Origin of the sequence: Aeromonas sp. FDAARGOS 1406 (assembly GCF_019048565.1) — a bacterium.
Classification (GTDB): Bacteria; Pseudomonadota; Gammaproteobacteria; order Enterobacterales; family Aeromonadaceae; genus Aeromonas; species Aeromonas caviae.
This window is the reverse complement of record NZ_CP077378.1, coordinates 4,205,810-4,435,988: the sequence shown is the minus strand read 5'-3', so window position 1 is coordinate 4,435,988 and position 230,179 is coordinate 4,205,810. Positions and strand designations below refer to the sequence as shown.

205 protein-coding genes, 5 tRNA genes, 7 pseudogenes and 1 riboswitch (1 of these 218 only partly in view) are annotated in these 230,179 nt (G+C 58.6%); of the genes and pseudogenes, 79 read left to right on the top strand and 138 right to left on the bottom strand.

Annotation, left to right across the window (positions count from 1 at the left end; genetic code table 11):
* Positions 1-81: 81 nt before the first annotated feature.
* Positions 82-1,458, bottom strand: coding sequence for a cysteine--tRNA ligase (gene cysS, locus I6L36_RS20885; RefSeq protein ID WP_216986894.1), 1,377 nt, complete (start codon positions 1,456-1,458; stop codon positions 82-84).
* 191 nt (positions 1,459-1,649) lie between these two features.
* Between cysS and I6L36_RS20880 the strand changes: the two genes are divergently transcribed.
* From I6L36_RS20880 to I6L36_RS20855, 6 genes are all read left to right on the top strand, one after another.
* Positions 1,650-2,147, top strand: coding sequence for a peptidylprolyl isomerase (locus I6L36_RS20880; RefSeq protein WP_010675220.1), 498 nt, complete (start codon positions 1,650-1,652; stop codon positions 2,145-2,147).
* Positions 2,137-2,823: a DUF4269 domain-containing protein gene (locus I6L36_RS20875; RefSeq protein ID WP_216986893.1), complete on the top strand. Its 687-nt coding sequence runs from the start codon at positions 2,137-2,139 to the stop codon at positions 2,821-2,823. The genes I6L36_RS20880 and I6L36_RS20875 overlap by 11 nt, the downstream gene beginning before the upstream one ends.
* Before the next feature lie 13 nt (positions 2,824-2,836).
* Positions 2,837-3,562 (top strand): UDP-2,3-diacylglucosamine diphosphatase, encoded by a 726-nt coding sequence (gene lpxH / locus I6L36_RS20870; RefSeq protein WP_052815099.1) that lies wholly within the window; start codon positions 2,837-2,839, stop codon positions 3,560-3,562.
* Between the two features lie 128 nt (positions 3,563-3,690).
* Positions 3,691-3,939 (top strand): GlsB/YeaQ/YmgE family stress response membrane protein, encoded by a 249-nt coding sequence (locus tag I6L36_RS20865; RefSeq protein WP_010675223.1) that lies wholly within the window; start codon positions 3,691-3,693, stop codon positions 3,937-3,939.
* 157 nt (positions 3,940-4,096) lie between these two features.
* Entirely contained in the window at positions 4,097-4,732 is a 636-nt protein-coding gene (locus I6L36_RS20860) for a TetR/AcrR family transcriptional regulator (RefSeq protein ID WP_216986892.1), read from the top strand.
* Positions 4,733-4,784: 52 nt separating this feature from the next.
* Positions 4,785-5,768 carry an MDR family oxidoreductase gene (locus I6L36_RS20855; RefSeq protein WP_128345570.1) on the top strand — a complete coding sequence of 328 codons (984 nt, stop codon included), beginning with the start codon at positions 4,785-4,787 and terminating at the stop codon, positions 5,766-5,768.
* A 111-nt stretch (positions 5,769-5,879) separates the two neighbouring features.
* On the opposite strand, the gene I6L36_RS20850 is transcribed toward I6L36_RS20855, so the two are convergent.
* Positions 5,880-7,084, bottom strand: a protein-coding gene (locus I6L36_RS20850; protein WP_102948393.1) for an IS3 family transposase whose coding sequence is annotated in 2 segments (ribosomal slippage) — positions 5,880-6,766 and positions 6,766-7,084 — 1,206 coding nt in all. Because the reading frame shifts where the segments join, the coding sequence is not laid out codon by codon here.
* 122 nt (positions 7,085-7,206) lie between these two features.
* On the opposite strand from I6L36_RS20850, the gene I6L36_RS20845 reads away from it, so the two are divergent.
* From I6L36_RS20845 to I6L36_RS22095, 4 genes are all read left to right on the top strand, one after another.
* Positions 7,207-8,238, top strand: coding sequence for an IS630 family transposase (locus tag I6L36_RS20845; RefSeq protein ID WP_157160652.1), 1,032 nt, complete (start codon positions 7,207-7,209; stop codon positions 8,236-8,238).
* A gap of 589 nt (positions 8,239-8,827) precedes the next feature.
* Positions 8,828-9,262 (top strand): PAS domain S-box protein, encoded by a 435-nt coding sequence (locus I6L36_RS20840; protein WP_216986891.1) that lies wholly within the window; start codon positions 8,828-8,830, stop codon positions 9,260-9,262.
* 66 nt (positions 9,263-9,328) lie between these two features.
* A complete protein-coding gene (locus tag I6L36_RS20835; protein ID WP_041205601.1) occupies positions 9,329-10,279 on the top strand; it encodes an IS1595-like element ISAeca5 family transposase in 951 nt (316 codons plus the stop codon).
* A gap of 12 nt (positions 10,280-10,291) precedes the next feature.
* Positions 10,292-11,152 carry a methyl-accepting chemotaxis protein gene (locus I6L36_RS22095; protein WP_354005768.1) on the top strand — a complete coding sequence of 287 codons (861 nt, stop codon included), beginning with the start codon at positions 10,292-10,294 and terminating at the stop codon, positions 11,150-11,152.
* Between the two features lie 191 nt (positions 11,153-11,343).
* Here I6L36_RS22095 and I6L36_RS20820 read toward each other — a convergent pair.
* The 11 genes from I6L36_RS20820 to I6L36_RS20770 all read right to left on the bottom strand — a co-directional run bounded on the left by I6L36_RS20820 (position 11,344) and on the right by I6L36_RS20770 (position 21,637).
* A tRNA-Leu gene (locus tag I6L36_RS20820) sits at positions 11,344-11,430 on the bottom strand.
* Between the two features lie 40 nt (positions 11,431-11,470).
* Positions 11,471-11,544, bottom strand: a tRNA-Cys gene (locus I6L36_RS20815).
* Between the two features lie 34 nt (positions 11,545-11,578).
* Positions 11,579-11,654, bottom strand: a tRNA-Gly gene (locus tag I6L36_RS20810).
* Between the two features lie 179 nt (positions 11,655-11,833).
* Entirely contained in the window at positions 11,834-12,388 is a 555-nt protein-coding gene (gene pgsA / locus I6L36_RS20805; protein ID WP_010675229.1) for a CDP-diacylglycerol--glycerol-3-phosphate 3-phosphatidyltransferase, read from the bottom strand.
* Between the two features lie 213 nt (positions 12,389-12,601).
* Positions 12,602-14,455 (bottom strand): excinuclease ABC subunit UvrC, encoded by a 1,854-nt coding sequence (uvrC, locus tag I6L36_RS20800; protein WP_216986890.1) that lies wholly within the window; start codon positions 14,453-14,455, stop codon positions 12,602-12,604.
* Positions 14,456-14,565: 110 nt separating this feature from the next.
* Positions 14,566-15,210 (bottom strand): UvrY/SirA/GacA family response regulator transcription factor, encoded by a 645-nt coding sequence (gene uvrY / locus I6L36_RS20795; protein WP_010675231.1) that lies wholly within the window; start codon positions 15,208-15,210, stop codon positions 14,566-14,568.
* A gap of 210 nt (positions 15,211-15,420) precedes the next feature.
* Positions 15,421-16,200 (bottom strand): 3-deoxy-manno-octulosonate cytidylyltransferase, encoded by a 780-nt coding sequence (gene kdsB, locus I6L36_RS20790; protein WP_010675232.1) that lies wholly within the window; start codon positions 16,198-16,200, stop codon positions 15,421-15,423.
* Positions 16,197-16,394: a Trm112 family protein gene (locus tag I6L36_RS20785; RefSeq protein ID WP_010675233.1), complete on the bottom strand. Its 198-nt coding sequence runs from the start codon at positions 16,392-16,394 to the stop codon at positions 16,197-16,199. Before I6L36_RS20785 ends, kdsB begins: the two co-directional genes overlap by 4 nt.
* A gap of 112 nt (positions 16,395-16,506) precedes the next feature.
* Complete coding sequence (lpxK, locus tag I6L36_RS20780; RefSeq protein ID WP_010675234.1) at positions 16,507-17,505, bottom strand: tetraacyldisaccharide 4'-kinase; 999 nt, start codon at positions 17,503-17,505, stop codon at positions 16,507-16,509.
* Positions 17,505-19,274, bottom strand: a complete 1,770-nt coding sequence (msbA, locus tag I6L36_RS20775) for a lipid A ABC transporter ATP-binding protein/permease MsbA (RefSeq protein ID WP_010675235.1) — start codon at positions 19,272-19,274, stop codon at positions 17,505-17,507. The genes lpxK and msbA overlap by 1 nt, the downstream gene beginning before the upstream one ends.
* A 134-nt stretch (positions 19,275-19,408) precedes the next feature.
* Positions 19,409-21,637, bottom strand: coding sequence for a DNA internalization-related competence protein ComEC/Rec2 (locus I6L36_RS20770; RefSeq protein ID WP_080560536.1), 2,229 nt, complete (start codon positions 21,635-21,637; stop codon positions 19,409-19,411).
* A gap of 28 nt (positions 21,638-21,665) precedes the next feature.
* Between I6L36_RS20770 and I6L36_RS20765 the strand changes: the two genes are divergently transcribed.
* The 3 genes from I6L36_RS20765 (at position 21,666) to I6L36_RS20755 (ending at position 24,293) form a co-directional block, all read left to right on the top strand.
* Positions 21,666-22,184 (top strand): DUF2062 domain-containing protein, encoded by a 519-nt coding sequence (locus tag I6L36_RS20765; protein ID WP_069785245.1) that lies wholly within the window; start codon positions 21,666-21,668, stop codon positions 22,182-22,184.
* Complete coding sequence (locus tag I6L36_RS20760; protein ID WP_042017571.1) at positions 22,178-22,672, top strand: DUF2062 domain-containing protein; 495 nt, start codon at positions 22,178-22,180, stop codon at positions 22,670-22,672. Before I6L36_RS20765 ends, I6L36_RS20760 begins: the two co-directional genes overlap by 7 nt.
* 115 nt (positions 22,673-22,787) lie before the next feature.
* Positions 22,788-24,293 (top strand): helicase HerA-like domain-containing protein, encoded by a 1,506-nt coding sequence (locus I6L36_RS20755; RefSeq protein ID WP_010675239.1) that lies wholly within the window; start codon positions 22,788-22,790, stop codon positions 24,291-24,293.
* 79 nt (positions 24,294-24,372) lie between these two features.
* Here the strand turns inward: I6L36_RS20755 and I6L36_RS20750 are convergent, their stop codons facing one another.
* The 3 genes from I6L36_RS20750 to I6L36_RS20740 form a co-directional block, all read right to left on the bottom strand.
* Entirely contained in the window at positions 24,373-25,563 is a 1,191-nt protein-coding gene (locus I6L36_RS20750) for an amino acid aminotransferase (RefSeq protein WP_041213134.1), read from the bottom strand.
* 135 nt (positions 25,564-25,698) lie between these two features.
* Positions 25,699-26,640 (bottom strand): hypothetical protein, encoded by a 942-nt coding sequence (locus tag I6L36_RS20745; RefSeq protein ID WP_069652548.1) that lies wholly within the window; start codon positions 26,638-26,640, stop codon positions 25,699-25,701.
* 195 nt (positions 26,641-26,835) lie between these two features.
* Positions 26,836-27,873 carry a porin gene (locus I6L36_RS20740; RefSeq protein WP_039040270.1) on the bottom strand — a complete coding sequence of 346 codons (1,038 nt, stop codon included), beginning with the start codon at positions 27,871-27,873 and terminating at the stop codon, positions 26,836-26,838.
* 382 nt (positions 27,874-28,255) lie between these two features.
* Here I6L36_RS20740 and dinG point away from each other — a divergent pair, with 382 nt between their 5' ends.
* From dinG to I6L36_RS20725, 3 genes are all read left to right on the top strand, one after another.
* Positions 28,256-30,328 (top strand): ATP-dependent DNA helicase DinG, encoded by a 2,073-nt coding sequence (gene dinG, locus I6L36_RS20735; RefSeq protein ID WP_216986889.1) that lies wholly within the window; start codon positions 28,256-28,258, stop codon positions 30,326-30,328.
* A 213-nt stretch (positions 30,329-30,541) separates the two neighbouring features.
* Positions 30,542-31,201, top strand: a complete 660-nt coding sequence (locus I6L36_RS20730; RefSeq protein WP_039040268.1) for a DUF2057 domain-containing protein — start codon at positions 30,542-30,544, stop codon at positions 31,199-31,201.
* 70 nt (positions 31,202-31,271) lie between these two features.
* On the top strand, positions 31,272-32,168 hold the full coding sequence (locus I6L36_RS20725) for a histone deacetylase (RefSeq protein WP_216986888.1): 897 nt from the start codon (positions 31,272-31,274) through the stop codon (positions 32,166-32,168).
* Between the two features lie 89 nt (positions 32,169-32,257).
* Here I6L36_RS20725 and I6L36_RS20720 read toward each other — a convergent pair whose 3' ends face one another.
* Positions 32,258-33,406 (bottom strand): MFS transporter, encoded by a 1,149-nt coding sequence (locus tag I6L36_RS20720; protein ID WP_216986887.1) that lies wholly within the window; start codon positions 33,404-33,406, stop codon positions 32,258-32,260.
* A gap of 301 nt (positions 33,407-33,707) precedes the next feature.
* A complete protein-coding gene (gene ylqF / locus I6L36_RS20715; RefSeq protein ID WP_041213141.1) occupies positions 33,708-34,658 on the bottom strand; it encodes a ribosome biogenesis GTPase YlqF in 951 nt (316 codons plus the stop codon).
* Between the two features lie 341 nt (positions 34,659-34,999).
* Here ylqF and I6L36_RS20710 point away from each other — a divergent pair, with 341 nt between their 5' ends.
* From I6L36_RS20710 to rnk, 5 genes are all read left to right on the top strand, one after another.
* Positions 35,000-36,391, top strand: a complete 1,392-nt coding sequence (locus I6L36_RS20710; protein ID WP_039040264.1) for an alkaline phosphatase — start codon at positions 35,000-35,002, stop codon at positions 36,389-36,391.
* Between the two features lie 24 nt (positions 36,392-36,415).
* Positions 36,416-37,783, top strand: coding sequence for an alkaline phosphatase (locus I6L36_RS20705; RefSeq protein ID WP_216986886.1), 1,368 nt, complete (start codon positions 36,416-36,418; stop codon positions 37,781-37,783).
* Positions 37,784-37,833: 50 nt separating this feature from the next.
* Positions 37,834-38,517, top strand: coding sequence for a hypothetical protein (locus I6L36_RS20700; RefSeq protein ID WP_216986885.1), 684 nt, complete (start codon positions 37,834-37,836; stop codon positions 38,515-38,517).
* Positions 38,518-38,598: 81 nt separating this feature from the next.
* Positions 38,599-39,333 carry an ABC transporter substrate-binding protein gene (locus tag I6L36_RS20695; RefSeq protein ID WP_180321339.1) on the top strand — a complete coding sequence of 245 codons (735 nt, stop codon included), beginning with the start codon at positions 38,599-38,601 and terminating at the stop codon, positions 39,331-39,333.
* A gap of 233 nt (positions 39,334-39,566) precedes the next feature.
* Positions 39,567-39,962, top strand: a complete 396-nt coding sequence (gene rnk, locus I6L36_RS20690) for a nucleoside diphosphate kinase regulator (RefSeq protein ID WP_010675253.1) — start codon at positions 39,567-39,569, stop codon at positions 39,960-39,962.
* A 108-nt stretch (positions 39,963-40,070) separates the two neighbouring features.
* Here the strand turns inward: rnk and I6L36_RS22325 are convergent.
* Positions 40,071-41,197, bottom strand: a pseudogene (locus tag I6L36_RS22325) (GGDEF domain-containing protein).
* A 461-nt stretch (positions 41,198-41,658) separates the two neighbouring features.
* Between I6L36_RS22325 and I6L36_RS20680 the strand changes: the two are divergent.
* The 5 genes from I6L36_RS20680 (at position 41,659) to I6L36_RS20665 (ending at position 45,370) form a co-directional block, all read left to right on the top strand.
* Positions 41,659-42,447, top strand: a complete 789-nt coding sequence (locus tag I6L36_RS20680) for a transporter substrate-binding domain-containing protein (protein WP_010675255.1) — start codon at positions 41,659-41,661, stop codon at positions 42,445-42,447.
* A 99-nt stretch (positions 42,448-42,546) separates the two neighbouring features.
* The gene (locus tag I6L36_RS20675) at positions 42,547-43,491 is read left to right on the top strand and encodes an amino acid ABC transporter permease (RefSeq protein ID WP_202211927.1); all 945 of its coding nucleotides are present in this window, start codon (positions 42,547-42,549) and stop codon (positions 43,489-43,491) included.
* Positions 43,475-43,597 (top strand): hypothetical protein, encoded by a 123-nt coding sequence (locus I6L36_RS22210; RefSeq protein WP_258555843.1) that lies wholly within the window; start codon positions 43,475-43,477, stop codon positions 43,595-43,597. The genes I6L36_RS20675 and I6L36_RS22210 overlap by 17 nt, the downstream gene beginning before the upstream one ends.
* Positions 43,581-44,324 (top strand): amino acid ABC transporter ATP-binding protein, encoded by a 744-nt coding sequence (locus tag I6L36_RS20670; protein ID WP_010675257.1) that lies wholly within the window; start codon positions 43,581-43,583, stop codon positions 44,322-44,324. Before I6L36_RS22210 ends, I6L36_RS20670 begins: the two co-directional genes overlap by 17 nt.
* 206 nt (positions 44,325-44,530) lie before the next feature.
* A complete protein-coding gene (locus I6L36_RS20665) occupies positions 44,531-45,370 on the top strand; it encodes a sterol desaturase family protein (protein WP_180911048.1) in 840 nt (279 codons plus the stop codon).
* Positions 45,371-45,437: 67 nt separating this feature from the next.
* Here I6L36_RS20665 and I6L36_RS20660 read toward each other — a convergent pair whose 3' ends face one another.
* The 9 genes from I6L36_RS20660 to tadA all read right to left on the bottom strand — a co-directional run bounded on the left by I6L36_RS20660 (position 45,438) and on the right by tadA (position 56,609).
* Positions 45,438-46,847 (bottom strand): basic amino acid/polyamine antiporter, encoded by a 1,410-nt coding sequence (locus I6L36_RS20660; RefSeq protein ID WP_052815414.1) that lies wholly within the window; start codon positions 46,845-46,847, stop codon positions 45,438-45,440.
* 9 nt (positions 46,848-46,856) lie between these two features.
* On the bottom strand, positions 46,857-47,759 hold the full coding sequence (locus I6L36_RS20655) for a homocysteine S-methyltransferase family protein (protein ID WP_128318264.1): 903 nt from the start codon (positions 47,757-47,759) through the stop codon (positions 46,857-46,859).
* A 294-nt stretch (positions 47,760-48,053) separates the two neighbouring features.
* Positions 48,054-48,596 (bottom strand): hypothetical protein, encoded by a 543-nt coding sequence (locus I6L36_RS20650; protein WP_039040256.1) that lies wholly within the window; start codon positions 48,594-48,596, stop codon positions 48,054-48,056.
* Between the two features lie 18 nt (positions 48,597-48,614).
* Complete coding sequence (locus I6L36_RS20645; RefSeq protein WP_041213150.1) at positions 48,615-49,934, bottom strand: hemolysin family protein; 1,320 nt, start codon at positions 49,932-49,934, stop codon at positions 48,615-48,617.
* Between the two features lie 241 nt (positions 49,935-50,175).
* The gene (gene phoU, locus I6L36_RS20640; RefSeq protein WP_029314752.1) at positions 50,176-50,886 is read right to left on the bottom strand and encodes a phosphate signaling complex protein PhoU; all 711 of its coding nucleotides are present in this window, start codon (positions 50,884-50,886) and stop codon (positions 50,176-50,178) included.
* 179 nt (positions 50,887-51,065) lie between these two features.
* Positions 51,066-51,884, bottom strand: a complete 819-nt coding sequence (gene pstB / locus I6L36_RS20635; RefSeq protein WP_010675264.1) for a phosphate ABC transporter ATP-binding protein PstB — start codon at positions 51,882-51,884, stop codon at positions 51,066-51,068.
* A gap of 104 nt (positions 51,885-51,988) precedes the next feature.
* Complete coding sequence (pstA, locus tag I6L36_RS20630) at positions 51,989-53,638, bottom strand: phosphate ABC transporter permease PstA (protein WP_045524164.1); 1,650 nt, start codon at positions 53,636-53,638, stop codon at positions 51,989-51,991.
* 17 nt (positions 53,639-53,655) lie between these two features.
* On the bottom strand, positions 53,656-55,893 hold the full coding sequence (locus I6L36_RS20625; RefSeq protein ID WP_160838643.1) for an ABC transporter permease subunit: 2,238 nt from the start codon (positions 55,891-55,893) through the stop codon (positions 53,656-53,658).
* 167 nt (positions 55,894-56,060) lie between these two features.
* Positions 56,061-56,609 (bottom strand): tRNA adenosine(34) deaminase TadA, encoded by a 549-nt coding sequence (gene tadA / locus I6L36_RS20620; protein WP_103242896.1) that lies wholly within the window; start codon positions 56,607-56,609, stop codon positions 56,061-56,063.
* Between the two features lie 378 nt (positions 56,610-56,987).
* On the opposite strand from tadA, the gene I6L36_RS20615 reads away from it, so the two are divergent.
* The 4 genes from I6L36_RS20615 to aceA all read left to right on the top strand — a co-directional run bounded on the left by I6L36_RS20615 (position 56,988) and on the right by aceA (position 61,145).
* A tRNA-Pro gene (locus I6L36_RS20615) sits at positions 56,988-57,064 on the top strand.
* A 257-nt stretch (positions 57,065-57,321) separates the two neighbouring features.
* Positions 57,322-57,462 carry a hypothetical protein gene (locus tag I6L36_RS20610; protein ID WP_010675269.1) on the top strand — a complete coding sequence of 47 codons (141 nt, stop codon included), beginning with the start codon at positions 57,322-57,324 and terminating at the stop codon, positions 57,460-57,462.
* 692 nt (positions 57,463-58,154) lie between these two features.
* Entirely contained in the window at positions 58,155-59,762 is a 1,608-nt protein-coding gene (gene aceB, locus I6L36_RS20605; RefSeq protein WP_216986884.1) for a malate synthase A, read from the top strand.
* A gap of 69 nt (positions 59,763-59,831) precedes the next feature.
* The gene (aceA, locus tag I6L36_RS20600; protein WP_010675271.1) at positions 59,832-61,145 is read left to right on the top strand and encodes an isocitrate lyase; all 1,314 of its coding nucleotides are present in this window, start codon (positions 59,832-59,834) and stop codon (positions 61,143-61,145) included.
* 244 nt (positions 61,146-61,389) lie between these two features.
* Here aceA and I6L36_RS20595 read toward each other — a convergent pair whose 3' ends face one another.
* Positions 61,390-62,616, bottom strand: a complete 1,227-nt coding sequence (locus tag I6L36_RS20595; RefSeq protein WP_216986883.1) for an RNA-guided endonuclease TnpB family protein — start codon at positions 62,614-62,616, stop codon at positions 61,390-61,392.
* A 57-nt stretch (positions 62,617-62,673) separates the two neighbouring features.
* Here I6L36_RS20595 and tnpA (I6L36_RS20590) point away from each other — a divergent pair, with 57 nt between their 5' ends.
* Positions 62,674-63,078 (top strand): IS200/IS605-like element ISAs26 family transposase, encoded by a 405-nt coding sequence (tnpA, locus tag I6L36_RS20590; protein ID WP_010674034.1) that lies wholly within the window; start codon positions 62,674-62,676, stop codon positions 63,076-63,078.
* A gap of 71 nt (positions 63,079-63,149) precedes the next feature.
* On the opposite strand, the gene hda is transcribed toward tnpA (I6L36_RS20590), so the two are convergent.
* From hda to upp, 3 genes are all read right to left on the bottom strand, one after another.
* Positions 63,150-63,851 (bottom strand): DnaA inactivator Hda, encoded by a 702-nt coding sequence (gene hda, locus I6L36_RS20585; protein ID WP_010675272.1) that lies wholly within the window; start codon positions 63,849-63,851, stop codon positions 63,150-63,152.
* A gap of 102 nt (positions 63,852-63,953) precedes the next feature.
* Positions 63,954-64,982, bottom strand: a complete 1,029-nt coding sequence (locus tag I6L36_RS20580; RefSeq protein ID WP_216986882.1) for a DUF2066 domain-containing protein — start codon at positions 64,980-64,982, stop codon at positions 63,954-63,956.
* 140 nt (positions 64,983-65,122) lie between these two features.
* Entirely contained in the window at positions 65,123-65,749 is a 627-nt protein-coding gene (gene upp, locus I6L36_RS20575) for a uracil phosphoribosyltransferase (protein ID WP_005302745.1), read from the bottom strand.
* A 176-nt stretch (positions 65,750-65,925) separates the two neighbouring features.
* Between upp and purM the strand changes: the two genes are divergently transcribed.
* Positions 65,926-66,963 carry a phosphoribosylformylglycinamidine cyclo-ligase gene (gene purM / locus I6L36_RS20570; protein WP_139736376.1) on the top strand — a complete coding sequence of 346 codons (1,038 nt, stop codon included), beginning with the start codon at positions 65,926-65,928 and terminating at the stop codon, positions 66,961-66,963.
* 32 nt (positions 66,964-66,995) lie between these two features.
* Positions 66,996-67,634 carry a phosphoribosylglycinamide formyltransferase gene (purN, locus tag I6L36_RS20565; protein ID WP_216987153.1) on the top strand — a complete coding sequence of 213 codons (639 nt, stop codon included), beginning with the start codon at positions 66,996-66,998 and terminating at the stop codon, positions 67,632-67,634.
* Between the two features lie 114 nt (positions 67,635-67,748).
* Here purN and I6L36_RS20560 read toward each other — a convergent pair whose 3' ends face one another.
* The 5 genes from I6L36_RS20560 to I6L36_RS20540 form a co-directional block, all read right to left on the bottom strand.
* The gene (locus I6L36_RS20560; protein WP_102948623.1) at positions 67,749-68,510 is read right to left on the bottom strand and encodes a Nif3-like dinuclear metal center hexameric protein; all 762 of its coding nucleotides are present in this window, start codon (positions 68,508-68,510) and stop codon (positions 67,749-67,751) included.
* A 107-nt stretch (positions 68,511-68,617) separates the two neighbouring features.
* Complete coding sequence (locus I6L36_RS20555; RefSeq protein ID WP_216986881.1) at positions 68,618-69,952, bottom strand: sigma-54 dependent transcriptional regulator; 1,335 nt, start codon at positions 69,950-69,952, stop codon at positions 68,618-68,620.
* A gap of 70 nt (positions 69,953-70,022) precedes the next feature.
* Positions 70,023-71,057 (bottom strand): PAS domain-containing sensor histidine kinase, encoded by a 1,035-nt coding sequence (locus I6L36_RS20550; protein ID WP_216986880.1) that lies wholly within the window; start codon positions 71,055-71,057, stop codon positions 70,023-70,025.
* Between the two features lie 105 nt (positions 71,058-71,162).
* Positions 71,163-72,581: a sigma-54 dependent transcriptional regulator gene (locus I6L36_RS20545; protein WP_302055675.1), complete on the bottom strand. Its 1,419-nt coding sequence runs from the start codon at positions 72,579-72,581 to the stop codon at positions 71,163-71,165.
* Positions 72,582-72,820: 239 nt separating this feature from the next.
* Complete coding sequence (locus tag I6L36_RS20540; protein WP_216986878.1) at positions 72,821-73,660, bottom strand: DUF2726 domain-containing protein; 840 nt, start codon at positions 73,658-73,660, stop codon at positions 72,821-72,823.
* A 258-nt stretch (positions 73,661-73,918) separates the two neighbouring features.
* On the opposite strand from I6L36_RS20540, the gene I6L36_RS20535 reads away from it, so the two are divergent.
* The 3 genes from I6L36_RS20535 (at position 73,919) to ppx (ending at position 78,057) form a co-directional block, all read left to right on the top strand.
* Complete coding sequence (locus tag I6L36_RS20535) at positions 73,919-74,431, top strand: glycine cleavage system protein R (RefSeq protein ID WP_010675281.1); 513 nt, start codon at positions 73,919-73,921, stop codon at positions 74,429-74,431.
* 76 nt (positions 74,432-74,507) lie between these two features.
* Entirely contained in the window at positions 74,508-76,577 is a 2,070-nt protein-coding gene (ppk1, locus tag I6L36_RS20530) for a polyphosphate kinase 1 (RefSeq protein WP_216986877.1), read from the top strand.
* Complete coding sequence (gene ppx / locus I6L36_RS20525) at positions 76,567-78,057, top strand: exopolyphosphatase (protein WP_043128825.1); 1,491 nt, start codon at positions 76,567-76,569, stop codon at positions 78,055-78,057. Before ppk1 ends, ppx begins: the two co-directional genes overlap by 11 nt.
* A gap of 58 nt (positions 78,058-78,115) precedes the next feature.
* On the opposite strand, the pseudogene I6L36_RS20520 reads toward ppx, so the two are convergent.
* Together I6L36_RS20520 and I6L36_RS20515 are read right to left on the bottom strand one after the other, a co-directional pair.
* Positions 78,116-78,280: pseudogene (locus I6L36_RS20520) on the bottom strand (magnesium transporter); the annotation flags it as partial.
* Positions 78,281-78,332: 52 nt separating this feature from the next.
* Positions 78,333-79,622 (bottom strand): RNA-guided endonuclease TnpB family protein, encoded by a 1,290-nt coding sequence (locus I6L36_RS20515; protein WP_216986874.1) that lies wholly within the window; start codon positions 79,620-79,622, stop codon positions 78,333-78,335.
* Here I6L36_RS20515 and tnpA (I6L36_RS20510) point away from each other — a divergent pair.
* Positions 79,617-80,021 (top strand): IS200/IS605-like element ISAs26 family transposase, encoded by a 405-nt coding sequence (tnpA, locus tag I6L36_RS20510; protein WP_104454394.1) that lies wholly within the window; start codon positions 79,617-79,619, stop codon positions 80,019-80,021. The genes I6L36_RS20515 and tnpA (I6L36_RS20510) overlap by 6 nt on opposite strands.
* On the opposite strand, the gene I6L36_RS20505 is transcribed toward tnpA (I6L36_RS20510), so the two are convergent.
* The 15 genes and pseudogenes from I6L36_RS20505 to I6L36_RS20440 all read right to left on the bottom strand — a co-directional run bounded on the left by I6L36_RS20505 (position 79,941) and on the right by I6L36_RS20440 (position 94,966).
* The gene (locus I6L36_RS20505) at positions 79,941-81,257 is read right to left on the bottom strand and encodes a magnesium transporter (protein ID WP_113070035.1); all 1,317 of its coding nucleotides are present in this window, start codon (positions 81,255-81,257) and stop codon (positions 79,941-79,943) included. The genes tnpA (I6L36_RS20510) and I6L36_RS20505 overlap by 81 nt on opposite strands.
* 123 nt (positions 81,258-81,380) lie before the next feature.
* A riboswitch (M-box (ykoK) riboswitch) is annotated at positions 81,381-81,550 on the bottom strand.
* Positions 81,551-81,727: 177 nt separating this feature from the next.
* Entirely contained in the window at positions 81,728-82,936 is a 1,209-nt protein-coding gene (gene flgL / locus I6L36_RS20500) for a flagellar hook-associated protein FlgL (RefSeq protein ID WP_005329788.1), read from the bottom strand.
* A 3-nt stretch (positions 82,937-82,939) separates the two neighbouring features.
* Positions 82,940-84,937 carry a flagellar hook-associated protein FlgK gene (gene flgK, locus I6L36_RS20495; protein WP_069652529.1) on the bottom strand — a complete coding sequence of 666 codons (1,998 nt, stop codon included), beginning with the start codon at positions 84,935-84,937 and terminating at the stop codon, positions 82,940-82,942.
* Between the two features lie 3 nt (positions 84,938-84,940).
* On the bottom strand, positions 84,941-86,041 hold the full coding sequence (gene flgJ, locus I6L36_RS20490) for a flagellar assembly peptidoglycan hydrolase FlgJ (protein ID WP_216986876.1): 1,101 nt from the start codon (positions 86,039-86,041) through the stop codon (positions 84,941-84,943).
* Between the two features lie 46 nt (positions 86,042-86,087).
* A complete protein-coding gene (locus I6L36_RS20485; protein WP_010675288.1) occupies positions 86,088-87,185 on the bottom strand; it encodes a flagellar basal body P-ring protein FlgI in 1,098 nt (365 codons plus the stop codon).
* 60 nt (positions 87,186-87,245) lie between these two features.
* Complete coding sequence (gene flgH, locus I6L36_RS20480) at positions 87,246-87,917, bottom strand: flagellar basal body L-ring protein FlgH (RefSeq protein WP_010675289.1); 672 nt, start codon at positions 87,915-87,917, stop codon at positions 87,246-87,248.
* A 16-nt stretch (positions 87,918-87,933) separates the two neighbouring features.
* Positions 87,934-88,722, bottom strand: coding sequence for a flagellar basal-body rod protein FlgG (flgG, locus tag I6L36_RS20475; RefSeq protein ID WP_010675290.1), 789 nt, complete (start codon positions 88,720-88,722; stop codon positions 87,934-87,936).
* A 14-nt stretch (positions 88,723-88,736) separates the two neighbouring features.
* Positions 88,737-89,483, bottom strand: coding sequence for a flagellar basal-body rod protein FlgF (gene flgF / locus I6L36_RS20470; protein ID WP_010675291.1), 747 nt, complete (start codon positions 89,481-89,483; stop codon positions 88,737-88,739).
* A 146-nt stretch (positions 89,484-89,629) separates the two neighbouring features.
* Positions 89,630-90,373: pseudogene (locus I6L36_RS22085) on the bottom strand (flagellar hook-basal body complex protein); the annotation flags it as partial.
* A gap of 18 nt (positions 90,374-90,391) precedes the next feature.
* Positions 90,392-91,495 (bottom strand): annotated as a pseudogene (locus I6L36_RS22080) (flagellar hook protein FlgE); the annotation flags it as partial.
* Between the two features lie 10 nt (positions 91,496-91,505).
* On the bottom strand, positions 91,506-92,243 hold the full coding sequence (locus tag I6L36_RS20460) for a flagellar hook assembly protein FlgD (protein ID WP_102948625.1): 738 nt from the start codon (positions 92,241-92,243) through the stop codon (positions 91,506-91,508).
* Between the two features lie 90 nt (positions 92,244-92,333).
* On the bottom strand, positions 92,334-92,753 hold the full coding sequence (gene flgC, locus I6L36_RS20455; protein ID WP_005329775.1) for a flagellar basal body rod protein FlgC: 420 nt from the start codon (positions 92,751-92,753) through the stop codon (positions 92,334-92,336).
* Entirely contained in the window at positions 92,750-93,151 is a 402-nt protein-coding gene (gene flgB, locus I6L36_RS20450; protein ID WP_053288337.1) for a flagellar basal body rod protein FlgB, read from the bottom strand. The genes flgC and flgB overlap by 4 nt, the downstream gene beginning before the upstream one ends.
* Positions 93,152-93,212: 61 nt before the next feature.
* The gene (locus I6L36_RS20445) at positions 93,213-94,037 is read right to left on the bottom strand and encodes a protein-glutamate O-methyltransferase CheR (RefSeq protein WP_052815061.1); all 825 of its coding nucleotides are present in this window, start codon (positions 94,035-94,037) and stop codon (positions 93,213-93,215) included.
* 17 nt (positions 94,038-94,054) lie between these two features.
* Positions 94,055-94,966, bottom strand: coding sequence for a chemotaxis protein CheV (locus I6L36_RS20440; protein WP_053288335.1), 912 nt, complete (start codon positions 94,964-94,966; stop codon positions 94,055-94,057).
* Positions 94,967-95,203: 237 nt separating this feature from the next.
* On the opposite strand from I6L36_RS20440, the gene flgA reads away from it, so the two are divergent.
* The 3 genes from flgA (at position 95,204) to I6L36_RS20425 (ending at position 96,637) form a co-directional block, all read left to right on the top strand.
* Positions 95,204-95,809 (top strand): flagellar basal body P-ring formation chaperone FlgA, encoded by a 606-nt coding sequence (gene flgA, locus I6L36_RS20435; protein ID WP_029314756.1) that lies wholly within the window; start codon positions 95,204-95,206, stop codon positions 95,807-95,809.
* A gap of 94 nt (positions 95,810-95,903) precedes the next feature.
* Positions 95,904-96,224, top strand: coding sequence for a flagellar biosynthesis anti-sigma factor FlgM (gene flgM, locus I6L36_RS20430; protein ID WP_069785264.1), 321 nt, complete (start codon positions 95,904-95,906; stop codon positions 96,222-96,224).
* On the top strand, positions 96,221-96,637 hold the full coding sequence (locus I6L36_RS20425) for a flagella synthesis protein FlgN (RefSeq protein WP_052815062.1): 417 nt from the start codon (positions 96,221-96,223) through the stop codon (positions 96,635-96,637). The genes flgM and I6L36_RS20425 overlap by 4 nt, the downstream gene beginning before the upstream one ends.
* Positions 96,638-96,680: 43 nt before the next feature.
* Here I6L36_RS20425 and yfcE read toward each other — a convergent pair whose 3' ends face one another.
* Together yfcE and I6L36_RS20415 are read right to left on the bottom strand one after the other, a co-directional pair.
* Positions 96,681-97,244 (bottom strand): phosphodiesterase, encoded by a 564-nt coding sequence (yfcE, locus tag I6L36_RS20420; RefSeq protein WP_223945731.1) that lies wholly within the window; start codon positions 97,242-97,244, stop codon positions 96,681-96,683.
* A 16-nt stretch (positions 97,245-97,260) separates the two neighbouring features.
* Positions 97,261-98,550 (bottom strand): RNA-guided endonuclease TnpB family protein, encoded by a 1,290-nt coding sequence (locus tag I6L36_RS20415; protein ID WP_216986874.1) that lies wholly within the window; start codon positions 98,548-98,550, stop codon positions 97,261-97,263.
* Here I6L36_RS20415 and tnpA (I6L36_RS20410) point away from each other — a divergent pair.
* Positions 98,545-98,949 (top strand): IS200/IS605-like element ISAs26 family transposase, encoded by a 405-nt coding sequence (tnpA, locus tag I6L36_RS20410; protein ID WP_104454394.1) that lies wholly within the window; start codon positions 98,545-98,547, stop codon positions 98,947-98,949. The two genes, I6L36_RS20415 and tnpA (I6L36_RS20410), sit on opposite strands and share 6 nt — an antisense overlap.
* A gap of 82 nt (positions 98,950-99,031) precedes the next feature.
* Here the strand turns inward: tnpA (I6L36_RS20410) and I6L36_RS20405 are convergent, their stop codons facing one another.
* A complete protein-coding gene (locus tag I6L36_RS20405; protein ID WP_052814883.1) occupies positions 99,032-100,669 on the bottom strand; it encodes a peptide ABC transporter substrate-binding protein in 1,638 nt (545 codons plus the stop codon).
* Between the two features lie 289 nt (positions 100,670-100,958).
* Here I6L36_RS20405 and I6L36_RS20400 point away from each other — a divergent pair, with 289 nt between their 5' ends.
* Positions 100,959-101,861 (top strand): DMT family transporter, encoded by a 903-nt coding sequence (locus tag I6L36_RS20400; protein WP_010675302.1) that lies wholly within the window; start codon positions 100,959-100,961, stop codon positions 101,859-101,861.
* Positions 101,862-101,962: 101 nt separating this feature from the next.
* Here I6L36_RS20400 and rsuA read toward each other — a convergent pair whose 3' ends face one another.
* Positions 101,963-102,655 (bottom strand): 16S rRNA pseudouridine(516) synthase RsuA, encoded by a 693-nt coding sequence (rsuA, locus tag I6L36_RS20395; protein WP_043153817.1) that lies wholly within the window; start codon positions 102,653-102,655, stop codon positions 101,963-101,965.
* A 172-nt stretch (positions 102,656-102,827) separates the two neighbouring features.
* Between rsuA and I6L36_RS20390 the strand changes: the two genes are divergently transcribed.
* Positions 102,828-104,018, top strand: coding sequence for an HD-GYP domain-containing protein (locus I6L36_RS20390; protein WP_103858461.1), 1,191 nt, complete (start codon positions 102,828-102,830; stop codon positions 104,016-104,018).
* Between the two features lie 128 nt (positions 104,019-104,146).
* Here the strand turns inward: I6L36_RS20390 and I6L36_RS20385 are convergent, their stop codons facing one another.
* A complete protein-coding gene (locus I6L36_RS20385; protein WP_180911058.1) occupies positions 104,147-105,373 on the bottom strand; it encodes an RNA-guided endonuclease TnpB family protein in 1,227 nt (408 codons plus the stop codon).
* A gap of 57 nt (positions 105,374-105,430) precedes the next feature.
* On the opposite strand from I6L36_RS20385, the gene tnpA (I6L36_RS20380) reads away from it, so the two are divergent.
* From tnpA (I6L36_RS20380) to I6L36_RS20370, 3 genes are all read left to right on the top strand, one after another.
* Positions 105,431-105,835 carry an IS200/IS605-like element ISAs26 family transposase gene (gene tnpA, locus I6L36_RS20380; RefSeq protein WP_010674034.1) on the top strand — a complete coding sequence of 135 codons (405 nt, stop codon included), beginning with the start codon at positions 105,431-105,433 and terminating at the stop codon, positions 105,833-105,835.
* 272 nt (positions 105,836-106,107) lie between these two features.
* Entirely contained in the window at positions 106,108-107,001 is an 894-nt protein-coding gene (locus I6L36_RS20375; RefSeq protein WP_010675306.1) for an EamA family transporter, read from the top strand.
* Positions 107,002-107,136: 135 nt separating this feature from the next.
* Complete coding sequence (locus tag I6L36_RS20370; protein WP_216987152.1) at positions 107,137-108,942, top strand: extracellular solute-binding protein; 1,806 nt, start codon at positions 107,137-107,139, stop codon at positions 108,940-108,942.
* 285 nt (positions 108,943-109,227) lie between these two features.
* On the opposite strand, the pseudogene I6L36_RS20365 reads toward I6L36_RS20370, so the two are convergent.
* Positions 109,228-109,383: pseudogene (locus tag I6L36_RS20365) on the bottom strand (IS110 family transposase); the annotation flags it as partial.
* Between the two features lie 105 nt (positions 109,384-109,488).
* On the opposite strand from I6L36_RS20365, the gene I6L36_RS20360 reads away from it, so the two are divergent.
* Positions 109,489-110,520 carry an IS630-like element ISAhy2 family transposase gene (locus I6L36_RS20360; RefSeq protein ID WP_114523370.1) on the top strand — a complete coding sequence of 344 codons (1,032 nt, stop codon included), beginning with the start codon at positions 109,489-109,491 and terminating at the stop codon, positions 110,518-110,520.
* 20 nt (positions 110,521-110,540) lie between these two features.
* Here the strand turns inward: I6L36_RS20360 and I6L36_RS20355 are convergent.
* From I6L36_RS20355 to I6L36_RS20345, 3 genes and pseudogenes are all read right to left on the bottom strand, one after another.
* Positions 110,541-111,401 (bottom strand): annotated as a pseudogene (locus I6L36_RS20355) (IS110-like element ISAeca3 family transposase); the annotation flags it as partial.
* Between the two features lie 128 nt (positions 111,402-111,529).
* Positions 111,530-111,922 (bottom strand): DUF2750 domain-containing protein, encoded by a 393-nt coding sequence (locus tag I6L36_RS20350; RefSeq protein WP_010675308.1) that lies wholly within the window; start codon positions 111,920-111,922, stop codon positions 111,530-111,532.
* A 94-nt stretch (positions 111,923-112,016) separates the two neighbouring features.
* A complete protein-coding gene (locus I6L36_RS20345; protein ID WP_216986873.1) occupies positions 112,017-112,565 on the bottom strand; it encodes a hypothetical protein in 549 nt (182 codons plus the stop codon).
* A 246-nt stretch (positions 112,566-112,811) separates the two neighbouring features.
* Here I6L36_RS20345 and I6L36_RS20340 point away from each other — a divergent pair, with 246 nt between their 5' ends.
* The gene (locus tag I6L36_RS20340) at positions 112,812-113,060 is read left to right on the top strand and encodes a TIGR02647 family protein (RefSeq protein WP_010675310.1); all 249 of its coding nucleotides are present in this window, start codon (positions 112,812-112,814) and stop codon (positions 113,058-113,060) included.
* Here the strand turns inward: I6L36_RS20340 and I6L36_RS20335 are convergent.
* The 7 genes from I6L36_RS20335 to I6L36_RS20305 all read right to left on the bottom strand — a co-directional run bounded on the left by I6L36_RS20335 (position 113,047) and on the right by I6L36_RS20305 (position 118,888).
* Complete coding sequence (locus tag I6L36_RS20335) at positions 113,047-113,358, bottom strand: hypothetical protein (protein ID WP_216986872.1); 312 nt, start codon at positions 113,356-113,358, stop codon at positions 113,047-113,049. The two genes, I6L36_RS20340 and I6L36_RS20335, sit on opposite strands and share 14 nt — an antisense overlap.
* Before the next feature lie 77 nt (positions 113,359-113,435).
* Positions 113,436-113,645: a cold-shock protein gene (locus I6L36_RS20330; RefSeq protein WP_005302803.1), complete on the bottom strand. Its 210-nt coding sequence runs from the start codon at positions 113,643-113,645 to the stop codon at positions 113,436-113,438.
* A gap of 206 nt (positions 113,646-113,851) precedes the next feature.
* The gene (locus I6L36_RS20325) at positions 113,852-114,952 is read right to left on the bottom strand and encodes a dihydrolipoamide acetyltransferase family protein (protein WP_053288328.1); all 1,101 of its coding nucleotides are present in this window, start codon (positions 114,950-114,952) and stop codon (positions 113,852-113,854) included.
* Positions 114,953-115,046: 94 nt separating this feature from the next.
* A complete protein-coding gene (locus I6L36_RS20320; RefSeq protein WP_052814703.1) occupies positions 115,047-116,033 on the bottom strand; it encodes an alpha-ketoacid dehydrogenase subunit beta in 987 nt (328 codons plus the stop codon).
* Positions 116,030-117,118, bottom strand: a complete 1,089-nt coding sequence (gene pdhA / locus I6L36_RS20315; protein ID WP_042017528.1) for a pyruvate dehydrogenase (acetyl-transferring) E1 component subunit alpha — start codon at positions 117,116-117,118, stop codon at positions 116,030-116,032. Before pdhA ends, I6L36_RS20320 begins: the two co-directional genes overlap by 4 nt.
* A 271-nt stretch (positions 117,119-117,389) precedes the next feature.
* On the bottom strand, positions 117,390-118,409 hold the full coding sequence (astE, locus tag I6L36_RS20310; protein WP_010675315.1) for a succinylglutamate desuccinylase: 1,020 nt from the start codon (positions 118,407-118,409) through the stop codon (positions 117,390-117,392).
* A 269-nt stretch (positions 118,410-118,678) separates the two neighbouring features.
* The gene (locus I6L36_RS20305) at positions 118,679-118,888 is read right to left on the bottom strand and encodes a DUF1127 domain-containing protein (RefSeq protein ID WP_010675316.1); all 210 of its coding nucleotides are present in this window, start codon (positions 118,886-118,888) and stop codon (positions 118,679-118,681) included.
* 528 nt (positions 118,889-119,416) lie between these two features.
* Between I6L36_RS20305 and I6L36_RS20300 the strand changes: the two genes are divergently transcribed.
* On the top strand, positions 119,417-120,310 hold the full coding sequence (locus I6L36_RS20300; protein ID WP_103261376.1) for a DNA replication terminus site-binding protein: 894 nt from the start codon (positions 119,417-119,419) through the stop codon (positions 120,308-120,310).
* Positions 120,311-120,388: 78 nt separating this feature from the next.
* Here I6L36_RS20300 and I6L36_RS20295 read toward each other — a convergent pair whose 3' ends face one another.
* The 33 genes from I6L36_RS20295 to rfbB form a co-directional block, all read right to left on the bottom strand.
* On the bottom strand, positions 120,389-124,225 hold the full coding sequence (locus I6L36_RS20295; protein WP_216986871.1) for a DEAD/DEAH box helicase: 3,837 nt from the start codon (positions 124,223-124,225) through the stop codon (positions 120,389-120,391).
* A gap of 218 nt (positions 124,226-124,443) precedes the next feature.
* Positions 124,444-125,097: a YceH family protein gene (locus I6L36_RS20290; protein WP_039040218.1), complete on the bottom strand. Its 654-nt coding sequence runs from the start codon at positions 125,095-125,097 to the stop codon at positions 124,444-124,446.
* A gap of 263 nt (positions 125,098-125,360) precedes the next feature.
* Positions 125,361-127,079 (bottom strand): PglL family O-oligosaccharyltransferase, encoded by a 1,719-nt coding sequence (locus I6L36_RS20285; RefSeq protein WP_216986870.1) that lies wholly within the window; start codon positions 127,077-127,079, stop codon positions 125,361-125,363.
* Between the two features lie 86 nt (positions 127,080-127,165).
* Entirely contained in the window at positions 127,166-129,250 is a 2,085-nt protein-coding gene (locus tag I6L36_RS20280; protein WP_216986869.1) for a YjbH domain-containing protein, read from the bottom strand.
* Positions 129,247-129,951, bottom strand: a complete 705-nt coding sequence (locus I6L36_RS20275; RefSeq protein ID WP_216986868.1) for a capsule biosynthesis GfcC family protein — start codon at positions 129,949-129,951, stop codon at positions 129,247-129,249. Before I6L36_RS20275 ends, I6L36_RS20280 begins: the two co-directional genes overlap by 4 nt.
* Positions 129,952-129,998: 47 nt before the next feature.
* Positions 129,999-130,589, bottom strand: a complete 591-nt coding sequence (locus I6L36_RS20270) for a YjbF family lipoprotein (protein WP_216986867.1) — start codon at positions 130,587-130,589, stop codon at positions 129,999-130,001.
* A 151-nt stretch (positions 130,590-130,740) separates the two neighbouring features.
* Positions 130,741-131,013 (bottom strand): hypothetical protein, encoded by a 273-nt coding sequence (locus tag I6L36_RS20265; RefSeq protein WP_202016548.1) that lies wholly within the window; start codon positions 131,011-131,013, stop codon positions 130,741-130,743.
* Between the two features lie 263 nt (positions 131,014-131,276).
* Positions 131,277-133,451, bottom strand: a complete 2,175-nt coding sequence (locus I6L36_RS20260; RefSeq protein WP_216986866.1) for a polysaccharide biosynthesis tyrosine autokinase — start codon at positions 133,449-133,451, stop codon at positions 131,277-131,279.
* Positions 133,452-133,506: 55 nt separating this feature from the next.
* Positions 133,507-133,935 (bottom strand): protein tyrosine phosphatase, encoded by a 429-nt coding sequence (locus I6L36_RS20255; RefSeq protein WP_113736231.1) that lies wholly within the window; start codon positions 133,933-133,935, stop codon positions 133,507-133,509.
* A 63-nt stretch (positions 133,936-133,998) separates the two neighbouring features.
* Entirely contained in the window at positions 133,999-135,114 is a 1,116-nt protein-coding gene (locus tag I6L36_RS20250) for a polysaccharide export protein (protein WP_273545716.1), read from the bottom strand.
* Between the two features lie 102 nt (positions 135,115-135,216).
* Entirely contained in the window at positions 135,217-135,549 is a 333-nt protein-coding gene (locus tag I6L36_RS20245; RefSeq protein WP_216986864.1) for a hypothetical protein, read from the bottom strand.
* Between the two features lie 219 nt (positions 135,550-135,768).
* Positions 135,769-136,008 (bottom strand): glycosyltransferase, encoded by a 240-nt coding sequence (locus I6L36_RS22320; protein WP_367948949.1) that lies wholly within the window; start codon positions 136,006-136,008, stop codon positions 135,769-135,771.
* Positions 136,009-136,042: 34 nt separating this feature from the next.
* The gene (locus tag I6L36_RS20235; RefSeq protein ID WP_216986862.1) at positions 136,043-137,089 is read right to left on the bottom strand and encodes a hypothetical protein; all 1,047 of its coding nucleotides are present in this window, start codon (positions 137,087-137,089) and stop codon (positions 136,043-136,045) included.
* Between the two features lie 90 nt (positions 137,090-137,179).
* Entirely contained in the window at positions 137,180-138,238 is a 1,059-nt protein-coding gene (locus tag I6L36_RS20230) for a glycosyltransferase family 4 protein (protein ID WP_216986861.1), read from the bottom strand.
* Positions 138,235-139,173 (bottom strand): glycosyltransferase, encoded by a 939-nt coding sequence (locus I6L36_RS20225; RefSeq protein ID WP_216986860.1) that lies wholly within the window; start codon positions 139,171-139,173, stop codon positions 138,235-138,237. The genes I6L36_RS20230 and I6L36_RS20225 overlap by 4 nt, the downstream gene beginning before the upstream one ends.
* A gap of 65 nt (positions 139,174-139,238) precedes the next feature.
* The gene (locus I6L36_RS20220) at positions 139,239-140,252 is read right to left on the bottom strand and encodes a glycosyltransferase (RefSeq protein WP_216986859.1); all 1,014 of its coding nucleotides are present in this window, start codon (positions 140,250-140,252) and stop codon (positions 139,239-139,241) included.
* A gap of 4 nt (positions 140,253-140,256) precedes the next feature.
* Positions 140,257-141,372 carry a polysaccharide pyruvyl transferase family protein gene (locus tag I6L36_RS20215; RefSeq protein ID WP_216986858.1) on the bottom strand — a complete coding sequence of 372 codons (1,116 nt, stop codon included), beginning with the start codon at positions 141,370-141,372 and terminating at the stop codon, positions 140,257-140,259.
* Complete coding sequence (locus I6L36_RS20210) at positions 141,369-142,730, bottom strand: Coenzyme F420 hydrogenase/dehydrogenase, beta subunit C-terminal domain (RefSeq protein ID WP_216986857.1); 1,362 nt, start codon at positions 142,728-142,730, stop codon at positions 141,369-141,371. The genes I6L36_RS20215 and I6L36_RS20210 overlap by 4 nt, the downstream gene beginning before the upstream one ends.
* On the bottom strand, positions 142,723-144,258 hold the full coding sequence (locus I6L36_RS20205) for a hypothetical protein (RefSeq protein WP_216986856.1): 1,536 nt from the start codon (positions 144,256-144,258) through the stop codon (positions 142,723-142,725). Before I6L36_RS20205 ends, I6L36_RS20210 begins: the two co-directional genes overlap by 8 nt.
* Positions 144,259-144,365: 107 nt before the next feature.
* Positions 144,366-145,382 carry an exopolysaccharide biosynthesis polyprenyl glycosylphosphotransferase gene (locus I6L36_RS20200; RefSeq protein ID WP_254203452.1) on the bottom strand — a complete coding sequence of 339 codons (1,017 nt, stop codon included), beginning with the start codon at positions 145,380-145,382 and terminating at the stop codon, positions 144,366-144,368.
* Positions 145,383-146,001: 619 nt separating this feature from the next.
* Complete coding sequence (locus I6L36_RS20195; RefSeq protein WP_216986855.1) at positions 146,002-147,987, bottom strand: nucleoside-diphosphate sugar epimerase/dehydratase; 1,986 nt, start codon at positions 147,985-147,987, stop codon at positions 146,002-146,004.
* The gene (locus tag I6L36_RS20190) at positions 147,984-149,012 is read right to left on the bottom strand and encodes a glycosyltransferase family 4 protein (protein ID WP_216987150.1); all 1,029 of its coding nucleotides are present in this window, start codon (positions 149,010-149,012) and stop codon (positions 147,984-147,986) included. The genes I6L36_RS20195 and I6L36_RS20190 overlap by 4 nt, the downstream gene beginning before the upstream one ends.
* Before the next feature lie 6 nt (positions 149,013-149,018).
* Complete coding sequence (locus I6L36_RS20185; protein ID WP_080770108.1) at positions 149,019-149,969, bottom strand: SDR family oxidoreductase; 951 nt, start codon at positions 149,967-149,969, stop codon at positions 149,019-149,021.
* Positions 149,969-150,790 carry a glycosyltransferase gene (locus I6L36_RS20180; RefSeq protein WP_216986854.1) on the bottom strand — a complete coding sequence of 274 codons (822 nt, stop codon included), beginning with the start codon at positions 150,788-150,790 and terminating at the stop codon, positions 149,969-149,971. Before I6L36_RS20180 ends, I6L36_RS20185 begins: the two co-directional genes overlap by 1 nt.
* A 60-nt stretch (positions 150,791-150,850) precedes the next feature.
* Complete coding sequence (locus tag I6L36_RS20175; protein WP_216986853.1) at positions 150,851-152,032, bottom strand: glycosyltransferase family 39 protein; 1,182 nt, start codon at positions 152,030-152,032, stop codon at positions 150,851-150,853.
* A gap of 614 nt (positions 152,033-152,646) precedes the next feature.
* Positions 152,647-154,848: a glycosyltransferase gene (locus I6L36_RS20170; RefSeq protein ID WP_216986852.1), complete on the bottom strand. Its 2,202-nt coding sequence runs from the start codon at positions 154,846-154,848 to the stop codon at positions 152,647-152,649.
* 16 nt (positions 154,849-154,864) lie between these two features.
* Entirely contained in the window at positions 154,865-156,280 is a 1,416-nt protein-coding gene (locus I6L36_RS20165) for a hypothetical protein (protein ID WP_216986851.1), read from the bottom strand.
* Between the two features lie 119 nt (positions 156,281-156,399).
* The gene (locus I6L36_RS20160) at positions 156,400-157,716 is read right to left on the bottom strand and encodes an ABC transporter ATP-binding protein (protein ID WP_042877767.1); all 1,317 of its coding nucleotides are present in this window, start codon (positions 157,714-157,716) and stop codon (positions 156,400-156,402) included.
* Complete coding sequence (locus tag I6L36_RS20155) at positions 157,706-158,524, bottom strand: ABC transporter permease (RefSeq protein WP_216986850.1); 819 nt, start codon at positions 158,522-158,524, stop codon at positions 157,706-157,708. Before I6L36_RS20155 ends, I6L36_RS20160 begins: the two co-directional genes overlap by 11 nt.
* 83 nt (positions 158,525-158,607) lie before the next feature.
* Positions 158,608-159,150, bottom strand: coding sequence for a dTDP-4-dehydrorhamnose 3,5-epimerase (gene rfbC / locus I6L36_RS20150; RefSeq protein ID WP_039041246.1), 543 nt, complete (start codon positions 159,148-159,150; stop codon positions 158,608-158,610).
* A 61-nt stretch (positions 159,151-159,211) separates the two neighbouring features.
* Entirely contained in the window at positions 159,212-160,090 is an 879-nt protein-coding gene (gene rfbA / locus I6L36_RS20145; protein ID WP_113069999.1) for a glucose-1-phosphate thymidylyltransferase RfbA, read from the bottom strand.
* 114 nt (positions 160,091-160,204) lie between these two features.
* Positions 160,205-161,092 (bottom strand): dTDP-4-dehydrorhamnose reductase, encoded by an 888-nt coding sequence (gene rfbD, locus I6L36_RS20140; RefSeq protein WP_216986849.1) that lies wholly within the window; start codon positions 161,090-161,092, stop codon positions 160,205-160,207.
* Positions 161,092-162,177 carry a dTDP-glucose 4,6-dehydratase gene (gene rfbB / locus I6L36_RS20135; protein WP_216986848.1) on the bottom strand — a complete coding sequence of 362 codons (1,086 nt, stop codon included), beginning with the start codon at positions 162,175-162,177 and terminating at the stop codon, positions 161,092-161,094. The genes rfbD and rfbB overlap by 1 nt, the downstream gene beginning before the upstream one ends.
* A gap of 937 nt (positions 162,178-163,114) precedes the next feature.
* Between rfbB and I6L36_RS20130 the strand changes: the two genes are divergently transcribed.
* Both I6L36_RS20130 and I6L36_RS20125 read left to right on the top strand, forming a co-directional pair.
* Entirely contained in the window at positions 163,115-163,789 is a 675-nt protein-coding gene (locus I6L36_RS20130) for a response regulator (RefSeq protein WP_041207018.1), read from the top strand.
* A complete protein-coding gene (locus tag I6L36_RS20125) occupies positions 163,789-165,171 on the top strand; it encodes an ATP-binding protein (protein WP_216986847.1) in 1,383 nt (460 codons plus the stop codon). The genes I6L36_RS20130 and I6L36_RS20125 overlap by 1 nt, the downstream gene beginning before the upstream one ends.
* Positions 165,172-165,540: 369 nt before the next feature.
* On the opposite strand, the gene glk is transcribed toward I6L36_RS20125, so the two are convergent.
* A complete protein-coding gene (glk, locus tag I6L36_RS20120) occupies positions 165,541-166,509 on the bottom strand; it encodes a glucokinase (RefSeq protein WP_039041241.1) in 969 nt (322 codons plus the stop codon).
* Between the two features lie 348 nt (positions 166,510-166,857).
* Between glk and I6L36_RS20115 the strand changes: the two genes are divergently transcribed.
* On the top strand, positions 166,858-167,712 hold the full coding sequence (locus I6L36_RS20115) for a MurR/RpiR family transcriptional regulator (RefSeq protein WP_029314760.1): 855 nt from the start codon (positions 166,858-166,860) through the stop codon (positions 167,710-167,712).
* A 160-nt stretch (positions 167,713-167,872) separates the two neighbouring features.
* Positions 167,873-169,312 carry a pyruvate kinase gene (pyk, locus tag I6L36_RS20110; protein ID WP_005324189.1) on the top strand — a complete coding sequence of 480 codons (1,440 nt, stop codon included), beginning with the start codon at positions 167,873-167,875 and terminating at the stop codon, positions 169,310-169,312.
* Positions 169,313-169,379: 67 nt separating this feature from the next.
* Here pyk and I6L36_RS20105 read toward each other — a convergent pair whose 3' ends face one another.
* The 4 genes from I6L36_RS20105 to I6L36_RS20090 form a co-directional block, all read right to left on the bottom strand.
* A complete protein-coding gene (locus I6L36_RS20105) occupies positions 169,380-170,423 on the bottom strand; it encodes an efflux RND transporter periplasmic adaptor subunit (protein ID WP_216986846.1) in 1,044 nt (347 codons plus the stop codon).
* A gap of 15 nt (positions 170,424-170,438) precedes the next feature.
* Positions 170,439-173,501, bottom strand: a complete 3,063-nt coding sequence (locus tag I6L36_RS20100) for an efflux RND transporter permease subunit (RefSeq protein WP_216986845.1) — start codon at positions 173,499-173,501, stop codon at positions 170,439-170,441.
* A 161-nt stretch (positions 173,502-173,662) separates the two neighbouring features.
* The gene (locus tag I6L36_RS20095) at positions 173,663-175,987 is read right to left on the bottom strand and encodes an acyl-CoA dehydrogenase (RefSeq protein ID WP_053288307.1); all 2,325 of its coding nucleotides are present in this window, start codon (positions 175,985-175,987) and stop codon (positions 173,663-173,665) included.
* A 47-nt stretch (positions 175,988-176,034) separates the two neighbouring features.
* Positions 176,035-176,688, bottom strand: a complete 654-nt coding sequence (locus I6L36_RS20090) for a TetR/AcrR family transcriptional regulator (protein WP_005324182.1) — start codon at positions 176,686-176,688, stop codon at positions 176,035-176,037.
* 468 nt (positions 176,689-177,156) lie between these two features.
* On the opposite strand from I6L36_RS20090, the gene I6L36_RS20085 reads away from it, so the two are divergent.
* Positions 177,157-177,897, top strand: coding sequence for a phosphatase (locus tag I6L36_RS20085; RefSeq protein WP_053288306.1), 741 nt, complete (start codon positions 177,157-177,159; stop codon positions 177,895-177,897).
* 87 nt (positions 177,898-177,984) lie between these two features.
* Positions 177,985-178,060 (top strand) — tRNA-Thr (locus tag I6L36_RS20080).
* A gap of 99 nt (positions 178,061-178,159) precedes the next feature.
* Here the strand turns inward: I6L36_RS20080 and I6L36_RS22075 are convergent.
* The 3 genes from I6L36_RS22075 to I6L36_RS20070 form a co-directional block, all read right to left on the bottom strand.
* Positions 178,160-178,636, bottom strand: a complete 477-nt coding sequence (locus I6L36_RS22075) for a DUF4113 domain-containing protein (RefSeq protein ID WP_254203451.1) — start codon at positions 178,634-178,636, stop codon at positions 178,160-178,162.
* Between the two features lie 48 nt (positions 178,637-178,684).
* On the bottom strand, positions 178,685-178,837 hold the full coding sequence (locus tag I6L36_RS22070) for a hypothetical protein (protein ID WP_254203450.1): 153 nt from the start codon (positions 178,835-178,837) through the stop codon (positions 178,685-178,687).
* Between the two features lie 776 nt (positions 178,838-179,613).
* A complete protein-coding gene (locus tag I6L36_RS20070; protein WP_216986844.1) occupies positions 179,614-180,546 on the bottom strand; it encodes a LysR family transcriptional regulator in 933 nt (310 codons plus the stop codon).
* 360 nt (positions 180,547-180,906) lie between these two features.
* On the opposite strand from I6L36_RS20070, the gene I6L36_RS20065 reads away from it, so the two are divergent.
* Genes I6L36_RS20065 through I6L36_RS20055 form a run of 3 tightly spaced genes read left to right on the top strand, consistent with a single transcriptional unit; the run spans position 180,907 to position 183,394 of the window.
* Positions 180,907-181,311 carry an NAD(P)H-dependent oxidoreductase gene (locus I6L36_RS20065; protein ID WP_197971478.1) on the top strand — a complete coding sequence of 135 codons (405 nt, stop codon included), beginning with the start codon at positions 180,907-180,909 and terminating at the stop codon, positions 181,309-181,311.
* 44 nt (positions 181,312-181,355) lie between these two features.
* Positions 181,356-182,336 (top strand): DUF1852 domain-containing protein, encoded by a 981-nt coding sequence (locus tag I6L36_RS20060; protein ID WP_182975914.1) that lies wholly within the window; start codon positions 181,356-181,358, stop codon positions 182,334-182,336.
* A gap of 32 nt (positions 182,337-182,368) precedes the next feature.
* Positions 182,369-183,394 carry a methionine synthase gene (locus I6L36_RS20055; RefSeq protein ID WP_182975915.1) on the top strand — a complete coding sequence of 342 codons (1,026 nt, stop codon included), beginning with the start codon at positions 182,369-182,371 and terminating at the stop codon, positions 183,392-183,394.
* Between the two features lie 91 nt (positions 183,395-183,485).
* Here I6L36_RS20055 and I6L36_RS20050 read toward each other — a convergent pair.
* The 4 genes and pseudogenes from I6L36_RS20050 to I6L36_RS20035 form a co-directional block, all read right to left on the bottom strand.
* A pseudogene (locus I6L36_RS20050) lies at positions 183,486-183,760 on the bottom strand (IS481 family transposase); the annotation flags it as partial.
* Positions 183,761-183,965: 205 nt separating this feature from the next.
* The gene (locus I6L36_RS20045) at positions 183,966-185,381 is read right to left on the bottom strand and encodes an efflux transporter outer membrane subunit (RefSeq protein WP_043155092.1); all 1,416 of its coding nucleotides are present in this window, start codon (positions 185,379-185,381) and stop codon (positions 183,966-183,968) included.
* A complete protein-coding gene (locus I6L36_RS20040; RefSeq protein ID WP_125117353.1) occupies positions 185,374-188,523 on the bottom strand; it encodes an efflux RND transporter permease subunit in 3,150 nt (1,049 codons plus the stop codon). The genes I6L36_RS20045 and I6L36_RS20040 overlap by 8 nt, the downstream gene beginning before the upstream one ends.
* Positions 188,524-188,540: 17 nt before the next feature.
* Positions 188,541-189,722: an efflux RND transporter periplasmic adaptor subunit gene (locus tag I6L36_RS20035; RefSeq protein ID WP_216986843.1), complete on the bottom strand. Its 1,182-nt coding sequence runs from the start codon at positions 189,720-189,722 to the stop codon at positions 188,541-188,543.
* A gap of 154 nt (positions 189,723-189,876) precedes the next feature.
* On the opposite strand from I6L36_RS20035, the gene I6L36_RS20030 reads away from it, so the two are divergent.
* The 3 genes from I6L36_RS20030 (at position 189,877) to I6L36_RS20020 (ending at position 192,510) form a co-directional block, all read left to right on the top strand.
* Entirely contained in the window at positions 189,877-190,512 is a 636-nt protein-coding gene (locus tag I6L36_RS20030) for a TetR family transcriptional regulator (protein WP_216986842.1), read from the top strand.
* Between the two features lie 90 nt (positions 190,513-190,602).
* The gene (locus I6L36_RS20025; protein WP_254203449.1) at positions 190,603-191,166 is read left to right on the top strand and encodes a bifunctional 2-polyprenyl-6-hydroxyphenol methylase/3-demethylubiquinol 3-O-methyltransferase UbiG; all 564 of its coding nucleotides are present in this window, start codon (positions 190,603-190,605) and stop codon (positions 191,164-191,166) included.
* A gap of 168 nt (positions 191,167-191,334) precedes the next feature.
* A complete protein-coding gene (locus tag I6L36_RS20020; RefSeq protein WP_216986841.1) occupies positions 191,335-192,510 on the top strand; it encodes a dicarboxylate/amino acid:cation symporter in 1,176 nt (391 codons plus the stop codon).
* 63 nt (positions 192,511-192,573) lie between these two features.
* Here the strand turns inward: I6L36_RS20020 and tesB are convergent, their stop codons facing one another.
* From tesB to I6L36_RS19990, 6 genes are all read right to left on the bottom strand, one after another.
* Positions 192,574-193,437 carry an acyl-CoA thioesterase II gene (gene tesB / locus I6L36_RS20015; RefSeq protein ID WP_041214836.1) on the bottom strand — a complete coding sequence of 288 codons (864 nt, stop codon included), beginning with the start codon at positions 193,435-193,437 and terminating at the stop codon, positions 192,574-192,576.
* 468 nt (positions 193,438-193,905) lie between these two features.
* Positions 193,906-194,829 (bottom strand): 23S rRNA pseudouridine(2605) synthase RluB, encoded by a 924-nt coding sequence (gene rluB / locus I6L36_RS20010; protein ID WP_039039190.1) that lies wholly within the window; start codon positions 194,827-194,829, stop codon positions 193,906-193,908.
* Positions 194,822-195,514, bottom strand: coding sequence for an SMC-Scp complex subunit ScpB (scpB, locus tag I6L36_RS20005; protein WP_216986840.1), 693 nt, complete (start codon positions 195,512-195,514; stop codon positions 194,822-194,824). The genes rluB and scpB overlap by 8 nt, the downstream gene beginning before the upstream one ends.
* Positions 195,515-195,555: 41 nt before the next feature.
* On the bottom strand, positions 195,556-196,437 hold the full coding sequence (locus I6L36_RS20000) for a ScpA family protein (protein WP_216986839.1): 882 nt from the start codon (positions 196,435-196,437) through the stop codon (positions 195,556-195,558).
* Positions 196,430-197,050: an L-threonylcarbamoyladenylate synthase gene (locus tag I6L36_RS19995; RefSeq protein WP_010673702.1), complete on the bottom strand. Its 621-nt coding sequence runs from the start codon at positions 197,048-197,050 to the stop codon at positions 196,430-196,432. Before I6L36_RS19995 ends, I6L36_RS20000 begins: the two co-directional genes overlap by 8 nt.
* A 125-nt stretch (positions 197,051-197,175) precedes the next feature.
* On the bottom strand, positions 197,176-198,057 hold the full coding sequence (locus tag I6L36_RS19990; RefSeq protein ID WP_010673701.1) for a PHP domain-containing protein: 882 nt from the start codon (positions 198,055-198,057) through the stop codon (positions 197,176-197,178).
* A 424-nt stretch (positions 198,058-198,481) separates the two neighbouring features.
* Between I6L36_RS19990 and I6L36_RS19985 the strand changes: the two genes are divergently transcribed.
* The 9 genes from I6L36_RS19985 to I6L36_RS19945 all read left to right on the top strand — a co-directional run bounded on the left by I6L36_RS19985 (position 198,482) and on the right by I6L36_RS19945 (position 208,081).
* Complete coding sequence (locus I6L36_RS19985) at positions 198,482-200,116, top strand: anthranilate synthase component 1 (RefSeq protein WP_216986838.1); 1,635 nt, start codon at positions 198,482-198,484, stop codon at positions 200,114-200,116.
* The gene (locus I6L36_RS19980) at positions 200,109-200,708 is read left to right on the top strand and encodes an aminodeoxychorismate/anthranilate synthase component II (RefSeq protein ID WP_069785302.1); all 600 of its coding nucleotides are present in this window, start codon (positions 200,109-200,111) and stop codon (positions 200,706-200,708) included. The genes I6L36_RS19985 and I6L36_RS19980 overlap by 8 nt, the downstream gene beginning before the upstream one ends.
* A gap of 10 nt (positions 200,709-200,718) precedes the next feature.
* A complete protein-coding gene (trpD, locus tag I6L36_RS19975) occupies positions 200,719-201,732 on the top strand; it encodes an anthranilate phosphoribosyltransferase (protein WP_053288294.1) in 1,014 nt (337 codons plus the stop codon).
* The gene (gene trpCF / locus I6L36_RS19970; RefSeq protein ID WP_216986837.1) at positions 201,732-203,237 is read left to right on the top strand and encodes a bifunctional indole-3-glycerol-phosphate synthase TrpC/phosphoribosylanthranilate isomerase TrpF; all 1,506 of its coding nucleotides are present in this window, start codon (positions 201,732-201,734) and stop codon (positions 203,235-203,237) included. Before trpD ends, trpCF begins: the two co-directional genes overlap by 1 nt.
* Before the next feature lie 65 nt (positions 203,238-203,302).
* Positions 203,303-204,496 carry a tryptophan synthase subunit beta gene (trpB, locus tag I6L36_RS19965; RefSeq protein ID WP_041213214.1) on the top strand — a complete coding sequence of 398 codons (1,194 nt, stop codon included), beginning with the start codon at positions 203,303-203,305 and terminating at the stop codon, positions 204,494-204,496.
* The gene (trpA, locus tag I6L36_RS19960) at positions 204,493-205,299 is read left to right on the top strand and encodes a tryptophan synthase subunit alpha (RefSeq protein WP_124813311.1); all 807 of its coding nucleotides are present in this window, start codon (positions 204,493-204,495) and stop codon (positions 205,297-205,299) included. The genes trpB and trpA overlap by 4 nt, the downstream gene beginning before the upstream one ends.
* 847 nt (positions 205,300-206,146) lie before the next feature.
* Positions 206,147-206,440 (top strand): helix-turn-helix domain-containing protein, encoded by a 294-nt coding sequence (locus I6L36_RS19955; protein WP_041213413.1) that lies wholly within the window; start codon positions 206,147-206,149, stop codon positions 206,438-206,440.
* Positions 206,424-207,740 (top strand): HipA domain-containing protein, encoded by a 1,317-nt coding sequence (locus I6L36_RS19950; protein WP_124813919.1) that lies wholly within the window; start codon positions 206,424-206,426, stop codon positions 207,738-207,740. The genes I6L36_RS19955 and I6L36_RS19950 overlap by 17 nt, the downstream gene beginning before the upstream one ends.
* Positions 207,741-207,838: 98 nt before the next feature.
* Positions 207,839-208,081, top strand: a complete 243-nt coding sequence (locus tag I6L36_RS19945; RefSeq protein ID WP_010673692.1) for a DUF3297 family protein — start codon at positions 207,839-207,841, stop codon at positions 208,079-208,081.
* 270 nt (positions 208,082-208,351) lie between these two features.
* Here I6L36_RS19945 and I6L36_RS19940 read toward each other — a convergent pair whose 3' ends face one another.
* A complete protein-coding gene (locus I6L36_RS19940) occupies positions 208,352-208,786 on the bottom strand; it encodes a DMT family transporter (protein ID WP_052815874.1) in 435 nt (144 codons plus the stop codon).
* Positions 208,787-208,796: 10 nt separating this feature from the next.
* Complete coding sequence (locus I6L36_RS19935; RefSeq protein ID WP_119197464.1) at positions 208,797-209,285, bottom strand: DMT family transporter; 489 nt, start codon at positions 209,283-209,285, stop codon at positions 208,797-208,799.
* A gap of 100 nt (positions 209,286-209,385) precedes the next feature.
* Between I6L36_RS19935 and I6L36_RS19930 the strand changes: the two genes are divergently transcribed.
* A complete protein-coding gene (locus I6L36_RS19930; RefSeq protein ID WP_216986836.1) occupies positions 209,386-210,279 on the top strand; it encodes a LysR family transcriptional regulator in 894 nt (297 codons plus the stop codon).
* 149 nt (positions 210,280-210,428) lie between these two features.
* Positions 210,429-211,532, top strand: a complete 1,104-nt coding sequence (locus I6L36_RS19925) for an ElyC/SanA/YdcF family protein (RefSeq protein ID WP_124813483.1) — start codon at positions 210,429-210,431, stop codon at positions 211,530-211,532.
* A gap of 124 nt (positions 211,533-211,656) precedes the next feature.
* On the opposite strand, the gene I6L36_RS19920 is transcribed toward I6L36_RS19925, so the two are convergent.
* The 9 genes from I6L36_RS19920 to I6L36_RS19880 all read right to left on the bottom strand — a co-directional run bounded on the left by I6L36_RS19920 (position 211,657) and on the right by I6L36_RS19880 (position 220,648).
* Complete coding sequence (locus tag I6L36_RS19920) at positions 211,657-212,025, bottom strand: DUF1428 domain-containing protein (RefSeq protein WP_010673687.1); 369 nt, start codon at positions 212,023-212,025, stop codon at positions 211,657-211,659.
* 83 nt (positions 212,026-212,108) lie between these two features.
* Positions 212,109-213,470: an MFS transporter gene (locus I6L36_RS19915; RefSeq protein WP_216986835.1), complete on the bottom strand. Its 1,362-nt coding sequence runs from the start codon at positions 213,468-213,470 to the stop codon at positions 212,109-212,111.
* A gap of 164 nt (positions 213,471-213,634) precedes the next feature.
* Positions 213,635-214,528 carry a heme o synthase gene (cyoE, locus tag I6L36_RS19910; protein WP_010673685.1) on the bottom strand — a complete coding sequence of 298 codons (894 nt, stop codon included), beginning with the start codon at positions 214,526-214,528 and terminating at the stop codon, positions 213,635-213,637.
* Between the two features lie 8 nt (positions 214,529-214,536).
* Positions 214,537-214,866 (bottom strand): cytochrome o ubiquinol oxidase subunit IV, encoded by a 330-nt coding sequence (locus tag I6L36_RS19905; RefSeq protein ID WP_010673684.1) that lies wholly within the window; start codon positions 214,864-214,866, stop codon positions 214,537-214,539.
* Positions 214,867-215,562: a cytochrome o ubiquinol oxidase subunit III gene (locus I6L36_RS19900; protein WP_216986834.1), complete on the bottom strand. Its 696-nt coding sequence runs from the start codon at positions 215,560-215,562 to the stop codon at positions 214,867-214,869. It abuts the gene before it with no gap.
* The gene (gene cyoB, locus I6L36_RS19895) at positions 215,483-217,459 is read right to left on the bottom strand and encodes a cytochrome o ubiquinol oxidase subunit I (protein WP_041211612.1); all 1,977 of its coding nucleotides are present in this window, start codon (positions 217,457-217,459) and stop codon (positions 215,483-215,485) included. The genes I6L36_RS19900 and cyoB overlap by 80 nt, the downstream gene beginning before the upstream one ends.
* Positions 217,460-217,462: 3 nt before the next feature.
* The gene (gene cyoA / locus I6L36_RS19890; RefSeq protein WP_216986833.1) at positions 217,463-218,551 is read right to left on the bottom strand and encodes a cytochrome o ubiquinol oxidase subunit II; all 1,089 of its coding nucleotides are present in this window, start codon (positions 218,549-218,551) and stop codon (positions 217,463-217,465) included.
* Positions 218,552-219,057: 506 nt separating this feature from the next.
* Positions 219,058-219,405, bottom strand: a complete 348-nt coding sequence (locus I6L36_RS19885) for a carboxymuconolactone decarboxylase family protein (protein ID WP_235663391.1) — start codon at positions 219,403-219,405, stop codon at positions 219,058-219,060.
* Positions 219,406-219,421: 16 nt separating this feature from the next.
* A complete protein-coding gene (locus tag I6L36_RS19880) occupies positions 219,422-220,648 on the bottom strand; it encodes an RNA-guided endonuclease TnpB family protein (RefSeq protein WP_216986832.1) in 1,227 nt (408 codons plus the stop codon).
* 57 nt (positions 220,649-220,705) lie between these two features.
* Between I6L36_RS19880 and tnpA (I6L36_RS19875) the strand changes: the two genes are divergently transcribed.
* Both tnpA (I6L36_RS19875) and I6L36_RS19870 read left to right on the top strand, forming a co-directional pair.
* Positions 220,706-221,110 carry an IS200/IS605-like element ISAs26 family transposase gene (gene tnpA / locus I6L36_RS19875; RefSeq protein ID WP_010674034.1) on the top strand — a complete coding sequence of 135 codons (405 nt, stop codon included), beginning with the start codon at positions 220,706-220,708 and terminating at the stop codon, positions 221,108-221,110.
* A gap of 162 nt (positions 221,111-221,272) precedes the next feature.
* Positions 221,273-222,181 (top strand): LysR family transcriptional regulator, encoded by a 909-nt coding sequence (locus tag I6L36_RS19870; protein ID WP_010673679.1) that lies wholly within the window; start codon positions 221,273-221,275, stop codon positions 222,179-222,181.
* 90 nt (positions 222,182-222,271) lie between these two features.
* Here the strand turns inward: I6L36_RS19870 and I6L36_RS19865 are convergent, their stop codons facing one another.
* The 3 genes from I6L36_RS19865 to I6L36_RS19855 form a co-directional block, all read right to left on the bottom strand.
* A complete protein-coding gene (locus tag I6L36_RS19865) occupies positions 222,272-222,601 on the bottom strand; it encodes a DUF3634 family protein (protein ID WP_042881649.1) in 330 nt (109 codons plus the stop codon).
* 95 nt (positions 222,602-222,696) lie between these two features.
* The gene (locus I6L36_RS19860) at positions 222,697-223,668 is read right to left on the bottom strand and encodes a nucleoside hydrolase (protein WP_039039208.1); all 972 of its coding nucleotides are present in this window, start codon (positions 223,666-223,668) and stop codon (positions 222,697-222,699) included.
* Between the two features lie 131 nt (positions 223,669-223,799).
* Complete coding sequence (locus I6L36_RS19855; protein WP_216986831.1) at positions 223,800-224,099, bottom strand: DUF3861 domain-containing protein; 300 nt, start codon at positions 224,097-224,099, stop codon at positions 223,800-223,802.
* Between the two features lie 81 nt (positions 224,100-224,180).
* On the opposite strand from I6L36_RS19855, the gene I6L36_RS19850 reads away from it, so the two are divergent.
* Entirely contained in the window at positions 224,181-224,603 is a 423-nt protein-coding gene (locus tag I6L36_RS19850) for a MarR family winged helix-turn-helix transcriptional regulator (protein WP_050498310.1), read from the top strand.
* 129 nt (positions 224,604-224,732) lie between these two features.
* Positions 224,733-225,302 carry a HutD family protein gene (locus I6L36_RS19845; protein WP_180911107.1) on the top strand — a complete coding sequence of 190 codons (570 nt, stop codon included), beginning with the start codon at positions 224,733-224,735 and terminating at the stop codon, positions 225,300-225,302.
* Here the strand turns inward: I6L36_RS19845 and I6L36_RS19840 are convergent.
* The gene (locus I6L36_RS19840; protein WP_039039209.1) at positions 225,299-225,502 is read right to left on the bottom strand and encodes a hypothetical protein; all 204 of its coding nucleotides are present in this window, start codon (positions 225,500-225,502) and stop codon (positions 225,299-225,301) included. The two genes, I6L36_RS19845 and I6L36_RS19840, sit on opposite strands and share 4 nt — an antisense overlap.
* 181 nt (positions 225,503-225,683) lie before the next feature.
* Positions 225,684-226,124, bottom strand: a complete 441-nt coding sequence (gene azu, locus I6L36_RS19835; protein ID WP_102948687.1) for an azurin — start codon at positions 226,122-226,124, stop codon at positions 225,684-225,686.
* 299 nt (positions 226,125-226,423) lie between these two features.
* Between azu and I6L36_RS19830 the strand changes: the two genes are divergently transcribed.
* Positions 226,424-227,467, top strand: a complete 1,044-nt coding sequence (locus I6L36_RS19830) for an FAD:protein FMN transferase (RefSeq protein WP_180911108.1) — start codon at positions 226,424-226,426, stop codon at positions 227,465-227,467.
* Positions 227,468-227,508: 41 nt separating this feature from the next.
* On the opposite strand, the gene I6L36_RS19825 is transcribed toward I6L36_RS19830, so the two are convergent.
* Positions 227,509-227,934: an Hsp20/alpha crystallin family protein gene (locus I6L36_RS19825; protein WP_216986830.1), complete on the bottom strand. Its 426-nt coding sequence runs from the start codon at positions 227,932-227,934 to the stop codon at positions 227,509-227,511.
* 269 nt (positions 227,935-228,203) lie between these two features.
* Here I6L36_RS19825 and I6L36_RS19820 point away from each other — a divergent pair, with 269 nt between their 5' ends.
* Positions 228,204-229,850, top strand: a complete 1,647-nt coding sequence (locus I6L36_RS19820; RefSeq protein WP_216986829.1) for a response regulator — start codon at positions 228,204-228,206, stop codon at positions 229,848-229,850.
* A gap of 60 nt (positions 229,851-229,910) precedes the next feature.
* Positions 229,911-230,179, top strand: partial view of an ion channel gene (locus tag I6L36_RS19815; protein ID WP_216986828.1) — the 5' end (the start) only. It continues 694 nt past the right edge of the window; 269 of the gene's 963 nt are visible here — the first part of the coding sequence; it begins with the start codon at positions 229,911-229,913; its stop codon lies off the right edge, out of view.

Genomic DNA, 230,179 nt, shown 5'->3' with positions numbered 1-230,179 from the left:
AAGCCACAAACAAAAACCGCAGCCCAATGGCTGCGGTTTTTTTATAGGCTCAACCGGTTGGCGCCAGCAGCGCCACCGGCCTTAGGCACGGCGCCAGCTGGTCTTGCCGGCGCTGTCTTCCAGCACGATGCCCATCTCGGTGAGGCGGTTACGGGCGGCATCCGCCGCGGCCCAGTTCTTGTCGGCGCGGGCCTGATTGCGCTCGGCGATCAGGCGCTCGATTTCGGCGACCTCTTCGTCCGCTTCGTCACCCTTCAAGAACGCATCCGGATCCTGTTGCAGGATGCCGAGCACGGCGCCCAGCTCCCGCAGACGGGCACCGAGGCCGGCGGCGACAGCGATGTCTTCGGCTTTCTGGCGGTTGATCTCGCGCACCAGATCGAACAGGGCGGAGTAGGCTTCCGGGGTGTTGAAGTCGTCGTCCATGGCATCAACGAAGCGAGCCACCTGCTCGTCACCACCGGCGGCGGCAGCCGCCGGCAGATCGCGCAGGGCGGTGTACATCCGCTCCAGGGCGGCGCGGGCCTGCTTCAGGTTGTCTTCCGAGTAGTTGAGCTGGCTGCGGTAGTGACCGGACATCAGGAAGTAACGGACGGTTTCGGCGTCGTAGTGGGCCAGCACATCACGGATGGTGAAGAAGTTGCCAAGGGATTTGGACATCTTTTCTTTATCCACCATCACCATGCCGCTGTGCATCCAGGTGTTGACGTAGTCGCCACCGTGGGCGCAGCAGGACTGGGCAATCTCGTTCTCGTGGTGCGGGAACTGCAGATCCGAGCCGCCGCCGTGGATGTCGAAATGGTTGCCAAGGTGCTTGGAGTTCATGGCGGAGCACTCGATGTGCCAGCCAGGGCGACCCGGGCCCCAGGGGCTGTCCCAGGTCGGCTCGCCGGGCTTGGACATCTTCCACAGCACGAAGTCGAGCGGATTGCGCTTGGCATCCACCACGTCGACCCGGGCGCCGGCCTGCAACTGCTCCAGATCCTGGCCCGAGAGCTTGCCGTAGTCGGCGTAGGACTCGACGATGAACATCACATCGCCGTTGTCCGCCACGTAGGCGTGCCCTTTTTCCAGCAGGGTTTCAACCAGGGCGATGATCTCGCCGATGTGCTGGGTGGCGCGGGGTTCGATGTCCGGGCGCACCATGCCGAGGGCATCGAAATCCTGGTGCATGTCGCCGATGAGGCGCTCGGTGAGATCGTCACAGGTCACGTGCGTTTCGGCGGCGCGCTTGATGATCTTGTCGTCCACGTCGGTGACGTTGCGCACATAGGTGAGGTCGTATCCTGCATAACGCAGGTAGCGAGCGACGACGTCGAAGGCGACGAAGGTACGGCCATGGCCGATATGACAGTGATCATAGATAGTGACGCCACACACATACATGCCCACCTTGCCCGGGTGGATAGGTTTGAATTCTTCTTTTTGACGAGTGAGTGTGTTGTATATCTTCAGCATCTTATGACCACTGCCTGTGAGTAAAATGGCCTGCCATTCTAACCGCATCCGGTATAGAAAACGAGGCAGAAAAAGCCCCCTCTCTCCCCTGCCATCTATGCCGCAGGGCCTTGATGGGCTAGAATTGCCACCACTTTATGCCATACACCTGCGGGCACCTTGCTGCCCGCGTCAAAATGAAAGGACAACTCATGGTTACTCTGCACACCAACCACGGCGACATCACCCTGACCCTGAACGCGGAAAAAGCCCCGGAGACCGTGGCCAACTTCCTGCAATACTGCCGTGACGGTCACTACGACAACACCATCTTCCACCGCGTCATCGACGGCTTCATGATCCAGGGCGGCGGCTATGCCCCGGGCTTCGAAGAGAAAGAGACCCGCGCTCCCATCAAGAACGAGGCGGCCAACGGTCTGTCCAACAAGGTCGGCACCATCGCCATGGCTCGCACCATGGAGCCGCACTCCGCCAGCGCCCAGTTCTTCATCAACGTGAACAACAACGACTTCCTGGACTTCAAGTCCGCCACCACCCAGGGCTTCGGCTACTGCGTGTTCGGTGAAGTGACCGCCGGCATGGACGTGGTCAACAAGATCAAGGGCGTGAAGACCGGCAACTACGGCCGCATGCACCAGGACGTCCCGACCGAAGACGTCGTCATCACCAAGGTGACCCTTGCCGAGTAATCCCTGCCGGCCAGGCTCTGATACCACTGCGGCCCCGGCCGCAGTTTTTCCATCTGCCGCCCCCAACTGGCGCCGCCTCGACTATCTGGCCCAGGGCAACGAACGTCAGCGCTCGGCCCACGCCCTGCTGAGCGGCGGCCTGTGGGATGAGCTTGGCCCCCTGTGCAACGATCTGGCCCTGGTGAGCACGATCGCCATCGGGCTGGATAGGCCCGGCAGCGATCTCGACATCCTCTGCCAGCATCCGGACCCGGCCTTCCTTGCCGCGACACTGGCAGCACAAGGCTGGCAGGTGCGAAGCAAGGACGAGCAGGTCTGGATCGCCGAGCAGCGACGCCACGGGCCAGATGGCCAGTGCTGGCCAGTCGAGCTCTACCTCACCCCTGATCCCCTCGAGATGTGTCATGGCTGGCGCCACCTCAGCCTGATGGCCGCCCTGCTTGAGCGCTTTGGCGCCCCCTTCCACCGGGAAGTGCTGCGCCTGCGTTTTGATGAAGGGCTCAAGGGGGAAGCGGCCATGTGCCGCCTGCTGGGTCTGTCCGGCGACCCTTACGAGGCGTTGCTGACCCTGGAGGGCGTCAACCTTGCGGGGCTCTGCTGCCCTTCCCTCCCCCACCCGCTCGACGAGCAAGGTCACAGGCCTTGTCCGCCCCCAGGCGGGACTCTCTTACCATGATGCCCAGGAACTCATGAGCACCCTCTTTATCAGTGACATTCACCTCAGCCAAGGCAGGCCCGACATGACGGCGGCCCTGGTGCGCTTTCTGGCCGAAGACGCGCCCGGGGCCGACGCCCTCTATGTGCTGGGGGATCTGTTCGAATTCTGGATTGGGGACGACGACCCCAACCCGCTCCACCGCGAGGTGGCCGATGCCTTTCTCGCCCTGAGCCAGCAAGGGGTGCCCCTCTATTTCATTCACGGCAACCGCGACTTCCTCTTGGGGCGCCAATTTGCCAAACGGGCCGGCATGACCCTGCTCGGCGACCCCTGCGTCATCGAGCTGTACGGCGAGCGGGTGCTGCTGAGCCACGGGGATCTGCTCTGCACCCGGGATGAGGGCTACCAGAAGTTTCGCCGCATCACACAACTCAAGTGGCTGCGCTGGCTCTTCCTGCGCCTGCCGCTCTCGCGCCGCCAGGCCATCGCCCACAAGATGCGCGGCCAGAGCCAGATGGAGAATGCCCACAAGAGCCAGATCATCATGGACGTGACCCCGGAGGCGGTGGACGACATGCTGCGCCAGCACGGCTGCCGCCTGATGATCCACGGCCACACCCACAGACCCGCCATCCACGACTTCACCCTGGATGGGCGTGCGGCGCGGCGCATCGTGCTGGGGGACTGGTTCGAGCAGGGGTCGGTGCTGGTGTGCTCCCCCGCCGGGCAGCGCCTCGACACCCGCGCGCTTGGCTGAAGTCCTCTGCCTGCCATGGTCAGGAGCGAGTCTCATATGACCGTTTCTGACTCACGCCGTGCTGCGGCGGGATACAAGCAGGATGCCTGCATATACTCTGGTTCTCTGCACACAACGAGGAGATGACCATGGGATTTCTTACTTGGGTGGTACTGGGGCTGATCGTCGGCATCCTGGCTAAATGGATCATGCCGGGCAAGGATGGCGGCGGTTTCTTCATGACGGTGATCCTGGGGGTGGTCGGCGCCATGGTGGGGGGCTATGTCAGCACCCTGCTCGGGATGGGAACGGTCACCGGCTTCAACCTGCCGAGCATCATCATCGCCACCGTTGGCGCCCTGATCGTGCTGTTTGTCTACAACAAGCTGCGCAGTTGAGGCGCAGCCACCCATCGATGCGAGGGCGCCACTGGCGCCCTCGCTGTTTTCTGCCCCGCTGGCTCCAGCTTGTCTCGACTACCCGATCTCATCCACTCGTTTCGTCCGTTCGATGCCGCGCTTGCATCATTTCTAGTTGAGGCGTCTAATAAGCCCCATGCAAGCCAATGACCCCCTGCCCCGCCGCCCTCGCGGCCGCCCTGCCCAGCACGGGCACACCTATGCCGACACCCGGGATCTGTTGATCCGCCGGGGCATGGAGCTGCTGACCGAACAGGGCATCGCCGCCACCTCCATCGAGCGGGTGTTGCAGTCGACCGGGATCCCCAAGGGCTCCTTCTATCACTACTTCGCCACCAAGCACGACTTCACTCTGGCGGTCATGGATGCCTATCACCACTACTTCTGCCGCAAGCTGACGCGCTATCTGGAGGATGAGAGCCTGCCCCCCCTGGCCCGTCTTGTTGCCTTCGTCGACAGCGCCTGCCGGGGCATGACCCGGTTTGCGTTCCAGCGGGGCTGCCTCGTGGGCAACCTGGGTCAGGAGGTGGTGCAGCTCTCCCCCGAGCTGTGCCTGCGCCTCGAGCAGATCCTCCTCGACTGGGAGGTGCTGCTCACCCGCTGCCTGAGGGATGCGGTGACGGCGGGGGAGCTGCCCCCTGATTGTGACTGCCCTGCCCTCGCCCATCAGTTCTGGATCGGCTGGGAAGGGGCCGTACTGCGCGCACGCCTGGTGGGCGATACCGAGCCCATGCTCTCTTTTCTCAATTTTTTCATGAAGTTAGCAAAGTGATTTTTTTACGACGATTAATAGTCAGTCAGTCCAATTAATGGGAGTAGACAAGATGTTCAACGGTATTCTGATCGAGAAAGACGAGGCGGGTTATCGCGCCAGCTACCAGAGCCTCTCCGAGGAGATGTTGCCTGCCGGGGATGTGACCGTGGCGGTAGAGTGGTCTTCCCTCAACTACAAGGATGGCCTGGCCCTCACCGGCGCCTCCCCTGTGGTACGCCGCTTCCCTCTGATCCCCGGCATCGACTTTGCCGGTACCGTGCTGGAGAGCCAGCATCCCGACTGGCACCCCGGCGACAAGGTGGTGCTCAACGGATGGGGCGTGGGCGAGACCCACAGCGGCGGGCTGGCGGAGCGGGCACGGGTCCGGGGCGACTGGCTGGTTGCCCTGCCTGAGCGTTTCCAGCCCCGGGACGCCATGGCCATCGGCACCGCAGGGTACACCGCCATGCTCTGCGTGATGGCGTTGGAGAAGCACGGCATCACACCCGGTGACGGTGACATTCTGGTGACGGGCGCCAACGGCGGCGTGGGCAGCGTGGCGATCACCCTCCTGGCCAAGCTGGGTTATCGAGTGGTGGCCGCCACCGGGCGGCTGAACGAGGCCGACTATCTGACGTCCCTCGGCGCCGCCGAGGTGATCGATCGCGCCGAACTGGCCACGCCGGGACGCCCGCTGGGCAAGGAACGCTGGGCCGGCGTCATCGACACCGTCGGCAGCCACACCCTGGCCAATGCCTGCGCCACTACCCGCTACGGCGGCGCCGTGGCCGCCTGCGGTCTGGCGGGAGGGATGGACTTCCCCTCCACCGTCATGCCCTTCATCCTGCGCGGCGTCACCCTCTATGGCATCGACAGCGTGATGGCACCGCGCCCGCTGCGCCAGCAGGCCTGGGCCCGACTGGCCGAGGATCTCGACCTGACTCGCCTCCATCTCCTCACCCGGGAAGTGCCCCTCTCCCAGGTCGTGACCCTGGGGGATGCCTTCCTGGCAGGCCAGGTGCGCGGCCGGATCCTGGTCAATGTCCAGGGGTGATGACTGACGCGATATGAGCCGGCTCGCCTGACCAGGTCAGGCGAGCCTCTCCAGGGCATTTCGCAGCTACACGGTGGATTTGACCCCATAGGTCCAGACACTTTTTCCCGCTTAGGGTTGTGATACCCGACTGCGCAGAAATTCCCGTGGTGAACGGTATCCCAAGGCGCTGTGCGGGTGGTGCTCGTTATAATGCTCAAACGCGATAGCCAAATTGCCTACCGCTGTTCGGCTATCCGGTTTTGGCATCATCTCGATATAGTCTCGCTTCATCGTCTTCACGAAGCTCTCCGCTATACCGTTACTCTGTGGGCTTCTCACTGCTGTCGTTCTGGGCTCCAACCCGATTTCTCGTGCAAACGCGCGGGTCTCATGGGCTCGATACGCCGAGCCATTATCAGTCAGCCACTCCACCGGTGATGCCGGCAACGAATCCCCAAAGCGATGTTCGACAGACCTCAGCATGACATCTTGCACAGTGTCACTATCGTAACCCCCAGTACTGGCCGCCCAGTCCAACGCTTCCCTATCGCAGCAATCCATGGCGAACGTGACACGTAGTTTTTCACCGTTATCGCAGCGAAACTCGAAGCCATCTGAGCACCACCGTCGATTGCTCTCCTTGACGGCAACACGCCCCTTATGTGCCTGCTGGGCCAATGGTGCAGCTGGTTTTCTTTCCAGCAGCAAGCCATGTTCGCGCATGACGCGATATACCCGCTTAGCGTTTACCACAGGTTGTTCTGTTGCCTCAGACTGACGCCGTAACAGCGCCCAGACCCGGCGATAGCCATAGGAGGGAAGCTCTGCCATCGCCTCCATGATACGGCCAAGTAAGGCTGCATCATCACGCTGGCGATGATGACGACCATCTTGCCAACCCGGTTTTCGATGAACACGAACGGATAGCTGCGCACGCGATACATTAAGAGCCTGGCTCACAGCACTTAATCGTCGTCCCCCGGCAACAAGGGCGCATGCGCAATCCATTTTTTTGCTCGACCATACTCCACGGCTTCTTTGAGGATCTCGTTCTCCATGGTCTTCTTCCCGAGCAGACGCTGAAGCTCTCGGATCTGCTTGATGGCAGCAGCCAACTCGGAAGCAGGAACAACATCCTCACCGGCGGTGATCGCCGTGAGAGACCCTTCTTGGAATTGCTTACGCCATTTGAAAAGCTGGTTTGCGTTGACGTCGTGCAAGCGAGCAACATGAGAGACGGTCATCCCGGGCTCAAAGGTCTGCTGCACGATGGCGATCTTTTCTTGTGGAGTCCGGCGTCGACGGCGCTCGGCCCCTGTTAACACTTCGACCATCTTCTCGTTGTGACTAAATAGCTGTTCCGAATAGTAGATCACAGGAAGAAGGGAACTCAGTCCAGTTTGTGCGATCTCATTAGGCGCGAAACAAAACAAGCCACACCAAAAGGACTGAGTTGATGCCTATCCTACCACCCCTGCCACGACCACAACGGCGCCGCATTCACAAAATCATCCATGCCACGCGTGATAAAGGGCATGCTCGTCGCTTGATGGCCATCTTGCTGTTACATGAAGGACGCACGATCACTGATGTTCATCACCTTACCGGCGCTGCTCGCTCGACCATCGGCCGTTGGCTTCGGTGGTATCGGGATGAAGGTGTGGGGGCGTTAGAAGCCTTACCGGCTGGCCGTGCCCCGATCTTACCTGTCGCCAAGATTGTCACCTTACTGGTGCTGCTCATGCAGTTTTCTCCGCAAGATTTTGGTTATCAGCGCAGCCGTTGGTGTACCGAACTATTGGCTATCAAAATCAATCGGTTAATGGGGCTCAATATGGCAGCCTCCACGCTCCGCCGATGGTTACCGCATATGGGCATTGTCTGGCGAAGGCCCGTGCCGACCTTGCGGATAAAAGACCCTGCCTATCAGGAGAAAATGGCTAATATCGACGCGGCACTGGCCCGCTGTGATGCAGATAATCCGGTGTTTTATGAGGATGAAGTCGATATAGACCTTAATCCCAAATTAGGGGCCGACTGGATGTTCAGAGCGCAGCAAAAGCGGGTTGTCACACCTGGAAAGAACGCCAAACATTACCTGGCAGGCGTTCTCCATGCAGGCAATGGAAGAGTACTTTACGTCAGCGGGATAAAGAAAAACTCATCGCTGTTTATCGCCATGCTGGAAAAGCTGCGTCGCCACTACCGACGAGCCAAAACCATCACACTGATCCTCGATAACTACATCATTCACAAAAGCAAACAGACCGAGCGATGGTTGAAGAAGAACCCCAAGTTCTGCCTGGTGTTCCAGCCAGTTTACAGCCCTTGGGTTAATCACATCGAACGGCTGTGGCACAAGTTACATGAAACCATCACGCGCAATCATCAATGCAGAGGAATGGCCAGCCTGCTGGCCCAAGTGAAACACTTCATGGATACCGTGTCTCCTTTCCCGGGGAATGGCTATGGTACAGCGAAGGTGTAGCACTATTGGGATCAGTTATTTAGTACTGAACATAGCTCCAAGACTACCTCTTAAGTTAAGAGGGGCGAAGTGTCTGGATCTTCAAGGGGCCAATCTACACGGAACGTCACCCCTCCTTCCCATCGTCCATGACAATGGACAACAGATGCGTTCAAATACTCAAGTGCAGGTTTCCCGGACAGAGGGACCGAAACACCTCTATATGCCGCACCTTCCCGCTGCACGCCCTCCCCCATCGATGCAGACAACCGTCACTCCTCACCGACAAGCCCCTGCCCTGGATACCCGTATTCGCCGAAATGAAGCCCTGTTCGCCCACGACTGCGAACCATTGTCTTGCCCACTGACAGACCCCCGTTAAACAATCGATGCATCGAACAAATAATTCAGAATAGGAATACGTTTTATTTATCACCGCATATAAAAAGGGCGCATCATCTTGTATTAAACCTGTTTTTTGTATGGAAAAGCCCGAATCAAATGACAGGGGTGCATTACACTCAAAACGACGCTTCATACTCAGAAAGTGTGAAGGGTTCGTCAACGAAGAGATGTCGGATGATTCTATTTTCTTGGCTGGGGTGTACTTATGTTCGACTCGAAACTTAAAAAAGAGCTGGCAGCAGAACGAGAGAGAGCCTTGAAAAGCGAGGCACTGGATCATGCCATGCACGATCATCTTCCCATGATTGAATTCACTACCGATGGTTATATTCTCGATGCCAGCCTGCTTTTTCTTCATTCCGTCGGCTACTCCCTCAATGAGATCGTGCAGCAGCATCACGCCATGTTCTGCATGAAAGAAGATACCGACTCTCCCTCCTATCGGGAATTCTGGCGAGATCTGGCAAATGGGCACAGCCAGCATGGCACCTTCCACCGGGTTGGCAAACAAGGCAAGGAAATATGGCTGGAAGCCACCTATTTCCCCGTCAGCCAGGGCGGAAAAATAATCAAGATCATCAAAATAGCGTCAGATGTGACAGTGCAACATGATCTGCTCATGACTCAAAAAGCAACCTGATTACCCATGATTAGCAGTCACCACGAGCTATACTGATCTTACGTACAGTTACTGAGGTGCGAGATCATGGCCAAAAGCAAAGTCCAATTCCAGAAAGGCTACAGCCTGTTTGATTTTTTCAAGGACTATGGCACTGAAGCGCAGTGCGAAAACGCGCTGCTTGCTTGGCGTTTTCCGAACGGTTTCATCTGTCCTGAGTGCGCCAACAAGACCTGCTGTCGCCTGAAAAGTCGGCCACGCGTGCTGCAATGCAATAACTGCCGTCACCAGATGTCATTGACTGGAAAAACGATTTTTGCAAACACCAAACTCCCACTGACCAAGTGGTTTCTGGCGATGCAGCTGCTGTCACAGACCAAAACTGGCTTGTCAGCGATGGAGCTAAAGCGCCAGTTGGACGTCAAATATGACACCGCCTGGATGCTCAAGCACAAGCTGCTGCAAGCCATGAAAGAGTCCGATGACAAGCAGCCCATCAGCGGCATCATTCAGCTCGATGATGTCTACTGGGGTGGAGAGCGCCGTGGTGGCAAACGAGGTCGCGGCGCGGCAGGCAAGACGCCGTTTGTGGCAGCAGTAGCCCTGAACAAGGAAGGGCATCCAATCAAGATGCGGATGACGGTGGTCGATGGTTTCAAAACCAACGTCATTGCTGATTGGGCAAAACGGCATCTTGCTAGTGGTAGCGCGGTGATATCCGATGGATTGGCCTGTTTCAAAGCGGTCAAGGAGGCCAATTGTGAGCACCTGGGTGTTGTCACCGGGGGCAACCTTGATTTGCTGGATCATCCGGCATTCAACTGGGTAAACACGATGATAGGGAATGTGAAGAACTCGCTGCGGGGCAGTTGTCATAAGCTCGGAGCGAAGCATTTACCAAGGCATCTTGCGGAATACTGCTTCCGGTTTAATCATCGTTTTGACCTCAAGAGCATGTTGGTTGAATTGGGGCATGCAGTCGTGGCAAGCCCTCCGATGCCATATCGGCTCTTGAAGCTGGCTGAGGGTCATGGGTAATCAGGAAAAGCAATATTTGAGGCGCTGGATCGTTCCCTTGCCGTCATCGAGTTTGAACCGACTGGTGTTATTATTTCCGCCAACCGTAATTTCCTGGATACCATGGGCTATCGACTCGATGAAATTAAAGGCCATCAACATCGCATGTTTTGTGATGAGCTGTTTTATCGGGAACATCCCGATTTCTGGCAGGAGCTGGCTCAGGGGACGTTCAAATCGGGGCGCTTTCAGCGATTTGATAAAAAAGGCCATGAAGTCTGGCTGGAGGCAACCTACAACGCTGTGCGGGGCAGCCATGGCAAGGTGATCAAGGTCATCAAGTTTGCCTCCAATATCACCCCGCAGATCAGCAAAGATCAGGCAGTACAACATGTGGCCAAGGTGGCAAATGAAACATCTGTCACAACCAAATCCTCCGCCATCAAAGGAGAGGAGATGTTGACCACCGTCGTCTCCACATCGGACAATATTGTCAGGCAGATGGAACATGCCAGCACCTTGATGAGCAAGCTCCACGCTCAATCCCAGAATATCACCGCCATCGTATCCACCATCAGCAGCATTGCAGACCAGACCAACCTGCTCGCGCTCAATGCCGCCATCGAAGCGGCGAGAGCCGGCGAACAAGGCAGAGGCTTTGCCGTCGTGGCCGATGAAGTTCGTCAACTGGCGGCAAGAACCTCCCTATCGACCAACGAAATAGCCAATGTCGTCAGCCAGAATCAGCAGCTCACCAGGCAGGTCAGCGAGCAGATCCAGTCCGCAGCAGACGGTGCCATCCACGGGCAAAAGCAGATCGATGACGTTGCAAAAGTGATGGAGGAGATAAGACACGGAGCAGAAGAGGTGTCGACCATCATCTCGGAACTCTAGAGAATTCTGGGAAGCACTCAGGAGCCTGCCATCGAGCAGGCTCTTTGATGTTCACACCAGGGTGTCGTAGCTTGGCACGTGCAGATTCAAGAGATGAACCGACTCTTCAGGTCGCTGCCATTCTGGCTGTCAATTAGCTAGTAACAAAAAGGCCACTATTGCTAGTGGCCTTATTAACTCTTTGATTTTAATGGTGCCTGAGGCCGGAATCGAACCGGCACGACGCGAACGTCGAGGGATTTTAAATCCCTTGTGTCTACCGATTTCACCACTCAGGCACCGCAATCGGTATCAAGTCCGCGGGCGGGCTTGTCAATATGGAGGCACGTTCCGGAGTCGAACCGGACTAAACGGATTTGCAATCCGCTGCATAACCGCTTTGCTAACGCGCCATGCAAAAGAGAGAAACTCTCTATTGTCTGAATTTGGAGCGGGAAACGAGACTCGAACTCGCGACCCCGACCTTGGCAAGGTCGTGCTCTACCAACTGAGCTATTCCCGCATCGGTCTGGCTGACTGCCTGACTGTGAGAACGCATTCTAGCGATGTTCCCCGCCCAGTCAACCAAAAACATTTAATACGCTGATCGTTCGGGTGTTTTTTACCCTTGTCCCACACTTTTGGCGCTCATGGCCGTTTCTCGGCGCCAGTGGCAGAGAAACGGCCATCTTCCCGTCGGGACTAGAACCGGGAGTGGTAGCTGAGATCGCCCCAGGCAGCCTTCATGTACTGGAACATGGACCAGAAGGTGAGCACGGTGGCCACGTAGAGCAGCACATAGGCGAGCCACACCATCCAGATGTCGTACTGCCAGATGAGGCCGGTGAGCGACACCATCTGGATCATGGTCTTCCATTTGCCAATCCAGCTGACCGCCACCGAGGAGCGCTTGCCAAGCTCGGCCATCCATTCACGCAGGGCGGAGATGATGATCTCCCGGCCAATCATGGTCATGGCGGGGATGGTGACCCAGACGGTGTTGTAGTGCTCGACGATGACCACCAGGGCCGCCGCCACCATGATCTTGTCGGCTACCGGATCGAGGAAGGCGCCAAAGGCGGTGGACTGGTTCAGCTTGCGGGCAAGATAGCCGTCAAACCAGTCGGTTGCGGCCGCCAGGATAAAGACGATGGCCGCCGCCATGTAGGACCACTGATAGGGAAGGTAGAACAGGATGACGAAGACGGGTATGAGCAAAATCCGAAAGAACGTCAGCAGGTTAGGAATATTTGTCATTATTTTCAGCCACTTCTTGTATGCCGCTACATGGTAGCCCCAAGCCGATCGCGGATGCAACCGAACTGGCGCCCGCCTTGGTCCATTAATCCATCAATAACCTCAGGATGCCGGTCATTATGGCATTTGGGAGCCCCCTGCGTCACGGCTCTTGTGCGCAGGCAGCACGCCCTGATGCCCCCTGGCGTGACCTCCTTCACACCAAAGGCAGCGCTAGAGCGAGTGCAATGCGTCGTGAATGGACTGGGCCAGCTCCTGGCTGATGCCGGGCACCTTGGCGAGCTCGTCCACCCCGGCTTTTTTCACCTCCTGCAAGCCACCCAGGTATTTGAGCAGCGCCTGCCGCCGTTTCGGCCCCACCCCGGGAATCTCTTCCAGGGTACTGGTAGTGCGGGCCTTTGCCCGCCTGGCCCGGTGGCCCGTGATGGCAAAGCGGTGGGATTCGTCGCGAATGTGCTGGATGAGGTGCAAGGCGGGCATATCTGCCGGCAGGTGCAGCTCTTCGTGGCTGTCCCCCAGGATCAGGGTCTCCAGCCCCGCCTTGCGCGTCACCCCCTTGGCGATGCCCACCAGCAGCGGATATTTGCCGCCGAGAAACTCCAGCTGGCGCGCCAGGATCTCCTCCGCGCGGCGCAACTGGCCGAGACCGCCGTCGATGAACAGCACATCCGGCACCTTGTCCGGCTCCTGCTGCTTGCCAAAGCGACGCTCCAGCGCCTGCTCCATGGCGGCATAGTCATCCCCGCCGGTGATACCGTCGATGTTGAAGCGGCGGTATTCCGAGGAGAGCGGCCCCTCCCGGTTGAACACCACGCAGGAGGCCACAGTGCGCTCCCCCATGGTGTGGGAGATATCGAAGCACTCCATGCGGGCGATGGGGCTTTCGAGCTCCAGCAGCTCCTCCAGCTGATCGTAACGGGCGGTGATGGTGCTCTTGTGGGCGAGGCGCGAGCGCAGCGCAGTCTGGGCGTTGATGGAGGCAAGCTTGATGAAGCGGGCCCGTTCGCTGCGCGTCCGGCTCACCACCCGCACCTTGTAGCCGGCGGTCTGGCTCAGGGTGTCGGCGATGACGCTCTCATCCTCCAGCGCCACGTCCAGCAGTACCTCGCTCGGGATCTGCCGTCCCCCCTGCCCCGACAGATAGAACTGCAGCAGGAAGGATTGCACCACCTCGTCAAACTGGGTATCGGCCGGCACTTTCGGGAAGTAGCTGCGCGATCCCAGCACCTTGCCCTGGCGGATGAAGAGCACGTGGATGCAGGCGGTCCCCTGCTCGAAGGCCACCCCCACCACGTCGAGCTCGTCCAGCACGTTGCCGCTCACAGACTGCTGCTCGGTGACCCGGCGCAGGGCCTGGATCTGATCCCGGTAGCGGGCCGCCTCCTCGAAGCGCAGATCGCCGCTGGCGGACTCCATCTTGCCCACCAGTTCGCCGATCACCTGCTGGTTCTTGCCCGCGAGGAACAGCTTGGCCAGCGCCACCTGCTGGGCATACTCGGCCTCGCTCACCAGCCCCGCCACGCAGGGGCCGGCGCAGCGCTTGAGCTGGTAGAGCAGGCAGGGGCGGGTACGGTTGGCATAGACCGCATCCTCGCACTGGCGCACCGGGAAGATCTTCTGCATCAGGTGCAGGCTCTCGCGTACCGCGCCGCCGGAGGGGTAAGGGCCGAAATACTCCCCCTTCACCTTGCGGACGCCGCGATGGACGCCGATGCGCGGGTGCCGATGGTCGGTGATGATGATCCAGGGGTAGGACTTGTCATCCCGCAGCAGCACGTTGTAGCGGGGCTGGTACTGCTTGATGAGGTTGTGCTCGAGGATCAGCGCCTCGGTCTCGGTGTGCGTGACCGTTACCTGCACATCGGCAATCTGGCGCACCAGGGTGCGGGTCTTGATGCTGTCGACGTTGGCCCGAAAGTAGGAGGCGAGCCGTTTCTTGAGATCCTTGGCCTTGCCCACGTAGATGACGGTGCCGCCGCTGTCGTACATGCGGTAGACACCGCTCTGGTGGGTGACGGCGCTCAGAAACGCCTTGCTGTCAAAATGGGGCTCGGGAGAGAGGGTCATCGGCAACTCGACTCAACGGATGAATGCAAAAAGACGGGGAGAGCATACTGCCCACAGCCTGCAAAAAGCAAAAGGCGGCCGGTGCCGCCTTTGGTGTCCACACGCCCCCGTTACAGGGTATCGGCATCCAGCATGCCATAACGAATGGCCAGATGGGTCAGCTCCACGTCACCGTTGATCCCCAGCTTGCTGAACAGGCGGTAGCGGTAGCTGTTGACCGTCTTCGGGCTCAGGTTGAGCTGCTCGGAGATGTCGGTCACCTTCTGCCCCTTGGTGATCATCATCATGATCTGCAGCTCCCGCTCGGAGAGGGACTTGAAGGGGTTCTCGTCGGCGGAGGCGAACTGGCTCAGGGCCATCTGCTGGGCGATCTCCGGGGAGATGTAACGCTGACCGGAGTGGACCAGGCGAATGGCGTGGATCATCTCGTCCGGCGCGGCCCCCTTGGTGAGGTACCCGGCGGCGCCCGCCTGCATCACCTTGGTGGGGAACGGATTTTCTGAATGAATGGTCAGCACTATGATGCGTACATCGGGGCGGATCCGCAGGATCTTGCGGGTCGCTTCCAGACCGCCGATGCCCGGCATGTTCATGTCCATCAGGATCACATCGGGGTGATGTTGCCGACAGAAGGCCACCGCGGTTTCCCCGCTCTGCGCCTCGCCCACCACCTTGATCCCGCGGACGTCTTCCAAAATGCGTCTTATCCCTGTACGCACCAACTCATGATCATCGACCAGGAATACATTAATCACCCAAACACCCCGTTTTTTATCTCGTTATATGCCAGTTAGGGTTAACACGGCGTCTTGCATCATAACCAAACTCGATGATTTGGCAAACCATGGGCGGGAAAAGTTTGAAATTGCTCGTAAAATCCGTTTTAAATCAAATTATTATACAAAGAATCAATTAAAAAACGGCGCCCTGGGGCGCCGTATTGCATCAAAGCCGTTCCGCCAGCCTCAACCGGCCAGCAGTGCTCGCACCTTGTCGAGATCGGCCTGGGTGTCCACCCCCACCGGCGGGGCTTGCAGCGCCTGGGCCACGTGGATCTTCTCCCCGTACCAGAGCACCCGCAGCTGCTCCAGGGCTTCGACCTGCTCGAGCACGCTCGGTGCCCAGTCCACGTAACGCTGGATGAAGCCGGCGCGATAGGCGTAGATGCCGATGTGGCGTTGGTAGTGATCGCCAATCTGCTCGCGGCTCCCCGCAACGCGATCGCTGGCCGCAAAGCGGTCCCGATCCCAGGGGATGCTGGCGCGACTGAAATAGAGGGCATACCCCTCCCGGTCGGTCACCACCTTGACGGCATTGGGATTGAACGCCTCTTCGGCATCCCTGATCGGCACCGACAGCGTCGCCATGGGCGCGCTGGCCGCGGCCAGGTTGTCCGCCACCTGGCGGATAATGACGGGGGGAATGAGGGGCTCGTCCCCCTGCACGTTGACGATGATGGTATCGGCGGCAAAGCCGTAGTGACGGCACACCTCGGCCAGACGCTCGGTGCCGGACTGGTGATCCGGTGAGGTCATGCACACCTCGAACCCGGCAGCGGCGGCAAAGGGGGCCAGGACCTGCTGCACCCGCTCGTCATCGGTGGCGACGATCACCCGATCGGCACCCGATTGCAGGGCCTTCTCCACCACGTGCTGCACCATGGGCTTGCCGTGAATGTCGGCCAGCGGCTTGCCCGGCAGCCGGGTGGAGGCGTAACGGGCAGGAATGACGACGACGAAACTCATGGCTTCAGCTCTTCCAGCGCCAGGTGACGGGCCCGGTTCTCCAGCAGCACCGGGATCCCCTCCTCCAGGGGATAGGCCAGTCTGTCGAAACGGCAGATGAGCTCCTGAGGGCCCTCGGCGTGCGCTTGATAGTGCAGTTTCCCCTTGCAGACCGGGCAGGCGATGATGTCGAGCAATTTAATATCCAGTGCCACAACGAAACTCCTTTAACGATTTCCCACAGGCGATCTTGCCTGGCATGTCAATGTGCAGGGCCAGCCCCCGAGTCCGGGCGCTGGCCGTCTGTTCCAATCCGGTGGCACCCCGTCAGGGCGCCTGGTGCCCGTTCCCTCTTCCGGGCTGCGGGCCCAGGGTGCGCAGCAGCGCCTCCCCCAGGGCATCGGGCAGCTCGGCGCTGACCGGCAGATACCACCAGTTGTCCGGGGCGAAGGGGCGGCACTTGACCGCATCCTTCTCGGTCATCAGCAAGGGGCGCTGGCCGAAGCGGGCCAGCAGCTCGGCGGCGTCGAACGCCTGGTGATCCCCGTAGCCGACACTCTGCACCAGCTCGTAACCAAGGGCGGTCAGGGTGGCGAAGAAACGGGGGGGATGGCCGATGCCTGCCAGGGCATCCACCGGCCCCGAGAGGGGGGCCGTGAGAGGCGCATCATCGCACACCCGGCGCAGGGTATCCGGCACCAGGCGCATGGCGTATTCGCCACGGGCGGGTTCGCCGCCGTTGCAGATGATGGCGTCCACCCGCTTGAGGCGGGTCGTGGGCTCGCGCAGCGGCCCCATGGGCAGCAGACAGCCATTGCCAAAGCGGCGCGCACCGTCCACCACCACCAGTTCGATGTCACGGGCCAGGGCATAGTGCTGCAGGCCGTCGTCGGTGACGATGATGTCCACCTCACCGCTTTGCTCCAGCAACCGCACAGCATCGGCCCGTCTGGGGGCCACCGCCACGGGGCAGCCGCAGCGTCTGGCGATGAGCACGGGCTCATCCCCGGCCTCGGCCGGGGTACTGCTCTCATCCAGTCGATAGGGGTAATGGGGCGCCTTGCCGCCATAGCCGCGGCTCACCACGCCCGGGCGCCAGCCCCGGGCCTGGAGTTGTTCCACCAGCCAGACCACCACCGGGGTCTTGCCGTTGCCCCCCACCGAGAGATTGCCCACCACCACCACCGGCAGGGTGGCCCGATAGGCGCTGAACCAGCCCCGGCGATACCCCAGACGGCGGACGCCGCTGATGAGGGCAAACAGCAGGGCGAAGGGGGCCAGCCCCCAGCGCCAGAGGCTGTTCCCGTACCAGAGTCTGGCCAGCATCAGCCCTTGTTACCCGTGGCTGTATTACCAAACTGAATGGCTCGCAGCTGGGCATAAGTACCATGCATGTCCATCAGGGTTTGGTGGTTGCCGCGCTCGACGATGTGTCCTTCGTCGATCACCAGGATCTCGTCCGCCTTCTCGATGGTGGAGAGGCGGTGGGCGATCACGAGGGAAGTGCGCGCCTTGCACAGCTCGTCGATGGCCGCCTGGATGTGGCGCTCGGACTCGGTGTCCAGGGCCGAGGTGGCTTCGTCCAGCAGCAGCACCGGGGAGTCCCGCAGCAGGGCGCGGGCGATGGCGATGCGCTGGCGCTGGCCGCCGGAGAGGGAGGCGCCGTTCTCGCCGATGACGGTGTCATAGCCTTCCGGCATCTTGCTGACGAAGTCGTCCGCATGGGCGATGCGGGCCGCCTGCTTGATCTCGTCGCGGCTGTACTTCTCTTCCGCCGCGTAGGCGATGTTGTTGGCCACGGAGTCGTTGAACAGATGCACGTGCTGGGAGACCAGGGCGTACTGCTTGCGCAGCTCGCTCAGGCGGTATTCGCGGATGTTGACGCCATCCAGCAGAATTTCCCCCTCTTCGATGTCATAGAAGCGGGTCAGGAGGCTCGCGATGGTGCTCTTGCCGGAACCGGAACGCCCCACCAGGGCCACCGATTTGCCTGCCTCCACCTTGAAGCTGATGTTGCGCAGCGCTGGTGTCTCCTTGGTCGGGTAGGTGAAGGTGACGTTGCGAAACTCGATTTCACCTCGGGCACGTTCCAGGGTGCGGGTGCCGGTGTCCTGCTCCGGGGTGGAGTCCAGCAGACCGAACAGGCTCTGGCAGGCGGTGATGCCGCGCTGGAACTGGTTGTTCACGTCGGTCAGGCTTTTCAGCGGCTTGAGCAGCATCATCATGGAGGTGACCATGACGGTGAAGGTGCCCGCAGTCAGGGTCGCCTTGACGCTGTCGATGGTGGCGACGTAGAGGAAGACCGCAAGAGCCACGGAGGCCACCATCTGGACGATGGGGCTGCCGATGGCGTCGGCGGCGACCATCTTCATGGTCTGCTGGCGCATCCGGTTGCTCACCTGGTAGAAGCGCTTGTCCTCCACCTCCTGACCCCCGAACATCAGCACCTCTTTGTGCCCCTTGAGCATCTGCTCGGTGGAGGTGGTGATGTCACCCACCGCCTGCTGGATGTGGCGGCTTATCTTGCGAAAACGTCGGCTGATGATGCTGATGAGGATCCCGACCAGGGGCCCCACCACCAGGAAGATCACCGACAACTGCCAGGAGTGCCAGAACATCAGGCCCAGCAGGCCGATGACAGTGGCCCCTTCCCGCACCAGGGAGACCAGGGTCGAGCTCGCGGCGGACGACACCTGACCGGCGTCATAGGTCACCTTGGAGAGCAGGTTGCCGGTGTTCTGGCGGTCGAAGAAGCTCATGGGCATGGCCATCAGGTGGCTGAACACCTGCTGCTGCAGGCGCATCACCACGTGGTTGCCGACCCAGGCCATGCAGTAGTTGGAGAGGAAGGCGGCGCAGCCGCGCAGAGCCACGATGCCGAGGACGAAGAAGGGCATCCACTTGAGCACGCTGCTGTCGTTGCCGTTGAGCCCCTGATCGATAAGCGGTTTGATGGAGTAGACGAAGGTGGTATCCACGGCCGCGTAACCCAGCATGCCAATGATGCCGCCCACCAGACCCAGCTTGCGATCCCGGACATAACCGAGCAGGCGCTTGAAGACGGTCCAGCTCTCTTGTGAGGTTTCTTGTTGCATGAATAGCCGTTAATAAGGGAAATGACGGGCTATTCTAGCCAAACCTTGGAGCTACACCAAGCGCCGCTGGCGCGATGGCTACAACCCGGGTCACAAATGAAGGCCGCCCCTTGCCGGGCTGGCTCACCGGATCCTCACTCCCTTCCCCATACCTGCGGCTGCCACCAGGGGCCGCCACGCCTGTACCAGGGCCCCTGCTCCCGCTCGGCCCGGATCCTGAGCCCCGCGTCCCCCGGCTCGATCAGGATGGCGCCCGCCTCCCCCGTGACCCACTGCCGCGCCCCCTGGTATCGCGCCACCACCTCGGGGCGGGGAAAGCCCCACTGGTTCATGAAGCCTGCGCTGTGCACCACGAAGGCAGGTTTCACCGCCGCCACGAAGGGGGCCGTGGAGGAGGTGCGACTGCCATGATGCGGGCTCACCAGCAGGGTGCTGGCCAGCCCCGCGCCCTCCCCCTCCTCCAGCGCCTGCGCCAGCAGGCGGCGCTCCGCCTGCTGCTCGATGTCGCCGCTCAGCAGCAGCCGATGGCGCCCGTCGTCCAGCTGCACCACGCAACTGTCGTTGTTGCGCCCTGCCCCGGCTGCCAGGGGCCAGAGCACCCGCACATCCAGCCCCTGCCAGTGCCACTGCTGACCTCGGCGGCAGGCCTGGGTAGCCGGTGTAAAGGGGAAGGAGGAGAGCTCCCGGCGTACCGCCATGCTCTGCAGCAGAGCCTGCCGGTTGCCCGCGTGATCCCTGTCTCTGTGGCTGATGATCAGGGTGTCGATCACCCGGATGCCGAGCCGGTTGAGCAGGGGCAGGATGGCCGCATCCGCCATGTTGTAGCCCCCGGGGTAGCGATCCCCGGTATCAAACAGGATGGCCCGCTCCCCCCGGGTGACGAGCACCGAGAGCCCCTGCCCCACGTCCAGCACCCTCACCTGCCAGGAAGCGGGAGCAGGCCAGAGGGCGAGCAGCATGGCCGCCGCCACTGGCCCCCCCAGGGCGCGCCCTCCCGGCAGGTGCCATCCCGTCCACAGCAGGATCAGCAGGGCGCTGGCGGGCATCAGCCAACCGGGCACCGGCCACCAGAGCTGCAGGCGATCCGCCAGCTGCGTGAGCCCCCACAGCACCCACTCCAGGCCGAAGGCGGAGACCCAGAGCAGGCCGTGGGCCAGCAACGTGGAGAGGGGCGCCACCAGCACGCCGATGAGCGCCAGGGGAATGATGACAAGGCAGAACAGCGGCAGTGCCAGCAGATTGAGCAGAAACGCCAGGGGCGCCATCCCCTCGAACAGCAGCAGTTGCAGGGGCAGCAATCCGAGCAGCAGCAGAAGTTGCAGCCGCACCAGGCCGGGGCGATCGTGCAACAGGCTCGCCAGCAACAGCAGGGCCACCGCCAGAAAAGAGAGCCAGAACCCCGCCGAATAGAGGGCGAAAGGGTCCCACAATGTCAGCACCACAAAGGCCCACAGCCAGATCCGGTGGCTCGGCCAGTCCCGCTTTAGCCAGCGCAGCAGGCTCCACACCAGCACCATGATGAGGGCACGCTCGGTGGCCACCGCAAACCCCGCCAGCCAGCTGTAGGTGGCCGCGAACAGGAGTGACACGCAGATAGCCCCGCGCAGCCCGAACAGCCGCCCGAGCCACCAGCCGAGCACCGCTACCAGAGCAATATGCTGGCCCGAGATGGCGATGATGTGGGTCAGGCCGCTGCCGCGAAAGAGTTCCCACTGGGCATCCGTGATCCCTCCCTGTTCCCCGAAGGTGAGGGCCGCCAGCAGGGGGGCCTGCGCCATCCCCTCCCAGGCGCGACTCGCCGCCGCCAGCCAGCGATCGCGCACACCTGGGGGCACGGCATCCAGGGCGATGACCCGGCGCAGGTTGCCGGTGGCGGTGATCCCCTTGCCAAGGAGCAGGCGCCGCCCATCCATCCCCGCTTCGTTGGCCAGGCCATGGGCCGGCTTGAGAGAGGTCACCAGGGTGACGCGGCTGCCGGCAGGCAACGGCGGCAACACCTGATAGGCATTGACCCGCACCAGGGGTGGCACGATGAGGGGGCGATCGTCCAGGGTGTCGAGGCGCAGCAGCAGGCGCGCAAATTTATCCCCCTCTTTCTCTCCCGAAGACTCCGTACTTTGCACGTGTGCGGTTATGATGTGGCTCGTTTTTTTGCCAAGCTGATCCAGCCAGGCAAGCCGGTAGTGCAAATTCACCTGCATCCAGAGGATGCCGAGCAGCAGAAACAGCAGCCGCCAGCAACGACCACCGGCGAGGGGGAGCGCGAGCAGCAGCATCAGGCCACCCCATTCCCATGAAGGCAGCCATGGCCAAAGCAGTGAGGAGCTTGCCCCCAGGGCAAACGACAACAGACGCAGATCCATGGAGCAAGTATTTAGCAAGGTTCAGAACATGCCCAAACGAATCATACAGCGCTGGCTACCCGACCCGGCGACCCTCAAGGAACACAAGCACTTGCGACTCTTTGGCAAGCTGCTGCTGGATGCCAACCTCTGGCATCTCAACCGGCGCTCCGCCGCCGGTGCCTGTGCGGTCGGCCTCTTCATGGCCTGGGTGCCCCTCCCCTGCCAGATGCTGCTGGCCGCTGGCGGCGCCATCGCCTGCCGGGTCAACCTGCCCCTCTCGGTGGCCCTGGTCTGGCTCTCCAACCCCCTGACCATGCCACCGCTGTTTTATGGCGCCTATCTGGTGGGCTGCCAGTTGCTGGGGCACCCCTCCCAGCACATCGAGATCACCTTCACCTGGGCCTGGCTGGTGTCGGTGTTCGAGACGGTGGCCCCGCCGCTCTTGCTGGGCTCCCTGGTGCTTGCCCTGCTGAGCGCCCTCGTCGGCTATGTCCTGGTTCGCGCGGGCTGGCGCCTGAGCACGGTGCGCCAGTGGCAAAAACGCAAGGTGGCGCGCCCATGCTGAACCGCTGGTTGGCCCGCTTCAAGATTGACCCCGATACCCTGCGCCAACAGAAGTGGTTCGCCCTCTTTGGCGAGCGACTGCTGACACCCGCCCTCTGGCAAGGGGGAACGCGGGCCCTCTGTGGCGCCGTGGCGGCCGGGCTGTTCGCCAGCTGGGTCCCCATGCCCATGCACTCCCTGGTGGCCGTCGCCCTGGTGCTGGCGTTCAGCTTCAACCTGCCGCTGGCCCTCTTGGCGGTCTGGTTCAACAACCCGCTGACGCTCCCCTTCATGTACCTCTACGCCTATCGTACCGGTTGCCTGGTGCTGAACGAGACGCCAGCCCCCTTCCATCTCACCTGGTCCCTGCACTGGCTGGAGCAGGAAGCGGCTATCCTGGTGCCCCCCTTCCTGCTCGGCAGCCTGCTGCTGGCGGTGCTGAGCGCTGCCGCTGGCGCCTTGCTCACCCTGCTGCTGTTGCAACTGGGCAAACTGACCCGCCCCCGCTAGGTTGCCAGCACGCCGTCCTTGTCTCGGGCGGCGTGCCTTGCCATCGTCTGCCTCTGCCACCACACTCCTTGTAACCCGTTGTTTTTCGACCCCCATTCGAAACAAGGAGCCCACCATGGCCGAACCGCTCACGCTGGCCCATGCCAATGGCAACCCCCTCTCCCTGCTCCCCGCCATGGCCAATCGCCACGGCCTCATCACCGGGGCCACCGGCACCGGCAAGACAGTCACCCTGCAGGTGCTGGCGGAGGGGTTTTCCCGCCTCGGCGTGCCGGTCTTTCTTGCCGACGTGAAGGGGGATCTGAGCGGCCTGGGCGCCGCCGGCACCCCCTCTGCCAAGCTGGATGCCCGTCTGGCCCAGCTCGGCCTTCAGGCACCCGACTTTGCCGCCAGCCCCACCCTGTTCTGGGATCTCTTCGCCGAAGAGGGCCACCCGGTGCGGGCCACCGTCTCCGACATGGGGCCTCTGTTGCTTGCACGCCTGCTCGGCCTCAACGACACCCAGAGCGGGGTGCTGGAGCTGGTGTTCAAGGTGGCGGACGACGAGGGGTTGCTGCTGCTCGATCTGAAAGACCTGCGGGCCATGGTGCAGTTTGCGGGGGAGCACGCCAAGACCCTCACCACCCGCTACGGCAATGTGTCGACCGCCTCCATCGGCGCCATCCTGCGCAACCTCCTCACCCTGGAGAGCGCGGGCGGCAATCACTTCTTCGGCGAGCCCATGCTGGACATCCAGGATCTGATGCAGACTGACGGGGCAGGCCACGGCCATATCAATGTGCTGGCCGCCGGCAAGCTCACCCAGTCCAGCCGCCTCTATGCCTGCTTCCTGCTCTGGCTGCTCTCCGAGCTGTTCGAACAGTTGCCCGAGATAGGGGATCCGGAAAAGCCCGTGCTGGTGTTCTTCTTCGACGAGGCCCACCTGCTGTTCAAGGATGCGCCCAGGGCACTGCTGGAGAAAATTGAGCTGGTGGTGCGCCTCATCCGCTCCAAGGGGGTGGGCGTCTATTTCGTGACCCAGAGTCCGGCCGACATCCCCGACAGCGTGCTGGGGCAGCTTGGCAACCGGGTGCAGCACGCCCTGCGCGCCTTCACCCCGAGCGATCAGAAGGCGGTACGCATCGCCGCCAACACCCTGCGGGCCAACCCTGCCTTCGACGCCGCCGGAGCCATCACTGAACTGGGGGTCGGGGAAGCGCTCATCTCCCTGCTCGACGAGAAGGGGCGGCCCAGCGTGGTGGAGCGCGCCTTCATCGCGCCCCCGGCCAGCCGCATCGGCCCCCTGAGCGCGGCCGAGCGCCAGGCGCTTATTCAGGGCTCATTGCTCTACGGCAGATACGACACCCAGGAGGACAGGGAGTCCGCGTTCGAGCGGCTTCAGGAGGCATCGCCCGCCGCCGATGACGAGACCGCTTCCCCACAGACCGACCAGGGCGGCGGTCTGCTGGATGCCTTGAATGGCATCCTGTTCGGTCGCACCGGCCCCCGTGGTGGCCAGCATGACGGGGTGGTGCAGACCGCCGCCAAGAGCGTGGCCCGCACCCTCGGCAACGAGGTGGGACGCCAGCTGATGCGCGGGGTGCTCGGCTCCCTGCTGGGGAGCAGCAAGCGGCGCCGCTGATGCCGGAAAATGAAAAAGCCCGCCGTGTCGGCGGGCTTTTTATGGCTGAAGCAAGGCGCTTGGCGCAGATGCTTCTCTCTTACAACACCTTGGCGATGGCGTCGCAGAGGGGATCAATGTTGGCGCGGGTGATGCCTGCCACGCTGATCCGGCCGGAGCCGACGATGTAGATGGCGAATTCGCTCTTGAGGCGCTCCACCTGATCCTTGGAGAGACCGGAGAAGGAGAACATGCCGTTCTGTTCGCGGATGAAACTGAAATCCTGGTTCACCCCCCGCTCGGCCAGCTTCTCCACCAGCAGCTCACGCATCTCGCGAATGCGCACCCGCATGGCGGCCACTTCTTCCACCCACTCCGCATAGAGGGCCGGGTCGCTCACCACGGTGGTGACAACGGCGGCGCCGTGTGACGGCGGGTTGGAGTAGTTGGCACGAATGACGGTCTTCACCTGGGTGAAGGCGACGTCGGCCACCGCCTTGGTCGCGCAGACCAGGGTGAAGGCGCCGACCCGCTCGTTGTAGAGGCCGAAGTTCTTGGAGAAGGAGCTTGCCACCAGCAGCTCGTCGTGGCACTCGGCGAAGATGCGAAGGCCTTCGGCATCCTCTTCGATACCCCGGGCGAAGCCCTGATAGGCGAAGTCAAAGAGCGGCAGCCAGCCGGCGGCAGCACTCTGACTGGCCAGGGCACGCCACTGCTCGGTGGTGGGGTCGATACCGGTCGGGTTGTGGCAGCAGCCGTGCAGCAGCACCAGATCCCCCGCCTGCGCGTCAGACAGGGAGGCCTGCATGGCGGCGAAGTCGAGCCCCTTGGTGGCGGCGTCGTAGTACTTGTACCACTTGACGGTCAAACCGGCCGCCTGGAACACGCTGACGTGGTTCGCCCAGGTGGGATCGGAGATCCAGATGGTCTTGGCGAGATTGTTGCGTACCACGAACTCGGCGGCGATGCGCAGGGCACCGGTACCGCCCGGCGCCTGCGCTGTCTTGGCGCGGCCGCTGGTCACCAGGGCGGCATCACGGCCGAACAGCAGTTGCTGCACGATGCGGCCGTATTCGATATTGCCTTCGATACCGAGGTAGTTCTTGGTCTTCTCGTCGGTCAAGAGCTTCTGCTCGGCTTGCTTGACGCAGTGAAGGATAGGAGTGGCACCGGTCTCATCCTTGTAGATACCGACCCCCAGATTGATCTTGTGGCTGCGAGTGTCGGCACGGAAGGCTTCGGTCAGGCCCAGGATCGGATCCGCTGGGGCGGCAACAACCTTTTCAAACATGGTATTCCCTGTAGTCCGTTGAGTTCGTTGGCTGGCAAAGTAGGTTGGCAAACAAAAGCGCCCGTCCAGGGAGCGCTTCGTCAGCTCTTTATACCACTGCCTTCCATAGGGGAAAACCGCTTTCTCGGCGCCGCCTCAACCAATCCCGTGCCAATCCGGTGCCAGGGCACACACCTCGACCGACAGACCCCGATTCGACTCCACCAGATCATTGCACTGCGCCAGCAGCGCACGGGGGATACGGCTCGGCTCCCAGGGCCGGCCATCCCCCAGGGGAACCCCGTAAGCCGCCTTGATGGGCACCAGATCCCGGGGCAACCACCAGCTCGCCGGTCTCCCCAACCGCTGGGCCAATGCCAGTACTCTGTCGACCCCGGCCGGATCCAGGGCGGTGAGGTGGCTCCAGAGGGTCTGGGGCGGCAAGGCGGCGATCAGGGGCTCCAGCGTGCCGGGATCCTCGGCGGGATACCAGACCAGCAGGGCGTCGGCGGGCAGTGGCAACTCGGCGAAGGCGCCGACGGCATCGGTTGTGATCACCCGCTGTATCTCCCCCTCTCCCCAGAGGATCTTGCCAAGCTGCGCCAGGGTGCGGGCTGGCAGCGCCACCTCCCCCAGGGTCTGGAGCCAGGGGGCGGCATCCAGCAGGGTGCCGCCGCTGAGAAACAGGCTGAACGGCCGTGCGGCCCGCAGACGAAGGGGCAGATCACTGCAAAGCCGGATCCCCTTGTCTTCGAAGTCGATCTGCTCGATGGGGCTGAAATGGCCCTCCCCCTTGCGATACAGGGCCGCCAGCACCCGCTCGTTGACCCTCTCCCCCAGTTGCCAGCCGTGGGATTGCAGCCACTCCTCGGGTTCCGGCGGGGCACTGGCCATCTTCGCCAGCATCAGCTCCCGGGTCAGATAGCGGTGCCCGGCAGGGGTGAGCTCATAGTGATGATTGCCAAGGGCCAGCAGCAACTGGTTGTCCCGAAGCATGCCGATGAGCGGCTGCCATTGACGACCGCGAACAGCCTGGGGGCCGCCTCTCAGCAACTGCTGTGCCAGCGCGCGCCACTCGGGGTGGGTGAAATCGATCAAAGGCATCCTTCCCTGTCGGCCAATCTGCTTCAACAAATTGAATAATCTAGCGATTTACCAGAGGAGAACCAAGGGTGCAAAGAAGACAACGTGATATGGCGCAGGGCCAGAGGACGAAAAGTGGTGAAGGGGCCAAAAAACAGAACGGCCAAGCAAGCTTGGCCGTTCATCAACTAAATCAGCGCAGAGGCTAGATTAGAAGTTGTATTGCAGGGCAACAGTGAACTCGTCGTCCTTGTCGTTGATACCCTGGATTTTGTACTCGGTGTACGCCTTGAACTTGGAAGTGAAGTTGTACTGCACGCCCAGCAGGGTTTCGTCGACGATGTCTTCGTAAGAAGAACCGGCGGAGTTGGACAGTACCTTGCCTTCGGCGAAGTTGTAACCGGCCAGGAAGGTCCAGGCGTCAACGTTGTAGGAAGCAGCCAGCTCGTAGCCACGGCCCTTGTCCTTGTTGTTGCCTTGGGTGGTGTTGTCGTAGCTCAGGTCACCCTGGGTGTACATACCGGCGAAGTAGAAACCGTTGATGGCGTAGTGTGCGCCCAGGGCCCACTCTTTCTTGTCGCCAGAAGCGGTGCTGACGGTGCTTTCCAGGTCGGAGTAAGCGTAACCGGCGTTCAGGCCCAGACCGAAGTCGAAGTCGTAGCCAGCAGCAGCGGCGTAGCCGTAGTTGCGCTTGACGTTCGGACCGTAGACGTCGGTTTCCTTGATGCCTTGACCGATGTCAGTAACCTTGACGGCTACGTCATCGTTGGTCTGGTAGGACACTTTGCCCTTGAAGCCACCGAAGGTGTTGGAGTAGATGATCTGGCCTTCTTGACGACCGTCGTAGAAGTTACCTACGTCACCCCATTCGTTGAAGATATCGGTCGGCTCCAGCACGTCGTAGAACGCGGTGTCGGTCTGGCCGAAGATGATCTTGCCGTACTGGGTACCGTCCAGGCCGACGTATACGTGACGGGAGTTGAACTTGTTGTCAGAGTTTTCGGCGGATACTTGCCACTCGGTCTTGGCGATACCGGACCAGGTGTTGTTCAGGCCGACTTTGCCGGACCAGCCCAGACGGGAGGAACCAACCAGTTCAGCGTCGGTATCGTCGTGTTCACCGTAGTAGTTGGCTTGAACACGGCCATAGATATCAAAAGAGGTACCGTCTTTGTCGTAAACGACAGCAGCGTTGGCTGCGGATGCGAACAGAGCCGGGATAGCAATAGCCAGAATTGTCTTTTTCATAGTTTCCAATGCCTACTGTAATTAAACACTAAGTCCTTGTTATTCCCTGTGTTAGCGATGTTCTTTGCATCACTATGGCGCCGAGACTATCACCGGGTTTTCGAATCCGCAATGAAAAAACTTGGAACTTTTTATGAAAACCATAGTCACAGGGAAAAATTTGTGAGCTGAATCTCACAATGTTTGCCCCATCAGGGAAAACGTTTACAGCGATACTCTCTGCCTGAATCCCTCTTTTTTGGTGGTTTATTGCAACCCCCTGTTCCCTCATAACATATGTGCAAAGCCAGGGCTGACCCAACTGCTTCTCCCCTGCCTCGACCCGGGCCGCCTGTTGCGGGTATCCTGTTGCCATCCACACCGACACGGCCACACCTTCTTTATGCTATCGACTCGCCTCAAAGCCACCATCCGCAATACCTATCGCCAGATTGCCGATGGTTTACCCGGTTTTGTGCCGCGCAAGGAGCAGAATTTCCTGGTTGCCGAAATCGCCAAGACCCTGACAGGAGAATATGACAGGAGTCGCCGCATCCTGGTGGCCGAGGCAGGCACCGGCATCGGCAAGTCCCTCTCCTATGCCCAGGGGGCCATACCAGTGGCACGGCTGACCCAGAAGAAGCTGGTGATCTCCACCGCCACCGTGGCCCTGCAGGAGCAGCTCATCCACAAGGATCTTCCCTTTTATCACCGTCACAGCGAGCTGCCGTTTCGTTTCATGCTGGTCAAGGGGCGCCAGCGCTACTGCTGCGAGCACCTGCTGGAGCAGGCGGCAAACGGCAGCGAGATGGCCAATTTCGAACTCGACTTCGGCGCATTGAGCAAACACAAGCCATCGGATGCTGACAAAGCGTGCTACCAGGGGCTGTGGCAGGCCTACACCGAAGGCAAGTGGGACGGGGATCGGGACAACTGGTCCAAACCCATTCCGGACCCGTGCTGGGATCGCATCGCCGCCGACCGCCACACCTGCAACAAGGCCCTGAGCCACCATCAGCACTGCCCCTTCCACCGCGCCCGCAACGACATGGACGCAGCAGATGTGCTGGTGGTCAACCACGCCCTGCTGCTCTCCGACCTCACCATGGGGGGCGGCATCATATTGCCGCCGCCGGACGAGTGCATCTATGTGCTGGACGAAGCCCATCACCTGCCCACCATCGCCCGGGATCACGGCGCCGCCAGCGCCAGCATCAAGGGATCCCGCCGCTGGCTGGAAAAGCTGGTGCAAAGCGCTGGCAAGCTGGCCAGAACGCTGAACAAGGAGAGCCTGCTCGACCCCCAGCTCAAACTGCAGGATGCCCTGGCCTCTCTCCAGCCGGATCTCAAGGCCCTCGAGCAGTGGCTCGCCAGCAATGATCACCTCTTTGGCGGCGAGCCCCACCACAGATTCGCCGATGGGGTGCTGCCGGATCCCCTGCCCATGCTGGCGGAAAACCTCAAGGAGGCGAGCAAGAAGGCACTGAGGGCGCTGGACAGAATGCAGGGGGCCATCGGCGAGGCGCTCAAGGATGGCGACATCCGTCGCAAGGAGGCCGAGCCTCTGCTGGCGGAGAGCGGTTTTCACTTGCAACGGCTCGAGAGCTTCTGCGCCCTCTGGGAGATGCTGAGCCGCCATGTTCCCACCGGCAAGACCCCCCTCGCCCGCTGGATGGCCAGAAGCGAGGACGGGGACATCTGGCTGCACGCCTCCCCCATCGAGGTGGGGTATCTGCTGGAGGAGTGGCTCTGGTCCCGCTGTCTCGGGGCCGTGCTGGTGTCGGCGACCCTCACCGCCCTCTCCTCCTTCAGTTATTTTCGCCACCAGGTGGGGCTCAAGGAGCATGACGGCACCCGCTATCTGCGGCTGCGCTCCCCCTTCGACTACCACAAGGCCGAACTCTATCTGCCCAAGATGGCCCATGAACCCAGTGCCCCCGCCTTCACCCAGGAGTTGATCGATACCCTGCCCCGCCTGCTGGCAGGCAAGGAGGCCAGCCTGGTGCTCTTCTCCTCCTATCGCCAGATGAACGAGGTGGCGGTGGGGCTGCGGACCAAGGGGATGTCGCTCCTGGTACAGGGGGAAGCGTCCCGCAGCGCCCTGCTCCTCTTGCACAAACAGAAGTGCGACGGCGGCCAGGCCAGCATCCTCTTTGGCACCGGCAGCTTCTCGGAAGGGCTGGATCTGCCTGGCCACTACCTCACCAACCTGGTGATCACCAAGCTCCCCTTCGCGGTGCCCAACTCCCCCGTGGAAGAGGCAACCGCCGAGTGGATAGAGCAGCGCGGCGGCAACCCCTTCCTGCAACTGACGGTGCCGGAGGCGTCGCGCAAGCTCATCCAGGCCTGTGGCCGCCTCATCCGAAAAGAGGCGGATCGGGGGCGGGTCACCATCCTGGACCGGCGCCTGCTGACCAAGCGCTACGGCAAGGGGCTGCTGGACGCCCTCCCCCCCTTCACCCGACGCATCGAGTGACACGGCTGACGCCCGCCATGCGATCCCCTGTCTCTCATGTCAGGAGGGGGCAGGAAGATAGAAGAGCACGCTGCCCGCAGGACTCGGGGCAGCGGGATCCACACCCCGCACACCGGAAGGCGCCATAAACGGCTATTGCCGCTGTGGGGCAAACCTGTAAAAATGACCCCCTATTTTTCAGTGGGCAATTGCCTGACTGTTCAAGGAGATGAAATGAAACTGACTGTTCTGGTACCGGCCCTGGCTGGTCTGTTGTGGGCAGGTAGCGCCCTGGCCGCTAGCCAACTGGAAATTACGAATCCCTATGTCATCCAGCTGCTCGATGGCGAACCCGTCAACCCCCAGCTGCTCGACAAAGCCACCGTCTTCTCCCTGGAGCCCGGCAGGCACCAGGTCGTGGTCGCCTTCGAGGGCAACTACTCCAGCCGCAGTGAAACCAAGCTGGTCACCGCCGAGCCCCTGGTGATCAACTTCACCGCCGCCGACAACCAGCAACTCTTCCTCGACTTCAAGAAGCCCCGCAAGGAAGAAGAAGCCAAGCGTTTCGTCAAGGAACAGAACGTCGTTCTGAAAGACAAATCCACCGGCCAGGTCCTGAAATCCGAGCAGTTCGTCATGCCGACCGTGGGTGGCTTCCAGCTGACCCGTGACTATCAGCAGGAGCTGCTGAAGATGGGCAAGGCCTTCAACCAGCCCAAGACCGTTTCCGTCTCCACCGCCGCCGTGATGGCTGCCGCCAGCGCACCGGTGGAAGTGGCCCCGAGCAAGGCCATGAGCAACCCGGAAGCCCTGACCCAGCTGCAGAGCTGGTACAACAAGGCCGATGCGGAGACCCGCAAAGCCTTCCAGATCTGGGTGATCCAGCAGCAGTAAGGCGCATCGCACGCCTGCATCGAGGGGAGCCTGGCTCCCCTTTTTCATACCCGTTCATGGCCGATGCTTCATGTCACTGCGCATCTTCTATCACCCCCACTACTCCGCCCTGACACTGCCCGAGCGTCACCGCTTCCCCCTGGCCAAGTACCAGGCGCTGTTTGAACGCCTCGTCGCCCTCGACTATCCGCTGGCACAGGCCACCCCTGCCAGCCGTGAGCAGATAGAGAAGGTGCACGATGCGGCCTATGTACAGGCCGCCCTCGCCGGCACCCTCGATGAAGGGGCCATTCGCCGGCTCGGCTTTCCCTGGTCTCCCCTGCTGATTGAACGTACCCTGCACTCGGTCGGCGCCACCCTGGCCGCCAGCCGCCACGCCCTTGCGCAGGGCTGCGGACTGCAGATCTCCGGCGGCTATCATCACGCCCACCGGGACTTTGGCAGCGGCTTCTGCCTCTTCAACGATCTGGTGGTCGCGGCACGAACCTGCCTGGACGAAGGACTCTGCGAGCGGGTGCTGATCGTGGATCTCGATGTCCATCAGGGAGATGGCAGCGCCGCCCTGTGCACGGGCAGCCGCGACATCATCACCCTCTCCCTGCACGGGGAACACAACTTCCCCCGCCACAAGCCGGCCTCCCATCTGGACTTTCCCCTGCCAAACGGCATGGAGGACGACGCCTATCTCGAGACCCTGGACCAGGCCCTCGCCCTTGCTCATCGCCTCTACGCCCCCGACTTCATCCTCTATCAGGCCGGGGTGGATGTGCACCGGGACGACGAGCTAGGCTACCTCTCCCTGAGCGACTCAGGCGTGCGCCAGCGCGATGCCATGGTCTTTGACTCTGCGCTTCGCCACGGGCTGCCCATCACCGCCGTACCGGGAGGGGGTTACCGGCGAGACTGGCAGCAGTTGATCCCGCTGCACCTCTCGCTCTTCGAAGCAGCAAGGCACCGGTTTGGTTGAGCGGCACCGCCCGGCCCATGATGAAAAAAGGCGACCCTTGGGTCGCCTCTTCTATATCCAGTGCGCAGGGATGATGACGCCGTCTGCCCTCAGGCATGGGCCATCGGCGTCGGGTGCTCGCCCATCTTGCGCAGCAGCATCAGCAGATAGACCAGGGAGACCCCGGCAATCACCATGAACAGCAGATGATCCGAGTAGTGCTGCATCAAGAGCGCCGTCAGGGTCGGCCCGAGCAGGCTGCCGATGGTGTAGCTCAGCAGCAGCGCCTGGTTCATGGCCACCAGTTGATGCTGCTCCACCTTCTCGCAGGCCCAGGCCATGGCCACCGGATAGAGCGTGAAGCCCGCGGCCCCCAGAATGAACAGCGTCGGTCCCATGGCCGCGTTGCCGAGCATCGCCATGGCCCCCAGGATCACCACCAGCACCTGTACCCGCAGCACCGGCAGGCGCCCGAAACGATCCGCCAGACGTCCCACCGGCCATTGCCCCAGGATGCCGGCGCTCACCATCACCGCCATCCAGTAGCCGATGGCCCCGTCGCTCACCCCCTGGTGGTTCAGATAGAGCGGCATCAGACCATAAAGCCCCCCCAGCACGATGCCGGAGAGGATGCAGCCGTTCACCCCCAGACGCGACTGACGCAGGCGCAGCATCGGCCAGACCGGAGTCCTGGCCTGGTGGTTGCCTGACGGACTGGCGATGCGGGTGAACAAGAGCGGCAACATGGCCGTCAACACCAGGGCGGTCACCCAGGGCAGCACCGCCATCAGCGACGTCGGCACCTTGCTCACCAGCAGTTGCCCAAGCACAGTGCCCACGTAATAGACCATCATGTAGGCAGCCAGCAGGCGACCCCGATTGCGGGCGTTGCCGCTGCACATCAGCGCGCTCTCCACCACCACCCAGATCATGGCGCAGCCGACTCCGGCGATGAATCGCCAGGCGAGCCAGCTCCAGAACACCACGGTAATGCCGAGCCCGACGCAGCCTGCGGCAAAGAGCGCACTGGCCAGGTAGTAACTGCAATTGAAGCCGCAGCGGGCGATGAGTCTGCCCGCCAGCAGGGTTCCCAGCAGGTTGCCGGTGAAATAGGAGGAGCCGACCATGCCGACCTGCCAGGTGGGCAGATGCTCATGGGCGAGCCAGAGCGGAACCAGGGTATTCAATACCGCGATGGCCAGGGTCAGCAACAGCAGGCCACAGAGCAGGAGCAGCACCGGGCGGGAGTATGTGGTCATGGATAGAACCGTGGGGAGAGGCAAAATGCGAGCGCATCATGCCACCGCCTGTGCCTTTGTCAATCGGCACTGAGGCCGGGTCGCAAGGTTTTTCTGCCCACCGTGATGGCAACGCGGCACGGCCCTCCCCTGACGGGAGCCTCATCCCCTTGATTGGCCGACACCTTGGTCATGATGAGGGGAAGCGGGCGGTTGAATATCGACTCTGTGCCTCCCTCACGCCAGAGCGCCATGACCAGAAGAGGCGGCCCAGGGCCGCCTCTTCTTGCTATCAAGCACAACCTATCGTGCACAACGCCGGTCAGCGCTGGCGCTTCTTGGCGTACTTGCGACGAGCCCGGGCCTGGCGCTCCTCTTCCCGCTCCGCCTTCTCCCTGGCTTTCTGCTCAGCCTCGGCCTCGGCTTCCACTATCTCGACGCTCACCATCTCTGGCGTCTCCAGGGAGATCCGCCCCAGCATGCCGGACCGGAATTCATTGACCAGGATTTCCGAGGCCTTGTGCAGATCCGCAAGCCCCCCCTTGCGCATGAAGCCGCGCTGACGGGCAATGAGATCCAGCAGCTCGATCTCGGTCTCCGGCAGCTCGCTCAGCTGGTAGCGTGCCTTGATGCGCTCCGGATAGGCCTTGATGAAGTAATCGGCGGCAAACATGGCGATGTCGGCGTAATCGAAGACGGTATCCTTGATGGCCGCCGTGATCGCCAGTCGATAACCGCAGGAGGGCGGGTTGAGCTTGGGCCACAGGAAGCCAGGGGTGTCCGTCAGGATGACGTGGTTGTCGAGCTTGATCCGCTGCTGGGACTTGGTCACCCCCGCCTCGTTGCCGGTCTTGGCGATGATGCGCCCCGCCAGGGTGTTGATCAGGGTGGACTTGCCCACGTTGGGGATGCCCATGATCATGGCTCGCACCCCGCGCAGCTCGAAGTTGCGCTCCGGCAGCATCTCGTGACACAGGGTCAGCAGTTGCTTGATCATCGTAGGCTCCTGCTGGGTCAGGGGCAGTGCCTTGATCCCCTTTTCCTGCTCCATGTGGGCCACCCAAAGCGCGGTGATCTCGGGGTCGGCAAGGTCTGCCTTGTTGAGCACCTTGATCACCGGCGTCTCCCCGCGCAGCTCCGGCACCAGGGGGTTCTCGCTGGAGAAGGGGATGCGGGCGTCGAGCATCTCGATGATGACATCGACCTGGGGCATGACCTCTGCAATCTCTTTGCGGGCCTTGTGCATGTGGCCGGGGAACCAGTTGATGGACATATCCGTTACTCTCTCATTGGCATGCGGTCCCCTCTCGGGGCTGCGGGCGCTCGGGGTTGCGGGTGCGTGGTGATGCGCCAGACCGCTGGCACTCATCGCAAGGGGGCGCATTTTACCTGCTGCGGCCCCGATTTGACAGGCTATTCTGGCCGGGTGTTGTCACCCGGGTGGCCGGATGCCCACCACGCCAGCGGGAGGTGAGTGGCAAAACACAATCAACATAACCCATTGATATAAGAAAACATTTGCAAGGCGCTTTCACCGTATTGTCATCTCTCTTCACTAAAAGTGTCATCTGCCCCCTCTAGGCTGCGCTCAGGTTTCACAAGGAGCGAACCCCAATGAGAAAGATGGCAGGACTTGCAGTGATGATAGGCGCCGCCCTGGCCGCCGGCTGCAACTCCAACAACGACAGCAACACCCCGGAATCCAGCGCCAAGAACGTGATCTTCTTCCTCGGCGACGGCATGGGTCTCAACACCCTCACCGCCTCCCGGATCTATGGCGTCGGCGAAGAGGGCAGCCTCACCATCGACACCCTGCCGGAAACGGCCTTCATCAAGACCTTCTCCCACGATGCCCAGGTGACCGACTCGGCCCCCTCCATGGCGGCCTACATGACCGGGGTCAAGAGCAACAACGGCGTCATCAGCATGGACAGCGACGCCACCCAGGAGAGCGATTGCAGCCAGAGCGGCGGCAAAGCGGTGACCACCCTGCTGGAGCTGGCCAAGGCCGATGGCCGTGGCACCGGCGTGGTCACCACCACCCGGGTCACCCACGCCACCCCGGCCGCCACCTATGCCCATATCTGCAACCGGGATCTGGAGGCTGATATCGCCGTCCAGATGGTGCCGGGGGGCAGCGGTTACAACAGCGCCCTGAAGGAGGGGCTGGATGTGGTGCTCGGGGGCGGCAGCAGCTTCTTCCTGCCCAGTGCCGACAAGGGCAAGCGGACCGATGGCCGCAACCTCATCGACGAGATGAAGGCGAAGGGCTATCAGTTTGCCGCCACCCTGGACGAGCTGAACCAGGCCGATGCGAGCAAGCCGCTGCTGGGCCTGTTTGGCTCAAGCCACATGAAATATGACCTGGACCGGCCCGCCAGCGAGCCGTCACTGGCCCAGATGACCCTGGCTGCCATCAAGCAGCTCAAGGGCAAAGAGAAGGGCTACTTCCTGATGGTGGAAGGGGGGCGTATCGACCACGCCCTGCACGACACCAACGCCAAGCGCGCCCTGCAGGATACCCTCGCCTTCGACAACGCCATCCTGGCCGCCATCAATGAAGTGAAGAAAACCGATCCCGAGCTGAAAAACACCCTGATCGTGGTCACCGCCGACCATGACCACACGCTTGTGCTCAACGGGTACGCCAAGCGCACCGGCAAGACCACGGCAGGCAATGCGGGCGTGCTCGGGCTGGTGAAGAACTACGAGACCGGCGAGCCGAGCAAGGATAGCGATGGCATGCCCTACACCATCATCGGCTTTGGCAACGGCTACAACCGAGTGGATGGCCCGCGCAGCAGCGTGGCGGCCCTCGACGACGCCACCACCTCCGCCGACGACTATCACCAGGAGGTGGTGGTCAAGGTGGGCGAGATAGGCAACGAGACCCACGGCGGTACCGATGTCTTCCTCGGCGCCATCGGCCAGGGGGCGGAGCGCTTCCACGGCTCTCTCGACAACACCGCCGTGTTCGGCAAGATCAAGGCTGCGGCCAAGCTGTAAGGGATTATCAGGATGAACATCACCATGAAAAAGACGCTGGTCTGCACCGCCCTGCTCGGCACGCTTGGCGGCCTCTCCCAGGCGCACGCCGCCGATGCCAAGAACGTCATCCTCTTTATCGGTGACGGCATGGGTCCCACCGTGCTCACCGCCACCCGCCTGTTCAAGGTGGGGGAAGAGGGGGATCTCGAGATGATGAAACTGCCCCAGAGCGCGCGCATCAAGACCTTCTCCCACGATGCCCAGACCACGGACTCCGCCCCCTCCATGGCGGCCTACACCACCGGCGTCAAGATGAACAACGAGGTGATCGCCATGAGCAGCGACACCAGGGCCGTGGCACCGTCCAAGGATGCCAACGGCAACAAGGGCATCAACAACTGCACCAGCGACAACGGGAGCCCGGTGCCCACCATTCTCGAGCTGGCCAAGGCGGCGGGCAAGTCGGTGGGGGCCGTCACGACCACGGAGCTGACCCATGCCACCCCGGCGGCGACCTATTCCCATATCTGTCACCGGGATGCGGCCTACGCCATCGCCGAGCAGGCGGTACCGGGCGGCGCCGGCTTCAACCAGGCGCTGGGGGATGGGGTCGATGTGCTGATGGGGGGCGGCGCCAACCACTGGACGCCCTACAGCGCCAGCAACAAGGGCGGCCGGGCCGACGGCCGGGATCTCACCGCCGAGCTGACCGCACGGGGCTACCGCTATGTCACCACCAAGGATGAGCTCTCTGCCGTCAACTCGGGCAAGGTGCTGGGGCTGTTCAGCACCAAGTCCCACCTCGACTACGAACTGGACCGCGTCGCCAAGGGGGCGGCCAGTACCCAGCCGTCCCTCTCCGAGATGACCGCCAAGGCGATCGATCTGCTCAGCCAGAACAGCCAGGGCTACTTCCTGATGGTGGAGGGGGGGCGTATCGACCACGCCCTGCATGCCACCAACGCCAAGCGATCCCTGACCGATGCGGTGGCGCTGGACGAGGCGGTCAAGACGGCCCTCGGCAAAGTGGATTTGAGCGATACCCTGATCGTGGTTACCGCCGACCACGACCACACCATGACCATCAACGGCTATTCCGCCAAGGGCAACAAGGTGCTGGATCTGGTCAAGAACGCCGATGGCTCGACCCAGAACGACGCGGACGGCAAGCCGTTCACTACTCTGGTATTCGGCAACGGCCCCAACCGCCAGGACCAGCGTCCCACCCTCACCAGCGATGAGGTGATGGCGGATGACTACCTGCAGGAGACCGGGGTCAAGCTCAGCTCCGAGACTCACGGCGGTGGCGATGTGATGTTGTTCGCGGGCGGCGCCGGCAGCAGCCAGTTCAAGGGCACCCTCGACAACACCCGGGTGTTCGGCAAGCTCAGGGAGGCCCTCGGCCTGTGATAAAGGTGCCCGGCACCGCGCCGGGCACCTTTTCCGTCGAGCGAGAGACGATGATGAAATATCTGCTTTCTTTATGGCTGCTGGGCAGCGCCCTCTCCTTCCCCCTCCTGGCCGACGAGGTGCCCGATCTGGCCGCCCGCATCCGCTACGTGGACAGGGTGACCGGCAGCGACGGCATCACCCGGGAGAGCCAGTGGCAGGAGAAGTGGCTGCGGGTCGGTGACCAGGTGTGGAGCCAGCGGCTCATTCCCGTTCCCCTGGCCCGTGCCTATCACGCCACCCACGATGCCCGCCACGGCCACAAGCACTTCACTCACCAGATGGCGGCGCGCTGGGTGACCCGCAGCGAGGGAGACGCACTCCAGTTGCGCTACGCCGATGCCTGGCACAACCAGCTGGTAGAGGTGCCGCAGGAGGAGTACGGCCAGGTGGCCTTCAAGCCGGAGTGGGCGCGGATCCGCCACCTCATCAACCCTGCCCTGTTAGAGGGAATGACACCGCTGGATGAGGCCGCCCCCGACCAGGCGAACTGGTATGAGACCCGTGAAGGTCGCCAGCGTACCCGCATCCTCTGGTCGAGCCGCTGGCAGTTGCCCCTGGTGGTGGAGTCGGCAAGCCTCGACGGTTATCGCAGCTACCGGATGGAGGTGACGCTCAAGCCGCTGCCAAAGACCCTCCCCTGGCAGCAACTGGCAGGGTACCAGACCCTGGACCTGCGGGATTTCTTCGACTGATCCCCCCAGGCGGCAATCGCCTGGCTGACATGGCGTAACGGGATGTTACACTCTCTGTACTCATCCCGGATCCGAACATCCATGCGCCTTGTTACTCTGCTTCTGCTGCTCTCTCCCCTGATCGTCTGCGCCTTTTCGGCCCGTGCCGTGGTCGTCGTGGCCGCGGACATTCCCCCCTATGTGATCCGCGCCCAACAGGGTGCGCCGAGCGGCATGGCCATCGAGGTGCTGGAGGAGGCTGCCCGCCGCCTCGGGGAACCGCTCGAGATCGAGTTGATGCCGCTGGCTCGCGCCCTCAGCCAGGCCAGCCACCGCCCGGATGTCCTGTTGTTGCCCCCGGCCCGAAATCCCCAGCGCGAACCACTGTTTCTCTGGATTGCCCCCCTGCTGGAGGAGGCCTTCGTGCTGGTCAGCCATCGCCGTCACCATCCAGCGCCGCTCTCCATGAAGACGCTGCCAGGCCTCACCGTTGGCGTGATGCGTGGCTCCCATAGCCAGAGCCTGATCCAGCCGCTGACAGGGGTGACCCAGGAGCTGGTCACCGAGGAGGTCAGCAACGCCAGCAAGCTGGCGCGCGGCCGCATCCAGGCCTGGGCGGTGGCCTGGAACACCGCCCGTTACAACCAGCAGCGGGCGGGTCTGCCGCTCCCGGATCTGGTGCGGGGCGAGACCTTGCAGCAGAGCACCCTCTACCTGGCCGCCAGTCCCCGCTTCTCCCGCAGCGAGGCGCTGCGCTGGCGCCGGGTCATTCAGGAAATGAGGGAGGATGGCAGTCTCGCGCGCATCCTGCACCAGTACGATTACCAGGCTCCCTGATGAGAAAGTCAGCCCAATTGCCAAACCACCCCAGAATGGTTATGGTATCTCCATGAAAGCAATCATGATTTTTTCCAGTACGCTCACACCCCGCTGAGCCCCCGCCCTCGCCCCGCTGCGCGAGTCGCTCGGGGGCATCGCTTTTGCTGTCTGCTTTTTACCCTTGCACCGTTTTTTGTCGACCAGTCTGCCCGTCATCCTGGTCCCTTCAGTCATTGATAAGGAAATACCCTATGAAACAGCCTCATCTCGTCATCTCCAGCCTGGATCTGGATCGCATCGAACAGCTGCTTGGCAACCACCCCCAGCACCTTGCCCTGCAAGAGGAGCTGGATCGCGCCGAGATCCGCGAACCCGCCGACATGCCGCCGGACGTGGTGACCATGAACAGCACGGTGCGCTTCAAGATGCAAAACAGCGGCAACGACTTCTGCCTGACGCTGGTCTATCCGAAGGATGTGCAGGGGGACGAATCGAAGATCTCCGTGCTGGCGCCAGTGGGCAGCGCCCTGCTGGGGCTCAAGGTGGGTGACAGCATCGCCTGGCCGGGGCCGGCCGGTCGCACCATCCAGGTGGAGATCCTGGAAGTGGTCTATCAGCCGGAACGCGCGGGGGAGCTGCACCGCTGACAGGCTGCCAGGCTGCCATTCAGATCTGATGCGACCAGGTGGCTGACTCGGTATGCCTTTGTCCGGTCGGAGCTAAGGGCCACCGGCCGGGCATGACCTGACGGGGGATCAGGCCCCCTGACAGATCCGGTTCTTGCCCTCCCGCTTGGCCTGATAGAGAGCGCGATCTGCCTGGCTGAACAGGGTGTCAAAGTGCCATTCGCGGGCGCTGGGCGCCCACCCCAGGCTGGCCGTCACCCGGACCCCCTTCAGCCCCAGCGTTTCTATCCCCTGGCGGATCTGCTCGCAGCGCGCCTGCTGGGCCAGGGGGTCCCGCTCGGGCAACAGCAACACAAACTCTTCCCCGCCGAAGCGGCTGGCCACCAGATCCCGCTGGCCGGCAAGATAGCGACCCACCGCCTCCAGCACCCTGTCCCCGGTCTCGTGACCGTGGCGATCATTGATCTGCTGAAGTCGTCGAGATCCAGCACCACCAGCGCCCCCAGCCTTGCCATCGTCACGCAGTGATCCATGAAGCCCCGCCGGTTCAGGAGGCCGGTCAGGGGATCCTGGCTGGCCTGTCGACGCAGGGCCAGGGCCCGGTACTGGGTACAGAGCAGCAGCACCCCGAAGGTCGACAGATAGTTGCCCATCAGCATGGAGAGGAAGGGGAGCACATTGACCGCATGCTGATCCATCAGGACCCGCACCTCGCCGCCGAGCAGGGCCCCCATGCGCACCAGATTGAAACCGTAGAGCAGGATGTTGACCACGGTGAACACCAGCACCGCAGGCAGATAGTCAGGGTAGCCATGGCGCCAGATGAGCCAGACAATCACCGCCCCCACCATCATGTAGCTCAGGCAGGCCAGCAGCACCCGGGGGGCCATCTTGTCGTTGAAGATGACGCTCCAGCAAAGGATCAGCAGGTAGACCAGCATGAAGAGGGTGAAGGCCCGCCAGTTTGGCGGCTCCCCGAAGAAGCGCTGGATGGCGAGTGGCATCAGGGCGAGGCAGAAGGTGATGAGCAGGTTGGCCAGCCAGATCCCCGCGATATGGGGGGCAAATGCCTGCATGAAGAAGAGCGATTGCGCCGCCAGGGCACAGAGGCTGGACCACCACCAGAGCCCGAGACCGGGTATTTCCCTGTGGGTCCACCAGATGATGGAGAGGGTGATGAATCCCAGGCTGTAGCCCCCGAGGGCCATCAACATCAGGGTAAATACGTCCAGATTGAGCAGAATTGAGGCGTCCATTCCCGAACCTTCCAATGGGGATGGCTGAGTATATGGGAAGCCCATGACAAGACACAGAGGGAGCCTATGGGCCGGGCAAAAATATTTGCCCAGCTCGCACGCCCTACTCCCCTTGAAGCGGGCCGGACAACGCCCTGTCTGTGCCCGGATTTTCCACCGAGACGGCCGCCGGATATTTTGCACTTGAACCGGCGCCATTAGATAGATATGTTGTTTTCATGTGGTTTTATGAGTCACCACGACGGATAAAAGTCTCCATAACTTATTGAGTCTTCTGGCACAAACAGGTTTTGGTACATTTTTCATCCAACGAACCATTCATAGAATCTCATATGGGGCTTTTGCCCCGACCAAGACAATAATCCTGTCTTGCCTGCTGCCGGATGCAGCAGTCTCTTGTGCCATGGAGTCGCACGGGAGCAGGTTCAAGGCCGACCACATTTACGACAGAGACGTCATTTATGATCAAAAAACTCATTCTTTCTACCCTGCTGCTGTGCGGGCTGGCCAACGCCGCGCCCACTTCCACCCTGGATGCCGTACTGGAGCGCGGTGTGCTGCGGGTCGGCTTCGATGCCGGCTATCAACCCTTCGAGATGACCAACAAGCAGGGCCAGTACATCGGCTTTGACGTGGATCTCGCCAAGATGGTCGCCAAGGAGATGGGCGTGAAGGTGGAGTTCGTCAACACCGCCTGGGACGGCATCATCCCCGCGCTCTTGACCGACAAGTTCGACGTCATCATGGGCGGCATGACCGTCACTCCCCAGCGCAACCTGCGCGTGAACTTTGCCGATCCCTACATCGTCGTCGGCCAGACCATCGTGCTTCGCAAGGACAAGGCGGGCGAAATCAAATCCTTCCAGGACCTCAACGATCCCAAATACAAGATCGCGGTCAAACTCGGCACCACCGGCGAGCAAGCGGTCAAGCGCATGATCCCCAAGGCCACCCTGCTGCAGTTTGAAACCCAGGATGACGCCAAGCTGGAAGTGATCAACGGCAAGGTGGATGCCTTCGTCTACGACCTGCCCTACAACGCCATCTTCGCGTCCCAGAACCAGGGCGCCGTGGTGCACCTCGACAAGCCGTTCACCTTCGAGCCGCTGGCCTGGGCCATCCGCAAGGGGGATCAGGACACCCTCAACTGGTTCAACAACTACCTGCGCCAGATCAAGGGCGACGGCAGCTACGACCGTCTCTACAAGAAGTGGTTTGAATCCACCGCCTGGCTGAACCAGCTCAAATAACCTCTCAAAGGGGCGGCATGCCGCCCCTTCACGCAGACTCCCCACACGATAACGACAAAAGAGGTTGTGACAGTGATCAACCCCAAACTCACAAGACAGATGGAAAAACAGCCCAATCAGCTGCTCTGGCACGGGATCTTCCTGCTGCTGGTGCTGGCCGCCATTTTCGGCATCTACAAGGCCGTGCAGGCCGTGGATTACACCTGGCGCTGGGAACGCATTCCCCAGTACATCGCCTATCAGGCAGAACAGAAACACTATGCCGAGTTTGACGGCGCCGTGGTCGCGGACAAGGGACAGCTCTTCCTGCAAGACGATCTCGACCCCAGCCGCCGTCAGGCCATCGCACCCAAGGGCTCCCAGCTGGCTGAAGGGGATACCGTCTTCCTCGGCGATACCCTGGATGTGCAACTGAGCTGGACCGCCGGCCCCATCGCCTGGGGCGTCTGGGTCACGGTCAAGCTCTCCCTGGTGGCAGGCATCTTCGCCATCCTGCTTGGCACCCTGGCCGGGCTCGCCCGCCTCTCCCCCAATCCGGCCCTGCGCAACCTGGCAGTGACCTATGTGGAGCTCATCCGTGGCACCCCGTTGCTGGTGCAGATCTTCATCGTCTATTTCTTTATCGGCACCGTGCTGAACCTCGACCGATTCACCGCTGGTGTGGCGGCGCTCGCGGTCTTCACCGGCGCCTACGTGGCGGAAATCGTGCGCGCCGGCATCAGCTCCATTCACAAGGGGCAGATGGAAGCGGGCAGAAGCCTTGGCATGACCTCGGCCCAGACCATGCGCTACGTCATCCTGCCCCAGGCCTTCAAACGGGTGCTGCCACCGCTCGCGGGTCAGTTCATCAACCTCATCAAGGACTCCTCTCTGGTCTCCGTCATCTCCATCACGGATCTCACCAAGGCGGGGCGCGAAGTGGTCAGCTCCACCTTCAGCCCGTTCGAGGTGTGGTTCACCGTGGCCCTGCTCTATCTGGTGCTGACCGGCACTCTCTCCTTCCTGGTGCGTCGTCTGGAGGTGAAATATGCGCGCAGCAACTGATCCCGTTATCAAGGCGCCATCGGTGTCGAAATGTTCTGCCATCACCGGCACTCCCTGCCCCTTCCCGGTGCGTCGTCTGGAGGTGAACTATGCGCGCTGCAACTGATCCCATCATCAAGGCGACCGGTGTAGAGAAGTTCTACGGCACCGAGGTGCACGCCCTGAAAAACGTCAGCACCCAGGTGGCCGAAGGGGAAGTGGTGGTGATCGTGGGGCCGAGCGGCTCGGGCAAGTCCACCTTCCTGCGCACCCTCAACCAGCTGGAGACCATCAACGATGGCAATATCGTGGTCGACGGCATCAGCCTCACCGAACCCGGGGATGTCAACAAGCTGCGGGAAGAGGTGGGCATGGTGTTCCAGTCCTTCAATCTCTTCCCTCACCTGACGGTGCTGGACAACATCACCCTGGCCCCCCAGAAGGTGAGAGGGCTCTCTCGCCAGGAGGCTGAGGAGCGGGCCAAGGCCCTGCTGCTCAAGGTCGGTCTCTCCAACAAGGCCCAGAGCTACCCCTCCCAGCTCTCCGGCGGCCAGCAGCAGCGGGTGGCCATCGCCCGGGCGCTCGCCATGCAGCCGCGCATCATGCTGTTTGACGAGCCCACCAGCGCCCTCGACCCAGAAATGGTGGGAGAGGTGCTGGACGTCATGAAGGGGTTGGCCCGCGAAGGGATGACCATGGTGGTGGTGACCCACGAAATGGGCTTTGCCCGGGAAGTGGCGGACAGGGTGCTCTTCATGGAAAGCGGCGAGTTGCTGGTGGACGAGAAACCCGCCGACTTCTTCGACAATCCCCCCTCCCCGCGCCTGCGCCAGTTCCTGAGCCAGGTGCTATAACCCGCGATGCACCAGCACGAAGAGGGAGCCCATGGCTCCCTCTTCTATGCTTGCCTTCTTCACCCCCCCCAGATCATCTCCCTGGCGCATTCCTTTTCGCAGCCTTTTGCCATCGGGTTGTCACCACGCCAACGAGCAAGGATGTTAATGAAATTTTAAATTCATCCGGTATGCTGACATCCAACTGGTCCAACCGGATGGCTCACATGGATGTGCAACTGCTCCTGCTCTACCTCTCGCCTCTCTTTCTGGTCTTCATCGGCTGGGAGATGCTCTACCTGCGAAAACACGGCACCGCCTATCCCACGGCGGGCTACCAGTGGAAGGATCTCTTCGCCAATGCCACCCTGGCACTAATGCATCAGGGGGGCGATGCCCTGGCAGCCATTGCCATCGCCTATCTCTATGACACCCTCTGGGGCTGGCGACTATTCGATATCGAACTAAACCTCTGGAGCCTTTTGCTGCTCTTTCTGTTGCAGGATCTCTGCTACTGGCTGTTCCACTTCGCGAGCCACCATGTGCGCTGGCTCTGGGCCTCCCACGTGGTGCACCACAGCTCGGAGCGGCTCAACCTCTCCACCGCCTTTCGCCAGAGCCTGATGTATCCGGTCTCCGGCATGTGGCTGTTTTGGATCCCCATGATCCTCATCGGCTTCCCCCCCGAGGCGGTGGTGGCCACCGTGCTCTTGAGCCTGGGTTTTCAGTTCTTCGTCCACACCCAGGTGGTGGGCAAGCTGGGCAAACTTGAATGGATCTTCAACACCCCCTCCCACCACAGGGTGCACCACGCCAGCAACGCCAGATACATCGATCGCAACTTCGCCGGCGTGCTCATCATCTGGGATCGGCTGTTTGGCACCTTCGTGGAAGAAGACTTGGGCGAGCCGTGCCGTTTCGGCATCACCAAGCCAATCCACAGCTTCAACCCGCTCACCCTCACCTTCCACGAGTGGCGCGACATGCTGCAAGAGGCCCGTGGCCTCCCCTGGCGGCAAAAGCTCGCCGTGCTGTTTGGCAAACCGACGGGCCCCACCAGCGGTTGACCCACCGACCAGGATAAAAAAAGAGCGCCCAGGGGCGCTCTTTTTCATGACAGGGACACCCCCCGGGTCAGACGTGAACGAAGGACCAGACGGCGGGGATCAGGCTCAGCAGCGTCACCCCGGCCAGCAGCCGTTCGCGCCCGCTGAGCCGCTGTTCGGCACCGAGCTGGCGACGGCTGTAGAGAAACAGCAGCAGACCCGGCCCGTAGAGCAGAAGCGACAGCAGCAGGTACTCCACCCCGGCGGCGTAGAGCAGCCAGAAACCATAACCGCTCGACACCATCGCCACCACCCGCATCAGGCCGCGGCCCTGCCCCCCCTTGCCACTGAAGACCAGCTTGAGCAAGAAGAGGCCGATGAGCAGGTAGGGCACCAGGATCATGGAGGTGGAGATGAGCAGCAGGTTGGTGTACCCCTTGCCAAGCAGCCACACCAGCAGCAAGCAGCCCTGCACCGTCAGGCTGGTAAGCCAGAGCGAGGCGATGGGGGTGCCGTTGCGGTTCTCACGCCGGAAGATGGCCGGGAAGGCCCCGTGACGCGCCGCGCTGAACGGCACCTCGGCCGAGAAGAGGGTCCAGCTCACGTAGGAGGCGAGCACCGACACGATGAGGCCGGCGCTGATGAGCAACTTGCCCCAGGAACCCGTCATCTGGGCCATCAATCCCGCCATGGAGGGGTTGGGCAGGGCCGCAAGCTCCGGGCGGCTCAATATTCCGAGCGCCAGCACCGAGATGAGCACATAGAGCAGCAGCGCCAGCACCACGCCGAGCACGGTGGCGGTGCCCACATCCCGCTTGTTTCTCGCCCGGGCCGAGAGCACAGCTGCCCCTTCGATACCGGTGAAGACCCAGAGGGTGATGAGCATGGTGTTGCGCACCTGCTCGGAGACCGGTACCGCCAGGGTGCTGCCCTCCTGATCCGCCGCAAAGGTGACCGGATCGAACCAGTAGCAGGCGAACAGGATGAACAGCAGCAGCGGCAGGCTCTTGGCCAGGGTCGCCACCAGATTGAACAGGGCCGCCTGCTGCACGCCGCGGGCCACCAGCAGGTGCACCGCCCAGAGGATGCAGGACTCGCCGACAAAAGCTGCCAATGTGTTGCCCTCGCCAAACCAGACCCGCTCCGGCGTGTCGACGAAGCTGCCCAGCGCCGCGAAGGCGATCACCAGATATCCCACCACGCCGATGGTGGCACAGAGCCAGTATCCCCAGGCGGAGAAGAACCCCACCAGCTCGCCAAAGCCGGCCCGGGCATAGCTGTAGATGCCGCCGTCGAGCTCGGGTTTGAGCCGCGACAGGTAGAGGAAGCTCATGGCCAGCGCCAGTATGCCGACCCCGGTGACGGCCCAGCCGATCAGCACGGCGCGGGCGCCCGCCACATCGGCCATGTTCTGGGGCAGGCTGAAGATGCCGGCCCCCACCATGGAGCTGAACACCAGCGCAGTGAGGGACCAGAGCCCGATCTTGCTCTCTTTCATGGGCGCTCCTTAACGCAGCCGGCTGGCCAGCGCCTCGATGTGTTCCGGGCCGATGCCGCAGCAGCCGCCGATGAGGTTTGCCCCGGCTCTGCGCCAGCGCTCGGCCCAGCCGAGGTAATCCAGCGGCCCCAGATCGCCACGGATCTCGTCCAGACCGTCATTGGCAGTCGCCTCCTTGGGCTGGGGCGGGAAGGCGTTGGCATAGGCGCCGAGGCGAACGTCGGTGCGCCCCTGAACCTGCAACGCGGCGACGGCCACCTTGAGCGCCCCTTCAATCACCTCGGGCTGGCAGCAGTTGAACAGGATGGCATCCACCCCGGCCGACGCCAACGCGGTCACGGCATCCGCCACCCGCTCGCCGGAGCGCAGGGTGGGCTCACTGCCCGGCGCCTCGTCTTCCAGAGTAAAGGAGACCCAGAACGGCTTGCCGTCCTCGGGCAGCAGGGCCTTGAGGGCCAGGGGCTCGGCGATGAGGCTCATGGTCTCCGCCAACCAAAGATCCACATGGGGTGACAGGGCCCGGATAAGTGGTGTCGCCAGCTCGCTCACCCGTTCGGCCTGATAGAGGTCCGCACGATAGGAGCCAAAGAGCGGCGGCAAGGAACCGGCCACCTTGACGGATCCTCCCTGTTCGTCGGCCACGTCTCGAGCCAGTTGCCCGGCCAGGGCTGCAAGTGCCTCCCCTTGGGCGGCAAAGCGCGCCTCGCCGATATGGAAGGGCACCAGGGCATAGCTGTTGGTGGTGATCACCCGGGCACCGCTCGTCGCATAAGCCTGGTGTACCTCGCGCACCGTCTCGGGCGCTTCCATCAGCGCCAGTGCCGACCACTCCGGTTGACGGAACGGCGCACCACGCCGCGCCAGTTCACGGCCCATACCGCCATCGAGTACCCACAAATCCTGCTTGTCCATCTCTGTCTCTCTGCGTCTCCCCGCCATGACGGGTGTTTATTGTGTGAAACCACATTAAGCCATCAAAACATCTAGACGGCTAGAAATCCCAAATATCATGACCCAAAGTAGAACAAGAGGCAATCGGGGGCTACGAACAAATCCGGGCAAGCTCAGGATGATGGCGGCAAAGGGAGGTCTACCCGGCACAGGCATCACCTGGCCAGACACTGAAACGACAAGAGGCCACCCCGGGGGGTGACCTCTTGTGAAACAGGGGATCAAGGCGGGCACAGCCGCCGATAACCAGGGGGCTCAGCGCCCGGCCAGCACCCGCTTGGTCTGCTTGACCCAGTCGGAGACCCGGCCCTGCTGGGGATAGCCCTGCCAGATCTGCTCCCACTGGGCGGGGCTGAGCGGACGGCCCAGCCGACGCTGCACCCCGGCATAGAGGTAGTCGTGGGCCGTGGTGCGTGCCTGGGCCGAGGTGAGGAACTTGGCAACAGGGTCAGTGAGACGCACGTCCCGCATGCCGAGCAGCGGATAATCGCTGTGCACCGCCGCCAGCATGGTCTCGCGCATGGCGGATTCGATGTAACCCCGGGCAAACAGGGCGGTGACCGATTCAAGCGACCCTTGATCCGGGCCGTGATACTCCTCGTCGAACACCGGGCTGGGCTCTGCCACGGCGCTTTGCACCACCGCATCGGGATCCTGCTGCGGGACCACCACGGCTGGCTGTGGAGCGACGGGTTTGGCAGGCGTCACCGGCTTGCGCGGTGCGCTCTGGCTGCAGGCACCCAGTGCCAGGGCGAGCGCCACACAGGCCAGCGCACGGGAATGAGTCTTCATCTTCATGATTGCTAACGAACTCCTTTAGGATTCCTGAGCGGGCTTCTCATTGCTCGCAGGTTCTACCCGGGTGACCAGCAACTGGTCAATCTTGTAACTGTCGATGTCCACCACTTCGAACTTGTAACCGGCATATTTGACCGAGTCGGTGCGCTTGGGGATCTTGCGCAGCATGTACATGATGAAACCGGCGATGGTCTCGTAGTTCTGGTTTTCCGGGAACTCCTCGATGTCGAAGGCGCGCATCACGTCGGAGATGGGGGTCACCCCGTCCACCAGCCAGGAGTTCTCGTCCCGCTGGACGATCTGCTCTTCCACCACGTGGGTGGCCCACTCCCCCATGACGGTACTCATCAGGTCATTCATGGTGACGATGCCCACCACCAGGGCGTATTCGTTCATCACCACCGCAAAATCGCCGCGATGGTTCTTGAAGTACTCCATTGCCTCGTAGAGGTTGAGGGTGTCGGGAATGATGATGACGTTCTGCACCAGGGAGCCGCTGTTGAGATCGATGCTCTGGCCGCTGATGACGCGGATCAGCAGCTCCTTGGCATCCACGAACCCCTTGATGCTGTCGAGGTTGTGGTCGCACACCAGGAACTTGTTGTGGGGGTGCTCGGCGATCTTCGCCTTGATGCTCTCCTCCCCCTCTTGCAGGGTGAAGTAGATGAGGCTCTCCCGCGCCGTCATGGCGGAAGTGACACCCAGAGACTGGAGCTCGAACACGTTCTCGATGAGCTGGTGCTCCTCGCGCTGGATGACACCGGCTTCGGCACCTGCATCCATCACCGCATAAATATCGTCGGAGGTGATCTCGTCGTTGCGCACCATGGAGATGCGCATCAGCCGGAACAGGCCGTTGGCCATGCCGTTGAACAGCCACACCAGCGGCATCAGCAAGGTGACGCACAGCATCATGGGACGCACCACCACCACGGCGATCCGCTCGGGCATGGTCATGGCAAGGCGCTTGGGCATCAGGTCCGCTATCAGGATGAACATGCCGGTGACGAAGACGAACGAGGCCGCGGAGCTAATCTGGCCGAGCCAGGGCCCCTGGTAGAAGCCGGCTATCAGCTCCCTGATGGCGGGATTGAGGGCGGATTCCCCCAGGATACCGCCCAGGATGGCGACGGTATTGAGGCCTATCTGCACCACGGTAAAGAAGTTGCCCGGCTGGGCCTGCAATGCCAGCACCTTCTCGGCGTGGCGGTTGCCCTCGTCGGCCATCACCTGCAACTTGATCTTGCGGGAGGCGGCAAGGGAGATCTCGGAGAGTGAGAAGAACACGCTGCCGGCGACCAGCAGCATCAGAAAGAACAAACTATCGGCAAAACTCATGATTAACCTATTGCTACAGCCGCCTTAGCACAAGACGGCAAACTGGGCCCGGGAAACCGGACCGTGATTCCATCCGGGACTCACACAGGGGCCATATTCTAGCAGAAAAGCGCCCGCTGGGTGGCGTTATCTTGAACTGCCGTGCCATGCAATGAAAAAGGCGCTCAAAGCGCCTTTTTATTCAATCAGGGCTGGATTCCCGTCGTGCAGCCGCGACGGGAGCTCCACCCAAGGCGCCCCATCAGCCCTTGCCCAGCAGATCGCTCAGGTCATCGGCCTTGGTGTGACGCACATCCTTGCCCTTGACGTAGTAGACGATGTACTCGCAGATGTGCTGGCAGCGATCGCCGACCCGCTCGATGGCCCGTGCCGCCCAGAGCACGTTGAGCACCTGGGGGATGGTGCGGGGATCTTCCATCATGTAGGTCATCAGCTCGCGGATGATGGACTCGTACTCCCGATCCACCTTGTCATCTTCCTTGTAGACCGCCAGGGCGGCATCCAGATCCATGCGGGCGAAGGCGTCGAGCACGTCGTGGAGCATCTTGATGGTGCGACGCCCCATGTTCTCCAGCGACACCAGCGGTGGCTGGGGCTTGTTGGCGTTGTCGGTCAGCATGCGGGCAATCTTGTCCGCCACGTCGCCGATCCGCTCCAGATCCGTGATGGTCTTGATGATGGCCATCACCAGCCGCAGGTCGGACGCGGTGGGCTGACGCTTGGCGATGATGCGGGTGCACTCCTCGTCGATCGCCACTTCCATGGCGTTGACCTTGTGGTCGTTGGCCACGATCTTGCGCGCCGCATCCAGATCCTGGCCATGGATGGCGGCGATGGCGTCGGTGAGTTGCTTCTCCACCAGCCCCCCCATCACCAGTACCTGGTTGCGCACGCTCTCAAGCTCGGCATTGAACTGACCGGAGATGTGTTTGTTGAGGTTCATATTGTCCATACCAGTAATCCTTGTTGCTCCGATTATGCCTTAGCCGTTGAACTGACTGCCAATCTGTTTGTTGATGCCCATCTTGTTCATCTCAATCACCCTTGTTGCACCAACATGCCTTAGCCGTTGAACTGGCTGCCAATCTGCTTGTTGATGCTCAACTTGCTCATCTCAATCACCGGCATCCCTTAGCCGTAACGACCGGTAATGTAGTCTTCGGTCTTCTTCTTGGCCGGGGTGGTGAAGATGGTGTTGGTATTCGAGTACTCGATGAGTTCCCCCATGTACATGAACGCGGTCTGATCCGAGACCCGCGCCGCCTGCTGCATGTTGTGGGTTACGATCACCACGGTGAACTGGCTCTTGAGCTCGTTGATGAGCTCCTCGATGGTGAGGGTGGAGATGGGGTCCAGCGCCGAGGTCGGTTCATCGAGCAACAGCACTTCCGGCTCGATGGCGATGGCACGGGCAATCACCAGACGCTGCTGCTGACCGCCGGAGAGACCAAAGGCGTTGTCATGCAGACGATCCTTCACTTCCTCCCACAGGGCGGCACCGCGCAGGGAACGCTCGGCGGCCTCGTCCAGGGTACGGCGGTCGTTGATGCCCTGCAGGCGCAGGCCGTAGACCACGTTCTCGTAGATGGACTTGGGGAAGGGGTTGGGGCGCTGGAACACCATGCCCACCTGACGGCGAAGGGCGGAGACATCCACGCTCTTGTCATAGATGTTGTGGCCGTGCAGTTGGATCTCCCCCTCGATGCGGCAGATCTCCACCAGATCGTTCATCCGGTTGATGCAGCGCAGCAAAGTGGACTTGCCGCAACCGGACGGGCCGATGAAGGCGGTGACCTGACCCTTGGGGATCTTCATGTTGACGTTGAACAGCGCCTGCTTGTTGCCGTAGTACAGGTTGAGATCCTTCACCTCCAGCGCAGTCTGCTCCGGGGTCAGGTTGAGCAGGTCGGTGGCGGTGTGCGGGGCCGAACTCGGTGTTACGTTGATCATCTGTTTACCTCAAATTCTCTTGGTGGCAGCGGGCAAACGTCTTGCCCGCTGCCGGAATATCTGGTTGGCAGGGAAGACCCCTGCCCGTCTCTGTAATGGCTGGATTAATGTTCCAGCGACCGGAATTTCTCGCGCAGGTGGTTACGAATACCGATCGCCGTCAGGTTGAGGCCGACGATCACCGTCACCAGCAGGAAGGAGGTGGCGTAGACCAGAGGACGCGCCGCCTCGACGTTCGGGCTCTGGAAGCCCACGTCATAGATGTGGAAGCCCAGGTGCATGAACTTGCGCTCCACGTGCAGGTACGGGAAGTTGCCGTCCATCGGCAACGTGGGAGCAAGCTTCACCACCCCCACCAGCATCAGCGGCGCCACCTCGCCCGCCGCACGGGCAATCGCCAGGATAAGGCCGGTCATGATGGCCGGGCTGGCCATGGGCAGCACGATGCGCCAGAGGGTCTCGGCCTGGGTGGCACCCAGCGCCAGCGAACCCTGGCGAATGGTGCTCGGGATCCGGGCCAGCCCCTCTTCGGTGGAGACGATCACCACCGGCAGGGTCAGGATGGCCAGGGTCAGCGCCGACCAGATGACACCAGGGGAGCCGAAGGTCGGGCTCGGCAGCGCTTCCGGGTAGAAGAGGCGGTCGATGCTGCCCCCCAGGGTGTAGACGAAGAAGCCCAGACCAAACACGCCGTAGACGATGGAGGGTACCCCCGCCAGGTTGATCACCGCGATGCGGATGATCTTGGTCAGGCTGTTCTTGCCCGCGTACTCGTGCAGGTAGACCGCCGCCACCACCCCGAGCGGGGTCACGATGATGGCCATCAGGATCACCATGAAGACGGTGCCGAAGATGGCCGGGAAGACGCCACCCTCGGTGTTCGCCTCCCGAGGGTCATCGGAGACGAACTTGCCAATCTGGTGGAACCAGTGACCCACCTTGGCCATCAGGCTCATGTCGTTGGGCCAGACTACATCCAGCACCCGGGACATGGGCATGGTCACCAGCTCGCCGCGCATGTCCTTGACGGTGATGCTGTCTCTGTCCGCCTGGGTACGCAGGGAGAAGAGCTCTTTCTCCAGCACCTGGTAACGGTCGTTGAGGGCCTGACGCTCGCTCGCCAGCTCGGCTTTAAGCTGATCGGTCAGCTTGTCATCCAGCTCGGCCTTGCGCTCTTTCAGGCGCAGGCGCTCCAGCTGATAGTTGATGCTGCCGATGGCCCCTTTTTGCAGGTCGTTGGCTTGGCTTGAGAGGCCGTTGGCACGGGCCAGCACCCGCTGCAAGGCGGGATGCAGATCCGTGGTCAGCTCCTGGCCATCTTCCTTCACCGAGGTGATGTAACCATAGAAGTTGCCGTTGGTGGCGCGTTCCACCATGGCGAGCTCCGCCGGCTGGGCGCGCGATTTGATATCGGTCTCCAGCACCCAGCGAAAGTCGAGGTCCACGAACTCCCGGTTGCCGGTCTTGACCAGATAACGGGTAATCTCTTCGCGATCCTCCCCTTCCAGCGCCTGGCCTGCGGCGCGCAGGCGCTCCACCGGCACCAGCTCCCGGTCGTTGATCTCGCCAATCAGGACGCTCTTGTTGCCGCTTGCATCTTCAAGTTGCCACTCATAGATGGGATGGGGCCAGAAATAGACCAGACCACGCCAGCCAATCAGCAACAACAGACCCAGTACGGCCACCAGACTCAGGCTGACGGCGCCCCCCGTCATCCAGATCCAGGGGGCCCCCGATTTAAACCACTTACCCATTGTCGATTCCTTAGTCCTTACAGAGAGCTGTACTTTTCACGCAACCGCTGGCGGACGAATTCGGCCAGGGTATTGAACAAGAAGGTGAACACAAACAGCACGAAGGCGGCGAGGAAGAGCACCCGGTAGTGGGAGCTGCCCACCTCCGATTCCGGCATCTCCACCGCGATGTTCGCCGCCAGGGTCCGCAGCCCCTGGAACATGGAAAAGTCCATGATGGGGGTGTTGCCGGTGGCCATCAGCACGATCATGGTCTCGCCCACGGCGCGGCCAAGGCCCATCATAACCGCCGAGAAGATGCCTGGGCTCGCGGTGAGGATCACCACCCGGCTCAGGGTCTGCCACGGGGTCGCCCCCAGCGCAAGCGAGCCCTGGGTCAGGTGCTTGGGCACCGAGAAGACCGCGTCTTCGGCGATGGAGAAGATGGTGGGGATGACCGCAAAGCCCATGGCGATACCGACCACCAGGGAGTTGCGCTGGTCAAACTTGATGCCCATGTCGTGGGTCAGCCAGATGCGCGAATCACCGTGCATGAAGGCGTTCTCGATGATGGGGCTCAGGGCGAAGGCGCCCCAACCGATGAACAGCAACACAGGGATGAGCAGGATGGCGTGCCAGCCTTCCGGCAGCCAGGTGCGGCCTCGCTCCGGCAGATAGTTCCACACTAGGGCGGTGAGCAGCATGCCCATGGGCAGCAGGATCAGCAGCAGGATCACCCCGGGCAGGGCCCCTTCGATGATGGGCGCAAGCCACAGACCCGCCAGGAAGCCGAGGATGACGGTCGGCAGCGCCGCCATGATCTCCACCGTCGGCTTGACGTATTTGCGCAGCCCCGCCGACATGAAGTAGGCGGTATAGATGGCACCGGCGACACCCAGGGGCACCGCGAACACCATGGCATAGAAGGAGGCTTTCAGGGTGCCGAACACCAGGGGCACCAGGCTCAGCTTGGCTTCGAAGTCGTTGCTGGCGGAGGTGGACTGCCACACGTACTGGGGCTCGGGATAGCCTTCATACCACACCTGTTGCCAGAGGGCAGACCAGGTTACCTCGGGGTGATCGTTCTCGACGTCAAAGACCTTGAAGTCATCCCCCTGCTGGGTCAACAGCAGGTTGTGGCGAGGAGAGATGGCAACGGCAGCCAGGTTGCCCCCGTCAATCTTCTCGCCAAGCAGCTTGGCTTCGCCGGTGGCATGGAAGAAGTTGATGGTGCCGTCGCTGCCTGCGCTGATGAAGCCCTTGCGAAAGTGCTCGGGGGTCAGCAGGGCGACCGGCGCGTCACCCTTGAAGTCACGGATCTGGGTGAACTGGCGCTTGCCATCCTTTGCCACCTCGAACCACTGGGAGATGACGCCGTTGTCGTTGCCCACCAGCAGGGAGGACGCACCGGAGAGCAGGGCCACCTGGGTCACGCTGGCATTGGGGGCGTTGATCTCCATGACATTGCGCAGGGAGATGTCGCTCAGGTTGTGGATGTCATAGACCGACAGGCGGTTGCCCTCGCGCACGAACAACAGGCGCAGGTTCGGGGTCAGCAGCATCTGGTCAACATGGCGTGGCAGGGACGGAATGGTGTAGGTCTGGCTGCTCCACTCGATTTCGCCGGAGAGGAAATTCTCCTCGCCGCTCATCACCATCAGCACACCACGACCATCTTCGGTCACGGCCGCAGTCGCCATCTTGTCCTTGGTCGCCTCGAAGACCATGCGCGTCAGCGCCTTGCCCTGGGGATCGATCACCACGGGGGTCTCGCCGAAGGGATATTGCAGGCTGGGCTCAATGACGCGAACGTCATTGGGATAGGAGATCTTGAAATAGGGTTGCACCACCTGAGCCTTGCCGTTGGCAAACCCATAGGCGATGAGTTTCTGGCCCGGCGCAGGCGGCGCGACCGCCGTGATCTCGCCGTTCACCTGCGCCTCGCCAATCACCTGTCCGGTCTTGATCTTGCCATCCGGTTGCACGGCAAAGAATTTGACCTTCCCCTGGTCGCTGAAGCGGTAACCTATCTCGTTTTGCTCCTCGACCCCGAGCCAGGCGGTTTTGCCCTTGATGGGCAGGGTGAAGGAAGCGGTGCTCTCCATGCTGGCGCCATTGAAGATGGGCTTCACCACATAAAGCAGGTAGAAGAAGATAAGTAACAGCGCCACCAGCACCAGGGCTCCCCCTGTGGTGACGCCATATTTGGCCAATTTATCCTTGATCCGGCGTTTTCGACTGCCCGCCATGACCAGATTTAACGATTCCGATGACATGCAAGACCTCAATGTGAGCTAGGCTTGGCGGCATTATATGGCGGATGCATGACAGTTTTGTTACATCAACAGCGGCAAAGAGCGCAGGCTCCATCGGGGGGTGGCAGTTGGTATTCGGGGGGAAGCAGGCAGCCGGTCTGGCAGTGAAATAAAAGCAAACGGGGCCATCAGGCCCCGCTGTCATCTTGAGGAAGCGCCTCTTTCGCGGCGAGTCTGGCCGCCTTCTTCTCGGCGCGGCGCCGTTTGAAGAAATCCGACAGCTGGGCCGAGCAGGCGTCGGCGAGCACCTCCCCCGTCAGTACCACCTGGTGGTTGTGGCGGGGATCCAGCAGGATGTCGAACACAGACCCTGCCGCCCCCGTCTTCAAATCCCGGGCACCATAGACCACCCGCTTGACCCGGCTGTGGATGAGGGCGCCGGCACACATGCAACAGGGCTCCAGCGTCACATAGAGGGTGGTGTCGAGCAGGCGATAGTTTTCAAGCTGCTTGCCCGCTTCCCGAAGCGCCATCACCTCGGCATGGGCGCAGGCGTCGTGCTCGCTGATGGAGCGATTCCACCCCTCTGCCACTATCTTGTCCCCCAGCACCAGCACGGCGCCTACCGGGATCTCGCCTATCCCCTCCGCCCTGGCGGCCAGGGCCATGGCATGGCGCATCCAGCGTTCGTCCTGCTCGCGCTGGCTGATCTGTGCTGCAACTTCAGATGGTTTCACGCCCTGATCCTCTCGTCGATATGATGTCGGCTTGCCTGGCCCCTGCACGGCATCGGCCGCGCACTCCCGGATTGCTGCGTCCCGGCCCTGGGCACACCGGGCCCCTTCCCCCTCGCGCTAGCCGGTAGCCCACGGCAGAAGATGCTGTCAATGAAAGAGAGGCCAAAGGCCCCGGCGACATCGGAACGCCCCGAGTTGGGTGTTCGCCACCCTGTGCCCGCCTAAGGGGGCGGCGATTATGCCAAAACTCCGGCCAGGGCCCAAGTTGCATCTTGGCTGAACAATAAAGAAGCAGTCGGCATCTCCCTGATAAAAAAGGAGTTGCGCCCGCCAAATCATCCGATTAGACTTCCTCCCCGTCAGCCGAGCTGACTCCGTCGGTGTGTAGCGCAGCCAGGTAGCGCATCTGCATGGGGTGTAGAGGGTCGGAGGTTCGAATCCTCTCACACCGACCAAATTCCCCGAAAATAGCCCAGTCAAACGACTGGGCTATTTTTTTGCCTGCACACCCGACGCTTGCCTCTTTTTCCTCTCGCCTCCCCCGTTCATCGGGTCGCCGCTTTTTATTGGCATGAATTTTATACAGAACCATTTGAAGCTTTCATAAAGTGCCGCTAGGATACGCAACTTTTCCGCCGGCCATAAAAACAGGGAGGTGGACACTAGGGTGATGGAATCACCGACCGGCTTGCAATCAATGAGGCAAGCATCCATGACCCAAGCTGTTGACTCCCAGCCCGTTCAGCCCCTGATCTCCCCCACGCCCTCCGAGCTCGATTCCGCAGAGCACGGGTTTGGCAGTTCAGTGCACCTCGATGTGATCGATCTCGCCGCCCCGGATGAAGATTACTGAGACGAGCCCGTGCCATAGTGCGGTTCAAGACGCCGGTTTTGCTGTCCGGCACCACCCTTGACCCCGGCCAACAGACCGCCACCGCAAATAACGATAAAATGCTAGTTTTTCTTCAAAAATCAGTTTAATTGACCATCTTCTGCGCCCCAACCTCCCTCTCCTTCATGGACACGCCGTGATACAAACCTACGTTATTGCTCGTCATTTCCCTCTCTCATGTTCGCCTTCGCCATTTTGACCCAATTTGACATTTTAGTTTTAAACATCAGTTCACTACCCGGTCACTTCATAGCCCTCATGCAGGCTGGATTGAACGAAGGCATTTCATACAGCTGTTTTTGCAAAGCTTGGAGTAATGTCGGGATTTGTTTTTGCATTTGTAATTTTATTACGTAATTAGTTACATTTTTAACCCATCCCCTCTACCGAAATCCTCCCCCCTGCCGCCCCGGCGACCCAAGAGCATAACCATCTGCAAAGAGCTTTTACACTAATCACATAAATCCATTTAAAACAGCATCTTAACTATCATCAAAAAACACCCGTTTTAAAAATCAAGTTGACGAATCCGCCATTCTTTTGCACCTTATGAATCGTGTTACCCCGCTGTTACGGGGAGTTTGAAAGAAAGGGATATAGACGTTAGTCGTAGTTAATAAATTCAAAATGTAACTTTTGGAGGAGTACCCACTATGTCGGCACCGGCCCAGACCATCAGCAGCACCCGCCTGCACATTCAAGGCGAGATGCTTCCCGATTACGCGCAGATCCTGACGCCGGATGCGGTGGCCCTGGTGTCCGAACTGGTGGAACGTTTCGCTCCCCAACGCAATGAGCTGCTGAAGCAGCGAGTCGCACGCCAGGCCCGTATCGATGGCGGCGAGTTGCCGGACTTCCTGCCAGAGACCGCCCATATTCGCGATGGTGAGTGGACGGTGCGCGGCATTCCCGCCGATCTGCAGGACCGCCGTGTGGAGATCACCGGCCCGGTCGAGCGCAAAATGGTGATCAATGCCCTCAACGCCAACGTCAAGGTCTTCATGGCCGACTTCGAGGACTCCCTGGCCCCGGCATGGAACAAGGTGATCGAGGGCCAGATCAACCTGCGCGATGCGGTCAACGGCACCATTGCCTACCAGAGCCCGGAGGGGAAGGCCTATACCCTGAATCCCAACCCGGCCGTGCTCATCTGCCGGGTTCGCGGTCTGCATCTGCCGGAGAAGCACGTCACCTTTGATGGTGCCCCCATTCCCGGCGGCCTGTTCGACTTCGCCCTCTATTTCCTGCACAACCACAAGGCGTTGCTGGCCAAGGGCTCCGGTCCCTACTTCTACGTACCCAAGCTGCAGAGCCATCTGGAAGGGCGCTGGTGGAGCGAGGTGTTCGCCTGGACCGAGGACAAATTCGGTCTGCCCCGCGGTACCATCAAGGCCACCGTGCTCATCGAAACCCTGCCGGCGGTATTCGAGATGGACGAGCTGCTCTATCAGATGAAGGATCACATCGTCGCCCTCAACTGCGGTCGCTGGGACTACATCTTCAGCTATATCAAGACCTTGAAAAACCACCCGGATCGCGTCCTGCCGGATCGTCAGGTGGTGACCATGGACAAGCCGTTCCTCTCTGCCTATTCGCAACTCCTTATCAAGACCTGCCACAAACGCGGCGCGCTGGCGATGGGGGGCATGGCCGCCTTTATCCCGGCCAAGGATCCGGCAGTGAACGCCGAAGTCTTCGCCAAGGTGAAGGCGGACAAGGAGCGTGAAGCGAACAACGGCCACGACGGCACCTGGGTCGCCCACCCCGGCCTCGCCGATACCGCCATGGCGGTGTTCAACGCCACCATTCCGGTGGGTGCCCAGAACCAGATCGGCGTGCTGCGCGAGCAGGATGCCCCCATCACGGCCGCCGACCTGCTGGCCCCCTGTGAGGGTGATCGCACCGAGGCGGGCATGCGCACCAATATCCGCGTCGCCCTGCAATACCTGGAAGCCTGGATCAACGGCAATGGCTGCGTGCCCATCTACGGACTGATGGAAGATGCCGCCACCGCCGAGATCTCCCGCACCTCCATCTGGCAGTGGATCCGCCACGGCAAGACCCTCTCCAACGGTCAGGCAGTGACCAAGGCGCTGTTCCGCCAGATGCTGGCCGAGGAGCAGGAGGTGGTCAGAGGCGAAGTGGGCGAGGCCCGCTGGCAATCGGGCCATTTCGCCGAGGCAAGCGCCCTGATGGACGAGATCACCTGCGCCGACACACTCATCGATTTTCTGACGCTGCCCGGCTACGAGCGGCTGTGAGACCCGGGCCGGTAACGGCCCCCATAACAAGTCAATGGAAACGTGAAATCAATGAAAGAGGGAACTGATATGGCACTGACCCGTGAGCAACAGATCCAGGCTATCGAGAAAGACTGGGCAGAAAACCCCCGCTGGAAAGGGATCAAGCGCGGCTACAGCGCCGAGGACGTGGTGAACCTGCGTGGCAGCCTGCAGCCGACACACACTCTGGCCCAACGCGGCGCCGACAAACTGTGGGAGCTGATCCACGGCGGCGCCAAGAAAGGCTATGTAAACTGCCTCGGCGCCCTGACCGGCGGCCAGGCGGTGCAGCAGGCCAAGGCCGGCATCGAAGCCATCTATCTCTCCGGCTGGCAGGTGGCGGCGGACAACAACCTCTCCTCCACCATGTACCCGGATCAGTCCCTCTACCCGGCCAACTCCGTCCCCTCCGTGGTGGAGCGCATCAACAACTCCTTCGCCCGGGCCGACCAGATCCAGTGGGCCAACAAAGTTGGACCAGAGGACAAGGGCTTCATCGACTATTTCCTGCCCATAGTAGCGGATGCGGAAGCCGGTTTCGGCGGCGTGCTGAACGCCTTCGAGCTGATGAAGGGGATGATTGAAGCGGGCGCCGCCGGCGTACACTTCGAAGATCAGCTCGCGTCCGTGAAAAAATGCGGCCACATGGGCGGCAAGGTACTGGTCCCGAGCCAGGAAGCGGTGCAAAAGCTTATCGCAGCCCGCCTCGCGGCAGATGTCTGCGGTACCACCACCCTGGTCATCGCCCGCACCGACGCCAACGCAGCGGATCTGCTGACCACGGATGCCGATCCCTACGATGCCGGCTTCCTGACCGGTGAGCGCACCAGCGAGGGCTTCTACAAGGTGCAGGCCGGCATCGAGCAGGCCATCTCCCGCGGCCTGGCCTACGCCCCTTACGCCGACATGGTGTGGTGCGAGACCGCCAAGCCCGATCTGGACGAGGCGCGCAAATTTGCCGAGGCCATCAAGGCCCAGTACCCGGACAAGATCCTGGCCTACAACTGCTCCCCGAGCTTCAACTGGAAGAAGAACCTGGACGATGCCACCATCGCCCGCTTCCAGCAGGAGCTCTCCGACATGGGCTACAAGTACCAGTTCATCACCCTGGCGGGTATCCACAACATGTGGTTCCACATGTACGAGCTGGCCTACCAGTACGCCCGTGGCGAGGGAATGAAGCACTATGTCGAGATGGTGCAGCAGCCGGAATTCGCCGCCGCCGAGCGGGGCTACACCTTCGTGGCGCACCAGCAGGAAGTGGGTACCGGTTACTTCGACAAGGTGACCACCGTCATTCAGGGCGGCCAGTCGTCGGTGACCGCGCTGACCGGCTCGACCGAAGAAGATCAGTTCCACTGATAGCTGTGTAATGCTCGCAAACAAACCCCGGCCAAGTCCCGGGGTTTGTCGTTATGGGGCTTAGAACCTATCCCAGTAGGCGTAATCGTTGAAGGCAGTTTGAACACGGACAGCGCGCAGAAACCGGAGCGTACTGTAGTACGTGAGGATTTCGAGCACTGCCCAGGTTCAAAATGGCGAATAAGATAGCCTATTGACATCCTCCCCCACCTTAGCGCTTCGCGTCACAGGAGGGGGATCCCCATTACTGGGTGATAGCTGCTCGCGCAGTACCGGGTTCCTGCTTCATCGGGCGGCCTGATTGCACCACGCCTCCACAGGCTAAAACGGCGTGTCCCGCCGCTAAAATATTGCGAGCGCCGTTCACATCGGCGTTCGCCTCATAACCACACGCAGCGCATTTAAACTGGCTTTGCGTCTGGCGGTTATCCTTCGCAGTATGCCCACAACAGGCGCACTGCTGGCTGGTGTAGGCCGGGTTTATCGCCAACACCTGACCGCCTCGCCATGCCTGCTTATATTCGAGCAGGCGGCGCAGCTCAAACCAGCCCTGATCTAATATCGAACGATTCAGCCCTGATTTTGCCCGGACGTTGCGCCCCGGCTGGCTGGTCGTGCCCGCTGCTGATTTTGACATGCTGGCAACCTTCAAATCCTCAATGACGATCATCGCGTGGTTTTTGCTGATAGTCGTTGTGACCTTGTGAAGGTAATCGCGGCGGCTATTGGCGATATGTGAATGCAGCCGCTGGATCTTGGCTTTTTGTTTCTTCCAGTTGCTGCTGAACTTTACCTTTTTGCTCAACTGGCGTTGGAGCCTTGCCAGCTTGGTCTGATTGGTTTTGAAGCTGTTGACGGGCTCAAACACCGTGCCATCTGACAGGGTTGCGAGCTTGGCGATCCCCGCATCCAGCCCGACCATTGAGCCGGAGGGGTGAATTGGCTCGGACGTCTCCTGCTCGACCTGAAAGGAGATATACCAGTGCCCGGCTGCTTGGCTGACGGTCGCGTTTTTAATTTTCCCTTCAACTGGCTGGGACTGACGGAACTTGACCCACACCAGCCCGGCAGGCAGCTTCACGCGACCCTTTTCAAGGCGGCAATACTTGTCGAAGTTGACGAACCGGATAGCGTCGCGGTTGTCGCTTTTTTTCTTGAATACGGGTGCCTTGGCGGCGAGTTTCTTATCAAAGCAGCGCATCCACGCGCCATGCAAATCCTTGAGCTTCTGCTGGAGGTTGTCGGTATATGCCTCGGCCAGAAAGGCCATTTCTGGGTCTTTCTTCCAACTGGTGAGCATCCTGTTCAGCTCAAAGGCAGAAGGCAGTTTTTCGCCAGCATCCAGAATGCGTTTGGTTTCTGCCAGCCCGTGATTCCAGACATAACGAGCACAACCGCCCAACTGGCGCAGGCGTTGCGCTTGTTGGGCTGTCGGTTCGAGTCGGAACTTGTAGGCTTTCAGAATTTGCATTTAGCGCTCAGTGTGTAGAATTATTGCCATATCTATTAAGCCCGATTGAGTGACAGAATGCAATTCACTAAAATTAATAAATCACGCCATGCGGCCTACGTTTTGCACGTACATTTGGTGTTTATTACCAAGTATCGAAAGCCGATACTGGGGGATCTGCATCACGCTTCATTCGGTCAGTGTGCGGCAGAGGTTTGCAGAGATTTTGGTGCGGAACTGAAAGAGTGTGACGGAGAGGCTGATCATGTTCACATGCTGATAGAGTACGCGCCAACGGTGCAGCTATCGGTACTGGTGAACTCGTTAAAGGCGGTCACATCAAGGCGACTGCGTAATGAATTTCTGGACTTGAGAGGTGCTTACAGCAAACCCGTACTCTGGTCACGCTCTTACTTTGCGGGCTCTTGCGGCGGAGCACCGTTGGAGGTGATCAAGCAATACATTCAAAACCAGCGGGGCTGACGCCCCGGCGAAATTCCCCTCCCACCTACGTCGGAGGGAGTCCCCTTTCGCATTTAAGATGGGATAGGTTTTCAGAGCTCGAGGATCTCTTTGACGAAAGGGATGGTCAGCTTGCGCTTGGCACGGAAGGAGGCGTTGTCGAGACGATTGAGGGTGGCAAGCAGGGTGCGCATATCGCGGGAGAGGCGGTTGAGCAGGAAACGGCCCACGTCGATGGGCAGCTTGAAACCCCGCAGCTCGGCGCGCAGTTGCAGGGCGCTGAGTTTGCCCTCGTCGTCCAGCTCGTCGAGGTGGAAGCTCACTCCCCAGTCGAGACGGGACGCGAGATCCGGCAGTTGCAGCCCCAGCTTGCGTGGCGCGCTGCAGCCGGTAACGATGAGCGTCCCCTCCCCCTTCTCCTTCCAGCGATTGTAGAAGTCGAACAGGGCCCGCTCCCACAGGGCGTTGCCGGCGATCGCCTCCAGGCTGTCAAGACAGACCAGGGGCAGGCTCTCCAAAGCATCGAGCATGCTGGGGTCGAGCTGTTCGAACTGATCGAGGGAGAGATAGGCCGCCGCCGCGTCGCGGGCGTTGACCTCGGCACAGGTAGCATGGAGCAGATGGGAGCGGCCCGACCCCTTGGCTCCCCAGAAATAGAGGAAGGGCGAGCCCTGACCGATGGCCGCATTCTTGAGGGCGGTGATCAGATGGGCGTTGTTGCCGGGATAAAAACTGACGAAGGTTTCATCATCCGGTAGTTGTACGGCTAAAGACAGTTGGGCCGGTTGCTTCACTCGTTGGGCTTTGACTGTGATATTTGCGGGCAAGTGTATCACCAGCGGGGCAGATAGAGAACCGCCCGGACCATGCCGGGCGGTCAGGATCCTTCCCCGGGATCAGGGCTGCGACCATTGATAGCGCAGGCCGCTCTCGTTGTCTTCCACCTGATGCAGGCGACTCTCCAGTTGCAACCCCCTCACCAGCTCGGCCTTGTCCCCCTGCAGCGAGAGGTTGAAGGTCACTTTGTCCCCTTCCAGCTTGCCGATGGCCACCTTGGTGACACTGGCCATCCCCTGCAGCAGCTTCTGGATCTGGATCATGCCATCGATATCGGACAGCCCCTCCACCACCAGGGTCTGGCTGGAGGCGACACCGGAGAGACGGGTACCGTACTGCTGCAACAACCAACCGGCCAGGGCATCGGCAAAGCCCTTTGCCACCTCGGCCTGGGTACCTGAACCCGAGCCCTTGGTCAGCTCGGTCAGCTCTCCTGCCTGTGCCCCCGGCTTGGCCCCATAAAGACCCCAATCGATGCTCCAGGCCTCCCCCTCCGGGCTAAGTTTGCCGAGCACCACCATTTCAGCGCCGTAACGCTGGCTCGCCTTGAGCACGGGATCGGCAAAGCGGCCCCAGACATCGGTGGCATTGACCGCCATGTTGTCATCCAAGTCCATCAGCGGGAGACTGACCGGCAGCCCCATGGCCTGGGTCTGGGCACGCAGCGCCTCGGACCAGCCATCGCCGGACTGATCCGGCAGAATGCGCCGCTCCCCTTCGTCGACCACCAGCCAGATGGCGACCTGCGGCCGCACCGGGCCAAGCAGGGCAAACTTGCTCTGGCCGACCAGGGCGTTCACCTTGGCCACATTGAAATCCGCCTTGAGAAACTTGACCGAGCCGATGTCCTGATAGCTGTATTGCTGCACGTAATCCGCCGGCGCCGCCAGGGCCTTCACCACATCCGGCTGGGTGAGGATATCGCGCTTGCCCGTCACCTTGACGAGCACATCCCCCAGCGCCTGGGACTGGGCGGCCGTCATGTCGCCACTGGTGGGAGCCTTGCCCTGATAGAGGTCGGTTACCTGGGCGGCCGATACCACGAGTGGCAGACAGCAGCAGAGGAGAGTCGCTAAGCGTTTCAGCATAAAGAAGATTCTCGAAATGGGGGATGGTGCTTATGGTAGCGGCAAGGCGCGCATGGCAGCAAGCAAAGGGGGGAGAAACAGCGGAGCCGGCAGGGTGCCGGCTCCGTTTGCGCGCCTTGGGCGCGGCGATGGGGTGATGCTTACTTGGTGCCGAAGATCTTGTCGCCGGCATCCCCCAGACCCGGGACGATATAGCCCTTCTCGTTCAGCCCCTGGTCGATGGAGGCACAGAACAGCTCCACGTCCGGGTGAGCGGCTTCCAGGGCCTTGATGCCTTCGGGGGCGGCAACCAGCACCAGCACCTTGATGGACTGGCAACCTTTCTTCTTGAGCAGATCGATGGTGGCGATCATGGAGCCGCCGGTGGCCAGCATGGGGTCGATGACCAGGGCCAGACGCTCTTCGATGTTGCTGACGATCTTCTCGAAGTAGGGGACAGGCTGCAGGGTCTCTTCATCGCGATAGATACCGACCACGCTCACGCGGGCGCTCGGCATGTGCTCAAGCACCCCGTCCATCATGCCAAGACCGGCGCGCAGGATGGGCACCACGGTGACCTTCTTGCCCTTGATCTGGTCGACTTCCACAGGGCCGTTCCAGCCATCGATGGTCACTTTTTCGGTTTCGAAGTCAGAGGTCGCTTCGTAGGTCAACAAACTGCCCACTTCCTTGGCCAGTTCACGGAAACGCTTGGTGCTGATGTCGCCTTCGCGCATCAGGCCGATCTTGTGCTTGACCAGGGGGTGTTTGACTTCAACGACTTTCATTATTATCTCCTCTAACCGGCGCCAAAAAAATCGCGGAATCATACAACAAAAGCCACGGCTTGTAGAGCTTTTCGATTCAAAAACGCGCAAACGATTTTCTTTCTGGTTTTTCGTGCCCACTGGTAGAATACGCCCCGAATTTTACCCTCCACTTCTTTATATGACGGGGAATACGCGTGACTGACAAAACCTCACTGAGCTACAAGGATGCTGGCGTAGATATCGATGCCGGCAATGCACTGGTTGAACGTATCAAGGGCGTGTCAAAACGCACTCGTCGTCCTGAAGTCCTTGGTGGTCTTGGCGGCTTTGGGGCCCTGTGTCAAATCCCTGCTGGCTACAAGGAACCGGTACTGGTCTCCGGTACCGACGGGGTGGGCACCAAGCTGCGTCTGGCCATCGACCTGAAGAAGCACGACACCGTGGGGATCGACTTGGTCGCCATGTGCGTCAATGACCTCATCGTGCAGGGCGCCGAGCCCCTCTTCTTCCTCGACTACTATGCCACCGGCAAGCTGGACGTGGACACTGCCGCTGCCGTGGTCACCGGCATCGGCGCCGGCTGCGAACAGTCCGGCTGTGCTCTGGTCGGCGGTGAAACTGCCGAAATGCCTGGCATGTATGAAGGGGAAGATTACGACATCGCCGGTTTCTGCGTCGGCGTGGTGGAAAAGAGCGAGATCATCGACGGCAGCAAGGTTGGCGAAGGGGATGCCCTGATCGCCCTGGCCGCCAGCGGTCCCCACTCCAACGGCTTCTCCCTGGTGCGCAAGATCCTGGAAGTCTCCAAGGCCGACGTGCAGCAGCCGCTGGGTGACACCACCCTGGCCAACGCCCTGCTGGAGCCGACCCGCATCTATGTGAAGCCCGTGCTCAAGCTCATCAAGGAGTGCGAGATCCACGCCCTGTCCCACATCACAGGCGGCGGCTTCTGGGAGAACATCCCGCGCGTGCTGCCCGCCAACACCCAGGCGGTCATCGACGAGCAGAGCTGGCAGTGGCCGGCGGTGTTCAGCTGGCTGCAACAGGCAGGCAACGTCACCCGCCACGAGATGTATCGCACCTTCAACTGCGGCGTCGGCATGATCATCGCCCTGCCGGCGGATCAGCTGGACAAGGCCCTGGCCCTGCTCAAGGCCGAAGGCGAGAACGCCTGGCACATCGGCCACATCGCCAAGGCGGCCGATGGTGAGGAGCAGGTCATCATTCAATGAATGATCGTATCAACGGCCAGATGACCTCCCCTATGAAACGCATCCTCGTCCTCATCTCAGGCAGCGGCAGCAACCTGCAGGCCATCCTCGACGGCTGTGGCGGCGGCAAGATTGCCGGTCAGGTGGTCGGCGTCATCAGCAACAAGGCTGATGCCTATGGCCTGGTGCGTGCCAGGGAAGCCGGGGTGGCAACCGCCATCCTGGCCCAGCAGCAGTTCGCCAGCCGGGAGGAGTATGATGTCGCCCTGCTGGCTCTGATGGCGGATTATCAGCCGGATCTGGTGGTGCTGGCCGGCTTTATGCGGATCCTGAGCGCCGACCTGGTGCGGCACTTTGCCGGGAGGATGATCAACATCCACCCCTCATTGCTGCCGAAATACCAGGGTCTGCACACCCACCAGCGCGCCATCGAGGCCGGTGATGACGAGCACGGCGCCAGCGTCCACTTCGTCACCGAAGAGCTCGACGGCGGCCCGGTTATCCTCCAGGCACGGGTCCCCATCTTCGAAGGGGACAGTGCCGACGAGGTCGCCGCCCGGGTCCAGGTGCAGGAGCACAGCATCTACCCCCTGGTAGTGCAGTGGTTCTGTGAAGGGCGCTTGCAGATGCGAGAAGGGTCTGCCTTCCTCGATGGCAAGCAGCTTGGCCTGGCAGGCTATGCCAGCGAGTAACCGCTAGCAGCAGTAAGACACAACAAGGGAGGCTCAGGCCTCCCTTGTCATTTCCATCGACCTGCGCAATGGCTGTCATCACGTCCGATGACGCCGCTGCGCGGCTAATCGGCCCTACACCGGATTGTCGATATCGATAAAGGTCACCTCCAACCCGTGTACGGTGGCGAGCCACTCTCCCAGCGCCTTGACGCCGTAACGTTCGGTGGCGTGGTGGCCTGCGGCGTAGAAGTGCATGCCCATCTCCCGGGCGGTGTGGATGGTCTGCTCGGAGGCTTCGCCGGAGATGAAGGCATCGATGCCCTGCTCCGCCGCCTGGCTGATGTAGCTCTGACCACCGCCGGTGCACCAGGCCACGGAGCGGATGAGCTCGGGACCACTGTCACCACAATGAAGCGGCTCGCGACCGAGACGCTCGGCAATCAGCTTGGCAAAATCGCTGCCGCTCATGGGCTCCTCCAGCTTGCCCACCATGGCGACGCTCTTGCTGTTCCAGGGTTCGAGCCCGCGACGCACCTTGATGCCGAGCAGCTTGGCAAGCTGGGCGTTGTTGCCCACCTCGGGGTGCACGTCCAGCGGCAGGTGGTAGGCAAACAGGTTGATGTCGTGGGTCAAGAGGGTCTTGAGACGACGCTGCTTCATGCCGGTGATCTGGGCCGGCTCGCCGCTCCAGAAGTAGCCGTGATGGACCAGGATGGCGTCAGCATCAGCGGCCACGGCGGCATCGATGAGGGCCTGGCTGGCGGTGACGCCGGTCACCACCTTGCGAATGCGCTCGCGCCCCTCCACCTGCAGGCCGTTGGGGCAGTAATCCTTGATGGCATGGGGTTCGAGCAGGTGGTTGAGCAGGCTTTCCAGTTTACGATGAGAGATCATAGGGGTCTCCTAGCTGGGCTCCCCACACACTGTGCGGGGAGCCGGATTCCGATCGTCAGGGCCCATGATAATCGAGCCGGACCGGCAAGGCCATGCGCCTGTCAGGCCTAGGCGGGCAGCTCGATGCCGGCGTCACGCATCTGGGCCAGCTTGTAGCGCAGGGTGCGCGGGCTGATGCCGAGCTTGTCGGCCACCGCTTTGCGACTGCCGTTGCACTCCTGCAGGGTGTCCAGAATGATCTGGTGCTCCTGCTGCTTGAGTTCGCCGCCAAGCCCCTCCCCTGACAGCCGCTCGAGCGGCCGCACCAGGGTCTCGTCCGTCTCCTCCAGGATCAGGTGCTCACAGTCGATGAGACCGTCTGGGCAGAGGATCAGGGCGCGCTGCACCACGTTGTCGAGCTCGCGCACGTTGCCGGGCCAGGGGTGAACCATCAGACGCTCTCGGGCGTCCTCTGCGAGCTGCGGCGTCGGCAGCCCCATCTGGCTGGCATGCAGCGCCAGCAGATGCTCCGCCAGGGGAAGAATGTCACCCGGGCGTTCCCAGAGCGCCGTCCAGCGCAGGGGGAAGACGTTGAGGCGGTAGTAGAGATCTTCGCGGAACAGCCCCTCCTGCACCGCTTTTTTCAGATCCCGGTTGCTGGTGGCAATGACCCGCACATCGAGGGGGATCATTTTGCGGCTGCCGAGCCGCTCCACCTCTTTCTCCTGCAAGACCCGCAGCAGCTTGGCCTGCAGCCCCAGATCCATCTCGGTGATCTCGTCGAGCAGCAGGGTTCCTCCCTGAGCCTGCTCAAACTTGCCAGGGCACCCCTGCACCGCACCGGTGAAGGCGCCCTTCTCGTAGCCAAACAGGGTCGCTTCCAGCATGTTCTCCGGAATGGCGGCGCAGTTGATGGCGACGAAGGCCTGCTCTGCCCGGCTGGAGTGGTCGTGAATGTAGCGAGCCAGCACCTCCTTGCCTGTCCCGCTCGGGCCGGTCACCATGACGGTGGCTTCGCTTCTCGCCACCCGGGTCGCCAGCTGGAACAGCTCCGCAGTCCTGGGGTCCCCGTACACCACGGCCCGTTTCTCCACCTTTTGGGCCGGCACATAACGGCTGACCTGGTTGAGCAGCACCTCGGGGGAGAAGGGCTTGGCCAGATAGTCGATCGCCCCCTCGCGCATGGCGCGCACCGCCCCGTCGATGTTGGCGTAGGCAGTCATCAACAGCACAGGCACCTGGGGATATTGCTGGCGGATATTGGCGAGTAGGGTCAGACCATCCATGCCCCCCATCTGGATGTCGGAGATCACCATGTCAAAGCGCTGACGGGACAGAGCAAGCAGGGCCCGCTCGCCGCTGTCCACCTCGCGGCACTCATAGCCACCGAGCAGCAGGGTATCCACCAGCGCCTCGCGCAGGCCGTTGTCATCTTCCACCACCAGAATGCGAGCCTGGGTCATGCCACACCTCCTACAACCAACATGGCCTTGTCGAGAATCATCTTCACCGGCGCTCCGGCTTTTGCGCGCCTCATGCCACGCCCCCCAACTGAACCTGTTGCTGATGCAGGGGGAAGGACAGGGTAAAACAGGTGCCCTCGCCAGGGACCGAGGCCACGCTTACCTCCCCCTGATGGGCTCGTACCACCGACTGCACCACCGCAAGACCGAGGCCCGTGCCTTGGGATCGGGTGGTAAAGAAGGGTTCGAAGATCTGGTTGAGCAGGGAGGGGGCCATCCCCTTGCCGTTGTCGATGACCCGCATCTCCACCCGGTTGCCGCTGCGCACAGCGCTCACCAGGAGCGAATCGGCGCCGGCCTGCCGGGCATTGGCGATGAGGTTGTTGATGGCCCCCGCCAGGGCACTGCTGTTGGCAAGCAGACAGAGATCGGGCTCAGGGGCCTCCAGATGCAAGGCGCAGCCCTGCTGCTGGCAGAAGGCTTCGGCCCCCGCCTGCACTTCCGCCAGCAAGCCCTGCACCGAGAGGGGCGCCACCACCTGGTTGTCGCCATTGCGGGCAAACAGCAGGATGTCGTTGATCTGCTTCTCGAGATCCTGCAGGCGCGCCATCAATTTTTGCTGGAACTGGCTGCGGGATTCAGGCTTGAGGGTGCGGTTGGCCAGGTTGGCCGCATAGAGCATGGCGGCGGAGAGCGGGGTGCGGATCTGGTGCGCCAGGGAAGCCGCCATGTTGCCAAGGGCGGAGAGGCGCTTCATGTGGTTGACCCTGTCCTGCAACTGGCGGGTCTCGGTCAAGTCGGTAATGAACACCAGTTGGCCGGACTGATCCGGCAGCGGCTGGGTCGACAGCTGGACCCGGCGGCCGTCGCGCAAGGAGATCTCGTGACCGTCATCCTCACGGGGTTCGAAGCAGCGGGCGATGATCTGGCGCCAGGAAAGGCCTTCCAGTGGCTCTCCCAGCAGCGCCAGGGCGGCAGGGTTTGCGCGGGTGATCAGCCCCTCGCCATCGAGCAGCAGCACGCCGGTCGGCAGCGCCGTGAAGATGGCGTAAAGCTGACTCACTTCATGTGACTGGAGGGGGGCATCCTGCTGCAAGATTGTCATAAAGCTGACCTCAAACTGGCGATTGAGTCAGCTTATTCAATTTCCATGCCAGCAAAATAGACGTTATTTATCAATGCATTGGGTCAATGCGTCAAAGCATTGACCTCAATTGTCCTTGCTCATGCCGTACTTCTTCATCTTCTCCACCAGGGTGGTGCGGCGCATGCTGAGCAGGTCGGCGGCGCGGGCCACTACCCCGTCCTGGGACTCCAGGGCCTGGCGGATCAGCTCCACCTCGAGGTCGGCCAGCATCTCCTTGAGGTTGACCCCCTCTTGAGGCAACTGCATGGGCAGGGGCATGGCGATGCCGGGATCCAGCTCTGGTGGGGACTGGAACACGGCAGCCAGGGCGTCCCGCTCGTCCATCTCGGTGAGCCGTTCATCTCGTGGCTCGCAGGGCAGCAGGCGATAGCGGCCGGGCAGATCCGCCACATCGACGATCTGGTTCGGATAGAGGATGAGCAGGCGCTCGATGAGGTTGGACAGCTCGCGCACGTTGCCGGGCCAGGCGTACTGCATCAGGGACTCCATGGCGCGCTGGGTCAGACGGATGATCCCCTTGTGCTGTTCGGCATGGCGATTGAGCAGCTCCTGCAGCAGCAGCGGGATGTCGTCGGCCCGATCCCGCAGGGGGGGCGTCTCGATGGGAAACACATTGAGGCGGTAGTAGAGATCTTCGCGAAACGCCTGGGTGCGGATCATGGCTTCCAGATCCCGGTGGGTCGCCGCGATCACCCTCACATCGGCCTGGACGGCCTTGCCGCCCCCGACCCGGTCGAACTGGCGCTCCTGCAGCACCCGCAGCAACTTGACCTGCATCGGTAGCGGCATGTCGCCGATTTCGTCGAGGAAGAGGGTGCCCCCCTGGGCCAGTTCGAAGCGGCCGCGCCGGGCGGCAATGGCACCGGTGAAGGCCCCCTTCTCGTGACCGAACAGCTCGCTCTCGAGCAGCTCAGCCGGAATGGCGCCGCAGTTGATGGGCACGAAGGGGCCCGCGCTTCGGGCGGACAGCTCGTGGATGGCGCGAGCCACCACCTCCTTGCCGGTTCCGGATTCACCGAGGATCAGTACGATGGCGTCGGTCTCGGCCACCTGGCCGATGAGACGGCGCACCTCCTGGATGCCCCTCCCCTTGCCCACCAGCAGGCGCAGCAGGGTCTGACCCTTGTCGTGGGTCTGATGACGGGGATGCAGGGAGATGAAGGCCTGGCAGAAGTGCAGATGACGGGTGAGGGACTCATAGGTAAAGGGGGCCTCGGCCACCCCGATGAAGTTGCTGCAGCCGTGGCTCGCCGACATCAGGGAGAGGAAGGGCAGACGAGGATGGGCGGCAAGCAGCTCACTCAGGGCGCGCTCGCGCAGTTCCCCGGCCAGAATCCCCTGCAAGGGTCCGGCAGTCTCGATGGCCACATCGAGATCGCTCTCCACCACCTCCTGCCAAGGGATCCCCATGAAGGAGAGCACAGTCCCCAGTTGCTGGCGCCGCACATCATCGGCATCAACAAGCAGCACACCCATAGCCATCCTATCCATATTTTCACACCTGACGCCAAGTTATTGTTTTTTAAGTGCTTATTAAAACCAATCTCGCACTGTGTCATAAGGGGGACAAAGTGCCAAAATTCTGGCGGATTGTCAAAACTTGTCGCATCCTCCCGGACCCTGGCGGGACGGGGATCACGCTTCCAGCCAGATTGAGTATCGGATGAAAACCAGCGAAGGGGAAAGAATGACGCCGACAGGGTGCGGCGTCAGAGGAGGGATCAGTGTTTCACGCTCTCCTGGGGAGCAGCATAGCGGCACTCGGGAAACCGGCTGCAGGCGAGGAACAGGCGACCGGCATGGGGACCCTTTCGTGCTTCCCGTGCCACCAGGGGCGCGGCACAGCGGGGGCAATGAGGGATCGTCTCCCGGGGCTCCTCCTCCTCCGGATCGAGGAAGGGATTCTCCTCCATCAACACCGGCATTGCCTCTTCGGCCTGGGGGGACGGCACCTGGGGCTCCCTGGCAGCCCCCGGGTGTGACATGCCCAGATCGACGCCATCGAGCAGCAGCGGGCTGAAGGTCGGTTCGCGGCGCTCGCCGGGCAGCAGGTCATCCACCGGAGCCGTCGTTCTCGCCAGCAGGGGCAGCAGTTGCTCCCGCAACTCGTCGACCTGGTAGTGGCTGCTGGCCGGGATCTGCAACAGCGGCAGGCCGGCGCCATCGCAGGCCGCCTTCAGGAAGAGATCCCGCGACTTGCGCTTCTGGTGGCGGTGCCCCTCGTCATCCAGCTCCACGGCACACAGGAAAGAGAGATCCGCCGGGTGGCAGAGCAGAAAATCGAAGTGCTTCTCCCCTATCTTGCCGAGCGCCTGCTGGCGCTTGCCCTTGCCAAGGTGCGCCTCGGGCGTCAATACATAGGAGGCTCGTACCTTGGCAAAGACACGGGCCTTGTCCCCCACCGCCTGATCCAGCACCCCGAAGAAGGTGCGCTCGGCTGGGCTCATCAAGGTTTCCTGCAGATCATAGGGCTCGGCCTTGCCCTCTTTCTCCCTGCGCCAGACGATCACCAGCAGGAGCAACCCCAGCAACACGGCTCCTGATACGACAAGGCTATTCATACACGCACATCCCGTTTACAAGACAAATTCAGTTCACACCAAAGGAAGGGGCACACTCTACCACGGGGAAAGCGACTCAGGCAGCGCAGAAATCAAGCCCGTCCCGGCATTCGCGTTTTTTCACTGAATTTGCGCAAGGCGGGCTTCATATGGCCTGTCACAGCAGGCACAATGCTAGAGCCCATGGACGTTCTGGCGCGCACCCCGTCGCCGCCAGGCGTCAACGGACCCCACGCAGCCCCATTCAAGGAGAGCAGGATGCAAAAGCAATTGGTCGTCACCGTGATCGGCGCAGACAAACCCGGGATCGTCGAGAGCCTGGCCGATACCATCACCCGGCAGCAGGGTAACTGGCTGGCCAGCTCCATGAGCGAGCTGGCGGGGCAATTTGCCGGCATTTTGCACGTCGCCGTGCCTGACGAGCATTACCGCAGCCTGTGCGAGGCCCTGGTGATGCTGCCTGGCCTCACCGTGAGCTTCGCCGAAGGGCAGCTGAGCCCGCAACCGGCCCATCAGGTGATGCTCAGCGTCACCGGCAACGACAGACCGGGCATCGTCCACGAAGTGGCCAGCATCCTGCGCCAGCTCAACATCAACGTCGCCGACCTCACCACAGGTTGCGAACCTGCGCCCCACTCAGGCGCCCCTCTCTTCTATGCCCACGCCCTGGTGGCCCTGCCGCCGCAGCTCGAACTGGACGATCTCGTCACGGCCCTGGAGTCCCTCTCCGACGACCTCGTCGTCGACATCGATCAGGATCTGAGCGAATAGTGTCGCCTGTCATAAATTTGTCATGGTTTGACGCCATAACTTCCGCGCAGACGCAACCAGAGCAAAGAGGCACCAGATGAGCACCGACAAGCAGTATGAAGAGAAAGAGCTTAGCTGGCTCTCATTCAATGAACGGGTGTTGCAAGAGGCGATGGACAAGACGGTACCCCTGATCGAGCGGGTCCGTTTCCTCGGGATTTTCTCCTCCAATCAGGACGAGTTCTTCAAGGTACGGGTGTCGGACGTCAAGCGCCGCATCCTCATCAACGAAGTCCACGGCGGCGACGACGAGGCCAAGGTGCTGCTGCGCGCCATCCAGCAGAAGGTGATGGCGCTCGGCGAGGCGTTCGACAACACCTACAAGGAGCTGCTGATCGCGCTGGCCCGCCACAACATCTTCCTGGTGAACGAAAGCCAGCTCTCCGAGTCCATCCAGCAGTGGCTGCGGATCTTCTTCCGGGAAAAGGTGCTGCGCCACATCATCCCCATCCTCCTCAACAAGGAGGTCAACCCGGTCAAGTTCCTGAAAGACGAGCACACCTATCTCGCCATCGAGATGAAGAAGAACGGCCAGGTGATCCAGTACGCCCTGGTGGAAGTGCCCACCGACGATCTGCCCCGCTTCTTCCAGCTACCGTCGGAGGGCACCCGTCGCAAGAAGCAGATCATCATCCTGGACAACGTTATCCGCTTCTGTCTGGACGAGATCTTCAAGGGCTTCTTCGACTACGACGAGATTGCCGCCTACGCGGTCAAGCTGACCCGGGATGCCGAATATGACCTCTCCGACCAGCTGGACCTCAGCCTGGTGGACAAGATGAGTGACGGCTTGAAACAGCGCCTCACTGCCATGCCGGTGCGCTTCGTCTACGAGCGGGAGATGCCGGCGGCCATGATAAGCTTCTTGAAGCTCAAGCTGCAGATCAGCTCCTACGACGCCATCATGCCCGGTGGGCGCTATCACAACTTCAAGGATTTCATCGGCTTCCCCAATGTGGGCCGGGATTATCTGGAAAACCCCAAGCTGCCGGCCCTCGATTGCCGCGACTTTGACGGCTTCGTCAACGCCTTCGACGCCATCGCCAAGCAGGACATCCTGCTCTACTACCCGTACCACAAGTTCCACCACTTCACCGAGCTGGTGCGCCAGGCGGCCTTCGACCCGGCGGTCAGCGCCATTCGCATCAACATCTACCGGGTGGCCAAGAAGTCGCGGATCATCCACTCCCTCATCGACGCCGCCAACAACGGCAAGAAGGTGACCGTGGTGGTGGAGTTGCGCGCCCGCTTCGACGAGGCGGCCAACATCGACTGGGCCAACATCCTGACCGACGCAGGCGTCAAGGTGGTGTTCGGGGTGCCCAGCCTCAAGATCCACTCCAAGCTCTGCCTCATCACTCGCCACGAGAACGGCGAGGCGGTGCGCTACGCCCATATCGGGACCGGCAACTTCAACGAGAAGACCGCCAAGATCTACACCGACTTCTCCCTGCTGACCCGCCATCCGGACATCACCGCCGAGGTGGAAAGCGTGTTCGAGTACATCGAGTACCCCTATCGGCGCTACAAGTTCAACCACCTGCTGGTCTCCCCCATCAACACCCGCCGCCAGCTCTATCGCCTCATCGACAACGAGCTGGCCAACGCCAAGGCGGGGCAACCCAGCGGCATCACCCTCAAGATCAACAATCTGGTGGACAGAGACCTCATCAACCGGCTCTATGCCGCCGGCCAGGCCGGGGTGCCCATCCAGATGATCATCCGGGGCATGTGCGCCCTGCGCCCGGGGGTGCCGGGTCTGAGCGACAACATTCGGGTCATCAGCATCATCGACCGTTTCCTCGAACATCCGCGGGTGATGGTGTTCCACAACAAGGGCAATCCCCAGCTCTATATCTCCAGTGCCGACTGGATGAGCCGCAACATCGACGGTCGCATCGAGGTGGGCACCCCCATCTATGACGAGCGGCTCAAGCAGCGCATCCTCGACATTCTCGAGCTACAACTGAGTGATACCTGCAAGGCGCGGGTGATCGATGCCGACCAGAAGAACGAATACGTGAAGCGGGGCAACCGCCGCAAGGTCCGTTCCCAGGTGGCGATTTACGACTACCTCAAACGCATAGAGTCAAACCATGGACAATAGTCTGTACGCCGCTGTCGACCTGGGCTCGAACAGCTTCCACATGGTCATCGCCCGCCTCACCGAGGGGAGGATGCAGATCATCGATCGCATCAAGGAGCGAGTGCGCCTCGCCGAAGGGATGGACGGTCAGCGCCGCATGTCCCCGGAGGCCATGGCGCGCGGGCTGGACTGCCTCGCCCTGTTCGCCGAGCGGCTCACCAACATCAAGCCGGATCAGATCCGCATCGCCGGCACCTACACATTGCGCCGCGCCAGCAACGCCCGCGACTTCGTGCGCGAGGCAGCCAAGGTGCTCAACCACCCCATCGAGATCATCAGCGGCCAGGAAGAGGCCCGCCTCATCTATCAGGGGGTCGCCCATACCCAGCACATCGAGGGCCAGGTGCTGGTGGTGGACATCGGCGGCGGCAGCACCGAGCTCATCATCGGCGAAGGGTTTGAGCACAAGGCGCTCACCAGCCGCAAGATGGGCTGCGTGAGCTTCACCCAGAGCTTCTTTGGCAACGGCAAGCTCGGCGAGAAGGCCTTCAACGCCGCCGTGTTGGAAGCCCAGCATCAGCTCGCCCCCATCATCAACCAGTACCGCAAGCTGGGCTGGCAGAGCTGCCTCGGCAGCTCGGGCTCCATCCGCACCGTGCGCGACGTGTTGCAGGGGGAAGAGTGGACCGATGGTGCCATCACCCTGGCGGGACTGGAGCGGCTGAAAGAAGAGATGCTCAAGCACAAGCGGGTCGATCAGCTCAAACTGGCGGGCCTCACCGAGGAGCGTCAGGGGGTCTTTGCCGCCGCGGTGGCCATCCTGCTCGGGCTATTCACCTCCCTGCCCATCGAGCGGATGGAGTACTCCGACGGCGCCCTGCGCGAAGGGTTGCTCTACGAGTTCGAGGAGCGCCTGCAGCATCACGACATTCGCGAACGTACCGCGCTTGCACTCAGCACTCACTATCGCATCGACAAGCGCCAGGCCACCCGGGTAGAGAGCAGCGTCCTCTCCCTGTTCGACGCCCTGTGCGGCCCCTGGGAGATGCCGGAAGAGCCCTATCGCGCCATCCTCGGCTGGGCGGCGCGGCTGCACGAGATCGGCCTTGCCATCAACTACAGCGGCATCCACAAACACTCCGCCTATATCTTGCAAAACACCGATCTGCCCGGCTTCAACCAGGACGATCAGGCCCTGCTGGCGGCCCTGGTGCGCTTTCACCGCAAGGGGCTCAAGCTCTCCGAGCTGCCGGCCCTGCCCAACCACGACGAGCAGACGGTGCTGCGCTGCATCCGCATCCTGCGCCTCGCGGTGGCGGCCCACCACAGGCGTCAGGACAACCTGCTGCCCGAGTGGAACGTGCAGGCCGCCGGGGATCAGCTGGTGGTCACCCTGCCCCTGGACTGGTGCGACGAGAACAAGTTGCTGATGCAGAACCTGGAAAAGGAGCACCGCTACTGCCACGAGCAGGGCTGGCCCCTGCTGTTCCAGCTCGGGTGATCCGCCCCTCTGTGCAAAAAGGCAGCCGATGGCTGCCTTTTTTGTCTCTTGTGCTTTCCTACTGCAGATCCGGCAGGATCAGCTTGGCTATCTCGAAGTAGATGATGAGGCCGGTACCGTCCACCAGGGTAGCGATGAAGGGGGCGGAGACCACCGCCGGGTCGATGCGAAAGCGACGCAGCACCATGGGGATCACCGAGGCGACAGTGGCGCTCCAGAGCACGTTGACATCCTCCCCCACCTTAGCGCTTCGCGTCACAGGAGGGGGATCCCCATTACTGGGTGATAGCTGCTCGCGCAGTACCGGGTTCCTGCTTCATCGGGCGGCCTGATTGCACCACGCCTCCACAGGCTAAAACGGCGTGTCCCGCCGCTAAAATATTGCGAGCGCCGTTCACATCGGCGTTCGCCTCATAACCACACGCAGCGCATTTAAACTGGCTTTGCGTCTGGCGGTTATCCTTCGCAGTATGCCCACAACAGGCGCACTGCTGGCTCGTGTAGGCCGGGTTTATCGCCAACACCTGACCGCCTCGCCATGCCTGCTTATATTCGAGCTGGCGGCGCAGCTCAAACCAGCCCTGATCTAATATCGAACGATTCAGCCCTGATTTTGCCCGGACGTTGCGCCCCGGCTGGCTGGTCGTGCCCGCTGCTGATTTTGACATGCTGGCAACCTTCAAATCCTCAATGACGATCATCGCGTGGTTTTTGCTGATAGTCGTTGTGACCTTGTGAAGGTAATCGCGGCGGCTATTGGCGATATGTGAATGCAGCCGCTGGATCTTGGCTTTTTGTTTCTTCCAGTTGCTGCTGAACTTTACCTTTTTGCTCAACTGGCGTTGGAGCCTTGCCAGCTTGGTCTGATTGGTTTTGAAGCTGTTGACGGGCTCAAACACCGTGCCATCTGACAGGGTTGCGAGCTTGGCGATCCCCGCATCCAGCCCGACCATTGAGCCGGAGGGGTGAATTGGCTCGGACGTCTCCTGCTCGACCTGAAAGGAGATATACCAGTGCCCGGCTGCTTGGCTGACGGTCGCGTTTTTAATTTTCCCTTCAACTGGCTGGGACTGGCGAAACTTGACCCACGCCAGCCCGGCAGGCAGCTTCACTCGACCCTTTTCAAGGCGGCAATACTTGTCGAAGTTGACGAACCGGATAGCGTCGCGGTTGTCGCTTTTTTTCTTGAATACGGGTGCCTTGGCGGCGAGTTTCTTATCAAAGCAGCGCATCCACGCGCCATGCAAATCCTTGAGCTTCTGCTGGAGGTTGTCGGTATATGCCTCGGCCAGAAAGGCCATTTCTGGGTCTTTCTTCCAACTGGTGAGCATCCTGTTCAGCTCAAAGGCAGAAGGCAGTTTTTCGCCAGCATCCAGAATGCGTTTGGTTTCTGCCAGCCCGTGATTCCAGACATAACGAGCACAACCGCCCAACTGGCGCAGGCGTTGCGCTTGTTGTTCGGTCGGTTCGAGTCGGAATTTGTAGGCTTTCAGAATTTGCATTTGGCGCTCAGTGTGTAGCATTATTGCCATATCTATTAAGCCCGATTGAGTGACAGAATGCAATTCACTAAAATTAATAAATCACGCCATGCGGCCTACGTTTTGCACGTATACTTGGTGTTTATCACCAAGTATCGAAAGCCGATATTGGGGGATCTGCATCACGCTTCCTTCGGTCAGTGTGCGGCAGAGGTTTGCAGAGATTTTGGTGCGGAACTGAAAGAGTGTGACGGAGAGGCTGATCATGTTCACATGCTGATAGAGTACGCGCCAACGGTGCAGCTATCGGTACTGGTGAACTCGTTAAAGGCGGTCACATCAAGGCGACTGCGTAATGAATTTCTGGACTTGAGAGGTGCTTACAGCAAACCCGTACTCTGGTCACGCTCTTACTTTGCGGGCTCTTGCGGCGGAGCACCGTTGGAGGTGATCAAGCAATACATTCAAAACCAGCGGGGCTGACGCCCCGGCGAAATTCCCCTCCCACCTACGTCGGAGGGAGTCCCCTTTCGCATTTAAGATGGCGACGATGGTCAGGGTCACCACCATGCCGATCTCGGGCCCCACCCCTAGGCTCCAGGCCCGCACCCAGGCCGCCAGCGCGATGGCGGCCGAGATGAGCAGACCGGTGGAGATCTCCTTTTTCAGCACGGTGCCGAGGTTTTTCAGGCTCACCTCCCCCACCGCCATGGCACGCACTATGGTGGTGGTGATCTGGGTACCGCTGTTGCCACCGGTACCGATGAGGAGCGGGATGAAGAAGGCCAGGGCGATGGCTGCCTCCAGCTGCTCTTCAAAGGCCCGCAGCACGGTGCCTGTGTAGGCTTCCGCCACGAACAGGATCAGCAGCCAGCCCACCCGCTTGCGCCACAACTGCCAGGGGGTGGCCTGCAGATAGGGGGTATCCAGCGGTGAGGAGCCCCCTTGCAGCTCCGCATCCTCGGTGGACTCCAGCTCCAGAATGTCGGCGGCATCGTCCACGTGGAAGACCCCCACCAGACGACCCTGATCTTCCACCGGCAGGAGCGAGAGGTCGCGGTCAATGAGCAGGCGGGCCGCCAGCTCCTGATCCGCACGGGCGTTGATGCGCACTGCCTCCCCCTCCATCAGCTCCCCTACCGGCAGCAGAGGATCGGCGATCAGCAGCGACTTGAGGGAGACGCTGCCAAGCAGGCGCTGCTCGCCGTCAACCACATAGAGATGACCGAACAGCCTGGCCTGATCCCAGGCCCCGTGGATCAGCTGCTTGGCGCTTTCCACCGTCGCATCGGCCTCCACTGCCAGGTATTCGTGGCGCATGTTGGCCCCCACCGACTCGTTCGGCCAGGCCAGCAGGGACTGGAAGGCTTTGCGGGTGGGGTCTGGTAGCCGGGCGAGCAGGGTCTTGCGATCGTGCTCGTCGAGCCTGCGCAGGATGGCCAGCAGGTCCCGACGGGCCAGGGTGCCCTGCAGTATCCCCACGATGCTGCCATGCAGCCTGAGCAGCAGATGGCCGGCACACTCCGCCGGGAGGGAGGCGAGCAAGGACGCCCCTTCCGGCATGGAGAGGGTATCGAAGATGCAGTTGAGCTCTTCCGGGCGCAGGGTCAGAAGCTGATCGGCACGGGCCACCGGATCCAGGTTGTGCGCCAGCCAGTTGCGCAGGGCAACCGGGTCGAGCAGTTGATGACGATTGAGCAGGGTGTGTGTTTTCTTCATCACAGATGTCCTCATGTGATTTCAGGCGAACCTGAACGCCTCCGGCACCTGGCCGGATGCAACGGCAAGAAAACAGCAATTTGATTGACGAGTAACAGGCAGGAAATGACGCCGTCCGGCGTGTTTTCATCCCCACGTACCAGCTTTAGCACTGCATAACGTATCCGGCATGCCGGAAGCCACTTGGGTTGACACCTTAATCCGATGAAAACTGTCCTGATCTTGGGCGTCTCTGGACGTCGTGAGATCAGTGGCCTGTGTTTATGCAGGAGCCTCGCCTAACGAGATGCTGCGAACATTGATTGCACGGCGCTACCGTGCGGGCGGCATCATCTGCCCAGGCGCAGGTCGAGTCAAGGCAAACGGGCCCCTGGCAACGGGTTGTTACAAATTGGCCGGACGGCGGGCCCTTCATGAAACGAGGCTCCCCCGTGCGTGGCACGGGGGAGCCTGCGGTCAACGGACGAACGTCAGCGGATATAGTCGAATAGGGTCAGCTTGCTTATCTTGCTGAAGGCTAGCTGGGAGGCGCTCATGGCTGCATCCTCCTTGGAGAGGGCCGCGATCACCTCGTACATGTCCGCCTCGGACACCTTGGCCCGCGCCTGCTGGTTCAGGGTGCTGAGTCCATCGTTGGAACTCATCACCTGCTCCAGGCTGTTCATCCTTCCCCCCAGCTCCCCCAGTCCCCGGTCTATCTTGGTTCTGGCGTTGCTCATGTGGGTGGTGGCATCGGAGACCGCCAGCTGGAAATCGCTCTCGGACAGGGTCGGATCACGCATGGCGGAGATGAAATCGGACATGCCATTGAGGATGTTGTCGTTTTTCGGGGTATCCAGCACGAAGTTCTGGGTCGCCGACCCCGCAGGGAGGTCGAGGGTGAGCGCCAGGCCGTTGAAGGGGATCTTGTTGCCCGCCACATAGTCGCCGCTTTGCAGCAGGGTGCCACCGCTGTCACGGATCTCGTAGGTGTCCGGCGGCCCGGCCAGGGTGCTGACCGCATATTGGTTGCTCGGCAGGGAAGAGTCATAGTTGTTGCGATAGAAGCTCTCGAAGTTCCCCTGATCCGCCACCGACACCTGGATGTTGCCACTAGCGGCGCTGGCAGTGCGCCGGGTCGCCACTATCTCGAACAGATCGAAACCGGAGTCGTTGGCCGGGATCTGCACCGTGGGTGAGACCTGGATGTTGCGCTGCCCCGTGTCCCCCTGGAACACATAGTTGCCACTGGCATCCTTGACGAAGGGCTGGGTCTTGCTCTGATTGCCGCCGAAGATGTACTCCCCCTGGGAGTTCTTGCTGTTCATCAGGTCGAACATCTGCTTTTGCAGCCCCTCCAGCTCGCTCGCGATGGCGCTGCGCTCCTCGGAGCCCATGGCGGAGTTGTTCGCCTTCTGGATCAGGGTCTGGGCACTGAGCATGGCGCTGTTGAGGGAGGTCAGCACCGTCTCCTCGTGGCCCAGGCTGTTCTCCAGCAGGCTGCCGTTGACGCCGTACTGCTTGAAGAGATCGATCTCCTTGGTCAGCGCCATCTTCTGGCTCATGCCGGCCGGGTCCTCCCCGGAGCGGGAGAATTTATCCCCCGTCATCAACTGGTTGTAGGCGGTGTTCTGGCGCTCGCTCACCTTGCTCATGGAGGCAAGGTTGCGGTCATAGATCATGTTGGTGGTGATGCGCATGACTTACCTCACGGAGGAGAGCAGGGTGTCGAAGATGGTCTTGGCGGTGTTCACTATCTGGGCCGAGGCCGCATAGGACTGCTGGAAGCGGATGAGGTTGGCCGCCTCCTCCTCCAGATTGACGCCGGAGACACTCTCGAAGATGGCGGTACTCTGGGTCAGCTTCGCCTCGTTGGCCTGCAGCAGGGTCTTGGCCTGGCTGGTCTTGTTGCCAATGCCGCTCACCAGACCCGAGTAGGCATCGTTGAAGGTCATCTTGTCGTTGCTGGTGGCGGCGTTGTTGTTCTTGCGCACCAGCTCCTTGTTCTGCAGCTCCGCCAGCGCCAGGCCGTTGGCGTTGTCCGCAAAGCCGTCCTTGTTGTAGCTGAGCGTGAAGCTGTCGCTGGCTTCCACCTTGCCGGTGATGCTGAACTCATAGCCCGGGCTCTGGGTCGGATCGGCGTAGACCTTGGGCCCCCCCAGGGGGCTCTCGAGGGCGGCCATCAGGTTCTGTCCCTTGCTGGAGGCGGGGGCGACACCCAGCAGGTTGTTGTTCTTGTCATAGACCTCGTAGTTGCCGCTGCCGTCGATCTTGATGACCTGGGGGGCACTCGGGTCCAAAGTGTTGGTGCCAAAACCCGAGCCCGTGCCGGTGTTGTAGACACCGCCCAGCGCTATCTCGCCCGAGCCCAGGTTCTGGGATCCCTTGTCCGCCTTCAGGGGGGAAGCCAGCGCGATATCTTCAGGACGGGTGATCGCCTGCTCCAGGTTGGCAGCCGCATTCCGGGTGGGTTGCAACAAGATCTTGTCACCTGCAGCCGGTGTGCCGGAGAGATCGATTTCGATGCCGTGGCCCGTCACTTCGAAGGTGGCTGGCGGCGTGGTCCCCGTGGCGAGCGAGGTACGCTGCCCGCTGCCGTCGATGGCGAACACCTCGTAACCGGTGGCGCTGTTGAACCGCACCTCGTAGTCGAAGGTGGTGACCTCGCTCCCCTTGCCGGGAACGAAGTTGACGCTGGCCGCCCCGTTGCCCTGGTTGCTGGCGTAGGGCAACCCCTGGCTTCCTTTGAGGGTGAAGAGATCCCCCCCAAGCTCGTTGTCGAGATCCATCCCCAACCGATTCTGCTGGTTCATGGCATCCCCCAAGGCGACGGCCATCTGCCCCAGCTCCCGCTTGGCGGGCTCCAGATCCCGACGCGCGGTGAAGAGGCCACCGATGGCACCGCCAATATCCTGGTCGTTGATGCTGGCCTGGTTCTTGCCCAGGGTCAGCTGCAGGGAAGGCTCACGGGAATCCGGGTCCCCCGGCACCACCTTGAACTGGGCCACGCCGCCATCGAGCACCAGGGAGTGCCCTGTGCTCATGTTGACCAGCATGCTGCCGTTGGGCTGGGTCACGGTGCGGATCTCCATCTTCTCGGAGAGCTGGCGAATGGCCTCATCACGCTGATCGAACAGCATCAGGTTCTCTTCAGGGGAGCCCTGGGTGCGGACGATGGACTGGTTCAGATCGTTGATGCTGTTCAGCAGGCTGTTCACCCTGTCCGTCTCGTCCCCTATGGTGGCGTTAATGGTATCGGACTGCTTGTCGAGCTGGGCGGAGAGGGTGTGGAATCTGTCCACCATACCGCTCAGTTCACTCAGGGTCGTCTGGCGCCCTCCGATCTCGGACGGTGACTCGTTGGCGGTGTGGAAAGCCTTGAAGTAGGAGGTGATGGTGGACCCCACACTGTTGCTGGCATCACCGAGCAGGCTGTCGAGCTGGAACAGTTGATCGTAGCGGGTGTTGGCGGCGTTATAAGCGGACGTATCACGGCGAACCTCGGCCTGGGCATAGGCGTTGATGATGCGATCACTCACCATGTCGCCCGTCCCCAATCCGACGGAATTGGTGTAGATCAGGGTGCGTTCACGTACATAGCCCTGGCTATTGACGTTCACTATGTTGTTGCTGGTGGTCTGCAGCAGCCGCTGCTGGGCCAACACACCCGAGGTCCCAATTCCAAGCAGATCGCTTGCCATAGCTTACAGCTCCATCTCTGTGTTCCTGTCTGCAATGTTGCCGGGCGTCGAATAGCCGGCGATGGCATCACTGCGCAACACTTGTTTAAGTTTCCTGGCGTACTGGGGATCGGTGGCATAACCGGCCTGCTGCAACGCCTCGAAGTAACGGTCCGGGCTGTCCACCTTGGCCAGCGCTCCCTTGTAGCGACTCCCAGAGGTCAGGAAATCCACGTAGTCGTTGAAGCTCTCTTCGAACGACTCGTAGGAGCGAAACGCCGCCTTCTGGCGCGAGGCCACCCCTTGCTCGTATTCCAGGGTGCTCACCACCGCCTTGGGGCCTTCCCATCGCGGATCCGCCTTGATGCCGAACAGGTTGTGCGTCACGTTTCCGTCTGCATCCTTGATCACCCGCTTTCCCCAGCCACTCTCAAGGGCGGCCTGGGCCACCAACACCGCCGGGCTCAACCCCAGCTTATCCGCCGCCTTCTTGGCCAGCGGCATCAGCCTGTCGACGAACTCTTCCGGGCTGTCAAACACCTTGGCGCTGCCATCCAGGGCCGAAGGCCTCTGGCTGCTGCCCATGGGCGGCACGGTGCGGTGGGGGCGTCTTGGCATGGCCAGCGTACGCTCGGCCCCATTCAGCTCACCCTTCATTTCGTTATCAGCAAAATCTTTGCCAACTTTGGAGGCAGCAATCAGATCGTTGGAGGCACTGGGGGGTTGATAGGGCTTGTAGACCCGCTCGGTACGCTGGGGCAACTTGAGTACCCGGCAATCCTGATGGGTGAAGGTCTGCTCGGGTGAGAGCTGCCTGGCCACCATCTCGGCGATGCCCAGCCCCCCCTTGCTCGACATGTCGGCAACCCGCTGCTCGTCCAGCATCCCTTCATAGAACTGGGTGTAGCTGCTGTTCATCGGGTTGCCCTCGGTGAGCACCGAGTTGGCCTGGCGCATCCCCTTGAACAGGGTCTGGGTGAAGATGGATTCGAACTGGCGGGCGGCCGCCATCAGGGCCCCTTGCTTCCCCTCCTTGCTCAGGCTCATCTGGCGCAGTTTGTCCAGGTTCTGGACGTCCTGCACCATGCCAATATTGATACCGCTCTGGGTGTCGAACTCTGCCATAACCTACCTCTTTGCCGCCCGTGGCAACCGCTTGCCGCTCACGAAATTACAGAATGACCAGTTGGCCCTGGATCGCGCCCGCCTGCTGCAGCGCCTCCAGGATCGCCATCAGATCCCCGGGGGCTACCCCCACCTGGTTCACCGCCCGCACCAGGTCGTCCAGGGTCGCGCCGGTATCGAGCTTGAACATCCGACCGGGATCCTGCTGCACGTTGATGGTGGAGTTGTTGGTGACCGCCGTCTGCCCGCCAGCGAGCGGATTGGGTTGGGAGACCTGCTGGTTCTCGGCGATGGTGACCGTCAGCCCACCGTGACTGATGGCCGCCGGGCGCAGCTTGACCTCGCTGCCGATGACGATGGTCCCGGTGCGCGAATTCACGATGATCTTGGCGGACTCGCTCGCCGGGTCCACTTCCAGGTTCTCGATGGTGGAGAGGTAGGAGACCCGCTGGGCCGGATCCCGCGGTGCGAATACCTTGATGGAGGTGGCGTCCATCGCCTGGGCGGTATTGGGCCCCACCAGATCGTTGACCACGTCCGCCAGACGGCGGGCGGTGGTGAAGTCCGGCCGGTTCAGGTTGAAGGTGATGGTGTCGCCCTGGCTGAAGGAGTTGGGAACCTCCCGCTCCACGGTCGCCCCGTTGGCGATGCGCCCCACTGTGGGCGTGTTCACCACCACCTTGGAGCCGTCCGCCCCTTCGGCCCCGAGGCCACCGACCACCAGGCTGCCCTGGGCCACCGCATAGACGCGGCCATCCAGCCCTTTCAGGAAGGTCTGGAGCAGGGTGCCGCCACGCAGGCTCTTCGCCTCGCCGATGGCGGAGACGGTGACGTCTATGGTCTGGCCCGGCTTGGAGAAAGGGGGCAGATCCGCGTGGATGGCCACCGGTGCCACGTCCTTGATCTTGGGCTTGATGTTGTCAGGCACCTTGATGCCGAAGTTGTTGAGCATGGTCCTGAAGGTCTGCTCGGTGAAGGCGTTGTTCTTCTCCCCCGTGCCGGGCAGGCCCACCACCAGACCGTAACCGATCAGCTGGTTGCTGCGCACCCCTTCCACCGAGGCGAGGTCCTTGATGCGGGATGCGTGCGCCAGCCCGAAGGGCAGCAGGCAGCACAGCAGGGCAAGCAGACGGAATCGGTTCATGACATCTCCTAACAAAACCTTCCTGATCCGGGACCCGTGAACGCCCCGGACTCTTGAGTCTTAAATGGGCCACCAGGGGCCGTTGAAGAAGCTGGTGAGCCAGCCCTGTTCCTGGGTGTTCGCCAGATCCCCGGTACCGCCGTAATAGATACGCGCATTGGCCACCCGCTGGGAGGAGACGCTGTTTTCCGAGCTCACGTCCTCCGGGCGCACCAGACCGGTGATACGGATGTATTCGTTGCCATTGTTGAGCATGATCCACTTCTCGCCGCGCACCAGCAGGTTGCCGTTTGGCAGTACCTTGACCACGCTGACCGAAATGTTGCCCTGCAGGCTGTTGCTCTGATCCGCCTTGGCCTGCCCCTTGAAGGCACTGTTCTGGCCGATGGAGGCCGACAGATCGTAGGGCCCCGCCGTGACCGGCACGCCACCCAGGGTGACGGGGTCGAGCGCCAGCTTGTTGTCCTTGCCGCTCTGGGTGTTGGCCTTTTTCGACGCAGAGGTCGACTCCGCCAACTGGATGGTGATGATGTCACCCACCCGGTGCGCCTTGATGTCCGAGTAGATGCCGTTGACCTGCTCGGGCTGGAAGATGGCGCCGGTCGGGCGCACCGACACCGGCTCCGACTCCCCGTAGACGGGGGCGAAATCCGGGTCATCCGGTTTGGCGGTATTGGGGGTACTGGTGCAACCCGCCAGGGTCAGCAGTCCCAGCATCCATATGGCTTTCATCATGACACTCCTTTCATCAGGTCCGCTGGGTCAGGAAGGACATCATGGAGTCGACGGCGGAGATGACCTTGGAGTTCATCTCGTAGACCCGCTGAGCCTGGATGAGATTCACCAGCTCCTCGGTCACGTTGACGTTGGAGGTCTCCAGCATCCCCTGCTTGATCACCCCCAGCCCGTCCGCGCCGGCAGTCCCCTGAATGGGGGCGCCGCTGGACTGGGTCTCGAGGAAGAGGTTCTCCCCCATGGGCTGCAGGCCGGTGGGGTTGACGAAGTCCGTGGTGTTGATCTGGCCCACCACCTGGGACTGGCCATCCCCCTTGAGCTGGACGGAGACCTGGCCATCCTCCCCCACGGTGACGCTCTGGGCGTTCTCGGGGATCTGGATCTCCGGTTGCAACGGGTAACCGTTGCCCGGGGTGACGATGGTCCCCTCGTCGTTCAGGGTGAACTGGCCGTTGCGGGTATAGGCGGCGCTGCCATCGGGCAGCTGGATTTCGAAGTAGCCGCGACCGCTGATCATCAGATCAAGGGAGTTGTCCGTGGTCTGGACGTTGCCCTGACTGTGGTTTTTCTGGGTGGCGACCACCTTGGCCCCCGCCCCCAGCATCAGGCCGGAAGGGAGCTCGGTGTCCGCCGAGGAGCGACCGCCAGGCTGGTTGATGTTCTGATAAAGCAGATCCTCGAAGATGGCCCGCGCCTTCTTGTAGCCCACGGTGCTGGCGTTCGCCAGGTTGTTCGAGGTGACCGAGATGTTGGTCTGCTGGGCATCGAGGCCGGTCTTGCTGATCCAGAGTGCAGGATTCATGGGGTGCTCCTTGATTAGCTGATACGCAGCAGCTGGGTTTGTGCCTCGTCGTTCTCCTCGGCGGTCTTCATGATCTTGACCTGAGTTTCAAACTGACGTTGCAAGCGAATAAGGTTAGTCATCTCGTCGACCACGTTGACGTTGCTCCCCTCAAGGGAGCCGGCGATCAGGCCCACATCCGCAGACGCGGCCTCATTCTGGCCATCCTTGCGGCGAAACAGGCCGTCCTGGCCTTTCTCCACCGCATCTGCCGCCGGGTTGACCAGCTTGATACGCTGGAAATCTTCCGGCAGGTTGGCGGCTGCCCCCTCGGGACGGCCGCTGATGGTACCGTCACGATTGATCTCGATCTTCTCCATGGGCAGGGGCAGCACGATGGGCTGACCGGCATCATCCACCACATTCAGACCGGTGGAAGTCTGCAGATTGCCGGTGGCATTGAGCTGCAGGTTGCCCATGCGGGTATAGGCTTCCGCGCCGTTGGGATCCTGCACTGCAATCCAGCCCGGCCCATCGACGGCAACGTCAAGATCCCGACCCGTGGTCATCAGCATGCCGTGCTGCAGGTTCTGGCCCGGCCGCTCGGTCATGGCGAACACCCGCGTGGGCAGCCCTTCGCCAAACGCCTGCATGCTGCGCGCCTGCTCGAAGTCAGACTTGAAGCCAATGGTGTTGGCGTTGGCAAGGTTGTTGCCACGAACAGCCAGGCTGTTCATGTTCTCCTTGGCCCCGGACATGGCGATGTAAAGCAGGTGATCCATGGGATCCTCCGTCAAACAGATGACTCTCACAGCTCAACTGCAAGTTGAATGCCAAGAGAGATGACGAAGACGGAATGAAAGGAGGAAATGAGGCGGGACGGAAATGACAAGGGGCGCCGAAGCGCCCCTGCCAACTACCCGTCGTCTTAGCGGATCTGCAGTATGTTCTGCTGCAGGGAGCTGTTCACTTCCAGGGAACGGGAGTTGGCCTGGAAGTTGCGCTGGGCAGTGATGAGGTCGACCAGCTCGGTGGTGAGATCCACGTTGGACTGCTCCAGTGCCGACGACTTGATGGAGCCGAACGTGCCGGAGTTCGGGGTGCCGGGCAAGGCATCGCCAGAGAGCAGGGACTGGCGCCAGGAGGTGTCGCCGACCTGGGTCAGCCCCTGGGAATTGGCAAACTTAGCCATGGCCACCATGGCAACCTTGACGGTGGTGGCATTACTGTAGGTTGCCGATATGATGCCATCTCCCGTAATTTCGACCTTCGTCAAGCGACCGACAGTGGAGCCATCCTGGGTCAATTGGTTGACTTCAAAAGGTGAAGCGTACTGTGTCACGGTACCGAGCTTGAGCTCGATATCCTGAGTGCCATCGGCACCATTAGTAATAATGCCGGCGCCTGGAGTGCCCAAAGGTTCGGTCTTGATGACCTCAGGACTAGTAGGTGTCTGCATTCTTCCAGAAGCATCAAAAGTGACACGCGCACTCAGAGGTGCTTGACTTAGGCCAGTTGCCATTGCCGTCGCTTGACCGCCAACAATATCAATGGGTTTATCACCTTCATAAAGGTACATACGCCAAGCAGTAGGTACAGTCGCCTTGCTTGGATCTGTAGAATCTGCCTCCTTGACAAAATACTGCGTGATAGTGTGCGGCTCACCAAGGGTGTCATATGCAACCACAGATGTTGATGAGGAATATGTAGTTGAATCTTTTGGATCAAACTTGGAATATGTGCGGGCGATACCGTCCTGGCTCAATTGGTTAACTTTGTATGGTGATGCCGATTCGCTTACCGCATCGAACTTGAATTCAACAACCTGAGACTCATTAGCACCATTCATGTTAATGCCAGCACCAGGAACAGCACTCGGCGGGTTGGGAGTTCCTAAAGGTACTGTTTTTAATTCAGCAGGAACCGTACCAGTCATAGTGCCAGAAGTATCGAAATTAATTCGCGCAAACTGCCGTGGGGTTCCCGCATCATTAATATTTATAGGAGTCGTCCCTTGGAAGAGGTACATACGCCAAGTTGCAGGTACTGCAGACTGAGTGGGATTTGCTGGATCTGCGTCCTTGGCAAAGTACTGAGTAATTGTGTGCTTCTCTCCAAGTGAGTCATAGACATCAGTAGTAGTTTGCATTGAATAAGTGCTGGAATCATTCGGGTCAAATGCCAAACCAGGATTAATGACATTAGCGCTAGAGTCCAAATTAAAACTGCTATTAACCTGAGAAGTCATCAATGGGTCTGCACCACTGGCTTTTGGTGTCGAGGTGGTGGGTAGATTAAAACTGGCATTGACTTGTGATGTCTGTACAGGCTCTCCGGCACGATCAGGGATCTGAATTGGCCGAGTTGCAGTAATGCTAACTGCTTTTGGGGTGCCATCGGCGTTGATCTCGTATCCCTGCAAGTAGCCACCTGAATTGCTCACCATATAGCTGTTTTCATTGAGCTTGAAGGCGCCCGCACGGGTATAGGTGCGATCCAGGTTGGTCAGGCCGTCCGAGGTCACGAAGAAGCCGTTGCCCTGGATGGCAAGATCCAGCGCGTTGTTGGTGAATTGCAGCGCGCCCTGGTGGAACTGCTGAGCCACAGCGCCAGTCGCCACACCGTTGCCGACCTGGGTCTTGGCGTTGACGAAGATGGAATTGGCGTAGACGTCGGCAAACTCGGCACGGGACTCCTTGAAGCCGGTGGTATTGACGTTGGCAATGTTGTTCGCGGTGACGTTCAGGTCTTTTTGAGCCGCATTGATGCCGCTGAGGGCATTGTTGAATGACATGTCTTTCTCCTTAGATCACTGCGTTAGAGGACGAAGCCGACTGGGTGGTAGTCTTGCCGGTCGTCGCGCCAATTTCCAATACATCGGTCAGGTAGATGCCGCCCAGTCCCTTGAGTTTGAGGGTGCTGGGGTTGGTGCTCGTTCCCAGGGTGACGCTCTCCACCTTGGCGTAAGTCAGGGCGGGGATACTCTCCGACTTGCCGTCGACGGTGGCATGCGCCTCTATCGAATACTTGCCGCTCTTGGCCTCGTTGCCGGACTTGTCCTTGCCATCCCATTCGAAGGCCACGTTCCCCTTGTGGCTCCCTTCAATGGCGAACTCCCTGATGACCTGGCCGCTCTCGTCCTTCACCGTCACCTTAATGTTGCTGCCGCCATCGCCGGTGGCGATGACCCCCGTGAGGGTGCCCCCCTTCTCCACGTAACCGGTGTTGGACGGGATCAGCACGTTCTGCCCCACCAGCGCGGAAGCCTGCAGCGCCTGGCTGGAGGTCATCAGGCTGTTGAGGCTCTCCATCTGGGTGGAGAGGCTGCTGATCCCCTGAGACGTCGACATCGAGGTCATCTGGGAAAGCATCTGGGCGTTGTCCACCGGTTTGAACGGATCCTGATAGGAGAGCTGCATGGTCAGCAGTTTCAGGAAGGACTCCTGATCCAGCTCCTTTTTCTGGGTACTGGTGTTGACCGTACTGGTCTGGGCCGACGTCGTCCGGTTGACGCCCAGCAGGCTGTCATAGGTATCTGCCACTTATGCTCCCCCCTCTAGGGCGTGCCCACTGGGCCGATTGTTGCCGCCTGGCAGGCGATCACGGGTCACTCTCATCCGGGTTCACCTCTGTCAGGACTTGCCCAGACCCAGGGTCTGCTGCAACATTTTCTTGGCCGCATCGGCCACCTGGACGTTGGTCTGGTAGCTGCGCGACGCCGCTATCATGTCCGCCATCTCTTCCACCATGTTGACGTTGGGCTTGAAGATGAAGCCATCCTTGTCCGCCATGGGGTGATTCGGGTTGTACTCCTTGAGCAGGGGCGCATCACTCTCGACGATGCCCTTCACATCCACCCCGACCGAGGCCTGCTTGTCGGACATGGCCTGATCCAACTGGGCGGCAAAGACTGGCCGCCTGGCGTGGTAAGTTTTTTCCACGCTGGAGCTGACGCTGTCAGCGTTGGCCATGTTGCTCGCCACCGTGTTGAGGCGAACGGACTGCGCGCTCATGGCTGAGCCTGCAATGTCAAAGACCTTGAACAAACTCATCCTTGCTCTCCTTTCAGTGCCTTGAGCAGGCCGCTTATCTTGCTGTTCATGAATTCAAGAGAGGCCTGGTATTCAAGGCTGTTGCGCAGGAACTCGCTGCGCTCCTGCTGTACGTCCACCGTGTTGCCGTCACCGGTATCCGGTTGCAGGGGATTGCGGTACTGGGTCGTGCCCGGGGAATCCATCTGCAAGGCGAAGTGCTTCTCGCTGGTAGTGCTGAGCCCGAACCCTTGCTGGCCCTGGGCATCCTGCAACGCTTGTGAGAAGTTGATGTCACGGGCCTTGAAACCCGGCGTATCCGCATTGGCGATGTTGCTGGACAACACCTCGGCACGCTTGGCGCGCACGCTCAGCGTGTACTGATGAACACCAAATGCCTTGTCGAATGAAATTGCCATAGCACACCTCCTGCTTCATGGATATTTAGCAAGAGGTGTGCCAAGAGGGTATTGAGCGGGGTTATTTGACCTTGTAGACGATGCCGGGGTTGCAGCGGATCATCTCGAACTTATCGGTGAGGCCAGCCAGAGACTCGGAGGCCCCCAGCATCAGGTAGCCGCCAGGATTGAGGCTGCTGGCGAACTGGTTGAGGATCTTGGATTTCACTTCGGGCGCAAAGTAGATGAGCACGTTGCGACAGAAGATGATGTCAAACTTGCCGAGCAGGCTGTAGCTCTCCAGCAGGTTGAGAGGGCGGAAGCTGGTCAATTTTCTGACACGTTCCACCACCCGCATCTTGTTGTCGCCATAGGGTTCGAAAAAGAGTCGCTTGCGCTCGGGGGAAAGCCCGCGAGCCAGTGCAAGGCTATCGTAGATCCCTTCCTTACACTGGTTCAGCATGGTGCTGGATATATCGGTCCCTACTATTTGCACCCCGCCCGGCATGCTACCCGGCCGTTTAACTTGCTGCTCCAGCGCCGTCATGGCGATGGAGTAGGGCTCCTGTCCGGACGAAGAGGCGGCAGACCATATCTTGATGGTACGACCGCTCTTACCAAGCTCCGGGAAAATCTTGTCACTCAATAACTGGAACGGATAGGTATCGCGAAACCACAAAGTCTCGTTGGTGGTCATGGCATCGATCACTGCCATCTTGAGTTCCCGCTCGCGCACGCTCATCGCCCGGGTGACCAGATCAGACAGACTCTCGATACCAAACTGAGTCATCAAGGGCGACAGGCGGCTTTTAACCAGATACTGTTTGTTGTCACCCAGTACTATGCCGCTCTGTTGTGCCAGAAAATTGCTGAATTGCCTGTATAAGTCGTCCGAAAGTGTCTTCATGCAGTTGTTCTTCTTGATTAGAGAGCGCCTTGTACGGCCTTGGCCAATTCATCCGGCTGGAATTTGGCAATGAAATTGTTCGCTCCGACTTTCTGCACCATGGCCTGATTGAACACCCCACTGAGGGAAGTGTGCAGGATAACATGCAAATCCTTGAGGTTGGGATTGTTGCGGATCTCGGCGGTGAAGGTATAACCATCCATCTCCGGCATTTCAATATCTGAAATAACCAATGCAATCTGATCATGTATGGGGCCATTTTTGGACATCTCCAACAACATGTTGAGCGCTTCCCGTCCATCCTTGGCCAGCACGCACTGCACCCCGATAGCCTCCAGTGCACGTTGTACCTGCTTGCGCGCAACCGAAGAGTCGTCCGCAACCAGCACGGGACGCCCGTGAGGATTGCGCTCCACGCTTGCTTCCACCAATTCGGTGGACACCTCAGTGGAGACCGGCGAAATCTCGTTGAGAATGCGCTCCACGTCCAAGATCTCCACCAGCTCGCCATCTACCTCGGTCACTGCCGTCATGTAGTTGATGCGACCAGCCCCTTTGGGTGGCGGCAGAATGGACTCCCAGTTCATGTTGATGATGCGCTCGACCGAGTGGACCAGGAACCCCTGAATGGAGCGGTTGTACTCGGAGATGATGATGAAGCACTTGGAGAGATCCTGGATGGGGCGCTTGCCCATCGCCATGCTGAGATCGATCACCGAGATGGTCTGGCCACGGATATGTGCCACGCCGCGAATGCAGGAGTTGAGCTTGGGCATGACGGTCAGAGGGGGACACTGCAGCACCTCGCGTACTTTGAATACGTTGATGCCAAATCTTTGACGTCCATTGAGACGAAACAGCAGCAGCTCCAGCCTATTTTGTCCCACTAATTGGGTTCGCTGGTTAACCGAGTCCAGAACACTCGCCATAAACACTCCCTAAAAATGCTTGGCACTGATCGTGCATATCATTATGCATGCACATTGGCTTGCATCAGACCATCGTTGTTTCAACAACAGAATAATTCTGGAGCAAGCATAGTTAACTACGGTGGTATACGTGAATAACTTATCGACCGGTAAGCAAAAATGATTAGTAGACTTTTCCTTATCTTACTGCCGTTTTGCAGTCTGTCTCACGCCATGGCGTCCGAGGTCACCGACTATCTGCAAGAACAGGCACAGGCGTTCGTGCTCGACCAGCTCGATATTCCCCTCGATGCACAGGCCGACGTCAAGGCCGGCACCATTGACGAGCGCCTCCCCCTCACGCGCTGCGAAGATGCCCTCACCATTTCCCTCCCCGCCCGGATGGAGATCCGTCGCAACACCACCGTCTACCTCAAGTGCGAGGGAGATAAATCCTGGGATCTCTATCTCCCTGTCCGGGTCAGCATCCAGAAACCCTATGTCACCGTCGCCGTCCCGGTTGCCAAGGGAGACATCCTGAGCGAACCGATGCTGACCTTGGCATACCAGGACCAAACCCTGATCCGTGGCGACTACCTTACCGATCCGACCGCACTCATCGGGGTACGCAGCAAACGTGAGCTCAAACCGGGCCAGCCAATCAGACTGACCCAGGTCTGCGTGGTCTGCAAGGGGGACCAGGTCACCCTGAGTGCTGAAAACAGCAGCATGCAGATCAAAACCATGGCCCGCGCCTTGCAAGATGGCAGCTTCGGAGACATGATCCGGCTTGTCAACACGCGCTCGGGCAGAACGGTGCAAGGCCAGGTCAGTGCAGTGGGCTCCGTGGTCGTGACATTCTGACACAGGAATGCACTGCGCAATTTTTTTCTAAAGTTCTGACCGCCGTCACCGATACACAGGTAAGCGAACAGCAAAGCAGACGAAGGTAAACCTTATGGCTATCAACAATATCAACAATTTGGCTAACAACCGCCTGCAAAACAGCGGCAACAGCCAAGGTGTAGCCACCAAGTCGGCGACCTCCAGCGAGAGCAGCCGTGCGACGACCGTCAAGAGCGACTCTGTCTCCTTGACCAGTGAGGCGCAGCAATTGCAACAGATGCAGAAGACCCTCAACACCGCCTCCACCGGTAACGAGAGCCGCGTCGAGAGCCTGAAGAAGGCCGTGGCCAGTGGGGAGTACAAGGTCAACAGCGAAACCGTGGCCAGAAAGATGTTCAGCTTTGAAGCCGATCTGGATAAACGGTTGGGATGATGGACCTCCCTTCGCTACTGCGCGCTCAGGACGACAACCTCTCCCAGATGCAAGGCTTGCTGGCAGAGGAGTTCGACCTCCTCAAGGCTCACCGGGCCCTTGCCTTGCCGGCACTCGCCGATCGCAAGCAGCAACTGCTGGTGGCCATCGAGACGCTGGACAAGACTCTGGCGGAGCTACCCGACCTGAAGCAACAGCTGAGCGCCTTCCCGACCCAATTGCAGGCCCTTCAAGCCAAGCTGGAAGCCTGCCAGGAGCAGAACAATCTCAACGGACGTCTGCTCGAACTCAGTATTGTCTCCAATCGCCGTCTCGCCAGCTTCCTCAGCAAGCTCAGAGACAGCAGCTCCCTGACCTATGACGCCAAAGGCAATACCCGCTCAGGCACCCGCTCTTTCGGGATCAAGGCCTGATCTCCTCTCCCCCTTCGGGCTTCCTCTCCTTTTGGGCCCCTAGTCAGAGCACCAGCTGCATCAGGGTTTCTCCATACTTGCAGGCATGAATGCTCATGCGGCCCTCGTGATATCGCCCATAACTGGCCACCCACTCGCCCCTTGGAAAACAGATAGACCCCGGGTTCATCAGGATCATCTCTCCTTCCTGACATAGTACAGGCACATGGGTATGACCGCTGATGAACAGGCTCCCTGCAGGCAGGGGCACGTTGCTGGGCTCATAGAGATGACCGTGGCTGACAAACCAACGCCGCCCATCCACCAGTAGCTGGTTGTAGGGCGCCGTGATGGGGAAGTGGAGCAGCATCTGGTCCACCTCCGAATCGCAATTGCCACGCACCGCCATGATGCGGGGGGCCAGCTGGTTGAGCCTTGCCGCCACGGCAGCAGGATCATACCCCGCCGGCACCGGATTGCGCGGCCCGTGATTGAGCAGATCCCCGAGCAGCAGATAGTGATCAGGCTGCCAGGGAGCGAGTTGCGCCAGCACCTGCTCGAGGGCAGTCAGACTGCCGTGCAGATCCGAGATATTGACATCCTCCCCCACCTTAGCGCTTCGCGTCACAGGAGGGGAATTCCCATTACTGGGTGATAGCTGCTCGCGCAGTACCGGGTTCCTGCTTCATCGGGCGGCCTGATTGCACCACGCCTCCACAGGCTAAAACGGCGTGTCCCGCCGCTAAAATATTGCGAGCGCCGTTCACATCGGCGTTCGCCTCATAACCACACGCAGCGCATTTAAACTGGCTTTGCGTCTGGCGGTTATCCTTCGCAGTATGCCCACAACAGGCGCACTGCTGGCTCGTGTAGGCCGGGTTTATCGCCAACACCTGACCGCCTCGCCATGCCTGCTTATATTCGAGCTGGCGGCGCAGCTCAAACCAGCCCTGATCTAATATCGAACGATTCAGCCCTGATTTTGCCCGGACGTTGCGCCCCGGCTGGCTGGTCGTGCCCGCTGCTGATTTTGACATGCTGGCAACCTTCAAATCCTCAATGACGATCATCGCGTGGTTTTTGCTGATAGTCGTTGTGACCTTGTGAAGGTAATCGCGGCGGCTATTGGCGATATGTGAATGCAGCCGCTGGATCTTGGCTTTTTGTTTCTTCCAGTTGCTGCTGAACTTTACCTTTTTGCTCAACTGGCGTTGGAGCCTTGCCAGCTTGGTCTGATTGGTTTTGAAGCTGTTGACGGGCTCAAACACCGTGCCATCTGACAGGGTTGCGAGCTTGGCGATCCCCGCATCTAGCCCGACCATTGAGCCGGAGGGGTGAATTGGCTCGGACGTCTCCTGCTCGACCTGAAAGGAGATATACCAGTGCCCGGCTGCTTGGCTGACGGTCGCGTTTTTAATTTTCCCTTCAACTGGCTGGGACTGGCGAAACTTGACCCACGCCAGCCCGGCAGGCAGCTTCACTCGACCCTTTTCAAGGCGGCAATACTTGTCGAAGTTGACGAACCGGATAGCGTCGCGGTTGTCGCTTTTTTTCTTGAATACGGGTGCCTTGGCGGCGAGTTTCTTATCAAAGCAGCGCATCCACGCGCCATGCAAATCCTTGAGCTTCTGCTGGAGGTTGTCGGTATATGCCTCGGCCAGAAAGGCCATTTCTGGGTCTTTCTTCCAACTGGTGAGCATCCTGTTCAGCTCAAAGGCAGAAGGCAGTTTTTCGCCAGCATCCAGAATGCGTTTGGTTTCTGCCAGCCCGTGATTCCAGACATAACGAGCACAACCGCCCAACTGGCGCAGGCGTTGCGCTTGTTGTTCGGTCGGTTCGAGTCGGAATTTGTAGGCTTTCAGAATTTGCATTTGGCGCTCAGTGTGTAGCATTATTGCCATATCTATTAAGCCCGATTGAGTGACAGAATGCAATTCACTAAAATTAATAAATCACGCCATGCGGCCTACGTTTTGCACGTATACTTGGTGTTTATCACCAAGTATCGAAAGCCGATATTGGGGGATCTGCATCACGCTTCCTTCGGTCAGTGTGCGGCAGAGGTTTGCAGAGATTTTGGTGCGGAACTGAAAGAGTGTGACGGAGAGGCTGATCATGTTCACATGCTGATAGAGTACGCGCCAACGGTGCAGCTATCGGTACTGGTGAACTCGTTAAAGGCGGTCACATCAAGGCGACTGCGTAATGAATTTCTGGACTTGAGAGGTGCTTACAGCAAACCCGTACTCTGGTCACGCTCTTACTTTGCGGGCTCTTGCGGCGGAGCACCGTTGGAGGTGATCAAGCAATACATTCAAAACCAGCGGGGCTGACGCCCCGGCGAAATTCCCCTCCCACCTACGTCGGAGGGAGTCCCCTTTCGCATTTAAGATGGCAATCTTCATTCCACACTCCTCATGGCTGGCTGAAATAGAGATCCTTGGTGGCGATGGCGCCCTTGAGGTTGCGGCTCGGCAAGCCGCGCAGTGCCGGGTCCACCAGTCTCATCTGGTTGTAGTGATAGACGGGGATGACGGGCACCTCCTCCATCAGCAGTTGCTCGGCCTGATGATAGATCCCGGACCGAACGTTGGCATCCAGGGTCTCGGAGGCCTGCTGCAGCAGACCATCGAAGACGGGGTTGCAGTAGCCGCTCTCGTTCTGGGGATCCTGGCAGCGGAAACTGCCAAGCATGGACGACGGCTCGACATAATCACCAAACAAAAATGAACGAGCCAGCATGAAATCACCACTGTTCTTGGCCACCTGATAAGCATTCCACTCCATGTTGTTGAGGGAGACTTCTACCCCCAGCGGTTTCCACATGGCCGCCACCGCCAGAGCCAGCTTCTTGTGGTTCTCCGACGTGTTGTAGGTCAGTGTCAACCTGAGAGGATGGGCGCTGTTGTAGCCTGCCTGGGCCAACAGCGCGGCTGCGCGGGCCAACCGAGTTGACTGGTCTTCCCGGGAGAGGGGGATATCCAGTTCGTCATAACCTGGCATGGCGGGCAGCAATGACCAGGCAGGACGTTCTCCCTGGCCGCTCACCTTCTCGGTCAGCAGGTAGCGATCAATGGCCATGGAGAGCGCTTGGCGCACCCGCACATCCTGCAATTCAGGGAGATTGAGATTGAAGGTATAAAGATAGGTGCCAAGCAGCGGCAAACCCCAGATCCGCTCCGGGGCCTCCTGCATGGTCTTCTGGTAGTACTCCAGCGCCACCTTGTTGGTGAGCTGGATCTCCCCCGCTTCGTAACGCAGCCGCTCCCCATGCTGGGAAGCGAGCGGCAGGTAGGTCACCCGCTGGATCCGGGTATGGGCGTCATCCCAGTACTGGGGGTTGCGCTCGGCTTCGATGCGCTCGTTCACCACCCAGCTCGCCAGCTTGTAAGGGCCATTGCTCACCATCTTGCCTGGCTGGGTCCACTGCTTGCCAAACTGGGTGATGACCCGTTCGTTGACCGGCACGAAGGGACGCTGGCTGACCAGTTGCAGGAAATAGGGAACGGGACGCTCCAGGGTCACTTTCAGGATCTGGTCGCTTTCGGCCTCCACCCCCAGGGCATCGAGATCGAGCGCACCGGCATAAATGGACTGGGCATTGTTGATGCCGGTCGCCAGCAACAGGCCAGCGGAGGGGGAAGCCTGCGCCGGATTCAGCAGCCGCCGCCAGGCGTAGACGAAATCCCGGGCTGTGAGGGGCTCGCCGTTGGACCATTTGAGCTGGGGACGCAGAAAGAAACGCCACACCAGTCCATCCTCGCTGGTCTCCCAGCGCTGGGCCTGGGCGGGCACTATCATGCCCTGTCCATCCTCGCTCACCAGCCCCTCGAACAGGTCCACCAGCACCACCTCCCCTGGGAAGCCGGAGCGGATCAGGGCCGGATCGAGGGACTCGGGTTCGGCGCCATTGCCTTTGACCAGGGTTTGTCTATCTGAAATGTAAGTCTGCTCAACCACGCTACTAGCCAGTGACGGCGGCACCGCCATCAACCCAAGCAGTAAGGGAGATAGCCAGCGACGGGCTGGCCTGACGGCGAAACGGTAAAACATACATTAACCTCGTTCAATTCTTTTGACTGCAATAGGGAGAAGGCCGGCGGCGCGCCTGGAAACGAATGCATGATGCCGCGCTTGTTATCCCCGAAGACGGCCCGTATTGTATCGGGCCTGCCCGATAGAGGGAGTCTTCCGGGCTATTTTTTTCATGGTTTTATGACGACACGGCCGCCACGGGTGCGTGCGACAGCAAGAAGGCACGCTCCCCTGCCCCGTAAGCAATCGGCCCGGGGTGATATGTCGCCTGTAGGTCCGGTTGTCGTCTACCGTTTCAGGGGTCTTTATGGGTTACGAATGGTTGGCGCTGGCTGCCGCCAGTTTATGGGCGATCGCCGCCCTCATCTCCGTCAAACCGGCTCGCCATCTGGGGGCCTTTGCCTACAGCCGCTGGCGGATGTTCCTGGTCAGCCTGATGCTGGCCAGCGCAAGTCTGGTGACGGGAGGCTGGCAGACCCTCACCGAGAGCGCCCTTCCCCTGCTGGCCCTCTCCGGCCTCATCGGCATCTTCGTCGGCGACACCGCCCTCTTTGCCTGCATGAACCGACTCGGCCCCAGGCGCAGCGGTCTGCTCTTCTCCTGCCACGCCCTCTTCTCCGCCCTGCTTGGGCTCTGGCTCTTTGGCGAGCGGCTCGATGGTTGGCGCCTGCCAGGCGCCTTGCTGGTCCTGGCCGGGGTCATGCTCGCCATCCTGTTTGGTCGTCGTGGCGACAACCAGCAGAACGAATGGGAGCAGGTGCGCGGCCGCCTCGTGGTCGGCATAGCCCTTGGCCTCACCGCAGCCCTGTGCCAGAGCCTCGGAGCCATCATCGCCAAGCCGGTGATGATGAGCGGCACCGTGGACGCGGTGAGCGCTTCCGGCGTGCGCATGGGCAGCGCCCTCTTGGCACACTGCGTCTTGCGGGCGCTGCGCCTGCCGCTCGCCATGCCGCACAACCCCATCAACCGGCAGGTGCTCGGCATGATAGGCATCAACGGATTTCTGGCGATGACGCTGGGAATGACCCTGATCCTGGTGGCCCTGCGTCAGGGAGATGTGGGCATGGTGGCCATCTTGTCTTCCACCACACCGGTCATTCTGCTGCCCTTGCTGTGGTGGCACTCGGGGATGCGTCCCTCGCTCCCCGCCTGGGCCGGAGCCCTGCTGGCCACCCTGGGCACGGCCCTGGTGCTGGGAATGGGGAACTGAGCCCCGTCTCTCCTGCAAGAAGGAAGGACCAACACGCCCATCGGCGGCTCTGAGCCGCCGATGCTCCCCCGCGCCGGACAGGGAGAGAGGCGATCGCGCCCCTAGAACAGAGCCACTTCCTCTTCGGTCAGCTCCCGGTATTCCCCCGGTGCCAGCTCATCGTCCAGAGCCAGATCGCCGATGCGTTCCCGATGCAGTCCGACCACCTTGTTGCCGATGGCGGCGAACATCCGCTTCACCTGGTGATACTTGCCCTCGTGGATGGTCAGGCGTGCTTCCCGATCGTCCAGGATTTCCAGCTCCGCAGGGCGGGTCTTGTCGTTCTCGTTGCGCAGGTAGATACCGTCGGCAAAGAGCGAGATGGCCTCTTCACTCACGGGATCAGCCAGCCAGACATGGTAGGTCTTCGCACACTCGTGCCGGGGCGACGTGATGCGATGGGACCACTGGCCGTCATCGGTGATCAGCACCAGCCCGGTGGTATCGAGATCGAGGCGCCCCACCACGTGCAGTTTGCCCATGGCCGGCTCGTCGAGCAGGTGGAACACGGTGGCGTGATCCGGGTCCTCGTTGGAGCAGACATATCCTTCCGGCTTGTGCAGCATGAAGTAGCGATTCTGCAGGTTCAGGGTCAAGGTCACACCGTCAAACTCGATCTGGTGTTGCTCATTGATGTGAAAGGCGGGCTGCTTGACCAGCACGCCGTCTACCAGCACTTCCCCCTGACGGATCAGCTTGCCCGCCTGGGAACGGGTCAAATCGGAGCAATCGCAAAGAAATTTGTCGAGCCGCATGCAAAAACCTCGGAATCCATCATGATTGGGGGCGACATTATATCGGTCAGACCCGACAACACCAGTACTAAGCGACAGGGACTCAAGATGGCGCCTGACGCCATGATGTGCCAGTGATAGACTGCCGTCAGCAGACCGACATCACACATAATAATAAGCCCAGGATGTACCCATGAAGCCGACGAAGTCTCACCCCGTCATCCCCGTCAGCCAGTTGAAACCTGGCATGTATGTCATTGCCATTGCCAGCCAGACCGGCGCCATGGAAATTGCCCAGACGGGCATGGTGACCAACCCTCAACAGGTGGAGGCGCTGATCCGGCGCGGCGTGCTGACGGTGCGGGTGGATCTTGCCCGCAGCAAGCTGCCGGGAGGGGGCACGGCAAGCCCGGCGGATGTGGTGACAAACGGGGCGGGCTCCTCTCGTCAGATCGGCAGTGGTGAAGGGCGCGAGCTCAAGATCCGTCGGCTCTATCAGGAAGCGCGCGAACTCCAGGGCAAGTTCATTCGCCATCTCAAGGCCGGTGAGCCCATCGACATCACGCCCCTTGCCGCCGTGGCCGAAGAGATGGTCGATACCATGTTCACCCACGGCGATGCCATGCTCTGTTTGGCGCGGATCCGTGCCAAGGATGCCTACCTGATGGAGCACTCCATGAATGTCGCCATCCTCCTGGCGAACTTCGGCCGCTATCTGGGGCTGGATCGCAGCGTGCTCAAGGAGCTGACCCTGGGTGGCCTGCTCCACGACGTGGGCAAGATCATGACCCCGGACGAGGTGCTCAACAAACCGGGCAAGCTCACCGATGAGGAGCTGGAGGTGATGCGCGAGCACGTCATCCACAGCCACGACATCCTGGCCGCCACCGCCGGCATCACCCCCATCATGCTGGAAGTCGCTTCCAATCATCACGAACGGATCGATGGCACCGGCTACCCGCGGCGCCTCAAGGGGGATCAGCTCTCCCTCTACACCCGCATGAGTGGCATCGTCGATGTCTACGATGCGGTGACGGCAGACAGGGTCTACAAACAAGGCATGCAGCCTACCCAGGCGTTTCGCATTTTGCTCAAGGGGGTTGATCTGCATTTTGATGCCGACCTGGTGACCAAATTCATCAAGTGCATGGGGGTCTATCCGGTGGGCACCCTGGTGCAGCTCTCCAACCAACGTTTGGCTGTCGTAATGCAACGCAATGAACAACAACCGCTCAAGCCCGTGGTCAAGGTGATCTATCACGCCGGTCGTCGACACTATCTCGATGTGCAGTGGCTGGATCTCGCTAAGAAAGGGGTTCAAGAGACCATAGAGAGCACGGTGGACCCCAAGGAGTTTGGCATCAACCTGGCCAACTTCGTCTAACCTGTCCGGCTTGTTGACGGCTGCTCGCGGCAATGGTGTTCGCTGAGCCAGCGCACCGCGCGGCGCAAGTCTTCACCTTGACATCCTCCCCCACCTTAGCGCTTCGCGTCACAGGAGGGGGATTCCCATTACTGGGTGATAGCTGCTCGCGCAGTACCGGGTTCCTGCTTCATCGGGCGGCCTGATTGCACCACGCCTCCACAGGCTAAAACGGCGTGTCCCGCCGCTAAAATATTGCGAGCGCCGTTCACATCGGCGTTCGCCTCATAACCACACGCAGCGCATTTAAACTGGCTTTGCGTCTGGCGGTTATCCTTCGCAGTATGCCCACAACAGGCGCACTGCTGGCTCGTGTAGGCCGGGTTTATCGCCAACACCTGACCGCCTCGCCATGCCTGCTTATATTCGAGCTGGCGGCGCAGCTCAAACCAGCCCTGATCTAATATCGAACGATTCAGCCCTGATTTTGCCCGGACGTTGCGCCCCGGCTGGCTGGTCGTGCCCGCTGCTGATTTTGACATGCTGGCAACCTTCAAATCCTCAATGACGATCATCGCGTGGTTTTTGCTGATAGTCGTTGTGACCTTGTGAAGGTAATCGCGGCGGCTATTGGCGATATGTGAATGCAGCCGCTGGATCTTGGCTTTTTGTTTCTTCCAGTTGCTGCTGAACTTTACCTTTTTGCTCAACTGGCGTTGGAGCCTTGCCAGCTTGGTCTGATTGGTTTTGAAGCTGTTGACGGGCTCAAACACCGTGCCATCTGACAGGGTTGCGAGCTTGGCGATCCCCGCATCCAGCCCGACCATTGAGCCGGAGGGGTGAATTGGCTCGGACGTCTCCTGCTCGACCTGAAAGGAGATATACCAGTGCCCGGCTGCTTGGCTGACGGTCGCGTTTTTAATTTTCCCTTCAACTGGCTGGGACTGACGGAACTTGACCCACGCCAGCCCGGCAGGCAGCTTCACGCGACCCTTTTCAAGGCGGCAATACTTGTCGAAGTTGACGAACCGGATAGCGTCGCGGTTGTCGCTTTTTTTCTTGAATACGGGTGCCTTGGCGGCGAGTTTCTTATCAAAGCAGCGCATCCACGCGCCATGCAAATCCTTGAGCTTCTGCTGGAGGTTGTCGGTATATGCCTCGGCCAGAAAGGCCATTTCTGGGTCTTTCTTCCAACTGGTGAGCATCCTGTTCAGCTCAAAGGCAGAAGGCAGTTTTTCGCCAGCATCCAGAATGCGTTTGGTTTCTGCCAGCCCGTGATTCCAGACATAACGAGCACAACCGCCCAACTGGCGCAGGCGTTGCGCTTGTTGGGCTGTCGGTTCGAGTCGGAACTTGTAGGCTTTCAGAATTTGCATTTAGCGCTCAGTGTGTAGCATTATCGCCATATCTATTAAGCCCGATTGAGTGACAGAATGCAATTCACTAAAATTAATAAATCACGCCATGCGGCCTACGTTTTGCACGTACATTTGGTGTTTATTACCAAGTATCGAAAGCCGATACTGGGGGATCTGCATCACGCTTCATTCGGTCAGTGTGCGGCAGAGGTTTGCAGAGATTTTGGTGCGGAACTGAAAGAGTGTGACGGAGAGGCTGATCATGTTCACATGCTGATAGAGTACGCGCCAACGGTGCAGCTATCGGTACTGGTGAACTCGTTAAAGGCGGTCACATCAAGGCGACTGCGTAATGAATTTCTGGACTTGAGAGGTGCTTACAGCAAACCCGTACTCTGGTCACGCTCTTACTTTGCGGGCTCTTGCGGCGGAGCACCGTTGGAGGTGATCAAGCAATACATTCAAAACCAGCGGGGCTGACGCCCCGGCGAAATTCCCCTCCCACCTACGTCGGAGGGAGTCCCCTTTCGCATTTAAGATGGGGCAGCAGGGTATGGTCGCTCATGGAATACCTCCGGTTAGCCATCGACGCCAACCCGTCAATCGGGGCGCTCACTTTTTAGCTTAGCCCGCCCGCGCTCGCCCGGTGTGCAGGTAGACACCTGCGCCCTTGACGGTGCCCACCCTGTAGCAGGTATGCTCGACCCCTTCGGCGCCCTGCCGTGCGGGCGCCGCTCAAACAAGGATGACGCATGCAAACCAAGGACAAGTGTCTGGCCGCCCTGGTCATTCTCTGCTGGGGACTCAACTTCGTTGCCATCAAGTGGGGGCTGGAAGGCATCCCCCCACTGCTGCTGGGAGCACTGCGTTTCGTCGGAGTCGTCTTCCCCGCCATTCTACTGGTCCCCAGGCCTGCCATGCCCTGGCGCTGGCTGCTGGCCTATGGCGGTGCCATCAGCCTGGGCCAGTTTGCCTTCCTGTTCTGCGCCATGAAATTCGGCATGCCCGCCGGCATGGCCTCCCTGGTGCTGCAATCCCAGGTGGTCTTCACCCTGCTGTTCGCCATGATCTGGCTCGGAGAGCGCTGGCAGCCCCACCACTGGGTGGCACTGCCGCTGGCGGGAGCAGGTCTTTATCTCATTGCCACCCATGGCGAGGGCAACCTCACCCTCATCGGGTTTGTGCTGACGCTGTGCGCAGCCGCCTGCTGGGGCCTTGGCAACGTCATCAATCGCCAGATAGGTCTGCGCTATCGCACCTCTCTGCCGAGCCTGGTCGCCTGGGGCGGGCTGGTGCCCATCCTGCCCTTCTTCGCGCTCTCCTGGCTGTTCGAGGGGCCCGAACTCATCGCAAGCAGCCTGCTCAACATCCGTTGGCAGGGCGTCTTGTGCGTGCTCTATCTCTCGTTTATCGCCACCTGGCTCGGTTATGGCCTGTGGGGGAGGCTGCTGATGCGCTATCCGGTGGCCCAGGTTGCCCCCCTCTCCCTGCTGGTGCCCTGTGTCGGCATGGTGGCCGCCGCCCTGCTGCTCGATGAACACCCCACTCCCCTGCAATGGCTGGGCTCGGGTCTGGTGCTGCTCGGCTTCGTGGTGCATCTGCTGGGGGGCAAGATGCGCTTCTTGAAGACCCAAACCGAGGATTGACCTCGCCCGGGAAACTTCCCATCATGGGTCAGGCCCTCTTGGGCCCACCCCGTTATTTCGGCAGGACGCCATCATCAGGAGAGCAAGGACATGCGTCATCCGTCATTTTCGATCATCCCCTCTTTACCAGGCATCATGCGGGTCATGGCCATGCTGCTCCCCTTCTGCTGGAGCCCGTTCGGCTGGAGTGCCACCCTGCCGGCAGATCTCAAATGGGAGAACAACGACACCGATCCCGTCTATGCAGACCCCGAGGCCAAGCGAGGCGGCACCTTCCGGGATTTCATGTCGAGCTTTCCGCTCACCTTGCGCAAATACGGGCCGGATTCCAACGGCGGCTTTGCGGCCTACGTGCGCGAGACCAACCTGCCGCTCCTGAGCACCCATCCCGTGACGCGCAATCCCATCCCCATGCTGGCCAACCAGTGGGCTTTCGGCGCGGATAACAAGACGCTCTATTTTCGTATCAACCCCAAGGCCCGCTGGTCGGACGGCCAGCCCGTCACTGCGGACGACTGGGTCTTCACCCTCAAGATGATGCGCAGCAAGGAGATCAACGACCCCTGGTACAACAACTACTACAGTACCCAGATAAGCGAAGTGACCAAGTTTGACGATCACACCCTCGCCATCACCAGCGGCACCGAGAAGAGCCGGGAAGATCTGCTCGAAGCCCTCCCCTTCACCCCGGAGCCCAGCCACGCCATCAAGCTGACCGCCAACTGGGTCAAGGAGTACAACTGGAAGGTGCTGCCGGTCACCGGCCCCTACCAGATTGGCGAGCTCAAGAAGGGCAAGTCGGTTACCTTCGACCGGGTCAAGGATTGGTGGGGGAACGACGAGCGCTACTTCCAGCACCGCTTCAATCCGGATCGCATCGAGATCAAAGTGCTCAGGGATCAGAACATCGCCTGGCAGCACTTCCTGCGCGGTGAGCTCGACACCTTCCCCCTCGTGATGCCCAACTGGTGGCACGACAAGAGCAAGACCGCCGAATTCGAGAAGGGTTATATCGAGCGGCTCTGGTTCTACAACCAGACGCCTCAGCCCCCCATGGGGCTCTATCTCAACACCGCCGATCCCTTGCTGAGCAATCTCGACGTCAGACTCGGCATCCAGCACGCCCTCGCCCTAGACAAGATGATCGCGACCCTGCTGCGGGGGGACTACCAGCGTCTCAACACCTATGGCTCGGGCCAGGGAGATTTCACCAATACCGACCTCAAGGCGCGCCCCTTCGATCCCGCACTTGCTCGCGAATTCTTTGCCAAGGCGGGCTTCACCAAGACCGGACCGGATGGCATCTTGCGAAACGACAAGGACCAGCCCCTCTCCCTCAGCATCACCTACACCACGGCGGAACATGCCCAGCGCCTCACCCTGCTGCGGGAAGAGGCGAAAAAGGCGGGGCTCAACCTCGAGCTCAATCTGATGGATGCGTCTGCCGGCTTCAAATCCATGCTGGAGAAAAAACACCAGAGTGCCTGGATGGCCTGGAGCGGCGGTCGCTATCCCGCCTATTGGGAACACTTCCACAGGGTCAATGCCAACAAGCCCCAGACCAACAACATCATGAACATTGATGACGACAGGATCTCGGCCCTGGTGGAGCAATACGACAAGGCGTTCGATTTCAGCAAGAAGGCCGACCTCTCCCGCCAGATCCAGCAGCGACTCTATGAGCTCGCCAGCTTCGTCCCCGCCTATCAGGTGCCCTATACCCGGGCCGGCGCCTGGCGCTGGATACGCCTGCCCAAGGTGCCGGCAACCCCCCAGAGCGACTTGCTCTACTGGCCCCTCGACGGCTCCAACTCGGGTTACAGCTTCGGCGGCCTGCTCTGGATTGACGAAGCGGCAAAGGCGCAGACCCGGGCCGCCATCAAAGGGGGGCAGACCTTCCCGCCAGTGACCATCACGGATACCACCTACCAACAGAAATAGGGCAGCTGGCACCGTCAGCCCCAAAACAATCTATGGTCACCCCCTTTTTTGCAACCTTGATTTCGGGTGTTGTGGTTGGCTTGCTTAAATCTATCCGGCGTCTTGATGGAGAATGTTCTCCGCGCCACGATGAGAATCGCGCCTGACTGTCCTAAAAAGACCCTCGGCCTAGAAAGCCTATTCTTTTGCCAGGTTATCAGTCAGGCCGGTATGCCGTTCACGTCATCCAATATCACAGTCGCAAAACCAGGTGGGTGTGTCAGTACAAAAGTAAATAGGGGCGCGTCAGGTTGGCATTGCCCGAAATTCGGTATGCCGTGCCGCCAGCGCCCAAGCCGTGCGGGCCAACTTGTTGGCTAGTGCACAAGCCACAACATTCGAATGTCGCCGAGTCAACATAGACCTGACCCAATCAGCCAATCGTCCCGTTTGCCGCTCTAAATAGCTGTTCCGAATAGTAGATCACTGGAGGAAGGGAACTCAGTCCAGTTTGTGCGATCTCATTAGTCGCCAAACAAAACAAGCCACACCCAAAGGACTGAGTTGATGCCTATCCTACCACCCCTGCCACGACCACAACGGCGCCGCATTCACAAAATCATCCATGCCACCCGTGATAAAGGGCATGCTCGTCGCTTGATGGCCATCTTGCTGTTACATGAAGGACGCACGGTCACTGATGTTCATCACCTTACCGGCGCTGCTCGCTCGACCATCGGCCGTTGGCTTCGATGGTATCGAGATGAAGGCATAGATGCGCTAGAAGCCTTACCGGCTGGCCGTGCCCCAGTCTTACCTGTTGCCAAGATTGTCACTTTACTGGTGCTGCTCATGCAGTTTTCTCCGCAAGATTTTGGTTATCAGCGCAGCCGCTGGTGTACCGAACTATTGGCTATCAAAATCAATCGGTTAACAGGCCTCAATATGGCAGCCTCCACGCTCCGTCGATGGTTACCGCGTATGGGCATTGTCTGGCGAAGGCCCGTGCCGACCTTGCGGATAAAAGACCCAGCCTATCAGGAGAAAATGGCGGATATCGACGCTGCGCTGGCCCGCTGTGATGCCGATAATCCGGTGTTTTATGAGGATGAAGTCGATATAGACCTCAATCCCAAATTAGGGGCCGACTGGATGTTCAGAGCGCAGCAAAAGCGGGTTGTCACGCCGGGACAGAACGCGAAACATTACCTGGCAGGCGTTCTCCATGCAGGCAACGGAAGAGTGCTTTACGTCAGTGGGATAAAGAAAAACTCATCCCTGTTTATCGCCATGCTGGAAAAGCTGCGTCGCCACTACCGACGAGCCAAAACCATCACGCTGATCCTCGATAACTACATCATTCACAAAAGCAAACAGACCGAGCGATGGTTGAAGAAAAACCCTAAGTTCTGCCTGGTATTCCAGCCAGTTTACAGTCCTTGGGTTAATCACATAGAACGGCTGTGGCACAAGTTGCATGAAACCATCACGCGCAATCATCAATGCAGAGGGATGGCCAACCTGCTGGCTCGAGTGAAACACTTCATGGATACCGTGTCTCCTTTCCCGGGGAATGGCTATGGCACAGCAAAGGTGTAGCACTATTAGGATCAGTTATTTAGCCGTTGCATATAGGCTCGTGCACATTGCACCAACAATCGTCTAAGATTTTTGTCGCCACGCTTGCTGATACCCTTCAGGTTTGCCCGGCCCCCAGAACTGTACTGGCGTGGCACCAATCCGACTGACGCCGCGAAATCACGACTACATCGATAGTGTTTTCCGTCACCGAGCTCGGCGGCCAACACGCTGGCAGTGATCGGGCCGACACCAGGGATTGTCATCAGACGCTGACCAAGATCGTCATCGCCAAGCTGGCTGGCCAGTTCCTTGTCGATCTCGGCAATTTGCTGCTCCAGATACTTGAAATGGGCATGCAGCCTCTCCAACATGGTAATCAGTCGCGCTGGTAACTCGTGTTCAGCCATCACAGAAGGCAGGCGCTTGATGGCGGCATGACCGACGGGCAGACTGATGCCAAATTCGAGTAAAAAGCCGTGTATCTGGTTCGATGCCTTAACCCGATCGCGCACAAACGATTCGCGCACACGATGCAGTGCTCCCAACGTTTGCTGGCTTTCGGTCTTGGGCGTTACAAACCGCACGGAGGGACGGCAGGCGGCCTCGCAAATAGCTTCAGCATCGATGAAGTCGTTCTTGTTGCTCTTGACGAATGGGCGCACGAATTGAGGCGAAATGAGCTTACTCTCATGCCCAAATTCAGCCAGCCGACGAGCCATGTAATGGGCTCCGGCACATGCCTCCATGACGATGGTGCATACAGGAAAAGTTGCGAGGGATTCGATGAGCTTTGTCCGGTTGAACTTCTTGCGAAGAAGAGCCTTGCCGAACCGGTCTTGACAGTGAATGTGAAAAGAGTGTTTACCGAGATCAATACCAATAAGCGCAACGTTTTCCATGATGGCCTCTCCTGAAAGAAAAACACCCTGTCAGCGTACCGCTCACAGGGTGGGGGTGACCATCTCATTAGACCCCGCACATTGGCGGGGTCTTTGTTACAACCGGGATGGCACCAGGCAGAGGGCGCTCAGCCGCGTTTGGCCTGCTTTTGCGCAATGGCGTCGGCGACGTCGGCCGGGTCCAGCACAATGCCTTCCTGATCCGGCGTCGGGAACACGGCCACGCAGAGATCATCCTGCTCCATGCCGTCCACCCAGCGATCCAGCCACACCTTGAGGGTGATGGACTGCGGCTTGCACTCGGCCCACTCCCCTTCGGCCCAGGCCTTGGCGTAGTCGGGATGCGGCCATACCGGGATGCAGTCTTCCTCTTCGGTCGTCAGCATCATGACGCCGTGTTCGTCGGTCAGGACAAACAGCTCTTCGTGCTCGACCAGCTTGCTGATGAAGTGATCAAAGCGGTAATCGGCGTTCAGTTGCAGCGCGGCATTGCGCTCGGTGTCGCTAAGTTCATAGCTCATCGGTCAAGTCTCTCGTTCAATAAAGGGCGACATGTTCACATCTTGCCGACCCCTTGTCCAGCAGGAGTAATAGGTCATCCGTCTTTCCATCGCCTCACCCCAGCTCGGGGGTCAACAGCCGGAGTCCCGCGGTCTCACCCAGTCGCTCCCTCAGCCAATAGGCGGACTCCACCTCCACAAAGCAGAGCTGATCCCGCCCCGCAGCGACCCCCACCATGATCTGCTCAAGCCGTGCTTGCTGGGCGGCACTCCAGGAAGCAACCAGCTTGCCGCCATGGGCCTCGTCCACCACCTCACGGCGTAGCTCGAACAGGTTATCGGTGATCGGGCTGTTTATCTTGCTCGGGTGGCGCCAGTACATCTGCAGGTTGTCCAGCATCTCCTCATCGTAACTTGCCAGCGCATCGAGCTCCGGCGTCTCTTTGCTCTGGGCCGCGAACTCGCACCAGCCTGCCGACAAGGTAGCCAGACTCTGGGCATCCTTGCCATGCTGACGCAGGGTCGTCACGTCTTCCCCACGAATGGCCGGCAGCCAGAGATCTCCTTGATGTTGCGCTAGGAGAGGGAGCAGCAAGGAGGGAGCATAAACAGGAAAACGGGGACCCAGAGAGTGCAGCAGAGAGACCAGAGTAACAGTGATCATGAGACGCGCCTTGAACAAGATGACCTGGCATCACGCCTGGTCATGAGGGTGAACGAGGGTGCCATTCTAGCATGTTTGCCTTGCTGGGGGCGTTTGCGTCCAGCCGGGCCGGTGATAGATAGCGTCCAAAAAAGCAGCGTTTGAACCAGAGCGGCCCCGATAAAGGCTAATTGTTTGAGCCAGCGCCCACTAAAGAGGCACCGGGGATGCTAGGTTGCATACATCTTTAGCGTAAGGAGTGCATCCATGAGTGGGATCAACCAGGTTTCTGACGATTTTGTGAATGAGCTGAAAATACTGGCGTGTTTTGATCCGGCCAACATGAGCCTGGGGATCAAGCTGCGCAGCGACATGTCGGAAGCGCTTTGCCAGGCGGCAGCGCGCCTGCACAGCCAGGGCCTGATCACCGCGGCAGATGGCGGCTATCTGACCCCTTTCGGCATGACCATGCTGGAGCATCTCCAACACCTGCTGGTCGCACTCAAGCCGAATTGAGCGGTTGTGGTGCCCAGAGCGAGAAGTTGAGCAACTCCCAGCGCTCTCCTTGTCGCAGCAGACAAGCAAACAGCAAAGGACCTTCGGGTCCTTTTATCTTGCCATCGACCAGCCACTCTCCCGCCCGCTTTTGCACCGGCTGTACCCTGATCTCATCGGGTTTCACCGCGTTTCCCAGACGAACATGTACAAACTGTTGACACACGGACACGGCATCATTCACCGCAGGATCCGGCGTTGGCGGGCTGGCCTGACCGGTCAACGCCACGATCAGCAAGAGGGATGCGAGCAGGGTCATGACGCGTATTGATGAAGCCATGAAAACAAAAAGCCGTGGCACCAGAGGTACCACGGCTTTCTTAAATTCTGCAAGAATTACAGAGCAGTTACGTTCTCAGCCTGCGGGCCTTTTTGACCTTGGGTCACAGAGAACTGTACGCGCTGACCTTCAGCCAGGGTACGGAAGCCGTTACCTTGGATAGCGCTGAAGTGAACGAAAACGTCCGGGCCGTTTTCTTGCTGGATGAAGCCAAAACCTTTGGTTTCGTTGAAAAACTTAACGGTACCGGTGATCATGTTAGACATATCTTTAAACCTGTATTCAAAATAATTACTTATGCTTTTCAGCGGGTAAAGCTCAAAAAACGGGATTACTTATGAACAACAGGAAAAGATGTAAAACATCATATTCATTGACATAACTATCGCCTTTTCAAGCTGGTTAACATTATACGTGCCTTTGTCGATTACGCAAACAAATTTGTACCCCGCCAGCGGCGGGGTACAGCGGGTCAGACCTGTGCCGACTCCAGTGCCTGGACCAAGGCTTTGAGGAAGCGAGCCGCCTCTCCACCGGTGCAGGCTCTGTGGTCAAACGTCATCGACAAGGGAAGTGCACGCACCGGGCGCGCCTCACCGTGGATGAACACCACCTTCTCGAACAACTTGCCCGCACCTATGATGGCCACCTGGGGTGGTGTGACGATGGGGCTGGCGTAACGGCCAGCGATGGCGCCAAAGTTGGTGAGGGTGATGGTTGCCCCCTGCAGCATTTCCCGCGGCACGGCACGGGCCTTGACATCGGCGATCATCCGATCCAGTCCCTGCCGTATGTCAGCCGAGTCCCGTTCAGCCACGTTCTCCATCACGGGCACATAGAGCCCATGCTTGGAGTCAACCGCGATGGCCACATTGACCTCCCTGAACAGACGCCGCGACAGGGTCTCTCCGTCAAACCACGCATTCATGGAGGGTTCGGCCCGACACGCCACGCCGATCGCCTTGATAAGGCGCACAGTCACATCTTCATCCGGGCGCCAGTGGCGCAAGTCCACTTCGTCGGTGATGCTCACCGGCACCACAGTCCGGTGCGAGAGCTCCATCGCCTTGGCCATGGCCCGGCGCGAGCCTTTCAGGAATTCGTTGCCGCTCTCCTGCTGGGCCTCGAACGCCTGCTGCACATCCTGCTCGGTCACCATGCCAGCGCTGCCGGTTCCCTTGACCTTGTCGATATCCAGCCCCAGTTTTTGCGCCAGCAGACGGACCGCTGGCATGGCTTGCACCAACGTACCGCCGGGCGCCATGGCCCCCACCACGAAATGATCCTCGATATGCTGCTGATGGGCGCTGACCTTGCCAACGACGGTGCCGTCATCCTCGCCCCCTTCAAACTCCACCAACGGTGCCCCGATGTGGAGGATGTCCCCCTCCTGCCCGCACAATCTGGCGATGACCCCGGCCACCGGCGAGGGCACATCCACCAACGCCTTAGCCGTCTCCACCGACAGCAGTACCTGATCTACCTGCACCGTATCACCGGCGCTCACCTTCCACTCGACGATCTCGGCCTCGGCCAGTCCTTCGCCCAGATCCGGCAATTTGAAAAATTTCATGACCTGCTCTCCCTCTGCCGGGACATCACCAAACATTGACAGACACCATGGAGCCCTGTGGCCCAGGCACTTGCGCATCCGTACCTGTCGCGCGTCATAGCCACTGGTTCTCCATCAGTTGCCGAGCTGCCTGCGCGATCTCCTGCTCGGTGATGAGGTAATACTCCTCGTTGCGATAGTAGGGGACGGCGGCATCCACGCCGGTGAGGCGTCTTGGCGGCGCCTTGAGGGCAGTCATCGCCTCTTCGGTCACCTGGGACACGATTTCGGCCCCCACCCCAAAACTGCCACAGGCTTCGTGTACTACCAGCAACCTCCCGGTCTTGCGTACCGAGGTCAGGATGCTCTCCATGTCCAGGGGTTTGATGGTGGCAAGATCCAGCACCTCGCACTGGATGTCCTGCTCCGCCAGCAGGTTCGCCGCCCGCATGACTTCCTGGATGCAGGCTCCCCAGGCCACCACAGTGATGTCCCGGCCGGGACGCAGGGTAAAGCAGACATCCAGCGGCAGGCCGATGCCGTCATCCACCACATCCGACTTCATGGAGCGATAAATGCGATCCGGCTCGAAGAACATCACGGGATCCGGATCCCGAATAGCCGACAGCAGCAGGCCGTAAGCTCGCTTCGGGCTCGAAGGGATAACGACCCGCAGCCCGGGGATATGGGCAAACAGGGCCTCGACGCTCTCGCTGTGGTGCTCGGGCGAATGGATGCCGGCGCCGTAGGGGGAGCGGTAGACGATGGGACAGGTGACACGGCCACGGGTCCGGTTTCGCATCCGTGCCGCCTGGCAGATGATCTGCTCCATGCCCGGGAAGATGAAGCCCTGGAACTGGAATTCGGCCACGGGTTTGAGCCCCTGGGTCGCCATGCCCACCGCCACCCCGGCGATGAGTCCTTCGGCCAGCGGCGTATCGATGACCCGCTTGAACCCGAATTTATCGCGAAGCCCCACAGTAGCGCGAAACACACCGCCGTTGACCCCCACATCCTCCCCCAGTACCACCACATCAGGATCGCGTGCCATCTCGTGGTGCAACGCCAGATTGATCGCTTCGAGCAGCGTGATATCGCTCATAGTCCCTCCCCGCTCTGCTGCATGCCCTTGGCGATGATGCGCTGGCGCTGGGCAAGATAGGCCTTCGGCAGCTCGGCAAACTGGTAATCGAGCAGGGTCTCCGGCGCCTGGGGCGTGATGGCCTCGTAGGCGGCAACGGCGCGTTCCACTTCCCGGCCCACCTCTGCCAGCAGCGCCTGTTCCTGCTGCTCATCCCACCAGCCCCGTTCAAACATGAACTGGCGCAGCCGCTTGACCGGCTCCCTGGCCCAGGCCGCTTCCACCTCGGCGCCGTCACGATAGCGAGTCGCATCATCGGCGGTGGTGTGATCCCCGAGCCGGTAGCTGACGGCTTCGATAAGCGTCGGCCCCTTGCCGCTGCGAGCCCGCTCGACGGCAGCGCGGGTCGCCTCATAGACCGCTACCACGTCATTGCCGTCCACCTGGAGGCTGCGCACCCCGGCCCCGATACCCTTCTGGGCCAGGGTGGGCGCGCTCGACTGCAACTTGCGCGGCACCGAGATGGCCCACTGGTTGTTGTTGATGATCATCACCATGGGGAGATGCCAGACACCGGCACAGTTGAGCCCCTCAAGGAAATCTCCCTTGGAGGTGCCGCCATCGCCGATGGTCACCACGGCGACCCTGGGCTGGTTGCGCAGCTTGAAGGCGGCCGCGATGCCGGCAGCATGGGTGATCTGGGTGGCGATGGGAACGCAGATGGGCAAGTCTTCCGACAACTCGCCATCGGCCTTGTAGAAGACACTGCCCCGTTCATCGCCGCCCCAATACTGCAGGTTCTGCTCCATGGGCACGCCCCTCACGTAGAGAGTGGGCATGTCCCGGTAGTAGGGCACATAGACATCCTCTGGCTGCATGGCGAGCCCGACCCCGATCCCCACCGCTTCCGCCCCGAGATGGGAGGGAAAGGTGCCGAGTTTGCCGGTTCGCTGCAGTGCTATCGCTTTCTTGTCGTAACTGCGCACCATCACCATGTTGCGGTAGAAGGTGTGCAGCATCGCCTTGTCCAGCCAGGTCGGCAGTGTCGCGACCGGGCGCCCCTCCTCATCGAGGTAACGAAGGAAGGGGATGTCGACATGGGTCATAACTGGCTCCTTGCCGTTGTCAGCGTCACCACCATGAGGTGACATTTAAAATGTAAACAACATGTTAACCAAAGGGCAACGAGATTCATCCAGGTAAGACCAGTAGAAACTTCTTTTATTTTCGAAGGTAATCGGAATTTTCGGCGAGCATAAACAAAGAAGGGAGCCTATTCAGGCTCCCTGTCATATCGAGTTCGGGATCATACCCATCACCGCCATGCTGCTTGCCACCGCCCGTGGCGCAGGATCAGCATGACAAAAAGGCGTCAATTCACTCCCACAAACGGGTGGGTACCACCAGCAGCATGGTGCGCTGCCCGATGGCCACGTTGGCGTTGGGGAAGACCACCGCCTCCCGCGGTTTCTCTACCCTGTATTGCCGATCCCCATCTTCTGCCAACACAAAACCCTGGGGAAATTCGGTGAAATTGTCCACATCGCTGGCAAACAGGAAGCGGAACTGCTCCGACTGCTTGTTGATCACCCGATCTATGGCAAAAAGGGTGAAGTCATCGGCTCGCCAGGGCTCGAGGGCCACCTCATCCCGGGTCACCAGCTCCTGCAATGTCTGGCGCACCTCGATGAAGCGGGTCATGTCGTTTTCACCGAAGGGCCGCACCTTGCCCAGCTCCACCGTAAAGGCATGGGCGCCGTGCTGGTGCGAGCTGTAATAGCTGAAGGTGGTGGTCGGGCCGCTCGAGAGCAGTATGGTGCGCACGCCGCAGGCACCGAGGAAACGTACCTGCTCCTTGCAGTGGGGGCGTTCGTGGGGAAAGGGATAGACGGCAAACTTCTCGTGGCGCGAGCCGCGAATGGCGGTATGGAGATCGTAGTGGTAACGGGGCCTGGCCGAGTCGGCAAAGAAGCGACTCACATACTGCTCCAGACGCATGGCACGGATGCGCTCCCGGTTGCACAGCCCCTCCCCCTTGCTGTGGGCGCCCGAGAAGAGGCGGTTCATGTTCTCTTCCACCTCCCTCACCCCCTGGTTCATGGCGGCAGGGTTGCCAAAGAGGAAGAGCACCCGGTGACGAACCTTGAGCTCCTCTGCGAGCAACCGGGTCAGCAACTGGTTGCAGATCTCGATGGGGGCTGTCTCGTTGCCGTGGATGCCGCAGGAGAGGACGATGTCCTTGTGCCCGGGTTGCCCCGCCTCGGAAGCGGGTTCCAGGCAGATCACGCCGGTATCCCACACGCTCACCCGGGTACCGTCGGTCAGATTGAAGGCGAAAGGCTCGAGCTGCCACTCATGGCGGCGCGTCAGGGCCAAAAAGTCATGCTGGGGAATCATCCGTCTCACCCTTTAGTCTGGAATGCCATGGCCGGATTATACGCAAGGCAACCGGGCTTAAAATCAGTTTTTAAACAAATTCAAACAGTAAGGATACAAAAGTGGCGAAAATGAGTGACAACTCATGCAACAGGATCAAGCGGGGGGAAACACGGGAGAGGGAAAGCGGTGAACGGGTATCGGCAGGTGAAGACAGCATGTCTTCGGCAGACAGGCGGGCAGCATGCCCCTGGGATCAGCAGAAAAACAAGGCATCCATGCCCGGCTGATCAACCACGCCAGAACGGCTTGGTGGTCTCTTGATAGCGGTCGGCTTCGTTCAGACCGATGTCCTTGAGCAGGTAGGCGGGCAGCTCGGAGAGCTGGCGACGGCTGCGGCTGCGTTCCAGCCAGGTCAGGACGGTCATCTTGACGCGAGCAACCAGATTCGATTCGCTGGAATGCTGGTAACCGGCTTCGGTATAAGTCATGTTGGCCATGATATGGCTCCTCTCTCTCGTTCTGCGCAAGGCTCGGATTTGATGCGCAAAGCTTAGTCAGGGCGGGGAGGTGCCTCAATTGACGAATTTTGATACATGACATTAGTAAAAGTAATGGTTGATATCGCCAGGGCAGTAACAATAACCATATGATTTTAAAATGAAATAATGCTAAAACTTTCCCCCTGGCAGCCTGACAGCATTTTCTCCTGCGCCACCCACTTCTAACTATGCACTTTCCCACGCTAGCTATGCACGGCACGACGCCGAGTCAGCAGGGTGCAAACTCTCGGCCACCGGGGTTTGTTAACAAATAGATCGCAACAAGATCGTTATTTAACAAAAAGATACGAACAGGCAACCTGAACCGGATGCCCCCATGTCACCCCCATCGTCAGGGTGGCACCGGACACTTGGCACCCTGCCATCATACTGGTATGGTTATTTATACAGTAGTTTATCATGCTGCCTCCCCACACTGCCCCAATATCATGCTGAACAGGGGAGCGGCACACACAGGATCTGCCGATGGACACCTTTACCCCCACCGCCGCCCTGCGTCAACAGATGGCCCTGCTGGAGGCGTCGCTGGCACGCCTTGCCCGGCAACTGGGCCAGCTCGACCTGCTGGAGGCTCATGTCTATCCCCTCCCGGCCGTGGCCCAGGGGGAAGAGCATGAGCCCATCGAGGCCATCGAGGTGGGCTATCTCTCGGGCGAGGCGGCCCTGGCCGCCACCCTCGCCGCCTTTCAGGACCACAGCGCCCGCCCCGGCTGCTCCACCAAGGCGACCCACCGTCTGCCCGGCTGGCTGCGCTTTCCTGCCGCCTGCGCCAGGGAGCTGGCCCCCGTCATCGAGGAGATCAACGCGCACAAGCTCGCCTTCAAGGCCATGGTGCAGGCGGCGGGCGGGCGGGACGAGAAGTTCGAGCTGGTGCACGGTGCCCTGCCCGGTGTCATCACCCTGCAGGTCTATCGCAAGCTGACCTGGCTTCAGGGGGATCTCCATTCGCTGGGCTTCACCTGGGCCGACAAGCAGAGCATCAGCCGCCTCAGCCGGGAGCAGGTACTGGAGATGCTGGAGCGCAGCCGCCGGTATGTACCGGCGCTCTTTGACAACGAAGAGTGGAGCAAGATGGTGGATCAGGAGGTATACGACATTCGCCGCCTGCCGGCGGATGCCGGCCTGCGGATCCGCAGGCCGGTCAAGACCCACCCCATGATCAACCTGCTCTGGCAGGACCGGGAACCCCGCAAGCAGCAGATCAAGGCGAGCCTTCCCCTGCTGCTCTGCTCCGATACCCAGCCGGCCGTCACCCATCTGGGCCACTACCCGCCCAAGCTGCGCCAGGCACGCCGGGATCGCAAGATTGGCGGTGACCCCATCATAGAGCGGCTGCACCTCTACCTCTATCAGGGGTAGCGCAGGCTCGGCACCGCCACAAACGACAAGGGGAGCATCACGGATGCTCCCCTTGTCACATCGAGCGACAGCCCGCCGTCAGCTCATCAGCAGTGCCCGCAGGCTCTCCACATCCAGCCCCTTCACCTCGGACTGGCCGCTCAGGAGGCCGTCGGCCAGTGCCCGCTTCTCGTCGTGCAGCGCCACTATCTTCTCCTCCACCGTCTGCTCGCACACCAGGCGATAGACGGTCACCGGTTGGGTCTGGCCCATGCGGTGCGCCCGATCGCTCGCCTGATCCTCCACCGCCGGGTTCCACCAGGGATCGAGGTGCAGCACGGTGTCGGCCTGGGTCAGGTTGAGGCCCGTGCCCCCCGCCTTGAGGCTGATGAGGAAGAGCGGCACCGTTTCGTGGCGAAAACGCAGGATGGACTCCTGACGGGACTTGGCCGAGCAGCCCCCATCCAGATAGCAGTAGTCCCACTGCCGCTGCTCGATACGGCTGCGCAGCAGGCTCAGCAGATCGACAAACTGGCTGAACACCAGCACCCGGTGGCCGCCGTCGATGGCTTCGTCCAGCAGCGCCATCGCCTCGTCCAGCTTGCTGCTGGTCTGGGACCACTCCGGCATCACCAGCTGGGGGGAGCAGCAGAGTCGGCGCAGCCGGGTCAGGCCGCTCAGCACATGCATCAGGGCACGGCCATCGGCACTTTGCACCTGCTGCACCACCTCGCGCCGGGTCGCCTCGTAGAGCTGACGCTCCTCGGGGGAGAGGCTGATGTGATGGATGATCTCGGTCTTGTCCGGCAGCTCCGTCAGCACCTGTTGCTTGAGGCGGCGCAAGATGAAGGGGCTGATCACCGCCCGCAGCATCGCCATGTGCTGGGGATCCTTGACCGCCTTGCCAAAGCGGCGCTTGAACTCCCCGAGGCTCCCGAGCAGGCCGGGATTGATGAAGCTGAACAGGCTCCACAGCTCCCCCAGATGGTTCTCGATGGGGGTGCCGGAGAGGGCGAGGCGAAAATCCCCGTCGAGCTGGAACAGCAGCTTGGCGCGCTGGGTACCGGCATTCTTGATCTGCTGTGCCTCGTCCAGCACCATGCTCGACCAGCGGCGGGACTTGAGCGCCTGGGAGAGACTGCCGAGCATGCCGTAGTTGACCAGGACGATCTGTCCGGCCCTGGCCCCCTGGATCAGGGTCTCCCGCTCGGCGGGATGGTCGAACACCACCACCTCGAGCTCGGGGGCAAAGCGGGCCACCTCCTCCTGCCAGTTGGTGACCACTGACTTGGGCACCACCACCAGCGCCGGGCCCAGGTGCTGACGCATGCGCAGCACGATGAGGGCCTGCAAGGTCTTGCCCAGGCCCATGTCATCGGCCAGACAGGCGCCAAAGCCGTGATGGGCCAGGGTCGCCATCCAGCGTACCCCCTCCTTCTGATAGTCCCGCAGCGCCGTCAGCAGCTCAGGGGGACAGCTCACCTCCTGCTGCCACTCCTGCTGAAGGTTCTGCCAGGCGGCATCCCCCTCGGTGGTGATGACGGAGAGCAGGCGGGCCAGCGGATAGGCCAGCTTGTTGTTAATACGCTGCTCGTCGTCCAGCATGGCGCCGAGCACGGTGAGACGTTCAACCAGCTTGTCGCTCAGCATCAGGCTGGTCTTATCGTCGAGCTGCACCGTGCGCTGGCCCGGGGTCAGCTGTCGCAGGATGAGGCGAAGATCGAGGATCTGATGCTCGTCCAGCGAGAGCTCTCCTTCCACCTGGAACCAGTCCTGACGCCGCTCGATACGCAGGCTCAGGGCCTCTTCATCGAGGCTCTTGAGGCGGGTGCTGTCCTGGTGCCAATGTACCACCACACCGGCGTCAACCAGCTCTGGCAGGGCGTTGACCAGGGTGAGTGCCTGCTCGCCGTCCAGCTTCCACTCGTTGCCGGGCAGGCCGATGGGCAACTGGTTGCGAAGGCGCTGGGCCTCGTCCTTCTCGGCAGCCAGATCCCGCTGCCAGTAGTGATACTCCCGGATACCCTGGCGCACGATGGCCTCCCCCTTGCCCAGAGGCAAGGGAGGCAGGTCCCCCTCCCGGGTCACCAGCTGGACCACGAGCTGCCCCTCCTGCCAGTCGAGCAGGACGGAGGGAACGCCGGGCCAGGGGGCCAGCTCGGCATTGCCTCTGAGCCCCGCCACCTGGCTGTGCCAGGGGAGATCGGGGATGGCATCCAGCGTGCGTTGCAGCTCCTCGAGCCCGACCGGCGGCAATGCCGGAATGGCCTCCAGGGCCGGTAATCTGTCCAGCAGTGCCTGCGGTGTCAGAATAAGCTGCCACAAATCCTGAGCCAGAGGGACGATGTGCGCACCGCGGGCGGCGGGAGCAGGATGTAGTCTGGCACTCATGCCCTCCCCGCTCTGTACCAGTTGCAGCAGGGGAGCGCTGACGGCCAGTTGCAGCTTCTGCCCCTTGGCATTGAAGAGGCGAGGATGGTTTGCCAGGGGCACCCAGGCATCTCGGGGCAGCTTGTCCATGTTGCGCGGCAGGGTACGCACCAGTGCCCAGTCCGCCTCATCCAGCAGGCTGGCGTACTGGGTGGAAAGCAGGGCAGGATCGACCCTTCGCCCGGCGGTCCACTCCCCCTTGGTACTCTGCTTCTGGATCTTGCACTCAAGCTCTGGCCCCTCCGCGTGGAGCAGCCAGACCAGCCGCTCCCGAGGCTTGCGCACCCCACTCGAGCGTCCCAATCCCTGCAGCCAGTTGAGCCAGCTTGCCGAGGCGGGGGCCTTGCCTTCCCCCTCGGTGGCATCCTCTTCCTCTCCTTGAGCAGGACGCAACGCGCGCAGGGGCCAATGGGCGGCCTCCCGGCCAAGCAGGAGTCGCAGCAGATCCTGGCAGAAGACCATCAGGCGATGCCGGGGCTCGGCGTCCAGCACGTGAGAGAGGTCCCACTTGTGCAAGATGGTCACCTGGGGGCTCTGCTCGCCGTGGCGCGCCAGGGCGCAGAGATCGAGCCAGAGGTAACCCCAGTGGAGCTCCTCCAGCGGCAGTTGCAGGGTATCGAACAGGCCGACCGCCTGGCCGTGGCGATCTCCGGCCCACTGCCCCAGCAGATCGGCCAGCAGGGGGGAGTGATGCCCCAGACTGCGCTGCCACTTCTTGCGCTGCTCGCTCCCCTGCACCGGATCTGCCTGTTGCAACCAGCCGAGCCAGAGCAGGGCGCTGAACATCCGGGGCCAGGGCGACGCCTCTTGCCCCTGCCACTGACCAAGCGCCCCCAGCAGCCGCTCGGCCAGGGGTTGCTCATCCCCCTGCTGCGCCAGTTGTTGCAGCGCAGGCCAGTGAGTGGTTACCTCGCCGCCAAAGGGGCCGCAGAGCCACTCCCATTCTTGGGCGCGAGCCTGGATCTGACCAGAGAGCGCCGGGGAGCAGGAGGCAACCAGCGTTGCCAGCGGCCAGCCCTCGTCAGGCTCAGCATCAAGCAGGGCCTGCAGGGCGAAGTGCTCGAGCAGCAGGGCCTGCCAGGCGGGGCTGGAGCCTGCCAGCAGGCGGGGAGCATCGGCGAGATCCAGGAGGCTCAGGAGTTCGGCACTCTGGTAATAGGCCGGGATCTGCCCCGCCTCCCCCAGACAGAGCTCGCGCACCACCTCCTGTGCCCGCTCCAGGCCCGTGACCGAGGGGATGCGGGACCACTGCGGCATGGGGCACTCCCCCGCACGCACCGCCAGGATCAGGGTCAGGGTTCCCTCTGCCGTCAGACTCCACTGCTGCTCCGTTCGTTGACGGACAAGCCCCCACTGCTGCAACTGATCAAGGGTATCGAGCAGCGCACACCCGGGTGCGCCCGGGGCATAGAGGGTGTCTTGCAGGTAACGAGTGCTGGCGGCACGCTGCAATTGCAGCTCGCACAGCAGGGCATGGCAATCTGAAGAGAGGGTGAAGGCTGACATCAGAACTCACGGGCAAGTGCAAAGGCGGAATTTTAACGGGAAAGCGGCGGCGGCTCGACCCTTAAGCGCGAAATAGTGCAAAAAAGCTAGCTCCTTTGATGGGTACGCGAGCGACAGGGCTGACAGGGCACTCGCCCTTGCCACCGGGCAACGGGCCGCAGGAGGGGCGCGGTCATCAAAAAAGGCGCCGCAGCGCCTTCTGGAAACAGATTGTTGGCTCAGCCTTCCAGCCGGGCCAGACGGGCTTCCAGCCCCTGCAACTGCCCCTTGAGGTGCTCGACCTCTTCTTCGAGCGCCGCCAGTCTGTCTGCCGCCGGTGACACAAGGTTGCCAGCGGGCGCCGCGTCGGCCAGCGCCTGCAGATCCACCTCGCCACTGAACAGGTGCGCGTAGCGGGATTCCCGCTTGCCCGGCTCACGGGGCAGCTTGACCACATAGGGCCCCCGCTCGATGAGGGTGGCCAGCACCGCATCCACCTCGGTCACATCGTCAAAGCTGCACAGCCGGTTGGTGCGCGAACGCAGCTCACCCGGGGTCTGCGGGCCACGCAGCAAGAGTTCGCAGATGATGCCGAGCTCCTGGGCCGAGAACTTCAGCTCGCCGAACTCGGTATTGCAGAAACGATGCTGATAGCGGGGCACCCGGGCGTTGAAACCGGCGGTATTGACCACCAGACGGCGGCGGATCAGCTCGTCGATCACGGCACGAATATCCAGCTCGGCGAGCTCCAGCACGGGTTCCCGGTTGCTCTTCTGGTTGCAGGCATTGACCAGTGCATTGAGCGAGAGAGGGTACTGATCCGGCGTGCAGATCTCTTTCTCAATCAGGCAGCCGATCACGCGGGCCTCTAATGGGCCTAGTACTATCTCCATGTCATACTCCCTTGCCAAACAAGACGTTAAGACGGTTATCTTAGCCAAGGCGCTTGCGCCGTCCAGCAGATAACCCCATTTTTGCGAGCCGATGAAACCCTTGCTGCAACCTTGTACAGCAAAACGGCCTCGGTGCGCGGGCGAGGTGAACGGATGGCCGGGAACCTCTTTGGCAACCAGCCCCCTCCCCCTTCAACGAGGCGGGCACAAAAACCATCACGGCCGCAAAGGCGGCCGTGATGGTAGACAGGTTGAGACGCCCCTCACGAAGAGGGCTTTCGCTCCAGGGTCGCGGCCACCTTTCTTGCGGCCGACACGGTGAGCAAAGGCTCACCCGGATAGAGCATCAGGGCGCTTGCCCGCAGGTTGTCCGCCTCCGCCGTGCGCCCCAGGGCATTGAGGGCGATCACCATGTTGGCGTAGATATTGGCCCTCGGGGTATGGCGCACGAAGGCCTGCCCCCAGTCGAGGTAGGCTTCAAGCTCCGCCTGGTTGTTGGTCTGCAGACCGACCATGAGGCGCACCGCGTTCACGTCGAACTCCACCCGGGTCAGCCAGGCCATGGGGTTGACGATGTCGAGCAGGAGCGCAGGCTGCTTGTAACCGCCCCGCTCATACTTGGTCACCACCCAGGCAGTATGCAGGGCGGTCAGCATGAAGGGGACGACGATCAGGGGAATGGCGATCGCCATGAAGCGCAGCAGCAACCAGGGGCGACACAGATGGTCGCGCCAGTTGCCGTGGCCTTGCTCCTCCACCTCCGCATCCATCACATACAGGAGCAGCAGCAGCGCCCACCACAGGGCGATGGCGTGGTAGAAGGGGTACTCGGTCTGGGTGTGCAGCAAGATGGGGGTCACCAGCGCAAGCAAGGCGGCGCCCTTGACCCAGCCCGCCCGGCTCAGACGCCACAGCAGGGCCCCGCCCATCAGCACCATGCCCAGCATGGGGGCCAGACCCCCTTCCACCGCCCAGTAGAGAAACTCGTTGTGGGGGTGATCCAGGTTGTACTCGATCTGTACCATGGCCTGATTCAGCGCCTTGTCGGCCATGTAGTGATGGAGAAACACCGACTCGAAGCTGCCATAGCCCCAACCGGTCCAGGGCATCTGAGCAATCAGCTTGGCGGCATAGGGCCAGTAGATGGAGCGCATGCCGCCTGATTGGTAGATCTCGAGCCCTCGTCTTGCTCCAGCCATCAGGTATTGCGAAGCCAGCCCGATCAAGATGCCCAGCGCTACCAGCGCGAGCATCCTGCCCAGCAGCCGCTCACGACCCAACTGGGCAGACAGCAACAAGAGAGCCATCATGCCGCCCAGTTGCCCGACCCGCGATTGCAAGATGACCAGCAGCAGGGAAGTGGTCAGGATCACCCCATAGCGCAGCCCCTTGAGCCAGGGGTTGGCATCACCGCGCAGCTCCAGCCAGATGGCCAGTGACAGGCCGGTCGCCATGAAGCTCGCCATCACGTTGGGTTGCTGGAAGATGCCATAGGGGCGGTTGGCCTGGGTGTCATACCCAATCCAGTTGCCCGGCACCAGCAGGTAATACTGCACCAGGCCGAGCAGCGCCTCAATGGCGACGGCCCCCAGCAGCATATAGAGCAGCCGGTCTCGCGCCTCGCGGCCGAATCGCCACTGATAGAGGCAAGCGAGAAACAGCAGACCGGCAAACAGCCCCAGCAGGCGGGGGATGGCATAGTCCTTGAGCTCGAAGCCCGGATAAGCCATGGGCAACAGCAGCAGCAAGGCCCCCAGCCACAGGACCGTCAGCAGCGGCGAAACCACCAGCCGCTGGTTGAGGGTGACCTGCCACAGTCCCAGCGCCATCACCAGGCTCGCGAAAATCCAGCCCCAGGCGTTGAAGGGCAGATAGAGCCCAGCACCGCCCGGGTTGTGCATGAAAAAGTGCATGCCCAGCAGCCAAAACAAGACCGATGCTCCCCAAAAAATCTTATGAACCAAACTGCACTCTCTTCCCATTTATGCCTCATCATGCATAAAAAAGCCGTGACAGTGAAAACACTATCACGGCTTATCAGACTAACGAATCAATACCGAGAAGAGCCTTACAGCGGCAGGCGTTCGGTCATGTGATACAAAGAGTTACTGCGGCTAAGCATTTGCCCCCCATCCCTTGTCAAAGGAACCCACCCAATCGTTCCCTTGGCAGTTGTGGGGCGGATCATCATAAGATCAAATGGAATCGTGATGTAAATGCCTTTGGTGAAACTGCCTTCCCCATACTCTTCGGCCGACACATCCGTCAAAGTTGCGTATGCTCCCATCACAATCCCGGAGTCAAAGCGCTTGGAGAAATCAAACGTGGCACCCAGGTCACCAGCCAGATAACGCCCGACAGCTACCTTGGCAGTGACATTGTCCATGAAAGGCAACTGCCAATAGCCAGTCAAGTGACCCGTAGCAACGTCGTAATCAGCCATCTTCAGGGTGTTGTTCCAATCACGCTGCTTGACCCAGTTGGTATCCAGACCCAGAGCCCATGACTGACCGAAAGGACGATAAAGCACCTCTCCCCCAACACCGGCGTACATCATTTCCAGATAGCCGCCGTATGCCTGGCCATACCACTCCTGACCAAATTGCTCCATATGTGTTAACTGGAGATTGTTCAAAAGGATATCAGATGAGTCCACATACGATCTCACCCAGGTTCGCACTCTAGGCAACGCATCCGTATCGGCTGGTGGTGTTTTGTAATTAAATTTGTCGTAGTTATTCACAATATTGAAGAACAACGTCCCCTGCAACCAGTCCTTATCGGTAAGACGTAGCTCACTGTTGGCATTAATACCTAGCTGATACATATAAAATGATTCAGGGCCGCCAAAAGATTGAGTCAATACCGGGTCAAATGAATAAGAGAACCATTCAGGTTCAGATTGGTAGCGAAGAGTCCCCTGAACAGGATCTGGTACTTTTTGATGATCTACTGCCACCGTCTCCTGCCCAAGGATTTGAGGCTGGTTAGCCTTTCGCACAGAGTCAAGATCAATCACGGTCTCTTGCAACTGTAAATCACGCTGAAGCTCAATGACTCTCAACTCGTCGACAGTCTCAGGCAGGTGATTAATCGCAACCAGCGCAGTACGATCAATGGCTTCTTGCTGATCTCTGTATTTTTGCTGTTGGCCCAACAGGGTTACCGTGGCCTTATCACTATAAAGCGATGCTTTATTCCAACCAGCATTGCTTTCAAACTGTCCCGCCATAACAGGCCAGTCAACGTGTGATGAATCTACCGGGGCCTTTCCAGCGGTATACACCGGATGGGGCTCATCTAAATGATTCTGACGTAAATCATTAAAGTTCGTGCGAAGAGTGACACCCCACATCAGAGTGTTTCCCCTCTGATAACTAAGATGAGTGTCCATGTAATCAAACAGACGATAAACAGCACCTATATTGATGGGTGACGAATGGTCTATTTTCCCGGCAACTTCATTACTATAATCATTGCCATCATATTCCAGTTTTAACCGGAGTGGCTGCCAAGGTGTTTGGTATTCAACCCCACCAAACAATGCAGCATTGCCATGAAACATATTCTTGGTTTCAAATCTGCCACCACCACTTGAATAACTACTATCGCGGGAACACCAATCATCCTTCCACTCGCAAAAAGGGTTAGTGATATTCCCGCTTTCTCCCATATTCCCCCAGCCCATGCCAAGGGTGAAGTCAAACGGGCCAACACGTTTGCTGCCAACAACATACTCGCTGTCAAACAACCCCGTTCCCATCAGGTCACGGAATCCCAGAGAAATATTCGGGATCCAGGTAGACTCTTCCAGCAACCTGACTTTGACATCCATGCCCTTGTCTTTGTAAGTCTGGTCGCCACTGAATTCGGAGTTGGCACTATAGAGGCGGGTTCTTACGTCGGTATAACGCAAAGTGGCTTCAAGCCAGTTGAACGGCTGCACTGACATGGACCAGCGACGGTACTGATCATCATCAACATAATTGACACTGAATTCACCCGTCTTAGCCATTCTGGCAGTTGGCATTTGCAGCAAGCCAACGCCGCCAAAGTCACTTTGTGATGGCCCTAACGGCTCAAAAATGTCGGCATCGGCGTGGGTTGCAAAGGAGACCATCAGGGCAATCAGTGAGAGTCTTGGGTAGGTCATTTGGGTATCCGATTCGCTAACAACGTCAATATGCGTGTATTCAAGTCTTGATACTGCTCAGGCAGCACACTCGGCGCAAAACCGACAAACAGGGTCGCTCCTGGCATGGCTTCGACATGGCGCTCATTCCAGATAGCAACGGGGATCCACTCAGATTTTCCACTGGGTGAAATCAGATAAGCACCGGTGTCATCACTCCCGGACAAGAGATCCAGCTTCTTCCAGTACTCTCGCAGTCCTGCTGCAGGCAAAACAGGGCCTTCGCCGGGGTGACCAATCAACCCGGCCAGATATATTTGTGAGCGGCGAGGGGCAAGATACAGCTGATAATCCCCCTGCAATACGGGATTGATACCGGAAGGTGCCAGGCTGATATCCGGGTCCACCAGCATTTCGAAACGCCCCGTCAATTGCAACTGCTGTAGCTGTTGATGCAACTGTAAAGCGACATGGGCGAGTTCAGCTTCATCATGCTGTTGCCAGTACGTTGCCAGCAAGGTGAGATCCTTCAATACGGCTTGCTGTTGATACTCAATGTCTTTTTGGCGCGCAGGGGTAGAAATATGCGCAACAGGCCAATAATTATCGTACTGGGAGACCGTCGAGTTTAACAACGCGTCACTCAACAGCATGGACTGGGGGTGGGTCAGTGTTGCTGTCGGTTGGCCTTGCCACCAAATAGACACGGACACATCTGCCATAACGGGGGCAGATCCCAATGTAGCAAGCAATAAGCTATATATTATTTTCATGATGAGTAGGGCTTAAGGAATGTCATTTCGATCATTGGCAACGAAGGGCCTAATTGCTGCTGGAATTTACGAACTTGACCTGTCTGCTCATCAATCCAGAAAAGATTCAGCCATCGCGCTTCATCCGGAGCGGTAACGACGTGCTCTTCTACAATCATCGTTTTATAGGAGTGGTCCATAATATTCAGAACCTCATTGCCCGCCTGCGTGTAATGCATGCTTAAGGGATACCCACTGGTGTATTTTTTCGACCACTCAGCGACGCTATACCACACCATAGATGGCGTCTTGTCTACACGAGAGGTTTTCAATGGATCCTTATCCAAACTCCCCAGATAGCGCAAATCATTTGGTAACCCCACCGTTTTAATCAAGCGCCCATATTGGGTCACAAACATCACACCATCGGCACTCACCCATGACATGCGTGGGCCATCGACATAAGCCAAAATAACCAATGCCTGCGGCACATCTCCCACCTTGATATAGGCACTCGCATAGGGCAATGCTCTTAGCTCAGATGAGGTCAGTACAATATCATCAGGCTTGTTAAACACATAACCAAAGGTTTCAATTGTCTTCTGCATTGAGGTACTGCATCCCGCCAACAAAAGAGTGGCCGACAATGCCAATAATCGAGTGGGGAAATAAGATGAATACTGAGCCACGTGCAATAAACCATCCATGAGGGATAAGAAGAAAAACAAGGCTGCTTGAACCAAGCAGCCTTGCTGAATATTATCGGGTTGACGTGGTAGTGCTGGTGTTGTTGTTGTCGTCATTTGATGCGACAGCTACTGCTACACCGACAGCAACAGCGGCAGCAACACCAACGGCGACCAGAGCTGTCGTTCCAACAGCCGCACCAACACCAGCAGCCCCGGCAGCAGCACCAGCACCGACACTGGTACTAGTACCCGTTGTGCCAGCAGCGGCTACCCCCTCTTCTGCAGCCATGGTATTAGTGGAAACAGCCAGCAGCGCGGCCAAAACAAACGCACTCTTCTTCATCTTATCTTCCTTTTTGTTGACACAGCTAAAACATAACACTGAGAGGATCCCCCCAGCCATATCTAGGGAAGGTGCGAATAAGTCATATGGCACGAGAGCATTTACTGGTAACCCATTGATATTAAATGACTAAAATTTTAATTTTTTGTTCGTGGGATACTTGTTCGCACTTTCCCTAGTATTACTCAAAGAAGGCATCGATTGAACCTTCAATTTCGCCTCCCTGAATATTACTAATCCCTTATCTATCATCTGCAGCGGGATCAGGCTTTGGTTTTATCACCATAGCTATATTGATAATATCCGTAATTACCGTAATAACTGCTGGCTTTCTTTTCTACCGCGTTGAGCAGAATACCCTTGATAGCCACACCATTTTGCTCGAAGCGACGAATCGCCACTTCCACCTCTTTCACAGTCGTCTTGGCAAAACGAGCCACCAGCAAAGACGCCCCGACATGCTGGCCGACGATGGCCGCATCGGTGACCGCCAGGATCGGCGGGGAGTCGACGATGACAAAGTCGTAATGTTCTGCGGCCCAATCCAGCAGCGCTTTGAAGCGAGGATGCATCAGCAATTCTGAGGGGTTAGGTGGAACTGCGCCACGACAGACAAAATCGAGCCCGTCAAAGTCAGTCTTGCTGATCACCTGCATCATCTCGCTTTGACCCGCCAGATAGGCGCTCAAGCCAGCCCCCATCTCTTGCCCCATGACTTTCTGCATATAGCCCTTGCGCAAGTCCGCATCGATGACCAGTACCTTCTTGCCCCCCATGGCCAAGGTGGCTGCAAAGTTGGTCGACACGAAGGTCTTACCGAGGCCAGGGCCAGGACCCGAGATCATGACGATGTTGTTTTTGGCCTCCATCATGGCGAAATGCAGACTGGTACGCAGACTGCGCAGCGACTCCATCGCCAGGTCGGCCGGATTACGGGCGGCCAGCAAGGCTTCATTGAGAGCCATCGCTTTTCGACCTTTCTTCTTCTGCTGCTCTATCTTGGCCTGATCTTCGGAGTAGGGAATAGTGGCGTAGACGGACAGCCCCATCTCTTCCAACTGTTCGGGGCTCTCGACACCCCGGTGGAATGCAGCGCGCACCAGGATAAGGCCCACTGACAACATGCCTCCAAGCAGCGTCGCCAGCACCACGATCAGCGGCTTCTTCGGCTTGACAGCACGGGTTTCGACTGCCGCATCATCGATGATACGCACATTACCGATGGTCCCCGCCTTCATGATATTGAGCTCTTGCTGCTTGTTGAGCAGCTGGACGAAGATCTCCTGGCCCACTTGCACATCACGGGTCAATCGCAAGATATCCTGCTGAGTTTTCGGCAGGCGCTTGATCGACTTGTTGATGTTGTTCTTGGTGTTGATCAGAGTCTGGCGCTTCTCCATCAAGGCGATATAGGCCGGATGCTGACGGGTATAGAGCTGTTGCAGCTCGGCTTCACGGAAGGTCAACTCATTGAGCTGTTTCTCAATCCCGACCATGGTGTCCAGTGCCGCTTTCGCTTCGAGCGACAGATCAACCGACTCGTTCTGTTGACGATACGTATTGAGCAGCTCTTCCGAACGGTTCAAGTCATCTTTGACCTGGGGAAGATGGGTCTGCAGGAAATCCAGGCTCTTCTGGGCTTCTTCGGTCTTGCGCAGCACGTTCTGCTGGAGATAGTTCTGGCTGATGTTATCGAGCACAGCACGAATACGTCCCTTGTCTTCCCCTTCCAAGGCCAGGGAGATGATCCCGGTATTCTTGCCCTTCTCGCTGACCTGAAGACCACTCTGCAGCTCGCCAATCACATCAAGCAAAGGCTGCTTGACCAGGGTAAATACTTGGCCATCTTGTGCGGCAACATCTGCGACGAGCAGGGTCACATCCTCTTTTTCGAGCAGTTTGCCCACCTGTCCTTCGAGTACCCGGCCTTCCACCTCCAGGGTAAAACGGTTTTCTCCGGTCAAGGTCAAGGTGAAGGGAGTACCAATCAGCTCGGGTGCCACCTCAAAACGACTAATCGCCATCTTGGGATAGGGCTGACCCATCAGGCGAGACACACCACGGCCAACCAGCGGGAAGAAATCGGGGGTCACCACGGTATCAAGATGGAGCTCTTGCACTGTGCGGCCAAGCACCATGCGCGAGGTCAAGAGTTCTATCTCGGCGGCGGCATCAGCCTGTTCGCCACCCAGCACATCGGCCATGTCACCGAGAAGAGCGGTGCCGCTGGCCTTTTTTTCCACTTGCAGCAGGGCGTTGGCCTTGAAGACGGGTGTCGCCAGCAAGGCGTAAGCAACACCCATCATCATAAAGAAGCCGGTGATACACACAATCCACCAACGGCCATCGATCAGGTAGCCCAGCAGGCGCCCCAGATCGATCTCATCGTTTTCCACCGCAGCACTATTTTGCCGGGACGAAACAGAAGAAGTCGTCATTACACAGAGTCCATTTTTATTGTCAGATAAACCCGAACACAGACACAGGCTGTGGTTACAGTTTTTTCACCCAGGCATCGGCGCCACGCACCAGCAGTTGGTAAACGTGCTCGTAGGCTTCCCGGCTGAGGCGATAGGGATCTGGCACCTCGCACTCACCCAGCCAATGGCCAAAGAGCATAGTCTTGCCGCGGGCGCCAGGATCAATGGCGGTCACGGCGGAAATATGCCCTTTCTCCATGACAAGGATGAGATCGGCCTCCTGGCACAACGCGCGGTTAAGCTGACGCGCAACATGCCCTTCCAGCGAGACCCCATGTTGCAGGGCTACGTCGTTAGCGACCTGATCAGCAGGCTTGTCGACCAGTGCGCTCACTCCGGCAGAACGGATATCACGGCCGGGCAAACGCTCCCGCAGCAGACGCTCACCCGTCGGGGAACGACATATATTGCCCACACACACGACGAGAATTTTCTCAAACATATTACTGTCACTCTTTCATCTTCAACACGATGCCAACGGCCCCGAGTCAATATCCATTGAGCGTTACCAGTTGCGAACCCGCAACATACCTTCCGTCAACTCGTTAAAGCCATTGATGGAGGGCACCAGCTGACTCAACACGCGGTTCCAGCGCGTCACAGGTGCGGTTGTCACATACACAACGTCATAGGGTTGCAACGCAAACTCCGTCCCCATCACCAGCGCAGTGGCGTCACTCAAATCAAGTTGATAGATGGCGGCTTTCTGCTGTGACTTGCCTGCCGGGCGCAATACGAAAATCCCTGTGGCATTGGCAGCATTCTGGTTCAAGCCCTCGGCACTGCTCAGGGCTTCCGTCAGGCTCATTCCCTCACGACCAATGGTCAAGGTTGAAGCCTTGTTGACTTCCCCCATGACAAACACTTTCTGGGCATCATTGCGCGGCACATAGAGCATGTCGCCATCGCGCATCAGCTGGTTGTGAGAGAGGTCGCCATACTGCAAGAGATCCTGTAGCGACAGCGGGTATTCCTTGCCCTGGCGAGTCAGGACCACATGGTGCCAATCCGCCGTCGGGCTCAAGCCCCCGGCCAGATTGAAGGCATCGAGCAGGGTCATCGGCACATTGGTGATGGGCTGCGCGCCAGGTTTGGCGACTTCGCCTGAGATGTAGACCTTCTGGGAGCGGAAAGCGGCAATGCTGACATCGACCTGTGGGCTTTCAATAAACTGAGCCAACCGCTTGGCAATATCCACACGGATTTCAGATACCGTTTTTCCCACCACGGCGACCTTGCCGATATAGGGGTAGAAGATGGAGCCATCTGCGTGTACCCAGTTACCCGCTTCGCTCGCGCTGCGGTAGGAGCCAGCAGGAATGGTCAACTCCGGGTGATCCCACACCGTCACATTGAGGATGTCGCCAACCCCGATACGGTACTCATAACTGCTGATCTGGCGATTGAGCTCAGGGTTGGCCTTGCCCACCACAGGCGCCTTGCGCAACTCGCTGACCAGTGCTGGCGTCACCGGGTAGACATCGGCCAGTTGATCAACATCAACTGAACCTGTAGCCACCTCGGTTTTGCCACTGGTGGAAAGATTGGTACCGGGCACCACAGTGCACGCACTGAGCAGGGCCACGGCTGACAACATAGGAATGAGCTGAATCCTTTTCACTTCCACACCTTATTAAGCTTGCCATCAATAACTGAACGTAAAAATCGCCGTATGATAGCGGAAATTGCCGAAAATACTGAGAGAAATCTCCCGGGAGACCGCCTATTTTCTCAAAAAATTACGATATACCGACTTGCGGAGACCTCCTGGCAACAATCTTACCGGAACACGTACAAGGAGGTTTTTACAAAGTTGCAATTTATTTATAAACCCAGAATTGTAAAAATCTAGTTGCGCAGAAATTTCTGAACAGGCGTATTTGAAACCGCCACGCCGAATCTCCATACCATTACCTGTTCTGGCATAAACAAGTATCTCAGGTATATTGGCGGTGATAGCGCCATTATTTATCATCCTTACCCACAACGCATAATCTTCATACAAATAGTTATCTTGATAACTACCCGCTTCCAGTACTTTAGATTTACGGTACATCACCGTCATATGATTGAATGGATTCCGAGACTTTGCGTATTCAACAATCTCATCATGATTTATTGGCGGCTTACGATAAGCATGAATATCAGCTTTACTAGATTCAAATTCAGCAATTGCTGTACCAATAATATCTATGTGCTGACGCTGCTGAATAAACGCAATTTGAGTTTTGAATCGCGCAGGATGGCAAATATCATCACTATCAAATCTAGCTACTCACTCATGACTACATTCACGCAGTCCGATAGACAGAGCTTTTCCTAAACCTACATTACTTGCCAATTTAACATTTCTAAACGGCAATTTATCTGAAAATGATGAAATAACCGATTGTAAGTCATCTCCTAACGGCCCATCCTCGACCAAGACGACTTCATCAGGCCTCACTACTGAACTGACGAGGCTATTCAGTGCTTCTTCAAAATCATTAGGAGAATCTTTGTGATACACAGACATCAAAACTGAAAAAAGCATAACAAGGCCTATTTATTTAACACTCAATTTTCGAGAGTCGAAGCTCCAACATAACTATTAGCGCCATTGGAACAAAAACGAATGGAGCCCCTAAATAGAAAAAATATGAAAATCCGAGAATTATATTTGGCAAAACCACATACAAGCCATGATACTTTGATAAATTCAAATAATATAATAAAAAAACAATAATAAGTAAGCTACCAATAAGTCCACCTTCAACTATAGATGTAACAATATGAATGTGTGAGTATATATTGTTTAGATAAAGCGGGGAATTACCTAGCCCTACACCAAGTAATAAAGACGATAAGTCTGCATCACTTAGATAATGAAAGAACGCTTGCAATATAAACAGTTTACTAACAAAACTCCCATCATTAAAAAATGAAGACAATATATAGAATGCTGCAGGAAAAAGACCCCCCATCAAAAATACCAACTTGCCCCTCAAGCTCAACTTTTTGTTAAGCAGAAACATTGAAATTATGACCGAGAAAATAGCAGATCTAGATAAACATGATAACAATATAACAAGAATGATTAATCGCAAAATTGTGGTATTAACAAAAAATCGTTTAGAACAATAATCCAATAAAAAAAATAACGACACGCATACAATAGCTACAGTATTTGAGTCAGCAAACATAACCGTACTAAATTTATACATATAAAAAGCATATTCCGTACCCTGCACCGCCTCCAGAGCTTCTGATGTTGGCATTGCGGGATTTAAAATTCGATACAACGAATCTACAACTAGAATCACCACAATATATTTAGCTGAATTTATAATGGCATTCAATATTGTTGCTATCGAAAAATAACGATATAAACTTACAATGGTATAAAATGAAAATATCCCGCAAAAAAAGTTTATATATGTAGAGTAGTTATTTGAAAACAATACTGTATTCAGTAAAAAATATGCAGCAACCAACATGCTCAATATTAATCCCGCCACACTAACCTTGTTATTATTACGCACTAACATCAATAACAAAAGAGAACTCAATACCGGCTGAAAAATGTAGACGGGGCTGAATTGCGTCAACTTAGCCATATAAAAGACACTAGTCAAAATCAATAAAAACAATAGGTGTTGACTTTTAATTAACACATTGCCACCACATAAATAAGTTATATATGGAAATTATATACTTCTATACAAAGAAATATATTCATTAAACATTCTCGTTGCAGATGCAAGATATGTTGCCTTAGATTGAGGGTCTAATCTACGGTTGGATAATATATCAAGCTTATTTAGAAAGTCATCTTTCGAGCCAAGTTGATAGCACTCTATAGCATCCCCCAAAAATGCCTTCAACTCCAGATGCGGCTCAATATTGCTTAATAGCGCTCTCTTTCCTACCAATATTGCCTCTAAAACACTTAATGGAAAACCCTCTGCCAAAGATGTTGAAACCAAAATATCGCTATCTAATATGTAAGATGCGGGGTTATCAACATGCCCCATAAATTTTATATTCTGAAAAGGACTCAATAAATCATTATAATACTCAAACTCAGGCCCATTACCACATACAGTCAAAGAATATTTTTCATGAAAATCTAACTTTGCATTTAAAAAAAATGTAGCAAGCTCTGAAAAATTTTTTCTTTTAATCAATCTACCCAAAAAAAACAATCGTACTGGTTTTAAATCATAGTTTATAGATATAGCTATCGAATCGTGCAATCCAACAATGCTGACACCATTACGAATCGTTGTGCACTCAATATTTTTGCAGTGAAGATGTTGACTAACAGACGAAGAACACCCAATAACTGATGTTAATTTTTTTAAGAGAAAATAATGAAACTTAGAAAGCCAAAAACCTTTGAGCTTTCCATACTCCATTGGATAGTCTTCATCAGGATAATTATGGACTGTTGATAAAGACTTCAAGCAATTAAAACTTAAAACCTTACATACATAGTTATACATATCTGGGAAAAATCCATGAGAGTGACAAATATCAAACTTATTGGACTTTAAGAACTTACGGATCCATAACAATGATAAAAATGGAATCCTGAAATTAGGAACAAATAAGGTTCTGCAATTTTCAAATATGAAGTCAGATTTTTTCCGCAAACATAAAACTGTAAATTTTACTTCATCATTACTATTCGCTTTAGTTAAATATTTAACAACATTTACAGGACCCGCATTATCATTTGATGGCACAATTAATAAAACATTCACTTGCCAGACCTCCAAATAATTATTTTAGCCCTGATCCTGCAATACATATATTGAGCCTGATAAGGTGAAGCAATTGCAGACATCAAAAACAGGATATACTTCATAGCGCCACTGCTTAATATAGCCCTTTTACATAAAGCATTTGACAAAGAATGTAATTTGAAAAAGGTTGAGTTGTTAATATATTTTGTGAAATTCCCACTATCTGTACACTCAATACCAAACCTCAACCTTTCATTATACAGCTGGCGAACGAAGTTAAATGCTCGACGCTGTGACACACCAAACAGAGTTGATGTTGAACCGTCCCTAATACGTATTTTCATTCCTATGTAACCAGGAATGTTTGCAAATTTATATCCGCTAGTGATCATTCTTAGCAAAAAATCATAGTCCTCGACAGAAGGAAAGCGATAACCATTAAGATTTTTATAAACAGAAGCTCGACACAACCATATATGAGACACCGGCGGACAAAAATAAGCCATTTTATTCAATATCTCAAAATGTTCCGGAAAACGATTAAATGTGCCAGTTGCAACACCACGTTCATTTATTGTCTCTAGATCGCACCCTACCAAATCCACCTCGGGATGTAGAAGAAGATAGTTGATTTGTTTCTCTATGCGGTCAGGATAAGCAATATCATCGCCATCAATTCTGGCAATAAACTCACCAGAAGCATAGCTTAATGCCTTGTTCAAGGAATATACTATTTTTTTGTTTTTCGAGTTTCTTAGAATTTTAATTTTTTTATTTTTAGAAAAGTTATCAATCAATACTCTATAGGTGTCATCTGTTGATGAGTCATCAACTATAATTAGTTCAAAATCCTGATAAGTTTGATTTAGAATTGAATTGACCGCATCTAGTATATAATTACTGACATTATATACTGGCATTATCACACTAACAGTTGGTGATTTTTCATTCATAGAAATTAGGCCATTAATCGTTTAATATCAAGCTGCAACCAAAGTATTCACAAGCAATTTCTCTTTTAATCCCGGAGAAAGTTAATACGCAACCATTTCCATAAATCATAGGAATACTTATAAATAAACAAAAGATTGCACCGCTTCAAAAAATAAGCGATTTTTAATATTTTAAAACTTGACTTAAATATTTTCCCATTGATATCTGGATATAAATCGAATGCAAGTTTAATTCTATCTATTTCATTATGATAGTGCAATGCAAACTGTAATTTCACACCAAGTTTAAACACTTCTAGTTCGTTAGAATATAAACTTAATCGCCCATTATCTACTAGATAGTGCTCAGTCAGCATTACAATTCCAATCAAATCTTCAAGTGCTTTTTTACTATAGCTTTTAGTTAAAGCATTTTCATTTATTTTATTATAATGATAAAGAGGGGTGTTTATATGGATAACATTTCTTGCATTATTGAAAACTAAAAATGTAACAAGAAAATCCTCCCCCATATCGTATTCATCATAAAAACGTATCCCATTCTCATGAAATAAATTTGCTTTTACCAACTTATTCCAACAGGAATTAGACACATGTCCTAGCAATAGATTTTTAACACATACAGGACCTTCACTAGCTACCTTCTCACAAACAACATGTGTTTTGTTATAACTTTCAACGAAATAATCGCACACAGCAACATCTGCATCACATGAAATAGCTTTACTATATAAATTTTCCAACCAATTAAGTTCAACCCAATCGTCACTATCCAAATGTATTATATAATCACCTGTAGCTAATTCCATACCTTGAGCACGAGTAGCTGCGACACCGCGATTCTCACGACTAATGAGAATTACTTGACTATACCTTTCAGGATAACGAGAAATTACTTTCTCAATTACGTGCCGTGAGTTATCTTTTGAACCATCATCAATAATTATAACTTGTATATCATCTAGAGTCTGTTCCATTAAGCTGACTATTGCTCGTTCAACATACAACTCGGCATTATAAACAGGAACAATTACAGATACTTTAGGTATAGGAGAGGAGGAAATATTTTGATTATGCATTTTCTCACTTCTTATTTAGTGCTTGAGCCATAAACGAAAACGCAAGTAACTGTTGTTTAGCCTTAAAGGCATTAACTTTAGCAAAATCAATTGCATCATTAATAATGTCGATACTCACGTCATCTTTACTAAACACAAGCCTAGACTCAAGACCGAATAATTTAAGGATCGAAGTAAAGCGCGCCAACCCTCGGTCACGATTGCCTATAGCAATAAAGGGTTTATTAAAAATAATAGAAAACGCAACACCGTGAAATGAATCGGTAACCACGTATTCAGCATCCATAAATCCACGTAGCCATTGTGTCACTGGTGGATATACTCCACTATCTCCAGGCATAACAGTAAACGGCATCAGGCCACGCTCATTCGCTACTAACTGAATAATCTCCTGTTTTTCTGGTGCCTTGTCGAGTACATACACCATCATATTGCCATTATTTCTAGGAATTCTATCTTGCTCAACTAACTTGCAATATACCTCTTTATCCAATAATAGCGTTGGATCTATGACATGCTGTGCTTGAGTACCAAACTTCTGCAGGCACAGTTCAACCGCACTGTCTTCGCGGACTCCAACAGCATCAAATCGCTGCAGTAATGAAGCATACTCGGCTAATTGAGCAATACTAAATTCATCACAATTATCTACCCCAAATGAAGCAGCATAAGCAATGCGTTTTACATTATCATTTTTGTCTAAAAATGATAAAAAGAATGCAGGCATACCTGGAGAGTATGCCGGTCGCCATACCTGATCACTACCCACTATATAGGCATCAAACTTATACTGTTTTATATAAGATAACTCAGTTATATTATATATATCTTGAGTTGTGCGAATATGTTCTGCAGTAAACCGATTTGTATGCTGTCCAATCTCACGTTTTTTTTCATCACTTAAAGGAAAAATACTCTTCATTGGCCGACGGAGAATATATTTTCTAACGATGTTTCCAATAACCTGTTTAAGTCCAAAAAAACGAACTTGCTTCGACAAACCGAAGTTTATAGTTATAACATCATGCCCACACTGTTTTAGATAGTACTGTAGAGCAAACGCCTGCAATAAACCACCGTAGTTATTATGAAGTGGTTGAGTTAGAATTCCGATTTTCATTTGGCAAGCACCCTTTTAACTCTTTTAATAATAGCTCGCTGATAATGGCTGATTTTGGTAAACAACTTTAGCCAGTACAGCGTTTTATACATTGCATTATCAAAATCTGCAGCATTTTTCGTTTGAGACCAAACAATCAAGCTTTTCTTTCTCGCATGCATTCGCAATGAATGCACTATTTTTAATAATACGGATAAACGATTCTCAGCGAAACGTTTGGAAGGTATGGCATGTGAGTAATCTTTGTTAGCATTAATTCGATATAAGAGCCCATCATGACGATGGTTAAAGCTACCTTGTTGAGATTCAATCAATTTATCTGGATGTATCTCTTCTATTACCAATGAGCCTTTCATCATCCCTGTTTGAATGATTTCATCAGCAAGCCGAGACCTAGTTACGATTACATTAGTTCCACGTCCATCATTTGAGTAAGGAGCCAACCACGCATCACCTAAAGAGATATCTGCAAGCTCCGTGGTTACGTCATCACAGAAATCGCATGCATTCGCTTTAAAAAGACCAGTCCCCCACATATCACCAACTGAGCGCATCTTTACAGTATGCTTCTCATTTTTGGCATCAAGGCAGCCATAAGAATAATCACTGGCTGAGCTGCTATGCTCCTTGATCCGAAACTCTGGCTGGCTAAATTCAGATGCAGAAACACCAGTTTTACTGGCTAGGTATTCCGCAAAAAATGTACTCTTTACACCACCACAAATAATACCAATCAAGAATGCCACTTTATCTCTAATTTCAGGATCTTGCACTTGCATTAATCTAATAGCTTTTATAAAACAAGCAACACCAACAATCGCAACCTTACCATCCAAATGTTGTATTTTCCTGAGGACCTCAGCCATTGTCACTGGATAGTATTTTGTTTTTGCGGCTTGACCTACTTGTTCAATTGAACTACTAATAACATACTCATAATGAGTAGAAGCACTTGAAGCTGTTTTCACTGAAATAACATGCTGTATTTCACCACGACGCATCAACTCAGAAAGCGTGTAAGTAGCGATCCCACCAGAAGATGACGTTAACCGATGTTCAACTGAATGACCGGCATAGGTATTTATGTATCTACCAATTTTCCTATTATTATTATCAGCCTCAATTAAAAATAAGGCAGCAATCTCATTCTCTGTTCGTACTTGTTCATCAGGATTGGGATTGAACGGGCAAACTTTTATACTATCATCAAAAACATCTTCTTTGACATCTGCCACATAAAAACCATAATCATTAATTCTCATTTTTATTGCATTATTCTTAGACTTTGCTGCACACGCACCACAGCCAATACACATATCATTTTCAACAACAGCTTGAATCATCGCACTACTATTCATCTTTACGCCCAACTTGATAGAATCTATTTAGCCTATAACTTAAAAACTGTTGTTCTTTTCGATCAATGCCAAATACCAATATACAAATGACTATCACGAGCCAATATATTGTACAGGAGTAAACCAAGTCCCAAAAAAGAGAGTTATCTAAAATAGGGACTTTATATAGCAAAAAAATCGAGGGAAGGAAAACAAGCCCAACACGACATATCAAGTTATATGTATTGTATGCTATCTCAGGAAAAATTTTCGATAACAAAATGACCCGAAATAAGAAGGCAACAAGAGAAATAAATATGCTTACAAGCATTGTTACGTTAGCATCAAATCCATTCCTCAATAAAATATATGAGCATGGCAAGTTACACATAATAACAAGCCCTACAACAACCTGATACCTTCTGATATTTCCTGTTGCTTGGAAAGCCGTCATTAATGTTCCTGATATCGATATTATCAATGAATCAATTACAACTAATCGACAAAATTCTGATGCATACTTTGGGACAGTGCCCAACCATAAGCCTAACACCGATTCTGTCTTCAAAAGAAAGGGTACTGCAAGGATATATAATAGAAAGAAAGAATATCTTGCTCCAGAAAAAACAAGCTGCAGCATGTATTGATAGTTTTCATTTGCATAAGACTTTATTATCTGAGGATTTATAGCCATTTGCAAACTACTAACGAAGCCCATTACAGCACTATTTACTTGATATGCAATGGCTCGAGCAGCATTAACTGTTGCGCCAAAAAATATATTTAAAAGAATATTCACACCTTGATTGGTAATCACTGAAGCCAAATTCCCAAACAAGTTCCAACCAGTATAGCTAAAGAGTGTTTTAAATAAAAACGAGTCCCAATACAAACTATAACATGACTCAGCAATACGCTTTTTCGCATAGATATAATAGCTAAGAGTAATTATAAGACTAACTAAAGCAAGTAATTGCGCATAATATGCCAATGGATCCCCTGCCAATTTTGGCAACAAAAAAACAACTATTAACTTTAATGTGACATCAATAATGCTAATGTATGCAAAAGCGCTCATTTTTTCATTTGCGATTATTAATGCATTATATGGAACACTGAGAATGGTACAGCAAAATGAAAACAGCGCACAATGATACACCCAGTTTGCAACTAATATTCGCTCTGCAGGAATTGTCAACTGAGTGTTGATAAACCATAATCCAACAGTTTCACCTAAAAACACCACAATCAATATTATTAAAACATGAATATTCACACTCATCTTAAAAACATTCGCAAGCTGGTTTCTATCACCTTTGCCTAGTTCGAATGACAAAAACCGTTGAGTTGCAGAAGACATGGCCCCACTCAAAAAGGCCATCATGGTTACTACACCACCAACGACATTGTAAATACCGAAGTCCTCTACACCGAGAACGTTGAGTATCACTCTGGACGTGTATAGTGTGACGACCAATGTGAGTATCATTCTAAAATAGAGAAACAATGAGTTTTTAACTATGCGGCTATGCTTTTTTTTGTTATCCATTAATATAGTTTTCCTTGCGCCACATTAGACTATTCATAAGGTGGCCCGGCTTTATAACTCTCCGTTAATTAGCCAAAATATATCTAAAACGGTTTTTATAAGAAAGGCTACCGACCCATGCCAAACAGCACAGTCTTGACTGTCAGCAGCAGGATCTTGATATCCAACAGCAGGCTTTGATGCTTGATATAGAAGATGTCGTATTTATGTTTCCACACGGCATCTTCAATAGATGCCCCGTAGGGGTATTTGACCTGGGCCAGGCCGGTAATGCCGGGCTTGACCGCATGGCGGAAACGATAATATGGAATGACCGTTTCCAACTCTTTGATAAACACTTCCCTTTCTGGTCTCGGACCAACCAGTGACATTTCACTTTTAAAGACGTTGATCAGTTGCGGTAGTTCATCAATACGGGTCTTGCGAATGAAGCGGCCAACACGAGTGACTCGGGCGTCATTCTTGCTTGCCCATTGAGCACCATTTTTTTCGGCATCGTTTCGCATAGAACGGAACTTGATGACGTCGAATTCCTGGTTGAACTGGCCAACACGGGCTTGACGATAAAAGATGGGGCCTGGTGATTCCAGTTTGATGGCCAGCGCAGCAAGCAAGCCAATGGGAATGGCAACCAGACTGAGCGCAATGGCAGAGACCAGATCCAGCGCACGCTTGACAATGCGATTGGATGGACGGGAGAGGATGGAGAAAGATTTCATGTGCAAGAAGTAGCCGCTGTGCAGCAACTCCACTTCAGTGCGGCCGAAACGACGGTCCAGATAACTGACCAACGGCTCAACGTAGGCGCCATATTTGGTGGCCAACACCAGCATTGCGGCCAGTTCATCGGGAAGGTCACCACTCTTGTAATGCACAAGGGTTTTGCCTTTTAGCTGGGACATGTCCGTCACATTGAAATGCAACGTGAACGGGTAATCGACTAGCACTCGCTCAATAAGAGCCTTGTCACTATCACTACAATACACATAAAGCTCATCACTTTTCATGTGAACTCGCTTCAGCTCACGTATGAGATGACCAATATCTTGTGAGTGAATCTTCTCTGTCAATTTTTCATTCGCTGCGTTCCATAATGCAGCACTGCTGTTGATTTTATTATCCATTTCCCTTTACTCTCTAATTTTAATATTCAGGAGGGCAAATATTTTAATTATTGTGTATGCCTACCAAGCAACCTCATGTGAGCAGTTATTTCGTTATTGCACGTAATCTAAGTATCTGAATGATAATAATGTATTGCAAAATACACTTTTTTTGTGATTTCGAACACGTGTATATGTCAAACATGTGCCTAACCTAAATCAGCTCTGACAATCTACTGCTCAAGTACCAGGCTAGTCGGCTATAAAAACAACATTGTCATTAAATGATGCCGCAGAGCATTGAATAAAATAAGCTACCGCCCCTGAGTTACAGCTCCCAGTACGCTCGCAGTCGATATATTGTTTAGTTTGCCAAAGATTTATGACCGTTCTGATCCTGTACACCTTTGCAAACAAGACAGCGAGACGCTAGTTATGCTTACTTTGTGGTTATAACCATGATCATGTTGAGCCTATTAAGCGCAAGAAGATACAAGATTAATTTTGAATCGGCGGGGTGATTTTACCTATGCTTTGCTCAAAAGGGTAGTCAATCTGGTCTAATCAGTTTTTGATCGCTCAAAAAACAACCAGAAATTGAATTGAAAAGATGTCTGATGAGGCGCGTAATAATAGAATATCATTGATTTTCCAGATAAAAATCGATGTTGTGTGTAGGAAGTGGAACCACATTGTCTGTTGGCAGATCACGTTGTTTAGCAAGCCAGACCAGGTCACAGATACCGTCTGTTGGTTCGAACGCAGCAGGAGCGTGCATCAGAATGTCGCGTACTTTCTGTTGATCAAAGTGGTGACAGGCGTCATCCAGCGAGGCCAGCAAGGGACGCAGCCTTGACCAGGGGAGCCAGCATTCTTGCGCCACCATGATCCTGGGATGTTCTGTACCTCTAGCATCATCCCCAATCAACAATTCCTCATAGAGTTTTTCACCTGGCCGCAACCCCGTCACTTCAATAGCAATGTCGCCATCGGGCCGCAGTTCATCGCGAAGCGTCAGACCGCTAAGACGGACCATACGTTTTGCAAGCTCCATGATCCGGACTGGCTGCCCCATATCGAGCACAAAAACATCGCCCCCCTCCCCCATCGCGCCCGCCTGGATAACCAACTGGGCAGCCTCCGGTATTGTCATGAAGTAGCGAATGATATCGGGATGAGTCAGAGTAATAGGCCCACCTTTGTCTATCTGTTGTCTGAACAGTGGCACCACTGAGCCTGAAGATCCGAGCACATTACCAAAGCGCACCATACAAAAACGGGTTTTGTGCTTTTCACGGGTCAAGGCTTGCAGGATGAGCTCGGCCAAGCGCTTGCTGGCCCCCATGGTGTTGGTTGGGCGTACCGCTTTGTCAGTGGATATCAGTACAAAGGTTTCAACTTCCGCTTCAATGGCTGCTTGAGCAGCATAAAGAGTGCCAAATACATTATTGCGCACCCCTTCTATGATATTGAACTCGACCAAGGGCACATGCTTGTAAGCGGCAGTATGGTAGATAGTCTGGATCCGAAAGCTCTGCATCACCGTCTTGAGGCGGTGCTGGCGCTGCACCGAGCCCAGTAGCGGAGCCAGCTCAGTTTCAATTCCCTCACGTTCGCACTGTTCACGCAGGTTTTTGTGCAAGACATAGAGGGCGTATTCGGACAATTCGAACAGAACCAAGGTGGATGGCCGGCACCGCAAGATCTGGCGACAGAGCTCCGATCCAATAGAGCCCCCAGCCCCCGTCACCATGACCGCTTTGCCTGTGATGTTGGCTTCCATCAATGTCGTCACCGGCTCTACCGGGTCTCTACCCAACAGATCGTCGATGGAGACTTCATTAAGCTGATCAATACGGGCTGAACCATTGACCAGATCGGCCATACCCGGGATAGACAGCACTTCACAAGATAGTGGCTCTAGTGCATTGATCACTTCCTGACGACGAGCCCTGGTGCTGCTTGGCATGGCCAACAGGATCTTCTTCACCCCATGGTGATCAATCAGGGTGGGGAGCTGAGCACTGTTGTACACGGTACATCCCTGAATAACGCACCCTTGTTTGGCTGGATCATCATCCACAAAGGCAGCTGGGTAAAACTCATTGCCTTGCAACAAAGCCACTTGCAACTGCCGCCCCGAGGAACCCGCACCGTAGATCAGAACCTGTGTACGCGCCAAACGAGTAGTATTCAGCAGAGCCCGAAAGAACAACCGCACACCACCGACCATCAACACCAAAAATGAGAGATAGATGACCGATACGGTTCTGGGCAGGAAGATATCGAAGTAAAACGCAGAGATAACAAAAAAGCTCGTTGAAACAAATGCACCTAATGAGATTGTCCAGAGCACTCGAAAGCTAACATATCGCAAGATTGCACGATACAAACCCAGCCGAACAAAGACACTAATGCTTAGAACAATAATCGCACACAAAAGGGCCCAATGATGGGGGCTTGCGATTGGCCAGCTATGTTCAAGCCTGATCCAATATGCCCCCCAATATGCCATGGTAATCAATAACGTATCTACTGAGACAGATATTGCTCGTTTGCTGGCTCGTGACAAGGAACCAAGGCAGGTAAGTAACCAGCTACCCCCCGGCAAAAAATCTGTGCTCATTCAGGTACTCCAGCCTTTAGGTAAAATGCGAGATAAGTTAGCGGTAAGTAGGCAATAATCAGACCCAACATGCCATCAAGCGCCCCCCCTACAATCATGGCAGCAATAGGTGCAAGCCATAGGACATTTATCAAGAGCACCATCAGTGTCACATTGCGATGACTTTTCCAGTGCCTTGCAAGATATTGGTAGGCATGAGTTCGATGAGCATCACTCAAGTGACATTTGAGACGATAGCGATTCAGTAAAGTCCAGGTAGCATCAACGACAAAGACGCCGAGCATGACAAGCCACGCCCACAGGAATTGGGGGGCTAAACTTGCATCAAGCAACATCAGGGATGCGAGCATCATACCAAGGAAGCCACTGCCCCCATCTCCCATGAAGATCTTGGCCGGTGGAAAATTCCAGCACAAAAAGCCCGCAACAGAAGCCCCCAGCAACAGGGTCAAACTCGCAAACGGCCACTCACCTCCAAAAAGGTAATGCAGTAACGCCATGACGATACAGACAGTCACGGCCTCACCGGCAGCCAGGCCATCGATGCCATCCATAAAGTTGTAAAGATTGATAAACCAGATCACGCCTAACCATGCCAGCGCATAACCAAACCAGGCAAGATTTAGCTGCCACCCAAAGAAAGTCAGCTCTGGCAATCCATCAACAGCTACTACAACCAATGCAGCAGAAAGACTCTGGACAATTAAACGAGTTTTTGGCTCAAGAGACAGGTGATCATCGATAAAACCAACTAGTGCGATGCCCAGTGCTGCAATCCATATCAATAGCAAGCTTCCATAAGATACCCCATACAAATCCGACACCTGGCTCACGACGAGAAAAGGAGAAGCCAACAGAAATGTAGCGACAATCGCCATGCCTCCACCTCTCGGCGTAGGGATATAATGTGAGCTGCGATGATTGGGTTGGTCAAGAAGACGGCTCTGACCGTAGCGCTTAAGTAAGCCTGTCATGATAATGGAGAAAAACAAACATAAAACTAGAAGTAGCGGAAATGTCAGCATCACAAACTACTCATTTTTGGAAGATGCCATCAGGGATAAAGCCTGAGAAAACGTATAAGGAGCCGACCATTGTAGCTGCCTCTGAGCCTTGCCCGTATCCATTTCTAGAGAGCCATAAATCCGCTGCAATTTGGCATCAATCCCAAAGCAACGGCCAATCCCTCTTACCAGAATTGATGGAATATAAAACAGTCGAGAAGGGACACCTTCAGCATCAGCAATAGCAATCAGCATTTCAGATGTCGAAACAGGAACTGGATCTGCGACCAAAAAAATCTGATTCACGGTAGCAGGATGATCTATCGCACGAGCAATGAAATCGCATAAATTGGGTAATGCCAATAAACTCCGTGCATTTTTCAAACGGGCAAAGGGGAGTGGAAAACCGGTATGCACCATCTTTAACATGCTGGCAAAATTAGCCTTCACACCCTTACCATAAATAAGAGGAGGCCGGATAATGGTGACAGCCATACCACACTTCTTAGCAAGTGCCATCAGCCCTTGCTCTGCATCATATTTTGAGCGGCCATAAGGGTCTTGTGGTGGATTCTGGACATGTTCATCAAACGGCTTACCGGGCTCAGTCTGCTCACCATTTACTTTAATCGAGCTAATAAATATGAAGCGCTTAACACCAGCATCTGCGGCCTGGTTTGCGAGATTTAATGTGCCAATTGTGTTTACCGCTCGAAACGCTGTTAGAGGATCGGCTTCCTTATCAGACATCACATGCACCCTGGCGGCACAGTGAATGACAACATCCACCTGTTGTAATTGGGTTGTCCAGTTTGCATCTGCTGTCAAAGAGGGAGCGTTGATGTGATACGAAGCAAGCGGGTGACTTCGCACCGCACCTTTCACATTCACACCCAGACTCAGCAGGTGTTCACAGACCGCCTTGCCAACAAATCCGTTGGCGCCTGTTACCAAGACTGTACTTTTGATATCTGACATTACCACCAACGCCAACCGTGAATATTGAAGAAAGTCACCATAGAGCGCCCAAACATCCAGATATGCCGCCAACCTTTGCGCGATGCATGACCACCATGATGAACAACCTTCACCTGAGGGACATAGGCAATCCGGCTGATCCTCCCTGCACGTAAACTGATGTCAAAATCTTCAAAATAGAGAAAAAAGCGAGGGTCAAACCCTTCGAGCTGCTGCAATACATCTGTGCGAAACAGCATAAAACAACCACTGACAATGGGTGGGTCCCACAGCACATCATGATTGTTGAGCTGATCTACCATCTCATATTTCGCCAAGCGCGTCTGAAATAACCTTTTCACAAAAGCAGGAGCAAAACCACGCAACAATAAATCAAAGACTGTTGGATAACCTTTGCAAAGCCGTTGTACCTCACCATCAGCCCATGTCGCGAAAGGCGTCAATAATCCGCACTCCGGATGTCTCTCCATAAACTCTAGTGCGTTTTTGAGAGCATCTGGTGCAACTTCCAGATCGGGATTTAGGATCAGATGATACTTAGTGTCACTTAGTAAAGCTCGGTTATGGCCAGCTCCGAAACCAGGATTCAGTGGGTCATTAATTAGCTTGCTACCACAGCCAAAACTCTGAAATACACTGTCAGATTGAACCATAGAATCCGGGAAGGGAGAATGGTCAATGAGCGTCAACACGGTATTTATTTCAACGTCATTATCAGAAATAAAATCAACTGCACCTTTAAGCTTATTCAGCGTCAGAGATAACATCGACATATTAGCATTGTAAGTTACGATGCTAATTGAAACGTCAAATTTTATCACATCATATCCTCTAAGGAATACGTATAACTCTCATAAAATCACCATATAGCTAGATAACTTTTATGGCTTGGCGATCACAACCACACCATCAAAATTTGTTCTAGTAAATGTAGACAAACAAGATTCAAAAGCATTTATTACGTCATCATGTGAATGGTGAGCATATAAAACAACATTATTATTATTGATATAAGAGCATGTTTTATCTACGTCACTGATACTAGAGAGCATATCGACACTGACATGCCCCGATGCATAGTTTTCAAGATAGTATCGATAGTATGCTTCGTTGGGGCTCCAGGTTGCATATATTTTATAATCTTTACCACTATATTTTTCCGATATAAGTTTTGCTGCCTCTTTATATTGTTCGTCAGCATACACGCTTGCTTGAGTTCCTGCTGCGGGAGAAATAAACACGATTATTGACGCTATCGCCAAAACAAAAAATCTGTTTTTAGACAACGATAATGTTAAGTTAAGCATAAGATAGACACACCAAGGAATAATGAATATGAAGTGTCTAGGATGGAGTATTCCTGATTTTTTACAAACAAAAGCTAACACACATATTGAAACAGCAATACATATAGAAACTTGAGTTTCAGAGGTTTTTCGTTTACAGAAAAAATACACAGATGACAAAGCGACCAATATGGAGCTTACACCAAAGTAACCATAAATTATATGCAACATTGATTGCAGTGCTTGTAGATATGATATTTGGGACCACGCGACTCCGCCACTCGCGGTAAAAAGCAGGCTGTGATATGAGAGGAATATCCAACTAAAAACAAATGGAACTGGTATTAGGGGAAGTACATAGCGCCTTTGCTTGAGATCGCTATAAGCAATAAAGATATATATAGCACCAATAAAAACAGCCATATAGTAATGTGTCAAAAATGAGATAGTAGCAAGAGTATAAAAGGTAAGGCGCCACATAGACTCATTACGACCAGCTTCTTTTATCTTATTGAAAGCTAAAAGACATAATAAAGATAACATCAAGAAAAATGTATAACTTCTAGCTTGTGTGGCATAACTCTGGGTCACAGGGTGCCACAGCACAACTAATGTAGTTATGGAAATCAAAGTTCCGAGCGGATAATTTTTACGCCGCCAGCAAGACACAAATATGGTAATAGACGTGAGTGCAATGAGGAAAATATTAAAACCACGTAGGGAGATCTCACTATCACCAAATAAAGACGCCCATCCCTTTAAGGAAAGGTCATACATAGGTGGGTGCTGCTATCCTGCTTTGACAGTCAAAAAACTATCATTCATTTTAATCTGCATGACTGTTTTTCTTTCAAATTGACTATCTAAAATAGGATGGTAACGGACTACGGCCGCAGTAAACAATTCGTCAGACCAGAAACCTCTCTCATTAATGGTCGGAATTATTTTCCAGATCGCACAGAATGCTATTATAAAATAAAAGGAAAGCTCAATTACCTTCTCAAAACTTGAACAACGTTTCATTATTTACTTTATCCAATTTGAGTTATCAATTTTCTTTGCTTTATTACTCAAGATAGCTCAAGAATAAGTTTGTTATCCTATTGAATGAATTCATTTATTGTACACCTGGAGCCAAGTGATAAAGCGAGGTCTTTAAAAGACTAATTTTCCAAACTGATACTATTCTTGAATTTACTCTCAATAAGTCATTATCAGGAAGTGAGGGTTTAGGAAACATACTATTAGCCACCCTATTTTTAATAGCCATACGGCTAATTCAGAGAGTTTTAGCGTGGCGCTCTACTCTCTGATAATGAGCCGTATGATTAATCTTCATTCAAAAATCAAACATAATTACATCTTATATTTATATATAGTTTAAATCCATATCACTTAATAATTTCGTGAATTGGTTTTCGACTCAATAAGCGCTTGATCGCCCTCTGCAATCTAAATGGAATATAACGTGCAAATGAACTGACGATACGCATATTTCTAACCTTCCATAGATACTGTAAAAGTTGTTCTTTTCTTGATAACAGTACAGTACTAGGAGCAAGACTTAGCTTTTCATTCCACTTATTGACCAAAATAGAACCATCTGTAGGTGTTAATACTGTCAATCCACTCAGGTATTTATCTTGATAGAAATTATCGTCTCGCTCTATTTCATCACAAATTTCAGCTGAAACAAGGAAATTGCTTAGCTTGGCACCCTGGGCATACGCGCGCCAAAATGCAGCACAATCAATAGGTTTGATATTCCAGGGCAATAATAAAGAGTTATTTCTATTTTCGATACGCTCGACAAAAGCACCAATATTCGGACAGACAACAGGATATTCATGGTCTAGCGCAATTGATAGCGTATAGCTGTATGTCTCAGGCCATAAAGCAGGGAACCAGACCACATGAGGTTTAATACTGTTAAGTTTTTCTTCAAGTTGATCCAGTCTATATGCACCATGGTTCACAACACCACGCAAAGGACGATAGCCATAGCCTAATAGATGGAACTCTATGTTATCTGGATCACACAGCAAAGCAACTTGTTCTAATAGATCAGCTCCTTTTTCCCGACTCAAAGCACCAAGGATTAGTACACGAAGCTGATCACCCGGTTTATGACTCTGTTTAGGTTCAGAATAACAATAAGCATCTGGATGGTATGTTACAATTGCCTTGTTAGATAGCTCACTTTCATGTCCATATAGCCTGCTAAATCGCTGATATACATCTCTACTGGGATAAATAATCCGCTCTGCTCGAGAAAGTAAAGGATATATACCACTGCGCCACTCCTCACCTGAGACACTGATCTGTGCTGCATCTCTACAGACATCATCATGATTTTGATTATCCTCACTCACAAATTGTCCATAACGATCTGTAAGTGTTGGATTACCATTTAGCATATAGTAATCATGAATCGTCACGTCATAGGATACGCCTAGCGAACTAGGCAGTAACCAAGTTCGTGGCGGCAGCCCCATGCTGTGATGGAAGTGTACCCGACCAACTCTTAGATCTCGTAATAAACTCACTAATAATTCATAATCTGTGTGAACGTTGAAGACGAATGCATCAGTCTTATCACCGTCCAATGCGCTCAAATAAAGATTAACATATCCTTCTCTGCTACCGGGAGTTAGGCGAAGAAACCATGCCTTTTCTAAATAATACGACGCAAGCTCTGAAACATGTTGAGCAACTCCACCACCGAGGTGATGTGCAACAGCTAAGATAACTGGGAGGCCAGTCTCGGCTATGTATTTTATCTTAGCCATCAACCTAGCTTGTCTTGCAGGATCTTGTGCAATAAATGCCATCACATCGTGAGTATAATTAGGATGTAATGTGTTAAGTAACTCTAATGCACGAGCTTTTCTTGGGTCCCCTTCCTCTTGAAAACTCACGCCACCTTTGTGGTAAGCAAACACATTCAATTGATGATAATTCTTCCACCCCAACTTGTGCGCGCGCTGGCACCAGTCATTTTCCTCTCCATAACCTTTACCGAAGGTTTGTTCATCGAAATAACCAACCGAATCTAAGCAATCTCTACGGATATACATACAAAATCCGACACCTGTAGGTACCTCAACGAGTTCGCTTTCAAGAGGAAGATTAGAGAAAAGACGATCTAGCGCATTAACATCCAAACCACAATACAGTTCATTGTCCTGACAAAAATTTGGAAAGCTACATATTGTAGCATTATTAGAAAATGGAGTTAAGCTTGCAACCCGATCATGGCTATATGCTGCTTTTCGCATTCTATTAAGCCAATCCAGATTAGAAACCTCTACATCACTGTTAAGTAACAGTACGTCTCTATCTTTGTTCAGGCTCATGCCATAGTTTACTGTACCGACAAAACCTTTATTAGCCTTGTTTTCATGCAACTCGAAGCCTAAATTACTCGCTTCTTGTCTAAGCCAATTAGTTAAATCAGGCTCGGGGGAGCAATCATTAATGACTATAAGCTGAGCCCACTGTGGAATACTAGACAATAACGAAAGTATACACTCTTTAGTTTCATCAAGCCCACGATACACAGGTATAATAACGTCAAGATTTCTAATTAACATAAATTCACTCATAAATTCAAATAAAACGTCTTATATAAAAATTTAATATTCTGTTGTTACGTATCTTTTTTAAAAGCTCATCACATTCTTTGATTTTTTTATCACGCAAATGTAACTCTTCAAGAGTGTCAGAATATTGTTTTGAAAGAGTATTGAATTGCTCAGTAATCTGCTCAACCACCTGAATGGCATGCCCGTGTGCCTCACCCTCCTCAACTAGTCGCCTATTAACGTCTGTGAGTTCTTGTGATAGCACATGTACCTGTTCAGTGAGAGCTTGCAATCTCTCGTTACGATGAACTCTAAGTTGATTACTTGCCAATACCTGAGCTATCAGCTTTGTTTGAAGATCTTCAAAAGCGCTCTCTTCTGGTAAAGTCATATCATCATCTCTCATATAACAACCCAAATGATACTCAATGATGGCTTTCTCACCTGGCTCACTTAAACGAAAACGCAGATAACGGGGGGACAACTGACATGATCGTGGAACTAAATAAGCAAAAAGATAGAATGTCAAACGCCTGATCAAAGATAAAGAATGAGGTATTTCTTTGGCCAGATGACATAATGAACTGTCACCGAAGATTGTCACCGGAACCCCAAGAAGTAGAGCTTCTAGTGCGACACTGGAATTTATAGTCATTATTTTTTTACAACGAGCAACAAACTCCAGACTGGTTGGCGATTCATCTATTGGCATTATTCCTTCACGTAACGTAAACAGACTACCTGGATGAGGACGAATCAACAGACTTGATGTAGCTGTTTGGTTACGAGCAGCAAGTATAATAGACTGGTTATCCATTCCATTACCAAACGCAACTAAATTGGAATCATCCTCAACCTGAAGTGCTATTCCAATTTCAGAGGTTTTCTCTGGCAAACTTTTAATAAAGCTAGGGTCTTTCAAAAAAAACAAAAGAAGATCATTTAACTTTAATTCATTTAGAGAATTTAGAGACCAGCCCCTGAATTCACACTCACGATTTTCAGCTTCAGAATTTCCATTGACGCCCTGAAAATCAACGTAAGCTGTATCACGATATATATGCCCACGCAGGGGTCCTAACTCCTGATGAATCACAGGAATACCAAGTCGTTGACAAACTGCGGAAAGTGACGGGACATTCAAAAATGTAATTACAGCTTCAATCTTATTTGGTGCAGAACATAGCATCTCATGAAGTTCTTCTTCATAAGCATTATCACGCTCACATAAGAAATGACGAAAAACGGCTAGAGGGTTGCTGTTATGAATGCTCAACCATTCGTCAAAACGCCCTTTATCTAACCAAGCATAATGATGCTGTGGAGGCTGTGTATTTTTGGGTAATGCATAGTTAAGTCTTGTTGCAGCATCATTTGTGCACTCCCAGCGGTCTTCCCATTGCTCAATAGGTCGCACATAGTCGCGCCCTGTAATGAACATACAAGATTCTGTCGCCCATTCACACAGTAGGCGATAATAACACCACAGATATGGTGCTGGTACAGACCTAAAAGGGTAAGGGGGTAAAAAGGCTGCTAGCATTGTTAATACCGATGAGTTCAGGCCAGAACAGTAATTGGAGCATGTACAACACCGCCCAATTCTCGGGCAGACCAGAACTTGACCGCACGCATTGGCCGGCGCTGATCAAGTTCTTCACGCATTCCTCCTCTGAGGGAGGCCAACCCACAGTGCAGTAAATAATCACCACTATTGATTGGTAAAGTAACTTGATAAGTCACTATTTGGCGACCTGGTTTCAAAGTGAGAGAATGGCCGGCAGCAATATTGTTATCCCCCCATATATCACCACCTTGAGTCCGACTCAAAGAAAGTCCGAGCACTACATCTTCAATAACCTCACACGCCAAGAGCTCAAAGCGTAGTGTTAAAGTCTCCCCAGATTTCACTAACGGCTCTTCATGATAAGGTGTTCCATCATTTTTTAATATTGTCAGACTTGCTATTATGGCGCGGGCAGAGCCAAATCGTTTTTCACCCAGCACCATATTTGCTTCATTTTTTTGCTTCTCAATTAAGAGCGATTGAGATGGACATTCTCCGTCATTTTCCCTTGCTACTGATGAAGATGACTCTGCTTTTTCTTCCGACAATATCATCCCTTTTTCATACGCCATGACTGCTGCTAAGACATCCGTAGTATCACCAATCAGGCGCCCTCCTTCCATAACCAGGCATCTATCGGCATACTCTAGAATACTACCAGTCGAGTGCGTCACCATGAGAATAGTCACTCCCTTGGCTTTAAGGGCTTCCATTCGCTTGAAACATTTGTACTGAAAACCTATGTCCCCAACTGCAAGTGCTTCATCTACAATCAATATCTCCGGGTCGATACATGCTTGTACTGCAAACGCAAGACGGACATACATACCACTGGAATAGGTCTTGACGGGTTGCTCCATAAAATCGCCAATGTCGGCAAAACGAGCGATTTCATCAAACCTTGCATCAATATCCTCTTTACTCAATCCCAGGACACTGGCATTGAGATAGACATTATCACGCCCACTGAACTCCGGATTAAATCCAGCCCCCAGCTCAAGCAATGCAGCAATACGCCCATTAACACTAATTTCACCATGAGAAGGATTTAGAGTGCCGCATATCAGTTGTAGCAATGTAGACTTTCCGGCTCCATTATGACCAATAATACCAACGGTTTCCCCTTTCTTTATCGTGAAGTTAATTGATTGCAGAGCCCAAAACTCACGAAAGTACTGCTTTGAGGCACGTCGAAATAATCGCAACACACGCGGGAAAACGAACTGTTTGAGTCGATCGACAGGTTGCCCATACACTTGATAGCATTTGCTTAGCCCATGAACTTCAATTGCCACTTTGTCAGAGCACATCGGCAAACCCCTTACGCGTTTTTTGGAACAAGGCAAATCCTGCATACATAACTACCGTTGCGACAATAAATGTCATGCCGTATTCTTTCCAATAAGGCATTTTCCCCCAGTAAAGCACATCACGTACTTGTGCAATAACAGGAGTAAGTGGGTTGATATTCAACCAGTGGCGGTACTCTTCAGGTAATGCTTCAATAGGATAAAATATAGGAGAGAGGAACATCAATATGGTACTGATAACGCCTACCAATTGAGAAAGGTCACGTAAGTAAACCCCCATTGCTGCAAGTGCCCATGAAATTCCCATTATAAAGAAAATGAGCGGGATAATTACTATCGGAAAAAGTAGAACAGTAATGGGTGGTGTACCAATAGCAATAGCATAGAAAGTAAGCCATACCATAAAGCTAATAAACATATTTATCATAGCACTGCCCAATGCGACCCACGGCAGTATATCGAGTGGAAACACCACTTTCTTGACATAGTTGACATTTTCAAGAATCAATCGTGGAGCACGATTAAAACACTCTGAAAATAGATTGAAGACCATTAGACCGGCAAAAAGCACCAATGCAAATTCACTACGAGAATCACTACCACCACTCCAGCGAGCTTTGAATACCACGCTAAATATGAATGTGTAAACTGCCAACATAAAAAGTGGAGTAAATAAAGCCCACAAATTTCCAAAAAGTGAACCACGATATCTCGCTGCAACTTCGCGGCGAACTAACGTCATAATCAAATGGCGGTTTTTTAAAATCGATAAGATACGGACGGGGGATATACTACTATCTCGGTTCATAATTACCCTTGAGAAGAAACCAAAATAAACCTCTTACCATATAGCTAGAACATCTACATAGTTCTATTCATGCTGATACAAAATTAAAAAATTTCAGCCTTGTGAAATGAAAAGGCATTCTCATCTTTTTTTGAAAGAATAGGTTTATCTAATGGCCAATCAATGCTCAAGTCTGGATCTTTCCAGAATAGACTTCTGTCACTTTCAGGATGATAATAATTAGTCGTTTTATACAAAAACTCCGCCGTCTCGCTCAGAGTTACAAAACCGTGTGCAAACCCTTCCGGGATCCACAACTGTCGCTTATTCTCACCTGACAAGTGAACCCCAACCCACTGTCCAAAGGTTGGAGAGCTTTTGCGGATATCTACCGCCACATCAAACACTTCACCTGCAACACAGCGCACCAGCTTGCCCTGGGCATGGGGAGACAATTGATAGTGTAAGCCACGCAATACCCCTTTCGACGATTTGGAGTGATTATCCTGCACAAAACTCACAGGATATCCTACTGCCTCTTCAAACAACTTGTGGTTGAAGCTCTCAAAGAAAAATCCACGCTCATCACCAAATACTTTTGGTTCAAAAATAAGCACGTCAGGAATTGCTGTTTTGATTACGTTCATCTGTTTACCCACATTTGATCCAGTTTTTATGGGGGAACAACATTCCTCCCCCCATATCACATCAGGCGTTAGCAACCATTCTTAACAAATATTGGCCATATGCATTTTTCGCCAGCGGCGCTGCAAGCTCACGTATCTGGTCAGCACTGATAAACTTTTGGCGATAGGCGATCTCTTCAGGACACGCCACCTTCAATCCCTGGCGCGTCTCGATAGTCTGAATAAAGTTGCTCGCTTCTATCATGCTTTCATGGGTACCGGTATCCAGCCAGGCATAGCCACGCCCCATCATCGCCACCGACAGATTGCCTTGCTCCAGGTAGATACGGTTCACATCGGTGATTTCCAGCTCACCACGCGGTGACGGCTTCAGGCACTTGGCAATCTCAACAACGCTGTTGTCGTAGAAATAGAGGCCGGTGACCGCATAGTTGCTCTTGGGCTCCAACGGCTTCTCTTCCAGCGAGATAGCGGTACCCTCTTTATCAAATTCCACCACCCCATAACGCTCGGGGTCATGCACATGGTAGGCAAAGACGGTAGCACCACTCTCTTTGGCCGCTGCCGCCGCCAACTGTTTCTGCAGGTCGTGGCCATAGAAGATGTTGTCCCCCAGCACCAGCGCACAGGGGTCTGACCCGATAAACTCTTCACCCAGAATAAAGGCTTGTGCCAACCCGTCCGGACTTGGCTGCACCTTGTACTGCAAATTCAGGCCCCACTGACTGCCGTCACCCAGCAATTGCTCAAAACGAGGGGTATCTTGCGGCGTGCTGATGATCAGAATATCGCGAATGCCCGCCAGCATCAGGGTGCTGAGCGGGTAGTAGATCATCGGCTTGTCATAGATAGGCAACAGTTGCTTGCTCACCGCCATGGTCACCGGATAGAGACGGGTGCCTGAGCCACCGGCCAGAATGATGCCTTTACGTTTGGTCATGATACTTGTTTCTTATTTTTAAATTGCAAAAGAAAAAGGTGGCTTGCAGCTACACCTTTTACGTTTTATCTCTTGCCAGCCAGGGATGCACTCAACACATCCCTGACCAGGGATTTACTTGCTGAGGATCTCGGTCAACATCCGCTCCACGCCGACGGTCCAGTCCGGCAGTACCAGATCAAAGGTGCGCTGGAATTTGCCGGTATCAAGGCGGGAGTTATGGGGGCGTTTGGCAGGGGTCGGGAAGGCGCTGGTCGGCACTGCATTGAGTTGCGTGACCGCCAGATCAACGCCAGCCTCTCTGGCTTTGGCAAACACCAATTGGGCGTAGTCAAACCAGGTGGTGGTACCGGAGGCAATCAGATGGTACAGCCCGGCAACCTCGGGTCTGCTCTGCGCCACGCGGATCGCATGGGCGGTGCAATCGGCCAGTAACTCGGCACCGGTCGGGGCGCCGAACTGGTCATTGATGACCGACATCTCGCTACGCTCTTTGCCAAAGCGCAGCATTGTCTTGGCAAAGTTGGCTCCACGGGCGGCGTAGACCCAGCTGGTGCGGAAGATCAGGTGGCGAGCGCAGAGAGCCGCCCCCTGTTCCCCTGCCAACTTGGTTTCACCGTAGACGTTGAGCGGTGCAGTTGCATCGGTTTCCACCCAGGGGCGCTCACCGCTGCCATCGAACACATAGTCGGTGGAGTAATGCACCAGCCAGGCACCCAATGCTTCCGCTTCTTTGGCGATCGCCGCCACACTGGTCGCGTTGAGCAGCTCGGCAAATTCCCGCTCACTCTCCGCCTTGTCGACTGCGGTGTGGGCTGCGGCGTTGACAATCACGTCCGGCTTGACCAGACGTACCGTGTCGGCCACCCCTGCCGGGTTGCTGAAATCGCCACAATAATCGGTGGAGTCAAAATCAACGGCAGTGATGCGGCCCAGCGGTGCGAGTGCACGCTGCAGCTCCCAACCGACCTGACCGTTTTTGCCAAACAGCAGAATGTGCATCAGGCACGCTCCCCGTAATTCTGCTCAATCCAGGATTGGTAGGCACCGCTCTTGACGTTGTTGACCCACTGTTCGTTATCCAGATACCACTGCACAGTTTTGCGAATGCCAGATTCGAAAGTTTCTTGCGGCTGCCATGCGAGCTCACTGCTCATCTTGCTGGCATCGATGGCATAACGGCGATCGTGACCGGGGCGATCCGCCACATAGGTGATTTGATCGCGGTAAGAGCCCGCTTTAGGCACCATCTCGTCCAGCAGATCGCAGATGGTGTGTACCACCTCCAGATTCTGCTTCTCGTTATGACCGCCGATGTTGTAGGTCTCCCCGACCAAGCCCGTGGTCACCACCTTGTAGAGCGCGCGTGCGTGGTCTTCCACATAGAGCCAATCGCGAATTTGGTCGCCCTTGCCATAGACCGGCAGCGGCTTACCATCCAACGCATTGAGGATCACCAGCGGGATCAGTTTCTCGGGGAAGTGGTACGGGCCGTAGTTGTTGGAGCAGTTGGTGACGATGGTGGGCATGCCGTAGGTACGGCGCCAGGCGCGCACCAGATGGTCACTGGAAGCCTTTGAGGCAGAATAGGGGCTGCTGGGGGCGTAGGGCGTCGTTTCAGTGAAGAGTGGCAAGGGTTCAGCAGCAGACGCTTCATCCGGATGTGGCAGATCGCCATACACCTCGTCGGTGGAAATATGGTGGAAGCGGAAGGCCGTCTTGCGCGCCTCGTCCAGACCGTTCCAATAGGCGCGGGCCGCTTCCAGCATCATATAGGTGCCGACGATATTGGTCTCGATGAAGTCGGCGGGACCTGTGATAGAGCGATCAACGTGACTCTCGGCGGCCAAGTGCATCACGGCATCCGGTTGATGGGTAGCAAACACCCGATCCAGTTCGACGCGGCTGCAGATGTCGACCTGCTCGAACGCGTAGCGATCGCTGCCCGAGACCTCAGCCAGGGATTCCAGGTTGCCTGCATAGGTCAGCTTGTCGAGGTTGACAACTGAGTCTTGGGTATGCTGGATGATATGGCGAACAACGGCTGAACCGATAAAGCCGGCACCACCAGTCACAAGGATCTTCATTGAAAGGTTCCCGATTTCAAGATAACGAAATGACAAGACATTGTTTGACGCTTGCGTAGAAGATTTTCACGGTAGGTTTGCGAAGCGCCTACACTGATGACTAAATCGTCTAGCACACAGATATATCACTGAAACTAAGCTTGGTTAATTTTTCTGCATAATTTCTAGCGATACGACTTGTAAATAATTCTTATTTGATAAACTTGGTGGGGAGGGTAATTATGAAAAAGATGACATAGTCAACAAAGTGAAACGCTACCGCCCTTGAGTTACAGCTCCCAATATGCTGATTTTAACCTTCTTGTCCGTGCTGTTGGCCATCAGATCCTCCAGCTTCTTGTTTTGATTGATGTTTAACAATTCTTAAGCATTCCATTACCTTACTAGGCTGTCCGGAACCTACATTGCTCACATCTTGGGCTTTTTGCGCCCTAAACCCGATCGCGGGTCAGATTCTATCTTGTTTAACCCAAGGGTGAATAGTCAAAAGGTGCAAAAGGCACTCGATAGGGTAAGGATTCAACAGCATTCCTATTAACCTACTGACTTCAATGTCACCAGTATTTTTACTGATAATCCTCTAGTGACACCTTTCGATGAAGAATAGAAAAAATATGTCTGTCAGTGTGCTCTTATCACCTCATTCGTGGGCATCAGATTGTTAGGATAGCGCCAAGAGATCAAGAGTGTGCTCTTCTGTTGACTCATTAACGTACCTTACTGCCCCTCCACTGCGATCATAACGGTCGCATACTGCTGTGACCGTCTTTAAATTTCTTCGTATCACCTAGTTTTGACATCTTATTAAACACTCTATTGAGGAGTTCAGTCTGGGATGATTCAGTCCCGATACAGCGGGGTCAGGTAGGATCCGGATTGACTCTCCCCCTTGTTGACCCTCTAATTGACAGCCTGGACCCTCATCATCATGCATCTTATGAAAATCCTACTGGTTGAAGACGACAAGCTGCTCAATCACCACCTCTCCACCCTGTTGACCGAGGCCCAGAACCAGGTTTACAGCACGGACAATGCCCAGGTGGCGCTGCACTACGCTGCCGACTACCCCATCGATGTCGCCATCATCGATCTGGGCCTGCCTGACATGGATGGCCTTCAGCTCATCACCCGCCTGCGCGAGCAGCAGATCCCCTTTCCCATCATTGTGCTGACGGCCAGAGGCAACTGGCAGGACAAGGTGGAAGGACTGGAGGCCGGGGCGGACGACTACCTGGTCAAACCCTTCCAGAAGGACGAGCTGCTGGCCCGCCTCAATGCGCTGGTACGCCGCAGCGCCGGCTTCATCTCCCCCAGAGTGAAGGCGGGTGACTACGAGCTGGATCTCTCCCGCAAGGAGCTGACCATCGCCGGCGAGGTCACTGTGCTGACCAGTTTCGAATATCTGATCCTGGAATACCTGATGCGAAATGCCCGTCAGGTGGTCTCCAAACAGCAGTTGCTGGATCAGCTCTATGGGGATGGTGAAGGGGATCCCAACACCATCGAGGTGATGGTGAGCCGGCTTCGCAAAAAACTGGATCCGGAAGGGAGCATCCAGCCCATCTCCACCATCCGCCGCCAGGGCTACATCTTCAACCTCGCCTGCAGCTGATGCGCCTTGCCATGTTGCATCCCCTGGCCCTGATCCGCCGCTCCCTGCACCTCAAGCTGATGCTGAGTGCCATGCTGGTCATCGCGCTCATCATGGCCTTCTCCGTCTACATCCTCTACCTCGGCCATGCCGAGGAGCAGGCCCAGAAAGCCAGTGTCCGCATGCAGGAGAACCTCTCCAAGCTGTTCTCGTCCAAGCAGCCGGAGCCCCACGCAATGACGGATCTTGGCAAGCTCACCCCGGAAGCCATCGACCCCAATCTCGACACCCTGATCTGCCGCGCCGACGGGGCGCTGAGCTGGTCCAGCCTGCACATGCCGGAGGTGGTCTCCATCAAGGAGACCATCTGCCGGGATCTGATGAGATACCTGGGGGGATTGGATCAGGACTATTTCTTCAAGCTGCATACCATCAAGAACGGCGAGAGCTACTTCATCTACAGCCTGCGTTTCCTGCGCAATCATGGCGCCGGCCCCACCACCTACTACGTGGTGATGGTCGATTCCGCCCGGCGCTATCAGGCCCAGACCCGCGATTACCTCTACCGCTGCATTCGCCAGGCGCTGCTCGCCTACTGTCTGCTGGGCGCCCTGTTGCTGCTCACCAGTTTTTGGAGCCTCTCCTCCCTGCGTACCATGGCACGCCAGATTGACGAGATCCGCGCCGGTACGCGAGAGGCACTGTCAAACGACTACGAGCGCGAGCTGACCCCCCTGACAAGCTCGGTCAACCAATTGCTGGAGAACGAACGCCAGCAGACCCAGCGCTACCAGCACGCCCTCAACGATCTCGCCCACAGCCTGAAAACCCGGCTGGCGCTCATCCAGATCACCGCCCAGGAGCTCAAGCTCGGCCACGACATCCATGACAACATCAATGAACAGATCACCACCATGGATCAGATCATCCAGTACCAGTTACGTCGTGCCGTCACCGGGCGAAAGCGCCTCGCAAGCAAGGGCACCGAACCGGTTCCCCTCATCGAGAAGCTGCTGGCCAGTCTCGCCAAGGTCTATCGCCACAAGAAGCTGCAGACCGGCTTCCAGTTTGACGACGATGTCTTCTTCCACGGCGAGCAGGGCGATCTGATGGAGCTGATGGGCAACCTGCTGGACAACGCCTGCAAGTTCGCCATCAGCGAGATCCGGGTTCATGTCCGCCACCGGGAGAGCGGCCTGCTCATCGTGGTGGAAGACGACGGCCCCGGCATCGCCCCCGGCAAATCGCAGCAGATCTTCCAGCGCGGCGTGCGGGCTGACAGCTCCCCCGGCCAGGGGATTGGCCTCGCCGTGGTGACCGAAATCGTGCACAGCTACGGCGGCGAGATCCGGGTGGATGACTCCCCGCTCGGCGGCGCGAGATTCCACATCACCCTCCCCTGACAGCGCAGGAGCCAGTACCTGGCTCCTGCCGCATTCGGGCGTTGCCATCCCGGTGCTTGCCCTGTCTCACACCTCACTCCTTATGCCTCGACCAGGCCAAGCACATGGCAGCGAGGCTGACGAGCTTGCGCCCCCATCAGAAGCTGGCCTGCCGCTCCCCTCAGCCCCATGTTCGCGCAGAAACGACAGGCATAAAAAAACCGGCCGCGAGGGCCGGTAAAACAGTTCAGGCTTGTCAGGTTACAATGCGCACCCAGCGGATGAAGACCGGTTTCAATTCCCTATGAAGCCCCGTCCTCTTGAGTACGTAGGTTCACTTTACGCCCCGGTCACTGAATCGGGACTGAACCATGTTCACGCTGGCAAGGCTCAGAGACGGATCCCGAGGGACTGGCGCAGATAGGCGCCGGCACCGAGCAGCCCCGGCCCTTCATGGGTGATGAGGAAGACCGGAATGTCTTTGAGATAAGGCTTGAAGCGCCCCTTGTCCTCGAAGGCGACCCGAAAGCCCGATCCGATGAAGAACTCCTGAAAGCGCGGCACTATGCCACCGGCGATGTAGACACCGCCGAAGGTGCCCATGTTGAGGGCCAGGTTGCCGGCAAAGCGGCCCATGAGCACACAGAACAGGCTCAAAGTGCGGCGGCAATCGAGGCAATCCCCCGCCAGCGCGCGCTCGGTGATGTCCTTGGGGGCAAAAGGTTCGGGCTCGCGGCCATCGGATTTGACCAGGCCGCGATAGAGATTGACGAGCCCGGGGCCCGAGAGGAAACGCTCCGCCGACACATGGCCCAGCTCGCCGCGCATCACCTGCAGCACCGCATCTTCCTCTTCCGTGTTGGCGGCGAAGTCCACGTGACCGCCCTCACCCGGCAGGCTCAGCCACTGCTCACCGGCCTGCACCAGGTGGGCAACGCCAAGGCCGGTCCCTGCGCCATAGATGGCGATGGGCTTGCCGGCGACTGGGGCCGCGCCCCCGAGCTGGATGCGATCGCTCTCGCCGAGCACGGGCACCGCCATGGAGACGGCAGTGAAATCGTTGATCACCTGCAGGCGTGCCAGGCCGAGGTTGGCCTGCATCTCGCGGATGGAGAACTCCCAGCTGTGGTTGGTCATGGCGACCCAGTCACCATTGATGGGACAGGCGATGGCGATGCACGCCTCGCCCACGGTGGCATCGTGCTCTTCGAGATAGAGGCGCACCACGGCCTCTAGGCTGGGATGGGCCAGTCCCGAATAGGTTTTTGCCTGGGAAATGGCGCCCGTCGCCAGTTCGCAGAGGGCCAGCCGGGCATTGGTACCGCCAACGTCGCCCACCAGCGCATGGGTATGCTGCATAACAAACTCCTTCGTTACCGACTCGGGGCGGCCCTTACCGTCCCGACATTATTATTTGGCTGCAATACTACTCGAGCCCGCAGCCGGGCTGCGCGATTTATGCAGACAAGTGTGCGCCCGCTCACAGTGTTGTTGCTTTGCAACATTTGTAAGCGTTTTCAAGACGCAAATGGAAGTTTGCAACTAAAAACACGAAATTATTAGACATGAGTCATACTTTGCAGGGCCGAGATTAGTTCCGATAAGCGCTTGTCTTGTATAGTCATCGCGGAGACTGGAAACCTGCTTGAGCTGTGAATTTAGTGCACAGACACTGAAGTTAAATTACAAAAATGCCTGGTGGTAATGATGAATACCCTCGATAAAATTACGAACAATCTGGAAAGTTTCAGTAAATCAGAGCGTAAGGTGGCTGAAGTGATCCTGGCCTCACCCCAGACCGCCATTCACTCCAGCATTGCTACCCTGGCCAAGCTGGCCGATGTGAGCGAACCGACCGTCAACCGTTTCTGCCGTCGCCTCGATACCAAGGGTTTTCCCGATTTCAAGCTGCACCTGGCCCAGAGCCTGGCCAACGGCACCCCTTATGTGAACCGCCATGTGGAAGCGGAAGACGGCCCGGACACCTATACCGCCAAGATCTTCGAATCCACCATGGCCTGCCTCGATGCCGCCAAGAACAGCCTGGACATCTCGGCCATCAACCGCTGCGTCGATATTCTGACCCAGTCCAAGAAGATCAGCTTCTTTGGTCTGGGCGCCTCCTCCGCCGTTGCCCGGGATGCCCAGAACAAGTTCTTCCGCTTCAACATCCCCGTGGTGAGCTTCGATGACATCGTCATGATGCGCATGAGCTGCATCAACAGCAGCGAAGGGGACGTGGTGGTCCTCATCTCCCACACCGGCCGCACCAAGGCCCTGGTGGAAATTGCCGCGCTGGCCCGGGAAAACGATGCCACCGTCATCGGCATGACCGCCAAGGACTCTCCCCTGGCCCGCGAATGCAACCTGGTGCTCTCCATGGACGTGCCGGAAGACACCGACGTCTACATGCCCATGGCCTCGCGCATCGCCCAGCTCGCCCTGGTGGACGTGCTGGCCACCGGTTTCACCCTGCGCCGTGGCATGAAATTTCGCGAAAACCTGAAGAAAGTCAAAGAAGGTTTGCGCGAATCCCGCTTTGATACCCCCCACTCCTCCTGATCATTCGGGGGTCCGCCCCCGACTGTCTATGCCAACGGGCTTGGTGTAGTATCGAAATTCAATCAAACAAGGCCACCCAGATGGCCTGCCAGTTGGCGCCATGCCACATGCTTGACGGGGCAGTATTTCAAGTCATATCAACTTCACATTGGAGTCTTTCATGCCAAGACGTACAAAGATTGTTACCACACTCGGTCCGGCGACCGATCGCGACGGCATTCTCGAGGGGATCATTCGCGCCGGTGCCGACATGGTGCGGATGAACTTCTCCCACGGCACTCCTGAAGATCATATCCAGCGCGCCAACCAGGTGCGTGACATCGCCGCCAAGCTGGGCCGCCACGTGGCCATCATGGGCGATCTGCAAGGCCCCAAGATCCGCGTCTCCACCTTCAAGGATGGCAAGATCTACCTCGCCATCGGTGACAAGTTCATTCTCGATGCCGCCCTCGGCAAGGGCGAAGGCTGCCAGGAGCAGGTCGGCATCGACTACAAGAGCCTGCCGCAGGACGTGGTATCCGGTGACATCCTGCTGCTGGACGATGGCCGCGTGCAACTGAAGGTCGAGCAGGTCGAAGGCACCCGCATCCACACCACGGTGACCGTGGCCGGCCCTCTCTCCAACAACAAGGGCATCAACAAGAAAGGTGGCGGCCTCTCCGCCCCTGCCCTGACCGAGAAGGACAAGGAAGACATCAAGACCGCCGCCCGCATGAACGTGGACTACCTGGCGGTCTCCTTCCCCCGCAGCGGCGATGATCTGCGCTACGCCCGCGAACTGGCCCGCGAAGCCGGCTCCAACGCCAAGATCGTGGCCAAGGTCGAGCGCGCCGAGACCGTCGCCAGCGACGAGGCGATGGAAGACATCATCCTCGGCTCCGATGCCGTCATGGTGGCCCGTGGTGACCTGGGTGTCGAAATCGGCGACCCCGAACTGGTGGGTGTGCAGAAGAAGCTCATTCGCCACTCCCGCCGCCTGAATCGCGTGGTCATCACCGCGACCCAGATGATGGAGTCCATGATCAACGCACCGCTCCCGACCCGTGCCGAAGTCATGGACGTGGCCAACGCCGTGCTGGACGGTACCGATGCGGTGATGCTCTCCGCCGAGACCGCCGCCGGCCAGTTCCCCATCGAGACCGTGACCTCCATGGCCAGCGTCTGTGTGGGCGCCGAGAAGCACCCGAGCCTGAACGTCTCCAACCACCGCATGAACTACACCTTCACCTCGGTGGAAGAGGCGGTGGCCATGTCCACCATGTATGCGGCCAACCACTTGGAAGGGGTCAAGGCGATCGTGGCGCTGACCGAGTCGGGCACCACCCCGCTGCTGATGTCCCGCATCAGCTCCGGCCTGCCCATCTTCGCCATGTCTCCTCACAACAAGACCCTGGCCTGGGCCAACCTCTACCGCGGCGTCACCCCCGTGCTGTTTGATGGCGACGAGACCAAGCCGGTCTACGAGGTGTGCCGCGACGCGCTGGACGTGCTCAAGGCCAAGGGACTGCTGCAAAGCGGCGACATGGTATTGCTCACCCACGGCGACAAGATGGAGACCGTCGGCAGCACCAACACCTGCAAGGTGATGATGGTCGAGTAATCGCCCCTCCTCCCTGCAACAAAGACGGCTCCCACGGGAGCCGTTTTTTTATGGGATCTGCCCAGGTTCAACCGCGAAACAGCTCTACCTTGTCCCCATCCTGCAGGCTGCCGGCGCCGCGCACCACCACCTTGTCTCCCTGCTTGAGAGCGCCGCTCACCGCCACCTCCCGGCTGTCTCCAAAGAGCACGGTGACCGGTACCCGGTTCACCGTGAGCGCCTCGCCGCGCTGCTCCACCTGATAGACCACGCTTCCCTCGGTGCCGAGCACCAGGGCATCCCGTGGCAGCAGCATGGTGTGCTGCTCTCCCATCGGTAGCGCCACCCGCACTGGCGAGCCGATGATGAAGGTACCCGCTTCCGGCTTGAGGCGCAGCTCGATGAGCCGGGACTTGGGATCGGCGCTCGCCGCCCGCTGGTAATAGATGGCGTGGCTGCTGAGCTGCTCCCCTTCCACCCGCAACCGGGCCTGGGTGGCCAGTTGCCGGGCCCAGGCGATGGGCGCACGCAACCGGATGTCCGGCTGGTCCGGATTGACCAGCTCAAGCGCCTGTTCGCCCGCATCCACATGCTCCCCCGGCTGGATGAAGTGTTCATTCACCACTCCGTCAAACGGGGCAAAGATGCGGCTTATGCGCAGCTGCTCCTCAATCTGGCGCACCTGCACCCGCGCCAGCTGCTCGGCCAGCTCAGCCTGCTCCACGTCATAGCGCGCCTTGTCATACTGGCTCTGGGAGGCACTCTTTTGCTGGTGCAAACGATCCAGGCGCTGGAACTCGGCGCGAGCATAACGCAGATTGCTCCCCTCTCTGGCTTGTTCCGCCCTCGCCTGCTCCAGCGAGAGGCGCAGGGTCGCGCTGTCCAGGCGCAGCAACTCGTCCCCCGCCTTCACCCGGCTGCCAAACTCGGCTATCCACTCCACCCGACCGCTCACTTCGGCGCTGAGCGCCGCCTGCTGGCGGCTCGCCACCGTGCCGCTGACCCAGATGCTGGCCCCCGCCCCTCCCTGGGCCACCTCCGCCAGCGTCACCATCTTGCTTTGTGCAAGCGCAGGCAGCCCGCCAGCCAGCAGCAGAGCCCCCACCACTATCCTTGTGAAACCTTGTGTCATCGATGAGCTCCTTGCTTAGGCACGCTGCCGAAGGGCGTGCGGTATGTCGGTCTGCTCCCCCAACCGCAGGAAGGCGGGCAACAGGATCAGGGTGAAGAGGGTGCTGCAACTCATGCCGCCGACGATGACGGTGGCCAGCCCCCGGTAGATTTCGCTTCCCTCGCTCGGACTCAGCATCAGGGGCAGCATACCGAAGATGCTGGTGAAGCTGGTCATGGCGATGGGACGCATCCGGCTTTGCAGAGCATCGGTGACTGCCGACTGTCGGCTCATCCCCTCCCGCTCGGCCATCCTGGTCTGGTGCACCAGCAAAATGGCGTTGTTGACCACCAACCCGAGCAGGATGACGAAGCCGATGATGGTGAGCAAGTCCATCGGCAGCGGCGCCACCAGACCGCTCAGGTGCAGCGCCAGCACGCCGCCTACGGTGGCGAGTGGCAAGGTGAGCAGCACCAGCACGGCATCCTTGAGGGAGGCGAAGACCCCCCACAGCAGAATGAGCAGTATCATCACGGCGAACAGGAAGATGCTGCCGAGGTTGCCGAGCGCCTGTTGCAGGCTGTCGGCATTGCCGGCGACCCGCAGCTCCCCCCCGGCAGGCAGCAACGGCCGGATGGCGGCAAAGCTCTTGTGCTGCAGGGTGTCGAGCACCTGCTCCATGCTCATCCCCGCAGGGGGCGAAATCTGCAGGCTGATGCTGCGCCGTCCATCGGATCGGAAGATGCTCTCAGGCCCGAGTTGCGGCTCCACCCGCAGCAGTTCCCCAAGGGGAACGATGCGCCCGGACGGGGTAGCAAGCGGCACCGCCTTGAGCTCGTCCGGGTTGGCTGAGGCCTGCCCCATCAGCAGGATGTCGAGCCGCTCATCCCCGTCGAAATATTCGCCGACCCGCAGACCATCGCCGAAGGTCTGGATGATGGCGGGCATGGGGGAGCGATCCCAGCCCACCTCGGCCAGGCGCCTGTCCTGGGGCACCAGCCGAAGCTCGGGAGCGGTGAAATCGAGTCCAGGTTCTGGCCTGACCTGGGCGCCGGGCAAGTCCCGCTGCACTATGGTCATGCTCTCCCTGGCCGCCTGATAGAGTTCGGGCAGCCCGCCCCCCTGGATCAGCAGGGAGATGCTGTTTTCACTGTCAAAACCGCCAAACAGGGACCCCTGACCGCCAAATACCCGGGTGTCGGGAATGCCCACCAGCAATTGCTTCATCAAGAGCTGCTCCAGCGCCTTGATCTGGTTATCCTCCTTTGGCCGCACCCCGATCTGGGCACCGCCCGGGTAGCGCAGGATGTAGTAGTTCTTGAGGACAGGCTCCTTCTCCCCTTTCATATAGGGGTCGAGGCGGGCAATCAGGGTATCGATCACCTCCTCCCGCTGGGCCTTGAGATTGACCCCGGGGGTGAAACTCATCCAGACGTCGATGGCGTCCCGCTTCACATCCGGCAGGTAGTTCATCTTGGGCAACATCAACCAGCTCATCAGCACAGGCCCCGTCATCATCAGGACGATGATGGCCCAGCGCCTGGGGGCGGTGGCCGTCCAGCGGATCACATGGCGGGTGACGCGGCACCACAGGCGCTCAAAGGGATCAATCAGCCGCTCGTGCCCCATCCAGCGCGCCGCCACCGCAGGCAACACCGTGACCGCCACCACCATGGAGACGGTCACCGCGCAGGCGATGGTGAGCGCAAGATCGGCAAACAACTGCCCTTCCACGTCGTTGAGCAGGAGCACCGGCAGGAAGATGGCGACCGTGGTCAGGGTGGACGCCACCAGAGCTGTCCACACCCGGCGGGTGCCCTCCAGCGCCGCCTCTCCCTTGCTGATGTCACCCCGCTCATGGCGCCGGTAGATGCTCTCAAGCACCACGATGGCGGCGTCGAGCACCATGCCGACCGCAAACGCAATGCCCGCAAGGGAGATGATATTGAGGGTCCGCCCCATCGCCTTGAGCAGGCAGAAGGTGAGCATGATGCTGATGGGAATGGCGATCGCGATCATCAGGGTCGCCTTGAGCTGGCGTAGAAAGACCCAGAGTATGGCGCAGGAGAGCAGCACCCCGAGCCCCAGGTTGGCGGTCACCATGCTCACCGCCCGGTTGATGTAGAGGGAAGCGTCAAACGACTGCTCCATGTGCAGGCCAACCGGCTCCAGCACCTCCCGGTTGAGCTCCCCGACCTTGGCCTTGATCCCCTCGAGCGCCGCCAGGGCATTGGCACCGCTCTCCTTGAAGATCTGCGCCGCGATGGCGGTGTTGCCGTTCTGGATGCGCAACACCGGGTTCTCCTCCCGGGCCACTCTGATCTCGGCAACGTCCCGCAGATAGATGGGCAGGCCGTCACGCCAGTCCACCACCTTGTCCCCCAGGGCCGCCACGTCATAGCGACCGGCAAAGCGCAGCTTGTACTCCCAGCGTCCGATGTCGAGGGTGCCGGCCGACACATCCCAGCCCGTCGTTGCCCGGCTGGCGAGCACCGGGATCTCCACCCCCAGCTCGGCGGCGCGGTAAGGGTCGAAACGGATCTGGATCTGGCGCTCGTTGATCCCCTCGATGTCGACCGTGGACACCCCGGGGATCCGCTCCAGCTCGGGCTTGACCCTCGCCTCGATCAGCGCCTGGTGATCGTCTATCTCCCCCTTGGCGCCGGGCAGTTGCTGGATGAAGAAGAAGGTCAGGGTGTCGTTGCTGCTGTAGTTGTTGACGTAAGGGCCACCGATGTTGTCCGGCAGCCCCGAGACCCGGTTCAGGCGGGAGATGACATCAAGCTGGGCCCGCTGCATGTCGGTGCCGAGGGCAAACTCCATGTCGATTTCGGTGAAGCCGGGGTAGCTGTTGCTGCTGAGGCTCTTGAGCCCCTGTACCCCCTGCATCTCCTGCTCGATGGGATCGGTTATCTCCGACTCCATCTCCTGGGGCGAGGCCGAGCGCCAGTCCACCGTGATGTTGAGGTGAGGACGGTCTATGTCGGGAAACAGCTGGACGGGCAGTCCCCGGATGCTGAGCAGGCCCAGCAAAAAAATCAGCACGACCGAGACCGCCACCCAGATGGGGCGTTCGATCGCCGTTTTGGCGAGGTTCATTCACTCTTCCTGAGTTGTTGTTATCGGCCATTCCGATGGCCTTGCTTCCTGCCCCAAGGGTGGGGGCCATTGCATTAAACTGGAATTAATCGACCTTGTAAATGCCTGGTTAAACAACAAAAAACCGGCCACTAGGGCCGGTTGTCGGTTTATGCTCGAGGTCAGGCTGCATGCTCGACCGGGCTCGTTTGAGGCAAACCTTCCAGCTCGCCAGGAGCGAAGTTGTCCACCTGGATAGCCTCGTAGCGCAGGGCATCGGCGGCCAGCAGCTTGTCCGCCTCCTCCTTGCCGAGGATGGACTGGGACAGGGCCGCAGCCACCAGCTCAGGCAGCGCCAGCTTGCGGGGCAGTCTGCCCTCTTTCTGGGCCTGCACCAGCTTCTTCTCGATGGGCTGCACCGAGACCATGGCCTGGAAGGCACGCTCCATCAGCCCCACCGGATCCGCCTCGTCCTTGCCCACATAACAGAGCGCGGTCAGACGATCCCGGAACTCGCCCGGCGTCATCATGGCCAGACAGATGGCATGGCAGCGATCGTCCGCCGGCATCTTGTAACCGACGCCGAACGGGAACACCACCCGCTTGAGTACGGCACCCACCACCTTGTTCGGGAAGTTCTGGAAGAAGCCTTCGAACGCCTTGCCAATCAGGTAGAGGTTGCGCTCCACCGCGTACTGCACGAACGGCAGGTCAGAGACCATGCGGCCCTGATCCTCGTAATGCTTGAGGGTGGCGGAGGCCAGGTAGAGGTGGCTCAGCACGTCACCCAGACGGGCGGAGATCATCTCCTTGCGCTTGAGATCCCCGCCCAGCATCAGCATGGAGACGTCGGCGCACAGGGCCAGACCCTTGCTCATGCGAGAGAGCTGCTTGTAGTAGCGGGCGGTTTCGCCAGCTACCGGCGCGCTGTTGAACTGGCCCAGGGTCAGCCCCTGGAACAGGGCACCGAAGAAGTTGCCGGTACCGAAGGCGATGTGTTTCATCAACAGGGCGTCAAACTTCTCGAGACCGCGCTCCACATCGGTGTCGGCCGCCGCTTCCAGCTCGGCAAACACATACGGATGGCAGCGGGTGGCCCCTTGCCCGAAGATCATCAGGTTGCGGGTCAGTATGTTGGCCCCTTCCACCGTGATGGCTACCGGGATGCCCATGTAGGCGTAGCCGGTGTAGTTTTTCGGGCCCAGCTGGATGGCGCGACCGGCGTGGATGTCCATGGAGTCATCCATCACCTGGCGGGCCATCTCGGTCATGTGGTACTTGGAGATCGCGGTGACGATGGCCGGTGCCTGACCCAAATCCAGGGAACCTGCGGTCATGCGACGAGCCCCTTCCAGCTGATAGGTGAGGCCGCCAATGCGGGCCAGCGCTTCCTGCACCCCTTCAAACTTGCCGATGGACATGCCGAACTGTTTGCGCACGTAGGAGTAGGCGCCCACGGTGCGGCTCGCCATGTGACCACAGGCGGTGCCAAGGGCAGGCAGCGAGATGCCGCGACCGGCGGAGAGGCACTCCACCAGCATGCGCCAGCCGCGGCCGGCGTAATCCGGGCCGCCGATGATCCAGTCGAGCGGAATGAACACATCCTTGCCGAAGGTCGGGCCGTTCAGGAACGCCAGCCCCATGGGGTAGTGGCGATCGCCGACGCGCACGCCTGGGTGACTGGTCGGGATCAGCGCACAGGTGATGCCGATCTCTTCCTTGTCACCCAGCAGTTTTTCCGGGTCATAGAGCTTGAACGCCAGCCCCAGCACGGTGGCGCGCGGCGCCAGGGTGATGTAGCGCTTGTTCCAGTTCAGGCGAATGCCCAGCACCTCTTCACCCTTGTGCATCCCCTTGCAGACGATCCCCTTGTCCGGGATAGCGCCCGCATCGGAGCCCGCTTCCGGCCCGGTCAGGGCGAAGCAGGGTACCTCCTTGCCGTTGGCCAGCCCCGGCAGCCAGAAATCTTTCTGGGCCTGGGTGCCGTAATGCATCAGCAGCTCGCCCGGGCCGAGGGAGTTGGGCACCATGACGGTGACCGCGACGCTCAGGCTCTTGGTGGCGATACGGGTGACGATGGTGGAGTTGGCAATCGCCGAGAACTCGCGGCCGCCGTAGGATTTCGGGATGATCAGGGAGAAGAAGCCTTCTTTCTTCAGATAGTCCCACACCGGCTCCGGCAGGTCCTTGGTCTCGTTGACGATCTTGAAGTCGTCCACCATGGCGAGCAGGGTTTCGACCTGGTTGTCGATAAAGGCCTGCTCTTCTGCACTCAGCTCGGCCTTGCCGTAGCCGTGCAGTTTCTTCCAGTCCGGGTTGCCGCGAAACAGCTCCCCGTCCCACCAGACGGAGCCGGCCTCCATGGCCTCCCGCTCGGTGGCCGACAGGGGCGGCAGTATCTTCTTGAAGATGCCGAACACGGGGCGGGTCACCACCTTTTTACGGATGGCGGGGACACCGAGCACCACGGCTATCGCCAGCACCAGCAGGACAAGCAATGTGATCATACCGAAGTTCCTTCTATTTCACTGTTTCCGTTGATTATTGTTAGGTGTTACACGGCCAGGGAGAGCCTGGTCGACTCCACGGGCGCCCCGACACCGGACGCCAGATAAGGAATGACGTTGCGCACCAGCCCTTCCACATCGAGCTGCTGACCAAAATCGGCCTGGGCGATGTCACGCAGGGCATCCGCAGAGGCCATGGTGAAGACGACGGTGCCCAGGGTGAAGTGCAGGCGCCAGAAGAGATCCGCTGGCGACAAATCCGGATTGGCCTTGGAGATGGCCTGGGTGATACCGTGCAGGGTCGCCCCATAATGGGTGGTAATAAAGCGGCGCAGGTGGCCCTGACTGTCGATATAGCCGCGCCCCAGCAACTGCATGAAGAGCGCCGGACCATTCGCCCTGACGGCCGACAGTTTCATCAGAGGTTCGACAAAGCTCTCGAACACCTGCAACAGGGTCAGCTGATCCTGCGCCATCAACGTCTGTAACCGCCCGTCCAGTGCCGGCATGAAGAGGCTCAGATAACGGTCGAGCACCGCCTGGATAAGCTCCTTCTTGGAGCCGAAGTGATAATTGACCGAAGCCAGGTTCACATCGGCCTCGCTGGTGATCAGACGCAACGAGGTATCGGCGAACCCCCGCTCGGCAAACAGCACCTCGGCGGCGTCGAGAATACGGTTCTTGGTATCGATTTTACTCACTGGACACCTCACTTAAACGAATGTTTAAAAAGTACGTTTCACGCCCACTCATGTCAAGAGAATGTGAACAAGTGTTGGCTAAATGTTTTTAATCAAAAAAGAGGGAAGATGGCGGGAACTTCGCGGCGAGACGGCACTCTATATCTATGCCACTGCAATTAAACATTAAGTCTCGCCCAACCTGCGTCATGCTAGTTGGGCATTTTTTTGCCCTGCCGCTACCCGAGGCGCCGACAGAGAACCAAAAAAAACCGTCGCAGGGGCGACGGCGGGGAAAACGGGTCTGACCATCCAGTGTCGACCCATCGATGGGTGTTCAGGCTTGCATCGATGTCGCTATCCTCGCAGTGAAACGTCATCAGACTTTGTCAGCACAGACCCAAATTGTGACAAAGTATGGCAACCAGCCACATGGCCCGGCTTCGCCAATCTTGCTATGCTGTCGCCTCATGCCAGAGGGGAGAGAAGATGAAGTATACGGTCGATACCCACACGCACACCGTCGCCAGCACCCACGCCTACAGCACCATTCACGATTACCTGCCCATCGCCAAAGCCAAGGGGATCAAGCTGTTCGCCACCACGGACCATGGCCCGGACATGGCAGATGCTCCGCATTACTGGCATTTCGTCAATCTGCACGTGTTGCCCAGGGTCGTGGACGGGGTCGGCATCCTGCGCGGCATCGAAGCCAACATCAAGAACATTGACGGTGAAATAGACTTCCCCGAGCGCTACGAGTCGCGGCTCGACATGATCATGGCGGGCTTTCACGAACCGGTGTTCCCCCCCTGCGATCAGGCGACCCACACCCAGGCCATGATCAACGCCATTCGAAGTGGTCGGGTCGACATGATAAGCCACCCCGGCAACCCCGCCTTCCCCATCGATATCCAGGCGGTGGTCAAGGCAGCGGCAGAGTATCGAGTGGCGCTGGAGGTCAACAACTCCTCGTTCAGTCACTCCCGTGCAGGCAGCGAAAGCAACTGCCGCGCCATCGTCGAGGCGGCGCGCGATCTGGGTGCCTACCTCACTTTCGGCTCCGACTCCCACGTGGCATTCAGTCTCGGCGACTTTGATCACTGCCATCGGCTGGTCACCGAAGCCAACTTCCCACATGAGCGGATCCTGGCCCGCTCCCCCCGTGCCCTGCTCGATTTTCTCGAGAGCCGCGGGCGTGCTCACATCCCGGAGTTCGTTGGCCTCTGATATGCCTTAACATCATGAGCCAACTCATAAAATCGAGCTGGCTCAATTGACTTGTCCGGCTTTTTTCACGACTCTGAACATCAAGCCGCCGGTATAGCTCAGTTGGTAGAGCAGCGCATTCGTAATGCGAAGGTCGTAGGTTCGACTCCTATTACCGGCACCAAATAAAACAAAAAGTTAGCTTCATTACGAGGCTACCCCTTTGTGCTTTTGGGCTTGTGGTACCACATCGAGCAAACAGCAGAAACATAACTGTATCCACTTACCTAGCCACTGGCAGGTCCTCCCAGCGGGAGATGTAACAGGGGCTCAGGTGCTCTTGGCGCATCATCCAATCGGTGGACCCCGTGCCTTGACTGGCCAAGCCTACGGGTCCCAATCCCTTGGCTTTGATCTGGTCCATCACAGCCATCAGCGCATCAGATTGAGCGGAGGACGGAGCAAACAGATCGACCTGTTGCTGCCCCTTGGGAGTGAACTCACTCAGCATGACCCCGCCTTTCTGATAACGGTAACCGTCGCGCCAAATCTGCGGTAGCAACACGCCCACTTGTTGCAGCAACAACGGGGTGTCATCGCTAGGGCTGACTAGCCGAACGCCGGCCTGCTCACTGTAGTAAGGCGCTCGTTCGTCAAACGGGCTGGTTCGCACTAACAGGTGCACCCGCTGGCAACACATCCCCTCGGCACGCAGCTTATCGGCTGCGCGAGCCATAAATTCTGACAACGCTTGAACCATTTCCCTGCGGTCAGTCACGCGTTTCCCAAAGGAACGGATCGAGAGGATCTACTGCTTCGCCACCGGTTCAACGGTCAGCTCTGCGCAAGGCAAACCACGCAGCTCCTGTACGATCTGCTCGATCACCACGCAGTATTGGGCGCATAACCCCTTGGCATCGTTAGCCACAAAGTCAGCCACGTTGTTAATGTCTTGTGCCACCACTTGGCCCCCAAGCGCAGCGCGTCACACAAGTCAACGACGCCGCCAGTTGCAGGCGACTTCTTGGCTGCATAGTTGGCTAGCCTGGAAGGGTTGGCCCTTTATGCTGTTTGTGGATGAGCGAGACGGTGGGGCGTCAACGAGCGCAGTCAGCTGTCTCATTGATAACCGGCTTGCAATTGAGACGGTCCATGGTGCAGCGAGCCGTATTGGGCCACCAGTCGGTCTATGGCCATCTGGGCGCAGGCTGTTCTGCTGGGCTTATTTTCAGGTATTGCATAACGAGCGGTGAGCCGGCCGCCGAGCAGTGCTATCCGGTAGCAACTTGGGATGTGCGTGAGCGACGTCCCTATATCCCTACCGTGAATGAGGAAAGGCACGCTTTGCCCAGTGATGGCCATTTCACACCACCGATTTACTTTCAAAATGGTGGGTCACAGCGCCCGCCTCCGGGTTGATGCTGATAAACGCCGGGGCCTGCGGGTTGGGTTCGTGGGTTTGCAGGCTCGAAGTAGTGTGCCTCCAGCGTGCACCGGCGATAAAGGTCGATCAGCTTGCCTTTGGCAACTGCATCAGGTGGCGACGACACTCCTCCGCCGACGGAATATGCGCTTTCCTGATGAGCTGAAGGTAAATATCTTGCGCCAGATCTGCGGCATCGCAGGTATTGCCCGGCCTGTGCCTTAGCAGCGAGCAGAGCCCTTTATGCCTGAGTGTGCCTATCGATTCAGACCACCTAGTAGGGAAAGTGGTTTGCGTTCGATTAGGAGGTGTCATTATTGATCTTTTTGAGGATGAGCAATGAAAGTGGCGTCGGCCATGGCCTGGGCTGGCTGGCGTGCCAGTTCGATGAAGGCGCGCACATAGTCGATATTGGTATCAGCCTCGCGAGTGCCTAAGAAGATCTGTTTGGCTATGCCGTGCGGCCCCAGCCGTAGGGGCACCACCCCCATCCTAACGGCGTACTCGTCGACCAACCAGCGTGGCAAGGCTGCCACGCCACGGCCGCTGGCCACCATCTGCACCATGATGTCGGTGGTTTCTATGGTTTTATGGCGCTTGGGCGTAACACCCGCCGGTAGCAGGAACTGGTTGTAGATATCTAGGCGCTCTATGTCCACAGGGTAGCTGATCAGTACTTCGCTAGTCAGTTGCTGGGGCTTCACATAGGAGGCTGAAGCCAGGGAGTGGTCTTTGGCCACGACGAGCACCTGTTCATAATCGAACACAGACTTGTAATCAAGGCCCGGCTTGTAGAGCGGGTCGGGAGTTACCAGCAGATCGATCTCGTAGCCAAACAGAGCGCCAATGCCGCCAAACTGGAACTTCTGTTTCACGTCCACCTCCACGTCCGGCCAAGCCGTGAGGTAGGGCGAAACCACCTTGAGTAACCATTGGTAGCAAGGGTGGCATTCCATACCGATGCGCAGCGTGCCACGCTCGCCCTGCGCGAACTGGCTAAGGCGCTCTTCGGCCAGATCAAACTGGGGTAGAACACGATTGGCCATGGCCAGCAGGTACTGACCTGCCTGCGTTAGACGCAGGCTTCGGCCTTCGCGCAGCCAGACGTCGGTACCCAGCTGTTGCTCGAGCTTTTTCATGCTGTGGCTCAAGGCTGACTGAGTGACATTCAGTACCCCCGCGGCGGCTGTCAGCGATCCTTGCTTTTCGACCTGCTGAACGATGTTGAGATGGATGCGCTCAAGCATTCAATGAATTTTACTCATAGATGTGTGAATTAAAACCATTTTAATTCATTGTCTCGGGTCGGCACAATCACCGTCATCTACTCTACGTATTCGTCGGTGCAGCCATGGTCCCGTCTAAAAATTCGAATGTCCCGAACGTCGGGGACGCTAGCCAAGCAGTGTCGTCCTGGTCGACTGATATGAAGACCAAAATAACACGTCCACTCCGCGTAGTAGCTGTTTCAGGTGCACTTCAAAGCCCCTCCAAATCTGCAAGTTTGGCGCAGTACCTGATTGCCGATCAGGGGCTGTGTCAGCCGAAACTGGTCGATTTGGGGGCTGCTAGCACCGCAGCTAACGGGGTCAGTCTAGCGCACTCAGGTGACGGATGCCGTAGAGCAGGCGCTGGCCGTGGTCGAGGAGGCCGACGTTCTGGTGGTCGCCACCCCAGTTTTCCGTGGCTCGTACACAGGGCTGTTCAAGCGCTTCTTTGACCTCATAGGACAAGACACCCTGACCGACAAGCCCGTGTTACTAGCCGCTACTGGCGGCAGTCAACGCCACGCATTGGTGATTGATCATCAGATTCGACCACTGTTCAGTTTTTTCCAGGCACGTACTTTGCCATTAGGTGTCTATGCCACCGACAAGGACTTCGTGGAGCGCGACCTGAGCGACCAAGCATTGATCGAGCGGGCCAGGCTGACGGTTCAACGGGCTTTGCCCTTGCTTGAGCTAACGCGCAATGCCAGACACTCTGCAGCCGAGCGCATGCTAACAGTCTGAAAAACCATCGTCCTTAATTGCAATAATCATTACAGGGAAGCGTCATGAGCCAAGACTTCACATTCAGCCTCAATAGCATCACTTTCGATGAAAGCTATCAACCATTGGACGGAACTCGCCTCACCACAAATTTCGCCAATCTGGCGCGTGGAGAGGGCCGCCAACAAAACTTGCGCAAAACCCTGAAGATGATCAACAACCGTTTCAATGACCTGGCGCATTGGGACAATCCCACGGGTAATCGCTACGCGGTTGAACTCGAGATCATCTCTGTTGAGATGTACAGTGGCATGCTGACCAGCACTGCGTTTCCGCTGATCGAGATCCTGAAGACCCACATCATCGACACGAAGTTGAACCGGCGCATTGATGGCATCGTGGGCAACAATTTCTCGTCGTATGTGCGCGATTACGACTTCAGCGTCGTGCTGCCTGAGTACAATGCTGCACGGGCGGAGTTCAGCATCCCCGACGATTTCGGCGTGCTGCATGGCAAGCTGTTCAAGCTTTTCGTCAACTCCGGCACCTATCAAGAACGATTTAGCAAGCTTCCAGTCATTTGCCTAAGTGCAGCGACCAGCAAAACTTACCAGCGCACGACCAATCATCACCCTATCCTCGGCGTTGAGTACCAGCAAAACGAGCTGTCATCGACCGACCTGTACTTTGCAAAAATGGGGATGCAGGTTCGCTTTTTCATGCCGCCCAAGAGCGTGGCTCCATTGGCTTTCTACTTCTTTGGCGACCTGCTGAGCGACTACACCGATCTCGAACTGATCGGTACCATCAGCACGATGGAAACGTTCCAGAGGATCTACCGCCCCGAGATCTATAACGCCAACTCGGTGGCAGGACAGCTCTATCAACCAAGTCTGAAGTCCGAGGACTACTCGCTGACGCAAATCGTCTATGACCGAGAGGAACGAAGCCAGTTGGCTGTCAAACAGGGCAAGTTCACTGAAGAGTACTTCATCAAACCGTACCAAGACGTCCTTGAACAATGGGTCGCCGAATCCACGTACTGATCTGACCGGCATTTGCCTTGAAGGAACACATTATGTTTGAAACTTCCATCACTGGTAGCCTGCCCAAACCGGCCTGGCTAGCTGAAACCAACAAGCTCTGGCCCCAATGGGCGGCTAAGGGTGATGCACTCCTGCAGGCCAAAGCCGACGCAACTCTGCTATGGATCAAGGCCCAGGAAGACGCTGGGCTGGATATCGTGTGCGATGGAGAGCAATCGCGTCAGCACTTCGTGCATGGCTTTCTGGAACAGGTCGAGGGCATCGACTTCGAGCACAAAGTGAAGATGGGCATCCGTGACAACCGTTACGATGCAATGGTGCCGCAGGTGGTTTCCGACTTGCGCCTGAAGGGCCGCGTACATGCCTTCGAGGCCCAACTGGCTCGAGCGCACACCAAGAAGAAGCTGAAGTTTACCCTGCCTGGCCCGATGACCATCGTCGACACGGTGGCAGACCGCTTCTACGGAGACAAGGCCAAGATGGCCTTTGCCTTCGCCGAATTACTTAACCAGGAGGCCCTGGCACTGCAGGCCGACGGTGTGGACATTATCCAGTTCGACGAGCCAGCCTTCAATGTCTACATGAAGGACGTAGCCGATTGGGGCGTTCGGGCGCTCGAGCGTGCGGCGCAGGGTCTGCACTGTAAGACAGTGGTACACATCTGCTATGGCTACGGTATCCAGGCCAATACTGACTGGAAGAATACCCTGGGCGATGAATGGCGCCAGTACGAGACGGTGTTTCCTGCGCTGGCCAAAAGCAGCATCGACCAGGTGAGTTTGGAATGCATGCACTCGCACGTGCCCCTCGAACTGCTGAAATTACTGGAGGGCAAGGATGTGCTGGTTGGCGTGATCGATGTGGCCACAGACGTAGTCGAAACGCCCGAAGAAGTTGCTGATGCTATCGGCCAAGCCCTGCAATTCGTGCCAAAGGAGCGGTTATTCCCCTGCACGAACTGCGGCATGGCGCCCATGCCGCGTGACGTGGCTCAGCGCAAGCTACAGGCCTTGGCTGAGGGCACGAAGTTGGCCAAGGAGCGCTTGGCCGCCAAGTAAGCACCGGTTCTGTCCAATAGGGCCCGTGGATGTGAAAGGTCGCGCCTGCACTGCAGGCGCGACCTTTATACTATTGATCGTGACGTTGTCATACGCCACTCAGATCGCCCGCACTGACGTTGATGCTTTGCAGACACTTCTTTGTGCAGACCACAGCGGGTACTGGGTTGGATTGGTGAGAGAGTTATCGAGGATGGCCTGTTCAATCTCGGGAGCGACCCGGTTGGGATGTACCCTTTACAGCCGGGCAGTTTGTCGAGCAAGCCCTCGGCCGATCAGCTTGCAGGCTTTGCTTACCTTATTGAGATCTTTGGCGAGCTTTAACAAGCGGAGTTTACAGCGTGCTATTTTCTCGTTGCAGGTCAACGGTGACTCCAGATAACACGGTAGGGATACCGTTTTGTTATCCGGTTTGAAGCCATATGACCACTCCCTTGTGGACAACAGTCAGGTGAATAGCACTTTCATACCTTTGTCACCTGCCTCGATTTGGCTTCTCGACATGACAGATAAAAAAACGGGGCGAACCTAGTGGTTCGCCCCTGATGCTTTTTACGTCAACCCCGAGGGGTCAACCCTGTTTGTCTGATGCCGGCTCTGCGTCCTTCGGCGCCTGCCAGCCGCCACCGACGGCCTTGTAGAGGGCGACCTGGTTACTCAGCTGGGCGAGCCGGGTGCTGATGAGCCCCTGCTTGGCGCTGAACAGGGAGCGCTGGGCATCGAGGCGGGTCAGGTAGCTGTCCACCCCTTGCTCGTAACGCACCTCCGCCAGCCTGAAGTAGGTCTGATTGGCATCCACCAGCGCCTGTTGCGCCTGCAGTTGCTGCGCGTAGTCCGCCTGGGCACCGAGGGTGTCCGCGACCTCCTTGAAGGCGGTCTGGATGCTCTTCTCGTAGCTGGCCACCGCCTGCCTGGTCCCCACCTCGGCCACGTCCAGATCCGCAACGCGCTTGCCGCCATCGAAGATGGGCAGATTGATCTGGGGCATGAAGGTCCAGGTGCCGGTGCCGCCGTCAAACAGACCGCTCAACTGGTTGCTGGCGGTGCCCGCCGTCGCGGTGAGCGAGATGGTCGGGAAGAAGGCTGCGCGGGCCGCTCCGATATTGGCGTTGGCCGCCTTCAGGTTGTGCTCCGCCGCCAGGATGTCCGGGCGTTGCTGCAACAGGCTGGAGGGAGCCCCCACCGGGATCGGCGCCAGTTTCACCTCGGCCAGGGTGGCCGGTTGTGCCGCCAGCACCGGAATATCGGTGCCAAGCAGCAGGGCCAGACCATTTCTGTCCTGCTTCACCAGACGCTGGTATTGCGCCTGGCTGACCTTGGCGTTTTCCAGTGCCGTGCGCCCCTGGGCCAGCTCCATCTCGGAGGCGGCACCCAGGCGGTATTTATGCTCGGTCAGGGCATAGCTCTCCTGCTCGGTGGCGAGGGTCGCCTGGCTCAGGGCCAGCAACTCCTGATCCGCCAGCAGGGTGAAGTAGGCATTAGCCACCGAGGCCACCAGGGCGATCTGGGTGCTGCGCTGGGTCTCGATTTGCGCCAGATAGGTCTCAAGAGCCTGATCTTTCAGACTCTGGATCCGGCCAAACAGATCCAGCTCATAGGCGGTGATGCCGATGTTGGCGCCATACTGGCTGCTGATGGTGCCCTGCCCCGTACTACTGAGATCATCGGATCCCTGCTGGCGGGTACCGCTGCCACTGGCGGCCAGGGTCGGCAACTGGGCCGCCCGCTGGATACGGTATTTCGCCTCGTAGGCCTCGACGTTGAGGGCTGCCAGGCGCAGATCCCGGTTGCTCTCAAGGGCGGTGCCGATCAGCGTCTGAAGGGCCGGGTCCTGGAACTGCTGGCGCCAGGGGGCAAGTTCCCCCTTGGCGGCCAGGTCAGCTTGCCAGGAGGCGCCTTGGGGCAGCTCGGGGCGCTGGTAGTCGGGGGCCATGGAGCAGCCCCCCATCATCAGGGTCACGCCCAGGGCGATCAGGGTCTTAGTCATGGTTGATCTCCTTGGTGTGGACACTCTCTTCCCCGGCATGCTTGCGTTCGGTGAAATAGCGCATCACCAGCACGAAGAACAGCGGCACGAAGAAGATGGCGAGCACGGTGGCACTGATCATCCCCCCCATCACGCCGGTCCCGATGGCGTTTCGGCTGCTGGCGCCCGCCCCGGTGCTGATCACCAGGGGCAGTACCCCCAGGATGAAGGCGAGCGAGGTCATCAGGATGGGGCGCAGACGCTGACGCGAGGCCTCCACCACCGCATCCCCAAGCCTCATCCCCTTGTCGTGCAGCTCCTTGGCGAACTCGACGATGAGGATGGCGTTCTTGGCCGACAGCCCGATCGTGGTGAGCAGGCCCACCTGGAAGTAGACGTCATTCTCAAGCCCGCGCAGGGTCGCGGCCAAAATGGCCCCCAGCACCCCGAGCGGCACCACCAGCATGACCGAGAACGGAATGCTCCAGCTCTCGTAGAGGGCCGCCAGACAGAGGAAGACCACCAGGAGCGAGATGGCGTACAGGGCCGGCGCCTGGGAGCCTGCCTGACGCTCCTGGAAGGAGAGGCCGGTCCACTCGATACCGATCCCTTCCGGCAACTGTTTCACCATCTCCTCGATGGCCGCCATGGCGTCACCCGTACTCTTGCCAGGGGCCGCCTCACCGACGATCTCCATGGCGGAGACACCGTTGTAGCGCTCAAGACGGGGCGAGCCGAAGCTCCACTCCGTGCTGGCAAAGGCGGAGAAGGGCACCATCTGGCCCGCGCTGTTGCGCACGTACCACAGCTTCAGATCTTCCGGGTTCATCCGGAAAGGGGCATCCGCCTGCAGATAGACCTTCTTGACCCGGCCTCTGTCGACGAAGTCGTTCACATAAGAGGAACCCCAGGCCGCCGACAGGGTGTTGTTGATGTCGGTGATGGAGAGCCCCTGGGCCAGCGCCTTCTCGTAATCGATCTTGATGTCGAGCTGGGGCGTGTCTTCCATCCCGTTAGGGCGTACCCGCACCAGGTTGGGATCCTGCGACGCCATGCCGAGCAGCTGGTTGCGTGCCTGCATCAGCTTCTCGTGACCCAGACCGCCGCGGTCCTGCAGGAAGAAGTCGAAGCCGGTGGCCGTGCCGAGTTCCGGAATGGGGGGCAGGTTGAAGGCGAAGACCTGGGCTTCCTTGATGCTGAACAGGAACCCCATGGCGCGGCCGATGATGGCATTGGCGCTGCGCTCTTCTCCTTTGCGCTCACTCCAGTCCTTGAGCTTGATGAAGGCCATGCCGCTGTTCTGACCGCTACCGGCGAAGCTGAAGCCCGCCACCGTCAGCACGGAGTCCACGTTCTCCTTCTCGTTCTCGAGGAAGTAGTCGCGCATCTCCCCGAGCACCACCTCGGTCCGCTCCTTGGTCGCCCCCACCGGGAGCTGCACCATGGACATGATGACCCCCTGATCCTCTTCCGGCAGGAAGGAGGTGGGCAGGCGCATGAAGAGCACCGCCAGCACCGCCAGCATGGCCAGATAGATGATGCCGTAGCGGGTGCCCTGCTTGATCACCTTGCGCACGCCGTTCTGGTAACGGTTGGCGTTGGTGTCGAAGAAGCGGTTGAACCAGCCGAAGAAACCGCGCTGGGCGCCGAATTCACCGTGCTTCATGGGTTTGAGCAGGGTGGCGCACAGGGCCGGGGTCAGGATCAGGGCCACCAGCACCGAGAGCACCATGGCCGAGACGATGGTGAGGGAGAACTGGCGATAGATGGCGCCGGTAGAGCCACCGAAGAAAGCCATGGGCACGAACACCGCCGACAGCACCAGGGCGATGCCCACCAGGGCGCCGGTGATCTGGGTCATGGACTTGCGGGTCGCCTCGAGGGGGGAGAGATCCTCCTCGCTCATCAGACGCTCCACGTTCTCCACCACCACGATGGCGTCATCCACCAAGAGGCCGATGGCGAGCACCAGACCGAACATGGTCAGGGTGTTGATGGAGAAGCCGAAGGCCGCCATCACCCCGAAGGTGCCGAGCAGGACCACGGGCACCGCGATGGTCGGAATCAGGGTTGCCCGGAAGTTCTGCAAGAACAGATACATGACGCAGAAGACCAGGAAGATCGCCTCGATCAGGGTCTGCACCACCTCCTCGATGGAGATCTTCACGAACGGCGTGGTGTCGTAGGGATAGACGATCTCCATGTTGGCCGGGAAGTACTCGGAGAGTTCACCCAGCTTGGTCCGCACGTGCTCGGCGGTATCCAGGGCGTTGGCACCGGTCGCCAGCTTGATGGCGACGGCGGCGGTGGCCTGGCCGTTGTAGAGCGCGGTCGCGTCGTAGTTTTCACCGGCAAGCTCGACCCGGGCCACGTCCTTGAGCTGGACCTTGGAGCCGTCCTGGTTCACCCGCAGCAGGATGTTGTTGAACTCCTCCACGGTGGAGAGCCGGGTCTGGCCCATGATGGTGGCGGTAAATTGCTGATCGCTCACCGCAGGGGTCCCCCCCAGCTTGCCGAAGGCAACCTGGGCGTTCTGGGCCTTGATGGCGGCCTGAATGTCGGCCGGGGTCATCTGCACCCGGTTGAGCTTGTGGGGATCGAGCCAGACGCGCATGGAGTACTGGCTGCCGAACAATGTGATGTCACCGACCCCGTCCAGACGGCTCAGGGGCTCCTTGATGTTGGCTACCACATAGTCCGCCAGGTCATCGTTGGTCATGGCGCCATCGGTGGAGATGAAGGCGGCCACCATCAGGAAGCTGCTGGAGGTCTTCTGGACCCGCACGCCCTGTTGCTGCACCTCTTGGGGCAGGAGCGACATGGCCTGTTGCAGCTTGTTTTGCACCTGCACCTGGGCGATGTCGGGATCCGTACCCGGCTTGAAGGTGAGGGTCACGCTGACGTTCCCTGACGAGTCGGATTGCGCCGACATATAGAGCAGGTGATCCAGCCCGGTCATGTTCTGCTCGATGATCTGGGTCACCGAGTCTTCCACCGTCTTGGCGGAGGCCCCCGGGTAGCTGGCGGAGATGCCAACCGCCGGCGGGGCGATGGTCGGGTACTGGGCCACCGGCAGGCCGATGATGGCCATGGCCCCGGCCAGCATGATCACCAGGGCGATCACCCAGGCGAAAATGGGTCTATCTATGAAAAAACGTGCCATGAGGCGACTACTCCATCCTACTGCTTGGTTGCCGGGGTCTGTTGTGCGCTGTTGCCGGCACGTTCAGTGGGCGCCACCACGACCCCGGGTTTGACTTTCTGCAGACCGGCGACGATCACCTTCTCGCCAGCCTTGAGACCGGACTCCACCACCCAGCTGTCGCCGGACATGCGGCCGACCTGCACTTCACGCAGTTCCACCTTGTTGTCCGCCGCCACCACCATGACGGTGGCACCGCCCTTGGGGGTACGGGTCACGGCAGTCTGGGGCACCAGCAGGCCTTGCGGGCGCTCGCCCTCCTGCAAGGTGGCGCGCATGAACATGCCGGGCAGCAGCAGTTGATCCGGGTTGGGCACGATCACCCGCAGGGTCACCATGCCGGTCGCCTCGTCCACGGTCACATCGGAGAACTGGAGGGTTCCTTTCTCGCCATACTGGCTGCCATCTTCCAGCTGGAAGCTGACACCGGCCCCGTCCTTCTCCCCCTGGGTCAGCTTGCCCTCGGCCACCAGGCGCTTGAGGCGCAGCAGGTCGGCGGTGGACTGGCGCACGTCCACGTACATGGGATCGAGCTGGGAGATGGAGGTGAGGCTGTCCGCCTGCTGGGCGGTGACCAGGGCACCCTCGGTCACCGCCGACTTGCCGATGCGGCCACTGATGGGGGCCGTGATGCGGGTGTAGGCCAGATTGATGTTGGCGGTCTGCAATGCGGCCTTGGCGGCCCCGATCTCGGCCAGTTGCTGTTTCCAGGCCGCGTCGGCGTCGTCATACTCCTGGCTGCTGATGGCTTTCACCTTCACCAGCTCGGCGTAGCGCTGGGCCTTGAGGCGGGCGCTGCGCTCGTTGGCCTCGGCCTTGGCGAGGTTGGCCTTGGCGGAAGCCACTTCGGCCTGATAGACGGCGGGATCAATCTGATAGAGCAGCTGACCGGCCTTGACGTCGCTCCCCTCGGTGAACAGGCGCTTGAGGATGATGCCGTTCACCTGGGGACGCACCTCGGCCACCCGCAGGGGGGCGGTGCGGCCGGTGAGCTCGGACAACAGTTGCAGGGGGGCCGTATGGAGGGTGACCACGTCCACGGCGGCGGGAGGCATCTCCCCCATGGCCTGCTGGGCCCCGTCCTTGTCACCACAGCCAGCCAGCAGGCCGCTTGCCAGCAAGGCAAGGCCGACCGAACGTGCGAGAATATGTTTATGCATCAAGTCTCTGAACCTCAGTTTCAATCAAAAAGAAGTGACAAAACCACAGGGTTTATAAGGCCCCTGTTGGTAAAACGGCGAAGATGAGGCAATATACATACATTCATGAATGTATGTAAGAAACTTTTTTCACTTTTAAACAGGACCGGAGTCAATGGCCAGACGCACCAAAGAAGAGGCGCAGCAAACCCGCTGCAACATCATGAGCACGGCCCTGGATCTCTTCTGCCAACAGGGGCTGGCACGCACCAGCCTGACCGATATCGCTAAGGCGACGGACCTCACCCGGGGCGCCATCTACTGGCACTTCAAGAATAAAGAAGAGCTGTTCGTCACCCTGTGGGAGGAGCTGTGTGCCCCCCTCGCCCACCAGTTGGATGCCTGCGTCGACGAGGCGGAGCCGGATCCCCTGGGCAAGCTGCGCAGCTTTCTCAAGGAGGTGATGCTCAAGATCAGCACCGAGCCCGCCCACCAGCAGATGTTCACCATCATGTTCAATCTGGAATCCATGGAGGGAGAGGCCGCCGTCATGCGCGAGCACATGCACCTGCAATCCATGAATTTCTTCCGGGATCTGGAGATCACCCTGGCCAATGCCGTGCGTCGCGGCCAACTGCCCGAGGGGCTGGATCTGCGCCGCGCCGCCACCCTGCTCCACTGCACCCTGGACGGCTACATCATCAACTGGCTGCACTTCCCGGATCGCATCGATCTGATTGAGGAGTCGGACTTTCTCCTCGATACCCTGTTCACCCTCATCGCGAGCCCCACCCTTCGCCGCCACCCCTGAGTCGGCAAGACGCGCCGCCCCCGCCAATGCTCAACAGCCGGGGGCAAACCTGCTAGAGTAACGCCCCCCACCACGATGAGCCCGACACCCTTGCCACACGCCCCCGCGCCGGCGCACGACGCCGCCCCTCGCCCCGCCCCCGTGGCAGGCGCCCATGCCCTCTTCCTGGCCCTGCTGGGCAGCGGCCGTCATCTGCTGGAGGCCGGTTGCGGGGCAGGAGAGGATCTGCGCCTCTTTCGCCAGCAAGGCCTCACCGTGACCGCCTTCGATGCGAGCCGGGCGCAGGCCGCCGCCGCCTCGCGCCTGTGCGGCCAGCCGGTGCGGGTCTGCCGCTTTGAGCAGATGCAAAGCGTCGTTCCCTATGACGGCATCTGGGCCAGCGGCTCCCTCCCCTGTCTGCCCGAACACGAGATAGCCCCGGCGCTCGGTCATCTGGCCACCCTGCTCAAGGCCGGGGGCCCCCTCTACGCCTCCTTCCCCCACGGGGAGGGCGAACCGCTGCCACGGTCGGGGGAATATCCCCTGCAGACCCGGCTCGACGAGGCGGGGCTGCGACGCCTGATCGCTCCCCTCCCCTTTACCCTGCACCATGGCTGGGTGGGGGAAGATGAAGTGAACGGCCCCTGGCTGCACGCCTTGCTGGTGCGGCGCTGATCCGCGAAAGCCCCCGGGGACAGTGACACCTCACGGCATTCAGCCCGTTAACAATATTTAACCCTGAGTTAACCACCATAAAGCAGACAAGATGCGGTGTTTGTGTTAAAAAGCGGCATTAAAATCAAAATTAAATAACAAATCAGACACCAACACCTGGATTCCCCCATGAAACTCGTTCTCAATCTGGTTGCCGGTATCCTCACCGGCCTGCTGCTCGGTCTCTATGCCCCCGAATGGGTCGCCCGCGTGCTGTTCACCGCCAAGACGGTGATAGGCCAGCTCATCACCTTCACCATCCCGCTCATCATCCTCTTCTTCATCATGAGCGGCATCGCCAGCCTGCCGAAGAACTCCGGCAAGCTGCTGGGCAAGACGGTGGGGCTCTCCTACTGCTCCACCATACTGGCGGGCCTGTTCGCCTTCACCGTGGCGAGCCACCTGATCCCGCACCTGACCACGGCCGCCGAGCCCACCGCCGAGTCAGCCACCAAGCTCGCTTCCTACATCAACCTCGAGATCCCGCCCCTGTTCGGGGTGATGTCGGCCCTGGCCGCCGCCTTCGTGTTCGGCATCGGCATCAGCGCCACCCAGGCCACCGACCTGCGCCGGGTCGCCGATCAGGGCCGTGACATCATCGACCGCCTGCTGGCACGCGTGATCATTCCCCTGCTCCCCTTCTACATCGCCGGAGTCTTCGTCGAGATGACGGTGGAAGGCACCGTCTTCGCCACCCTCAAGACCTTCGGAGTGGTGCTGGTGATGGCCATCGTCATGCACTGGATCTGGCTCTGCGTCCTGTTCGTCGGCACCGGCCTCGCCCAAGGGCGCTCCCCCGTCATGCTCATCAAGAACATGCTGCCCGCCTACTTCACCGCCCTTGGCACCATGTCCAGCGCCGCCACCATTCCGGTGGCCCTGCAAGCCAGCAAGCGCAACGGCGTGAGCGACGGCATCGCCAACTTCACCGTGCCCCTGTGCGCCACCATCCACCTGTGCGGCTCCACCATCACCCTGGTAACCTGCGCCACGGCGGTGATGTTCCTCTCCGAACACCTGGCCATTCCGGGCTACGGCACCATGGTGCCCTTCATCATGATGCTGGGCGTCATCATGATTGCCGCGCCGGGCGCACCGGGTGGCGGTGTCATGTCCGCGCTCGGCCTGCTCACTTCCATGCTCGGCTTCGGTGAGGCCTCCATCGCCCTGATGATCGCCCTCTACCTGGCCCAGGACAGCTTCGGCACCGCCTGCAACGTCACCGGTGACGGCGTCATCGCCCTGTGGGCCGACCGCTTCGCCCGGGGCGAGCCAGCACTCAGCACCGAGCAGGACGCAGCCTGATAGCGCAGGCAATAAAAAACGGGAGCCATCGGCTCCCGTTTTTCGTTGGCGCAAGGGGGCGTCTCAGCCCCGGCGACGGATCACCCCTTCCTGCATGGTGCTCGCCACCAATACCCCATCCCGGGTGAAGAACTGGCCGCGCACCAGACCCCGACCGCCGCTGGCGCTCGGGCTGTCCACCACGTAGAGCAGCCAGTCGTCCAGCCGGAACTCCCGGTGGAACCACATGGAGTGATCGATGGTGGCCACCTGCATGTCCGGCTCCCAGTAGGAGACCCCGTGGGGCTGCAGGGCGGCGAACAGGAAGTGGAAGTCGGAGGCATAGGCCAGCAGGTAGTTGTGGACCCGCTGATCGTCCGGCACCGGGCCATTGGCCTTGAACCAGGTGTAGCGAAGGGGCTCGTGAACATCCGGGCGAATGGGGTCCACCAGGGTCACGGGGCGAATTTCGATGGGCTTCTCGCAGAGGATCTTGTCCCGCAGGGCCGCCGGGATCATCTGCTCGTAGGGACGCACCAGCTCCAGCTCGCTCTTGAGCTGCTCGGGGGGCGTGATGCCGCCCGGCATCTTCGCCTGGTGCTCGAAGCCCTCGGCCTCCACCTGGAAGGAGGCGTTGAGGTAGAAGATGGGCTTGCCATTCTGGATGGCCTTGACCCGGCGGGTGGAGACGGTCTGGCCGTCGCGGATGTTCTCCACGTCGTAGACGATGGGCTTGTTGGCATCCCCGGGGCGCAGGAAGTAGGAGTGGAAACTGTGGACCTGGCGGTCGCTTGCCACCGTCTGCTTGGCGGCTGACAAGGCCTGCCCCATCACCTGTCCGCCAAACACGGATCGCAACCCGAGATCCTGGCTCTGGCCCCGAAACAGGCCCTCCTCGATCTTTTCGAGCGCCAGCAACGCCAGCAGCTCATCCAGTACCTTGCTCATTGGTTTCTCCTGTCTTTGTGCGCGAAAGGCTAACAAGCCCGTCCCGGCAGGGCAACAGCTCCCTCGGCAGGGTCGAAAAAAAGAAAGAGAAATTAATGAAAACAAAAATGCATTAGCAAAAGGAATGAAAAAGCCCCCTGCGCCGCAATGCTGTTCAGATAAGCACTTTTTTGACTGATTATTCATAAATTGGATTTGAGTTGAGGGGGCAAGGCTGTGTCCAGTCGATCTTCCTCCAGCCTTTATCCAGCGGGGCTTGCAATAGAAAGAGGGAGGCATCATGCCTCCCTCGCTTTTTTGTCCTGATACTACGTGGACTGGAACTCAAATTCTCTTAAGTGAACAGCATTGCCCCTGCGCCGCCCTCTTTGTCGTACCAGGCCGGGAACATGTCCGGAACACAAAAAAGCCCGCACCTTGGGGTGCGGGCTTGTGGCGTGCCGGGGGCGAGCGGCCCGTGGCGGCGGCTTACTTGCTGCCGGTGCCGGAATTGCGGGTGGAGGAGGTCGGCTTGCGACGGGCGGTGGTGGCACGGGCGCGCGGCTCCTTGCCCTGCATCTCCTTGTGGCGCTTCACGGCGCGACGGATCTGGGCGGCCTGCTTGTGGCGGGTGCTCTTGCCATCCTGCTGCAGATCGACCTTGGATTCGGTCTCGTTGGGCAGGTTGACCAGGCCGCGCAGGTAGTTCACTTCGGGCAGTTTCAGCTCCTGCCAGCCGCCGCGGGGGATGCCGCGATCCAGCTTGACGTCGCCGTAGCGGATACGCATCAGGCGGCTCACCTGTACTTCCTGGGACTCCCACAGGCGGCGCACTTCCCGGTTGCGGCCCTCGGTCAGGGTGACATTGAACCACTGGTTCAGCCCTTCACCGCCGGCCGGCTTGATCTTGTTGAACTTGGCCATGCCGTCTTCCAGCTGCACGCCCTTGCGCAGGCGCTGCAGCATGGCTTCGGTGATCTCGCCAAAGACCCGCACCGCGTATTCCCGCTCCACTTCGTGGCTCGGGTGCATCAGGCGGTTCGCCAGCTCGCCGTCGGTGGTGAACAGCAAGAGACCGGAGGTGTTGACGTCGAGGCGGCCGACCGCAATCCAGCGGGCGCCATCCATCTTGGGCAGACGATCAAACACGGTGGGACGTCCTTCCGGATCGTGGCGGGTGCACATCTCCCCTTCGGGCTTGTGGTAGGCCAGCACGCGGCAGATCACTTCCTCTGCGGCGCGGGTCTTGACCTGGTGGCCATCCACCCGGATCACGGCGTTCACTTCGACGCGATCCCCCAGCGTGGCGACCTTGCCATCCACGCTGACCCGACCTGCGGTGATCAGGGCCTCCATCTCACGACGGGAGCCTTGACCCGCGCGGGCCAATACTTTTTGCAGTTTTTCACTCATCGGGTTTACCTGATTGTTGATCGCTGCCCGCCGACATCGCGGACAACCTTGGCTCTTGTGGGAAGGCCTCGTTGGCCTCCCCACCATGTTCATGCTCAGCACGGCCTGCCAGAGGCTGACCGTCACCGCCCTCGCCCGGCATGAGCGACAAGGGGGCCTGCAGCTCGGGATCCAGCTCGGGGAGCTGCTCCAGACTCTGCAGGTTGAAATAGTCCAGAAATTCACGGGTGGTGGCGAGCAGCTCGGGGCGACCCGCCACCTCCTTGTGGCCGATGCTGCGCACCCAGCCACGTTCCTTGAGGGTGTTGACGATCTGGCTCGACACCGCCACCCCGCGGATGGCTTCTATCTCCGCCCGGGTGATGGGCTGACGATAGGCAATCAGCGTCAGCGTCTCCATCACGGCGCGGGAATAACGGGGAGCCCGCTCGCTCCACAGGCGCGACAGCTCCTCGGCATACTCCTGGCGGGCCTGGAAACGCCAGCCGGAGGCCACCTCTTTGAGCTCGACCCCCCGCTCGCTGTAATCCTGTCTGAGCTCTGCCAGCAGCAGCTGGACATAGCGGCCGGTGACCGGGTAGTCCGAGAGCACGCTGCCCTTGATTTCGCTCACCGTGAGGGGACGCCCCGCCACGAAGATCGCCGCCTCGATCAGGGTCTTCAATCGTTCAGCAGGCAGCGCCACGGTGGACCTCCCGGGTCCACGCCCCTGGCGCCGCCCCTCGCTCAGTGTAGATGCTCATGCTCCTCCCCTTTCCCCTGACTGGCCAGGGCAAAATGGATGGGGCCCAGGGGCTCCGCCTGCAAGATCCAGATCAATTGTTCCTTGCACAGCTCCAGCAGGGCCAGGAAGGTCACCAGCACCCCCATGCGCCCCTCCTCGGCCCGCAGCACCTGCTCCAGGCGCAGGGTCTGGCCCAGGGAGAGCATGGCGAGGATCTCCGCCATCCTTACCCGGGTCGGGATCTGCTCGCGGCGGATCTGGTGATGTTCAAAATGAGTCGCGCGTTTTACCACACTTTGCATGTAAAGGGCGAGTTCAACCAGAGAAACATCGGGCGCCAATGGCTTCAAGGCACCAAAATCCGGCGCCATGGCGGCGGCGACGAAGATCTCCCGCTCCACCCTCGGCAGGGCATTGACCCGCTCCGCCCCCAGCTTGTAGCGCTCGTACTCCTGCAGGCGACGAATGAGGGTGACGCGAGGGTCTTCTCCCTCATCCTCGTCTTCCAGCTCCGGGGCCTTGGGTAGCAGCAGGCGGGACTTTATCTCCGCGAGCCAGGCCGCCATCAGCAGGTATTCCGCCGCCAGCTCGAGGTTGAGACCCTGCATCAGATCCACGTACTCCATGTACTGGGCGGTGATCTGCAGGATGGGCAGGTTGAGGATGTCGAGCTGCTGGCGCCGGATGAGGTAGAGCAAGAGATCCAGCGGCCCCTCGAAGGTGTCGAGAAACACCTCCAGCGCATCGGGGGGGATGAACAAGTCCTGGGGCAGCTCATGGTAGGGCTGCCCCAGCACGGTGGCGATGGGCGGGGGAAGGGAAGCCTCCCCCGTCGTGCCCGCGGGGGTTGTCAGCGCGGGCACGGGGTCGGCAAGATCACTCAAACGGCGTCGGATCCCCGGCACCGCGGCGACGCAGCACGGGCTCGTCGTCGGAGAAGTCCACCACAGTGGTGGGTTGCTCGCCCAGATACCCGCCGTTGACCACCAGATCCAGCTGCTTGCCGAGCTTGTCGGCAATCTCCTCGGGGTCGAACTCCGCCATCTCGGAGCCCGGCAGGATCAGAGTGGTGGAGAGCAGCGGCTCACCGAGGGCCTCGAGCAAGGCCAGCGCGATGTTGTTGGCCGGGACCCGGATGCCGATGGTCTTCTTCTTCTCGTTCATGAGGCGACGCGGCACCTCCTTGGTGGCCTTGAAGATGAAGGTGTAGGGTCCGGGGGTGTTGTTCTTGACCAGCCGGAAGGCGGTGTTGTCCACCTTGGCATAGGTGGAGATCTCCGAGAGATCACGGCACACCAGGGTGAAGTCGTGGTTCGGCTCGATGCGACGGATGCGGCAGATACGCTCCAAAGCATCCTTGTTGCCCATCTGGCAGCCCAGGGCGTAGCCGGAGTCGGTGGGATAGACGATGACGCCGCCGTTTTGCAGGATCTGCACCGCCTGGCTGATGAGGCGAACCTGGGGATTGTCGGGATGTACGTAAAAATGCTGACTCATATGCTCTTCTCGCGATAGGGGGCACGCTCGTTGCCCGCTTCATGGTCAAGGGCCCCTTGGCCCATGACACTACCTTAACCTGTTTGACGCAGACTCGCCTGCATCAAAGATGCCGGCCCGGGGGGTCAGCGGCTGGCCAGCAGGCCCGCATGCTCCTCGGGGGTGAGCCCGAAATGACCGGGGTGACCGAGCCACAGCGGCATCCCCTCCTTGGGGAGCCAGAGGTGGCGGCCAAGCTCGGTCCAGTTGGAGGGGAAGTGAAAATCGGACCCCACCGAAATATAGAGATCGTGCTCCCTGGCCCACTGGCCGAGATTCGCCCGCTCCTGTGGGCTCTGCTGGGGCAGGGAGACCTCCATGGCATCCCCCCCGACGGACTTGAAGGCCACCAGCAACCGCTTGATCCACTTGGCGGTGAGATTGTAGCGGCTCGGGTGGGCCAGCACCGCCAGCCCGCCTGCGGCGTGGATGGCCTCGATGGCCTCCCCCATCCCAGGCCACTCGGCGGGCACATAGCCCTTGTTGCCCCGGCTCAGGTACTTCTTGAACACCTTCTGCATATTGTCGGCCACCCCGCGCGCCACCAGCACCCGGGCAAAGTGGGCCCGGGTCACGGCGGCGTCACCGGCAAGCTGCTTGGCCTCTTCATAGGTGCCCGGGATGAGGCACTTCTCCAGACGACGCCCGATCTCCTCGGCGCGCGCCTCCCGGCGGGCTCGCTGCCCTGCCAGAAAGGCGAGCAACTGGGGATTTTTCTCGTCCACCCCGAGGGCCACGATGTGGATCTCGTGATGCTCCCACCCGGTGGAGATCTCCACCCCGCTCACCAGGCGCAGTGGCAACTGGTCGGCCGAGATGGTCTGGCGCACCTCCTCAAGCCCGTCGAGGGTATCGTGGTCAGTGACCGCTAACACCTCCACCCCTTTTTCGGCGGCGCGGCGCACCAGGTCGGCGGGGCTCAGCACCCCGTCCGAGGCGGTGGTGTGGCAATGAAGATCGAATCTCATCGGCGTGTTTCGCTCTTGTTTGGGACCTGCCTGGAAAAGGCCGGCAAAAAAGCGACTTGACTTGGCCGCGGCTTTATCGTTTTCTGTAGGCACTTCATTGCAAACATCTTTTTACAGGACTCAATCTCATGCAAGCGACTTCCATCCTGACCATCTGGTGGTGGCACACTCCCTGACATGCGGGCGTGTGGTCGTTGCTGTACCTGTAATCTGACAGCAAGTTAAGAACCCAAAGAAAAAGCCCGCTGACCCCAGCGGGCTTTTTTATTATCCGGCAAATGGACCTGTGATGAAACCGACAATTCAGAGAAGCACACTGACATGGCGATGGCGAACTCGCTGACGTGACCCGAACCCGACCCATTTTCAAGAGAGACAGCGCCATGACCATCGGTGACACACAACACATGCAAGGGAAGGCATTATGACAGGCAACAAGACCCGTTTGCCCCTGGGCGAATTCGATACCATCCGGCTCAATGCCCCCTATGTGACAGACCCCCTGGCACTCTATACCCGACTCTGCCAGGACAGACCCAACAACCTGCTGCTCGAATCGGTGGAGATCGACTCCAAGGCCGGCACCCAGAGCCTGCTGCTGGTGGACGCCTGCCTGCGCATCGAGTGCCGCGGCCGCACCGTGCAGGTGCGCCCCCTCGGCGACAACGGCGCCGCCCTGCTGAGCCTGCTGGAGCAGCGCCTGCCCGCCGTCATCACCCAGACCCGGGTGGCGGACGAGCTGCACCTCGACTTCCCGGCGTCCGATCGGGAGCTTGACGAAGACAGCCGCCTCAAGGGCAGCAGCGTGCTGGACGTGCTGCGCACCCTGCAGCGGGAGCTGCAATGCCCGCAGGGCAAAGAGGCCCTCTTCATGGCGGGCAGCTTCGCCTACGACCTCATCGCCTCCTTTGAAGACTTGCCCGAGGTGCCAGAGGGGAGCAACGACTGCCCTGACTACTGCTTCTATGTGGCCGAGACCCTGATCACCATCGACCACATCAAGCAGAGTACCCAGTTGCTGGCCTGCCTGTTCGGCGGCGAAGAGGATGAGCAGCTGGACGCGCGCTACGCCCGCCTGACCGCTCGCCTCGAGTCCTTCAAGCAGGCCTGTCAGCAGCCGCTGCCTGCGCCGCAGGGCTCGGCGCCGCTGACCGGCGTCCTGGCCGTCGACAAGGGGGACAAGCAGTTCTGCGCCGAGGTCGAGAAGCTCAAGGGCTTCATCCGCCGTGGTGACATCTTCCAGGTGGTGCCGTCCCGCAGCTTCTCCCTCCCCTGCCCGGATCCCGTCGCCGCCTATCGCCGCCTCAAGCAGACCAACCCCAGCCCCTACATGTTCTACGTGCAGGACGAGGGCTTCACCCTGTTTGGCGCCTCCCCCGAGAGCGCGGTCAAGTTCTGCGCCAACAGCCGCCAGGTGGAGATGTACCCCATCGCCGGCACCCGCCGCCGTGGCCTCAACCCGGACGGCAGCATCAACCTGGATCTGGACGGCCGCATCGAGCTGGAGCTGCGCCAGGACGAGAAAGAGGTGGCCGAGCACCTGATGCTGGTGGATCTGGGTCGCAACGACATCGCCCGCATCTCCGCCCCCGGTACCCGCTACGTCAAGGATCTGCTGAAAGTGGATCGCTACAGCCACGTCATGCACCTGGTCTCCCGGGTGGTGGGCACCCTTCGCGCCGACCTTGACGCCCTGCACGCCTACCAGGCCTGCATGAACATGGGCACCCTGACCGGTGCCCCCAAGCTGCGCGCCAGCGAGCTTATCCGCATGGTGGAAGGCAAGCGTCGCGGCAGCTACGGCGGCGCCGTGGGTTACCTGAACGGCGCGGGGGAGATGGACACCTGCATCGTCATCCGCTCCGCCTTCGTGAAAGAGGGGGTAGCCCATGTCCAGGCCGGCGCCGGGGTGGTCTATGACTCCAAACCCCAGGCCGAGGCGGACGAGACCCGTGCCAAGGCGGCGGCCGTGCTGGCCGCCATCGCTGCCAGCCATGGCACCTCCCTGCAGGCCCTCAGCGCCCAGCAGGAACAACACAAGGACGTGAGCCATGACTAACATCTTCCTGCTCGACAACTTCGACTCGTTTACCTACAACCTCGTCGACCAGTTCCGCACCCTGGGCTACCCGGTGCGCATCTACCGCAACAGCCTGCAGGCGAGCCGCATCATGAGTGAGATCGACGCCTGCGAAGGGGACGCCGTCCTGGTGCTCTCCCCGGGGCCGGGCGCGCCCCATGAGGCGGGCTGCCTCATCGACCTCATCAAGCTGGCCCGGGGCCGGGTGCCCATCCTCGGCATCTGCCTCGGTCATCAGGCCCTGTGCGAAGCCTACGGCGGCACCGTCGGGGCGGCGGGGGAAATCGTCCACGGCAAGCGCTCCCTCATCGAGCACAACGGCCATGGTGCCTTCGCGGGGCTGCCGAGCCCCTTGCCGGTGGCCCGCTACCACTCCCTGGTGGCCACCTATGTGCCACAAGAGTTGCAGGTGATTGCCCACTATCAGGGCATGCCCATGGCCATCGAGCAGCGTGACGAGCGGGTGCTGGGCTTCCAGTTCCACCCGGAATCCATCATGACCAGCGAAGGGGCCCGCCTGCTCACCCAGGCCCTCGCCCATGTCACCCGTCCAGAAAGCCACGTGCGGTAAGGAAGAGACCATGCATCAACATCTCAACACCCTCTATCAGGGTCAGTCTCTCACCCGCGACGCCGCCCGCGACGCCTTCGGCCAGGTGGTTCGTGGTGAAGTGGATCCCATCGTGCTCGCGAGCCTTTTGACCGCTCTCAAGATCAAGGGGGAGACCCCGGAGGAGATCGCCGGCGCCGCCGAGGCGCTGTTGGCCGAAGCCCGCGACTTCCCGCGCCCGGACTATGCCTTCTGCGACATCGTCGGCACCGGAGGGGACGGCCTCAACACCATCAACGTCTCCACCACCTCGGCCCTGGTGGCCGCCGCCTGCGGCCTGAAAGTGGCCAAGCACGGCAACCGCTCGGTCTCGAGCAAGTCGGGGTCGAGCGATCTGCTCGATAAAATGGGCATCAAGCTCGACATGAGCCCGACCCAGGCCCGCCGCTGCCTGGACGAGCTCGGGGTCTGCTTCCTGTTCGCCCCCCAGTACCACGCCGGGGTGCGCCATGCCATGCCGGTGCGCCAGGCCCTCAAGACCCGCACCCTGTTCAACGTGCTGGGGCCGCTCATCAACCCCGCTCGTCCCAGCTTCCAGCTGATGGGGGTCTATGCCCCCGAGCTGGTGCGCCCCATCGCCGAAACCCTGCTGGCACTCGGCCTGAAAACCGGTATGGTGGTGCACGGCGCCGGTCTCGACGAGATTGCCATCCACGGCCCGACCCAGGTGGCGGAAATCCGTGACGGCGAAATTCGCGAGTACTTGCTCACCCCGGCGGACTTTGGCCTCGACACCTACCCGGTCAGCGCCATCCAGGGCGGTGAGCCCGAGGAGAACCGCGCCATCACCGCCGCCATCCTGGAAGGACGCGGCAGCCCGGCCCACAACGCCGCCATCGCCGCCAACGTGGCGCCGCTCCTGGTCATGGCGGGCGAGGCCCCGGACTTTAGGCAGGCCGCCGCCCGGGTGCTGGCGGTGCTGGCAAGCGGCCAGGCCGCCCTCCTCGCCCGGGATCTCGCCACCCTGAGCCATCAGGAGGCATGATGTCAGCCACCACCGCAGCGTGCCCCAGGGGCACTCACCCAGAACGCCCGACGGGCAACAGCCAGCTTCGCAAGGATAACGAGATGTCAGATGTCATTGCTCCCCACGCCTTTCTGAACATGGCCTCCATCAGCCAGACCATTCTCGGCAAGATCGTGGCGGCCAAGCAGGAGTGGGTCGCCGCCCGCAAGGAGAGCCAGCCCCTGGCGAGCTTCCAGGACGCGCTCACCCCGAGCGATCGGGACTTCGAGGGGGATCTGCGCCAAGGCTCCACCCGCTTCATTCTGGAGTGCAAGAAGGCCTCCCCCTCCAAGGGCTTGATCCGCAACGACTTCAGCCCGGAGGCCATCGCCGACATCTATGGCCACTACGCCACCGCCATCTCGGTGCTGACGGACGAGAAGTTCTTCCAGGGGGATTTCGCCTTCCTGCCCCGGGTACGGGGCCGCGTCCAGCAGCCGGTCCTCTGCAAGGACTTCATGATTGACCCCTATCAGGTCTATCTGGCCCGCCACTATCAGGCGGACGCCATCCTCTTGATGCTCTCCGTGCTCACCGACGAGGGGTATCGCGCCCTGTTCAAAGTGGCGAAAGAATTGGGCCTGGGGGTGCTCACCGAGGTGAGCAACGAGGAGGAGCTGACCCGCGCCATCGACCTCGGCGCCCCGGTGATTGGCATCAACAACCGGGATCTGCGGGATTTGAGCGTCGATCTTGCCCGCACCCGGCAACTGGCGGCCAGGATCCCGGGGGATCGGGTGGTGATCAGCGAATCCGGCATCAACCACCGCGCCCAGGTGGCGGCCCTGCGCCACCACGCCAAGGGCTTCCTGGTGGGATCTTCCCTCATGGCGGAGCCGGATCTGGAGGCCGCGGTGCGCAAGCTCGTGCTCGGCCAGAACAAGGTGTGCGGCCTGACCCGTCCCGAGGACGCCGCCGCCGCCCATCAGGCGGGGGCTGTGTTCGGCGGCCTCATCTTTGTGGCGAAAAGCCCGCGCTACGTGGACATTCCCGCCGCCCGCGCCGTGATGGCGGGTGCGCCGCTCTCTTACGTCGGGGTGTTTCGCAATGCCCAGCCCGCCACCATCGCCAAGACGGTGGATGCGCTGGGGCTCGCCGCCGTGCAACTGCACGGGGATGAAGATGCCGCCTATGTCGAGACCCTGCGCCCCCTGCTGCCGGCAGGCTGCCAGATCTGGAAAGCGGTTGGAGTCACAAGTGGCGAGCCCCTGCCCACCCTCGACTACCCGGCGGATCGCCTGCTGCTGGATACGAAAGTCGGCAGCCAGAGCGGCGGCACCGGTCAGGCGTTCGACTGGACTCTGCTGGCCGGGCTCGACAAGAGCAAACTGATGCTGGCGGGGGGCCTCAACCCCGACAACGCCCTCGAGGCCGCGCAAGTGGGCTGCCTCGGCCTTGATTTCAACTCCGGGGTGGAGAGTGCCCCGGGCAGGAAGGATGCCCACAAGCTGGCGGCCGCCTTTGGCGCCCTGTGCCAACTGTGAGCGCCCCCGTGACTCATTCAACGAATTAATGAACTGCGTTTGCCCATAAGCACAAGGAATAATGTATGACCCTGCTCAATCCGTTTTTCGGTGAATTTGGTGGTATGTATGTGCCCCAGATCCTCATCCCCGCCCTGCTCCAGCTGGAGAAGGCCTTCGTCGATGCCAAGGATGATCCGGCTTTCGTCGCCGAGTTTCAGGCGCTCCTGACCGAGTACGCCGGTCGCCCGACACCGCTCACCCTCACCCGCAATTTGACCAAGGGCACCAAGACCCGCCTCTACCTCAAGCGTGAAGATCTGCTGCACGGCGGCGCCCACAAGACCAACCAGGTGCTGGGTCAGGCCCTGCTTGCCAAGCGCATGGGCAAGCACGAGATCATCGCCGAGACCGGCGCCGGTCAGCACGGCGTCGCCACAGCCCTGGCTTGTGCCCTGCTCGGCCTCAAGTGCCGGGTCTATATGGGCGCCAAGGATTGCGAGCGCCAGAAGCCCAACGTATTTCGCATGAAGCTGATGGGCGCCACCGTCATCCCGGTGCACTCCGGCTCCAGCACCCTCAAAGATGCCTGCAACGAGGCACTGCGCGACTGGGCTGCCAACTATGAAACCGCCCACTACCTTCTCGGTACCGCCGCCGGCCCCCACCCCTTCCCCACTATCGTGCGGGAGTTCCAGAAGATGATCGGGGAAGAGGCCAAGGCCCAGTGCTTCGAGAAGGAGGAGCGCCTGCCGGATGCGGTGATCGCCTGCGTCGGCGGCGGCTCGAATGCCATCGGCATGTTTGCGGACTTTATCGACAACCCTGAAGTGCGCCTTATCGGGGTCGAACCCGGTGGTCACGGCATCGAGAGCGGCGAGCACGGCGCGCCGCTGGGTCACGGCAGCAAGGGGGTCTTCTTTGGCATGCACTCCTTCCTGATGCAGGACAACCAGGGCCAGATCCAGGAGTCCTACTCCGTCTCGGCGGGGCTGGACTTCCCCTCCGTCGGCCCCCAGCACGCCCACCTGGCCGCCATCGGCCGCGCCGAGTACCCCTCGGTGACCGACAAGGAGGCGCTGGACGCCTTCCAGGAGCTGGCCAAATCCGAAGGGATCATCCCGGCGCTGGAGTCCTCTCACGCCCTGGCTCATGCCCTCAAGATGGCCCGCAGTGAACCGGAAAAAGAGCAGGTGCTCATCGTCAACCTCTCCGGCCGTGGCGACAAAGACATCTTCACCGTTGCCGACATCTTTGAAAAAGAAGGAACCTTGTCATGAACCGTTACGCTCAACTCTTCTCCCGTCTGGACAAGGCCAATCAGGGCGCCTTCGTGCCCTTCGTGATGCTGGGTGACCCCACCCCCGAACTGTCCCTGGCCATCGTCGATGCCCTGGTCCAAGGGGGCGCCGACGCCCTCGAGCTCGGTATTCCCTTCTCCGATCCGGTGGCGGACGGCCCCACCATTCAGGGTGCCGCCCTGCGTGCCTTTGCCAGCCACACCACCCCGGACGACTGCTTCGGCCTGCTCGCCCGCATCCGCGCCAAGTACCCGCAGCTCCCCATTGGCCTCCTGGTCTACGCGAACCTGGTCTATGTGCGCCACATCGACGGCTTCTACGAGAAGTGCCAGCAGGCGGGGGTGGATTCGGTGCTGGTGGCCGACGTGCCGGTGCAGATGTGCGCCCCCTACAAGGCGGCGGCCGACAAGTTCGGCATCGACAGCATCTTTATCGCCCCGCCCAATGGCGATGCCGAGACGCTCAAGGCTGTTGCCGAGCTCGGCTCCGGTTACACCTATCTGGTGAGCCGCGCCGGCGTGACCGGTGCCGAGACCAAGGCCGGCATGCCGGTGGAGGGGCTCATCAACACCCTGCGCGAGTTCAACGCCCCCCCCGCCCTGCTCGGCTTTGGCATCAGCGAACCGGCCCAGGTACGTGAAGCGATCAAGGCTGGCGCCGCCGGTGCCATCTCCGGCTCCGCCGTGGTGAAGATCATCGAGACCCACCACCAGAACCCGGAGCACATGCTCACCCGCCTCAAGGAGTTTGTGGAAGGGATGAAGGCGGCGACTAATCGATAAGGTTAGGAATAGGGTCAGCTGTCTGTGGACCTGATATGCCAATTCGCATAACCACGTAAAAGGGAGCCTGACAGGCTCCCTTTTCTATTTCCTTGTTCTGTCGCCAACGAGTGCTACTGCTCCTGGAGATTTGCAGCTACTTCAGGACTCAGTCTCTCCATGGCCCAACCATGTCCTCGGTAATAATCCAGCATGTACAGCAAGTCGCGAACGGCTTCGAGCATTTCGCGTACATCTTCGGTTGTTACTGTTTCTTCACGCCCGTGCACTAGGGAAGGTGCGAATAAGTCATATGGCACGAGAGCATTTACTGGTAACCCATTGATATTAAATGACTAAAATTTTCATTTTTTGTTCGTGGGATACTTGTTCGCACTTTCCCAAGCACTTGCGGTTCTTCATCCTCGCTGAACACATGTATGTAACGCATGAACAGCGAAAACATCTGCTTGGGATCATCGAATTGGATTGCCCCAAATTCCTTTAGCGGCGGCTCAAATCTCCACGGATCTAATCGGTAATATGTTTGGAAAAACATTGCGCATCCCCATAAGCCGTTTTTTCACTGAAACCAAAATTATCACTCTGGTTCAGCGAAAGGAAATTTAGGCCATCGCTCGGTGAAGTGAAGTGCAATGCTGCTCTGCAAGCGACATCCTCCCGGCCCCTCGGCCATCCCCCAGACCATCCCTCACCAACTTTTCCTCTCTAAAAAGTGAACTCCTCTACACTTTTTATCTCAACCAGCACCAGGACCTTAAAAAGTGCACTATCGTACACTTTTAATTGCTGTTTGCTCTTACCATGAGTTAAGGTGTAACAACCTACACTTTTTTTCGTGATCATGATGGCAGACGCATCGTTGCAAGCCGGCCCGAAAGAACTGGATCCCGCCTCCCTGGGGCTGGCGATCCGCGAGAGACGCAAGGCCGCCAGGATGACCCAGGAGGTGACGGCCTCACTGTGCGGCATCTCCAAGAAGACCCTGATCAAGATTGAAAAAGGGGGGGATGTCTACCTCTCGACCCTGCTGCAGGTGATGAAGGCGCTGGGGCTGCACTTGCAACTGGTGCAGGAAGTGGGCTCACAGGTAGCGAGCGGCAACAGCCAACCCGAGGTCGGTGATGATGAATGGTTCTGAGCGCCATCGGCTGGAACTTCGGCTGGGTAACCAGCTGATCGGCCATCTCGAGTATGACTCCAGCCAGGATGCGTTTCAGCTCGGCTATACACCTGAGTGGCAGGCGCGTGGCTTCCCGCTCTCCCCCCCACTGGCGCTGGATGGATCGGCCAGCAGTGCCCAGATCCGGGCGTATCTCGGCAACTTGCTGCCTGAAAATCGCGGGCTGGACCATCTGATTGAGGCGCTCTCCGTTTCGCGCAGCAATCTCTTTGCCCTGATCCACGGCATCGGCCGCGATGTCTCCGGGGCTGTCACCTTTACCCTGCCCGCAGAGCCCGACGTCCCCACCCGGTTTCGCCCCATCACCCCAGAGGAGCTGTTGCTGCGCCTCGAACAGCCCGAGATCTGGCCGCTGGAAGTCTGGGATGGTCGCCCCCGCCTCTCGGTTGCGGGTGTGCAGGCCAAGCTCAACCTGCTGCGACTCGAGGGGGCGCTGGGATTTGGCGAGGGCGAGCTCTGTTCCACCCACCTCCTCAAGTTCGAGCATCACCCTCATCTGGTGATCAATGAGTTCGTGACCATGCGACTGGCCGCACTGCTGGGCATGCCGGTGGCGCGGGTCGAACTGCACAGGGTCGGCCAAGGCGATAAGTCCCACCGAAGCTTGCTGGTGGAACGGTTCGATCGGCGCCTTGACGAGGATGGCTTGAGGGTGCGCCGTCGTCACATGATCGATGCCTGTCAGGGGCTGGGGTTTCCCGTCGCCCGAAAATATGAACGCAACTTCGGTGACGGGCGAGACGTGGCCCATATTCGGGAAGGGGTGAGCCTGCCACGGCTGTTCAGTCTCAGCGCACTTTGCGTCAATCCGGCGCAGGCCAGACTGGACATGCTGCAATGGCTGCTCTTCAACCTCTGCGTCAACAATCACGATGCCCACGGCAAGAACTACAGCTTCTTCGTATCAAAAGCAGGGCTGATGCCCACCCCCTGGTACGATCTGGTCAATGTGGGGCTTTACCCCGAGTTCAACCAGCATCTGGCCATGGCCATAGGCGACGAGTTTGCTCCCGAGGCGGTCAACGCATGGCAGTTGCTGGAGATGGCCGAGGCATGCGAGCTGCCCAAACGCCTGTTGCAGCAGACCTTGCACAAGATGGCCAGCGACATACTGCATCAGCTTGATGCCGCCATCGCCCTGGTTGAGACAGACAATCCCGCCGAGCTGGCTTATCTGGCACGTTACAGAGACGACGTTGAGCACCGTTGCCACCATTTTCAGGCGCAGGCGACGCTGTTGCCCGAGCTGCAACTGTAGCCAGACCTTGTCCACCCCCATGGGACGCAACCCGGCCTTGAGCCCATGACGGGCATTGCCTACAATGACCCACTTTTTATCACACTCAGGTAAATAAAATGAGCGACAACAAACCTGCACTGCCCGACCGTCTGGCGGCCAACCCGCGCAGCCCGCACCATGTGGCAGAGTGCTTCGAGCACGAGATCGGCATTCGCGTAAACGGCAAGGAGCGCACCAATGTCGAGGAGTACTGCATCAGCGAAGGTTGGGTGAAGATCCCCTCCCCCAAGGCCAAGGATCGCTACGGCAACCCCATGCTGATCACCGTCAAGGGCACCGTCGAGGCTTTCTACGCCTAAGCGGCCCTGACCGCGCGCCCCGCCGGGCCCGCCGCCATGCTGTTCAGAACACCGGCCTTGCGCCGGTGTTCTGCTGTTGAGGGCGGCCCAAGGTGACAGGCGCCTCTCTCTTTGTTCTCTTTTACCTTCCTGTTTCTTCCTTTCCCTCCCTTTCTTTCGCCTTTTCCTTTTCATCTGGACCCTGATCCGGCTGGCGAGCCGCCTTTGGCATCCAGGCAGGGCGACACTCTTGTCATCCCTGCCGGTTTACCCAGGCCATCACAGCATCACTCACCCTCGGGAGCGCGACTTGCCGCCCTGCCAGCGTTGCAGCGCAGCCCCCGCCAGCACCAGCAGGATGCCGAGCAGATCGCTCGCGGCCAGCCGTCCGGCCAGGGCATCGAGCAGGGCGCCCCCCGCCAGTTGGCCCGTGACGATGAGCAGGGCGCAGGCCAGGGCGCCGATCCGGCCGATGGCCCAACTGCTGATGGCGACGAAGAGCGCCCCCAACACCCCGCCGAGCAGCAGCCAGGGATCGAGACCGGCGAGCCGCTCCCAGGGTGCCCCTTTGAGGATGAGCAGGGCGCCGAGCAGCCCGAAGCCGAGCAGGTGGTTGGCAAGGGACGCCGTCATGGCGCCCCGAGCGCTGGCGAGGCGGCCATTGAGGGTGCGCGACAGGCTCACCGTCACGCCGTTCAGCAGTCCCAGCAGGATCAAGAGGGTCATGGTGTCTCTCCTAATGCAGCACGATGAGCAGGGCGCCGGCCAGCACCAGCAGGGCGGCGAGCGCGTCCTTTCCCGAGGGGCGGCGGCGAGCCAGTCCGAGCCAGCCGAGGCCATCGCACAGGGCCCCAAACAGCAGCTGGCCGAGCAGCAGCAGGGCCAGGGTGCCAGCCATGCCGAGGGGCGAGTTGAGGCAGAGGGCCGCCAGCACCACGGTGAGCGCCCCCGGCAGACCGCCGAGCCAGGCCCAGGGCGGGGCCGCCTCCGGCGTCGAGGGCCTTGGGGAGAGCCACCACAGGAGCCCGGCCACCAGGCTGCCGACCCCGTGGGCCAGCCAGCTCGCGAGCCAGGGGTCGGTGGCGCGGGCCAGGACGCCGTTCTGGGCGATCATCAGCGCCAGCAGCAGGCCGGCGGCGAAGGCGGCCAGGGCACCCAGAGTCTGGCCAAGTGTCTGGCCGAGGGCGGGGCGGCCGGGGCCGCGGTCAACAAGCGGGGGGATCATGGGGTTGCTCCTTGGTTCAACTGACGAGCATGGTAAATTGTTTTTGATTTGGGGATAATCTACCCTCCTGGAACAACATTGTTTCCAAAACGAGAACAAGATGAACCAGGAAGCCTTCGCCCTGCTCCCCGCCTTCGTCGCCGTGGTGGAGTCGGGCACTTTCTCCGGCGCAGCCCGTCAGCTCGGCCTCAGCAAGTCGGTGCTGAGCAAGAAGGTGAGCCAGCTCGAGCAGGCCCTCGGCTGCCAGCTCCTCTATCGCACCACCCGCTCCCTCACCCTCACCGAGGCGGGGGAGCGCTACTTCGAGACGGTGCGCCATGCAGTGCGCCTGGCCAGCGACGGGGAAGATGCCATCGGCGCCCTGCAATCGGCCCCCCGCGGCCTGCTGCGGGTGACGGTGCCCATGGTCTATGGCCGGCGCCACATCGCCCCCCTTGTCCCCGAGTTTCTCGCCCTTCACCCCGAGGTGCAGTTGCAGCTGGAGATGAGCGACGCCCGGCAGGATCTGGTGGCCGAGGGGTTCGACGTGGCGGTGCGCATCGGCGATCTGGAGGATTCGAGCCTGGTCGCCCGCCGCCTCGCCCCCTGTCTCAGCACCCTGTGCGCCGCCCCCGCCTACCTGGCGCAGGCCGGTACGCCCCGCACCCCGGCGGATCTCGAGCGCCACAACTGCCTCTTCTACTCCCTGTTTCGCGGCGGCACCCAGTGGCGGCTGCACGGACCCGAAGGAGAGGTGGCCATCACCCCCAGGGGCAATTTCGAGGTCAACAACAGCGATGCCATTCACACCGCGCTGCTGGCGGGGCTTGGCATCGGCAACATGCCGGACTTCATCGTGGCGCGGGATCTCGCCATCGGGCGGCTGGTGCCCGTCCTGCCAGACCATGCCCTGCCCGAGCACGGCATCTGGTGCGTCTATCCCAAGCGCCGCCACCTGCCCGCCAAGGTGGAAGCCTGGCTGGCCTTCCTGCAGGAACGTCTGGGGCTGCGCTGAGGGGGGTCATCGGGATAACCGGAACGGTTCACGTTTTTTCATCGGGAAGGGAGTAGAGTAGGCAGCAAACCAAGCATCTGTTTTTATTGGAAAAGCATTCAGGGGACGAGCCACGGCATCGCGCCCCGCACCCCAGAGGGAGCCCCATGATGAAGAAAACCGCGATTGCCCTGACCCTCACCAGCCTGCTGACGCTGCCGCTCGTTGTCTCATCCGATGCCTGGGCCGCCCCGGTGCGCTCCCTGCAAAAGGAGCAGAATTACGAGCAGTTCATCAGCAAGCGCCAGGTGGTGGATCAGCTGCTGGCAGACGCCGCCCGCATCTTCCACTCCACTGCCCGGGTCTCCGATGCGGGCTTCACCGCCAAGATGCCGAGCAACATGGAGCAGGTGACCACCCTGTTGCTGGAGGCCCACCAGCTCGAGCCCTATCGCACCGATCTGCTCATCTCGGCGGCCAACGCCCAGATCTACAACGGCAACGTGGACAGGGCCATCGCCCTGTTCGAGCAGGCCCTCACCGCCGCCCCGGACGATCTGGACATCAACACCTATCTGGCCACCTGGCAGCGCTTCAAGGGCAACCAGGCCAAATCCGATGGCTACCTCAAGCGGGTCGGCGAGCTCAATGCCGGTCGCGCCGCCGACTTGCAGCGACTATTCGCCACCGTGGACAGGGTGGTCGCCACCCCCCTCAAGGAGCGTCAGGGACGGGGCGAGAAGAAGGGGCGCCGCGCCATCGTCACCCTGGGCTATGCCCTCAATCCCGATGGCTCCATGCACGACATCCTGCTGGGACGCCTCGAGACCACCCGCGCCCTGGCCCAGGCAGATCCGGCAGCCCTCGTCATCCTCACCGGCGGCGTGCCCCAGAACCGCCAGACCGAGGGCAAGCTGATGGCGGACTGGCTGGCGAAAAAGGGCATCGACCGCTCCCGTATCATCGAGGAGAACTACGCCACCAGCACGGTGGAGAACGCACTCTACAGCGGCTATGCCCTCGCCCGCCACGAGATTGAGTTCGCCACCCTGGTGAGCTCGGCGAGCCATGTGCGCCGGGGCCAGACCCTGCTGGAAATCGCCTGCTGGCAGAGCGGCCCGGCGAACATCCGCATCGACAGCGTCGCCTACCCGGACAAGCCCCTCTCGGCCCTGGCCAAGGCAAGCCCGGAGGAGCTGCTTGGCATCTACCGGGACGCCCTGCGCACCTATGGCCTGTGGAGCTACCGCTCGGCCCCGCTGGTGGAGCGCTGATCCCCCGGCATGGCGCCCAGCAAAAAGCCCGCCGGCTGGCGGGCTTTTTCATCATCTGACGGGCCTGGGTGTTGCTATCGGCTCTTGCGCTCCGGCCACCAGGGTGAAGCCCCGATGGTCGGTCTCAGCCCTTGAGCTCCAGCACGGTGGTGAAGCCTCCGAAGATCATGCGGGCGCCATCAAACGGCATGGTCTGGTGCAGGGGATTGGCGGGGTCCATCCTGGGGTCCTGCATCATCTTGCCCATGGCGTCGTCCCGCACCGCCTTGCTCGGCCACTCCACCCAGGAGAAGACCACGGTTTCATCCTCCCTGGCCGCCACCGCCCGGTAAAAGTCGGTCTGCTTGCCGTGAGGCACGTCGTCCCCCCAGCACTCCAGCACCCGGGTGGCGCCGTATTCGAGGAAGATGGGGTCAAACTGCCCCGCATGATCGATCAGGGCCTGCTTGTTGGCCGTCGGCACGGCGAGCACGAATCCGTCCACGTATGACATCAGAGGTTCCTCCTGTGAGTGAGGATCTCAGCATAGCAGCCGCCCATCAGCCCGCGCTCTGCGCCACCCCGCGCAGCCAGCCATCACAACGAGACCAGCCGCTCCAGATCGCTGCGGGTCAGGCGCTTGCTGTCCACCTTCACGTAGAGGGAGTGCTCCTCGCACACCAGCAGCACGTCGATCACCCCCTCGCAGGCGCGGATCCGCTGCTCCAGGGCCGGGGTGGCCTCGACCCCTTCCGGCAGCACGATGCGCAGGCTGCTCACATAGGGGGGCTCGGCCATGGTGAGGCTCACCCCGAGCCAGGCGAGGGCCAGGGCGGCGCAACCGCCAAACACCAGGGGGCCACCCCCCAGGCTGTAGAGCAGGCCGCCGAGACTGCCGCCGATGGCAACCCCGAGGAACTGACTGGTGGAGTAGACCCCCATGGCGGTGCCCTTGTAGCCCGGCGGGGACTCCTTGCTGATGAGAGACGGCAGCAGTGCCTCCATCACGTTGAAGCCGATGAAGAAGAGCTGCAACCCGGCGAGCAGACCCCACAGCTGCTGGCCGCTCTGCCAGAGCACCAGCTCGGCGGCCAGCATCACCACCACGCACCCGATGAAGACCCGCTTCATCTGGCGGTGCTTCTCGGCATAGATGATGAGGGGCACCACGCTCACGAAGGCGATCAGCATGGTGACCAGATAGGCCTGCCACTGGCTGTCACGGGGCAGGCCCGCACGTTCCAGCAGGGGCGGCAGGGCTACGAAGCTCGACATCAGCAGGGTGTGGACGCAGAGGATGCCGAGGTTGAGTTTGAGCAGGCGAGGGTTGGTGAGCACGGTACGAAAGCTGCCTCGCACCATGGCGGACTCGCGATTTTGCAGGTGGGCCGCCGGGGTCGGCACCACCCAGAGCACCATGGCGATGGCGGCCAGGGCCAGCAGGGCGATGAGCCAGAAGAGGCCGGACAAGCCCAGGGCATGGGTGATGAGGGGGCCGGTCACCATGGCGATGGCGAAGGTGATGCCAAAGCTCACCCCGATGAAGGCCATCGCCTTGGTGCGATTCTGCTCCCGGGTGAGATCCGACAGGAGCGCCATGACGGCGGCGGAGATGGCGCCGCTCCCTTGCAGGGCGCGCCCGACGATGACCCCCCAGATGGCGTCGCTCAGGGCGGCGATGACGCTGCCAAGGGCAAACATCAGCAGGCCGCCAACGATGAGGGGCTTGCGCCCCACCTTGTCGGAGAGCAGGCCGAAGGGGATCTGGAACAGGGCCTGGGTCATGCCGTAGATGCCGATGGCAAGCCCGATGAGCGCCTCGGAGGCGCCCGCCAGGGACATGCCGTAGGTGGTCAGCACCGGCAGCACCATAAACATGCCGAGCATGCGCAGCGAGAAGACGGAGCCGAGCGCCCAGGTCGCGCGTCGCTCGCCCCTCGTCATGGTGAAATCATTCATGAGGGCCTCGATGAGTCAAAAAGAAGAGAGAAAGAAAGGGGTGACAGGCGCCCGGCCGCCCCGAAAAATCGGCGATGCCCCTCGCAGGGCGGCGCCCATAATAGCAGAGCCGGGAAGATTCCCGGCTCTGGATTTCATGCATTTCAGGGGTGCAGTTCACACTATCAGGGCAGCATGCTCACCAATACAGGCGCTGCGTCCGGCTGGAAGTCCACCGACATCATCACGCTCAGGCAAGTAATGGTGACGATGGAGAACATGAACAGCTTGCGCGCCCAGAGGGAGTCGTCCACCGCCGCCTTGTAGCCCGACAGCGCCATCCCCAGCCACCAGACGCTCACCGCGGTGGCCACCACCAGATACTTGTAACCGGCGTAGCCGCCGAGGAACAGCATCAGGGTCGGCACCATGAACGCCAGGATGTAGAGGGTGATGTGGAGCTTGGCCACCGGGATACCCTTCACCACCGGCAGCACCGGGATGTTGGCGGCCTGGTAGTCCTTGAAGCGGAAGATGGCGATCGCATAGGAGTGCGGCATCTGCCACAGGCTGAAGATCGCCAGCAGGATCAGGGCCCCCGAGTCGAACTGCCCGCTCACCGCGCAGTAGCCGATGACCGGCGGCGCGGCGCCGGAGAGGCTGCCGACCAGGGTGCCATAGACCGAGTGGCGCTTCATGTAGAGGCTGTAGACCCCCACATAAACCAGGAAGCCCAGCACCGCCAGCAAGGCGGCCAACGGATTGGCCGCAAAGTAGAGCAGTGCAATGCCCGCAACGCCCAGCGCCGTCGCATACCAGAGGGAGACACCGGGGGCGATGAGCCCCCGCACCAGGGCGCGGTTCTTGGTGCGCTCCATGATGCAGTCGATGTCCCGGTCGATGTAGTTGTTGAACACGCAACCGGAGGCCACCACCAGTGACACCCCCACCATGGTCAGGATGAACAGGGGCACATCCAGGCTCCCCTTCGAGGCCAGCAGGAATCCCCCGATAACCGAGATGAGGTTGCCGAAGATGATGCCCGGCTTGGTCACTTGCAGGTATTGCTTCATCATCATCAACCCGCTCAGTGAACCATCATGTTGATGTTGAGGTTGTACATGATCCACAGGGAACCCACGACCACGATGGCGATGATGAGCACGGTAAAGACCAGTGCCACCAGGTTCCAGCGCTCCTCGGAGGAGGTGTTCATGTGCAGGAAGTAGACCAGGTGAACGAAGATCTGCACCACCGCCATGGCCACCACGGTGCCGAGCACCACGGCGTGGGAGGCGGAGCCGTCCATCACCATCCAGAACGGCACGGCGGTCAGGATGAGTGACAGCACGAACCCGATCATGTAGGACTTGACGCTGCCGTGGCTGGCGCCGTGATTGTCAACGGAATGACTCATTTACATGACCCCCATCAGATAGACCACGGTGAAGACGCAGATCCATACCACGTCGAGGAAGTGCCAGAACAGGCTCAGGCACATCAGGCGAGTGCGGTTGCGCTCGGTCAGCCCCTTCTTGGTGATCGACACCATCATCACGATGATCCAGACCAGGCCGCTGGTCACGTGGATACCGTGGGTCCCCACCAGGGTGAAGAAGGCAGAGAGGAAGCCGCTGCGATCCGGGCCCGCCTCGTGCACGATCAGGTGATGGAACTCGTAGATTTCCATCGCGATGAAGCCGGCACCCAGCAGGAAGGTGACGAACAGCCAGATGTTGACCGCCGCGACCTTGTTCTTGTTCATGGCCAGCATGCCGAACCCGAAAGTGATGGAGCTCAGCAGCAGCAGCATGGTTTCGGCGAACACGAACGGCAGTTCGAAGATGTCCTTGCCGGTGGGGCCGCCGGCAGTGCCGTTGACCAGGACCGCATAGGTCGCGAACAGGGTCGCGAACAGGATGCAGTCACTCATCAGGTAGATCCAGAAACCGAATACCTTGGTGGCACCGGCATCGTGGTGCCCATCCTCATGGGCACCGTGAGAGTGATGTAGTACGTCAGTCGCCATGGAATTAAGCCACCTTGTTGATGTTGTCGAAATGCTGACCTTCGATGCGCTCGATCTCGTCAACCTGTACGTAGTAGTCCACATCGTCGTTGAAGCTGTGGATGATCCAGGTGGCGATCATGCCGATGAAGCCGGCGATGGCCATCCACCAGATGTGCCAGATCATGGCAAAGCCGAACACCACGCTGAAGGCGGCGATGATGACACCGGCACCGGAGTTCTTCGGCATGTGGATGGGGGCATACTGGGCAGGCTTCTTGTAAGCGCTGCCGTCAGCCTTGGCTTCCCAGAAGGCGTCCAGACCGGTGACCTTCGGCTCGATGGCGAAGTTGTAGAACGGCGGCGGAGAGGACGTCGCCCACTCCAGGGTACGGCCACCCCAGGGATCGCCGGTCAGGTCGCGGTTCTTCTCGCGGTCGCGGATGCTGACCACGATCTGGATGACCTGGCACAGCACGCCCAGGGCAATCAGGCCGGCGCCGCAGGCGGCGACCACCAGCCAGCCGTGGAACTCGGGATCGATGTTCTGGCTGACACGACGGGTCATGCCCATGAAGCCCAGCACGTAGAGCGGCATGAAGGCCACGAAGAAGCCGGTGATCCAGCACCAGAAGGCACGCTTGCCCCAGACGTCATCCAGCTTGAAGCCGAACGCTTTCGGGAACCAGTAGGTGATACCGGCGAAGCAGCCGAACACCACGCCGCCGATGATGACGTTGTGGAAGTGGGCGATGAGGAACAGGCTGTTGTGCAGCACGAAGTTGGCGGCTGGCACGGAGAGCAGTACCCCGGTCATGCCACCCACGGTGAAGGTGATGATGAAGCCGACGGTCCACAGCATAGGCGAGGTGAACTCGATGCGACCGCGGTACATGGTGAACAGCCAGTTGAAGATCTTCACCCCGGTCGGGATGGAGATGATCATGGTGGTGATGCCGAAGAAGGCATTCACGTTGGCGCCGGACCCCATGGTGAAGAAGTGGTGCAGCCAGACGATGAACGACAGCACGGTGATTGCCACGGTCGCCCACACCAGGGAGGTGTAACCGAACAGCTTCTTCTTGCAGAAGGTCGCCACCACTTCGGAGAAGATCCCGAACACCGGCAGCACCAGGATGTACACCTCGGGGTGACCCCAGGCCCAGATCAGGTTGATGTACATCATCATGTTGCCACCCATGTCATTGGTAAAGAAATGGGTACCCAGGTAGCGGTCTGCGGTGAGCAGGGCGATGGTGACGGTCAGGATCGGGAAGGAGGCGATGATCAGGATGTTGGCACACAGGGCGGTCCAGGTGAAGACCGGCAGGCGCATCATGGTCATGCCAGGGGCACGCATGCGGATGATGGTGGCGAAGAAGTTCACGCCGGTCAGCAGGGTCCCCAGACCCGAAATCTGCAGACTCCATATCCAGTAATCGACCCCGACCCCGGGACTGAACTCCAGCCCCGACAAGGGCGGATAGGCCAGCCAGCCGGTCTGGGCGAATTCACCGACCCCGAGGGAGACGTTGATCAGCACCACGGCCGCGGCAGTGAACCAGAAGCTCAGGTTGTTCAGGAAGGGGAAGGCCACATCACGGGCACCGATTTGCAGCGGCACCACGATGTTCATCAGACCGATCACCAGCGGCATGGCCACGAAGAAGATCATGATGACGCCGTGGGCGGTGAAAATCTGGTCGTAGTGATGGGCGTTCAGGTAGCCTTCGCCACCCCCGGAGGCGATGACCTGCTGGCCACGCATCAGCACGGCGTCGGCAAAGCCACGCAGCAGCATGACCATGCCCAGAATGAGATACATGATACCGAGGCGTTTGTGGTCGACCGAGGTCAGCCACTCTTTCCACAGATATTGCCACTTGCCGTAGTAAGTGATGAGACCGGCGATGGCCAGGCCCCCCAGAATGATACCGGCTATCGTGACCATGATGATGGGTTCATGGTACGGAATAGCCTCGAGTGTCAATTTTCCAAACATCGATTATTCCTCGGATCCTGCTTTCACACTCTTGTCGGCCGACATGGCCATGTGTCCGGCATGGGCGTCATGGTTCATGGCCTGGTTCTCCATGGCGTCCTCTTGCGAGGCCTCATGGTTCATCCCTTCGTGGTCCATGGCACCCGCTTTCGGGGCGGCGTCATGGTTCATGGCCTCGTGGTTCATGCCCTCGTGATCCGCGGAGCCCGCAACCGGGGTGGCGTGACCACCATGGGACATGCCGCCCATGAACTTGTTGATGATGTTGACGAACAGCTTGGGATCGGCGCTGGCGAAGTACTCCACCGGGTGGTTTTCGCTCTTTTTGGCCAGGGCATTGAACTCACCCAGGGTGTTCAGGGCCTTGGAAGAGGCCTTCACCTTGGCTACCCAGGCGTCGAAACCGGCTTGATCCTGGGTCGCGATGGCCTTGAACTTCATGCCGGAGAAACCGGCACCGCTGTAACCGCCGGAGATGCCCTTGTACTCGCCCGCCTCGTTGGCAATCAGGTGCAGCTTGGTCTGCATGCCGGCCATGGCGTAGATCTGGCCGCCCAGTTGCGGGATGAAGAAGGAGTTCATCACGGTGTCGGAGGTCACCCGGAAGTTGACTGGGGTGTTGACCGGGAAGGCCAGCTCGTTGACCGACGCAATGCCCAGCTCCGGATAGACGAACAACCACTTCCAGTCCAGAGAAATGACATCCACCTGAACCGGTTTGACGTCCGATTCCAGCGGCTTGTAGGGGTCGAGGGAGTGGGAAGTTTTCCAGGTGATCACCGCCAGGATGACGATGATGATGACGGGTACAGTCCAGACGACTGCCTCAATCTTGTTGGAGTGGGCCCAGTCCGGCGCATAGGTGGCACTTGTGTTGGACGCCCGGTATTTGTAGGCGAACGCCACCGCCATGACAATCACGGGCACCACCACGATCAGCATCAAGCCGAGTGCGGTGAGTATCAGTGACTTCTGCTCCATACCGACCTGCCCCTTGGGGCTCATCAGTGCCATGTCGCAGCCACTCAGCAAGCTGGCGGTCGCGAGCAGCAGCAAAGCGCCCAAGCCCCTCTTCACATCAAAGAGTCTCATGCAATGTCCTCATCTTTTGAAGGCTTATTGGTATAAAAAAATGCAGCATTTTATTGCATCAGACCAGCATGTGAACAACATGAAAAATTAATCCCAAAAATGTTCAAAAGGTGATGGAAAGCGGTATCAGATGTTAATCCCTTGACAATGACCAATTTATTCAAGTTACACCGCGGCAATTCATCTTCCGTTAATCTTTCGCGCCACCAAAAGTGACCACCAATTAACCAAAAAGATCCATCTGGTCTGTTTTTAACCCGCTATTGCGATCAAAAAAGAGCCATACAGCCCCTTTTCGACTCACAGGTCATTTCTCCACACCTTGATCTGGATGGGTATTTTTCGGGGAAGATTAAAAAAATAATTAATCAAACGAATGTGTGATTAACTTCCCGTCCCCCGACAACGGTCGCAACCCCTGGCGCCAGAAGGCACACTTCGTAACAAAACGGGCCCTTGTGCGGGTCCGTTGACAATCGTTTTCTCTCCCTCACTCGGAGTCGGAGTCAGGAGTGATCGTGTTCCATCCGGGTCGCCACGGCGATCCGGTTCCAGGCGTTGATGGTGACCACCTGCATCAGACACTGGGCTAGCAGGGTTTCCCCCAGTTGGGCCAGCGCCGCCTCATAGGTCTGCACCGTGAGCCCCTTGTCGGCGATCAGGGTCACCTCGTCGGTCAGGGCCAGCACCGCCCGCTCCCGGGCGTCGAACAGCGGCGACTCCTGCCAGGCGGCCAGCGCCAGCAGACGCTGGGCGCTCTCCCCGTGCTTCATCGCCACGTCGGAGTGCATCTCGATGCAGTAGGCGCAGCCGTTGATCTTGACATCCTCCCCCACCTTAGCGCTTCGCGTCACAGGAGGGGGATTCCCATTACTGGGTGATAGCTGCTCGCGCAGTACCGGGTTCCTGCTTCATCGGGCGGCCTGATTGCACCACGCCTCCACAGGCTAAAACGGCGTGTCCCGCCGCTAAAATATTGCGAGCGCCGTTCACATCGGCGTTCGCCTCATAACCACACGCAGCGCATTTAAACTGGCTTTGCGTCTGGCGGTTATCCTTCGCAGTATGCCCACAACAGGCGCACTGCTGGCTCGTGTAGGCCGGGTTTATCGCCAACACCTGACCGCCTCGCCATGCCTGCTTGTATTCGAGCTGGCGGCGCAGCTCAAACCAGCCCTGATCTAATATCGAACGATTCAGCCCTGATTTTGCCCGGACGTTGCGCCCCGGCTGGCTGGTCGTGCCCGCTGCTGATTTTGACATGCTGGCAACCTTCAAATCCTCAATGACGATCATCGCGTGGTTTTTGCTGATAGTCGTTGTGACCTTGTGAAGGTAATCGCGGCGGCTATTGGCGATATGTGAGTGCAGCCGCTGGATCTTGGCTTTTTGTTTCTTCCAGTTGCTGCTGAACTTTACCTTTTTGCTCAACTGGCGTTGGAGCCTTGCCAGCTTGGTCTGATTGGTTTTGAAGCTGTTGACGGGCTCAAACACCGTGCCGTCTGACAGGGTTGCGAGCTTGGCGATCCCCGCATCTAGCCCGACCATTGAGCCGGAGGGGTGAATTGGCTCAAGCGTCTCCTGCTCGACCTGAAAGGAGATATACCAGTGCCCGGCTGCTTGGCTGACGGTCGCGTTTTTAATTTTCCCTTCAACTGGCTGGGACTGACGGAACTTGACCCACGCCAGCCCGGCAGGCAGCTTCACGCGACCCTTTTCAAGGCGGCAATACTTGTCGAAGTTGACGAACCGGATAGCGTCGCGGTTGTCGCTTTTTTTCTTGAATACGGGTGCCTTGGCGACGAGTTTCTTATCAAAGCAGCGCATCCACGCGCCATGCAAATCCTTGAGCTTCTGCTGGAGGTTGTCGGTATATGCCTCGGCCAGAAAGGCCATTTCTGGGTCTTTCTTCCAACTGGTGAGCATCCTGTTCAGCTCAAAGGCAGAAGGCAGTTTTTCGCCAGCATCCAGAATGCGTTTGGTTTCTGCCAGCCCGTGATTCCAGACATAACGAGCACAACCGCCCAACTGGCGCAGGCGTTGCGCTTGTTGTTCGGTCGGTTCGAGTCGGAATTTGTAGGCTTTCAGAATTTGCATTTAGCGCTCAGTGTGTAGCATTATTGCCATATCTATTAAGCCCGATTGAGTGACAGAATGCAATTCACTAAAATTAATAAATCACGCCATGCGGCCTACGTTTTGCACGTACACTTGGTGTTTATCACCAAGTATCGAAAGCCGATACTGGGGGATCTGCATCACGCTTCCTTCGGTCAGTGTGCGGCAGAGGTTTGCAGAGATTTTGGTGCGGAACTGAAAGAGTGTGACGGAGAGGCTGATCATGTTCACATGCTGATAGAGTACGCGCCAACGGTGCAGCTATCGGTACTGGTGAACTCGTTAAAGGCGGTCACATCAAGGCGACTGCGTAATGAATTTCTGGACTTGAGAGGTGCTTACAGCAAACCCGTACTCTGGTCACGCTCTTACTTTGCGGGCTCTTGCGGCGGAGCACCGTTGGAGGTGATCAAGCAATACATTCAAAACCAGCGGGGCTGACGCCCCGGCGAAATTCCCCTCCCACCTACGTCGGAGGGAGTCCCCTTTCGCATTTAAGATGGACCCCGGATGGGGCGGTGAGCTGATTGTTCACTTTTTCATTTTTGATTAGAATATCGTCATAACCTGCAACAGTTTTGCGTTTATCGCAAAGGTGAATCCATGCTGGATCGCATCCGCATCCTGGCCCAGGTGGTGGAATCGGGCAGTTTCTCCCGTGCCGCCCGCGCCCTCAACCAGGCCCCCTCCTCCGTGACCCGTGCCATCGACGCCCTGGAGCAGCAGCTCGGGATCCCGCTCTTCAAGCGCAGCACCCGCCAACTGGTGCTGACCGAGCAGGGCGCCTATTTTCTCGCCCGCTCCCTGCCCCTGCTGGAGGAGGCGGATCAGCTGGTGCAATCCCTGCAACCCCTCTCGGTGGCGCCAGAGGGGCCGCTGCGGGTCTCGGTGTTCGAGAGCTTCGGCGCGTCCTGGCTCTCTCCCCGCCTGCCCGACTTCCTCGCCCGCTACCCCGGGGTGCGCCTGGAGGTTGCGCTGGACAACCGCATGGTGGATCTCGATGCCGAGAACGTGGACGTGGCGGTGCGCATCGGCAAGCCCGCCGACAGCAGCCTGCACACTCGTCATCTGCTCACCAACCGCTCGCTGCTGGTCGCCTCCCCCACCTATCTGGCCCGCCATGGCGAACCCGCCCATCCCGCCGAGCTGGCCCACCACAACTGCCTTATTCGCGGCCATGGGCGCCAACGCCAGCACTGGTATTTCCAGCAGGGCACGGAGCGCGAGAAGGTGGCGGTGCAGGGCAACCTTACCTCGGTCGGGGGCACGCCCCTGCTCTGCGCCGCTCTCGCGGGGTGCGGCGTGCTGCTGCTGTCGAGCTGGATGGTGCAGCAAAGCATCGACGAGGGCACCCTGCTGCCGCTGCTGCCAGAGTGGCTCGCCTCCCCCTACGAGGATCGCCAGGACGAGATCCACGCGGTGTTTCGTGGCGGCCGCTTCCTCAAACCCCAGACCCGCGCCTTCATCGACTTTCTGGTCGAGGCGATCAGGCCCCTGCAAGGGCCGCGCTGACCGCAACATGGCCTCCTGGCGAAGCGCTGAAAACGCAGACGCCGGGCACAGGGCCCGGCGTCTGGAAATGAGGGTCGCCACGGCGACCGCTCAGCGTGATTTTCGCCCGTCAGGGCTCGGGGAGAGCCCCCGGTAATCCCCGTAGGGGAAGATGTTGCGCAGGCGCTGGGCCACGGGCTCGGGGATGGAGCGGGAGAAGACCAGCCTCACCCCGTTGCCGTCCCGCAGGCCCAGGATGCGCCCGCGCACCGCCTCATGGTGCAGGATCTGGGTCGCCTGGGTCACAAAGCGCGGCGGCACCGAGCCCCGCTTCACCACCACCTTGCCCGGCGCGAGCCGGACCTCGAACAGGGCGCCGCGCCCCAGCGTCATCAACCACCCGATCAGGGCTATCGCCACCAACAGAGACAACCAGGCCATTGCGTCTTCCTCCCGTCAACCCGATGTTCGCCAGTATAACCGGGGGCGCCCCATCATGACCCGGCCGCCATCACGCTTTCACTCACTGCCGGGCCTTATCGGCGCCCCTTGCCCCAGGCCACCAGGGTATCCCGATAGAGGGCGAGCAGGGCCTGATCCCGCACCGCGACCCCGACCTGCTGGGCCGGGCAGTGGGCCCACTCGTCATGGGGATGGCGGGTGTCGTCAAACTTTTGCAGGGTATGGCCGATGGCGGGCCCCTCGGTGATGACCCGCACCGGCCCCTTGCGCAGGGTGAACAGCGCAGGATCGATCACATAGGCGATGGCGGAGGGATCGTGCACATGGCACCCCGCCATGCCGATGCGCTCGGAATAGAAGCGCAGGTAGAAGCGGCTGACATCCCACAGGAAGCGGCCCGGCTCCCCCGCATCGTCCCGCAGGGCATCCAGATAGTCGGCGGTGAAGATGCTCTGCTGGGTGACGTCGAGCCCGATGATCACCAGGGGCCAGGGGGCGGTGAAGACCCGGTCCGCCGCATCGGGATCGTCGTGGATATTGGCCTCGGCATAGGGGGTCACGTTGCCGCGATGGCCGTTGACGCCAAAGGCACCGCCCATCACGACCACTTCTTTCACCAGGGCGGCTACTTCGGGGGCCGCCTCGAGCGCCAGCGCCAGGTTGGTGAGGGGACCGATGGTCACCAGGGTGATCTCGCCGGGATGGGCCTTCACCGTCTCGACGATGTATTGCCAGGCCGGGCGGGGATCCGGGATGAGGGTCACCTCCCCCGCCTGGACGTCGCCAAAGCCGCTCGGGCCGTGCACCACCGTCGTCGGCCCCACGGGCTCGCGCAGCAGCGGCGCGGCGGCGCCCCGGGCCACGTCCGCCTTCATGCCATATTTTTGCTTGAGCCAGAGGGCGTTGCGGGTGCCATTTTCGATGGTGGCATTGCCAAACACCGTGGTGATGGCGAGCAATTCGATGGCAGGGTGCGCCTCGGCAAACAGAATGGCCATGGCATCGTCGATGCCGGGATCGGTATCCAGAATGATCTTGTGGGTCATGGGTCCTCCGTGAAACGGGCTGCCAGTGTAGCGGGCCGCCGCCGCTTTGACAGCACCGGGATCACAACCTCGGGGTTTCCTTTGCATCAGGCATGCTGGCGGGAACACTCGCCCTTGGGGTCAGGGCAGGGTCACTCGGAAGGGGCGACCACGGCCTCCTCTCCCCTGGCGGTGCGTTTCAGTTGCCCCATGAATTGCTTGAAATGGGGGAGAAACCCCTTGAACAGCTCCTCTTTGCGATGCTGCATCATGACTTCGCCAAACAGCTTCAACCCGACGATAAACGCCTGATGTTCCTGCTCCGACATGGCCAGCTTCCCCTTGCTGAGCGCCAGGATGGCAAAGATGTCGTCGTGATTCTGGCAGTCGAACTGCAACTGGGGCACCTCGCGGTCCAGCGCCTGGACCTGTACACGATAGGTGTGTGGCATCTTTCATCTCCTCTCGGGCTGGGCTTTTGCCCATATGGTTGATAAAATCAATTAAACCCCTTTAAGTTGACTTTATCAACCATGAAGTTGTCAAACCGCCTCTTCCGGATCCTCGATCAGTACAAAATCGCCATGACGCAGCATTTCCGGGCACAGCAGATCGCCCTTAGCCCCCTCCATTACAAGGTGCTGCAACTGATCCATGCGCTGGATCCCGCCACGCCGCAGCTCATTGCGCAGCGGTCGGGCCGCGACAAGGCGCAGGTGACGCGCCTGCTGCAGGAGATGGAGAAACAGGGGCTCATCGAGAAGCGGCCCCATCCCACTGACAGACGCAGCATCTGTCTGGCCTTGACCCCGCTGGCCTGCGAGCGGGTCAACCAGGGGGAGCAGGAGGCCGCAAGGCTCGACGAACGGCTGTGTTCCCTGCTGACGCCGGCGGAGATAGCGCAGTTGCAGCAACTGCTGGACAAGATAGAAAAAGGGCTTGAGTCGACCGATTAGGGTCAGCGTCAGGGGGTCCGCTGCCTGATTTGTGGCCAACCAGCGCGGCCTGCGCTGGCGGCGCCTTGTGAGCCACTCCCGGAGATGGTATCACTGGCCCCACTCTCCCCTTCCCGCCGAGGCGCCATCGTGATCACCCTGATTAAAGAGTCCGACCAGTTGAAAATGCCCTGGAAGAACAGGCAGGGCACCACGGCCCAGATCCTGATCTCCCCCCCTGGTTCGACCCTGGACAAGCTCGACTTTGACTACCGGCTGAGCTCAGCCCCCATCAAGGAAGCGGGGAGTTTCTCCCGCTTTCCCGGCTACCAGCGCATCCTGCTGCCCGTCAGCGGTGCCGGTTTCGTGCTCAACGGCCACCCCTACGCCACCTTCGAGGCAGCCCACTTCAGCGGGGATGACGAGACCCGCTGCGAGCTGCTGAAAAAAGAGGTGACGGATCTCGGGCTCATCTACCACCCGGCGCGCATCAGCGCCAACGTGCGGGTGCTGAACCTGCCCTTCCCCCTCAGCCTCACCCTGGAGACGGACAAGTGCTACCTCTGCCACCTGCTGGAGGGCCAGCTCACCGTGCAGGGGCAACAGGTCGCACCGGGAGAGACCCTGGTGGTGCAAGGGGAGGATAGCATCCGCTTCGAGTGCGGCAAGAAGACCACCCTCGCCTTCTTTACCCTGCAGCCCAAGCAGGCCGCCGTTTAACGCCGAGGGGCACGGCCCCCGCTGTCGAGGCAGGCCTGCATGGTGTCATAGGGGGTATAGTGCCTGGTGCGGCTGTAGTAGGTGCCGCCCTTGGGGTGACAGATGCCGCTCCGGCTCTTCTTCACCGGGGGCTCGGCGGCCAGCGCGATGGCACACAGCAGCATCAGGCAACAGCCAAGCATCCATTTCACTGCGTTCATGCTCTCTTTTCCGAAGGGGCGTAGGCGGGCCACTGGCCCATTTGCGGCCTATTCTACGCCGCTCATCTCCTTGCCACCCCAGACCAGATCATGAAAGCACCGCGACGCAGCGCAAGCGAAGACAAAAAAGCCGGGCCCCTCCCGGCTTTTGCTTGTGCTGGCGGCGACACGACCCTTGGCACTACCCCACCTTGAAGCTGCCCTTCATCAGGGCGAAGTGGCCCGGGAAGGAGCAGAAGAAGGTGAGATCCTTGCCCGCCAGGCCGTCGGTCTTGAAGGTGACGCTGGTGCTCTCGCCGCCCCCCACCAGCTTGGTGTGGGCCAGGATCCTGGGGTCATCCTTGGGCAGGTAGTCGTGATCGACCCCGGCGCTCATGCCGGCGGTGGCGATGGCCTGATAGTCGGCGGTGTTGGCCAGCACCCAGTTGTGGCCCATGTTGGCCACCGGCAGCTTGCCCGTGTGATTGAGGGTCACCGTCACCTCCTTGCAGGTGGCCGGCACGCTCATCCCCGTCTGGTTGAACTGCATGGCGTCATTGCCTTCGATCACCAGTGCGCACTCGTCGGCCAGGACCGGGGTGGCGAGGGAGCCAAGAAGCAGCAGGGTTAACACCTTTTTCATCACGTTCTCCTTTGATTGACGAAGGATGACAGCACAGGCATCTCGCCCCCGTGGGCGCGACCCGCAAAGATGCTGTCAGGATCGATCTTCATTGTATTCAAATGTCACCGAAGGACGACCGCTTTTGGGCCAGCCTGCGAGCCCGGTCACTTCTTTTCTCCCGACCCCGGGCCCAAAGCGGGTTGATCAAATTCCCCTCCGGCTTAATTATTTGCGGCCTTCCCGCCCACGGCCACTCGCCAACACCACAGCCGTTGGCTAAGCTGCTCCCCCGTCGATGACTCCCGCGAGAATGAGAGATGAAGTTCCCCTTTGCGCCTGCGCTGGCGCGCACCCTGCTGCTCTCCCTGATCCTGCTGCTTGGCGCCTGCCAGCCGGCCCCGACCCAGACCCGCATCCAGGGAAACACCATGGGCACCTATTATGCGGTGACCCTGAGCGACCCCTTCCCCGGCGGACAGGAGGCACTGCAACAGGAGGTGGAGGCGCTGCTGGCACGCCTGAACAAGGAGATCTCCACCTATGATCCGGGCTCCCTCATCTCCCGCTTCAATCAGGGAACGGGGCTGCCCCCCCAGGTCATCCCGGCCACCATGGCGAAGATTGTGCAACAGGGCATTGACGCCGGGCACCTCACCCGGGGGGTTCTCGATGTCACCGTGGGCCCCCTGGTCAATCTGTGGGGATTCGGGCCGGACAAGCGCCCGGTCAGGCGGCCCGGCGCAGAGCAGATCGCCAAGGCGCGGGAGCGGGTCGGCATCGACAAGCTCACCCTGACCCCCGAGGGGGATCACTTCCTGCTCGGCAAGGCCATCCCAGATCTCTATCTGGATCTCTCCACCCTGGGCGAGGGGGCGGCCTCCGACGAGATAGCCGGGCTGCTGGAGCAAAAAGGGGTCCACAACTACCTCATCGAGGTGGCGGGGGCGGTGCGCAGCAAGGGGCACAACGACAAGGGCAATCCCTGGCGGGTGGCCATCGTCGAGCCCTCTGACAGACCGGGCGCCATCGAGGACGTGGTGACCCCGAGCGGCATGGCGGTGAGCACCGCTGGCAGCTATCGCAACTATTACGAGCTCGACGGCAAGCGCTACTCCCACATCATCGATCCCGCCACCGGCGAGCCCGTGACCCACAAGCTGGTCTCCGCCACCGTCATCACCCCCACGGCCCTGGAGGCCGATGCCCTCGACACCGCCCTCATGGTGATGGGCCCCGAGCGGGCGATGGCCTTTGCCAGGGAGCACAAGCTGGCGGTCTATCTCATCGAGAAGACCGCCACGGGCTTTGCCGCCAGCCACACCCCCGAGTTTGCCCCCTATCTGGTGCGCACACAGCCCTGAATGACGAGGCCCCGCAGTGCGGGGCCTCGTTCACTGACCGCCTATTCGATGGGGATGCGGTGGGGCACGGGGCTGGCCGCCTGCTTGGGCAGGCGCAGGGTGAGGATGCCGTTGTCAAAGCGGGCGCTCCCCTGCTCTGGCGACACCTCCACCGGCAGCTCGACGCTGCGCGACACGCTGCCATAGTAGCGCTCGCTGCGCAGGGCCCGTTCATCCTTGTTCTGGCTGTCAAACTGGCGGATCTCCGCCTTCAGGGTCACCAGCTTGCCGTGCACGTCCACGTGGATGTCCTCCTTCGCCACCCCGGGCAATTCCGCCTGCAGCAGGTAGTCATCCCCGCTCTCCCGCAGATCCAGCTTGATCTGGCCGGGCAACGGGTCCCCGTGCAGGGGGCGGATGTAGAAGCCGGAGGCCATGTCGTGGAACAGGTCATCAAACAGGCTGGTGCGACTTGGTAGCAAACTCATCTGATCCCTCCTTGTAAGCGGGCAAGGGAGCAGACGGGCACCCTGTCCCTGCCGCCTCCCGCATGCTGATGCTCTTCAAGTCTAAAAACCGGGACAGCGCCTGCCAGTGCCAACTCGCCTTCCCTTGACCGGGATCAAAGGCAAGACACCCTTTTTTTCACCCAAGGTCTGCGGGAAAAACCGGGGGGCCTCCCCATGTGCAATTGCCTGCCTGCGGACTTTGGTGGCACACTTCTCCCACCAGCCCGTAGCGCCTTGATGCCAGACAGATGCAGACACCGGACTCCGTACCCGAGAAGAAACCCCAGCCCAAGCCCAAGCGCATCCTGCTGGTCAACGAACAGCGTTCCTTCCAGATGATGATGAAGGCGATGCTGATCAACATCGGCATCAACCGCATCACCTACACCAACTCCGCCGACGAGGCCCGCCGCCGCTGCCAGAAAGAGAGCTTCGACATCTATCTGCTCGACTATGAGCTGGGGGCGGGCGAGAACGGCCGCCAGTTGCTGGAAAGCCTGCGGGATCAGCAACTCATTCCGCCCCAGAGCGTGGTGATCATGGTCAGCAGCGACGGCTCCCGCGCCATGGTGCTGAGCGCGCTGGAAGCCGAGCCCGACGAATACCTGATGAAGCCCTTCTCCCAGGAGCAGTTCTCGTTTCGCCTCAAACGCGCCCTCGCCCGTCGCCAGGCGCTGGAGAGCGTCTTCAGCGCCCTCACCCGGAACGATCTGCCCGCCCTGGTGGAGGCCTGTGCCAAACAGGCGGACGCGGTGCCCCGCTTTGCCAACTTCTGCCGCTGCCTGCAGGCCGACACCCAGCTCAAGCTGGGCCAGGCCAAGGAGGCTCGCAGCCTGATGCGCCAGCTGCTGGCGGGGCAGGAGAACAGCTGGGCTCGCCTCACTCTGGGCAAGGCGTGCCATACCCTGGGTCTGCACGAGGAGGCGGTGAGCCACCTGCAAGCCACCCTGAAACACACCCCCCTGATGGTGGAGGCCTACCTCTGGCTCGCGGAGTCCCTGCTGGCGCTGGGCAATGACGAGCAGGCCCAGCAGGAGCTGCGCCGGGCGGTGGACATCTCTCCCCAGTCGGTGCAGCTCTCCCGCCGTCTGGCGGAGGTGTGCCTGCAACGGCACGACTACGCCCAGGCCAAGGACGTGCTGCTCGCCCTCATCGACTTGTCGCGCAACTCGATCCACCGCACGCCCCATTATCTCGGGGCCTATATCCAGACCCTCACCTTGTACGCCCTCAACAGCAACGACGGCTACCACATCGCCAACCTGCAAAAGCAGGTGAACTCCGCCCTGTCGCGCATCCGCGACTCCTTGATGATGTCGGAGTTCAACTACCCGGTGTTCGAGCAGATCTGCCAGGCCCGGGTGCGCATCGCCCTGGGGGAGCTGCTAAAGGGCAAGAAGATGCTCTATCGCGCCAACCAGAACTGGCTGGACGAGCCCGCCACCATGCCTCCGGCCCTCCTTGGCGAGACCATACTCGCCCTCTATCAGCTCGGGGAGTTCGAGTACGCCGAGAGCCTGCAATCCCTGCTGGCGGAGGATGAGGATCGGCTGCTCACCACCTGCATCCAGGTGACCCGGGATGACAAGACGGTGCAGGAGCGGCGCCAGCGCTATCAGCAGCTCAACGATCTGGGCATCAAGGCCTATCAGGCCGGGGAGCTGGAGCAGGCCCTCGGCCACTTTCGCGAGGCCCTGCGCCGGGCGCCCGCCAATACCGGCGCCGCCCTCAACAAGATCCAGGTGCTGCTGCAACTCATGCAGAAGAACCGCAAGAGCCCGGAGTTTGGCGCCGAGTGCAAGGAGACCCTGGAGGTGCTGGAGGGCATCCCCCTTAACCCCGCCCAGCAGGAACGTTTTCGCAAGCTGCGTCAGGAATATCATCAGCACAGCTGATATCCCCCCTCCTCCCCTCACCTATGCTGATACTGACTCAGGGAAGGGAGGGGCAACACCATGGCAATGTGCCGATACCTGGTGGCCGATGGCCGCCACTGCACCGAAGAGGCAGGGGATCATGATCTCTGCCGCTGGCACGACCCCGCTGCGGCCCACAACACCCCTGATACCGCCGAGGCGCTGGAGCGCTATGTGCGCCAGGGAGGCCTGTGCCACGGCCTGCAACTGGCCCGCGCCGAGCTGGCGGATCTCAACCTGGTGAACAGGCAGGGTCCGGAGGGATTCTTGCTGGAGCAGTGCAACCTCTATCGCGCCAACCTGCGGGG

What these genes read in the sequence shown, in the direction of transcription:
- pgsA (WP_010675229.1), bottom strand. Translation starts at nt 12,388, where the DNA reads ATGACAAATATTCCTAACCTGCTGACGTTCTTTCGGATTTTGCTCATA.
- tnpA (WP_104454394.1), top strand. Translation starts at nt 79,617, where the DNA reads ATGCAATTCACTAAAATTAATAAATCACGCCATGCGGCCTACGTTTTG.
- trpCF (WP_216986837.1), top strand. Translation starts at nt 201,732, where the DNA reads ATGTCAGCCACCACCGCAGCGTGCCCCAGGGGCACTCACCCAGAACGC.
- I6L36_RS20865 (WP_010675223.1), top strand. Translation starts at nt 3,691, where the DNA reads ATGGGATTTCTTACTTGGGTGGTACTGGGGCTGATCGTCGGCATCCTG.
- I6L36_RS20095 (WP_053288307.1), bottom strand. Translation starts at nt 175,987, where the DNA reads ATGATCACATTGCTTGTCCTGCTGGTGCTGGCGATAGCCGTGGTGCTC.
- trpB (WP_041213214.1), top strand. Translation starts at nt 203,303, where the DNA reads ATGACCCTGCTCAATCCGTTTTTCGGTGAATTTGGTGGTATGTATGTG.
- I6L36_RS20595 (WP_216986883.1), bottom strand. Translation starts at nt 62,616, where the DNA reads ATGCAAATTCTGAAAGCCTACAAGTTCCGACTCGAACCGACAGCCCAA.
- I6L36_RS19985 (WP_216986838.1), top strand. Translation starts at nt 198,482, where the DNA reads ATGACAGGCAACAAGACCCGTTTGCCCCTGGGCGAATTCGATACCATC.
- I6L36_RS20680 (WP_010675255.1), top strand. Translation starts at nt 41,659, where the DNA reads ATGATCAAAAAACTCATTCTTTCTACCCTGCTGCTGTGCGGGCTGGCC.
- I6L36_RS19860 (WP_039039208.1), bottom strand. Translation starts at nt 223,668, where the DNA reads ATGACCCACAAGATCATTCTGGATACCGATCCCGGCATCGACGATGCC.
- tnpA (WP_104454394.1), top strand. Translation starts at nt 98,545, where the DNA reads ATGCAATTCACTAAAATTAATAAATCACGCCATGCGGCCTACGTTTTG.
- I6L36_RS20540 (WP_216986878.1), bottom strand. Translation starts at nt 73,660, where the DNA reads ATGAATAGCCTTGTCGTATCAGGAGCCGTGTTGCTGGGGTTGCTCCTG.
- I6L36_RS20740 (WP_039040270.1), bottom strand. Translation starts at nt 27,873, where the DNA reads ATGAAAAAGACAATTCTGGCTATTGCTATCCCGGCTCTGTTCGCATCC.
- I6L36_RS20625 (WP_160838643.1), bottom strand. Translation starts at nt 55,893, where the DNA reads ATGTCATCGGAATCGTTAAATCTGGTCATGGCGGGCAGTCGAAAACGC.
- I6L36_RS20325 (WP_053288328.1), bottom strand. Translation starts at nt 114,952, where the DNA reads ATGAAATTTTTCAAATTGCCGGATCTGGGCGAAGGACTGGCCGAGGCC.
- I6L36_RS20100 (WP_216986845.1), bottom strand. Translation starts at nt 173,501, where the DNA reads ATGAACCTCGCCAAAACGGCGATCGAACGCCCCATCTGGGTGGCGGTC.
- I6L36_RS20270 (WP_216986867.1), bottom strand. Translation starts at nt 130,589, where the DNA reads ATGCAGAAGACAATTGAAACCTTTGGTTATGTGTTTAACAAGCCTGAT.
- I6L36_RS20390 (WP_103858461.1), top strand. Translation starts at nt 102,828, where the DNA reads ATGAAGCCGACGAAGTCTCACCCCGTCATCCCCGTCAGCCAGTTGAAA.
- I6L36_RS20235 (WP_216986862.1), bottom strand. Translation starts at nt 137,089, where the DNA reads ATGGCTAAGTTGACGCAATTCAGCCCCGTCTACATTTTTCAGCCGGTA.
- tesB (WP_041214836.1), bottom strand. Translation starts at nt 193,437, where the DNA reads ATGAGCAAGGTACTGGATGAGCTGCTGGCGTTGCTGGCGCTCGAAAAG.
- I6L36_RS19825 (WP_216986830.1), bottom strand. Translation starts at nt 227,934, where the DNA reads ATGAGTTTGCTACCAAGTCGCACCAGCCTGTTTGATGACCTGTTCCAC.
- I6L36_RS20335 (WP_216986872.1), bottom strand. Translation starts at nt 113,358, where the DNA reads ATGACCCTGCTCGCATCCCTCTTGCTGATCGTGGCGTTGACCGGTCAG.
- flgC (WP_005329775.1), bottom strand. Translation starts at nt 92,753, where the DNA reads ATGAGTTTGTTCAAGGTCTTTGACATTGCAGGCTCAGCCATGAGCGCG.
- I6L36_RS20130 (WP_041207018.1), top strand. Translation starts at nt 163,115, where the DNA reads ATGAAAATCCTACTGGTTGAAGACGACAAGCTGCTCAATCACCACCTC.
- I6L36_RS20105 (WP_216986846.1), bottom strand. Translation starts at nt 170,423, where the DNA reads ATGACACAAGGTTTCACAAGGATAGTGGTGGGGGCTCTGCTGCTGGCT.
- I6L36_RS20260 (WP_216986866.1), bottom strand. Translation starts at nt 133,451, where the DNA reads ATGACGACTTCTTCTGTTTCGTCCCGGCAAAATAGTGCTGCGGTGGAA.
- I6L36_RS20370 (WP_216987152.1), top strand. Translation starts at nt 107,137, where the DNA reads ATGCGGGTCATGGCCATGCTGCTCCCCTTCTGCTGGAGCCCGTTCGGC.
- I6L36_RS19920 (WP_010673687.1), bottom strand. Translation starts at nt 212,025, where the DNA reads ATGTCATACGTGGACGGATTCGTGCTCGCCGTGCCGACGGCCAACAAG.
- I6L36_RS20305 (WP_010675316.1), bottom strand. Translation starts at nt 118,888, where the DNA reads ATGGCCAACATGACTTATACCGAAGCCGGTTACCAGCATTCCAGCGAA.
- I6L36_RS20385 (WP_180911058.1), bottom strand. Translation starts at nt 105,373, where the DNA reads ATGCAAATTCTGAAAGCCTACAAGTTCCGACTCGAACCGACAGCCCAA.
- I6L36_RS20030 (WP_216986842.1), top strand. Translation starts at nt 189,877, where the DNA reads ATGGCCAGACGCACCAAAGAAGAGGCGCAGCAAACCCGCTGCAACATC.
- I6L36_RS20070 (WP_216986844.1), bottom strand. Translation starts at nt 180,546, where the DNA reads ATGCTTGAGCGCATCCATCTCAACATCGTTCAGCAGGTCGAAAAGCAA.
- I6L36_RS20290 (WP_039040218.1), bottom strand. Translation starts at nt 125,097, where the DNA reads ATGGAGATAGTACTAGGCCCATTAGAGGCCCGCGTGATCGGCTGCCTG.
- I6L36_RS20185 (WP_080770108.1), bottom strand. Translation starts at nt 149,969, where the DNA reads ATGTCAGATATCAAAAGTACAGTCTTGGTAACAGGCGCCAACGGATTT.
- I6L36_RS20695 (WP_180321339.1), top strand. Translation starts at nt 38,599, where the DNA reads ATGCGCCTTGTTACTCTGCTTCTGCTGCTCTCTCCCCTGATCGTCTGC.
- I6L36_RS20750 (WP_041213134.1), bottom strand. Translation starts at nt 25,563, where the DNA reads ATGTTTGAAAAGGTTGTTGCCGCCCCAGCGGATCCGATCCTGGGCCTG.
- tnpA (WP_010674034.1), top strand. Translation starts at nt 220,706, where the DNA reads ATGCAATTCACTAAAATTAATAAATCACGCCATGCGGCCTACGTTTTG.
- I6L36_RS20545 (WP_302055675.1), bottom strand. Translation starts at nt 72,581, where the DNA reads ATGGCTATGGGTGTGCTGCTTGTTGATGCCGATGATGTGCGGCGCCAG.
- ppx (WP_043128825.1), top strand. Translation starts at nt 76,567, where the DNA reads ATGGACAATAGTCTGTACGCCGCTGTCGACCTGGGCTCGAACAGCTTC.
- I6L36_RS19905 (WP_010673684.1), bottom strand. Translation starts at nt 214,866, where the DNA reads ATGAGTCATTCCGTTGACAATCACGGCGCCAGCCACGGCAGCGTCAAG.
- I6L36_RS20660 (WP_052815414.1), bottom strand. Translation starts at nt 46,847, where the DNA reads ATGAAAGAGAGCAAGATCGGGCTCTGGTCCCTCACTGCGCTGGTGTTC.
- I6L36_RS20405 (WP_052814883.1), bottom strand. Translation starts at nt 100,669, where the DNA reads ATGTTTTACCGTTTCGCCGTCAGGCCAGCCCGTCGCTGGCTATCTCCC.
- I6L36_RS20205 (WP_216986856.1), bottom strand. Translation starts at nt 144,258, where the DNA reads ATGGATAACAAAAAAAAGCATAGCCGCATAGTTAAAAACTCATTGTTT.
- I6L36_RS19880 (WP_216986832.1), bottom strand. Translation starts at nt 220,648, where the DNA reads ATGCAAATTCTGAAAGCCTACAAATTCCGACTCGAACCGACCGAACAA.
- I6L36_RS19870 (WP_010673679.1), top strand. Translation starts at nt 221,273, where the DNA reads ATGCTGGATCGCATCCGCATCCTGGCCCAGGTGGTGGAATCGGGCAGT.
- azu (WP_102948687.1), bottom strand. Translation starts at nt 226,124, where the DNA reads ATGAAAAAGGTGTTAACCCTGCTGCTTCTTGGCTCCCTCGCCACCCCG.
- phoU (WP_029314752.1), bottom strand. Translation starts at nt 50,886, where the DNA reads ATGGACAATATGAACCTCAACAAACACATCTCCGGTCAGTTCAATGCC.
- I6L36_RS20610 (WP_010675269.1), top strand. Translation starts at nt 57,322, where the DNA reads ATGACCCAAGCTGTTGACTCCCAGCCCGTTCAGCCCCTGATCTCCCCC.
- trpA (WP_124813311.1), top strand. Translation starts at nt 204,493, where the DNA reads ATGAACCGTTACGCTCAACTCTTCTCCCGTCTGGACAAGGCCAATCAG.
- pstA (WP_045524164.1), bottom strand. Translation starts at nt 53,638, where the DNA reads ATGGGTAAGTGGTTTAAATCGGGGGCCCCCTGGATCTGGATGACGGGG.
- I6L36_RS20665 (WP_180911048.1), top strand. Translation starts at nt 44,531, where the DNA reads ATGGATGTGCAACTGCTCCTGCTCTACCTCTCGCCTCTCTTTCTGGTC.
- I6L36_RS19955 (WP_041213413.1), top strand. Translation starts at nt 206,147, where the DNA reads ATGGCAGACGCATCGTTGCAAGCCGGCCCGAAAGAACTGGATCCCGCC.
- I6L36_RS20060 (WP_182975914.1), top strand. Translation starts at nt 181,356, where the DNA reads ATGAGCCAAGACTTCACATTCAGCCTCAATAGCATCACTTTCGATGAA.
- I6L36_RS20175 (WP_216986853.1), bottom strand. Translation starts at nt 152,032, where the DNA reads ATGTATGACCTTTCCTTAAAGGGATGGGCGTCTTTATTTGGTGATAGT.
- flgM (WP_069785264.1), top strand. Translation starts at nt 95,904, where the DNA reads ATGGCTATCAACAATATCAACAATTTGGCTAACAACCGCCTGCAAAAC.
- I6L36_RS20020 (WP_216986841.1), top strand. Translation starts at nt 191,335, where the DNA reads ATGAAACTCGTTCTCAATCTGGTTGCCGGTATCCTCACCGGCCTGCTG.
- I6L36_RS20340 (WP_010675310.1), top strand. Translation starts at nt 112,812, where the DNA reads ATGAGTGGGATCAACCAGGTTTCTGACGATTTTGTGAATGAGCTGAAA.
- I6L36_RS20085 (WP_053288306.1), top strand. Translation starts at nt 177,157, where the DNA reads ATGAAGTATACGGTCGATACCCACACGCACACCGTCGCCAGCACCCAC.
- I6L36_RS20115 (WP_029314760.1), top strand. Translation starts at nt 166,858, where the DNA reads ATGAATACCCTCGATAAAATTACGAACAATCTGGAAAGTTTCAGTAAA.
- I6L36_RS19900 (WP_216986834.1), bottom strand. Translation starts at nt 215,562, where the DNA reads ATGTGGACTACTACGTACAGGTTGACGAGATCGAGCGCATCGAAGGTC.
- kdsB (WP_010675232.1), bottom strand. Translation starts at nt 16,200, where the DNA reads ATGAGTTTCGTCGTCGTCATTCCTGCCCGTTACGCCTCCACCCGGCTG.
- I6L36_RS20125 (WP_216986847.1), top strand. Translation starts at nt 163,789, where the DNA reads ATGCGCCTTGCCATGTTGCATCCCCTGGCCCTGATCCGCCGCTCCCTG.
- I6L36_RS20730 (WP_039040268.1), top strand. Translation starts at nt 30,542, where the DNA reads ATGAAACTGACTGTTCTGGTACCGGCCCTGGCTGGTCTGTTGTGGGCA.
- I6L36_RS20400 (WP_010675302.1), top strand. Translation starts at nt 100,959, where the DNA reads ATGGGTTACGAATGGTTGGCGCTGGCTGCCGCCAGTTTATGGGCGATC.
- pstB (WP_010675264.1), bottom strand. Translation starts at nt 51,884, where the DNA reads ATGATCAACGTAACACCGAGTTCGGCCCCGCACACCGCCACCGACCTG.
- cyoB (WP_041211612.1), bottom strand. Translation starts at nt 217,459, where the DNA reads ATGTTTGGAAAATTGACACTCGAGGCTATTCCGTACCATGAACCCATC.
- I6L36_RS19995 (WP_010673702.1), bottom strand. Translation starts at nt 197,050, where the DNA reads ATGAGTCAGCATTTTTACGTACATCCCGACAATCCCCAGGTTCGCCTC.
- I6L36_RS20350 (WP_010675308.1), bottom strand. Translation starts at nt 111,922, where the DNA reads ATGAGCTATGAACTTAGCGACACCGAGCGCAATGCCGCGCTGCAACTG.
- I6L36_RS20860 (WP_216986892.1), top strand. Translation starts at nt 4,097, where the DNA reads ATGCAAGCCAATGACCCCCTGCCCCGCCGCCCTCGCGGCCGCCCTGCC.
- I6L36_RS19850 (WP_050498310.1), top strand. Translation starts at nt 224,181, where the DNA reads ATGAAGTTGTCAAACCGCCTCTTCCGGATCCTCGATCAGTACAAAATC.
- aceA (WP_010675271.1), top strand. Translation starts at nt 59,832, where the DNA reads ATGGCACTGACCCGTGAGCAACAGATCCAGGCTATCGAGAAAGACTGG.
- I6L36_RS20295 (WP_216986871.1), bottom strand. Translation starts at nt 124,225, where the DNA reads ATGTCAGCCTTCACCCTCTCTTCAGATTGCCATGCCCTGCTGTGCGAG.
- I6L36_RS20200 (WP_254203452.1), bottom strand. Translation starts at nt 145,382, where the DNA reads ATGGATAATAAAATCAACAGCAGTGCTGCATTATGGAACGCAGCGAAT.
- I6L36_RS20840 (WP_216986891.1), top strand. Translation starts at nt 8,828, where the DNA reads ATGTTCGACTCGAAACTTAAAAAAGAGCTGGCAGCAGAACGAGAGAGA.
- I6L36_RS20300 (WP_103261376.1), top strand. Translation starts at nt 119,417, where the DNA reads ATGGACACCTTTACCCCCACCGCCGCCCTGCGTCAACAGATGGCCCTG.
- I6L36_RS20255 (WP_113736231.1), bottom strand. Translation starts at nt 133,935, where the DNA reads ATGTTTGAGAAAATTCTCGTCGTGTGTGTGGGCAATATATGTCGTTCC.
- lpxK (WP_010675234.1), bottom strand. Translation starts at nt 17,505, where the DNA reads ATGCTGGCCAGACTCTGGTACGGGAACAGCCTCTGGCGCTGGGGGCTG.
- I6L36_RS20275 (WP_216986868.1), bottom strand. Translation starts at nt 129,951, where the DNA reads ATGGCAGATGTGTCCGTGTCTATTTGGTGGCAAGGCCAACCGACAGCA.
- flgK (WP_069652529.1), bottom strand. Translation starts at nt 84,937, where the DNA reads ATGGCAAGCGATCTGCTTGGAATTGGGACCTCGGGTGTGTTGGCCCAG.
- flgL (WP_005329788.1), bottom strand. Translation starts at nt 82,936, where the DNA reads ATGCGCATCACCACCAACATGATCTATGACCGCAACCTTGCCTCCATG.
- upp (WP_005302745.1), bottom strand. Translation starts at nt 65,749, where the DNA reads ATGAAAGTCGTTGAAGTCAAACACCCCCTGGTCAAGCACAAGATCGGC.
- I6L36_RS20265 (WP_202016548.1), bottom strand. Translation starts at nt 131,013, where the DNA reads ATGAAGAAGAGTGCGTTTGTTTTGGCCGCGCTGCTGGCTGTTTCCACT.
- I6L36_RS20655 (WP_128318264.1), bottom strand. Translation starts at nt 47,759, where the DNA reads ATGGACAAGCAGGATTTGTGGGTACTCGATGGCGGTATGGGCCGTGAA.
- I6L36_RS20765 (WP_069785245.1), top strand. Translation starts at nt 21,666, where the DNA reads ATGCCCAAACGAATCATACAGCGCTGGCTACCCGACCCGGCGACCCTC.
- dinG (WP_216986889.1), top strand. Translation starts at nt 28,256, where the DNA reads ATGCTATCGACTCGCCTCAAAGCCACCATCCGCAATACCTATCGCCAG.
- I6L36_RS22075 (WP_254203451.1), bottom strand. Translation starts at nt 178,636, where the DNA reads ATGGTTCAAGCGTTGTCAGAATTTATGGCTCGCGCAGCCGATAAGCTG.
- I6L36_RS20535 (WP_010675281.1), top strand. Translation starts at nt 73,919, where the DNA reads ATGCAAAAGCAATTGGTCGTCACCGTGATCGGCGCAGACAAACCCGGG.
- I6L36_RS19820 (WP_216986829.1), top strand. Translation starts at nt 228,204, where the DNA reads ATGCAGACACCGGACTCCGTACCCGAGAAGAAACCCCAGCCCAAGCCC.
- I6L36_RS19930 (WP_216986836.1), top strand. Translation starts at nt 209,386, where the DNA reads ATGAACCAGGAAGCCTTCGCCCTGCTCCCCGCCTTCGTCGCCGTGGTG.
- I6L36_RS20670 (WP_010675257.1), top strand. Translation starts at nt 43,581, where the DNA reads ATGCGCGCTGCAACTGATCCCATCATCAAGGCGACCGGTGTAGAGAAG.
- I6L36_RS22320 (WP_367948949.1), bottom strand. Translation starts at nt 136,008, where the DNA reads ATGTCTGTGTATCACAAAGATTCTCCTAATGATTTTGAAGAAGCACTG.
- I6L36_RS20675 (WP_202211927.1), top strand. Translation starts at nt 42,547, where the DNA reads ATGGAAAAACAGCCCAATCAGCTGCTCTGGCACGGGATCTTCCTGCTG.
- I6L36_RS19935 (WP_119197464.1), bottom strand. Translation starts at nt 209,285, where the DNA reads ATGATCCCCCCGCTTGTTGACCGCGGCCCCGGCCGCCCCGCCCTCGGC.
- I6L36_RS20485 (WP_010675288.1), bottom strand. Translation starts at nt 87,185, where the DNA reads ATGAACCGATTCCGTCTGCTTGCCCTGCTGTGCTGCCTGCTGCCCTTC.
- I6L36_RS20245 (WP_216986864.1), bottom strand. Translation starts at nt 135,549, where the DNA reads ATGTACCGTAAATCTAAAGTACTGGAAGCGGGTAGTTATCAAGATAAC.
- I6L36_RS20225 (WP_216986860.1), bottom strand. Translation starts at nt 139,173, where the DNA reads ATGAATGAAAAATCACCAACTGTTAGTGTGATAATGCCAGTATATAAT.
- I6L36_RS19915 (WP_216986835.1), bottom strand. Translation starts at nt 213,470, where the DNA reads ATGAATGATTTCACCATGACGAGGGGCGAGCGACGCGCGACCTGGGCG.
- lpxH (WP_052815099.1), top strand. Translation starts at nt 2,837, where the DNA reads ATGAGCACCCTCTTTATCAGTGACATTCACCTCAGCCAAGGCAGGCCC.
- I6L36_RS20220 (WP_216986859.1), bottom strand. Translation starts at nt 140,252, where the DNA reads ATGCATAATCAAAATATTTCCTCCTCTCCTATACCTAAAGTATCTGTA.
- cyoE (WP_010673685.1), bottom strand. Translation starts at nt 214,528, where the DNA reads ATGATGATGAAGCAATACCTGCAAGTGACCAAGCCGGGCATCATCTTC.
- I6L36_RS20880 (WP_010675220.1), top strand. Translation starts at nt 1,650, where the DNA reads ATGGTTACTCTGCACACCAACCACGGCGACATCACCCTGACCCTGAAC.
- uvrC (WP_216986890.1), bottom strand. Translation starts at nt 14,455, where the DNA reads ATGACCCTCTCTCCCGAGCCCCATTTTGACAGCAAGGCGTTTCTGAGC.
- tnpA (WP_010674034.1), top strand. Translation starts at nt 62,674, where the DNA reads ATGCAATTCACTAAAATTAATAAATCACGCCATGCGGCCTACGTTTTG.
- I6L36_RS19865 (WP_042881649.1), bottom strand. Translation starts at nt 222,601, where the DNA reads ATGGCCTGGTTGTCTCTGTTGGTGGCGATAGCCCTGATCGGGTGGTTG.
- rsuA (WP_043153817.1), bottom strand. Translation starts at nt 102,655, where the DNA reads ATGCGGCTCGACAAATTTCTTTGCGATTGCTCCGATTTGACCCGTTCC.
- tnpA (WP_010674034.1), top strand. Translation starts at nt 105,431, where the DNA reads ATGCAATTCACTAAAATTAATAAATCACGCCATGCGGCCTACGTTTTG.
- flgF (WP_010675291.1), bottom strand. Translation starts at nt 89,483, where the DNA reads ATGGATCACCTGCTTTACATCGCCATGTCCGGGGCCAAGGAGAACATG.
- I6L36_RS20375 (WP_010675306.1), top strand. Translation starts at nt 106,108, where the DNA reads ATGCAAACCAAGGACAAGTGTCTGGCCGCCCTGGTCATTCTCTGCTGG.
- I6L36_RS20040 (WP_125117353.1), bottom strand. Translation starts at nt 188,523, where the DNA reads ATGGCACGTTTTTTCATAGATAGACCCATTTTCGCCTGGGTGATCGCC.
- I6L36_RS20440 (WP_053288335.1), bottom strand. Translation starts at nt 94,966, where the DNA reads ATGGCGAGTGTTCTGGACTCGGTTAACCAGCGAACCCAATTAGTGGGA.
- I6L36_RS20170 (WP_216986852.1), bottom strand. Translation starts at nt 154,848, where the DNA reads ATGTTAATTAGAAATCTTGACGTTATTATACCTGTGTATCGTGGGCTT.
- I6L36_RS20055 (WP_182975915.1), top strand. Translation starts at nt 182,369, where the DNA reads ATGTTTGAAACTTCCATCACTGGTAGCCTGCCCAAACCGGCCTGGCTA.
- I6L36_RS20650 (WP_039040256.1), bottom strand. Translation starts at nt 48,596, where the DNA reads ATGAAGATGAAGACTCATTCCCGTGCGCTGGCCTGTGTGGCGCTCGCC.
- I6L36_RS20755 (WP_010675239.1), top strand. Translation starts at nt 22,788, where the DNA reads ATGGCCGAACCGCTCACGCTGGCCCATGCCAATGGCAACCCCCTCTCC.
- I6L36_RS20360 (WP_114523370.1), top strand. Translation starts at nt 109,489, where the DNA reads ATGCCTATCCTACCACCCCTGCCACGACCACAACGGCGCCGCATTCAC.
- pdhA (WP_042017528.1), bottom strand. Translation starts at nt 117,118, where the DNA reads ATGACCCATGTCGACATCCCCTTCCTTCGTTACCTCGATGAGGAGGGG.
- I6L36_RS20425 (WP_052815062.1), top strand. Translation starts at nt 96,221, where the DNA reads ATGATGGACCTCCCTTCGCTACTGCGCGCTCAGGACGACAACCTCTCC.
- I6L36_RS19830 (WP_180911108.1), top strand. Translation starts at nt 226,424, where the DNA reads ATGAAGTTCCCCTTTGCGCCTGCGCTGGCGCGCACCCTGCTGCTCTCC.
- msbA (WP_010675235.1), bottom strand. Translation starts at nt 19,274, where the DNA reads ATGCAACAAGAAACCTCACAAGAGAGCTGGACCGTCTTCAAGCGCCTG.
- I6L36_RS20645 (WP_041213150.1), bottom strand. Translation starts at nt 49,934, where the DNA reads ATGAGTTTTGCCGATAGTTTGTTCTTTCTGATGCTGCTGGTCGCCGGC.
- I6L36_RS20320 (WP_052814703.1), bottom strand. Translation starts at nt 116,033, where the DNA reads ATGAGCGATATCACGCTGCTCGAAGCGATCAATCTGGCGTTGCACCAC.
- astE (WP_010675315.1), bottom strand. Translation starts at nt 118,409, where the DNA reads ATGATTCCCCAGCATGACTTTTTGGCCCTGACGCGCCGCCATGAGTGG.
- I6L36_RS20345 (WP_216986873.1), bottom strand. Translation starts at nt 112,565, where the DNA reads ATGATCACTGTTACTCTGGTCTCTCTGCTGCACTCTCTGGGTCCCCGT.
- I6L36_RS20210 (WP_216986857.1), bottom strand. Translation starts at nt 142,730, where the DNA reads ATGAATAGTAGTGCGATGATTCAAGCTGTTGTTGAAAATGATATGTGT.
- I6L36_RS20580 (WP_216986882.1), bottom strand. Translation starts at nt 64,982, where the DNA reads ATGCTGAAACGCTTAGCGACTCTCCTCTGCTGCTGTCTGCCACTCGTG.
- rluB (WP_039039190.1), bottom strand. Translation starts at nt 194,829, where the DNA reads ATGAGTGAAAAACTGCAAAAAGTATTGGCCCGCGCGGGTCAAGGCTCC.
- ylqF (WP_041213141.1), bottom strand. Translation starts at nt 34,658, where the DNA reads ATGTCCATCAACTGGTTCCCCGGCCACATGCACAAGGCCCGCAAAGAG.
- I6L36_RS20165 (WP_216986851.1), bottom strand. Translation starts at nt 156,280, where the DNA reads ATGTTCATTACAGGGCGCGACTATGTGCGACCTATTGAGCAATGGGAA.
- I6L36_RS20285 (WP_216986870.1), bottom strand. Translation starts at nt 127,079, where the DNA reads ATGGGAAGAGAGTGCAGTTTGGTTCATAAGATTTTTTGGGGAGCATCG.
- flgJ (WP_216986876.1), bottom strand. Translation starts at nt 86,041, where the DNA reads ATGGCAGAGTTCGACACCCAGAGCGGTATCAATATTGGCATGGTGCAG.
- flgH (WP_010675289.1), bottom strand. Translation starts at nt 87,917, where the DNA reads ATGAAAGCCATATGGATGCTGGGACTGCTGACCCTGGCGGGTTGCACC.
- I6L36_RS19950 (WP_124813919.1), top strand. Translation starts at nt 206,424, where the DNA reads ATGATGAATGGTTCTGAGCGCCATCGGCTGGAACTTCGGCTGGGTAAC.
- aceB (WP_216986884.1), top strand. Translation starts at nt 58,155, where the DNA reads ATGTCGGCACCGGCCCAGACCATCAGCAGCACCCGCCTGCACATTCAA.
- rfbB (WP_216986848.1), bottom strand. Translation starts at nt 162,177, where the DNA reads ATGAAGATCCTTGTGACTGGTGGTGCCGGCTTTATCGGTTCAGCCGTT.
- rfbC (WP_039041246.1), bottom strand. Translation starts at nt 159,150, where the DNA reads ATGAACGTAATCAAAACAGCAATTCCTGACGTGCTTATTTTTGAACCA.
- I6L36_RS20855 (WP_128345570.1), top strand. Translation starts at nt 4,785, where the DNA reads ATGTTCAACGGTATTCTGATCGAGAAAGACGAGGCGGGTTATCGCGCC.
- I6L36_RS20445 (WP_052815061.1), bottom strand. Translation starts at nt 94,037, where the DNA reads ATGAAGACACTTTCGGACGACTTATACAGGCAATTCAGCAATTTTCTG.
- I6L36_RS20700 (WP_216986885.1), top strand. Translation starts at nt 37,834, where the DNA reads ATGATGAAATATCTGCTTTCTTTATGGCTGCTGGGCAGCGCCCTCTCC.
- I6L36_RS20550 (WP_216986880.1), bottom strand. Translation starts at nt 71,057, where the DNA reads ATGACAATCTTGCAGCAGGATGCCCCCCTCCAGTCACATGAAGTGAGT.
- ppk1 (WP_216986877.1), top strand. Translation starts at nt 74,508, where the DNA reads ATGAGCACCGACAAGCAGTATGAAGAGAAAGAGCTTAGCTGGCTCTCA.
- I6L36_RS19855 (WP_216986831.1), bottom strand. Translation starts at nt 224,099, where the DNA reads ATGCCACACACCTATCGTGTACAGGTCCAGGCGCTGGACCGCGAGGTG.
- I6L36_RS20555 (WP_216986881.1), bottom strand. Translation starts at nt 69,952, where the DNA reads ATGACCCAGGCTCGCATTCTGGTGGTGGAAGATGACAACGGCCTGCGC.
- rfbD (WP_216986849.1), bottom strand. Translation starts at nt 161,092, where the DNA reads ATGCACATTCTGCTGTTTGGCAAAAACGGTCAGGTCGGTTGGGAGCTG.
- I6L36_RS20710 (WP_039040264.1), top strand. Translation starts at nt 35,000, where the DNA reads ATGAGAAAGATGGCAGGACTTGCAGTGATGATAGGCGCCGCCCTGGCC.
- I6L36_RS20035 (WP_216986843.1), bottom strand. Translation starts at nt 189,722, where the DNA reads ATGCATAAACATATTCTCGCACGTTCGGTCGGCCTTGCCTTGCTGGCA.
- I6L36_RS20330 (WP_005302803.1), bottom strand. Translation starts at nt 113,645, where the DNA reads ATGTCTAACATGATCACCGGTACCGTTAAGTTTTTCAACGAAACCAAA.
- I6L36_RS19925 (WP_124813483.1), top strand. Translation starts at nt 210,429, where the DNA reads ATGAAGAAAACCGCGATTGCCCTGACCCTCACCAGCCTGCTGACGCTG.
- I6L36_RS20045 (WP_043155092.1), bottom strand. Translation starts at nt 185,381, where the DNA reads ATGACTAAGACCCTGATCGCCCTGGGCGTGACCCTGATGATGGGGGGC.
- I6L36_RS20760 (WP_042017571.1), top strand. Translation starts at nt 22,178, where the DNA reads ATGCTGAACCGCTGGTTGGCCCGCTTCAAGATTGACCCCGATACCCTG.
- I6L36_RS20720 (WP_216986887.1), bottom strand. Translation starts at nt 33,406, where the DNA reads ATGACCACATACTCCCGCCCGGTGCTGCTCCTGCTCTGTGGCCTGCTG.
- flgB (WP_053288337.1), bottom strand. Translation starts at nt 93,151, where the DNA reads ATGGCAATTTCATTCGACAAGGCATTTGGTGTTCATCAGTACACGCTG.
- I6L36_RS20155 (WP_216986850.1), bottom strand. Translation starts at nt 158,524, where the DNA reads ATGAACCGAGATAGTAGTATATCCCCCGTCCGTATCTTATCGATTTTA.
- glk (WP_039041241.1), bottom strand. Translation starts at nt 166,509, where the DNA reads ATGCAGCATACCCATGCGCTGGTGGGCGACGTTGGCGGTACCAATGCC.
- I6L36_RS20725 (WP_216986888.1), top strand. Translation starts at nt 31,272, where the DNA reads ATGTCACTGCGCATCTTCTATCACCCCCACTACTCCGCCCTGACACTG.
- I6L36_RS20560 (WP_102948623.1), bottom strand. Translation starts at nt 68,510, where the DNA reads ATGATCTCTCATCGTAAACTGGAAAGCCTGCTCAACCACCTGCTCGAA.
- I6L36_RS19840 (WP_039039209.1), bottom strand. Translation starts at nt 225,502, where the DNA reads ATGAACGCAGTGAAATGGATGCTTGGCTGTTGCCTGATGCTGCTGTGT.
- cysS (WP_216986894.1), bottom strand. Translation starts at nt 1,458, where the DNA reads ATGCTGAAGATATACAACACACTCACTCGTCAAAAAGAAGAATTCAAA.
- I6L36_RS20195 (WP_216986855.1), bottom strand. Translation starts at nt 147,987, where the DNA reads ATGAGCACAGATTTTTTGCCGGGGGGTAGCTGGTTACTTACCTGCCTT.
- I6L36_RS19980 (WP_069785302.1), top strand. Translation starts at nt 200,109, where the DNA reads ATGACTAACATCTTCCTGCTCGACAACTTCGACTCGTTTACCTACAAC.
- I6L36_RS20280 (WP_216986869.1), bottom strand. Translation starts at nt 129,250, where the DNA reads ATGACCTACCCAAGACTCTCACTGATTGCCCTGATGGTCTCCTTTGCA.
- I6L36_RS19945 (WP_010673692.1), top strand. Translation starts at nt 207,839, where the DNA reads ATGAGCGACAACAAACCTGCACTGCCCGACCGTCTGGCGGCCAACCCG.
- rfbA (WP_113069999.1), bottom strand. Translation starts at nt 160,090, where the DNA reads ATGACCAAACGTAAAGGCATCATTCTGGCCGGTGGCTCAGGCACCCGT.
- purN (WP_216987153.1), top strand. Translation starts at nt 66,996, where the DNA reads ATGAAACGCATCCTCGTCCTCATCTCAGGCAGCGGCAGCAACCTGCAG.
- I6L36_RS20835 (WP_041205601.1), top strand. Translation starts at nt 9,329, where the DNA reads ATGGCCAAAAGCAAAGTCCAATTCCAGAAAGGCTACAGCCTGTTTGAT.
- rnk (WP_010675253.1), top strand. Translation starts at nt 39,567, where the DNA reads ATGAAACAGCCTCATCTCGTCATCTCCAGCCTGGATCTGGATCGCATC.
- I6L36_RS20190 (WP_216987150.1), bottom strand. Translation starts at nt 149,012, where the DNA reads ATGCTGACATTTCCGCTACTTCTAGTTTTATGTTTGTTTTTCTCCATT.
- I6L36_RS20160 (WP_042877767.1), bottom strand. Translation starts at nt 157,716, where the DNA reads ATGTGCTCTGACAAAGTGGCAATTGAAGTTCATGGGCTAAGCAAATGC.
- I6L36_RS19940 (WP_052815874.1), bottom strand. Translation starts at nt 208,786, where the DNA reads ATGACCCTCTTGATCCTGCTGGGACTGCTGAACGGCGTGACGGTGAGC.
- I6L36_RS20505 (WP_113070035.1), bottom strand. Translation starts at nt 81,257, where the DNA reads ATGAAGAAAACACACACCCTGCTCAATCGTCATCAACTGCTCGACCCG.
- I6L36_RS20770 (WP_080560536.1), bottom strand. Translation starts at nt 21,637, where the DNA reads ATGGATCTGCGTCTGTTGTCGTTTGCCCTGGGGGCAAGCTCCTCACTG.
- I6L36_RS19990 (WP_010673701.1), bottom strand. Translation starts at nt 198,057, where the DNA reads ATGAGATTCGATCTTCATTGCCACACCACCGCCTCGGACGGGGTGCTG.
- cyoA (WP_216986833.1), bottom strand. Translation starts at nt 218,551, where the DNA reads ATGAGACTCTTTGATGTGAAGAGGGGCTTGGGCGCTTTGCTGCTGCTC.
- I6L36_RS20845 (WP_157160652.1), top strand. Translation starts at nt 7,207, where the DNA reads ATGCCTATCCTACCACCCCTGCCACGACCACAACGGCGCCGCATTCAC.
- I6L36_RS20705 (WP_216986886.1), top strand. Translation starts at nt 36,416, where the DNA reads ATGAAAAAGACGCTGGTCTGCACCGCCCTGCTCGGCACGCTTGGCGGC.
- flgG (WP_010675290.1), bottom strand. Translation starts at nt 88,722, where the DNA reads ATGAATCCTGCACTCTGGATCAGCAAGACCGGCCTCGATGCCCAGCAG.
- trpD (WP_053288294.1), top strand. Translation starts at nt 200,719, where the DNA reads ATGCATCAACATCTCAACACCCTCTATCAGGGTCAGTCTCTCACCCGC.
- I6L36_RS22210 (WP_258555843.1), top strand. Translation starts at nt 43,475, where the DNA reads ATGCGCGCAGCAACTGATCCCGTTATCAAGGCGCCATCGGTGTCGAAA.
- pyk (WP_005324189.1), top strand. Translation starts at nt 167,873, where the DNA reads ATGCCAAGACGTACAAAGATTGTTACCACACTCGGTCCGGCGACCGAT.
- I6L36_RS20215 (WP_216986858.1), bottom strand. Translation starts at nt 141,372, where the DNA reads ATGAAAATCGGAATTCTAACTCAACCACTTCATAATAACTACGGTGGT.